This is a genomic window from Rossellomorea sp. GAMAL-10_SWC (assembly GCF_049568075.1).
GTDB lineage: Bacteria > Bacillota > Bacilli > Bacillales > Bacillaceae_G > Gottfriedia.
The window spans coordinates 2,824,926-3,055,611 of sequence record NZ_CP144911.1; the positions used below are offsets into that span (position 1 = coordinate 2,824,926).

The 230,686-nt window shown below is 32.2% G+C and carries 202 protein-coding genes and 5 pseudogenes (2 of these 207 only partly in view); 56 read left to right on the top strand and 151 right to left on the bottom strand.

The window, feature by feature from the left end; translation table 11 throughout:
• The 3 genes from V5E38_RS14150 to V5E38_RS14160 form a co-directional block, all read right to left on the bottom strand.
• A protein-coding gene (locus V5E38_RS14150) for a hypothetical protein (protein WP_499210474.1) crosses the window boundary here: on the bottom strand, nucleotides 1-113 show its 5' portion. Its footprint begins 25 nt before the window's first position; only the first 113 of its 138 coding nucleotides appear in the window; the start codon lies at nucleotides 111-113; its stop codon lies beyond the left edge, outside the window.
• Nucleotides 114-283: 170 nt separating this feature from the next.
• Nucleotides 284-685, bottom strand: coding sequence for an SGNH/GDSL hydrolase family protein (locus V5E38_RS14155; RefSeq protein ID WP_499213582.1), 402 nt, complete (start codon nucleotides 683-685; stop codon nucleotides 284-286).
• Nucleotides 619-1,032: an SGNH/GDSL hydrolase family protein gene (locus V5E38_RS14160; RefSeq protein WP_499210475.1), complete on the bottom strand. Its 414-nt coding sequence runs from the start codon at nucleotides 1,030-1,032 to the stop codon at nucleotides 619-621. Before V5E38_RS14160 ends, V5E38_RS14155 begins: the two co-directional genes overlap by 67 nt.
• Nucleotides 1,033-1,284: 252 nt before the next feature.
• Between V5E38_RS14160 and V5E38_RS14165 the strand changes: the two are divergent.
• A pseudogene (locus V5E38_RS14165) lies at nucleotides 1,285-1,404 on the top strand (Ig-like domain-containing protein); the annotation flags it as partial.
• A 49-nt stretch (nucleotides 1,405-1,453) separates the two neighbouring features.
• Here the strand turns inward: V5E38_RS14165 and V5E38_RS14170 are convergent.
• The 4 genes from V5E38_RS14170 to V5E38_RS14185 all read right to left on the bottom strand — a co-directional run bounded on the left by V5E38_RS14170 (nucleotide 1,454) and on the right by V5E38_RS14185 (nucleotide 6,671).
• Nucleotides 1,454-1,912 (bottom strand): hypothetical protein, encoded by a 459-nt coding sequence (locus V5E38_RS14170; RefSeq protein WP_499210476.1) that lies wholly within the window; start codon nucleotides 1,910-1,912, stop codon nucleotides 1,454-1,456.
• 153 nt (nucleotides 1,913-2,065) lie between these two features.
• The gene (locus V5E38_RS14175) at nucleotides 2,066-3,055 is read right to left on the bottom strand and encodes a helix-turn-helix transcriptional regulator (RefSeq protein ID WP_499210477.1); all 990 of its coding nucleotides are present in this window, start codon (nucleotides 3,053-3,055) and stop codon (nucleotides 2,066-2,068) included.
• 177 nt (nucleotides 3,056-3,232) lie between these two features.
• Nucleotides 3,233-3,685, bottom strand: coding sequence for a hypothetical protein (locus V5E38_RS14180; protein ID WP_499210478.1), 453 nt, complete (start codon nucleotides 3,683-3,685; stop codon nucleotides 3,233-3,235).
• Nucleotides 3,686-4,046: 361 nt separating this feature from the next.
• Nucleotides 4,047-6,671 (bottom strand): NB-ARC domain-containing protein, encoded by a 2,625-nt coding sequence (locus V5E38_RS14185; protein WP_499210479.1) that lies wholly within the window; start codon nucleotides 6,669-6,671, stop codon nucleotides 4,047-4,049.
• Between the two features lie 823 nt (nucleotides 6,672-7,494).
• On the opposite strand from V5E38_RS14185, the gene V5E38_RS14190 reads away from it, so the two are divergent.
• From V5E38_RS14190 to V5E38_RS14210, 5 genes are all read left to right on the top strand, one after another.
• Nucleotides 7,495-8,223: an amino acid ABC transporter ATP-binding protein gene (locus V5E38_RS14190; RefSeq protein WP_499210480.1), complete on the top strand. Its 729-nt coding sequence runs from the start codon at nucleotides 7,495-7,497 to the stop codon at nucleotides 8,221-8,223.
• A gap of 18 nt (nucleotides 8,224-8,241) precedes the next feature.
• Nucleotides 8,242-9,039 (top strand): type 2 periplasmic-binding domain-containing protein, encoded by a 798-nt coding sequence (locus V5E38_RS14195; protein ID WP_499210481.1) that lies wholly within the window; start codon nucleotides 8,242-8,244, stop codon nucleotides 9,037-9,039.
• Between the two features lie 77 nt (nucleotides 9,040-9,116).
• Entirely contained in the window at nucleotides 9,117-9,755 is a 639-nt protein-coding gene (locus V5E38_RS14200) for an amino acid ABC transporter permease (protein ID WP_499210482.1), read from the top strand.
• 12 nt (nucleotides 9,756-9,767) lie between these two features.
• On the top strand, nucleotides 9,768-10,430 hold the full coding sequence (locus tag V5E38_RS14205; RefSeq protein ID WP_499210483.1) for an amino acid ABC transporter permease: 663 nt from the start codon (nucleotides 9,768-9,770) through the stop codon (nucleotides 10,428-10,430).
• A 302-nt stretch (nucleotides 10,431-10,732) separates the two neighbouring features.
• A complete protein-coding gene (locus tag V5E38_RS14210; RefSeq protein WP_499210484.1) occupies nucleotides 10,733-11,032 on the top strand; it encodes a hypothetical protein in 300 nt (99 codons plus the stop codon).
• A gap of 70 nt (nucleotides 11,033-11,102) precedes the next feature.
• On the opposite strand, the gene V5E38_RS14215 is transcribed toward V5E38_RS14210, so the two are convergent.
• The 7 genes from V5E38_RS14215 to V5E38_RS14245 form a co-directional block, all read right to left on the bottom strand.
• A complete protein-coding gene (locus V5E38_RS14215; protein WP_499210485.1) occupies nucleotides 11,103-11,582 on the bottom strand; it encodes a hypothetical protein in 480 nt (159 codons plus the stop codon).
• Nucleotides 11,583-11,794: 212 nt separating this feature from the next.
• Nucleotides 11,795-11,959, bottom strand: coding sequence for a hypothetical protein (locus V5E38_RS14220; protein ID WP_499210486.1), 165 nt, complete (start codon nucleotides 11,957-11,959; stop codon nucleotides 11,795-11,797).
• A 16-nt stretch (nucleotides 11,960-11,975) separates the two neighbouring features.
• Nucleotides 11,976-12,560, bottom strand: coding sequence for a hypothetical protein (locus V5E38_RS14225; RefSeq protein ID WP_499210487.1), 585 nt, complete (start codon nucleotides 12,558-12,560; stop codon nucleotides 11,976-11,978).
• 2 nt (nucleotides 12,561-12,562) lie between these two features.
• Entirely contained in the window at nucleotides 12,563-13,450 is an 888-nt protein-coding gene (locus V5E38_RS14230) for a S8 family peptidase (protein WP_499210488.1), read from the bottom strand.
• Nucleotides 13,451-13,452: 2 nt separating this feature from the next.
• On the bottom strand, nucleotides 13,453-14,325 hold the full coding sequence (locus V5E38_RS14235) for a hypothetical protein (RefSeq protein WP_499210489.1): 873 nt from the start codon (nucleotides 14,323-14,325) through the stop codon (nucleotides 13,453-13,455).
• Between the two features lie 70 nt (nucleotides 14,326-14,395).
• Nucleotides 14,396-15,220, bottom strand: a complete 825-nt coding sequence (locus tag V5E38_RS14240; protein ID WP_499210490.1) for a hypothetical protein — start codon at nucleotides 15,218-15,220, stop codon at nucleotides 14,396-14,398.
• Between the two features lie 396 nt (nucleotides 15,221-15,616).
• Nucleotides 15,617-15,880 carry an excalibur calcium-binding domain-containing protein gene (locus tag V5E38_RS14245; RefSeq protein WP_499210491.1) on the bottom strand — a complete coding sequence of 88 codons (264 nt, stop codon included), beginning with the start codon at nucleotides 15,878-15,880 and terminating at the stop codon, nucleotides 15,617-15,619.
• Nucleotides 15,881-16,335: 455 nt separating this feature from the next.
• On the opposite strand from V5E38_RS14245, the gene V5E38_RS14250 reads away from it, so the two are divergent.
• A complete protein-coding gene (locus V5E38_RS14250; protein ID WP_499210492.1) occupies nucleotides 16,336-16,569 on the top strand; it encodes a hypothetical protein in 234 nt (77 codons plus the stop codon).
• A 507-nt stretch (nucleotides 16,570-17,076) separates the two neighbouring features.
• Here V5E38_RS14250 and V5E38_RS14255 read toward each other — a convergent pair.
• From V5E38_RS14255 to V5E38_RS14270, 4 genes are all read right to left on the bottom strand, one after another.
• Entirely contained in the window at nucleotides 17,077-17,715 is a 639-nt protein-coding gene (locus V5E38_RS14255; RefSeq protein WP_499210493.1) for a hypothetical protein, read from the bottom strand.
• A 50-nt stretch (nucleotides 17,716-17,765) separates the two neighbouring features.
• Nucleotides 17,766-18,362 (bottom strand): hypothetical protein, encoded by a 597-nt coding sequence (locus V5E38_RS14260; RefSeq protein ID WP_499210494.1) that lies wholly within the window; start codon nucleotides 18,360-18,362, stop codon nucleotides 17,766-17,768.
• 211 nt (nucleotides 18,363-18,573) lie between these two features.
• Entirely contained in the window at nucleotides 18,574-21,804 is a 3,231-nt protein-coding gene (locus V5E38_RS14265; protein WP_499210495.1) for an immunoglobulin-like domain-containing protein, read from the bottom strand.
• Between the two features lie 195 nt (nucleotides 21,805-21,999).
• Nucleotides 22,000-22,332, bottom strand: a complete 333-nt coding sequence (locus V5E38_RS14270) for a pyrophosphohydrolase domain-containing protein (protein ID WP_499210496.1) — start codon at nucleotides 22,330-22,332, stop codon at nucleotides 22,000-22,002.
• Nucleotides 22,333-22,511: 179 nt separating this feature from the next.
• Between V5E38_RS14270 and V5E38_RS14275 the strand changes: the two genes are divergently transcribed.
• On the top strand, nucleotides 22,512-23,564 hold the full coding sequence (locus tag V5E38_RS14275; RefSeq protein WP_499210497.1) for an HNH endonuclease family protein: 1,053 nt from the start codon (nucleotides 22,512-22,514) through the stop codon (nucleotides 23,562-23,564).
• A 125-nt stretch (nucleotides 23,565-23,689) separates the two neighbouring features.
• Here the strand turns inward: V5E38_RS14275 and V5E38_RS14280 are convergent, their stop codons facing one another.
• Nucleotides 23,690-24,871 (bottom strand): sigma-70 family RNA polymerase sigma factor, encoded by a 1,182-nt coding sequence (locus V5E38_RS14280; RefSeq protein ID WP_499210498.1) that lies wholly within the window; start codon nucleotides 24,869-24,871, stop codon nucleotides 23,690-23,692.
• An 84-nt stretch (nucleotides 24,872-24,955) separates the two neighbouring features.
• Here V5E38_RS14280 and V5E38_RS14285 point away from each other — a divergent pair, with 84 nt between their 5' ends.
• The gene (locus tag V5E38_RS14285) at nucleotides 24,956-28,210 is read left to right on the top strand and encodes a RecQ family ATP-dependent DNA helicase (RefSeq protein ID WP_499210499.1); all 3,255 of its coding nucleotides are present in this window, start codon (nucleotides 24,956-24,958) and stop codon (nucleotides 28,208-28,210) included.
• 359 nt (nucleotides 28,211-28,569) lie between these two features.
• On the opposite strand, the gene V5E38_RS14290 is transcribed toward V5E38_RS14285, so the two are convergent.
• From V5E38_RS14290 to V5E38_RS14365, 16 genes are all read right to left on the bottom strand, one after another.
• Nucleotides 28,570-30,456 (bottom strand): DUF262 domain-containing protein, encoded by a 1,887-nt coding sequence (locus V5E38_RS14290; protein WP_499210500.1) that lies wholly within the window; start codon nucleotides 30,454-30,456, stop codon nucleotides 28,570-28,572.
• 16 nt (nucleotides 30,457-30,472) lie between these two features.
• Nucleotides 30,473-31,204 carry a DUF6339 family protein gene (locus V5E38_RS14295; RefSeq protein WP_499210501.1) on the bottom strand — a complete coding sequence of 244 codons (732 nt, stop codon included), beginning with the start codon at nucleotides 31,202-31,204 and terminating at the stop codon, nucleotides 30,473-30,475.
• Nucleotides 31,205-31,223: 19 nt separating this feature from the next.
• Nucleotides 31,224-32,090 carry a hypothetical protein gene (locus V5E38_RS14300; protein ID WP_499210502.1) on the bottom strand — a complete coding sequence of 289 codons (867 nt, stop codon included), beginning with the start codon at nucleotides 32,088-32,090 and terminating at the stop codon, nucleotides 31,224-31,226.
• Complete coding sequence (locus V5E38_RS14305; RefSeq protein WP_499210503.1) at nucleotides 32,077-33,993, bottom strand: hypothetical protein; 1,917 nt, start codon at nucleotides 33,991-33,993, stop codon at nucleotides 32,077-32,079. Before V5E38_RS14305 ends, V5E38_RS14300 begins: the two co-directional genes overlap by 14 nt.
• Nucleotides 33,994-34,003: 10 nt before the next feature.
• Nucleotides 34,004-34,240 (bottom strand): hypothetical protein, encoded by a 237-nt coding sequence (locus V5E38_RS14310; protein ID WP_499210504.1) that lies wholly within the window; start codon nucleotides 34,238-34,240, stop codon nucleotides 34,004-34,006.
• 298 nt (nucleotides 34,241-34,538) lie between these two features.
• Nucleotides 34,539-35,525 (bottom strand): LlaJI family restriction endonuclease, encoded by a 987-nt coding sequence (locus tag V5E38_RS14315; protein ID WP_499210505.1) that lies wholly within the window; start codon nucleotides 35,523-35,525, stop codon nucleotides 34,539-34,541.
• A 309-nt stretch (nucleotides 35,526-35,834) separates the two neighbouring features.
• Nucleotides 35,835-37,316, bottom strand: coding sequence for an LlaJI family restriction endonuclease (locus tag V5E38_RS14320; protein WP_499210506.1), 1,482 nt, complete (start codon nucleotides 37,314-37,316; stop codon nucleotides 35,835-35,837).
• 14 nt (nucleotides 37,317-37,330) lie between these two features.
• Complete coding sequence (locus V5E38_RS14325; protein ID WP_499210507.1) at nucleotides 37,331-39,379, bottom strand: AAA family ATPase; 2,049 nt, start codon at nucleotides 39,377-39,379, stop codon at nucleotides 37,331-37,333.
• 85 nt (nucleotides 39,380-39,464) lie between these two features.
• Complete coding sequence (locus tag V5E38_RS14330; protein WP_499210508.1) at nucleotides 39,465-40,814, bottom strand: DNA cytosine methyltransferase; 1,350 nt, start codon at nucleotides 40,812-40,814, stop codon at nucleotides 39,465-39,467.
• 112 nt (nucleotides 40,815-40,926) lie between these two features.
• Nucleotides 40,927-41,943 (bottom strand): DNA cytosine methyltransferase, encoded by a 1,017-nt coding sequence (locus V5E38_RS14335; RefSeq protein WP_499210509.1) that lies wholly within the window; start codon nucleotides 41,941-41,943, stop codon nucleotides 40,927-40,929.
• On the bottom strand, nucleotides 41,930-42,160 hold the full coding sequence (locus tag V5E38_RS14340; RefSeq protein WP_499210510.1) for a helix-turn-helix domain-containing protein: 231 nt from the start codon (nucleotides 42,158-42,160) through the stop codon (nucleotides 41,930-41,932). Before V5E38_RS14340 ends, V5E38_RS14335 begins: the two co-directional genes overlap by 14 nt.
• 557 nt (nucleotides 42,161-42,717) lie before the next feature.
• Nucleotides 42,718-43,920, bottom strand: a complete 1,203-nt coding sequence (locus tag V5E38_RS14345) for a PDDEXK-like family protein (RefSeq protein ID WP_499210511.1) — start codon at nucleotides 43,918-43,920, stop codon at nucleotides 42,718-42,720.
• 738 nt (nucleotides 43,921-44,658) lie between these two features.
• Complete coding sequence (gene mngB, locus V5E38_RS14350; protein ID WP_499210512.1) at nucleotides 44,659-47,259, bottom strand: mannosylglycerate hydrolase; 2,601 nt, start codon at nucleotides 47,257-47,259, stop codon at nucleotides 44,659-44,661.
• Between the two features lie 15 nt (nucleotides 47,260-47,274).
• Nucleotides 47,275-49,212 carry a PTS sugar transporter subunit IIABC family protein gene (gene mngA / locus V5E38_RS14355; protein WP_499210513.1) on the bottom strand — a complete coding sequence of 646 codons (1,938 nt, stop codon included), beginning with the start codon at nucleotides 49,210-49,212 and terminating at the stop codon, nucleotides 47,275-47,277.
• A 133-nt stretch (nucleotides 49,213-49,345) separates the two neighbouring features.
• Nucleotides 49,346-50,089 carry a MurR/RpiR family transcriptional regulator gene (locus V5E38_RS14360; RefSeq protein ID WP_499210514.1) on the bottom strand — a complete coding sequence of 248 codons (744 nt, stop codon included), beginning with the start codon at nucleotides 50,087-50,089 and terminating at the stop codon, nucleotides 49,346-49,348.
• A gap of 32 nt (nucleotides 50,090-50,121) precedes the next feature.
• The gene (locus tag V5E38_RS14365; RefSeq protein ID WP_499210515.1) at nucleotides 50,122-50,283 is read right to left on the bottom strand and encodes a hypothetical protein; all 162 of its coding nucleotides are present in this window, start codon (nucleotides 50,281-50,283) and stop codon (nucleotides 50,122-50,124) included.
• Between the two features lie 1,005 nt (nucleotides 50,284-51,288).
• Between V5E38_RS14365 and V5E38_RS14370 the strand changes: the two genes are divergently transcribed.
• The 3 genes from V5E38_RS14370 to V5E38_RS14380 all read left to right on the top strand — a co-directional run bounded on the left by V5E38_RS14370 (nucleotide 51,289) and on the right by V5E38_RS14380 (nucleotide 55,822).
• Entirely contained in the window at nucleotides 51,289-52,311 is a 1,023-nt protein-coding gene (locus tag V5E38_RS14370) for an HNH endonuclease (RefSeq protein WP_499210516.1), read from the top strand.
• A gap of 451 nt (nucleotides 52,312-52,762) precedes the next feature.
• Complete coding sequence (locus V5E38_RS14375) at nucleotides 52,763-54,460, top strand: AAA family ATPase (RefSeq protein ID WP_499210517.1); 1,698 nt, start codon at nucleotides 52,763-52,765, stop codon at nucleotides 54,458-54,460.
• A gap of 9 nt (nucleotides 54,461-54,469) precedes the next feature.
• Entirely contained in the window at nucleotides 54,470-55,822 is a 1,353-nt protein-coding gene (locus tag V5E38_RS14380) for an LlaJI family restriction endonuclease (protein ID WP_499210518.1), read from the top strand.
• 108 nt (nucleotides 55,823-55,930) lie between these two features.
• Here the strand turns inward: V5E38_RS14380 and V5E38_RS14385 are convergent, their stop codons facing one another.
• From V5E38_RS14385 to V5E38_RS14460, 16 genes and pseudogenes are all read right to left on the bottom strand, one after another.
• Nucleotides 55,931-57,784, bottom strand: coding sequence for a DNA cytosine methyltransferase (locus V5E38_RS14385; protein WP_499210519.1), 1,854 nt, complete (start codon nucleotides 57,782-57,784; stop codon nucleotides 55,931-55,933).
• A 504-nt stretch (nucleotides 57,785-58,288) separates the two neighbouring features.
• A pseudogene (locus tag V5E38_RS14390) lies at nucleotides 58,289-58,921 on the bottom strand (AIPR family protein).
• 180 nt (nucleotides 58,922-59,101) lie between these two features.
• Nucleotides 59,102-59,698, bottom strand: a complete 597-nt coding sequence (gene mreC, locus V5E38_RS14395; protein WP_499210520.1) for a rod shape-determining protein MreC — start codon at nucleotides 59,696-59,698, stop codon at nucleotides 59,102-59,104.
• A gap of 240 nt (nucleotides 59,699-59,938) precedes the next feature.
• Nucleotides 59,939-60,334 carry a VOC family protein gene (locus tag V5E38_RS14400; protein ID WP_499210521.1) on the bottom strand — a complete coding sequence of 132 codons (396 nt, stop codon included), beginning with the start codon at nucleotides 60,332-60,334 and terminating at the stop codon, nucleotides 59,939-59,941.
• A gap of 150 nt (nucleotides 60,335-60,484) precedes the next feature.
• The gene (gene mutT / locus V5E38_RS14405; protein ID WP_499210522.1) at nucleotides 60,485-60,874 is read right to left on the bottom strand and encodes a (deoxy)nucleoside triphosphate pyrophosphohydrolase; all 390 of its coding nucleotides are present in this window, start codon (nucleotides 60,872-60,874) and stop codon (nucleotides 60,485-60,487) included.
• Between the two features lie 81 nt (nucleotides 60,875-60,955).
• Nucleotides 60,956-61,078 (bottom strand): hypothetical protein, encoded by a 123-nt coding sequence (locus V5E38_RS14410; RefSeq protein WP_499210523.1) that lies wholly within the window; start codon nucleotides 61,076-61,078, stop codon nucleotides 60,956-60,958.
• 102 nt (nucleotides 61,079-61,180) lie between these two features.
• The gene (locus V5E38_RS14415) at nucleotides 61,181-61,369 is read right to left on the bottom strand and encodes a hypothetical protein (RefSeq protein WP_499210524.1); all 189 of its coding nucleotides are present in this window, start codon (nucleotides 61,367-61,369) and stop codon (nucleotides 61,181-61,183) included.
• A 58-nt stretch (nucleotides 61,370-61,427) separates the two neighbouring features.
• On the bottom strand, nucleotides 61,428-62,351 hold the full coding sequence (locus V5E38_RS14420) for a type II toxin-antitoxin system SpoIISA family toxin (protein WP_499210525.1): 924 nt from the start codon (nucleotides 62,349-62,351) through the stop codon (nucleotides 61,428-61,430).
• Between the two features lie 109 nt (nucleotides 62,352-62,460).
• A complete protein-coding gene (locus V5E38_RS14425) occupies nucleotides 62,461-63,243 on the bottom strand; it encodes an ABC transporter permease (RefSeq protein ID WP_499210526.1) in 783 nt (260 codons plus the stop codon).
• 4 nt (nucleotides 63,244-63,247) lie between these two features.
• Nucleotides 63,248-64,051, bottom strand: a complete 804-nt coding sequence (locus V5E38_RS14430; RefSeq protein WP_499210527.1) for an ABC transporter permease — start codon at nucleotides 64,049-64,051, stop codon at nucleotides 63,248-63,250.
• The gene (locus V5E38_RS14435) at nucleotides 64,048-65,025 is read right to left on the bottom strand and encodes an ABC transporter ATP-binding protein (RefSeq protein ID WP_499210528.1); all 978 of its coding nucleotides are present in this window, start codon (nucleotides 65,023-65,025) and stop codon (nucleotides 64,048-64,050) included. Before V5E38_RS14435 ends, V5E38_RS14430 begins: the two co-directional genes overlap by 4 nt.
• A gap of 215 nt (nucleotides 65,026-65,240) precedes the next feature.
• On the bottom strand, nucleotides 65,241-66,611 hold the full coding sequence (locus V5E38_RS14440; RefSeq protein WP_499210529.1) for a PTS N-acetylmuramic acid transporter subunit IIBC: 1,371 nt from the start codon (nucleotides 66,609-66,611) through the stop codon (nucleotides 65,241-65,243).
• A gap of 468 nt (nucleotides 66,612-67,079) precedes the next feature.
• The gene (locus tag V5E38_RS14445; RefSeq protein WP_499210530.1) at nucleotides 67,080-67,817 is read right to left on the bottom strand and encodes an IclR family transcriptional regulator; all 738 of its coding nucleotides are present in this window, start codon (nucleotides 67,815-67,817) and stop codon (nucleotides 67,080-67,082) included.
• Between the two features lie 243 nt (nucleotides 67,818-68,060).
• On the bottom strand, nucleotides 68,061-68,762 hold the full coding sequence (locus V5E38_RS14450; protein ID WP_499210531.1) for an amino acid ABC transporter permease: 702 nt from the start codon (nucleotides 68,760-68,762) through the stop codon (nucleotides 68,061-68,063).
• A gap of 66 nt (nucleotides 68,763-68,828) precedes the next feature.
• Nucleotides 68,829-69,611: an ABC transporter substrate-binding protein gene (locus tag V5E38_RS14455; RefSeq protein ID WP_499210532.1), complete on the bottom strand. Its 783-nt coding sequence runs from the start codon at nucleotides 69,609-69,611 to the stop codon at nucleotides 68,829-68,831.
• A 27-nt stretch (nucleotides 69,612-69,638) separates the two neighbouring features.
• Complete coding sequence (locus V5E38_RS14460) at nucleotides 69,639-70,361, bottom strand: amino acid ABC transporter ATP-binding protein (RefSeq protein ID WP_499210533.1); 723 nt, start codon at nucleotides 70,359-70,361, stop codon at nucleotides 69,639-69,641.
• 253 nt (nucleotides 70,362-70,614) lie between these two features.
• Here V5E38_RS14460 and V5E38_RS14465 point away from each other — a divergent pair, with 253 nt between their 5' ends.
• The 3 genes from V5E38_RS14465 to V5E38_RS14475 all read left to right on the top strand — a co-directional run bounded on the left by V5E38_RS14465 (nucleotide 70,615) and on the right by V5E38_RS14475 (nucleotide 75,232).
• Nucleotides 70,615-71,997 (top strand): hypothetical protein, encoded by a 1,383-nt coding sequence (locus V5E38_RS14465; RefSeq protein WP_499210534.1) that lies wholly within the window; start codon nucleotides 70,615-70,617, stop codon nucleotides 71,995-71,997.
• Nucleotides 71,998-72,285: 288 nt separating this feature from the next.
• Nucleotides 72,286-73,401, top strand: a complete 1,116-nt coding sequence (locus V5E38_RS14470) for an FRG domain-containing protein (protein WP_499210535.1) — start codon at nucleotides 72,286-72,288, stop codon at nucleotides 73,399-73,401.
• Nucleotides 73,394-75,232 (top strand): AIPR family protein, encoded by a 1,839-nt coding sequence (locus V5E38_RS14475; protein ID WP_499210536.1) that lies wholly within the window; start codon nucleotides 73,394-73,396, stop codon nucleotides 75,230-75,232. The genes V5E38_RS14470 and V5E38_RS14475 overlap by 8 nt, the downstream gene beginning before the upstream one ends.
• Nucleotides 75,233-75,352: 120 nt before the next feature.
• Here the strand turns inward: V5E38_RS14475 and V5E38_RS14480 are convergent.
• A pseudogene (locus tag V5E38_RS14480) lies at nucleotides 75,353-75,845 on the bottom strand (glycoside hydrolase family 65 protein); the annotation flags it as partial.
• Between the two features lie 176 nt (nucleotides 75,846-76,021).
• Between V5E38_RS14480 and V5E38_RS14485 the strand changes: the two are divergent.
• Together V5E38_RS14485 and V5E38_RS14490 are read left to right on the top strand one after the other, a co-directional pair.
• Complete coding sequence (locus V5E38_RS14485) at nucleotides 76,022-76,405, top strand: carbohydrate ABC transporter permease (RefSeq protein WP_499213583.1); 384 nt, start codon at nucleotides 76,022-76,024, stop codon at nucleotides 76,403-76,405.
• Nucleotides 76,395-76,820, top strand: a complete 426-nt coding sequence (locus tag V5E38_RS14490; RefSeq protein ID WP_499210537.1) for a beta-phosphoglucomutase — start codon at nucleotides 76,395-76,397, stop codon at nucleotides 76,818-76,820. The genes V5E38_RS14485 and V5E38_RS14490 overlap by 11 nt, the downstream gene beginning before the upstream one ends.
• 651 nt (nucleotides 76,821-77,471) lie before the next feature.
• Here V5E38_RS14490 and V5E38_RS14495 read toward each other — a convergent pair.
• The 3 genes from V5E38_RS14495 to V5E38_RS14505 form a co-directional block, all read right to left on the bottom strand.
• Nucleotides 77,472-78,911, bottom strand: coding sequence for a DUF6602 domain-containing protein (locus tag V5E38_RS14495; RefSeq protein ID WP_499210538.1), 1,440 nt, complete (start codon nucleotides 78,909-78,911; stop codon nucleotides 77,472-77,474).
• An 824-nt stretch (nucleotides 78,912-79,735) separates the two neighbouring features.
• A complete protein-coding gene (locus V5E38_RS14500) occupies nucleotides 79,736-80,440 on the bottom strand; it encodes a hypothetical protein (RefSeq protein WP_499210539.1) in 705 nt (234 codons plus the stop codon).
• Between the two features lie 364 nt (nucleotides 80,441-80,804).
• The gene (locus V5E38_RS14505; RefSeq protein ID WP_499210540.1) at nucleotides 80,805-81,125 is read right to left on the bottom strand and encodes a hypothetical protein; all 321 of its coding nucleotides are present in this window, start codon (nucleotides 81,123-81,125) and stop codon (nucleotides 80,805-80,807) included.
• A gap of 66 nt (nucleotides 81,126-81,191) precedes the next feature.
• Here V5E38_RS14505 and V5E38_RS14510 point away from each other — a divergent pair, with 66 nt between their 5' ends.
• Nucleotides 81,192-81,347, top strand: a complete 156-nt coding sequence (locus tag V5E38_RS14510; RefSeq protein ID WP_499210541.1) for a hypothetical protein — start codon at nucleotides 81,192-81,194, stop codon at nucleotides 81,345-81,347.
• A gap of 91 nt (nucleotides 81,348-81,438) precedes the next feature.
• Here the strand turns inward: V5E38_RS14510 and V5E38_RS14515 are convergent, their stop codons facing one another.
• The 8 genes from V5E38_RS14515 to V5E38_RS14550 form a co-directional block, all read right to left on the bottom strand.
• Entirely contained in the window at nucleotides 81,439-81,816 is a 378-nt protein-coding gene (locus V5E38_RS14515) for a hypothetical protein (protein ID WP_499210542.1), read from the bottom strand.
• Between the two features lie 1,569 nt (nucleotides 81,817-83,385).
• Complete coding sequence (locus tag V5E38_RS14520; protein ID WP_499210543.1) at nucleotides 83,386-83,742, bottom strand: hypothetical protein; 357 nt, start codon at nucleotides 83,740-83,742, stop codon at nucleotides 83,386-83,388.
• Nucleotides 83,729-84,226 carry a hypothetical protein gene (locus tag V5E38_RS14525; protein WP_499210544.1) on the bottom strand — a complete coding sequence of 166 codons (498 nt, stop codon included), beginning with the start codon at nucleotides 84,224-84,226 and terminating at the stop codon, nucleotides 83,729-83,731. The genes V5E38_RS14520 and V5E38_RS14525 overlap by 14 nt, the downstream gene beginning before the upstream one ends.
• 157 nt (nucleotides 84,227-84,383) lie before the next feature.
• Nucleotides 84,384-84,647, bottom strand: coding sequence for a hypothetical protein (locus V5E38_RS14530; RefSeq protein ID WP_499210545.1), 264 nt, complete (start codon nucleotides 84,645-84,647; stop codon nucleotides 84,384-84,386).
• A gap of 215 nt (nucleotides 84,648-84,862) precedes the next feature.
• Nucleotides 84,863-85,699, bottom strand: coding sequence for a hypothetical protein (locus tag V5E38_RS14535; protein WP_499210546.1), 837 nt, complete (start codon nucleotides 85,697-85,699; stop codon nucleotides 84,863-84,865).
• Nucleotides 85,700-86,115: 416 nt separating this feature from the next.
• Complete coding sequence (locus V5E38_RS14540) at nucleotides 86,116-86,610, bottom strand: hypothetical protein (protein ID WP_098426713.1); 495 nt, start codon at nucleotides 86,608-86,610, stop codon at nucleotides 86,116-86,118.
• Entirely contained in the window at nucleotides 86,607-87,194 is a 588-nt protein-coding gene (locus V5E38_RS14545) for an ATP-binding cassette domain-containing protein (RefSeq protein WP_499210547.1), read from the bottom strand. The genes V5E38_RS14540 and V5E38_RS14545 overlap by 4 nt, the downstream gene beginning before the upstream one ends.
• Before the next feature lie 1,512 nt (nucleotides 87,195-88,706).
• Complete coding sequence (locus tag V5E38_RS14550; RefSeq protein ID WP_499210548.1) at nucleotides 88,707-88,988, bottom strand: uberolysin/carnocyclin family circular bacteriocin; 282 nt, start codon at nucleotides 88,986-88,988, stop codon at nucleotides 88,707-88,709.
• Between the two features lie 633 nt (nucleotides 88,989-89,621).
• Here V5E38_RS14550 and V5E38_RS14555 point away from each other — a divergent pair.
• The 3 genes from V5E38_RS14555 to V5E38_RS14565 all read left to right on the top strand — a co-directional run bounded on the left by V5E38_RS14555 (nucleotide 89,622) and on the right by V5E38_RS14565 (nucleotide 91,231).
• Nucleotides 89,622-89,924 (top strand): LCP family protein, encoded by a 303-nt coding sequence (locus tag V5E38_RS14555; RefSeq protein WP_499210549.1) that lies wholly within the window; start codon nucleotides 89,622-89,624, stop codon nucleotides 89,922-89,924.
• A gap of 324 nt (nucleotides 89,925-90,248) precedes the next feature.
• Nucleotides 90,249-90,419 carry a hypothetical protein gene (locus V5E38_RS14560; protein WP_499210550.1) on the top strand — a complete coding sequence of 57 codons (171 nt, stop codon included), beginning with the start codon at nucleotides 90,249-90,251 and terminating at the stop codon, nucleotides 90,417-90,419.
• Between the two features lie 548 nt (nucleotides 90,420-90,967).
• Nucleotides 90,968-91,231 carry a hypothetical protein gene (locus tag V5E38_RS14565; RefSeq protein WP_499210551.1) on the top strand — a complete coding sequence of 88 codons (264 nt, stop codon included), beginning with the start codon at nucleotides 90,968-90,970 and terminating at the stop codon, nucleotides 91,229-91,231.
• Between the two features lie 350 nt (nucleotides 91,232-91,581).
• Here V5E38_RS14565 and V5E38_RS14570 read toward each other — a convergent pair whose 3' ends face one another.
• Both V5E38_RS14570 and V5E38_RS14575 read right to left on the bottom strand, forming a co-directional pair.
• Complete coding sequence (locus tag V5E38_RS14570; RefSeq protein ID WP_499210552.1) at nucleotides 91,582-91,818, bottom strand: hypothetical protein; 237 nt, start codon at nucleotides 91,816-91,818, stop codon at nucleotides 91,582-91,584.
• A gap of 14 nt (nucleotides 91,819-91,832) precedes the next feature.
• A complete protein-coding gene (locus V5E38_RS14575) occupies nucleotides 91,833-92,201 on the bottom strand; it encodes a hypothetical protein (RefSeq protein WP_499210553.1) in 369 nt (122 codons plus the stop codon).
• 575 nt (nucleotides 92,202-92,776) lie between these two features.
• Between V5E38_RS14575 and V5E38_RS14580 the strand changes: the two genes are divergently transcribed.
• The 4 genes from V5E38_RS14580 to V5E38_RS14595 all read left to right on the top strand — a co-directional run bounded on the left by V5E38_RS14580 (nucleotide 92,777) and on the right by V5E38_RS14595 (nucleotide 97,230).
• Entirely contained in the window at nucleotides 92,777-93,670 is an 894-nt protein-coding gene (locus V5E38_RS14580) for a hypothetical protein (RefSeq protein WP_499210554.1), read from the top strand.
• 256 nt (nucleotides 93,671-93,926) lie between these two features.
• Nucleotides 93,927-94,646, top strand: a complete 720-nt coding sequence (locus V5E38_RS14585) for an LCP family protein (protein WP_499210555.1) — start codon at nucleotides 93,927-93,929, stop codon at nucleotides 94,644-94,646.
• Nucleotides 94,647-95,093: 447 nt separating this feature from the next.
• Nucleotides 95,094-95,333 carry a hypothetical protein gene (locus V5E38_RS14590; RefSeq protein ID WP_499210556.1) on the top strand — a complete coding sequence of 80 codons (240 nt, stop codon included), beginning with the start codon at nucleotides 95,094-95,096 and terminating at the stop codon, nucleotides 95,331-95,333.
• A gap of 190 nt (nucleotides 95,334-95,523) precedes the next feature.
• Entirely contained in the window at nucleotides 95,524-97,230 is a 1,707-nt protein-coding gene (locus tag V5E38_RS14595; protein ID WP_499210557.1) for a hypothetical protein, read from the top strand.
• A gap of 74 nt (nucleotides 97,231-97,304) precedes the next feature.
• Here V5E38_RS14595 and V5E38_RS14600 read toward each other — a convergent pair whose 3' ends face one another.
• From V5E38_RS14600 to V5E38_RS14620, 5 genes are all read right to left on the bottom strand, one after another.
• A complete protein-coding gene (locus V5E38_RS14600) occupies nucleotides 97,305-97,874 on the bottom strand; it encodes a hypothetical protein (protein ID WP_098426702.1) in 570 nt (189 codons plus the stop codon).
• Between the two features lie 199 nt (nucleotides 97,875-98,073).
• Complete coding sequence (gene pgoN / locus V5E38_RS14605) at nucleotides 98,074-98,862, bottom strand: glyoxal/methylglyoxal reductase (protein ID WP_499210558.1); 789 nt, start codon at nucleotides 98,860-98,862, stop codon at nucleotides 98,074-98,076.
• 377 nt (nucleotides 98,863-99,239) lie between these two features.
• Nucleotides 99,240-99,716: a GNAT family N-acetyltransferase gene (locus V5E38_RS14610; RefSeq protein ID WP_499210559.1), complete on the bottom strand. Its 477-nt coding sequence runs from the start codon at nucleotides 99,714-99,716 to the stop codon at nucleotides 99,240-99,242.
• Between the two features lie 57 nt (nucleotides 99,717-99,773).
• Nucleotides 99,774-100,121, bottom strand: coding sequence for a DUF6054 family protein (locus tag V5E38_RS14615; RefSeq protein ID WP_499210560.1), 348 nt, complete (start codon nucleotides 100,119-100,121; stop codon nucleotides 99,774-99,776).
• A gap of 372 nt (nucleotides 100,122-100,493) precedes the next feature.
• Complete coding sequence (locus tag V5E38_RS14620; RefSeq protein WP_335478743.1) at nucleotides 100,494-101,000, bottom strand: hypothetical protein; 507 nt, start codon at nucleotides 100,998-101,000, stop codon at nucleotides 100,494-100,496.
• Between the two features lie 410 nt (nucleotides 101,001-101,410).
• On the opposite strand from V5E38_RS14620, the gene V5E38_RS14625 reads away from it, so the two are divergent.
• The 3 genes from V5E38_RS14625 to V5E38_RS14635 all read left to right on the top strand — a co-directional run bounded on the left by V5E38_RS14625 (nucleotide 101,411) and on the right by V5E38_RS14635 (nucleotide 103,512).
• A complete protein-coding gene (locus tag V5E38_RS14625; RefSeq protein WP_499210561.1) occupies nucleotides 101,411-102,136 on the top strand; it encodes a YwaF family protein in 726 nt (241 codons plus the stop codon).
• 747 nt (nucleotides 102,137-102,883) lie between these two features.
• Entirely contained in the window at nucleotides 102,884-103,012 is a 129-nt protein-coding gene (locus tag V5E38_RS14630) for a hypothetical protein (RefSeq protein WP_499210562.1), read from the top strand.
• A 140-nt stretch (nucleotides 103,013-103,152) separates the two neighbouring features.
• The gene (locus tag V5E38_RS14635) at nucleotides 103,153-103,512 is read left to right on the top strand and encodes a hypothetical protein (RefSeq protein WP_499210563.1); all 360 of its coding nucleotides are present in this window, start codon (nucleotides 103,153-103,155) and stop codon (nucleotides 103,510-103,512) included.
• Between the two features lie 279 nt (nucleotides 103,513-103,791).
• Here the strand turns inward: V5E38_RS14635 and V5E38_RS14640 are convergent, their stop codons facing one another.
• From V5E38_RS14640 to V5E38_RS14660, 5 genes are all read right to left on the bottom strand, one after another.
• Entirely contained in the window at nucleotides 103,792-104,157 is a 366-nt protein-coding gene (locus V5E38_RS14640; RefSeq protein WP_499210564.1) for a hypothetical protein, read from the bottom strand.
• A 149-nt stretch (nucleotides 104,158-104,306) separates the two neighbouring features.
• Entirely contained in the window at nucleotides 104,307-104,885 is a 579-nt protein-coding gene (locus V5E38_RS14645; RefSeq protein ID WP_335479668.1) for a dihydrofolate reductase family protein, read from the bottom strand.
• A 130-nt stretch (nucleotides 104,886-105,015) separates the two neighbouring features.
• Complete coding sequence (locus tag V5E38_RS14650; RefSeq protein ID WP_499210565.1) at nucleotides 105,016-105,453, bottom strand: VOC family protein; 438 nt, start codon at nucleotides 105,451-105,453, stop codon at nucleotides 105,016-105,018.
• Between the two features lie 172 nt (nucleotides 105,454-105,625).
• The gene (locus tag V5E38_RS14655; protein ID WP_499210566.1) at nucleotides 105,626-105,808 is read right to left on the bottom strand and encodes a hypothetical protein; all 183 of its coding nucleotides are present in this window, start codon (nucleotides 105,806-105,808) and stop codon (nucleotides 105,626-105,628) included.
• A gap of 181 nt (nucleotides 105,809-105,989) precedes the next feature.
• Nucleotides 105,990-106,514 carry a hypothetical protein gene (locus V5E38_RS14660; protein WP_499210567.1) on the bottom strand — a complete coding sequence of 175 codons (525 nt, stop codon included), beginning with the start codon at nucleotides 106,512-106,514 and terminating at the stop codon, nucleotides 105,990-105,992.
• 619 nt (nucleotides 106,515-107,133) lie between these two features.
• Here V5E38_RS14660 and V5E38_RS14665 point away from each other — a divergent pair.
• From V5E38_RS14665 to V5E38_RS14675, 3 genes are all read left to right on the top strand, one after another.
• The gene (locus V5E38_RS14665; RefSeq protein ID WP_499210568.1) at nucleotides 107,134-108,318 is read left to right on the top strand and encodes a COG4705 family protein; all 1,185 of its coding nucleotides are present in this window, start codon (nucleotides 107,134-107,136) and stop codon (nucleotides 108,316-108,318) included.
• A gap of 178 nt (nucleotides 108,319-108,496) precedes the next feature.
• Complete coding sequence (locus V5E38_RS14670; protein ID WP_499210569.1) at nucleotides 108,497-108,982, top strand: DUF2975 domain-containing protein; 486 nt, start codon at nucleotides 108,497-108,499, stop codon at nucleotides 108,980-108,982.
• Nucleotides 108,983-108,992: 10 nt separating this feature from the next.
• Nucleotides 108,993-109,211, top strand: a complete 219-nt coding sequence (locus V5E38_RS14675; RefSeq protein WP_097978063.1) for a helix-turn-helix domain-containing protein — start codon at nucleotides 108,993-108,995, stop codon at nucleotides 109,209-109,211.
• A 102-nt stretch (nucleotides 109,212-109,313) separates the two neighbouring features.
• Here V5E38_RS14675 and V5E38_RS14680 read toward each other — a convergent pair whose 3' ends face one another.
• From V5E38_RS14680 to V5E38_RS14720, 9 genes are all read right to left on the bottom strand, one after another.
• Nucleotides 109,314-109,763, bottom strand: coding sequence for a GNAT family N-acetyltransferase (locus V5E38_RS14680; RefSeq protein WP_499210570.1), 450 nt, complete (start codon nucleotides 109,761-109,763; stop codon nucleotides 109,314-109,316).
• Between the two features lie 156 nt (nucleotides 109,764-109,919).
• The gene (locus V5E38_RS14685; RefSeq protein ID WP_499210571.1) at nucleotides 109,920-110,816 is read right to left on the bottom strand and encodes a LysR family transcriptional regulator; all 897 of its coding nucleotides are present in this window, start codon (nucleotides 110,814-110,816) and stop codon (nucleotides 109,920-109,922) included.
• Nucleotides 110,817-111,645: 829 nt separating this feature from the next.
• Entirely contained in the window at nucleotides 111,646-112,011 is a 366-nt protein-coding gene (locus V5E38_RS14690) for a hypothetical protein (protein ID WP_499210572.1), read from the bottom strand.
• 19 nt (nucleotides 112,012-112,030) lie between these two features.
• Nucleotides 112,031-112,492, bottom strand: coding sequence for a helix-turn-helix transcriptional regulator (locus tag V5E38_RS14695; RefSeq protein ID WP_499210573.1), 462 nt, complete (start codon nucleotides 112,490-112,492; stop codon nucleotides 112,031-112,033).
• Between the two features lie 287 nt (nucleotides 112,493-112,779).
• Nucleotides 112,780-113,175: a hypothetical protein gene (locus V5E38_RS14700; protein ID WP_499210574.1), complete on the bottom strand. Its 396-nt coding sequence runs from the start codon at nucleotides 113,173-113,175 to the stop codon at nucleotides 112,780-112,782.
• Between the two features lie 204 nt (nucleotides 113,176-113,379).
• Complete coding sequence (locus V5E38_RS14705; protein WP_499210575.1) at nucleotides 113,380-113,904, bottom strand: P-loop nucleotide/nucleoside kinase family protein; 525 nt, start codon at nucleotides 113,902-113,904, stop codon at nucleotides 113,380-113,382.
• Nucleotides 113,905-113,997: 93 nt separating this feature from the next.
• Nucleotides 113,998-114,459 carry a GNAT family N-acetyltransferase gene (locus V5E38_RS14710; protein WP_499210576.1) on the bottom strand — a complete coding sequence of 154 codons (462 nt, stop codon included), beginning with the start codon at nucleotides 114,457-114,459 and terminating at the stop codon, nucleotides 113,998-114,000.
• 302 nt (nucleotides 114,460-114,761) lie between these two features.
• A complete protein-coding gene (locus V5E38_RS14715) occupies nucleotides 114,762-115,163 on the bottom strand; it encodes an AAA-type ATPase lid domain-containing protein (protein WP_499213584.1) in 402 nt (133 codons plus the stop codon).
• A gap of 238 nt (nucleotides 115,164-115,401) precedes the next feature.
• Nucleotides 115,402-116,208 (bottom strand): PP2C family serine/threonine-protein phosphatase, encoded by an 807-nt coding sequence (locus tag V5E38_RS14720; RefSeq protein ID WP_499210577.1) that lies wholly within the window; start codon nucleotides 116,206-116,208, stop codon nucleotides 115,402-115,404.
• A gap of 271 nt (nucleotides 116,209-116,479) precedes the next feature.
• On the opposite strand from V5E38_RS14720, the gene V5E38_RS14725 reads away from it, so the two are divergent.
• The 4 genes from V5E38_RS14725 to V5E38_RS14740 all read left to right on the top strand — a co-directional run bounded on the left by V5E38_RS14725 (nucleotide 116,480) and on the right by V5E38_RS14740 (nucleotide 119,938).
• Nucleotides 116,480-117,592 carry a zinc dependent phospholipase C family protein gene (locus V5E38_RS14725; RefSeq protein WP_499210578.1) on the top strand — a complete coding sequence of 371 codons (1,113 nt, stop codon included), beginning with the start codon at nucleotides 116,480-116,482 and terminating at the stop codon, nucleotides 117,590-117,592.
• Between the two features lie 137 nt (nucleotides 117,593-117,729).
• The gene (locus tag V5E38_RS14730; protein WP_499210579.1) at nucleotides 117,730-118,359 is read left to right on the top strand and encodes a hypothetical protein; all 630 of its coding nucleotides are present in this window, start codon (nucleotides 117,730-117,732) and stop codon (nucleotides 118,357-118,359) included.
• A gap of 328 nt (nucleotides 118,360-118,687) precedes the next feature.
• Nucleotides 118,688-119,230, top strand: a complete 543-nt coding sequence (locus V5E38_RS14735; RefSeq protein WP_499210580.1) for a DUF1003 domain-containing protein — start codon at nucleotides 118,688-118,690, stop codon at nucleotides 119,228-119,230.
• A 525-nt stretch (nucleotides 119,231-119,755) separates the two neighbouring features.
• Complete coding sequence (locus V5E38_RS14740; RefSeq protein WP_097978078.1) at nucleotides 119,756-119,938, top strand: hypothetical protein; 183 nt, start codon at nucleotides 119,756-119,758, stop codon at nucleotides 119,936-119,938.
• A 69-nt stretch (nucleotides 119,939-120,007) separates the two neighbouring features.
• Here V5E38_RS14740 and V5E38_RS14745 read toward each other — a convergent pair.
• The 3 genes and pseudogenes from V5E38_RS14745 to V5E38_RS14755 form a co-directional block, all read right to left on the bottom strand.
• Nucleotides 120,008-120,136: pseudogene (locus tag V5E38_RS14745) on the bottom strand (excalibur calcium-binding domain-containing protein); the annotation flags it as partial.
• A 132-nt stretch (nucleotides 120,137-120,268) separates the two neighbouring features.
• On the bottom strand, nucleotides 120,269-124,030 hold the full coding sequence (locus V5E38_RS14750) for a S8/S53 family peptidase (RefSeq protein WP_499210581.1): 3,762 nt from the start codon (nucleotides 124,028-124,030) through the stop codon (nucleotides 120,269-120,271).
• Nucleotides 124,031-124,515: 485 nt separating this feature from the next.
• Nucleotides 124,516-124,752, bottom strand: coding sequence for a hypothetical protein (locus tag V5E38_RS14755; RefSeq protein WP_335447104.1), 237 nt, complete (start codon nucleotides 124,750-124,752; stop codon nucleotides 124,516-124,518).
• 1,030 nt (nucleotides 124,753-125,782) lie between these two features.
• On the opposite strand from V5E38_RS14755, the gene V5E38_RS14760 reads away from it, so the two are divergent.
• Complete coding sequence (locus V5E38_RS14760; protein WP_499210582.1) at nucleotides 125,783-126,064, top strand: hypothetical protein; 282 nt, start codon at nucleotides 125,783-125,785, stop codon at nucleotides 126,062-126,064.
• Nucleotides 126,065-126,258: 194 nt separating this feature from the next.
• Here the strand turns inward: V5E38_RS14760 and V5E38_RS14765 are convergent, their stop codons facing one another.
• The 4 genes from V5E38_RS14765 to V5E38_RS14780 form a co-directional block, all read right to left on the bottom strand.
• The gene (locus V5E38_RS14765) at nucleotides 126,259-127,005 is read right to left on the bottom strand and encodes an AlbA family DNA-binding domain-containing protein (RefSeq protein WP_499210583.1); all 747 of its coding nucleotides are present in this window, start codon (nucleotides 127,003-127,005) and stop codon (nucleotides 126,259-126,261) included.
• A 221-nt stretch (nucleotides 127,006-127,226) separates the two neighbouring features.
• A complete protein-coding gene (locus tag V5E38_RS14770; protein ID WP_499210584.1) occupies nucleotides 127,227-128,183 on the bottom strand; it encodes a nucleotidyltransferase family protein in 957 nt (318 codons plus the stop codon).
• 567 nt (nucleotides 128,184-128,750) lie between these two features.
• Nucleotides 128,751-129,182 carry an AbrB/MazE/SpoVT family DNA-binding domain-containing protein gene (locus tag V5E38_RS14775; RefSeq protein WP_286133625.1) on the bottom strand — a complete coding sequence of 144 codons (432 nt, stop codon included), beginning with the start codon at nucleotides 129,180-129,182 and terminating at the stop codon, nucleotides 128,751-128,753.
• A 312-nt stretch (nucleotides 129,183-129,494) separates the two neighbouring features.
• The gene (locus V5E38_RS14780; protein ID WP_335413167.1) at nucleotides 129,495-129,695 is read right to left on the bottom strand and encodes an alpha/beta-type small acid-soluble spore protein; all 201 of its coding nucleotides are present in this window, start codon (nucleotides 129,693-129,695) and stop codon (nucleotides 129,495-129,497) included.
• A gap of 269 nt (nucleotides 129,696-129,964) precedes the next feature.
• Here V5E38_RS14780 and V5E38_RS14785 point away from each other — a divergent pair, with 269 nt between their 5' ends.
• A complete protein-coding gene (locus tag V5E38_RS14785) occupies nucleotides 129,965-130,903 on the top strand; it encodes a patatin-like phospholipase family protein (RefSeq protein WP_499210585.1) in 939 nt (312 codons plus the stop codon).
• Between the two features lie 83 nt (nucleotides 130,904-130,986).
• On the opposite strand, the gene V5E38_RS14790 is transcribed toward V5E38_RS14785, so the two are convergent.
• From V5E38_RS14790 to ftsZ, 3 genes and pseudogenes are all read right to left on the bottom strand, one after another.
• Nucleotides 130,987-132,309 (bottom strand): DUF4179 domain-containing protein, encoded by a 1,323-nt coding sequence (locus V5E38_RS14790; RefSeq protein ID WP_499210586.1) that lies wholly within the window; start codon nucleotides 132,307-132,309, stop codon nucleotides 130,987-130,989.
• Entirely contained in the window at nucleotides 132,302-132,823 is a 522-nt protein-coding gene (locus V5E38_RS14795; protein ID WP_499210587.1) for a sigma-70 family RNA polymerase sigma factor, read from the bottom strand. Before V5E38_RS14795 ends, V5E38_RS14790 begins: the two co-directional genes overlap by 8 nt.
• A 1,073-nt stretch (nucleotides 132,824-133,896) precedes the next feature.
• Nucleotides 133,897-134,961: pseudogene (gene ftsZ, locus V5E38_RS14800) on the bottom strand (cell division protein FtsZ); the annotation flags it as partial.
• Between the two features lie 614 nt (nucleotides 134,962-135,575).
• On the opposite strand from ftsZ, the gene V5E38_RS14805 reads away from it, so the two are divergent.
• Nucleotides 135,576-135,806 (top strand): hypothetical protein, encoded by a 231-nt coding sequence (locus V5E38_RS14805; protein ID WP_499210588.1) that lies wholly within the window; start codon nucleotides 135,576-135,578, stop codon nucleotides 135,804-135,806.
• A 326-nt stretch (nucleotides 135,807-136,132) separates the two neighbouring features.
• Here V5E38_RS14805 and V5E38_RS14810 read toward each other — a convergent pair whose 3' ends face one another.
• From V5E38_RS14810 to V5E38_RS14865, 12 genes are all read right to left on the bottom strand, one after another.
• A complete protein-coding gene (locus tag V5E38_RS14810) occupies nucleotides 136,133-137,113 on the bottom strand; it encodes a cation diffusion facilitator family transporter (protein ID WP_499210589.1) in 981 nt (326 codons plus the stop codon).
• Between the two features lie 569 nt (nucleotides 137,114-137,682).
• Entirely contained in the window at nucleotides 137,683-138,324 is a 642-nt protein-coding gene (locus tag V5E38_RS14815) for an FMN-binding negative transcriptional regulator (protein WP_499210590.1), read from the bottom strand.
• 208 nt (nucleotides 138,325-138,532) lie between these two features.
• A complete protein-coding gene (pbp4b, locus tag V5E38_RS14820; RefSeq protein ID WP_499213585.1) occupies nucleotides 138,533-139,801 on the bottom strand; it encodes a serine hydrolase family protein in 1,269 nt (422 codons plus the stop codon).
• Nucleotides 139,802-140,985: 1,184 nt separating this feature from the next.
• Nucleotides 140,986-142,095, bottom strand: coding sequence for a HupE/UreJ family protein (locus V5E38_RS14825; RefSeq protein WP_499210591.1), 1,110 nt, complete (start codon nucleotides 142,093-142,095; stop codon nucleotides 140,986-140,988).
• Between the two features lie 362 nt (nucleotides 142,096-142,457).
• On the bottom strand, nucleotides 142,458-145,499 hold the full coding sequence (locus tag V5E38_RS14830) for a LamG-like jellyroll fold domain-containing protein (protein ID WP_499210592.1): 3,042 nt from the start codon (nucleotides 145,497-145,499) through the stop codon (nucleotides 142,458-142,460).
• Between the two features lie 1,104 nt (nucleotides 145,500-146,603).
• Nucleotides 146,604-147,986: an L-cystine transporter gene (locus V5E38_RS14835; protein WP_499210593.1), complete on the bottom strand. Its 1,383-nt coding sequence runs from the start codon at nucleotides 147,984-147,986 to the stop codon at nucleotides 146,604-146,606.
• Nucleotides 147,987-148,127: 141 nt separating this feature from the next.
• Nucleotides 148,128-148,595, bottom strand: a complete 468-nt coding sequence (locus V5E38_RS14840; RefSeq protein ID WP_499210594.1) for a DUF3291 domain-containing protein — start codon at nucleotides 148,593-148,595, stop codon at nucleotides 148,128-148,130.
• Nucleotides 148,596-148,953: 358 nt separating this feature from the next.
• Nucleotides 148,954-149,337: a YkvA family protein gene (locus V5E38_RS14845; RefSeq protein ID WP_499210595.1), complete on the bottom strand. Its 384-nt coding sequence runs from the start codon at nucleotides 149,335-149,337 to the stop codon at nucleotides 148,954-148,956.
• 64 nt (nucleotides 149,338-149,401) lie between these two features.
• Nucleotides 149,402-149,740 (bottom strand): DUF3147 family protein, encoded by a 339-nt coding sequence (locus V5E38_RS14850; protein WP_499210596.1) that lies wholly within the window; start codon nucleotides 149,738-149,740, stop codon nucleotides 149,402-149,404.
• Nucleotides 149,724-150,149 carry a MarR family winged helix-turn-helix transcriptional regulator gene (locus tag V5E38_RS14855; protein ID WP_387330821.1) on the bottom strand — a complete coding sequence of 142 codons (426 nt, stop codon included), beginning with the start codon at nucleotides 150,147-150,149 and terminating at the stop codon, nucleotides 149,724-149,726. Before V5E38_RS14855 ends, V5E38_RS14850 begins: the two co-directional genes overlap by 17 nt.
• A 401-nt stretch (nucleotides 150,150-150,550) precedes the next feature.
• Complete coding sequence (locus V5E38_RS14860; protein WP_097978097.1) at nucleotides 150,551-151,006, bottom strand: SRPBCC family protein; 456 nt, start codon at nucleotides 151,004-151,006, stop codon at nucleotides 150,551-150,553.
• The gene (locus V5E38_RS14865) at nucleotides 150,999-151,334 is read right to left on the bottom strand and encodes an ArsR/SmtB family transcription factor (RefSeq protein ID WP_499210597.1); all 336 of its coding nucleotides are present in this window, start codon (nucleotides 151,332-151,334) and stop codon (nucleotides 150,999-151,001) included. The genes V5E38_RS14860 and V5E38_RS14865 overlap by 8 nt, the downstream gene beginning before the upstream one ends.
• A gap of 277 nt (nucleotides 151,335-151,611) precedes the next feature.
• Here V5E38_RS14865 and V5E38_RS14870 point away from each other — a divergent pair, with 277 nt between their 5' ends.
• A complete protein-coding gene (locus tag V5E38_RS14870; protein ID WP_499210598.1) occupies nucleotides 151,612-153,786 on the top strand; it encodes a PAS domain-containing sensor histidine kinase in 2,175 nt (724 codons plus the stop codon).
• A 139-nt stretch (nucleotides 153,787-153,925) separates the two neighbouring features.
• Here V5E38_RS14870 and V5E38_RS14875 read toward each other — a convergent pair whose 3' ends face one another.
• The 3 genes from V5E38_RS14875 to hutU form a co-directional block, all read right to left on the bottom strand.
• Nucleotides 153,926-155,233: an MFS transporter gene (locus V5E38_RS14875; protein WP_499210599.1), complete on the bottom strand. Its 1,308-nt coding sequence runs from the start codon at nucleotides 155,231-155,233 to the stop codon at nucleotides 153,926-153,928.
• Between the two features lie 69 nt (nucleotides 155,234-155,302).
• The gene (gene hutI / locus V5E38_RS14880; RefSeq protein WP_499210600.1) at nucleotides 155,303-156,559 is read right to left on the bottom strand and encodes an imidazolonepropionase; all 1,257 of its coding nucleotides are present in this window, start codon (nucleotides 156,557-156,559) and stop codon (nucleotides 155,303-155,305) included.
• Nucleotides 156,559-158,235: a urocanate hydratase gene (gene hutU / locus V5E38_RS14885; protein ID WP_387330836.1), complete on the bottom strand. Its 1,677-nt coding sequence runs from the start codon at nucleotides 158,233-158,235 to the stop codon at nucleotides 156,559-156,561. Before hutU ends, hutI begins: the two co-directional genes overlap by 1 nt.
• 243 nt (nucleotides 158,236-158,478) lie before the next feature.
• Between hutU and V5E38_RS14890 the strand changes: the two genes are divergently transcribed.
• On the top strand, nucleotides 158,479-158,862 hold the full coding sequence (locus V5E38_RS14890) for a VOC family protein (RefSeq protein WP_097978102.1): 384 nt from the start codon (nucleotides 158,479-158,481) through the stop codon (nucleotides 158,860-158,862).
• A gap of 78 nt (nucleotides 158,863-158,940) precedes the next feature.
• On the opposite strand, the gene V5E38_RS14895 is transcribed toward V5E38_RS14890, so the two are convergent.
• From V5E38_RS14895 to V5E38_RS14925, 7 genes are all read right to left on the bottom strand, one after another.
• On the bottom strand, nucleotides 158,941-159,468 hold the full coding sequence (locus tag V5E38_RS14895; protein WP_286133626.1) for a DinB family protein: 528 nt from the start codon (nucleotides 159,466-159,468) through the stop codon (nucleotides 158,941-158,943).
• Nucleotides 159,469-159,669: 201 nt separating this feature from the next.
• Nucleotides 159,670-161,130: a flavin monoamine oxidase family protein gene (locus V5E38_RS14900; protein WP_499210601.1), complete on the bottom strand. Its 1,461-nt coding sequence runs from the start codon at nucleotides 161,128-161,130 to the stop codon at nucleotides 159,670-159,672.
• Nucleotides 161,131-161,319: 189 nt separating this feature from the next.
• On the bottom strand, nucleotides 161,320-162,786 hold the full coding sequence (locus V5E38_RS14905) for a response regulator transcription factor (protein WP_499210602.1): 1,467 nt from the start codon (nucleotides 162,784-162,786) through the stop codon (nucleotides 161,320-161,322).
• Between the two features lie 197 nt (nucleotides 162,787-162,983).
• Nucleotides 162,984-163,490, bottom strand: a complete 507-nt coding sequence (locus V5E38_RS14910) for a protease inhibitor I9 family protein (RefSeq protein WP_499210603.1) — start codon at nucleotides 163,488-163,490, stop codon at nucleotides 162,984-162,986.
• 111 nt (nucleotides 163,491-163,601) lie between these two features.
• A complete protein-coding gene (locus V5E38_RS14915; protein ID WP_069035062.1) occupies nucleotides 163,602-163,832 on the bottom strand; it encodes a hypothetical protein in 231 nt (76 codons plus the stop codon).
• Between the two features lie 285 nt (nucleotides 163,833-164,117).
• Nucleotides 164,118-168,227 carry a S8 family serine peptidase gene (locus tag V5E38_RS14920; RefSeq protein WP_499210604.1) on the bottom strand — a complete coding sequence of 1,370 codons (4,110 nt, stop codon included), beginning with the start codon at nucleotides 168,225-168,227 and terminating at the stop codon, nucleotides 164,118-164,120.
• A 260-nt stretch (nucleotides 168,228-168,487) separates the two neighbouring features.
• Nucleotides 168,488-168,670 carry a hypothetical protein gene (locus V5E38_RS14925; RefSeq protein WP_335491911.1) on the bottom strand — a complete coding sequence of 61 codons (183 nt, stop codon included), beginning with the start codon at nucleotides 168,668-168,670 and terminating at the stop codon, nucleotides 168,488-168,490.
• A 587-nt stretch (nucleotides 168,671-169,257) separates the two neighbouring features.
• Here V5E38_RS14925 and V5E38_RS14930 point away from each other — a divergent pair.
• Nucleotides 169,258-170,934 (top strand): M4 family metallopeptidase, encoded by a 1,677-nt coding sequence (locus tag V5E38_RS14930; protein WP_499210605.1) that lies wholly within the window; start codon nucleotides 169,258-169,260, stop codon nucleotides 170,932-170,934.
• 98 nt (nucleotides 170,935-171,032) lie between these two features.
• Here the strand turns inward: V5E38_RS14930 and V5E38_RS14935 are convergent, their stop codons facing one another.
• The 8 genes from V5E38_RS14935 to V5E38_RS14970 all read right to left on the bottom strand — a co-directional run bounded on the left by V5E38_RS14935 (nucleotide 171,033) and on the right by V5E38_RS14970 (nucleotide 179,969).
• A complete protein-coding gene (locus tag V5E38_RS14935) occupies nucleotides 171,033-172,028 on the bottom strand; it encodes an alpha/beta hydrolase (RefSeq protein WP_499210606.1) in 996 nt (331 codons plus the stop codon).
• An 87-nt stretch (nucleotides 172,029-172,115) separates the two neighbouring features.
• Nucleotides 172,116-172,886, bottom strand: coding sequence for an HAD family hydrolase (locus tag V5E38_RS14940; RefSeq protein ID WP_499210607.1), 771 nt, complete (start codon nucleotides 172,884-172,886; stop codon nucleotides 172,116-172,118).
• Between the two features lie 46 nt (nucleotides 172,887-172,932).
• Complete coding sequence (locus V5E38_RS14945) at nucleotides 172,933-173,880, bottom strand: LacI family DNA-binding transcriptional regulator (protein ID WP_499210608.1); 948 nt, start codon at nucleotides 173,878-173,880, stop codon at nucleotides 172,933-172,935.
• Nucleotides 173,881-173,916: 36 nt separating this feature from the next.
• A complete protein-coding gene (locus V5E38_RS14950; protein WP_499210609.1) occupies nucleotides 173,917-174,222 on the bottom strand; it encodes a hypothetical protein in 306 nt (101 codons plus the stop codon).
• A 206-nt stretch (nucleotides 174,223-174,428) separates the two neighbouring features.
• Nucleotides 174,429-176,147 carry an alpha-keto acid decarboxylase family protein gene (locus V5E38_RS14955; RefSeq protein ID WP_499210610.1) on the bottom strand — a complete coding sequence of 573 codons (1,719 nt, stop codon included), beginning with the start codon at nucleotides 176,145-176,147 and terminating at the stop codon, nucleotides 174,429-174,431.
• 181 nt (nucleotides 176,148-176,328) lie between these two features.
• Nucleotides 176,329-177,090, bottom strand: a complete 762-nt coding sequence (locus tag V5E38_RS14960) for an SDR family oxidoreductase (RefSeq protein WP_499210611.1) — start codon at nucleotides 177,088-177,090, stop codon at nucleotides 176,329-176,331.
• A 162-nt stretch (nucleotides 177,091-177,252) separates the two neighbouring features.
• On the bottom strand, nucleotides 177,253-178,911 hold the full coding sequence (locus tag V5E38_RS14965) for an FAD-binding dehydrogenase (RefSeq protein ID WP_499210612.1): 1,659 nt from the start codon (nucleotides 178,909-178,911) through the stop codon (nucleotides 177,253-177,255).
• 179 nt (nucleotides 178,912-179,090) lie between these two features.
• Nucleotides 179,091-179,969, bottom strand: coding sequence for a YitT family protein (locus V5E38_RS14970; protein ID WP_097978113.1), 879 nt, complete (start codon nucleotides 179,967-179,969; stop codon nucleotides 179,091-179,093).
• Between the two features lie 173 nt (nucleotides 179,970-180,142).
• Here V5E38_RS14970 and V5E38_RS14975 point away from each other — a divergent pair, with 173 nt between their 5' ends.
• A complete protein-coding gene (locus V5E38_RS14975) occupies nucleotides 180,143-180,586 on the top strand; it encodes a MarR family winged helix-turn-helix transcriptional regulator (protein WP_499210613.1) in 444 nt (147 codons plus the stop codon).
• 2 nt (nucleotides 180,587-180,588) lie between these two features.
• Nucleotides 180,589-181,773: an MFS transporter gene (locus V5E38_RS14980; RefSeq protein WP_499210614.1), complete on the top strand. Its 1,185-nt coding sequence runs from the start codon at nucleotides 180,589-180,591 to the stop codon at nucleotides 181,771-181,773.
• Between the two features lie 41 nt (nucleotides 181,774-181,814).
• On the opposite strand, the gene V5E38_RS14985 is transcribed toward V5E38_RS14980, so the two are convergent.
• Genes V5E38_RS14985 through V5E38_RS14995 form a run of 3 tightly spaced genes read right to left on the bottom strand, consistent with a single transcriptional unit; the run spans nucleotide 181,815 to nucleotide 185,505 of the window.
• Nucleotides 181,815-182,936 (bottom strand): Ger(x)C family spore germination protein, encoded by a 1,122-nt coding sequence (locus V5E38_RS14985; protein ID WP_499210615.1) that lies wholly within the window; start codon nucleotides 182,934-182,936, stop codon nucleotides 181,815-181,817.
• Nucleotides 182,933-184,030 carry a GerAB/ArcD/ProY family transporter gene (locus tag V5E38_RS14990; protein WP_499210616.1) on the bottom strand — a complete coding sequence of 366 codons (1,098 nt, stop codon included), beginning with the start codon at nucleotides 184,028-184,030 and terminating at the stop codon, nucleotides 182,933-182,935. Before V5E38_RS14990 ends, V5E38_RS14985 begins: the two co-directional genes overlap by 4 nt.
• Nucleotides 184,031-184,053: 23 nt before the next feature.
• A complete protein-coding gene (locus tag V5E38_RS14995) occupies nucleotides 184,054-185,505 on the bottom strand; it encodes a spore germination protein (RefSeq protein WP_499210617.1) in 1,452 nt (483 codons plus the stop codon).
• Between the two features lie 161 nt (nucleotides 185,506-185,666).
• On the opposite strand from V5E38_RS14995, the gene V5E38_RS15000 reads away from it, so the two are divergent.
• Together V5E38_RS15000 and V5E38_RS15005 are read left to right on the top strand one after the other, a co-directional pair.
• The gene (locus V5E38_RS15000) at nucleotides 185,667-186,410 is read left to right on the top strand and encodes a hypothetical protein (protein WP_499210618.1); all 744 of its coding nucleotides are present in this window, start codon (nucleotides 185,667-185,669) and stop codon (nucleotides 186,408-186,410) included.
• Nucleotides 186,411-186,429: 19 nt separating this feature from the next.
• Nucleotides 186,430-186,777: a DUF952 domain-containing protein gene (locus V5E38_RS15005; RefSeq protein WP_098565854.1), complete on the top strand. Its 348-nt coding sequence runs from the start codon at nucleotides 186,430-186,432 to the stop codon at nucleotides 186,775-186,777.
• A gap of 43 nt (nucleotides 186,778-186,820) precedes the next feature.
• On the opposite strand, the gene V5E38_RS15010 is transcribed toward V5E38_RS15005, so the two are convergent.
• A complete protein-coding gene (locus tag V5E38_RS15010; protein ID WP_499210619.1) occupies nucleotides 186,821-187,555 on the bottom strand; it encodes an AAA family ATPase in 735 nt (244 codons plus the stop codon).
• 612 nt (nucleotides 187,556-188,167) lie between these two features.
• Nucleotides 188,168-188,506 (bottom strand): hypothetical protein, encoded by a 339-nt coding sequence (locus V5E38_RS15015; RefSeq protein WP_097978122.1) that lies wholly within the window; start codon nucleotides 188,504-188,506, stop codon nucleotides 188,168-188,170.
• 221 nt (nucleotides 188,507-188,727) lie between these two features.
• Here V5E38_RS15015 and V5E38_RS15020 point away from each other — a divergent pair, with 221 nt between their 5' ends.
• Entirely contained in the window at nucleotides 188,728-189,780 is a 1,053-nt protein-coding gene (locus V5E38_RS15020; protein WP_499213586.1) for an excinuclease ABC subunit UvrC, read from the top strand.
• 95 nt (nucleotides 189,781-189,875) lie between these two features.
• Here V5E38_RS15020 and V5E38_RS15025 read toward each other — a convergent pair whose 3' ends face one another.
• The 3 genes from V5E38_RS15025 to V5E38_RS15035 form a co-directional block, all read right to left on the bottom strand.
• Entirely contained in the window at nucleotides 189,876-191,270 is a 1,395-nt protein-coding gene (locus V5E38_RS15025; RefSeq protein WP_499210620.1) for an amino acid permease, read from the bottom strand.
• Nucleotides 191,271-191,424: 154 nt separating this feature from the next.
• Complete coding sequence (gabT, locus tag V5E38_RS15030) at nucleotides 191,425-192,741, bottom strand: PLP-dependent aminotransferase family protein (RefSeq protein WP_499210621.1); 1,317 nt, start codon at nucleotides 192,739-192,741, stop codon at nucleotides 191,425-191,427.
• A gap of 233 nt (nucleotides 192,742-192,974) precedes the next feature.
• On the bottom strand, nucleotides 192,975-194,396 hold the full coding sequence (locus tag V5E38_RS15035; RefSeq protein WP_499210622.1) for an aldehyde dehydrogenase family protein: 1,422 nt from the start codon (nucleotides 194,394-194,396) through the stop codon (nucleotides 192,975-192,977).
• Between the two features lie 464 nt (nucleotides 194,397-194,860).
• On the opposite strand from V5E38_RS15035, the gene V5E38_RS15040 reads away from it, so the two are divergent.
• Nucleotides 194,861-195,871, top strand: coding sequence for a LacI family DNA-binding transcriptional regulator (locus tag V5E38_RS15040; RefSeq protein ID WP_335479168.1), 1,011 nt, complete (start codon nucleotides 194,861-194,863; stop codon nucleotides 195,869-195,871).
• A gap of 202 nt (nucleotides 195,872-196,073) precedes the next feature.
• On the opposite strand, the gene V5E38_RS15045 is transcribed toward V5E38_RS15040, so the two are convergent.
• From V5E38_RS15045 to V5E38_RS15085, 9 genes are all read right to left on the bottom strand, one after another.
• Nucleotides 196,074-197,369, bottom strand: a complete 1,296-nt coding sequence (locus tag V5E38_RS15045; RefSeq protein WP_499210623.1) for a permease family protein — start codon at nucleotides 197,367-197,369, stop codon at nucleotides 196,074-196,076.
• Between the two features lie 19 nt (nucleotides 197,370-197,388).
• A complete protein-coding gene (locus tag V5E38_RS15050; protein WP_499210624.1) occupies nucleotides 197,389-198,294 on the bottom strand; it encodes a DMT family transporter in 906 nt (301 codons plus the stop codon).
• A gap of 346 nt (nucleotides 198,295-198,640) precedes the next feature.
• Nucleotides 198,641-199,885 carry an amidohydrolase family protein gene (locus V5E38_RS15055; RefSeq protein WP_499210625.1) on the bottom strand — a complete coding sequence of 415 codons (1,245 nt, stop codon included), beginning with the start codon at nucleotides 199,883-199,885 and terminating at the stop codon, nucleotides 198,641-198,643.
• Nucleotides 199,886-199,917: 32 nt separating this feature from the next.
• Nucleotides 199,918-201,159 (bottom strand): amidohydrolase family protein, encoded by a 1,242-nt coding sequence (locus V5E38_RS15060; protein ID WP_499210626.1) that lies wholly within the window; start codon nucleotides 201,157-201,159, stop codon nucleotides 199,918-199,920.
• 24 nt (nucleotides 201,160-201,183) lie between these two features.
• Entirely contained in the window at nucleotides 201,184-202,455 is a 1,272-nt protein-coding gene (locus V5E38_RS15065) for an amidohydrolase family protein (protein ID WP_499210627.1), read from the bottom strand.
• Nucleotides 202,456-202,863: 408 nt separating this feature from the next.
• Nucleotides 202,864-204,435 carry a glutathione ABC transporter substrate-binding protein gene (locus V5E38_RS15070; protein WP_499210628.1) on the bottom strand — a complete coding sequence of 524 codons (1,572 nt, stop codon included), beginning with the start codon at nucleotides 204,433-204,435 and terminating at the stop codon, nucleotides 202,864-202,866.
• Between the two features lie 110 nt (nucleotides 204,436-204,545).
• Nucleotides 204,546-206,042 (bottom strand): amidohydrolase family protein, encoded by a 1,497-nt coding sequence (locus V5E38_RS15075; RefSeq protein ID WP_499210629.1) that lies wholly within the window; start codon nucleotides 206,040-206,042, stop codon nucleotides 204,546-204,548.
• A gap of 29 nt (nucleotides 206,043-206,071) precedes the next feature.
• Nucleotides 206,072-207,550, bottom strand: coding sequence for an amidohydrolase family protein (locus tag V5E38_RS15080; RefSeq protein ID WP_499210630.1), 1,479 nt, complete (start codon nucleotides 207,548-207,550; stop codon nucleotides 206,072-206,074).
• Between the two features lie 240 nt (nucleotides 207,551-207,790).
• Nucleotides 207,791-209,347, bottom strand: a complete 1,557-nt coding sequence (locus V5E38_RS15085) for a glutathione ABC transporter substrate-binding protein (RefSeq protein ID WP_499210631.1) — start codon at nucleotides 209,345-209,347, stop codon at nucleotides 207,791-207,793.
• A 210-nt stretch (nucleotides 209,348-209,557) separates the two neighbouring features.
• On the opposite strand from V5E38_RS15085, the gene nikC reads away from it, so the two are divergent.
• From nikC to V5E38_RS15125, 8 genes are all read left to right on the top strand, one after another.
• Nucleotides 209,558-210,460, top strand: coding sequence for an ABC transporter permease (gene nikC / locus V5E38_RS15090; RefSeq protein ID WP_499210632.1), 903 nt, complete (start codon nucleotides 209,558-209,560; stop codon nucleotides 210,458-210,460).
• Between the two features lie 12 nt (nucleotides 210,461-210,472).
• Nucleotides 210,473-211,393, top strand: coding sequence for an ABC transporter permease (locus tag V5E38_RS15095; protein ID WP_248268396.1), 921 nt, complete (start codon nucleotides 210,473-210,475; stop codon nucleotides 211,391-211,393).
• Between the two features lie 12 nt (nucleotides 211,394-211,405).
• Entirely contained in the window at nucleotides 211,406-212,434 is a 1,029-nt protein-coding gene (locus V5E38_RS15100) for an ABC transporter ATP-binding protein (RefSeq protein ID WP_499210633.1), read from the top strand.
• Entirely contained in the window at nucleotides 212,434-213,420 is a 987-nt protein-coding gene (locus tag V5E38_RS15105; protein ID WP_499210634.1) for an ABC transporter ATP-binding protein, read from the top strand. The genes V5E38_RS15100 and V5E38_RS15105 overlap by 1 nt, the downstream gene beginning before the upstream one ends.
• Before the next feature lie 307 nt (nucleotides 213,421-213,727).
• Nucleotides 213,728-214,489: a sensor histidine kinase gene (locus V5E38_RS15110; RefSeq protein ID WP_499210635.1), complete on the top strand. Its 762-nt coding sequence runs from the start codon at nucleotides 213,728-213,730 to the stop codon at nucleotides 214,487-214,489.
• On the top strand, nucleotides 214,486-215,184 hold the full coding sequence (locus V5E38_RS15115) for a response regulator transcription factor (protein ID WP_499210636.1): 699 nt from the start codon (nucleotides 214,486-214,488) through the stop codon (nucleotides 215,182-215,184). The genes V5E38_RS15110 and V5E38_RS15115 overlap by 4 nt, the downstream gene beginning before the upstream one ends.
• A 3-nt stretch (nucleotides 215,185-215,187) precedes the next feature.
• Entirely contained in the window at nucleotides 215,188-216,513 is a 1,326-nt protein-coding gene (locus V5E38_RS15120) for a sodium:solute symporter family transporter (RefSeq protein ID WP_499210637.1), read from the top strand.
• A 240-nt stretch (nucleotides 216,514-216,753) separates the two neighbouring features.
• Nucleotides 216,754-217,419 carry a Rossmann-fold NAD(P)-binding domain-containing protein gene (locus V5E38_RS15125; RefSeq protein ID WP_499210638.1) on the top strand — a complete coding sequence of 222 codons (666 nt, stop codon included), beginning with the start codon at nucleotides 216,754-216,756 and terminating at the stop codon, nucleotides 217,417-217,419.
• A gap of 103 nt (nucleotides 217,420-217,522) precedes the next feature.
• Here the strand turns inward: V5E38_RS15125 and V5E38_RS15130 are convergent, their stop codons facing one another.
• Nucleotides 217,523-217,717 carry a hypothetical protein gene (locus V5E38_RS15130; protein WP_499210639.1) on the bottom strand — a complete coding sequence of 65 codons (195 nt, stop codon included), beginning with the start codon at nucleotides 217,715-217,717 and terminating at the stop codon, nucleotides 217,523-217,525.
• A 253-nt stretch (nucleotides 217,718-217,970) separates the two neighbouring features.
• Between V5E38_RS15130 and V5E38_RS15135 the strand changes: the two genes are divergently transcribed.
• Entirely contained in the window at nucleotides 217,971-219,449 is a 1,479-nt protein-coding gene (locus tag V5E38_RS15135) for a S8/S53 family peptidase (RefSeq protein WP_499210640.1), read from the top strand.
• A 99-nt stretch (nucleotides 219,450-219,548) separates the two neighbouring features.
• On the opposite strand, the gene mtaB is transcribed toward V5E38_RS15135, so the two are convergent.
• The 9 genes from mtaB to lepA all read right to left on the bottom strand — a co-directional run.
• Nucleotides 219,549-220,883 (bottom strand): tRNA (N(6)-L-threonylcarbamoyladenosine(37)-C(2))-methylthiotransferase MtaB, encoded by a 1,335-nt coding sequence (mtaB, locus tag V5E38_RS15140; protein ID WP_097978145.1) that lies wholly within the window; start codon nucleotides 220,881-220,883, stop codon nucleotides 219,549-219,551.
• Nucleotides 220,884-220,887: 4 nt separating this feature from the next.
• Nucleotides 220,888-221,640, bottom strand: a complete 753-nt coding sequence (locus V5E38_RS15145) for an RsmE family RNA methyltransferase (RefSeq protein WP_499210641.1) — start codon at nucleotides 221,638-221,640, stop codon at nucleotides 220,888-220,890.
• 1 nt (nucleotide 221,641) lies between these two features.
• On the bottom strand, nucleotides 221,642-222,592 hold the full coding sequence (prmA, locus tag V5E38_RS15150) for a 50S ribosomal protein L11 methyltransferase (RefSeq protein WP_499210642.1): 951 nt from the start codon (nucleotides 222,590-222,592) through the stop codon (nucleotides 221,642-221,644).
• A gap of 147 nt (nucleotides 222,593-222,739) precedes the next feature.
• Complete coding sequence (gene dnaJ / locus V5E38_RS15155) at nucleotides 222,740-223,870, bottom strand: molecular chaperone DnaJ (RefSeq protein ID WP_499210643.1); 1,131 nt, start codon at nucleotides 223,868-223,870, stop codon at nucleotides 222,740-222,742.
• 384 nt (nucleotides 223,871-224,254) lie between these two features.
• The gene (gene dnaK, locus V5E38_RS15160; RefSeq protein WP_499210644.1) at nucleotides 224,255-226,078 is read right to left on the bottom strand and encodes an Hsp70 family protein; all 1,824 of its coding nucleotides are present in this window, start codon (nucleotides 226,076-226,078) and stop codon (nucleotides 224,255-224,257) included.
• A gap of 94 nt (nucleotides 226,079-226,172) precedes the next feature.
• Complete coding sequence (grpE, locus tag V5E38_RS15165) at nucleotides 226,173-226,733, bottom strand: nucleotide exchange factor GrpE (RefSeq protein WP_499210645.1); 561 nt, start codon at nucleotides 226,731-226,733, stop codon at nucleotides 226,173-226,175.
• A 57-nt stretch (nucleotides 226,734-226,790) separates the two neighbouring features.
• The gene (hrcA, locus tag V5E38_RS15170) at nucleotides 226,791-227,819 is read right to left on the bottom strand and encodes an HrcA family transcriptional regulator (protein WP_499210646.1); all 1,029 of its coding nucleotides are present in this window, start codon (nucleotides 227,817-227,819) and stop codon (nucleotides 226,791-226,793) included.
• A 189-nt stretch (nucleotides 227,820-228,008) separates the two neighbouring features.
• Complete coding sequence (gene hemW / locus V5E38_RS15175; protein ID WP_499210647.1) at nucleotides 228,009-229,145, bottom strand: coproporphyrinogen-III oxidase family protein; 1,137 nt, start codon at nucleotides 229,143-229,145, stop codon at nucleotides 228,009-228,011.
• Between the two features lie 261 nt (nucleotides 229,146-229,406).
• On the bottom strand, nucleotides 229,407-230,686 hold the 3' portion of the coding sequence (gene lepA, locus V5E38_RS15180; protein WP_097978151.1) for a translation elongation factor 4. The gene runs 541 nt beyond the window's last position; the window shows 1,280 of its 1,821 coding nt (coding positions 542-1,821); the start codon falls outside the window, past its right edge; its stop codon occupies nucleotides 229,407-229,409.

Below are 230,686 nucleotides of genomic sequence, written 5' to 3' on the forward strand. Positions count from 1 at the left end.
AATTTTAAAGATATTAGCATGCCAGCAAAAAAGTTGATTTCATTTGATAAATCTGGTTTCTCTACTTTTATTTTCATTTCATCTGAAAGTTTTTTTGTTAGTTGAATGTACATGAACTCATTTCCTAATTTTTGGATTATCTTTCTATAGATATTTTTAATTATTTGAATAACTTAATTGAACTAATAAAAGAAGAATTACAAAAAAGTGACTATTTAATAGTCACTTCAAACTGTCGACAAACCCAATCATAGATTGGGTTTCTATTCTTTACTAATTAAAATCAACTGTTTTTCTTTTCAGTTTTTAATTGATTTATAATTTGCTCTGCAATTGCATTATATCCAGTTGAATTTGGGTGCACACCATCAGCAGACAAATAATCCAAATGCTTTTCATTAATTACTTTAGTAGTTTCAACCACAATCATATTATCGTACTTACTGGATATTTGATATGATATCAAATTCCATTTTGGTAGCATTTTGTTTGCAACAGAATAAAACTCATTATCTACATGCAACGGGTTATATAACTCTAAAATTAATACAGTAGCATTCGGATTTAATCGATGAATACGACTGGTAATATCAGATAAATTTTGCTTATAATTGTCCGTTAACTCATTGAATGATTTAAATGCTTTATAGTAATCTGTTTCTGTTTTATTAGTGATTTTGAGAATATCATTCCCACCAACATTAACTTAATTCCACTAATTCCATCATTATGAAATTCCACTTGTTTCTGCACGTCTTCGCCAAGTTTATGAGAAAAAATAGAGACAAGATTTTCATTTTCATCTACAACACCCACTCCTCGAATTACCGAATCACCGATTGCTACATGAGTAATTACCTTCTTATCTAAAGATGATATATATTTAATATAATTAGGTTGTTTTACACTTGTATTAGCTCTAACAGTTTGTTTTTTTATCATGTGAATTTGATATTGTGGATAGTAAAACCAAATTATAAAAAAAGCACTAACTAAAACTATTAATAATAGAAAAAACTTAAGGACCTTCATAATCAACTCTCCTTAGATTTTACATTATAACAGAAAAGTAGTAAGTAAAAAATGGTTCCTCCCATCGCAAAGCTAGATCTATTTTGAAATATCCCACTTCCAAACTAATGTGTTTAGTTAAAATAGTATTATCAAGTAATCCATTAAGAGGGATTGCATATGATAATAGTTTGATTATTTACTAAAATAATCCCAAATACTTAAAAATCTTTATTGAATCTTTAATGAAAGTTTTATCTAAAAGCTGATTCAAAAGGAAGCTTTACAGTTAAGATAGCAGCGCAGAAAAAAGACACTACACTTACTGTAACTACAAAGGATGCTGCTGGAAATACTAGTCAAGCGAGTACTTTACAAGTTGTGAGGCATTAAGGTAAATTATAGAGCCAAGGATTAATTCCTTGGTTTTTGTTTTTTAGTCTTAAGGTATTATTTTTAATAAGAATTCATCAATACTTTTCCTATAAGTTTCGTAGAATTCATAAAAATAATTAAGTTGGCCGTCTTTAAAAATATAGATTACTCTTCTATCTTTCTTTTGATATTCTCTAATTTTAATATTGTTTAACATTTTGGTTCTACCCTTTTCCCCGCCTTCGTAATCTATGCTATTTGATGAATGAATACTTATATTTGTCTTATTTGAAAGATGCACATCAATATATGGAGAAAGGAATCCATCATCAATAACATATACATTTTTCACTTCAAATTCGGAAGGAATAAGAATTGTTTGGTTACTATTTAATTTTTTACTTATTTCATTTTTCTCTATTTTAATCATTGTATCCGAGGGTGGTAGCAAAAACATTATGTATAGATACATTATTAAACCGATTACTACAATTGATATACAAGAAAAGAAAATTACCTTTTGCATGATTCTCATACCTCACATCATATTTAAAATAGCTTCACTTGTGAAAATAGTAACATACTTAAAAGCATTTTATTTAAAGCTATTTTGAATTTAATATGAAGGTTTTATAATGAAAAAAGAGCATCCCCGAAAGATACTCTTTTTAGTAAAAAATTATTGTTGTAAGTTCATACTATACAACTTACTCATCTCAAAAATTTGCTCCTGAACTTTATCAATCACTGATTGTGGACTTATAACTTGAGCATCTTTACCCCATGTTAAAATCCAAGTAATCAACCCATCACTAATCGCAGCTTTTGTAGTTAAAATGAAATGTTCCTCATCTACTTTCTGAATATCAGCCTTTAATCCAAATCGGTCTAGTACGACATTTAATAATCCTTTTTTAAACTTGATTTTTACATAATCAGGTTCTCCGGCAAACATATTAAAAACTGTACTCAAATATTCATCAACGTTAAAGCGTTCATCATGAAATTTTTCTTCTGTTCTCTTAACTTTTCTCATTCGGTCTACGCGGAAATGTCTAAGTTGATCATCAGGTAAACTTCTTGTAATTAAGTAATAGTAGTCATTTGACCAAATTACAGCGAGTGGCTTTACTGAGTACTCTTTTCCATCATGGCTTAATTCAAATTTTTTGTTAAAATTGTATCGGCCATATTGAAATGTCAGTAATTTTTTCTCAGCAATGGCTTGATGAATTTGATCGATTGAGAAGTGAATTCGATTGCTTTCACTTTTAATAGCTGTGTCTGGGATAATACCATTGTGCAGTTTTTTTGCTTCGTTTTCACTTGTAAGGTTTTTTAGTTTATCAATAATCTTTTTGGTTTCTTGTTTGTTTAAAAATCTGGAAGCTGTAACAGCATCTACTAATAAACGGAGTTCATGCAATTCAAATAGTCTTTCTTGGTGACTATATGTAGTTGCCTTACCATCTGAAGCGTTTTCAATTACATCAAAACCAACATCTACTAATACTGAGATATCTTTTAAAAATGTATTTTTACTATACGAAAAGTCCTCTTCTCCTGCTGCTAATCTCTTTTTTATTTCATCAAACGTAAACTCACGATCAATATCTGTTTTACTTTCTAGTAGTTTCATTAGTTTATAGAAACGTTCTCTGTTTTCCATGGATTCCTCCGTTTATTAGTAAAATTCATAGGATGTATTTAATATGTAACTTAATCTAATTTTAATTTTAACATAATTAATTGGTAAAATTTATGGTTAAAAAATACTAGTCTATTATTACTAGAAAAGTACCCTATAGAGTAGCTTATATTAGCTGTCTACTCTATAGGGTACTTTTTAATCAGCGTAGTCCTTATAAATTGTAACAAACTCCCTTTGGGCTATTATTAAGTCTCTTGGAGATTTTAAATCTGTTAGTGTAATTTCGCGTTTATGGTTAATTGGTAAGTCTTCTTCTGAATTCAATGAAGCGAAATATTCTATTACGCCACTCTCATTAACAGCCTCTTTAATGTATTCATATAAAATCTTCAAACATTTATCACCTTCTGGAGAAATCCGTTTTTCTCCTTTCATTGGAACTTGTTGAGACATCAAACATACTTGATGCTTAAATTGGGAGTGTTTAGAGAAACTAAAAATCTTTTTTTCCTCTAGATCATAATTCCTTTCAATATATAGATGTGTAAAATCTAGTTCATTTGCATAAACATTAGGAGAAATAGGATTTTTACCAAAGGAACCTTCTTTCAGTCGCATTGGTGAAGAAATATAATGATATTGTGTCATGAATAGAGCCTCCTTTTCTAATTAACTGGTCCGCCATAGAAAGCGTGCGATTTCAGAGTACGCATTGGCAACGTTATTGATAATAATAACTTTTTTTAGGTTTCCCCTTTATTTTGTCGACCTGATATATTTTCTGCCCTCCTATATCATTGAGTACATATGATTAAAGTATATTTAGTTAATAAGTTATTTTATTAGTTTCATAACTCAAAAAATAATTAGAAAGACTTCCTAAGCGTTCTAATAAAGCTGAAAAGGAAATAACCAATGTTATAAAACGTAAAAAGGGCAATATATACAGAGTATATATTGCCCTTTAAGTATTCATTAATTTAATATCACTATTATAATCTTAAAATATTTAAATGTCAAATCTTTTTATCAAATCAACTTCTATTGCGACTTTGCCTTTTGGATTTTCCAAAACCGTAAATTTAACAGTATCTCCTACTGCCGGAGAATCATATTTAATGGATGAAACATTAAAATAATGAGAACCATATCCATTATCTATAAATCCAAATCCACCTTGTTTTTTTATTATCATTCCCTCATTTGGAACATTTATAGCTCTTGCATATTGTTTATATTTTATAGATATCTTTTTAATCATATCTAGTAATTCAGCTTTAACATTATGAGGATTTTTAGATAGATTATTATAAATAACACTAAAATCCCCTATATATTGACTAGTATCTATTAATAAATCATAATGTTTCCTAACACTTTCTTCTAAGCATTCTATTGCCTCTTGGTAATGGTGAATAAATGATAAATCCGATAAAATCTTTGAAAATACTCTAGCAGTCTTATGATCAATATTATCGAGTAACTCAATTTGCTCTATACCTTTTTTATAAAGTGAAACCTTTAATGTGGAATCCCTATAATCAATTGGCTCACCCATTCTACGGTACACCTCTGCAAACCACGATATATACTGATTCTTATGTTTATCAGAAGAAATATCTTTAAAGTCAATATCCTTAAAAGTGTTTTCCGCCTCAGGATACTCTCCTAAGTATGTTAAAATTCTGGCTTTTTGCATCCTTATTACTAAATTTCCAGGATTCAACTTATCAGCCTCGATAATTAAATTTTTAGCTTCTTCATAATCAGGCATCTTCACAGTATAAAAATAACTAAATAAATATAGTACAGAAGCTTTTTCTTTGTTATTTTTACACATTTCAACTGCTATTCTATAATTTTCAATTGCATTGTACCAATTCTCATTTTCAGCAGATATAAACGCTTTTATTTTATATACTTCAAAATAGTCAGGTGCAATACTTAAAGCCTTATCCAAGGATTTAAAAGACTCGTCCCAGTTATCATTTGCACTATATTCCAATGCCTTCATTAGATGAAAAGATGCTATTCTTGAATTCGGGTTATCCAGGTTACGATAAAGGGATTTTGGATTAAATGGATCCACTTCATTTTTCACCTTTATTTCTTGCATTAAAGCATTTAATTTTTTCCTTTTTTCTGCTATCTCTTTAATAAACTCATTAGTTGGTGGATTACTTTTCGAAAGGAAGTCTTTAGCCATTTGGTTCATTGAATACTCTCCTTTTGTAATCGCCAATAAGCTAGTAGAAATAAGATTATTTAATCCTAACATTAATGGTGCTTCTTCCATCGAAATAAAGAAATCAATTTCTCCGTAACTTAAATTTTTCCCTTCAACTAAAAAAAGTTTCAAGATTTTTTTCTCTTCTTCTGATAATTTCTCAACTACATTGGACATACAAAATTCGATTAAACTTTCTTTATTTGCTAAAATAGATTTCTCATCAATTCCCTTTGCTATACTAGATAGAAACCATTTAATTGATAGGGGACTTTGATATAGATAATCTTTTATCAATGTCTTTAACTCGTTTTCTGGACGTTTATGAACATCTAAATTATAATAATTTGACAGTAATCTAAAATATGTAAGAGAATCTTGAGCATCTAATCCATTTAAAGTGTATCTATTTTCTAATTCTCTAATTCCATGTCTTGATGTAATTAATACTTTTGAGTTTTCAGGAATTGACTTTAAAAATTCCACGATATCTGTAGTATTTAATGTTTCAAGATTATCTAAAACTAATAAAGTCTTAAAGTTCTCCATGAAATTTAAAATATTACTAACTGCACTTTCATTTTCCTTAACAACCAATGATTCTAGTGTATCATAGACATCCGATAAATCTTTAATAGCATTTTTTATGTTGCTAAACTCACCTTGGGATAGAGTTCTCGTTTTTAATGATATCCATAGGATTGCTTCGAATGGATTATCATGAGCATCAATTAATTCAAACAATACTTTTACAGCCGTGGCAGTTTTACCTAACCCGCCGTTACCCACAATTGAAATAATTTGATTCTTTCCGTCCTTAAGCAGATTTAGAATATCCTTTAACTCATTTTTCCTACCAATAAAACCCGTATCATCAAATTCCGGAATCGGTAAATTGTGGTATACATGAGTATCTCTTTCATATTTATTAATTGAGGATCGTAAATAAATTTCGTGGGGCCTAGTTAAAATAATATCATGTGTTTTGTTTAACTGACTCCATTCTATAAATGGAAGTTCAACCCCTATTCTTTGAGCTACTTCGGTTAAAACTGAACGGTCTCCTATTTCTAAAGGTCTAGTGTGCATAACTCTGTTCCTAATAGGAATAATTTTATCGAAGTAAGATTTTAATAAATCTCTTCTTTCGACTCCAAGTTTAAATTCAAAAGCATTTGAATATAATATTGAAATTAAATCTCCCATATCTAATTCTACTAGTAGATTATAATTATTTGAATCATATGGTCCAACTAGCAATTTATTCCTACCAACAGCTTTAGATACTAAATCTTGATGTAATTCTAAATGATTCGACCCTTCAACTATAAATTTTCTTAAGTCGAATTCTAAAGAAGTACAAACAGCGAACATTAGAATCCTAGTATTTAAATTCAATTCTTTCATCTGCCTCACACCACCCAAAAAAGTCATGATAATTTTTTAAAATTTAAACTTTAAACTTCAAATTAAATGTAAAAATTACAATTAATTTTTTCCCTGCCCAACCCCATCTTAAATTGCCCTCCCCTTGATAACATCATTATAATTTTATTTCTCCCAAAAAGTTGTATTTGGATAATAATACTAATTCTATTACATTTATAAGTAAATACATAGAATTACTTTTTAACCAAATGTGTATAGTTCCCTTCTTAACTCTAGAGAAGTACGACCCAACTTCTTTTTTCGAGTTATTGTTCTCTAATAATGATGTTAATACCGGTTACATCAGACACTCTTAAATTAAGAATGTCTGAAATTCGTATACCTGTATAAATCCCATGAGGAATTTCATATAATTACGATCACTTTCAGATTCTATTTGGAGGTTGAAAAATATAAGTTTGTGTAATGCTAGGAAAGTCTATTTCGCCGGTAAAAACAAAAATATCTATACTTTTCAAACTCTGATTCTACTTTTATTTTCGCTACCTTTTCATTAACTTTGGGTAGATCAGAGTCTAGCTGCAAGAATTATATTGTCTCACTTTTTTGACTAATCATTTACCTCTATTTTAACGACACTTCCAATAGTCTTCATCGAATAATACCCCGTTTTTTTTATTTTTAAATAAAATACTTTTGCATCTAGTGCGAAAGTCCTCGTCCAAAAAGACTAAAAACGAAATAAACGTGATATCGAAATGTAAACAAGCATACACATAAAATATTGATTCCCAAAATTCCCCATTTTACATATTCAATAAAACTGTACAGGAGGTTAGGAATGATTGAATTTAAACAAGTAAATAAGTTTTATGGCGATTTTCAAGTCTTGAAAGATATTAATCTCACAATCAATAAAGGTGAAGTTGTTGTGGTGATTGGGCCATCTGGTTCTGGTAAGAGTACTTTGTTACGTTGTATCAATCATCTGGAAGCAATTAATGATGGGACACTTACAGTTAGTAGGATTTCTGTTGGGGATAAAAAAACAGATCTTAATAAGTTAAGACGCAATATTGGAATGGTTTTTCAGCATTTTTATTTGTATCCGCACAAAACTGTGCTTGAGAATATCACTCTCGCTCCAATGAAAGCACTGGGTCAATCTAGAGAAGAGGCTGATGAAACAGCCAAACATTTTCTTGAAAAGGTAGGCATTTTAGAGAAGGCGAAATCTTATCCTTCCCAACTTTCTGGTGGTCAGCAACAACGTGTGGCAATTGCTCGGGGACTTGCGATGAAACCGGATATTATGCTTTTTGATGAACCTACTTCAGCACTTGATCCTGAAATGATTGGTGAAGTGCTAGATGTTATGAAGACTCTTGCTAGGGAAGGCATGACGATGGTTGTCGTGACTCATGAGATGGGATTTGCTAGAGAAGTTGCCGACCGAATCGTCTTTATGGACGAGGGTCGCATATTAGAAGAAGCAACTCCGGCTGAGTTTTATGAGAACCCGCGTGAAGAACGGGCTCGCTTATTTCTCAGTCGTATATTAAATCATTAATTAATAGGAGGTAATGGAATGTTTCTAAAAAAATTCATGAAAATGGCATTAGTTTCAACTACGGCCGCCTTAGTTCTTGCAGGTTGTGGTGGTAAGGATGATTCGAAAAGCAAAGATGCTCTTGCACGTATTAAGGATGATAAGAAAATCGTATTTGGCGTAAAATATGACACACGCTTATTTGGATTGAAAAATCCATCAACAGGTAAAGTAGAAGGATTTGATATTGACCTTTCTAAAGCACTGACAAAAGAAATGTTTGGCAATGATGTTAAACCTGAGTACATAGAGGTTACGTCAAAAACTAGGGTTGGTCTCTTAAATAATGGGAAAGTTGATGCGGTAGTCGCTACAATGACCATTAATGAAGAACGTAAAAAAGAAGTAGATTTTACTGATGTTTACTTTAATGCCGGACAATCTTTACTTGTGAAAAAAGGCAGTAAGGTTCATGGACTTGCTGACTTGAAAAAAGGGACAAAAGTGCTTGCTGTTAAAGGGTCCACCTCTGCTGTAAATATTCGTCAGAAAGCTCCTGATACAACAGTACTTGAATTCGAAAACTATGCTGAAGCTTTTACAGCCTTAAAAGCAGGTAAAGGTGATGCCTTAACTACTGATGATTCAATCCTTTATGGTATGAAAGAAGAGGATCCTTCATTTGATTTAGTAGGTGGAACTTTTACCCAAGAGCCTTATGGAATCGCCGTTAAAAAAGGCAATAAAGATCTTGTCGACGCATTAAATAAAGCATTAAAAAGCCTGAAAGATTCAGGTAAATACGATGAAATTAAGAATAAATGGATTAAAAAATAATTGTTGATATTATCGTTGGGATCCGCAGAGTCCGTAATTTACGGACCTGCTTTTCCTGATAATTAGGAGGAAATCCTTTGATTGATTTCTCGATACTAACAGATCATATGGAGTATTTTTTAGAAGGATTAAGAGTCACCATTTTAACTAGTTTAATTGCTCTATTATGTAGCTTTATTTTAGGAACAATCATTGCTGTTATGCGAATTGCTCCAATTAAACCGCTTAACTGGTTAGGTTCGGTATATGTTGAATTTATCCGTAACATCCCTGTACTTGTTGTAGTATTTTTCACTTACTTAGCTGGAAGCTTTAGTGGAATGGTTGCAGGAACGATTGGATTAACCATCTATACAGCAGCCTTCATTGCCGAGGCAATTCGTGCCGGTATTCTTTCTGTTCCAAAAGGACAAATGGAAGCCGCTCGCTCGACAGGTTTGAGTTACGGACAGGCAATGAGATTAATTATACTTCCCCAGTCGATAAAAATCGTCATCCCTCCTCTTGGCAATCAATTTCTAAATCTAGTAAAAAATTCATCTTTATTAGCAGTCGTAGCTGGTGGAGATCTAATGTATCAAGGCGATCTAATATCTGCAATGACATACGTAACGTTTGATACTTATATATTCGTAGCCTTATTTTACTTAGTCTTAACGATTCCTTTAAGTGTTGGTGTCGGATATTTAGAAAAACGCTTGGCTAGAAGTAATTGAGGAGGTGGATGAATGGATTTTTTGCAACCGTTCGCTGATGTATATACACTAGATCATATCAAGTTTTTACTAGAAGGATTTTGGGTCACCCTTAAGGTCGCTGCCATTTCAATTGTACTAAGTTTCATTATTGGAGGACTTATTGGTACGCTTAGATATACGAAGATTCCTGTTGTTACTCAATTACTTGCCGCGATTGTTGAGACGATTCGAAACTTGCCTTTACTACTGATTATTTTCTTTACGTATTTCGCCCTACCAGAAATAGGGATTGAAATGAAAATAACGACAGCTGCCATCGCCGCATTAACGGTTTTTGAATCAGCTATGATTTCGGAAATTATTCGAAGTGGACTAAACTCAATCGAAAAAGGACAAATTGAAGCAGCTCGTGCGTCCGGCCTCAATTACACTCAAACATTACGTTATATTGTCTTGCCTCAAGCATTGAGACGGATGGTTCCGCCGATTGTTAGTCAGTTTATTTCTTTACTGAAAGATACATCGCTAGCTGTCGTTATTGCATTGCCGGATTTATTGCATAATGGACAGATTATTTATGCGCAGAAGGAATCTTATGTGATCCCTGTTATGGTGATGGTTTCGTTGATGTATTTTATTGTTAATTATGTTTTGTCATTGGTTGCGCGTAGATTGGAAATTAAGCAGTCATGAGAAATCTGGTTCATTTATTGGGCCGGATTTTTTGAAGTAATTTTCCACATCATGCCATGCATTTAATCACAATTTAATTTTATTTATTCATCTTGTGTACACCGATCTCTTTTGAGTGATTTGCTATATCACCTACTTAATCTAGTAACCTATAAATGCGATAAACCAATAGCTATTAAAACAATATCTTTACATAGTAACTAATTACTATAATGAAATTTCATAGTTTATTCACAATATAAAATAACTATAAATGAATTTTCAGTTAAAATTAACTTATCTTTTATAGGGGAGAATATATTATGAAAAAGAAAAAAAAGATAATGATTCCTTTATTAATAGCTACTGTATTAATAATCACTTCGTACACTTATGTAAAAGTAAAACTGCATTTAACAAAAAATGCAGTTGAGGAATATCTTATTAAGGAAAAAAGTATAAAAAAACAGGAGATAGAAGAACTTCATCCAGTTTTTGATTGGATTAAATCATCAGGTGATCGAAAATGGTCAGTTCGTGTGAAAATAAAAGGCGATAATGATTATTATGGTTATTATAAAGATAGTAAAAAAAATAAAATAATATTAGATCCACTTAGATAATAAAAAGCATCGTATGTTTAAACGAATTATCCTCTTTAAAAGTCTCTTTACCACATCATTCAGTTCTTATTTATTCATCTTGTGATAGATGATTTAATGACTCTATTCTTAATTTTGTTAAACTAATTGGATTTTCACTATTAGCATTTATCAACCATTGATAAACAGGTATCATCTTCCTATCATGTTCCCAACTATTCTCATATAGCTCTAAAACCTCATTTGCAACAAAAAAATCTACTTTAAAATTTACACTTGGTTTTAATTCAATAAACCTTTCTGCAAGTTCTATTAATGCATCTTGTTTTTCTTCAGTAATATTATCAAAAGTATAAATTCTCGCAAAAATAAGATTTCGATCATCATCCCAGTCTTTTAAAAATACAGGATGTAAATCTTTAAAATCATTAGGTGTACCTGCTCTACGAACGTCTTCTAGTACCATATAGCCAATTTTTTCATAATATCCCTTTTTTATTTCGTTTATTATAAAAATCATATGATTTTTAAAGTTCAATTCTAATTGTAATAGAAATTGATATTTTACCAATACAACACTCCTTCTTACATAAGTAGTAACAGAGCAACAAGTTAAAAATATATATCTAGATTTACATTACTGACTACTGCTAATTTATAATATAATTATATATAAAATTTTACTAACTTGTGAAAAAGTTAACATAACAAGTTTTACTAAACTGAGTAAAAGTTTTTACTCTCCATTTGAAATTTCTTAATACCACATATATAATTTCAAAATTACATTCTACCAATTAATACGATTAAAAACGCACCTAACCCTAAAGATATAAGTAGTATTATACTTGAAATCATTATCATGTAAGTTTGTTTTCTAATTAAACCAATAACTAATGAAAATAATGAAAAAAGAAACATAAAAATAATAATAATTGAAATGCCCATAATTTTTCTCCTTGACTTAATATTTAGTTAGAATCATTTGAAATACTTTCTCTTTATAGATAATGAAAGTCAATTTTACATTTCTCTCTTTATCAAGATACTTTATCGTTTCACCTATTTCTTCAAACGAGTGAATGTAGTTATTACCGTACTTATCTATAATAGTAGATATATCATCTCCTATTCCAATACCTCTAAAAGTTTTTAGTCTAGAATCTTCAGAAACAATACTATTAATTTTATTGTTTATAGTTCCTATATATAATTTCTTAAATTGATAGTTTCTATCATTTTCAACAGTAAGTATTACTGCCATATCTGTGTGTTTAACTGTACTACCATATTTACTTTTTAGATCTATCAATAGTTCAGGTGTAACTTGTTTATCAATCATAATTTCATTCATTCCTTCACTTTTTAGTGAAGTACTTTTTAGTAAAGTATTTTTTACTAAAATAGAAGTACGTTCAACAAGGAAAAAACCTATTAATAGCAATACAATAATTCCAAATAGTGCAATAATATATTTCCAGGGGAGAATTTTAAAAAATATGTTCCCTAGAATAAGTAATAAAATTAAAACTAAGACTTTTAATATCATTTTTATTCCCCCAAACTTTTACGAAATGTAGGTATTCCATGACCCTTAAATGTATTAAAACCATTTTCATTATTTGTCATTTCAATTAATTTAGCGTATACCATAGAAGGGGTAATATATTGGAATTCCTCTAACAATCTACTTACTATTCCAGTCATAGCTGCAGCCGCATACGAAGTACCCTGTTTAAAATTTTTTCCTGATTCATAAAAGACACCAGGTAACACAAAATCTAAGTCATCGCCATAATTTGAATACACCCATTTTTTTCCATTAGAGTCCACTGCTCCAACCCCTATTACAAACTGAGAGGAAGCTGGATATTCAAGAAAACTTTTGCCTTGATTTCCAGATGCTGCAATCATTAAAATTCCTTTTTTATTTGCTAGTTGTATTAGCGAATTTATTTCTTTATTACTTCTCTCGAAACCCAAACTCATATTAATTATGTCCACATTTTTTTCTATTGCCCATTTAATTCCCATTAAGAGTTCATCAATATCAACCATTCCACTAGCAGAAGCAACTGACGCACAATAAAGTGAAATATTTGGTGAAATTGAAAGAATTGTTGATATGACTTCATCTGCATGAAATGTCTTTTCAACCTGAATATTTTTATTATTATAATGAGAAGAACATTTTTTTTTACTTTGGATAGTATCTAATACAGCAACTTTCACTCCTAATCCATCAAATTTGTTATTGTTAGTTGATAAATAATTATTAATCCAATTCTTATCTGATATGTAATTATAAGAATCTTGATTAACATTATTTTTGGTATAAGTTTTTTCTTTTAAATTATTTAAACTGAAATTAATATAATATCTCGTAAATAAAATAATCGTAAATAAAGTTAAAACAGTATAGATTATCCATTTCATCATTCTTATAATTTCACCTTATATTTTCCTTTCAATAGATTTATTAGCTCAATTTTCTCTTTATATATATTTTTAGTTATATAGTAATCAATGATTTCATCTTTATCATTCTCTAAAGATTTGGATTGACTATTAATAATATTTTCTAAGATAATTATCGCATGACTTCCTTCATCATCATTTATTTGATTTTTATGTGAATCTTTTGTATGTGCACTTGAATTAAAATTATAATTATGCGTATGAATGTAATCCATTGGTCTTAACTGCGAGAGTTCTTCAGTTAGCGGATTATCCTGTTTAATTGCCTGGTTTTGAAAATGAATATTATACTTTGCTTCTATTTCTTTAACCGATATTCCTAACGCTAAATCATTTTCAATTTTTTTTAATTTATTTTGACTTTTATCTGTATGCACTTTCACTTGATATTCTGTTAATATAGAATTATTTTTTTCTTTATTCCAAAACTCATATAGCTCCTCTTCTGTAACTGTGTCCTTCTTAATAATTAATAATGTAAAATAAAAAAACTTAATTTTCTCTCTCAATTTGCTATCAATTGACTTGTCTTTTAACTCAATATTATTAACTAAAGAATAGTATTTTTTTGCTTTTTTAAATTCTTCTTTATTTAATCCTTTATACCCCCGTCTTTCAATTTCTTCTTGTATTAACATTTCATTAACTTTCCGTTTAATCGTTATATCCTTATATAATTCATTTAATGACATTTGTAATTCCTTTTCAGATAATTCACGTTTATTTACTTGAGCAACTACTTTTTTATTATGTGAATAATCTTTAATCCAATAAAAAAATAAAAATAAAAATATAATTGAAAACATTAATAATACACTTAATTTTAGATATTTCATAAAGTCTTTTGCTCCCTTAATAACTTATATAAAAAGAGAACTTAAGGCTAACCCCTAGTTCTCTTACAACCTAGTTTGATGGGCTAAAAAAACCTGTATGTCTGTGGTATTTTCTAGAGTGACCTACCTTACTAAGAACTGAGCATCTTCCTTTGTTATTAGAAGTATTGAGTGAACAATAACGTTTACTTATTATTTTTGCATAATCACTTAAACAATGATCATAAAAAATTAATGCCACGGCACAATCACTTTGAACAAAGTTTTTTGCTGCTAGGATAGGGTGCTCAAATTTATCATAATATTTCCCATCACCTAAATAACCATTGAATCTATTACAATGAACTATAGATCCACGAGGATAGGTTTTACCTCCTAATACTCTTCCTGTATTATCTGATGAATTATCTGCTGTATTACTATGTTCATGTTCTTCTTTACCCATTTCAGCAATTATTTCATCTAGGTATATGTCTTGGACTACCTCAGTAATGGAGGCTCTGTCTACTTCAACTAGATAAGTATCCATTTCATTTCCAACTGAATTTATTCGTATTTCAATTTCCTCATCTTGTTTATCAGTTACCGGTATCACTACACTACCTTTACTAGATGTTTGATAAACATCATCACCATATTCAACAGTCACATTTTCTTGTTTTGCCTCTTTAATAAAATAGTCTCCTTCAACGATCCAACCTGCACTCTCATAAATCTCTTTCAACTCCTCAATCTCTTCTGGAGTACCCCCTTCTTTTGGAATCTCTAAATAAAGATTTTGTTTTACATTTAGGACTACATTTTCATCTAAAATTTTATCAGTTGAGGCAAAACTAACAGTAGGCGAAAAGCTGAACATAAAAATAGCCATAAAAATAATTTTAATTTTCCTCATCATTTGCTCCTTTTTAAACATATTTTTTAAAACTGTAAGTTGTTAAATGTCGTAGATTGTCCAATTTGAACTAAAAATAATGTGGCTCTTAGAATTGTTTATTTTTCATGATCATCACTCCTTATTAATAAGTAAGTAAATAGTAGTATAATTTTTAGTAAAATTTACTAGCTTGTGAAAATATTAACATACTAGATTCTATTAAACTCATTATCAATGTGACAAATAAATGAAGATTTTGGAAATAAAAAAATGCAGTCCTCAAAATTTTGAAGACTGCATTTTTACTTTAAAATAGTATTGATCACTGTAGCCAAACTCGATTAAAATCAGGTTTGCCTACAGTCTGAGATAGTTAGTTCCTTCTTGAGAACCAACATTTTTTACTTCTTAAACCTATCTTTCACAAGCTATTAAATCTTTATCTCGATCCATTTTTTTATTAGCGTCATATAGAGCTTTTGATGCATACGGTTTATATTTAGTCTTACCGCCTTTATTTTTAACGGATGAACTACGGGCAACTCCACCCTTGTATGTTTTGTTCAATTCAGTACAGTTCTTAAATGTTTTCACAGCTGCACTAGCATCATCAGTTGAAATAACTGAATAACTTTGAATAAGTCCAATTGTAAGAATACCAATAACAAGTTTTTTCATCTGTAATAACTCCAATCTTTTTTTTTGTAACAAATGCTACCTAATTTAAAACATTTTTTAGTAAATAATTACGATTAATAGATTTCAATACTATCTCTTAATCTATTTATAAGTTTAGCATAGAAAATCTTGTTATTTTAGTTAAAATGTACTGGATTTATTTAGGGAGTATTTACTAACTTTAATAAACCTACTCGAAAATTGAGTAGGTCTTTCGCACATTCGCATTTAAAAAAAATGGTAAAACTTTCATATTTTCGTAATATTTTAGTAAAAAATATAGATTAAATTCTGTTAATATTATTTTAAAGAGATTCTAATTGAGAAATTTTTTTATAGATTAATTGAAAGTTAGCCTGAAGTGGTCATTAGCTCTATATAAAATCTCACTTGGAAGGTTAATGCGGATTCTCCTAGCTATACCTCATGTGAAAAGCTTGTTATCGAGGTGGAAAATGAAAAAGTTGTTAATATTTATATCTCTAAGTAGTATCTTGATTTTGTTAGGATGTAATAGTGAAAAAAATCTGAAAAGCACATCCTTAGATTTAATTTCAATAAATAATATATATGATAATATCAACGATGTAGATCTAAGTGGGTATGTTAAAAGTAATCGATTTTCAGAAGAGAATGCAAAATACCGCTTTGAAAATTTAGTAATTGATATAAATAAAAAAAGCAAGTAAATTATTTATTTGGCTTTTATAGTGAAAACAAGGTAATGATAAATGGTAGATCTAATTTAAAATATATCAGTGATATCACTGACTTACTTAAGAATAATTACAATGAAGCTTGGGAAGATAGAGGACAAGAACTTAAGTATCATAGTTACTATGATAAAAATCAGAAAATAATCTTCAAAGTAGTATATAGTATTGTATCAAAAGAAATAGTTTGGGTTGAAATTAAGTCAGCTTATTAAGTTAAGTGATGAAAAAAGGGAATAACCATTGATGGTTATTCTCTTTTAATTGCTCATTTTAACTTAGAACTGGGACTCCGCCTTTTTTGGGATCTGGAGTTTGTTTTAGCTCTAATATCTGTATATTTGACCTTAACATTTCTCCTTTCGGGTTGTTGATGGTCTGTCGGTATAAAAGAAAAAATGTGTATAGACTTGGCTGTACACATTTCTTAATTAGTATATTATTTCGTTCTTTTCATAGAACGTTTTCGAATTAATATGGTCATTATTGCAAATTAAAAAATACTTGACCTCCAATGAACTCTTCATATCGTAATTGCGCTTTTTCGCCAGTTTTTACTAAATTAGCAATGTAACCTTCTTTTTCATTCCCTACATACATTTCATAGCTAAAATCAGGTTCTGTTGTGCCATAAACATCACCGCTATAAATATCTCCGCTTTCACTTACTACTTTAAAGTTCATAATTCCATCAATATTAAATGCTAAATCTTCAGTAGCTGATTTTATAAATTTAACTTTTACTTTTGTTAAAATCCATTCATATCCTTTTGGTGCAGGATCATTAAATTCGTTCATACTTTTTAATTTAGCGAATGCAGCATTTCCACGAATTACTTCTTCTACTGTTAAGTCAAACTTTATTGGAAATGAATCTCCATTGTCATTATATAACTCGTCATCTACTGTAGCAGTTTTCTTAAAAGGAACTGGATTCGTTCTTGAACCTAATTTAGATTGTTTTGGTTTTACTTCTTTTTTAGTTGTTTTCACTTCTTCTTTTTTGGATGAGTCTTCTTTAACTGTAACGTCTTTTGTCCCCTGACTACATGCTGATAATAATGACATTGTTAATACAGTTGTTCCTAATAAACTTACTAGCTTTGGATATTTTCTGTTCATATTTTTAACCTCGCTTTTAAATTTTTTTGTTAGCGTAAATAATTTTCGAGTTATTTATCCTTAAGTGCATCTGGGTAAACGATTTTATCAAACTCTTTTTGAGTAGCTTGATCCTTTATTAAGATGGTGACTTTATAATCATTTGGATCTACTCCGTTATAAAGTTGATACATCATTCCTGACATTCCAAATGTTAATGCTGCGAGACCATCCATGCTATTTTCATATGCTGATTTGTCTACAATTAAAGTGAACTCTGAAAAATCATTGTTGTAAGTGACATCCTTCAGTGAAGCAAAATCTTTACTTTCGTTTGTTTCATTGACTGTTTTAATGATTTGCTCTTTCATACCCTTCATTATTTTTTTATGTTGAGATTTTGACATTTTGTAGGTTAGAGAGCCATCGCTATTCTTTGTTACTTTAATTCCTTCTTTTTCAGCATCGGCAATTACTTTATTGATGTCATCACCCTCGAACATTGAAGCTGGTAGAGTAAGTTTTACGTTGAATAGGCCTTTGTCGACGGCTACTTTTTCTTCTTTTGGTTTTGGATCTTTTGTTGTTTGTTTTGCTTGGTTGTTTGCTGAACAGCCTGCTTGTAGAGTAATTAGAAGTGCTAATAATAGGAAAGTGAATTTTTTCATTGGAATTCCTCCTTCAGTTTTTTAAAATTAGGGTTTGATTAAATCTGGATTAATCTTAACTGATGGGATGGTCAGAAAATTGAGTGGGTGAATGAAAGTATTGGTTCTATTTGAGGAATTGATTTTTTTAGTAAAAAACATAAAAAACCTGCTCAAAAAATTGAACAGGTTTCAGTTTATCTTAAATATTGATGCATTTTTTATTTTCAAGCTAACTAACGGTAACTTTCCGAGTAACATTTGTTTTATTACCAGATTTATCAGTTACTGAATAAGTTAATGTGTATGTCCCTTTTTTCTTTGTATTTACAGTACCAGTTATTTTGATAGAACTAGTCAAATTCCCATCTACATTATCTTTAGCCGTAACACCTGTTCTTGGATTGAAAGTTGTATTGACCCGAATTGATTTGCTTGTCGCACCACTAATTACAGGTTTAATATTATCGATAACAGAAATTTTCCTTGTTAATATTGTTGTGTTTCCTGACGTATCTGAAACAGAGTATGTTAATGTATATGTTCCTTTTGCTCTTGTATTTACATCACCAGATACTTTAATAGAACTTGTTAAATTTCCGTCTACATTATCTGTCGCAGTCACTCCAGTTTTAGCATTAAAACTTGTACCAATATTAATTGATTTACTTGTTGCACCTATAATACTAGGTTTCACATTATCTACAACTGTTATTATTCTAGTTACAATTGTTTCATTGCCCGAATCATCGGCTACGACGTAAGCCAATGCGTAATTACCTTTTACCTTTGTATTCAGATCACCTACTATTTTAATTTTGTTTGTTAAATCTCCATCTACATTATCCATTGCAGAAACTCCAGTTTTAGTATCAAAACTAGTACCAATATTTATGGTTTTATTCGCTGTGCCTAAAATGATAGGTTTCACATTATCTACAACCGTTATATTTCTTGTCACATTTATTTGATTTCCGGAATGGTCCGATACTGAGTATGTTAAGGTGTAGATACCCTTTATTTTCGTATTAACAATACCGTTCACCTTAATTTCATTGGTTAAATCATTATCAACATTATCGTAAGCAAATATTCCATCTTTCGCATCAAAAGTACTATCAATATTGATTGATTTATTTGTAATTCCTAGAAATATTGGTTTCACACGATCAATCGTAGGTTTAATATTATCCTCTACCGTAATATTTCTTGTGAAAGTAGACTCATTCCCCGAATGATCTGAAACTGAATAAATTAAAGTATATACACCTTCTTTTTTCGAATCTACAGTACCAGTCACTTTAATTGAATCAGTTAAATCGTTATCCACATCATCGTATGCAAAAACACTATCTTTAGCATCGAAAGAGGACCCTAAGTCAATAGTTTTATTTGTTATACCTAAAATAATAGGTTTCACATTATCTATAACAGTTAATTTTCTTGTTTGTGTTGTTTGATTACCAGATTTATCAGTTACGGTATATGTTAAGTTAGAAATACTAGGTTTAGAATTATCGATTGTTCCAACTACTCGTATCAAATTAGTTAGATCTCCATCTAGATTGTCAATTGAAGTAACACCTTTTAATGTATCGAAAATGTCACCTACATTAATAGTTATATCAGTTATACCGTTTAAGATTGGTTTAGTAACATCTTTTACGACTACCTCTCTAGCTTCACTAACATTATTCGCTTCATCTGTTGAGGTAATCTTTAATTTAGTCCCAGCTTTTTGTAGATTAATTGCTACTGAATATTCACCATTTTCTTTTGTCAAACTTGTGCCTAAAACATATTCGCCTGAAATTACCTTAACAATAGATCCTGGTTCCGCTGTTCCTATTACATCCGTTGTATTATCTGTTATTTCATTCACAGAAGGGAAAATAGGTGCAGTAATATCCTTGACAGTCAATTCAAATCCTCCGCTAACATTCCCAGCCTTATCAGTTGAAGTTACTGTTATCTTTGTTCCTGCTTTAAGGGGTGTAATAGGGATTTCAAAAGAACCATTAGTCTTTGCAATAGTGGAACCTATAACCGATATCCCTGACTTCGCGGTAACAGTCGAATCCGATTCTGCTATCCCTGTTATGTTTATAGATTGATCTGTCACACCATTTACATTAGGCATATCAGGTGCGATGTCATCCTTTGTACCATATGAATAGAGATAACCATCTGTTGCGAAAGCATAAATTGTCTCTTTACTCATTGCTAATGGTGCCTCAAATCCTACATTTGGAACTGAAATAGACCAAAGCAATTCCCCTTTATTATTAAATGCTTCAATTTTATCTGCCCAGCTGTTTGCTAAATAGTACGGGTATTCTGTATTGACATAAATGGTTCCATCAGCCCCGAGAATAGGAGATGTTTTCATTTTAACTGTTATACTCCACTTTTTAGTACCTTCAGATGAAAAGGCTGCTAAATTTTTATTATCTCCAACATAAATAGTCCCATCACTTGAGATTACTGGGGCAAATGGGCTTTTTACTTCACTACCAATTGAAGCCATCCATTTATAGGTTCCATTTGGGTTGAAGGCAAAAATGTTTCCATAATGAGTAACCACATAAATAGTCCCGTCCTCCCCAATTGTAGGCGAAGAGAGTAATACATAATTTAAACTATAATTCCATTTTAAATCCCCATTAGGATTTAAAGCATACAAATTGCCTCCACAACCAAAGTAAATGGTTCCATCTTTGCCAATTACAGGGGATGATGAATCACTTGGAAACAAATGTGTAGAAAAAACCCATTTATAGGTTCCATCTGGATTTATTGCATAAAACTTTCCAGTTTTATCTAATATATATATTGTTCCATCACTACTTATTGACGGTGTAGTTGCAATTTCTCCATCTGTCAAAAAAAAGAATTTTTTTGTTCCATCTGGATTTATTGCATAAACACCATTCTTTTGTTCACTATTTGTTGCAGAGCTACCAAGGTAAATTGTCCCATCTGAACCAATTACAGGAGCTGAGTTATTATCTGATCCTACAGAAATAGACCACTCGTCATTCCCATTTTTGCTTATCGCTTTCAAAAAACCTCCGCTTTGCCCCACCCCTTGACTTCTCACATAAATTGTACCATTCGAACCAATTACAGGAGAAGATATTCCTTTACCACTATATGATGAATTCCCAACATTTGCACTCCATTTAAGTATTGGTTTATCCGATAATATTAAGCTCGATTGTCTTGTCCAATTTGTTGAAGTAGGTTGAATTGCGTTCAAGTCATATTTCCCTGTTTGATAACCTTTCCCTTGAATGAATGGTTCAGGATCAATTGTTGTACCTACTTCTTGTAAGATTGCTTGATTAATAGATTGCGTACTTTGAGCAAATGAACATGGTGTTAAAAAAGTATTTGCAAGTAGAAACGGTAATATTAAGACACTTCTTTTAATTGATTTCTTAATTTGAAACCTGTATTTCAATGGATAGCCCCCTCTTTATTTTTTAATTATATTTTAACATCCAAGTATTTCATTTGTATTTAGTGTTTATAGTGGAAATATAAGGTACAAAATAATTCTTGCAGGATTTATATAGTTTAGTTAGATAAATTAAAAAAATATAAAGGGCAATCATTCCATAAATGATTGCCCTTTATATTTTTCTAGTTAGATTAATCAGTTATTCTCAACAACATGTTTCAATAAAATTCTTTCTTTAAACCCACCACGATCTTCCTTCTTTTGAAGTCGAACTTTTTCAATTTCCTCAATAGTAATACCTTTCGTTTCAGCTAAAGCATAAAGTACTTCCAAAATATCAGCGATTTCCCCAACAGTTTCTTCAGTTGATGCACTATAAAACTCTTCAAGTTCTTCATTTAACTTCTCATTTAATTTTTCTATGTATTCTTTTTCACCTAGGACTTCCGTCTCATATGTACTTCCTGATTTGGTAATAACTGCTGGAATTTTATCTCTTACTAATTTGTTATAATATTTTATAGTCATAAAGTACTCTCCTTTTCCAACTAATTAGTATTATTTATTTAATTGTAGATTATACTACTTCATCTCGTAAAGGAGTTTATTTTTTGAATTTTAATTAAAAAGTTAATAGAAATAATTTTTGCAATATTAAAATTTACTAACAATAAGAATCTTACAATTTCTTGAGAGGAAGTTTGAATTTGGTTCAATTTTTAAAAGATGATATTACTGAAGAAAGTCAATTTAGAGCAGTTTTTTTATTTGGGAGAAATGTTGCAACATATAAATTCGCTTTAGCTAAATCATTATTACAACTTAGCAAAAAAGAAAAAGCTTTTATATCGTTAGAGGATCTTTCACCAATTTATGTGAAGCATATGTTAGAACATGTTCGAAGTGGAAAAAGGCAAATAACAAGCTCAAGCTCAAAATTTATACAAGCATGTCAGCTTTATGAATCAGATCAAATTACATGGGAACAGTTGCTAATTGTAACAGAAAAATTAGGCTTCAACAATGTCCTAGATGCATTCCATAACATTCCAACCGGAAATCTTGAAACATCTTTCTTCGAGAAAGTTGTGCAAGGTAATAAACTGGGTATAGTCCTTACAGATGATCTCTTTAAATTGGGTGAAAGTATGGAACACGATAATATGTATGAAGAGATTGAAGGAAGATGGAATTTGGTTGAGACTTCATGGAATGAAAGAAATACTTTTTTAGAAGTAAAATTTGATCTTGATAATGAAGAATTTTTCAATATTCGCCCTGTTACCGCACAAGGATATATGAATTCTCACAATAGAATTTCACTAACTCCTGTGAGAAAGTCTCTAAATGGATATCAAAAAGGAAAATGCTTTTACTGTTTTAAATCCATCTCTATTGATAGTAATAAAACAAATACTTGTGATATAGACCATTTTATTCCGTTAAGTATTCAATATAATTCAAATTCAGATCTTGATCTAAATGGTGTATGGAACTTAGTCTTAGCTTGTCAAGATTGTAATAGGGGCGAAGTGAATGGCAAATTTGCACGACTTCCTAATAAAGACTTTTTATTAAGATTGCATAAAAGAAATGAATACTTGATCGATAGTAGTCATCCTTTAAAGGAAACTTTGATAATGAGAACAGGTTCTACTTCATCTTCTAGGTGGAAATTTTTAGATACTATGTTTAGTTATGCTTTTGAAATTAAAGTGCCGGATTGGGCACCTAGAGAAATTTATGGTGCAACTTTTTGAAATTTTATAACTTAATTTCATCTTTATCCAATAATAATTGTTTTAAGAAAAAAGAAGAAAGATTAAATAAAAAAAGGTGGATTTAATGATCCACCTTTTTGATTATATTTAGTTAAAGAATCGTATTAAATTAGCACCATAAAATCCATCTCTCTGTTACGTAATATTTTTCTTAATTTTAATAAAGCTTTAGCTTCAATTTGTCTAATCCTTTCTCTTGTTACTTTATAAATTTCTCCTATTTCCTCTAGTGTTTTTTTTTCGCCATACCAACCAAATCTATGCTTTAATACTTCCCGTTCCTTTACTTTAAGTTGTTCCATGCATTCATCGAGTACAATTCTTAAATTCTTTTTTATAACCATTTCTTCCGGATTTAAATACATTTCATTTTCAAATTTAGTATCATTCATAGAATCATATTCAATAAAATTTATTAGTGTAGAGTCTTCATCGTCTTCAGAAACTATACTATCCAAGGACACAAGGTGAAGATACATATAATCGACTTTTTTAATTTCATTGTATTTCTCTAATGTCATATTTAACTGATTTGATACCCAATTAGAATCAATTTTATTAAAATTAAACATTGATTCACTTTCTACTTTTAATACCTTTTTTACAGATTCATACATATGAACTGGTACACGAATCGTATATCCTTTATCAACTATTGCTCGTGTAATAGCTTGACGAATCCACCAAGTTGCATAAGTAGAAAATTGATAGCCAAGCGAAATATCAAATTTATCAATCGCCTTCATCAATCCCATAGAACCTTCATTTACCAAGTCGTCAAAGTCTAAACTTTTCCCAGAATTCTTTAAATATCTTCCTGCAATTTTTTCAACTAATCCTCTATTATTGGAGATTAATTCATTTAGTATATCTACATTTTTTTCTTTTTGATATTGTTTAATGATCCAATCATTGTCTGTAAAATTACTTAATTCTATAGCCTTTTTATTTATTCGATCCTTATTTTTATTAATAAATACATTTGGATCAAAATCCTCATCTTCATCATCATCTTTATCTTCATCTAAAAAACTATCAATCGTAGTTTGTAGTGCTGTAAAATGAGGAGAACTTTCTTTAATCCGTTTATTTTCATTTTCAAGCTTTAAGTTAAGTTGTATATTATAACCTTTCTCTTTAAAATAGTCCTCAATTAATTTTATTGGAACTTCATAGTTGAAACGATTTATGAGCTCAGCTTTTACACTATCCAAGCAAATAGTTTCATCCTTTTTAAAATTTGAAAGATATTCTATTAACTCATCCTTAGTAAAGCGCTTACTCATAACTTCACTTCCCATTGATCATAATGTAATTATATTTTAATATTAAATTAACAGTTTGGAAACAAAAAGGAGGTATTTGTTAGAATGTTCCAAAACATTTCAGAAAGATTAACATCTATAACTGAGATCCTAGTTGAAACAAATAAGACCCTAATTGTATTAAAAGGTTTTTCTACAGACTCACTAAAAAATATTGAACTACCAAAGCTTTTTGATGAAGATTTAGATCTAAATCTTATATATTTGGATAAAAACAAACAAAATTTAATGATAGCAGCAGTTCAAAAACTGAGTAATCCAAATAGAATTTTTTGGTGCACTTATGAAGAGTTTCTTACGGTTTCAAGAGCAGCAATTGAGAACTTCTATAATATCAAGATATTTTATAATAACCTTTACTTTAATCATTTTCCCTTATGTTATAAAATAGAAAACCTTCCAGAGATATATGACAGATATTTTGAAAATTTAGAAGATAATTATACTATTCCAGAGGAAGTTGAAATCATTTCAAAATACTATGGAGATATAATTAAATTAAAGAATGGTAGTTATTATATTTCTTTTTCTGGAAAAGAAGATGATGAAATTAGATTTTATGAAAATAAAAGCCTATTATCTGACTTTGCAGTTACTACTAGTAATGAATCTTTTGTTGAATTATCTGAAGATGAAGAAGAATTTTTATTAATAATTGAAAATTTAAAGAACGAAATAAAAATTAATAAAGAACTACTAATTTCTTGGAAAGGTGACTTACGACAATATTCACATAACTATTTAGAAAGACTCTTTGTACTTGAAACATTGATACCTACATTAAAGATTAGAAGGGTAAATCAAATTATTGAAAGTTCATATATTAAAAATGAAGTTGAATATAAGGAAATTCTTAAGAAATATTGGAGTTATCCAAGTTTTAGAGCATTAAAAATGTATAAAAATGTTGATGATTTTGATAATCCTAAAGAAATTAACTTGATTCCACAATCACAAATTATTAATGACCTTGTAGAGCAAGCCGAATTTGCTACATCAGGAAAAGAATTTAGAGATATATTTGTTACTTCCTCAACTGGTGCCGGTAAATCAATTATGTTCCAAGTTCCAGCTGTTTTTCTAGCAGAAAAAAAGAATCTGCTTACAATAGTTATTTCTCCATTAATAGGTCTTATGAAAGACCAAGTGTATAGCCTTCAAGATAAAAATATAAACTTTTCTGCGACTATTAATTCAGAAGTTTCACCCGTTGAAAAAATAAATATAGTAAACAGAATTCAAAATGGAGAGATTTCCATTCTTTATATTTCTCCAGAAACTTTATTAAGTAGATCAGATATAAAAATGCTTATTGGGGAAAGAAAAGTTGGATTGTTTGTAATAGATGAAGCTCATATAGTTACTACATGGGGTAAAGCGTTTCGTTCTGATTACTGGTATTTAGGTAATTATTTACAAAAACTTAGAAAAGAAATGAAATTTCCAATCGCTACTTTTACTGCAACAGCTATATATGGTGGAATCGAAGATATGTATACGGAAACACGCGATAGTTTATATTTAGTAAATCCAATAAACTATTTTGGATATGTTAAGAGAGACGATTTAAGTGTATCTCTAAAGAAAATAAAATCAGACCATATAAGTAGAGATAGAGAATATCTATCAACTAAATACGAGCTTTTACATGAGAGATTAAAAAGAGCATACAAAAAACAAAAGAAAGTACTTGTTTATTTTCCTTTTGTGAAGTTTATAAGAGAATTTTATAATTACTTAGAAATAAATGCCGACGATTCACTTCTAAATTCTACTTCGCAGTACTACGGAACAATGAAAAAAGATGAGAAAAATGATAGCTTTCATAGATATAAAAATGGAGAATCTCTTATTATGTTAGCTACAAAAGCTTTTGGAATGGGAATTGATATACCAAATATTAATAATGTTATTCACTTTGCACCAACAGGAAATGTATGTGATTATATCCAAGAAATAGGGCGTGCTGCAAGAGATGAAAAAATTCTAGGTAAAGCGTATTTCGATTTTATGACTAAAGATTTTAATCACGTTAAACGTTTACATGGAATAAGTACAATTAAAAAAACACAACTAATCCAAGTAATGGACAAGATCTTGTCCATTTACTCTAAAGAAAAAAATAAGAAGTTTGCACGTAATCTATTAGTAAATTCTGAAGACTTCCGTTATATATTTGATAGAGGTACCAAAACGGACTTTGAAAATGATGAGCTAGATAATAAGTTAAAAACCGCTTTATTAATAATTGAGAAAGATTTTATTAATAAGCTAGGGTACTCCCCAATCGTTGCTAGACCTAGAAGTGTATTCTCAACTGAATATGTTATGGTAAAAAGTGAAATAGAAAATGAATTTGTACAAACCTATTATCGCTATCTAAAAAAAGTGAAATCTATTAAAAATAATTATTACTATGGAGGAATTTATAAATTTGATTTAAAAATGCTTTGGGAGGAAAAATTTAAAGAAATTTCATTCCCCCAATTTAAGTACCACTTTCATATGAAAGAAGATACCTTAAATTTAAAGTACATTGAGTTCATCGAGTCAGTATTTCTATTAGATATTGATATTCAAAATAATAATGAATACACAGTTTTAAATAAAATAACCAGTTTTACAGATAAAATTCAAAAAATTATGAGCAAATTCGTCCGTTCGGAGAAATTTATTACCACTGCTCAATTCGTAAGTGAAATTGAGAAAGCATTTAATAAATCAAAATATCAAGCTGAATCACTAGCTAACCAAATTATCCAAAGTATTATAAGTTACCAAGAGACTTTGAAAAAAACTAGAACACAACGAGTCAATATCATAACTATTCGTGAGCAAGGTCAAGAAATAAAGTTTAAATTATTCCCAAGTGCAAACGACTTTGTACTATTTATTAAGGTACATGCTGAGAAATTATTTAAGTTATCTGATAACAATCAAGCTACGGGGAAATACGAGATATATTTAACGAAATCCAATAAACTTGAAGTAGAAAAAACATTTATAGTACTAGGCTTGTTAGAATTATTAGATATACTTTTATACGAAGTAAAAGGAGGAGACAATCCAGAAATTTTTATTCGTGTCAACTCTAAATTACAAATAGAAAAAGCAATAAAAAGTGCGGAAAAATACAGTAATTTAATACTAAATAATGTTTATAAGCGTCATCAAATCTCAGTTGCTATGCTTACCTACCTATTTGAGAAAGAAGTTGAAACTAGCGAATTTTGGGATTATATTGAAGATTATTTTTTAGGAAAAATACCCAACGAAGTTAACGAAAAAATAGAATTTTAACTTACAAAGAAGCATTAACCTTTATTTCATTCACATTTTTTAAATTTTCTATTAAATTTACTAATAAAGTATATCTACTATGGATTGTAAATTCAGACATAAAAACACCCCGTAAATGTAAGTCGATTCTAACATTTATGGGGCTGTTTAGTTTTTATACCGATCCATTAGTGTATTGGCAATTTGATTAGTATTCAAAATTGTTGCTTAACTCTTAAAGAATCCGTTTCTCTAGTTATATCTTCTTAAACTGCTATATACAAAAGAAACACTGAAACCATGTTAATATATAATTAAAGTAATGAAATGAAAGCTGAAAGTAAATTCCCCCAAATATCTCTCCATCATTTTACTAGAAATTAAAATAAGTTATTATTTTTGAACAGATTTTCTACCATTTTTTCAAAATGACTTCTTAGTACATTTTCAAACCATTTAGAAGTAATTTTATCTTTTGATTTTTCAGTAGGAATCAAATACTTATTTGAGTCATCAAATAACCATTTATCAATTTCTATCTTTAGATCAATATTTTCCTTTGGACTCTTGTTATTCTTTTTAATAAACTCATATAATTCAGGAAATGTTTTTTTAGTCTTTTCTAAATTATTCTCTTTTGATAATAAAGTTAGATTTGCAACACAACTTATTGGCAGCCCTCCAATTTTTTCAGCACCATCTCTCAACCGTTGAATAGGAAAAATATGATCTATATGATAATCATCATGTGCTGCTCCAAAGGAAATAATCTTATAATATAAATATTTAATAAAAAGTTTAGTTTGTTGATCTATATTTACTCTTTTCTTCTCTTTTCTTGCAAGTTGTTCATTGAACCAAAAGTATAGGATACCTTTCCATTGATCTTTTGTTGGTACTTTTAAATAATGAAGGTCATCTAACTCTCCTTTTCTTACAAAATCTAATACTAATTCACTTACTTGTCTATCACCTGTGCTTCTCCAAGAATCACGCAATATATCGTATAAATACTGAGAAGGAATACTTTTTGATAATTTCTTTTCATAATCTTTCCAATTTGATCTCACTGATAAATCTAAATTAAATTTCAAATGAAATACTGTACTAATTAATGATACGATAAAAAATTCACTATGAAATAGTTTTTCTTTGTTTTTATCTTTTTTATATGGTCTAAATGTTAAAATTGGTTTCAATGCTTCATAAACAAACTTTATTGATTCAAATAAAGAAGTCTCAAACATCTCAATTTCCTTTGTAATTATTTTATCTTCTAATCTACTCATATCTTTAATATCCAGTAAATTACATGCAGTCACCAAATTAAAAACTGAAGAATCGACTTCATCTGCTTTGTCTTCATTATATTCACCAAATAAAATTGGATATTGTTGCTGTAAATACTTACCTAATCCAAACAAGTATTCAAATAGAGTAACATTCACTATGTCTTGTTTTAAAAAATCTTCATCATAATTATCAATAATAAATCCTTCATCTTCCCAAGCTTTATATCTTAATGATATCATTTCTAATATTTCTCTGTTTTCAACTTTAATTGATTTTTCCCATGTTGCCGCAAAAATTTGATACTTATTTAATTTCGTGCCTTTACTATTTACCCTTTCAAAAATTTCAGGCAAATTAGACTCTTCTCCATTATAAATGACAACAGGAATAACAACATTTGAAATGTCTGAGGTCGCTTTTATCTCATCTAGCATTATATTTAATGAGCTTTTTAAATTCTTTCTATTCTCCTGGGAAGACACCTTAGCCTCAAAAATTATTTCTATATTTTCAATTAAAGAATAACTATCATAATCGTCTGCAGCATTAAAACCTTTTCTTTTTTTTAGCCATTCAACAATCTCTTTAATTAATAATTCCTTTTCGATAGAGGGGTAGGTAAATTGAAATAACTCAATATATTCTTCTTTTATATCACTTTGGTCAAAATACTTTAAAGGATTTTCGAAGCAATCTAACATGGTCGACGTTCTTTGCAATCCATCAACTAAAAGCATTACATCATTTTCTTCTTTTTTATAAAAAAGTAATGAACCAAATGGGTATCCTTTTTTTAAAGTATCTATAAATGTAGTCTTTTGATGATCATTCCAAACAAGATTTCTCTGTAATTTTGGAACTCGAATTTTAATCGAACTACTATGCTTATTTTCAATATGTTTAATTCCGTCCACAATTTGTAAAACGGTATAATTTTCTAATTTTGTATATGACTTATTAATAGAATAATTCATTTTTACCCCTTGTTTGTTAACTTATTATTAGCTTACTACCTAACTTTTCTTTAATAATTTTTTCTATATCTTCTTCATCTAAAGCATCTAGAATAGTAACTCCTCCTAAACTATTTAAATATTTCATTAAATCTCGATTGAATTCCATATTGGCATAATCTTTTTTATCCATTTTTGAAAATACAGAAAGTATATTTTTAATTAAATTTGTATTTCTAGAAAAATTTCTTTCCATTAATTGCATATGAACATCTTGTGTACTAAATAATATTCTTGTTAATTCATAAGGATCTTCTCTTAAATTATCTTTAGTAACTTCAGCAGCCCACCATAGTCTTGCAATTCCATTTCTTGCAAACTTTACATTGTCTGTACCACTAAAATAACATCGTTTTTTCAGTGTTTCTATTGTTGTTTTTTCTTGATTTATTCCCCATCTATTTTTCATATATTCGTAGAATGTAATATGGGTTAAATATACCCAAAGCCTCTCATCATTAGCTTGAGATATATTTAGATCTAACGATTGATGTATTAAAATAGAATTTTCAACATCAAAATTTTCACGTGAACTAATTGGTTGTTTTAGTTCAAAGTTAGAACAAGTAATTTTTGATTTTAAACACCAATCTGAACTTTCAAAATACTCATCTAACCATGGACTATCTTTATAATAATATTCTTTATTGTCTTTTAAACCTGTTTTCAATTTATCTAGATAAGCTTCTTTGATGTAATATACTTGCATATTTTCTTCTCGCTTCCTTTTAATCTTGTGAAAAACTATCAAATAAATCTTTTAGTGATCCAGACAGTGGATCTCCAATTAATTTTTGTGCTACCACAATTGAAGAATCAGCAAAATCATTATTACTCTTTAAATAAATATTAAAACTCTTTAACTTTCTTTCAATTATTCTAAACCATTTAAATTCTTCATATTGTTCATAAGAAAAATCTGGTCGCTTAAATTGCTCTAATATAGAAACTAAAGTGGGTAGTATCAACATTGTTGCTAAAGTTTTTGCAAACTCATTATTTTTAGCCAACTGCGCATAATATTCAAAATTTTGCTTTGATAATTTTATAACAATTTTATTGTCCTGTTCGAGATCAACATCAAAAGGGTCAGCCGTTAACTGGTCATTCCTCCAAATAGTGAAGATAGATGGCAAATTCTTTAATTCATCAACATCCTTATCAGCTGTAAAACTCTTTCCTTCCGCAACAGCTAGAACATCACCTTTAAAAATTTCGAATGTTCTTCCACTATAATCTAAATTAAATTTTTTATTAACATAATGACTAATATTATTAATTGCTAAAACAAAAGCACTAATTTCTACTTTACCGTCTAATTTATGAGCATCTATGAAAATACTGTTCTCATCAATATTAAAACGATGCATTTCTCTTGTCCGAGTAGTCGGACATTCAATATGAACTGCAAAAACTGCCAATCCTAAATTTATATAAGATTTCAAATCACTATTTACTAAATTAAATTTAAAGTTAATAATATATTTATCTCTTAAAGCATCTACTTTTAATTTAAATTCGAACTTACTATTTAATATATCATCAGAAAAAGGTGATAAAACTGGATGTGGGTAAAATCTTTCACTTATCTTCATACATAGTCACTCCTAAGGCACATCTAATTGGATCCTCTAACTCAATCTCAATATGCTCTCTTTCTCCACCATCAAAACTGAATGGACCAATACGATTACTACTAACAATGTTAATTTGATTGATATCATTTTTTTTGTTAGCTAATTTTATTTTAGCTTGCTCTTCACCCTGCTCACCAATAATTTTTATTAATAAATGACCTCTTCCGTTTCTTGAGGGAGTAAATGAAATTTGGTATTTTCCAATTTTAGGATTAATGCAAAAAGATCTGACAGCATTTAAAGTTAAAGGTGGTTCTAATGAATCGTCATCTTTATTATTTTTTGTACCTTCATTCTGATCCCTTGTATTTTTTAGGTCATCATTTTCAGGCGAATCATCTTCAGTATTAAAATTATTACGATGCTTAGATGCACTTGAATTCTCTGCTGTTTGACCTTCATTACCAGGAATTTTATCCTCATTGATTTCTTCTGTGGGCATTATAGAAACTGTTATTTCTTGCTTTGCACTTAAATCTATTTTTATTGTTTCTTCGTATACTTCAACTTCCTTAGGTATATCTGGTTTATCTTCAAATCTTTTGTTATCGTTATACTCCATTGAATATGATAGATCATCATCAGGTAAGTATTGACTTATTCCATCAATTTCTAATTTTTCAACAGATCCAATTGAGTTAATAGATTTAACTTGTTCACTTATCCAATTATTTAGTGACTTTATTACTTTTTTTGCATAAGCTGGATTTTCTTCATATCTTTCAGGTTCCCACTTATCATGACTAGGCGGTTCGATTAATCTTAAAAATTCATTAATTTTAACTCCCTTAGCTACCGTAACTCCTATAAATCTAGTTAAACCTTGAAAACGACCTTTATCATATATCTTCATACCTGTACCACGAACCATTGCAATTCTTTTTGGGAATTCCTTTCCTTCTAACAAATATAGTTTTAACTCATCAAAACCTTGAATTTGTCCCTCAAAGATTTTTCCGTAAACTAAGGCTTTGTAATAAAAATATGATAAACAATCATTATCCTCTTTTGTATATTTCTCTAAAAGCGAAGGTAAATTAGATTTATCGATCTTAATTTCTCCAACTTTTACAACTAATTGATTTTCAAAGATCGCAATTAAAAAATTTTCGAGCACCGATTTTATTATTTCAGATTCCCAGTTTTCTTCGCCATTGAAACCCATAACAAAAAGATCCGTACCAATTTTCTCTCTTTTATAAATATTCGGTAAATTTACTTCACTATCAAAAATCGGTCTATTTTTTTCTGTCTTCCCAAAATATCCCGTTCCTTGAGTAAGTTCACCATTTTTTTTATGAGTTGCCAAGATTGTTTTACCTTGAAAAGCATAATTCCCATCAATATCCTTTGTACCATAAAACACAGTTCTTAAAGCAGAACATGCAAATGGTGCATTTTTACCAATCCCAAAACTTCCTCCAGCATTTGACTCTTTATTTGATACTCCAATTGCTTTTATTAAACTATTCCAACTACTTCTACCTATAACTTTAGAACCTTTTAAGCCATCTGTATTATAATCACTTATTTTTAGAATCGAGATTGTATTTGCATCCATAATATCTAATGCTTTTTTAAAGAACACTCTAGTTTTATCAATATCACTCCAATGTTCTATACAACTCTTTAATATATCCTTATAAGTATCTAGTCCAGGGAAATCAGTTATTGGTATATCGTGCTTACTATAATGAATTTCTACTGGTTTATCTAATTTTTTTTGTTTTGCATCGCAAGAATTTTGATTAATTTCTCTTGCCAATGCTTCTAATCTTCTACCCTTAAAGGTTTCAATACCTGCATCATTCAGGCCTACCTCGGGTCCATCATTATTAAGTGGAAAATTCCAATCGATCACTTTATTCACCTTATTTATTCATATTTTTAAACGAAAAAATATACTCATCAGTATTATTTTCTTCTTTAAATCTGTTCTTTAGTGCCTTAATCTCGTAATCTATCGTATCAAGAAGCTGTTTAACGTGTTGATCTGTATAATCATAATTATTTTTATTGGCTAGATTTCCTACTAATCTTATTTTTTTTACAACCTCTGTAATTCTCTTTTCTGCTAACCTTTCAAATTTTTCTAATTTTTCACTCATAAAAATCTCCTTCAAATCATAAATACAAATCTAACAAATTAATTTTAATACTAAATAAAAAAAATGTATACTATATTTTTTTTATTTAAACAAAATTACAAAAATAAAGTATATTAACAAGATATAAATAACTAATCATCATTGTAATTAAAGGAATATAGCGTAATTGTTTACTTTTATATTAGAATCAATAAAAAAATCATATTAAAAAATTCAACTTGTATAGAATATAAAAAAGGCGTTCTTAATAAAAAGAACACCTAGTAGCATTTCAACACTTTTTTGATAAAGTACTTTCTTACTCTTGTAATTTTATATTACTTTCTAAAGTGATTAATATATTTTTAAAATGTTTTTTATTGTAATTAGCATAACTTTTCATTGCTTCAATTAGATCGACTGTATAACCGTTTATATATCCTAAGTCATCGTTATTTTCTATTGCTGCATAACCTAGATATTTAATTATGGTTTCCTTATGACTTGAAGGGAATATCAATATATTTTTGATATCTAATGGTACTTTTAAGGTATTTGCATAGAAGAATTGTTTAACTAAATCACTCCACCCCGGCAATTTTTCAACTCTGTAATATTTTGCATCTACAATAAATAATTTATTTTCTGATATAAAAATAGTATCAGGAATTTGTTTGGTATATTTTATCTTATGTTTAACATTCCAATATGGTCTAGGAATGTTAATCTCGTCATCTTTAATCCCATCAAAAATATAATCAGTTATCTTCTCCCATACAGTATGAAAATGTGGCGTTAAAAAAGTGAAAATATGATTATTTTTATCATTCTCAATACTACCATTTAAAAACTCAATCAAATTTTTATATAAATTTACTTCTCGGTCAATAAAGGTCATCTGTAATTCAATTTGTAGGTAATGAATTGCTGTATCTTTATCAATTATTAAATCCGATTCTTCATGTTCAAGTGGATAACTTATTAGCCATCCAAAACGTTTTAAAGATTGATAGACAGCATATTTATGAATTCTATAAATTATATTATTGATATCTACATTTCTGTTTTTAGAAAAAAAGTCCAAATATAAAGGGTTTCCATTAGAAAGTACTGGATTAAGTTTATTTATGGTACGATTCCAATTAATACGCCCACTAGTATTAATTGAGTTTATTTCTTTTTGAAGATTTATTAAGCCATTATTAATAAAATCTTCCATTATCCAAAAAGCTGAAGATATACTATTATTTCCCCCTATTCCGCCAAGTAATTCTTTTTCATAGTCAATGGAATATGAAACGTCCATCTTCCTCTCTATCTAGTAGCTGAAATAAATCACCAAAAACAGCGGGTGCATTAGCCCTGTTAAGTTCCTCTATTATTAGAGTATGTAATTCATTCGGATTACTGAGAGCGTCGACCAATGATAAAGTAAAAGGTCCAGGAACAAATCGATAATCATCTGGATGAAAAGTCACTCTTCTTTTGTTCTTTTGATATTCTTTATTTAAAATATGACTCTTACCTGTTCCAGGTGACCGAATATAATATGGGCTAAATAGGAATTATATTTTTGTTAGATTATTAAGTAATTTTAAAACACTATACCCAACACCTATATTCCGAGAAATTTTTGGAACACAGTGTAACAATCCCTCCCAATAACCATAATATTTTTGAGACTTAACTGATTCAACATTCTCATCTCCGCAATTCCTAATAATTTCCCCCTGCCTAGGCCTTGACCGATATCATCATCTTCAACAAGATCATCTTTTGGAATGATAAAGCCATTCGTAAATCCATAACCATTTTCTTCAGCAAGCTCCTTATATGCCAATTGATAGAGATATTGTTTTGTTACATCTCCTACACCCGGCTGGCCCTTTATTGTCATTGTTCCATTTGCATCTTCTTCAAATCGAAGCAAGTAGTACTTTGCATCAAATATTCTAAAAGTTTTAGTTGTTAAATCGACATCCAAAACGTCCAATAACAGAGTCTTACTAGCTTTGATTCTTTTATTATCAGTCGCATGAACCCAAACGGGTTTTTCTACAAAATTACCAAGTTTTAGTTTATTCCAATTTATTTCTTTTTTGGATTTTGGTACATCTGAATCATCATAATTTGAAAAACGATGCAAGCCCAATGAACTCATATCCATCTCTAAACTATTTCGATATACCGTAGCACAAACTGCTTCCCAAACTAAATTGAAAGAAGCTGTTCCGTATAGCTGAACCTCATCGTTCGACTCATATACTTCCTCTTCAAGATACTTTTTCATATTACTAAGCATTACCTGTTTACTAGTAACAAACTGCTTTGAAAACTCACGATCAATCAAATACAACAAATGCTCAGTATTTCCAAAATCAAAGGAGTCTTCATCAGAAATTTGAAAGTCAAAATCAAGGCCTATATGAGGAAGGATTCCTCCGATTTTACGATCTATTTCTGAAATTATTGCTGCATGAATACGTCTAACAATATCCAACTCATTCAGAACTGAGGTTTGTGTATACAGCTCTAAATACACTGGTGTTCCATCTGAAACGTATGCAGTTGCTTCGTTAATAGTCTTTTCCCAAAGGATTTGACCATCACCATTTTCTTTTATCATAACTGCATCGTTCGAGTAGAGACCATTTTCTAGATAATCTTGAAGCAATGTTATCATCATAGAAAGTTTACTCTTTCCATATTCATTACTTACAGCTAGGTTAGAAGCTTGATTTGATTGATACTTATCAATGACCTTCAATATTTGACTGAACTTCTCAACCTTCTTAAGTTCATTTCTATAGTCATGAGCCCAATATTTTGGATAAATAATAAAGCAAAAATCCCTTATGAGTACAATACCGACATAAGTAAATTTATAATGCTCTATTTTATCTTCCAAAATGCCGTCCATTTCAATCTCATCTAGTATGTCTTGACGAGGAATAAAATGCTTCAAACAGTGGCTAAGTTCTAATCGCTTTAGAATATCCCTAAGTCCTTCTTCAGAATATTCTCCGTATTGCCTAGCGATGGATTGGAAGTTACGAAAATTGAAATGCTTTTGCTCTTTCATTTCAATAATATTCATATCTTATCACCTATCTATAGTTCATCTTTTGCTTTTTCAGCTACTTCTTCGTCACTAATATTAAATAGTGCAAGTCCATCCTTTTCAAATTTCTTCACTACTTCTGAGTATCGCATTTTTTCAACTCCATAAAATACCTTATCTCTATGAATTTTTGCTACATCATCAAAGAGATACATTAACACCTTAGTCTTGAATGATTCAGTAACAGCTTCATTTCCGCTACGAAGTATATTTTCTGAAATAAAGTATGGGCCAAGCAATTTATCTTCCGGAATATTTTTATAGTCAGATAGAATATCATTAATCAATCTACGAAATACATTCCAAGAGATATCTTCTCCATTAGGTAGATTAATTTTACTGTACTCAGCAAATTTTTGTTTTCCTTCTTCTGAATCCCACGCTTCATCAACACTAAAGTATTTTTGTTCCCAACGACGTTTGAAAGCTGTATCCATCGGCATAACACCTTGGTCTGCGCTGTTCATCGTCGTCCAAATATAGAAATTATCTGGAAAGACCAATCCTTCTTTTAGTGTTTTTTTCATATTCTCAATATATGGTTTGTTATCATCATCAGCATAAATGCTGTAAAAGTATTCTTGAAGATCTTCACTAATTGCAATTGGATATTCACTAAAATAATTACTCTTCCTATCCAGCAGTTGGAACATATCTCCAAACACAGCTGCAACATTTGCACGATTTATTTCTTCAACAATAAGTAAGTACGCAGTTTTAGGGTTTAACAGTGCTTGGACTAACTGTTTAATTAAAGAGCCTGGAATAAATTTATATGAGATTTTCTCATCCCATACAGTTCGTCCATCATTTTCAACAATTTTCCCTTCCATATCTCGAACGGGAACTTTAGTTGGAAAAGGTTTGAACACCCCTACAAACTGACCATAGGACATATTTGGGTGAAAGGTTACGCGTTCAATGTTTTTACCGAATAGTTTACTGTCTTTTGCCAATTGATAACTTTTCCCCGTACCTGGCGCACCAAAATATATATACTGACGAAATTCCTGTTTCAACTCCTCAGCAAATAAATTGTCATCATCTTTCTGATCATTATTCTTTTCATCCGTCAAAGTATTTGCCCATGTTCTATACGGACCCAAAATTGCACTCAATTCGCTACCACCGCCATCTGCTCTATGAAACGATCCATTAGGTGGAAGAGATTTTACCATAGAATCAATACGATCCTCTGGAAATTCTTTATTAACTTTCTTAGGATTTCCCCAAAAATCAAAAGGTTCAGTCAATTCAAACAATCCACTTTCATTTACTGCATTTGCGAATCTATCCAAAACCCTAAAATATTTTTTACGTGTTTCAATGCTAGCTTTGATTTCTGATTGCTCAAGATACCATGATTTAAAAAGCTCTTTATAATCTTTATTTTCGCTTGGAATAACATCAACGTAATCTACTATGGCTCCTCCACGCTGTTGTGGATTAAATGCTACCACATCCGTTAAACCAAATCTTTGGTTTTCATTATTCTTTATAATATACCCTTCGTACTTGACTTCATTTTTTCTTTTTAAAATTATTAAAACGTCACGCTCTTCAAACAGCTTTCTAAAGCAAAAAAAAGTAGTATCAGAAGTTGAAGTGTTTCCAATTTCTATCTGTGGTGAAGCACCGGGTCTACTTAGTTTTACAGATGGTTTAGAAAGCACTTTACCATAACTGTCAAAAGAAAAATCACTATTTTGTCCCAATCTCATGATATTTTTCTGATACAATATAACTGGGACTTGTAAGACGAAAAAGGATTTCATTGATGTATCTGAGAAACCAGGATTCAACTCATTATCTGTATAATGTAGTATATCAACATAAGGGAAGAAATCTTGACTATCTTTACCTGAGAGGGCAATGTGAGTCTGTTTCCCCCTACCAACACGCTTTTCTGGCAATAAATTACTACTTGCTAGAGGTTTTACTAGTAATGCATCATAATTTTCGTCCAAAACAATTTCGGACGTCTCTTGTAGAGCTTGTTTAATCTTTCCAAACTCAGTATTAAAGAGATTTTCGACCATAAAATTACTCACTCCTTCTAAATCACTATTTTAACATAAATAAAGCAAAAAGACTGGTAACCATTTTGTTACCAGTCAACTCTATTTACAGGAATTTAATTATTTCATTTCCAATTATTTTTGCCATTAAAGGCGGAACACTATTTCCAATTTGCTGATAAGTCTTAGTGTAAGGCCCCAAGAAAAAATAATCGTCTGGATAGCTCTGCACTCGTGCCGCTTCTCTTGGGGTTAATCCTCTAGCTTGTGTAGGATGGATATACATATTGCAGTCAAACTTCATGTGAGCTGTAATTGTTTTACATGGAACATCTGGAATGAGTTTGAAATACTTATCCTTAAACATATGGCTACGACTAGTATAAGGCATAATATCCGCAATTCTTGGGCTATCCGATTTATCCCCAGGTATCATCCGTCCAAAAATTTCAATATCACGGTCGTTATTGTAACGAGCTTTATGATTATAAGTAATCAAAGTTTCACGACCTTGATTAATCTCTGATACATAAGAATTCTCAAATGAAGAGATTCGTTTAAAAATCTTATAACCCGAAACTTCATCACCATGCTCAGTCGAATTTTTAATTCGCGAAGCTTCTACAGGGGCAAGTGAATCAATTGCAACCTTTAAACCAAGCTCTGTGTGCACATTCGCATGAATCGAATTAATGATGTCAATAGCTCCAATATTATTTGTTTCAGCAATATCCTGGCGCACACCAATGTAAATTAATCGTTCACGATTTTGAGGAACTCCAAGTTTGCGAGCGTTAAATACGTCAAAGCTTATATCATAGCCAACTGGAACGTTATTATTAAAATCTTCGACAACTTGGTCAGCTACTGCCTTCATACCTTTAACATTCTCCATTATAAAGAACTTAGGTTGAAGTTGCTTCACAGTTTCAACGTAATACCTATACAGTACGTTTCTTGGATCATCGATAATTCTTTGCCGGTTAGCTGTTGAAAATCCCTGGCATGGTGGACCACCTGCAATTACATCTACTTTCTCAGTAATATATGAGCGGACGTTATGAGCTATGTTTTCAATACCACCAATTGTAATTTTACTTGCATCAATTTCAGGATGATTAAACGAATACGTACGTAATGCAGCTTTTTCTATATCATTTGCAAACACTATACGGAATCCACTCTGAGTTAACCCTAGACTTAAGCCGCCAGATCCGCAGAAGAGGTCTACTAAAGTAGGTTTTCCGCTTCTATCTTCTTCTTTTTGCTTCAAACCTCGAAAAGTTTGGCTATATTTAATCAAATCATCATATTTCATCAAAACTTGACTATTCACACGATTAATAGACAAGATTAAAGTATCGAACATATTACCTGGTAATAAGTTTTCTAACCACTCTAACTCATTTTCAGAAGCTAGTAAACCAATATCAATCAGTGTAAATATCGTATTCAAATCAATGTCATTGGTTGAATTGTCTTCGTAAGAGAGAACCTGTACAGTCTGAATAAAGTTATCAATCATTTCAAACAATTCTCTCTTAGATAAAACATTTTTGTCAAAAACATTATTTGACAATGTATCTATCTTTACTTCTGTTTGAACTTTCATATTTCTCTCCTAAAAAATCAATAATTTGCTTTGCAATAGAATCAGACACATTTACTGATACAGCATTCCCAAACTGACGATATAATTGAGTATCTGATACAACATACTTCCAGTCTTCTGGAAAACCTTGTAGTTTACGGCATTCGTTTGGAGTAAGTCGGCGAACATTTGAAATTGGTCTATCAATCGTATCCTCAAAAGTTGCACGATTCTCAAAATCTTCATAATAATTATCTTGATTTGCTCTATGCATTTTGTGCATTGTCGCAGTTAAAGGTTTTGCAATTTTTAAATTAATTTCTGACTTAGAATGATAATTTCCGGTACCATTTGACATAATTGTTGGAAGAATCTTAAAAGATAAGAAGTACTTCTTGTCCACTTCTTTATCTAATAAATTAAAAACAGTTTTATTTAATTTTTGTGCTTCGGGAAAATCAAACAAATCCGCCTTTTCCTTGAAAACATCTTTCCGAAATCCTACCATAAAAACACGGCGTCGAATTTGCGGGAGTCCATAGTCCGAAGTGTTTAATACTTTAGAATGCACCTTATATCCAAGTTTATTTTCAAGAATATCAAGCATCTTTTCAATAGTCTTCCCACCATCATGTGTTAGCAAGTTCTTAACATTTTCTAAGACAATAATTTTAGGATTATGTTTTGAAAGAATCTGTTCAATCGTAAAGAACAATGTTCCTCTTTCATCATCAAAACCTTTTTGCTTCCCCATCATACTAAATGGTTGGCAAGGAAAACCTGCCAATAAAACATCGTGAGCTGGAATTTCGTCTAAGTGTTCATTGATATCACCGAATACTATATTTTTGCTCACATTTGCTTTGTATGACTCTACAGCATCCTTATCAAAATCATTCGCCCAAATAATATCAAAACCATGATTGATAAATCCTAAGTCCATACCACCAATTCCAGAAAATAGGCTGACTGTTTTTAGATTACCATTTTTCATTACTATATACTATCCTTTCCTTTTTGTATTGAACGATATCTTCAACATTACAATCCAAGGCATCACATAACCTACCAAGTATTTCCATACTAACTGGTTCATTTTTACTTAAACGGGCAAGAGTTGCACTTGTAATACCTGTATAATCACGAAGAGTAGTCTTATTCATCTTTCGTTCAAAAGCAATACGCCATAAAGGATCATAGTTAAAACCCATTTTGCACCTCATAATTTACCAAAGTGAATTTTTATTCTACTTTGGTAGAATATCAAGAGTATGTTCGTATGTAAAGCGAACAGAGTGAAATAAAAAAATATTATTATTTACAAAGCTATAGCTCTACACCCAAATTAATGAAGAGACAAATACATAAACACCAAAACGCTGAATACTATATTTATTTTAATTTTCTGTTATATAAAGTAATTCCTATATCCCTAGCTATAGTAGCACTATTGTAATTTGTTGATTTTTGAATAAAAATAGACTGTCTAATTAGACAGTCTATCTAAATTCATATTGAACTAACTCTTAACTATCATGTATAACATTAACATTGTAGCCGTCTAAATTATAAAAGGTTCTTGTTTCTTTACATATCCCCATTTGATTAAATCCTTGCCGATTATAGTCATTAAATTTATATCCACCTAGATCAAATACATTATTAGTAAATTTATGTAATTCACGTTTATCAAAACCGTACTTATCATGCCAAGTTCATTAAAGCCGAGTGAATTATTCCGATCATTAGTACCTTCATCATAATAAACTTAATCAACATAAGAATACTCATCTATGATTAAATCAGTAATTTTTATATAATCCTCAAAGAAAAATTTGTCAATTTTTTTGCAAAGAGTATCTTTAATCTGTTCAATATCCAATTTTTCATGAAAATTCTTTGGTAGTAGTTCAGTTTTATATATTTGAGTATATGAATCAGTCAAATTTTTGAGTCTTCCTTTAAATATATCTTCATGATTTTTAGCAATAATAAATAGATCATTCCTAATTTGTGATGGCCCCGGACCGATGATTAGCTTTAATATTAATTTATTATCTCTATTTTGGATCTCCCAAAGTAATATGCGTTTTGTTTTTGTCCAACTACCTTGCAAGGGGATAATTTCATCTAGTGGCTTTGGAATAAAGCGCACGTAAGTTTTTGAACATAGATCCATAAGATTATTACTATCTGAAGAAATTAATCCTTCTGCATATTCAGATATTTCCAGGAAGACATCAGGCTTATATTCAAATATTAAATCCAATGCCTTTTGATGTTTATAATAAATTTCTCTACATAGCTTTTCTAGATCATGCTCTCTCATTACATATCTCCTTACAGTTTCAATATACTGATTTAAAAACTCAATAACTCTCGTATCAAGAGCAGTTTTTTTCAAATCTATAGCTTTTAACAATACATCTAATATTTGAAAATATGTTAAAATTACCCAATTTTCAGAATCTGAAGGGATATCTCCCTCAGGAGTTAAAAAAATAAAAAGCTTCTTATAGTCCTGAAACTCTTCTTCTACTTTGGTTAGATATTTATTTAATTGATGTTGGGACTCCTTACTGCCTATCTTATTTTCAAAAACGATCACAATTTGGTTGTCCTCCGACACTGCTAATATATCAATGTTGTTCCACTCTCTATAAACTTGAAAGTCAGAATACTCAATCGTTGCAAACTCTAACATTGAAAAATCAAATTTTTCTAGCTGCCTTTTATTTTCTATATAAGTATGTTGGAGAAACTTCTTTAGAAATAAGTCGCCTAATCCATGATTTTCATGTGGCTTCATCAGCCAAGCTAAAACATTACTATGCCTAATTTCTGTACGATATATTTGCAACGTTTCAAATAGGTTAAAAACATTAAGCTTAGAGTCAAGTTGATCTAAAATCTCTATATCCAACAAAAAAGATTCTAATTCTGTCAAGTTTTCTTCAATGAAATCTTCCATTTGTCTACCTCCACTAAAAACAAGAGCTACTAATTTCTTTCTTAATATTTGATATGTTCTATTAAATTATTTCTCGAATTACATATCCCAATACAAAAAACTGACGCGATGCTAATTAATCGCGCCATTAAAGTTCGTTAATATCAACTTTGCTGAAGTGAAATTCAATTAAAGCATGCTTGCGTTCAAAATCAATTAATCCTCAATAATTCTTTTCTTTTCCGATAAAAATATAACGAACTATAACTTTCCTTGTTCAACTTTTGCATTGCTTTAGTTGCATAAGGTGCCTAAATTTTTTCAATTGAAAAACCAATTCATTAAATTTCTTTCAAAACCAAAATCATTGAAATTATTAATTAATTACCTTCTTTCACTTCAACAATCATACCCGATGAGTATTACTGCAATTGCCCTCCATCGCCTTTATCCTAGAAATTATACAAACTTAGAAATCCATTTTTGGAATGACATTTGCAAATAATCTCCTTAGGAGAATTGTCTTTCCACAAATTAATACTTAGGAAAATTTGTTCACTATGAGCTGTTATTTCAATACCCACATAAATTTTTAGCCATGTTCCTTGCCTATAGAATTAACCCTTCATAATAAATTTAATCTTTATTAATTGTTGATCTTTTATTGGTTGTACTTCCCACTTAATAACGCTGCTGATTTCCGTTATTATTAAAAACGAAAAATAGCCTTTTTTGATTTAAATATATATATTTATTGTTTTAAAACAAAATCGATTTAATTTGATTTGTACTAATATTTATTCCTACTTGCAGATCATTTACAGAAACATCTTCTTTTACTTTTTCATCTAAATTAACAGTGTATACCTGCTCAATCTCATCATTAAATTGCAAAAAGGCAAATTCTTCATTTTCCAATGGATTATAAAGACGAATTACAAATTTATCGAATTTTTCAGCCTTTTTCAATGTACTTAAAATAACATTTTGGGAACGCTCTTTAAAAAAGCTAAACTCTAACGGAGTCTTCACACCAGACCCATTCAACTTCATAGCATCAAAAGGAATCTTATTATAAACAACAATTGGAGTTAAATACTCCTTAGCAATCCGAGCAACATTCTCTTCCTTATTATATGTCGCAATCGCAAACTCCAACGACAACTTCCCAATCATCTGAGAATCCGGAGTAGGCAACTTAATCCCAGACGGTCGCCCAGGTCTACGAACCATCTCCTCTTTCCCAAGAAAACCAACACTCCTAAACAGAGTTATAGCAATCGTATCAAATTTTTCACCAACGATTTCATACTCTCTCGTACTATTCGTTAATACACTAATTCCATAATCATCATTTGATAAACCAACGTAACTCAACATAGGATAAATCGAATCTGGACGTTCATCCCAATTTTCTTCCTCCCATACATGAATTGCCGGATCTACAACTTCTCGTTTAATTGAACCAAATTGGTTATCCGATACTGAGAAAGCTGAAGCAATACCCGTTGGAATTAATACTCTTAATCGATGATCCTTCGCTTGATTGTCCACTTCTAATTTAATATCAAGTCTCGGTTTATGATTTGGAACACTGACTGTAAAATGAACCTCTATAGCACCATCAATAACGTGTTCTCTTCGTTTTTCTAAATTTGATGGAACACCCAATGTATATTTAATATCAATCGTTGCACCATATCGATTTTGCTGAATTTTAGTTTCAGCTTGAACCGAATCACTATAAATTAGATCTTCATTTAAAAGTGGAGAGTAGTCGTATTCATCTCCATCATCTCCACCATTTTCCAAACGAAGAACATTATCAAAACTTTGTTTAAGTTGCTTATCAAAAATATTCAATGTTCCATTTGAATTTACAGTAATCCCATAATAGTCTGTTTCAATCTTACTTGTAGAATAAGTGAAATTTTTAATGACTTCATCACTTTCTTCAACAAAATACGTCTTATACCCCATTGAAGGAATCTTTTCTTTTAATTGAATTGTATATTCAATAAACGGGTCGTAGTTTCCATAATGAACTATTTGACGATCAATTAAGCCTGGGTCAGTAACCTTGCTTGCGATAATTTCGAAATCTATTTCATTAGAATCATGATCAACGAGTTTAAATGATTTTAACTTTGTCATAACGCTTGTAGTCACAACTTCATTTCTCTCGTAAGGAAGTAAGTTAAAAAGTGTGATTCGATCATGTTTATTAGATGTATCCATTGAATCAACTATTTTACGCTTATAAAAATTAATCAGTTGATCAACTTTTTCTTCAGCTAAATAAAAACGATTTAAAATTTCTCTATGAACTTTATCAGAACAGCAACAGCCAATGCTATCATGTGCATGGTTTTTCATAATCTCTTTCCAAATTAATTCAATCAAACCATGATGATACTCAAAGCCTAAACGATAGGCGATTGATGCAAGTGGTTCTAGAATATTGGTGATTTTATTCTCAATTCTAGTATTCGCTGCTTTAATATCCATTCTAGTCGAGTAAATACTTCGATGGACACGCATGTACTTACCATCTAGAAATTCACCTTTTAATGTATCAAGGTCTTTTTGTGCTTCTAGATTTTCAAAAACATGTTCATATTTACTTAAGAAAAATTCACGTTCTGGATATAGCTTTTGTAGCTTATCGATGATTGTAAAAATATTCTTTTGAATCGGCATCTGATCATGACCATTCGGTAAAATGATATGATCAGTTGTTGCTCCACGGTCAAGAACAGTAAAATACTTATTAATTCTACTTTGTAGCACTTCTTCATCCTCTGGTAAATACTTGCCAATCGCATAGCCAAGTGGAAACAATTGAACTAGCACCTTTGAACCATCATCTGTCTCCCAATAAAATTCAGTCTTATTTGTTCCATGACGTTCAGAGGTCCCTCTCCAGAAGATTGAATACTTAATATCAAACCCTTTTAAGATCATCGGCATTTGAGCTGATTGTCCAAACGAATCTGGAAGATAACCAATTTTCATCGGTACTCCAAACTCTTCGCAGTCCTTCATTCCGTACAATAAATTACGAACGATTGACTCACCACCAACGATCATTTCATCCGTTTGCGTATACCATGGTCCAATAATTAATCTCCCTTCTTGAACTAGCTTTTTTACTCGCTCTTTATTTTCTGGTTTTACCGCGAAATAATCTTCTAGAATTGCGGTTTGTCCATCTAATACATAGTAAGGATAATCAGGATTTATTTCTAACATCTCCATAATTTCTTCCATATTATTAACTAATAGAATTCTAGATTCTTCTGTTGTAAAATACCATTCTCTGTCCCAATGCATATGTGGAACGATATGAACTTTTTTCATTTTGCTTCTCACCTCTTATGCTACATATTGTTGTGATGATTTTACTTGTATATCTTTAACGATTTTTTGTTTTCTTGTCATGATAAGTAAAATTGTTGAAATGACTGCTCCAATTAAGGCCGCTCCAAACCAAATACTTGCAGCTACTATGGCTGGTTTTCCTTGAAGTAAAGCTAATGAGAAAATCCCTGCACCTGGAACATTTAAACCAATATTAAAGTAAGCAACAATCGCTCCAGTTACTGCAGAACCAGCAATTAATGAAGGAATCACTCGGAGTGGATCGTTAATCATAAATGGAATCGCCCCTTCTGTTATTCCAGCTAATCCAAGTAACCAAGTTTGTTTACCAATTTCTTTTTCTTGTTCGGAAAATAGATGTTTACCAATTACCGTTGCTCCAGTGACTGAGAATGCGGAAACCATTTTGACAGATGCAAATGCTGCGTAAGGTACGATATTTCCGCTCGCCATTGCACCAATACAGAATGTGTAAGCAGCTTTGTTTACCGGTCCACCTAGGTCAAATGAAACCATTGCTCCCAAAATTGCTCCAAGTATTATCGCGTTTGTCCCACTCATGCCATTAAGCCAATCAATTAATCCTTCGTTTAAGAAAGCTAATGGCTTACCAATTACAAACAGCATAATTGAGCCAACTACTAGTGTTCCTACTACAGGATAAAACCAGAAACTAACAAAGCCTGCAAAAGTCCCTTTAGGTTTCACTTTTACTTTTAAATACTTTAAGAAATAACCTGCTAGTAATCCTCCAAGCATACCTCCTAAAAATCCACTGCCTATTAAATTAGCCGCGACCCCTGCTGCAAAACCTGGTCCTAGTGCTGGTTTATCAGCAATCGAGTACGCCATATACGCTGATAAAATCGGAATCATGATTTGTCCTAATAAAGAACCACCTAATTGGCGTAAAAGCCATAACCATGATCCTTCTGCCGCATATACATCTTGAAGTCCAAATGCTTGAGCAATAAAGACTGCCGCCGCTAATGTCATACCACCCGCTACAATGACTGGAATTATATGAGAGATTCCTGTTAAAAGAGAATCCTTAATTTCTGTTTTAAGAGATTTGTTTTCTACTTCATGATGTTGCTCTTCACTTTCGTCCATTTCTGATTTAGGCGCATTTCCCACTTTTTGTAGAGCTTGTTCTAAAATTCCTTTTGCATTTCGAATTGGTGCAGCTACAGATGTTTTAACTTTTGGAAGATGTTTGAATCGCTCTTCATCTTTTACCGCAACATCCACCGCAAATACAATCGCATCAGCCTTTCTAATTGAATCAAACGTATGTCGATCTTCAATTCCATTGGCCCCTTGTTTTTCAACAAATACTTTAATTCCTAATTCATTACCCGCTTTCACAAGTGCTTCCGCTGCCATATATGTATGTGCAATGCCAGCTGGACAAGCTGTAATAGCTAATACTGTTTTATCACTATTTGGAGAGACTTTCAGATTAGTAGGTTGTAAAGGTGCATCAAGAAGATCTAATAGTTCTTTATTTGTTCTTGCATGAAGTAAATTATTTTTATACTCTTCATCTGATAATCTTGTAACTAATTCAGCTAATAAAGTTAGATGTGTTGTACCTTCCTCTTCTTTTGGAATGGCTAACAAAATCACTAATTCAACTTGATTATTCGGATCGATACTCTCCCAATTATTCATTGGTTTCTCAAGTGTAACAATTGCGAACGAAGATTCTTTAACAGATGAAGATTTACCGTGTGGAATTGCTAGACCGCTTTCAAATCCAGTAGGCGATAGTTCCTCTCTTTCCATCACTGCATTGTAAAACTCTTCTTCAGAATGGATTTTCCCTTCTGTTGCCAACTTTTTAACTAAGTATTTTATGATTTCTTCTTTTGATGAAAATGACTTTTTTGTACTAATTAAAGTTTCTGAAGTTAACTTTTTTAATTGCATTCTTGTAACCCCTTTCATTAATTAATGGACTACTTTGGTTTCATCATAGCAAAAAAAAAATAAGAAGCTGGAAACTTCTTATTTTTACACAGTTTTTTCACATATTTTTATATATTATGTGTATTTATACACATCAAACTAAGACTTTCCAGTAAAATTCCGATAAAGCTCTTAGAACTAAAAGCAACGGAGTTTTATCCGTCATATTGTATTCATTAATTTTTTTACTTGGCGAATAACAATACAAGTTTACGTGGGCAATCTGTTGTAGAGTGTTTTTACTAAAATGTGTAAGCGAAATTAATTTAATGCCTTTTTGCTTCCCCAACTCAGCTACATCCAAAACTTGAGTGGTTTCTCCTGATAAGGAAATTAAAAAAAGTATATTGTTCTCCTCAGAATCAAATTTAGAAAGTTCATATAAGACATCATGACGATGGAAATAATACTCAGACTGTTTACCGACTACTTTCAAATTCTTTATCATCATCTCACAAAATGGCGCAGTATCCCCTACACCAAAGAAAAGTACCCTACGTGCTTCTTGCATTAATTTCGTTGTGAGAGCTAACTTATTTTGATCAATTAATCCAATCGTTTTATGAATGTTAAATGATATACTATCCTCTTCTGTAAAAATATCCTGCTTAATTATTTCCTCTTTTAAACTATTCTTCATCTGAGAATATCCATCAAAACCTAATTTTTTGGATAATCTCGTAATTGTATTCGGAACCGTAAATAACCTTGCAGCTAAATACTGTATTGAAAAGCCTACAACATCCTCTTTGTTATTAAGGATGAACTCAACTATTTGATCATCCGTATCGTTTAGCTTATATTCATATTTTTGAATCCTTTCCTCGAAATGTAACATTAAGCGAACACCCACTTATTTATGTACTGGAGTTAATTTATTGAAATTAATTTTTCAACCGTAGAAAGGTCAGCAGGAGCCCATGGAAATTTCCAACTATTTGGTATGCTCATTTTTGGTGACCTTAAAGCACATAGTATTTTGTTTTGATCGTTTCGGATTACAGCTCTAACTACTTTAACTTGTTTTTTCAATGTTTTTCATTTCCTTTTTATTCAAATATGTATCTTAATTTAAATTATATATGTATTGTTTAAAACATGCATACAACATCTTGTCTAATTTAATAACGATGTTTTACTTTGTTTATTTTTTGCACCTACATACTAGTTGTCCAGCAAACATTAAATTAAAAACAGATTAAATGTTATAGAATATGAACTGAATTTAACTGATTCCTCACCACTTACTACAATTCTAGTCATCTCGATCGTCGTTTCTTTGAGTAAAGCTTTAACATATAGTGGGGTGCATTAGGTACTGATTACATTCCGAATACAAAAGAGTTAATTAACGCCACACTAGCTCATTGGACGATTAGTATCGTTAAGATGGTTGTCTCTTGGTTTTTCTAGCCTTCTCCTGCAGTATTATTAATTGGCACAGTTTTACTTCCGGTGCATTAAGAGTTGGATTACCTTCATTAGGTGTAGCTATGGCAAACGACTTTTTGAGTCAGCTTCTCATTTTTTTATTATTCATGATCAAGTTTTGTTTTATCTATTAAATCATACAGATATTTTATGGTTTTTTCTTTTTTTTCATATTCATAATTTTCCCCAAAAGTACCAAACAAATAGTAATAAAACATCTAGTTTATTATCACACTAAGAACCATCCAATTATAAAGATCATCAAAAAAAATTTCAGTAGAAATAGATGTATTTTTATACTTTTCTTGCAGTTTTTCCCAACTTTCTAAAATTTCCTCTTTAATTAATTCAAGACTACGTCTCTCTGCTACCAAATTAGCATGCTTTTATTCTTTGGAGGCACTATCCTTCCATACTTCTCTTAGATATGCTTCGCGTTTATTTACAGTGATAAAAACAGGTACAAAGCACTGTTTTTTTCTATAAAATCCCTTAAAATAAAGTTTTTTTAATTTTAAACAACAAAATAAACTTGATTTAACTGGCGTTTTATTTTTTTATTAAAATAGAATAGATTTTTCATTATAGATTTTTGGAGGGGTTTAAATGGAAGTAAAAGGTAAAAAATACATTCAAGTCTCTATTGCTACAGCAAATATTGTTGATTCGTTCGTTGTCCCTGCTAATAAAGCAGGAAGTGGTTCAGGTGAGGCTAGACTTTATGTATCATCTCAAAAAAGCGATGAATATGGTTCCTTTTTCACTTTTGATCCTAGAATTAACATTGATGGATATGTTGGGGCTCAAGGCCAATGCTTTTTCACCAAAGAAAACTTAACAAAGTATATGGAAGATATCAAAGTCTTCTATGACTTCCCTATTATTAGATATCGAAAAGATGTTTCACTCTTCTACGATAACCGACTAGATCAAATTCAAATGTTGGATAACATTAACAATTTCCAAGTCTACAATCAAAGTGGGGATTTAGATGCTGATCGATTTTACATCGGTTCAAAAAGTCATTTTTGGGATTTAATGAGGGAAATTTCTTTACCACATCCTCTTACAATTCTCTGCATTCATAAATTAGTAAATTGTGATGATGAGAGCGATGTACAATATTATTTCGAGCTTTTTGTTGTCCCAAAATCTGCATCTCGGCATTTAACAAGTCGAACACATTCCATTAGAACTATTAGAGAAGAAATCCAAAATGATACAACAATTTCAGAAACTGAACGTAAATCTATTTTTACTTCTCGTTTAGGTCAGGGTAAATTCAGAAGGAATACTCTAGATATTATGCCTGCTTGCCCATTTACAAATATTACTGAAAAGTCTTTATTGCGAGCAAGTCATATTATACCCTGGGCACACTGCCATACTAATCATCATCGTTTAGATGGTTTTAACGGTATGTCATTAACACCTACTTTCGATTTATTATTCGATAGAGGACTTATATCATTTGAAGATGATGGTAGATTAAAAGTATCTTCATATTTATCACAAAGCATTGTCTATGGGCTGAATCTTCAGGAGGGATATATTTACGAAATAGCCAATTCTTCTGGCAGAAAAAATATGTATCTTGATTACCATAGAAGACACATTTTCATTGCATAAAAAAACTAACATTAGTAGTACAGTCAAAGTTATAGTTTGTGCTACTAATGTAGTACGTTTTTAAGAAAATAAATGCATGCTACTTCTAGCTTTTAACTATTTCATTAGTCATTATTATGTCTTATTCCATTTTCCTTATATTGGAAATTATTACTAGTAGCTAGTCATACAAAACATTGGAGTACATTGAAAAATACATATTGATTAGATGGGTTTAATGGCTTGGTCCTTACTCCCACTTTTGATTCTTTGTTCAATAAAGGTTTTATCTTTTTTACAGATGAAGGGTATTAATTAATTCCTTCTAATCTTTTAAAGGAGCAAATCAACTAACTTGGTATTTCTGAACATGTCCAATAAAATCTTGCATACAGCAATGGCAAACGTTCCCCTATCATTGCTATGATCGAGTACAAGTTTTTAATAAATAACTTATAGGAGAGTGAATATATTGGCTTTTACACCTGTTGTTCGCTGGCGCAATTTTACTTTAGAAAATTTGAAATCTATCCTGGAAATCTATCCTGATTTGTCTAAAACAATCAAAAGGGAAAAGGTAAATGGAATATTAGAAGAACAATTTTCTGGTTACACCAGGACATCATATCAATTTGCTTGTCAATTAGGATTAGAAGATAGAAGTGTTGATTATTTAAAAGTGCAAAATTACCTATTTACTTTCACTGATGAAAATTTGGAAAAATATTTGGAATTTTGGCTTAAAATATATTACTCACCAAACCCATATGTCCAAGGAGAGGAAGACCCTATTATTCTTTTTTTAGAAATAGGAAAGAAAATATTGGAAACAGAAGCGCTGAAGTTGGACTTTGATGATTTTTTCAATGAACTGTGTGGTGGCAAGAGTTCAGATATTTTGCTAAATGCTTTAGCTTCTCACGGAAAACCTATAAAGAAAATGAAAATAGGTGGTAAAAACTTTCTTTACGTAGATGCTCATGATCGAGCTGAACTTGAATTCAATTTACACAAAGTTGAAAACCTTTTTCCAATTCCTGAAAACGAAAAAGACAAGAGCTCATTTTTCGAACGATTTTCCTACAGAAACTTTGCCTTATTTTTTGGGCTAGATGCAACTTTACCGAATGAAGAAGAAAGTCAACATCCTATTCTACCGAAAGGCAAAATTCCTAGAGATCATAACCGGCTGCTGATTGGATCCCCTGGAACAGGGAAAAGTTTTTCATTAAAAAGAGAATGTGAAGGGACAGCAGAACATGCTGGATTTTTCCACCCCGAAAATACTGAGAGAGTCACTTTCTACTCGAACTATTCCTATTCACAATTTGTTGGTACTTATAAACCCAAACCTAGTAATGAGGTTGACTCATTCGTTAGTTCGCACTATATTACCTACGAATATGTCCCTGGCCCGTTTCTTAGGTTGCTAGTAAAAGCACTATCCGAATACCTTAAAAACGGGGAAAACTGTAATAACTACGTTCTAATTGTAGAAGAAATTAATCGGGCTATGAATCCAGCTGCTGTATTTGGAGATATGTTCCAGTTGCTTGACAGAGATTCATCTGGAAAAGGTGAGTATGAAATTTCATGTTCTGAAGAAATGCGTCGATACCTTGACAAAGAAGGTTTAACTGAACTTAAGAAGCTATACTTGCCTCCAAATTACTATATTTGGGCCACAATGAATAGCGCGGACCAAGGTGTTCATCCTCTAGATTCTGCCTTTCAAAGACGATGGAACCCTGAATATATAGATATCAATGAAAACGAAAAATTAATTGAAAAATTTGATGTATATATTAATGGCTATGGAAAATGCAAATGGAATGAATTTAGACGCAGCTTAAACAAACGGTTAATTGAATTGGATGTTAAGGAAGATAAACTTATCGGTCCATTCTTTATAAAACTGGAAGATTTAGATGATACCATCGAAAAAGAAGAGGAAAGCCGATTTCAAAAGGTCTTTAAAAATAAACTGATTCGTTATCTTTCTGAAGATGTATTTAAACATAACAAATTTGGGATATTCGGGGAACGGAAACGTTACTCGCAACTCATTTCCGATTACAAATCAAATCAGGAAAAAATTTTTAATGGGATTAACGAAGAGATATTCACCTTAGACTCAAAATCACCACAAGCTGACATAGAGAAGCCTTAGGTGATTTCCATGAAACCCATTTTTTTGAATGAAAACAAACATTATACCTTTGCAGAATTAATCCATTTTTTCGAATCAGAAGATACCGAACCCTTTATACAAGAATGTCTGAACCGTGGCATCGCTCAAAAGAAACATAACACAATCTCGTTTCAGTATGTCGGTATCATCATTTTTCATCAGCAATTAATTCTATTCCTGCCTAAGTATTTGCATGAACCTTTGGATCATTACAATAAAATTGCCAAAATAAAGCAAATCATTCGTGTACTGAAGATTTATAGTAAAGGGGCAGTAACTGAAGAAGAATTGGAGTTTTTCGGAGATTTCCAACAAGGAGAGCTTTATAATTACTTTTTGGCTATTGATTATTTTATCAATGACTATATTGAATATGGATTGTACAATACTGATAAGATAGAGTGGGTTTTAGATGGCCAAGGCGAAGTTGATTGGCAACAAACGATTGATTATCAATTCGCCTATCTTTCAAAAGAACAAAGCCCAATCTATTTGGATTTAGTAACTGAAGAAATTTTAACAGACCAAAAACACATTATCATTGAAATCCATAAAGCAATATTAAATGAATGCTCTGAATATCTTACAGTTACTGGAATTGGGGAACTTTTGGACTACCCATCCGTAATTTTTCCAACTGATGTACAATTATCGAAAAATAGGGACTACCTATTAAAAAAAATCAACGATGCTTTATACCAAGATTACAATGATCGTAATCTCACCTTGCTCAACAGTATGTATAAGTATATTAGTCAAAATGATGCTTTTTTAATGGAAAACAGGGTTGTTTTCTTTGGAACAAGAAGGTTTCATACGGTTTGGGAAAAATGTTGCGCTAGTGTTATGGGGCATGATGGAGAGATTGTAAAAAATATACTCAAACCAGTATGGACAAATTTTATTATTAAAGATAATGATAAGGATACTTTGGTACCCGATATTTTGAAAAAGCTATGCATTTATAATATGAAACTTCTCCTAATTATTGATGCTAAATACTATGATCTTTCTTTTACAAATTTTAGGGTAGTTCATAATCCTGGAATACAAGATGTAATAAAACAGTACATGTATGAAAAAGCATTACATTCTTATATCGAATCAGAAAAAATAGATTACTGGTTCAATTTGTTTTTATTCCCAACCTCCAGTCATACAAAGTTTAATACTGGTGAAGTTTCAATTAGTTTTTTATCTGAGCTAAAAAATATCAACCTTATTAAGTTACCTGCGGAAGAGATATTTGAAAAATATATTACTTTTCGTAAATGGAATAATGAAGATTGGGAAATTTTCATTAATGTAATCAAGACTCCATCAATCGTTAACACGATATGAAGCAGGTTAAGATTTTTCTATGTAACGATTGCAATTTACTAAACCAAGATGGAGCTATTGATTGTAAATATAAAAAAGGAAAAACCTAGGGCCCCCCCTAGGTTTTAATTATAAAAAGAATAGCTGTTCTTGTCGTTTTACATTAGTTTCTTTAACTCTATCACTTTCATTCTCTACACATTCTTTAAATTCGTAGCCATCACCTTCAATAATTTGTGGTAGGCTAGCCGCTATTTTTTCAAAAATAGACATTAATACATCAACAACTATTGAATTACCTGCTTGTTGATATAATTGAGTATCCGATACCACAATCCTAAAGCTATCACAGAAGCCCATAAGACGCAAACACTCTCTCGGAGTTAGCTTTCGAATTCGTCCTTCTGTTGTCACATAATTATCAACACCAGCCCTGTGCATTTTATGCATAGTTGTAAGTAACGGACGAGCAATTTCTAAATCAATTTTAGGCTTAGAATAGAAGTTTTTAGTTCCACTTGCCATTACATATTTCTTAACCTTCTCAGATAAGAAATACTTCTCTAAGTCTTCCATCATCTTTTCTCTATCTTTATTTTCGTCCACAAATACAAAATCACCATGCCAATTAAATTGTTGATTAGCTTTTTGACATAATTGAATATCACCATCAATTTGGGTATAACGCTTCATGATATTCTTTTCTTTGGTTACAAAATCTACACCCTTTTTATTCAAGTAATACTTGCCGGAAACATTATCTAATAGGAAGTCCTTCATTATTTTTTCTAAAGGCTTAGATTTAGGAAATTCAAATTTCTCTTTTAAAACTAAGTCTTTCCTAAAGCCCACTACAAATAATCTTTCTCTATTCTGAGGAATACCATAATTTTTAGCGTTTAACACCTCATATTCCCACTCATAGTTTAGATCATCAAATACCTGCTGCATTGTAGCCCAAGTATTTCCTCCTTCATGCCCAAGTAATCCTTTTACATTCTCATAAATAAAAACTTTAGGCTGTATCTCACTAATTAAACGTGCATATTCATAAAAAAGTGTACCTCTAGTATCTTGTAGCCCTCTTCTCTTACCAACTAGTGAGAATGATTGGCAGGGACTGCCGCCTACGAATAAATCAATATTATCCCTGTATTGTGTTCCGTCTAAAAAAGAAGCATTCCAATGAAAATGGTTATCCTCTATTTTATAATTTTCTTTAAAACTTGACATAACAAAATTGGATTTCAGTTTATGATTATAAAGATTATCTACATACTCTTTCTTTTTTTCGTAATTTGGGATACTAGATAAATCTCTTAGAATCTCCATTGTAGAAATTCTTTCATGTAGCATGTTTACCATATCAACAATTTCACTCAACATGCTGTTTAGTTCTCGAATATTATTATCTCTAATAAAAGTTTCAAAAATCAGTTCATACTCTACGTAGCTCATTTTTATTCTAGTTATTAAATCTTCATTATTGTTGTATTTTTTATAATAATCCTTAAAATCTTTAACTAAATAGAAATAATGTTGCACCGGTACCTCTTCTAAGGATTCTGAAAGAAGGTCTCTAAACAATGTAGGAACCATCTTAATTTGAGTTTTGTCCATCTCTCTAACCATATTGAAAAAAGCATAAATACTATGATGTAAAAACTCATTTCTTTTTATTTCTAACCCAACGACTTTTGAAAAGTCCTTTAATGAGGTATTTAGTTCTTGTATATGTTGTAAATGTTCATTTAATGTTAACGTATAGTCATCGTTAAAATTTTCATGTAATACTTCATCTACTCTTCTTTGTAAGGATTCAATTACTATATCAATAGAATAAACATTACGTTCAACTTTTTTAGAAAAAATATCGACTCCGCCATTATCACAAGCAAAGGCACATTCAAAATCTATTCCTAATCTTTTTAAAGAATGTTCAATTGCGCCAATACCACTAAATACTGTTCCTAATTTAAGCATTATTTTCACCTCTCATTTAAATATTGATCCGATAATACAACTTGTCCTATTATAACAAATAATAAAAAGGTTGTCTGGTACAAATTTTACCAAGAACAAACGTTCTTTTTTTTCAGAATATCATATACTTTCATTAACATACAAGAATTAAACATCTGCTTATAGGCAGATGTTTAAATTTAATCTTGCTATAAAATCTTTTTCTAATAATCAATAATATAGACTACTCTTACATTCACATATTTATTTTCTAGGAAAAACTTTCTAATAAATAGGCACAAATATTATTAAATAACATATAAAAGAAATTATATGAAGGTTAGTGCATCAGATAGGAATTTCAACAATAAAGAGCTATCGTCTATTCAGAACAAAGCAAAATAAAAAGTGTTCATTTTAATAAATGAATACTAAACAAATACCATGTCATTAAGTGAATTATTTAAATTTGAATTTAGGATAGTAAGATTTATACTAATAAGCTATCAAGCCTAGGTAAATTACTTATTTTTTATTATTAAAGCTATCCCAACATTCCTTCTTTTTAGACCATTCTGTAACATTTTGTCCATTCCGAGAGTTAATTATATGCTCATATGCCTTACGAGAAACATTTACAATGGTTTCCTCCAAAGTTGAAGTTAACCCTTGATCTTTCCATACTTTATCTAAATCAATATTATGTTGATATATATTATAAATCCAAGATAAAGTATAGGTTACAATATTCGATATGTATCCACCATATTTTTGGGCTTGTACAAGCTTCTCTGATCTATTAAATATTATAGCCTTAGCTACTTTTTACTGAAAATACTTTAAATCAGGCTCAATTTTTTCATCCATTATTTTAGATGTAAATTCCGCAAAATTATTTTGTGCTCCTCTGCTTACAATATGCGGTACACAATTCCATGTATTCTCGTACTTTGCCAAATCTGTCTTAATAAACTTTTGTTTTTTTGGATTTAAAGAGTCAAATTTTCTTTTAAAAGATAAGGTATGATCGTTTCCTCTTTCATAAAACCACCTTGTTTGTTCTTGTTTTCCCTTTTCAGGTGGTGCCCAAACATTTCCTGATAAATTCTCCATCTTTATATGAAATGGATCATTAGCTAATAAGTCTGCTGCTTGTATTTTATTTGTGTATTAGAGTACTGGGAAATTCTAAGAACTAATTCATCTTTAATCCTTTCTTCAAAATGTAACATTAAGCAAACACCTACTTATTTATGTACTTTTATTAATTTACTGATATTTAACTTCAAAAAGAGAACAACTCTAACATTGTTCTCTTTTTCTATTGTTCATTCCTTTTTATTTTTTACTTAACAATAAAATAACGTACTCTAAGTCGTTTAAATCATATAAAGGTTCAATATATGCTGTTTGATTTAGACCTAAATTATCAATTTTAACTTCTATTACTTTACCTATTTCAATGCCTGGTAAATAGATTCCACCTAGACCAGAGGTAATAATGATTTCACAAGCTTTTAATTTATCATTAACATTAAAAAGAGTCATTTTTAAATAGCCAGTTTTCTCATCTGCGCCTTTAATTAGACCTTGTAAATGATGATTATTTTTTGGTTGTACTGAAATATATAAGTTATATTTCACTGCACTTAACAATTCCACTTTTGAACTATTCTCTGAGACTTCAATTACTTTACCTAACAAGCCTTGAGATGTCATTACATTAGTATTTATTTTCACACCATTTTTAGAACCCTTATTTATTTCAACAAAGCTGTTCCAAGTATCAAAATCTCTTTTTGTGACGATCGCTACATCAGTTCTGTACTTTTGACTTACTTTATTTAGTCTTTCTTTTAGCATTTTTAATTCTTTATTTTCGATATTAAATTCAGCAATATTTGCTTTTAAAGATGTTTCATTTTGTTTGAACAATTATAATAGAAACTGTTATTATTTCATTCCCAGTTGTTACCAATAATTAAGAATTTGAAAAATAAAAAGTCAACTGCCGACAGTTGACTTTTGTTTCTGAAGTTACTCTAAAAAAATATAACAACTTTAAATTGTTCTCTTTTTCTATAAATATATATACAAAAGTTTGTTTTCTCTTAACAATGTCATACAACAAATAAGAGGTTCCCTTATCTATCAATGACAAATCAAACTCATAAATTACTTTGCATTAGCATCAGGCTGATGAATTCCAAAAATATTACCTTCAGTGTCAATAAAATATCCTTGCCAAGCCATTCCAGGCAGTGCATATTTTGGCATTGCTACTTTCCCACCATTTTCAACAATTTTTGCTTCCGTAACGTCGTAGTTTTCTACGCCCATAGTACATGCATATCCATTTAATGGTTGGTTTGCTTCAGGAGGAGCACTTTGGCGCTGCATTAAAGCACCATTAATTCCCATTTCGTCCTCATTACCTGTTACTGCACCAAAGTATGGCATTCCTGCATATTCAGTCCAATCTTGAAACGTCCAACCAAATACTTCTCCATAAAACTTCTTTGCACGTTCCATATTATCAACATGAATTTCGAAATGAACTAATCTTCCCATAGTTTCCTCCTATGTTTTACAAGAATTTTCCTTAACTCATCTAGTATGTACACTATGTTGCTTATTTATTATTATATTGGATATGGAAAGAAATTCAATTTCCAAAGAAATATTTCTTTTATCAATTGTTCGACAACTAGTATTTGATATTCATATCATCAATTTTTCAACCGTAGGAAGGTCAGCTGGAGCCCATTCGAGTTCGTTTAACTCAGAGATTTCTTTCCATTCGATCTTCGCATGTTCACTAGCTACTGGCGTACCACTTATAATCTTTGCTTCGTAAGTTATCAAATTTACGATTATATTTTGATACTCATGAATGACATCCTCAACTATTTCGGTTACAAATATTTCACAGCCTAATTCTTCTTGTATTTCACGAACCAACGCCTCTTCAGGTTTCTCATTTTTCTCAATTTTTCCACCAGGAAATTCCCAGCTATTTGGCATGCTCATTTCTGGTGAACGTAAGGCACATAGTATTTGGTTCTGATCGTTTCTTATGACAGCTCCAACTACTTTAATTTGTTTTTTCATTGTAATTTAATCCTTTTTATTTAATTATATATTTATTATTTGGTAGGTACATTTAGACATGCTATCTAAATAATGATAATACTATTTCTTTTCTAAAATTCGAATTGCTTTTTCAATTTTAGCTAACGTCTTACCCATTCCAAAATCGACTACTTTGGTGTGTGGTTGAGTGGTTTTTCTTTTATTTTTTCGTTTTAATCCCATAATGCTCCTCCTGTACAATCTTTTAATACCAATCCTATACAGGAAAAGAAGCATTTATGCATAAGAAAAGCAGAGAATATTATCATTCCCTGCTTAATGAAATTACCTTGTATATGTAAGTTTTTCTGCTTTAGCGTTAGCTTTAAGAACATTTCTAAATCCTTCTACAACTGCTACTTGTGTATTTGGTTTTAAGGAGTTCTCTGTAGGAGAGTTAGACTTAGATTTTCTTCGCTTAATACCTGCAGATCTACGAAGTTCACTTACTGCTTGTCCACTTATACTTGACATGATAACCCCTCCTGTTTAATTAGATGTGTTCACTCATATCTTATCATAATAATTAAAATTATTCATCATCCTCTTCTATATCAACCATATACCAATCAAAAATATATAACAAGTTTGAAATATAAGAAGCATCAATCCCATCGACCGCTACATCTCCTGCCTCTACTGTTACAATCATGCTATAATAATTTCCGAAGTAAGGTATAGAAATTAGTTTTTCCTCTTTTAAAATAATGGTTTCACCACATGAAAAAGACTTTATCATATTCTTTTTATCTTCTTCATTTGTTGAAAAGTTTATTGCATGTCTAATACTCATATTAGTAATCTGGGACCGAATTTTATTTTGCTTATCTTCCTCGCTAATTGGTGAGTCAAATATAAATATAGTGATGGCAATACCGAATGTATCGCTATATAGCTTCAGATATTCCAATAATTGATTAACATACTCTTCTCTTGATTGTGGAAGAGGTTTATTTTCAAAGTAAACAACGGTTTCTTGTATGACTTTAGAGAAGTTTTCTGCTTTTTTAGCACTTTTTAAAATCATTTGTTTACTCTCTGTCAAAGCCTCACGAACTTCATCTTCATACTTAAACTCTGCACTCCAAATTTTTAAAATGTTTGGACATAGAAATACAGTTAAATCTATAAAAACTACCAAAGCTGAAATTTCTGTAAGTAACTTCCAATTCTTAAAATCTAGATCACTAGTTATAACTCCAATTGCCATGACTATTAAATACAACGTATAATATGTCCTTCGTATACGACCTAAGTTGTTATGAAAGCTTTTACTATCCATCCAGTAAAAAGCTAAAACAATCAGCAATAAAATAGAAAATCCTCCAAATAAAACTTTCAAGTGAGATACATGAAATAAAAACATTAGTGAAAATATTAAACTAAACATCAATGCAAGTAATATCACATATATTACCAAGAAGTTAACCCTATATTTACCTATCTGTACTTTCAACTTAACTCCCCCTTATATCTACTATTTTATCAAAGAAAAGGTAGAGTTTGCTTCACAAATAAGTAGAATATTGGAACACTAATTGAACGGTTTCATCATGTAAAGAGTTTTACGAACCCGTAGATCGATAATGCCTCACTCCAATTTGCCAAACTAGTAAACAAGGTATAATAAAAATAATTCCTGCAACAGGAGATAACATATATAGATACGCCTTCCCCTCCGTTTTATCAAGAATGTACATCAAAGGTAAGTAATTCACACATCCAAATGGAATAACAAATGTAAAAAATTTAGTAATCCATTTCTGATAAATATTCAATGGATACTGCGCCATCTCTCTCCCACCATCTGTAAAAATATTGACTACTTCTAGACCCTGAATCGTCCAAAAACACATCGTCGCAGCAAGGATAAAGATTCCGGTAAAAATAAAGACCCCGCTAATGATCATCAAAATAATGGTTACTACTTTCATACTGCTCCATTCGATGGAGAGATTATTTAATGCCCAAATCAAAACAATTAAACTCTGAAGCAATCTACCAATTCTAGTAAACTCGAATTTGGATCCCATAACTTGAACGATCGTACTTCTAGGACGAACAAGTACTCGATCAAAACTACCGCTAGCTACTAAACTAGAGAAAGAGTCAAATCCACGAGCAAAACATTCACTTAAAGCAAAAGCCATATGGATAATCGCAAAACAAAGCGCAACCTCGTAGAAAGTCCATCCTTTAATTTGTCCAAACCGTTCAAACAAAAAATAAAGCCCCGAAAACATCGAAAACGGGATTAGAAACTGTCCAATTGTTAAAAGCAAAAAAGAAGTACGGTATTCCATTTGTGTTTTAAAGAGAATAAGAAGATATTTAAAATATAGTCCCATAGTATCAACCTCCTTGGACCACGACTCTTCGTAAGGCTTTATTAAATGCAATTCTTCCTAGCCAAACAAGTAAACTTAACCAAATAATTTGTATGACGATACCAATTACTGCTTCAGTTTGAGGAATATTCCCAGAGTAAACCCTAAACGGGAAATCAGCTGTCCATCGAAACGGAAGGAAATAAGCAACGGTCTGAAGCCAAGTTGGCATTAGTGGAATTGGAATTGTTAATCCAGAAAAAAATTCACCAATTACCCCAAACAGTAGCAAAGACCCTATAGGTGACATTGTCACAAATACTGAAATATAAATGAACATTGAAATCGAAACTAGTAGAAGTAATCCAAAAATCAGGGCAAGTAAAAATAACACAAAGGTTAAGACACTTGGTGGTAACGTCATTTTATAAGGTTGAGGTAAAAGGAATGCAACTAGTAGGATTGGGAAACACCTTAGAATTGCACTCGACAAGCGTTGGGCTAAAAGTTTTGAATACCAAAATCCGTAGATTTCGCATGGTCTACAAAGCTCATATGCGATATTCCCAGTTGTAATGAGATCGAAAAGCTCATTATCACGAAACCACAGCATGATGAAAGCTAAAAAGGATTGTTGTAACCATAAGTATGTAATGATTTCTTTTAAGGAGAGTGGTTGAGAATGTACTGTTTGACTATAAAAAGCTTCAAAGATCATGATGTACATAAATCCCCAGAAAAACTGTGTTGCTACCCCCGCCAATGCCGCTGAACGATATTGCATTCCGTTCAATAAACGTAGTTTTAGTACAGAGACATATGGCTTCATATTTGAAACTCCTTGTAAAGGCCAACGATAATTTCTTCAATTGGTTGTGCTTCAATCGTCACATCGAGTAGGTCAACCTTACTGGATAAACTGGAAATCACATCTGATATTTTAACTTGTTCTGTGTCTAAACTTATAATTGCCCGTTCAGGTAACCATGAAATCATTGTAGTCCCAGGAATTTCAAATGGATTGTGGTCCTCTCGATAATCTACCGTAATCGTTTTATGAGTCCCAAAATGTTTTCGTAATTCATTTAAGTTACCATCGAATAATAAACTTCCTTTACCGATTAAAATAACCCGATCAGCTAAAGCTTCAATATCATTCATATCATGTGTCGTAAGAATGACGGTAACGCCCTTTTCTTTATTTATCCTTTTAATGAACTCGCGTACGGCAATTTTTGAAACAGCATCTAGCCCAATTGTGGGTTCATCCAAAAATAAAATTTTAGGACTATGTAGCAATGATGCTGCGATTTCACAACGCATTCTTTGTCCTAAGCTTAATTGTCGTACAGGTGAATGAATAAGACTTTGTAAATCGAGTGTTTCAATCAGTAGATCAAGAGTATCTTGATATTCGTTTTGAGGAATTTTATAAATATCGCGGAGAAGCTCAAACGAGTCTATGACGGGTACATCCCACCACAATTGGGAGCGTTGCCCAAAAACAACACCTATATGTTTAACATAGGAAGCTCTTTCCTTCCATGGAGTGTATCCCATTATGTTACACGTCCCTCGATCTGGAACCAATATTCCGCTCATGATTTTTATCGTCGTAGATTTCCCTGCACCATTCGGACCAATATACCCTACGATTTCCCCCGGTTCAATAGAGAAAGATATATCATTTAGCGCTTCAACAATCGTATGCTCACGATAAAAAAGCCCCTTCACTGCCTGCCTAAGTCCTGAAGAACGTTTCGCAACCTTGAAGGATTTACTTAAACCATCTACTGTAATCATTTTTCTCGCCTCCTAACATTTTTTGACTGGAAGAAAAATACTATCATCATACGATCGGCACGTCAACATTTTTTCAGTTTATTCGGTAATTTTAGAAAAATAAATTTTTAAAAATAGATGGCAACAAAAAAAGAATGAAATTAATTCATTTCATCCTTTTTAATAAATCACTTATACAACAGGAGTTAGTTCTCCTGCTGACATGATAACTTAGTTTACTTGAATTCAGCTGCCATTTCATCTTTAAATCCGAATAAGTAAGTAAAAACAAATCCAGCTGCATAAGAAATAAGAACTCCAGTTAAGTACAATAAAATCTGATTCGTATGAACTAAGAATGATAATGGAAGTCCTGAAACACCTACTGCAATTGTAGCGATATGGAAATGAGCCTGAAATGCTCCTCCGACTCCGGCACCTAAACATGCCGTTAAGAATGGACGTCCTAGCGGTAGTGTTACACCAAAGATTAATGGTTCACCAATTCCAAGCATTCCTGATGGAAGTCCCCCACCAATCGCACGTTTTAAGCTTTTTTTCTTCGTTTTAAAGTAGATTGCAAACGCTGCACCTACTTGACCCGCTCCACCCATCGCAAGGATTGGTAGTAATGGGTCATCTCCAATGGAGTTAATTAATTCAAGATGAACTGGCGTCAAACCTTGATGGAGCCCAGTAACGACTAGTGGAAGGAATGTTGCCCCAAGTACAAATCCAGCTACAACTCCTCCAAAATCAAGAACATTCAATAGTCCTTTTGTGATCGCATCCGATACAAAACCGCCAACAGGCATAAACACTAGGTATGTAAGAATACCTGTAATTAATAATGCTATCGTAGGTGTGAGAATAATATCTAGGGATTGTGGTACAAATTTTCTTACTTGCCTTTCAACTAAGGCGATGAAGATTGCAGCAAAAAGAACACCAATTAACCCTCCTCGTCCAGGAAGTAGATTGTGCCCAAACAAAGAGATATCCGCAACTCCAGGGTTGATGACAAGAATACCTGCCAATGCCCCAAGCGCAGGGGATCCCCCAAATTCCTTTGCTGCGTTTATTCCGACCAAGATTCCAAGATAAGCAAACAGACCCGATCCGATAACAGTTAAAATAATAGCTAATTTTGAGTCTGCTGCAAGCCATTCTGCTTGAACAATTGCTTTTGTAATACCGGTTATTAATCCTGAAGCTACAAGGGCAGGAATCAAAGGAATGAAAATACTAGCGATCCTACGTAAAAACAGTTTAAAGGGCTTTGCATTCTTTCTATCAATCTCTGATTTGTTTTTTGAAGCTACTTCATTCAAATCAAAATCCTCTGCAGCTGAAAGCAGTTTATCAAACTCTGCTGCAACTTTATTTACAACGCCAGGTCCGAGTATGATTTGAATCGTTTCTTCTTCTACAACTCCTAAAACCCCTTCTGTCTTTTTGATTGCCTCAATGTCTACCTTTGAAGGATCTTTCGACGCTACACGGAGTCTCGTCATACAATGAGTGGACGACGAAACATTCTCAGCTCCTCCCAAATGCTCTAATAATAGTTCTGCAATTAATAAATATTTGCTAATCCCCTTTGCCATCTTTACATCTCCTTTTAATTAACAAGTTAATTGGTTTAAAGATATAATCTAACTCCTGAAAATAGGTTTGAATTAATTATGAAAAAAGTCCAGATTGGTTTATCCCCTCTCTTTCTTATTAATTTAAATGAATATTCATCAACTGCCTTAATTTCAGAAAGTGTCTGAAATACAATTTGACCAATTTTTACATCTTAAAAAGTAACATTTATAAGTTGTTTACTATAAACAAAATTTCCGATATTACATTAAAGTTTTTGAAATTTTATTTTAAATTTTACGCTAATGATATCGCTTTTATGACAAGGTATTAATAGGAAAAAATATTAAACGGGAGAATTGATAATTTGGATGAGGATGAATCGTATTCAGATGCTTTTGGCAATTTCAGATAGAGTTAAACCAGGTATGATTTTTTAAAAAAATAGACGCATCCCATGTTACTGGAATGCGTCTATAAGGTATCACCTAAATCTTCCCTATCTTCTTTGAAATTTCTTCCGCTGCTTTTATAACTTCTTCAATCAAGAACGGAATACGTTCCTTAGTAAATCGAAATCCTGGTACATTCACGCTTAAAGCAGCAAGTACTTTGTTGTTATATCCAGTAATTGGTGCCGCAATAGCCGCCGTATCCTCAGTTTTTTCACTTTGACTTATTGCATAACCATTTTGTCTGATTTCAACCAGTTGTTGTTTTAAAGTTGATATTGAATTAGGTGAAAGATTTAGCTGATCAAGTACTTGCTGAATCTCATTCTCTCTCATATAAGCAAGAATAGTTTTGTTGGGAGCACCAATATGTAGTGGAATTCGGATGCCCAAATTTTCAGCAATTCTAATTTTTAAAGGGCTGTCAATTTTATCAATCACAATTCCGTCTATACCACTCTCAATATTTAGATAGATACTTTCCTCTACCTGGTTCGCCAACCGCTCCATTACTGGTCTTGCAACTAATCTAAAATCCATTTTATCCAATTGACGGAGGCCAAGTTCCATCCATTTATACCCAAGCTTATAATGCTTGGTTTCAGGTATTTGTACAACAAGTCCGTGTTGGATTAAAGAATTTAGTAATCGGTGAAGCGTACCAAGAGATAGAGATGTTTTTTCCGCTAATTCGGTGATTTGCCAATTACTTTTGGATTCATCCGAATTTAGGATATCAATAATAAGCATTGCTCGGTCAATTGATTGGACCATGATCATAACTCCTATGACTCTTCACTTCTTATCTTGGGGAGTCTGTTCAAAAATCTGGGAATATTCCTCGTTAGATTGATTCCCGCTCATTACGTAATGGTAGTATACGTACTTTTCTTTAAAGATGCGTTGACTTGAGGATCTCAGCTCTTCTTGTTTTCATTTCGAACTTGCAAATGAATAATTGTGAGAGTAATTTTTTACATCTATCATACAAGTTTATCGTCTGATTTTCCAAGCAATTTATAGCTTGATTGATTCTAATGATGCATTAGAGTTATTTTTTCTTATTTTTCGTTTTTTACCACGACTCACATCTAAAGAATCTTCAAGCTTTTTAACTCCATACGTAATTAATAACACAAGCGCAAGATAGTATAAACCGACAACAATATATGTATTCATCTGTTCGAAGTTAGAGGCAGCCTCACTTAGTCCTGCTCCCCATAAATCTTGCATCCCTACATATGCTACAAGTGAAGAATCCTTTAATCCGATGATAAACTGATTACCAAGAGTAGGAATCGCAATTTTAAATGCTTGAGGTAGCACGATTCTTCTCATTGCTAAAGGTTGGGACATCCCAAGAGAACGCGCAGCTTCCAATTGTCCTTTGTCAATTGATTGAATTGAACCACGAAAGATTTCAGCAATATATGCTCCACTATGCACACCTAACGCTATTGCACCAGCCCAAAACTGCGAAAATGTAATAATACTAGAAAGTCCAAAGTATAAAATGGCGATTTGAACAATAAGCGGTGTTCCACGAATGACCGTGATATAGAGATTAGCAATATAATTAAGCGCTTTAATACGGGAGAGTCTGAAAAATGCAAAAATAAGTCCTATTCCACTTCCCAAAATAGTAGATACGATTGTCAATTTTAATGTTAATAAAGTTGCTACTAAAAATACATGAAACGTATTTAAAAATATATGCATGATGAACCTCACCCCTCATCTTGTCCTAAAAATCTTAGGCTCTTATTTTACGCTAGTATTCTATTATTATTTTTCTTCAAGAATATTACGACCAAACCACTTTTTACTAATCTTTTCATAAGTTCCATCTTTAATAATTTCATCTAAAGCCTTATTAATTTTCTTCTCAAGTTCTTTATCATCTTTCCTTACAGCAATTGCTTGATTATCGTGAGTTAGTGGTGTGCCTACATCTTTAATTTTAGCCTTTCCTTCTTTAATGACTCTAAAGCCAACCATTTGATCCGTAATTACTGCATCTAGTCTACCAGTTGGAAGATCCATAATAGCCGTAAGATCACTATCATAATCAACTACATTTTCTTTTCCAGTATATTTAATCGCTAAATCTTTATATGGGCTTGCTTTTACAACGCCAATTTTCTTCCCTTTTAAATCCTTAGCAGATTTGATTTCCTTATTATTATCAGCGACGAAAATCTGAGAACCTGAAATATAATATGGATTACTGAAATCTACCACTTTTAATCGTTCATCAGTGATCGTCATACTCCCCAAAATCGCATCATACTTATTGGATATTAATCCTTGTACAATTGTTTCCCATGGGTTTGTTACTGGTACAGCTTTCATTCCCATCTTATCTGAAAGTGCTTTACCGATTTCAACATCAAATCCAGTAAGCTTGCCATCTTCCTTAAAGTTAAATGGTTTATATAAGCCACTCATCGCATAATGAAATTCTTTTGAACTCGCTTGATTACTAGTTTTATCTGCCCCACATGCACTTAGAAACATTGCCCCTGCTATCATTGAAGATAATAAAATACCATGCCAATTCTTTTTCATTAGACTTACCTCCATCATTTTTTTAAATTATAAAATACTATTAAGAAATTGTTTTGTTCTTTCATTTTGTGGATTTTCAAAAAACTGTTGAGGTGTACCCTCCTCTAAAATTAGACCTTCCTCCATGAATAAAACTCGATCCGCTACACCACGAGCAAAACCCATTTCGTGAGTGACTACCACCATTGTCATTCCTTCACTTGCTAACTGTTTCATTACTTGAAGAACCTCTCCAACCAGTTCAGGATCTAATGCTGAAGTAGGCTCATCAAACAGCATTACTCTCGGATTCATCGCAAGTGCACGTGCAATCGCAACCCTTTGTTTTTGTCCTCCTGATAACATTTCTGGATATTCATCAGCCTTATCTGTCAGTCCAACCTTGTCCAACAAAGCAATAGCAATCTCTTTTGCTTCACTCTTTTTCATTCCCCTAACATGAATAGGAGCTTCAATTATATTTTCTAAAACAGTTTTATGCGGAAAGAGATTGAAGTGTTGAAAAACCATACCGACCTCCGACCGAATTTTATTCAAATCTGTTTTGCCGGGCTGAACCAATTCACCTTCAAAATAAATTTCTCCCTTATCATTAATCTCTAAGAAGTTTAAACATCTCAAAAGGGTACTCTTTCCTGATCCACTTGCTCCTAATAAAACAACCACTTCTTTTTCTTTAATCGTTAAATCAATTCCTTTTAAAACTTGTAAAGGCCCAAATGATTTACTTACACTTTTGATCTTAATCATATTGTTTCATCCCTCCCACCGAGTAATTAACAACACTTTTTCCACAATGCGGAAACCATTTCTATTTTATTAACATTATACACAATTCTGACTATTCCGTCATTAAGTAATTTTCTTTCTATTAATTAGAATTAATAATGTAGCTAATTTAGTACTACTTTCAGAAGACCGCTGTCAAATCTTTCCAATCACCCTAAACTAGGCGAACGCATATATTGTTATCCAATATATGTAACGAAAGGGGGCTATTCTCATGCATGTCGATTTAACTGCCATTCATTGGCTTTATGTAGCATTTATAGGCTTAATTATTTTATTTTTAATTCTTAGACGTGACACTAGCCTAGTCTGCCTCGCAGGAATTTTCCTTCTTGGTCTAGTAGCAACTGAGTCACTTTCAAGTTCCGTCAGTATCTTGTTTTCAAGTTTCATATACGCCATAACTGAATTACTTTCTACTATTTTAGTAATCTCGATTATTGTTTCTATGAGTAAAGCTTTAACTGATAGTGGAGTGCATCAGGCACTCATCAGTCCATTTACAAAGGTGATGAGAAACGCCACACTTGCCTATTGGACGATTGGTATTGTGATGATGGTTGTATCTTGGTTTTTCTGGCCATCACCTGCAGTAGCTTTAATTGGAGCGGTTTTACTTCCTGTTGCTTTAAGAGTTGGGTTACCAGCGCTAGGTGTTGCGATGGCAATGAACTTATTTGGTCATGGGATTGCTCTTTCAAGTGATTACGTAATTCAAGGTGCCCCTAAACTAACAGCTGACGCGGCTGGCATTCCAGTTTCAGATGTAATACACGCCAGTATTCCACTTGTGATCGTAATGGGTGTTGTGACAACTGTGGTTGCTTTTTACTTCTTAAAACGTGATATGAAAAGAGGACTTTTAACAGTAGAAATACCTGAAGAAGATACGAAAGCTGAGGAGTATTTACTTTCTTCTACACAACAAAAATGGATGGCCGCTCTTGTTTTCATTTTATTTGCAGTGGATATTTGGGCGATGGTTCATTTCAAATTACAAGGTGGGGATGCAACAGCATTAATCGGGGGTACTTCATTAATTATCCTTTCGATCCTATCTATGTTTGGGCATAAAAACAAAGGATTTGAAGAAGTAACAAACTATTTAATTCATGGATTTAAATTCGGGTTTAAAGTATTTGGTCCGGTTATTCCGATTGCTGCTTTCTTCTATCTTGGGGATAGTGGATTTACGGCGATAATAGGAGATTACTTGCCAAAAGGATCGAATGGAATTGTGAATGATTTAGGGTTTGCTTTGGCGCATGCAGTACCAGTAAATCCAGGGGTTGCAGGAGTGACATTAACTACAGTTGGGGCAATTACAGGTTTAGATGGATCTGGATTCTCTGGAATTTCGCTTGCTGGTTCTGTTGCTTCATTATTTGCTACGGCGATTGGTCATGGGATTGCGACTTTAACTGCTATGGGGCAAATTGCAGCGATTTGGGTTGGTGGTGGGACATTGATTCCTTGGGCATTGATTCCTGCTGCGGCTATTTGTAATGTTAGTCCGTTTGAGTTGGCTAGACGGAATTTAGTGCCTGTTTTGATTGGGTTGGCTGTTACTACTGTTGTTGCTATATTTTTGATTTAAAAAAAGTAATTAACATATAAAGAATTCCCATAAAAATATAACCCACTAAATTGTGGGTTATATTTTTATTCTCAACTAAAGTAAATTGATTACCTCATTTAAGCCTTTAATTTTCCAATCTAAAAAGTTTCTAACAATTTCTTTAAAAACTATTTTCAAATTATTTTTTCGCTATTTTCAAAACATTCAAATTTTATTTTAATTTGAAAAAATTTTCTTTCTATAAAAAAATAAAAATGTTAAGATTGGGATTGGTAATATTTTGTAATTAAATAAGAGGGGTAAGTTATGATCAATAGTGTTTCAGAATATATTAACCAAATAAATACACTACTTAAAAATAAAAAAGAAAATCAGACAATTGTTTTCAGGGGTGAAAATGATAACTATCCAACCCCTTGTCAACCAAATATATTTCGAGAAAATATTCTATCTAAAAATAAATATTTTGAAAAAAATTTATTCGATGAAATGTCAGCAAATAAAATTACGGATGGAGGTAGCTATCTAGAAAAAGCAATTGATGCACAGCACGGAGGTTTTCCTAGTAGATTATTAGATGTTACTTATAACTGCTTAGTTGCATTATACTTTGCTGTTACTCCAGGACTAAATAAACCTATCGAAAGCTCCGATAGTAAATCAGGTGTAGTTTATATCTTTTTTATAGATAAAGTATTTTGCCCTTCGGGTAATAACATTAACTCAATTTATAATTCTATTATTAATAGAGATAAACAATGGTTTAACGAGAGTACAATTTTTCAAAAAAACCATAAGTTAATCGACCATTTTAAATCTAACAAGAGAATCATAGCACAACAAGGGGCATTTATTTTATTCCAAGGTGATGATATATCCCCTATGCCTGAATCTGATTATAAAAAATTAATTATTCCAGGAGAATATAAAAAGGATATAAGGGCTCAGTTAGAGTATTTATTTGGAATTCATACGGGTTCAATATATCCTGAACCGGCTAACTTAGTAAACATAATAAAAAACAAAAGTTATAAAATTCATAGTATAGATTTTCATTTAGAAAGTGAATTTGACTTAGTAATATTAAATTTTAATAGAGAAATCGAGTTTTTCAAATCTAGTATAATTAATAAAATACATAAAAATAATTCAATTGATGAGGTTGTAAAAATAATAACTAAGATGGAGGAAATTATTTATTCTTACAAATTAGGTTTTGAAGAATATAGCACTTTAACGAATAAAAACATTAAATTTGAGACTAATAATTTGGATCCGAAAATAAACAGTATAACTGAAATCATAAATATATATAATGATACGATTGATAACCTTGAAAATACCTTACTACCTTTTTTATTAAATCTTAATATTGAATTATCGACTAACGAACTAAAAATGGAGAGTTATTTAAATGAGTAGAGATTATGATAAAAAACTAATACAGTCCATCGAAGAAACATTAAAAAGTAATTCTATTGATACAGAATCTATAGAAGAAAATATTTTATCTAAATCAGTAACAGAACTAAATAGTCATGCAATAAACTTAATTAGTTCTCATTCACTAAAAATAGAAGATTTAGACGATTATTTTATATTTTTTGTATTAAATGAACAAAAAGATTTTTTTAAAGAATTAGCTAACTTACTCAAAAAAGAAGATTTAACCGTTTATAAGAGTTTTAACTTTTATTTTATATGCAATACATTAGAAGAAAAATTTGTTTTTCAAAGTGAACTTGAGAAAAAGTATTTAAAAGACATAAAAAATTTATTTAATAATATTAAACTTAATAAAAGAAATATGGAAATTAGTACGATCTTTGTAAGTACGACAATGCCAAATAAATTTGAAATTAAAATTGATAGTAGAATTAGATCATTAGAAACAACACGAGATATAGTTAACAATGGAAAAGAAAATATTAAACTTAAACTTGATTCATATGTTTTTGTTGCAAACTTAACTGACATAGTAAACATATATAATGATTTAGGAAATGATTTGTTCTTTAGCAATGTTAGGTATGGGATTGAAGATGAACTAAATGTCGATGCAGAAATAAAAGACACCTTAAACAATAATCCAAGTGATTTTTGGTATTTAAATAATGGAATCACTTTGGTATTAAAAGACGATGAGTTTAATTTAAAGAAAAGTAATGTAATTGAAATTAACCCAGGAAAAGATAAAATAATCTCAGTAATAAATGGTGCACAGACAATTTCAGCATCCGCATATTTTTATTATTCAGCTGAATATACTAAAGAAGCTAAAGCTAAGGCTGAAAATGAAGCTAAAGTTATGTTACGTGTTATGAACATTAAAACCAACAATATTTTACAATCTAATAATATTGAAGAAATAAATAAAGTTTATACGAGAGAAATTGATAAAATTAGTATAGCTTTAAATAGACAAAAACCAATAAAACCAGAAGACGTAGCATATACAATGCCTTTTATTTATACAATTAATAACTTACAAATTAAAAATAAAAGTATTAATTATTATTTTAAATTAATAAGACGCGGTGAGAAAGCCAATAACGGGCATAATTTAGTCCAATTTGCCCGAGCTGTAAAAGCTTACTTAGTTCAAGAACCTGGGGATGCACGTACAAAAGGATCTAAGTCTCTACTGGAAGTTAAAAATGATGAGTATCTATTTAAAGATACAGGTATTTTTCGTTCTCAAGAGAATTTAGATGAAGTTTGTTACAATGATATTTTCAAAAAATACTATAAACCTGTTAATTTCGCCTTAGAACTTGAAAAATATTATTTAAGCTATATTAAAGACTATAAAAAATCTAATAAAGATAAAAAAAATAATAAAGAACATGCAATTACAAATTACGGCAAATGGCATTTCATCGCTTATATTATCTTTGTTTTAAATGATTGCAGTTATCCTGATTTTAGTCCATTTGATGCAGAAATAAGATTATTGAATACTACTAAAGTATTTGATATTATTAAAACCTTTATAGATCTTTTTAGTAGAACAACAGAAAAGGCGTCTCTAGAATCAAATGACTTTAAAACAAATAATATTTATGAGAACTTTAGAGATTATACAAGAAATGGAGCACATAACTCGCTAAAAAAAGAAATAATTGAATTTCAAATTAAAATACTTGAATCATTTTCTCCTAACCAGCCTAATTTCCTTTCAAAAAAGAAAGAAGAATTAGAGAGTATTACAAAAACATCATTAATCCATAAACAAGAAGCATTTCCATTATAAGAATAATGTAGGAAATCACACACTATATGCAGAATAACCATATAGTGCGTGATTTTTTATTATTATTCTCATTATTTTATTTTTTTCACCTAACGACTAATTTTATTATCTTGCCTCTAGAGGAACCCTAGGTGAAATCCTTAACTCCCCATCCAACATACGAACTCCCTCCAAATCCATTCACTAAACATTGCCAAATTCCACCTAAAGATGTAGCATGAATCCCATGTTCGCTCGTCTTCATATTAGGTCCAAGATCAATTTCCGCTGCACGCCTGAAAAGGTTCTCTATCATATCGCAAGCCAACACACAATGAGTAGATAAAGGTAATGAAGAGATATGCAATGTTTTTGGTTCATAATAGCTCCAGTTGACTCTCTTAATATCCTGATTAAATAAATCCTCCAACAGATAAAATAAAATCATGATATCAGCTTGTTTTGAAACTTGAATTTTATTTACTTGTTCAAGATTGAAATCTTTAAACATAGGCCCAATATTTTCTTGGTTTTTGTATTTTGATAAATCAATAGTTTGAAAAGAAAGGTATGTATCATCCTGGGGAATTACAAGATCCTTCTTACTTGGACTTGGTAAATAATATACATCTAGAGCCGTTCCTCAGATTAAATCAGTTTGTAATTGTGTAGCTTAGTCGTTATAAATCTTATATCTACCTATTAATCTTAGCTTTAATGTTGGTGCCGGGACAATCTTATTAATACCAAACTATCATTAAATCACTTAGATTACTTGATAACTATTAATCCTTAATCATTCCTGGAGCGATTAACTTTGCTTACATATTTATAATGAGACAATTCTTTGTGAACTTCCCTAAAGAGATTGAAGAGGCTGCCTATATTGAAGGGCTTAGTAAATTTAGTACATTTTGGAGAGTCGTATTCTCGGTTGCAAGAGCATCAGTTGCGACTCAAGCAGTGTTTGTATTATTAGCATTTTGGAATGAATTTATGAAGCCATTGCTTTATATTAATTCACCTCATAAATATACTTTGACGCTTGGGCTTCAATCTTTTCAAAGTCAAAACGTCACACAGTGGAATTACATAATGGCTGCTTCGGTTGTTTCGATTATTCCAATTATTATTATTTACATCTTATTAAATCGATACTTTATGCAGGGCTTTAGAGTCGGCAGTGATAAATAAATGGAGGTATTTTTATGGCAAAATTAGAGGCATAGAGGCAGTTATATTAGATTTGGATAGTGTTATTACTGATACGGCGGAGTTTCATTATATTGCTTGGAAGAAACTTGCGTATGATTTAGAGATATCAATTGACCCGGAGTTTAATGAAACTTTGAAAGGTGTTATTCGGACGGAGTCTTTGGAAAGGATTCTTGAACTTGGAAATCGTCAAGATGATTTTAGTATTGAGGAAAAAGATGAGTTGGCAACTAGGAAGAATCTTCATTATGTAGAGTTGTTGCAGCAGATTACACAAAAGGATCTGCTTCCTGGTGTAGAGGATTTTTTAAAGCAGATAAGATTATCTGGTTTGAAGATTGGTATGGCTTCGGCTTCGAGGAATACATTGTTGTTGAATCCTAAGGTATTTTGAGGGCAGCAGAGGCTTTGAGAGTTTCTCCTGATAGGTGTGTTGGGATTGAGGATTCTGTTCCTGGGGTTGAGGCGATAAATTGTGGGGGGATGTTTTCGGTTGGGATTGGAAGTAGGGATATTCTTAGTTGAGCTATTCTGATACTTAATTCAACATAAGAAATTGATTTAAATCGAGTAATTGATTACTATTTTTAATGATATAGTATCTGCTTTGCAAATAAATTCTTTAGTATAAATATAAAGATACTTGACATTTCTCGTTTTTATGGTTGAAATATCCTTACTAACAAGAAAAGGAGATTATCCTATGTGTCCAAAATGTAATTCAAAATCTTATGCTCTCATTAATTGTGCTGTCTTTAGACATTATCGATTAGAGTACAGACAATGTAAACATTGTTTTTATCGATATAAAGTAAAAGCTCATCTATAAAGATATTTTTAGAAATAAGACAAATAGAGCTAAGTATTATTAGCCCTATTTTCAATCTATTTTATTAGATTATTTAATTTGAAACGCTTTTCTCTCAAGGAATAATAGTTTTATTCTCACTAATAGATTAGCATTAATTTATTTTCAAAAAAATCTTATATTTTCCTACTTACCAAAATTAATAAATTAGTAATCCATTTATTGTAATTATTTATTCTACATATGAAATACTAAATCTTTTACATTAATTTTAGTCATGTACATGGCTGTTTCAGTATGTAAAACAGTTGTATCAATACTGTTTAACCATATGTAATGTCCAAAAATTCTTATATGCTCTTGAGTTTTATATTTAGGCATTAACCCTTGAAATAATTTATTTGTAAAGTTGTATAATTCAGAAGATAATATCACTCTTTCTTCATCATTTTCGAGTTTAGGATCCTTGACATTTCTCTCTATTATATTATCAATTATGTTAACAACCAAGTCTATATCACTTTTCTTTATATCCTCTGAAAATACTTCGTTAATCTTTTCAGCGACGTTCTTGCCTATAGATTTTCGTACATCAACTATGTCTCTTAATTTAGATTTACTCCTCTTTTTTTCATTGCCAATTACAGTATCTATTATTTCAGTGAGATGTATAAAAGGATCAAAACACGGAAAAAACATATTAACTAATGGTTCATTCCAAATCTTTGGATATGCTCTAAAACTCGGTGCCATTCTTTCTATATCAAGCGGATCAAAATATAAAAAAATTCCATCTCTTAAACTAAGTATCATATTGTGACGATGTTCGGCTTTTATATCCAATTCATCGTACCACTTATTTATTATTTTAGGTAAATCAACCATTTTTCCATCCATCTTTAAATCAATTTTGTCACAAACTAAAAATGATGTAATATGATCACAATGGTTATGTTCAATATTATACTCAGAAATTGAATTGACCTGACAGATGCGTTCTATCTTTTTAACAATTAAATGTAATTGATTTAAAGCCTCTTCACTAAAACCTTTCTTATCAATAAACTCATTTATTGCTTTAAGAGTCTCATTAAGATTTGGTACATTTACAAAGCTTCCATACTTAGGAAGTGGTAATTTCCAAAACTCATTTTCTATCGTAGTGTCAAACTCGTTATTTATAATATCAGCCATCCTAAATATATATTTTTGTAATATTTCAGGTGCATTTATGTGAGACCCTCTACGTAATACAGATGGCGCACTAACATTCTCCCTTAATTCTTTGTTTTTTGCTAATTTTTTTAATGCTTCCTTTAGTCCAGTAGTATCGAGATTCGATTTTACCTCACCAATAGCCACAACAGTTTCTATTGGATAAAAGGGAACATCATCTTGTAGAGGAGTGTTTACCTTGTCAAATACAATGACATCACATTGTGTGCTAACCTCTGATTTATCATTAATAATAAATCCCGTACCAATTTCTAGGTTTGTAGGAATAAGCTTTTTTAAAAAACTACGTACTATTTGTTCACGATAAACCCCAAACTCACCGCTATGAAAAAATTTATCCTTTTCTGAAGGTTTAAATAATTCAATAGATCTATAACAAAAATCTTCGATAAAAAAATTAATATGTCTATCTAAAACCTCGTCAAATATTTTACTTGTCACTATATCGAACCTCACATTTATATTACTTAACCAAATCAAACTCACTAAATTATACCATATTATTCCAATGATTCTTTAGTTATTTTATTGTAATAGGTTACTGAACAATGAATGTAACTGGAAATTCATTTGACTATTCTATTTATTAATTACCATTTTTATAAATTATTTTCACATTTTTTTATTCTCTTTTTCAATTGACATATAAATTAATACTCTTTTGAATAGCAAAGCCTATTCTGATAGACTTTTTATCGGTTAAGAATATTTTCCTATTTAATAAAAAAACTCCCTCTACAAGATTAGTAAAGGAAGTTTGATTTAACTACTGTAATTTTGATATGAATTTAGTAAAATTTTATTTAATATAGTGATGCACCTTCACACAAAACCTACTCTTCAGAACATGATCCTCATCAAAAAAATCTTAATCTGTTATACTCATTAAAGAAGTAACTTCTCTACCCATCCCTATTAGCTATTACCTTCAACTCACCCCACGCCAATTAAACATAAATTCTAAACTTCCCCATTCAACCTGAATTCTTGGTAAAATTCTTAACTGCCCATTGGTTTCTAAATTTAAAATATTACTGCTAGAACATATACAAAGAATTGTTTCATCTAGTGACTAGATGAAACAATTTTCACATCTTTAGAGAAGTAAGTACTATCTAATTAAGGTTACATAATTGAATGTTCTTCTTCTTGTCAAAGAACATAGAGTAAAGATGAAAATACATCCTCTTCTTAGGTATTGAATACCTTATTTATAAACCCTACAGGTACATTCTATGTAAGTAATTCTTATTTTGGGTTTTTTATTAAACCACACTTGATAAGTTTTTATTCTCCATCGAGAGAGTTGACTTACTGATTTGAACTTTAAAATCGATTGCTAATTTATCTAGTAAACTATTATAATGATTTTTTATCATTTCATTAGAAATAATTATCTCTATATCGTATTGATTAATATTATTATGATTAATTCTTTTATTTCTAAAACTTATTAAGTCCACTTTACCTATTCTAAATTTTTCAAAAGTTTCTATTATATCCATTAGGGCTATATAATCAACTTCATTAATTAGTAATACGTTCTGCCCTATTTTCTTTTTTGTATCATTTAATTGTTGAGCAAAATTTTTCAAATTCGAAGTATCAGCAAGTGTCCATAACTCGTCAGCTGAATGTTTTAAGTCATACAAGCTAGCCCAAAGCTCATTGTAAAGCTTAAATTGATATTCTGAATACCTTGCCACATCTAATAAAGCTGTTTTATGAATCTCAATATTTTTTTGATAATTCAATTTAACTTCTTCCAACTTTTTAGAAAAATCATGTTTCAAACCCTCAATTTGAACTTGATTATCTTTCTTTATATCTTCTAACAAAACCCTATTTTTTTGTTGGTGAATCTCTGATAGGATTTTAGTGAGTGTTGTGGGAAATACTTTAAGTGAAACAAGCGTACTCAATGATCCCCCAATTAATGATAACAATGATGTTAAAATAGCTGTAACCATATACCTATCCCCTTTTTTACTTTCTACTTATTTAAATGAGAGGTCAAACTCCCAATCAATCCCAATGCAAGTTTCATTGTATTTCAATTGTTTGCCACAGAAAGACAAACTAAGTAATATGTACTTGCACTGGATAGTCATATATTAGTATATAAAGTTCTAATACTTCTAATACTGGAAAAAAGAGACCAATTCCCATACATTGAAATACTTCTTAAATGTATAGTTTTAGTCTCATAAAAGTTAGATTAATTGCGCATAAATACTCAAGTAATTTAATTAATAAACCAACCTAGAGATATTTACATAACATCGATTATACTTTCTGAACAATAATTTGCTGTAATTACTACTACTGTGGTAGTTATGAGCCAAAAAAGTTATCTTGTTTCATTTCATTTAACACATCAAATGCTATATACACCATTCTCTTAGCAATACCTAACTCTACATCCATCCCATGAACTGCTTTATTACAAATACTTATTATATACTTTAGATTAGAACTTCCTTTTTCATTAATTACCCCTTTATCACCAAGTTGATTTAATACCTTACCTACAGATACTGATAAATTAATATCTAAGTTTTTCTCAATAGCAAACTTTCTTAACTCATTTTCTATAACTGAGCGTAGAGTAGCAAATGCGTTCCAAACTTGTCCTGTATCAAAAAGTAATAACAAGTTTTCCCATTCTGTTGTTAAAGGCTTAAATTCTTTATTAATAAAAAGGTTCTTGAGGAAGCACAAATGAAAGAGTTTAATAAGGTAATAAATTCAAATGATTTAAAAGAAATAGGAGACTTTTTATATAAAGTTATAGGGAAATTTAGTGTTTACGATTATATTGATAATCCAAATGTTTCTCAAACTGTTGATTCTTACATGCTTTCGTTTATCTCTTAATATGCTAATAATTGTTAAAGAGACAGAAATAATACCAGTCATTGCAGAAAAAAAATAAAGTAAGATTTCATAATTTGAAATTTTCATACCCTCATTCTCCTTGGTCTTCCCAATATCTTATTATAAATTTTTTTATTTCCTTAACCTCAGAGAATATCTTTAAAGCTGATACATACTGCCTATTAATTGATTTCAACTTCCACTTTAGATACCCACCATAGCAAGCTGTACTTAATACAAATACTAACACTATAACAGCTAGCCACCAAGAAGGTCCATTACCTGTACCAGACTTGAAAAGAGCAGCAAAAAATCCTACAATAATTGACACCGATGCACCTAAACACCATTGAGAAAAACTTTTGACTCTCTCAAAGTGCCATTCATACATTTTTTGTATTCTGTCCTCTGAGTCAGGGGTATCAGCAACCACTAATTCCACAATCTCTTGAATACTTAAATCCTTCAACTAAAAATTCCTCCGTTTACAAAAAATATAGCATTAAAATGAACTTGTTAACTTTTTTGAATACAATAAAATTTTACCATATAATCTCAGAAAATACATTATTATCAAAATTTTTGATATTTTTAGTGAATTTATTTTTCATAGAAGTTTTTTTACTTTTTTTAAATAGTTGAACTCCTAATATATAAATTCATAAAGCATAATATCAATTTACTATTAGTAATGAAAGGGCTTAGATGAATTGAAAATTAAAGCTAACTCGATTTATCAAGTACAACAAATACCTTATAAATTTTACAGATCATTCGTTAAAATGTTGTATATAACATATATTAAAAAGGATAAATATAATTTTATAACTTTATCTTTCAACCTGCCCGAGATAGTATGAAGCAACATAGAAGACTTCAACATATTAAAGAAGTTTCTTAAAGTGACTATGGAATATCTTTAAGCTAATCACTACAACTTCCTTTATAATTCAAAAAAGGGCGCAAAATGCGCCCTTTTTTTATATGCAAATCTCAAATATATTATTATCTAATTGTTTCTAACTTTTAATAACTCAAATTCTTTCAAAAAAGCCTTTTAGCTCCCTAACCAATTCCTGGAACACGGGATGCTCATGAAACATAAAATCATTATGCTTACCATCAATAATATACAATTCTTTAGGTTCTGAAGCCGACTCAAAAAACTGAACTGACTTATCGACCGGATGTAAAAGATTATCCTTTCCATGGTATTATCCCAGGCTAATACAGTTCGATTATTAGGTACATTATATGCTATCCCACTCAATGAATCTGAAAAAAAATCAGTACCTCCAATTATTTGAGTATTTGTCGGATATTTTGAAATAATATCTTTTCTTTGTTTTGCATACATATAAGCCATTTTTTTCTTTCCGCTTGAAGTATAAATCACCGCTGTTTTTCTAGAAATTGATCTTGAAGAACTGCCGTTGTAATTATAATTTTTAGCAAACTTTTTCCCTTTTATTGTTAAATTAACATTGTTCTCATCTATATCTACACAAATTGAACGAGAACTAGTAGGTATATTATTATAATTACTACTCTCAAAAAAACCTCCGTTTATTCCAAAATAAGATGTGTATGTAAGTGGTCTTCAGATTGTCTCTGTGCAAATATTACTAATTTTAGTTTTGATTTTTAAGTATATAATTATACGACTACCCGTCCACAAAAAGAGCCTAATCACAACTGGACTTTAACCAACGATTTCTACCTGTCAAAGTAGATACCTATAACAACTTGAAATATTGTAACCAACTAACGAATAATGGAAATGATATAAAATAAACAATATATAAATTTATAATTAAAATAATAATACATATAATTTTATTACTTGTTAAAAATGCTGAAATAAAGCCGATTAAAGGTAGGAATATCAATGCAATTTGTAGAGTAATATTTTCGAAATTATGCATTCCCCAAGGACTAACCTGAAGCATTGAATTTTTATGATACATAAAATAGTAAACTAACCAAAAAATCCAAATGGCCAAATTATAGATATATATGAAAAATGTTTTTTTCATAGTCACCATGTTATACTAGCGTGGGTATCCGGATGAATTGAAAACTTTTTAGCCGATGATACAGAAAAACTAATCCCTGATAAAGCTATTGAAGGTGTTAAAGTATAACTACTGTTTTGATGTGCATAATTCCCGTATGTATCTAATCTTCTAGTGTTACTAAGAGAACCTACAGAATAATACATATAACTTGATAACGTCTTTAAATATTCCGAATCAATACCTTTAGGCTTGTTATCAGGAAGGTTTATTTTTAGTGCATAGCCCCCTGCTCCCTTTTTCCATTTATTACTACCAGTGGTATATTTAGCACTTTTACTTTTTGATGGGTTTCCTATTGTAGGTTCACGAATATGCATTAGTCTCACGAGGCTCGATAATTTTAATATAATTTGTTTTTGTGCTAATAACTTCACCTTGTAAGTCTTTATTAATCTCATACTCTTCATTAGACATTGATTCGATTTCTGAATCAGTAAATCCTAAATTTAGTAATCGATTCGTTTGAGCAAAATCTAGATTATTTGAAAATATATCAGCATTTTCATCTTCTTGGTTAAGATCGTAAAACGTAATTAATGTATTTGCTGCAAAAGAAATCGGACTTGCCCCATCTTTATAAACTGCCGTTATAGGCATCTGACTATACTTAGTATTTACCACTCTACCTAGTAGAATAGACTGTGCTGTTAAACTAGATTGAGTACTTACTTGATTAATAGTTTTTTCGTTACTTGGTTTCGCAATCTCTTCAGCATGGGATTTCATAGGAATAATAGAACCTAATATCGTTGAAGTTATTGTTATAACAATTACGTTTTTAAATTCCAACAAATAACTCATAGAAAATTGTCACCTTCTAACTTTTATTCGAATGCAGGGATCTATTAATAGATTTTATCTTTAATTAATTTCATTATGTGATTGTTATCACTTAATCCTGTAACAAAATTCCAATTAACGTAAAAGTAAATAACCTCATCATTTATTAATGACATCTTTATCGGTTCGCTGATTTTAAGAAGAAAAGTCTAGATTGAGTCATGAATGATTTTGAACAAACTGTTCTATCATTTTCCGATTTCAAATCAATAATATTGTGCCATTTAATAATTTTCCAATCTTTAAACTCAATTCCATCATCATGAATAACTAATTCTCCATGATGAGAAAGTAGGTTTTTTACATGAACTCTAGTCTTTAATGATAATTTCTTTTTTTCAATTTCAATATTAGTTGCACCATGAAAGATTAATTTTTTCATCCTATCTACTCCTAATACTTTTTTGATAAACCAATATATCAGCCGTTTAAGAAGGTATTTTCTAGAGCAACATCTCCTACATCTTAAGTAAAATAAAGTGTTACTAATATCCTTTATTGTTAATCTTAAAAACTCTCCCTTAAGTCCATTCACTATAATCAAATACAGGGCAAATATGTAACGATATTTAATCTATTTACCCTGAACTAAATTAGTTAATTATTATACTCAATAGTCTTTTCTATTTGTTCTTCTGTAATTCCCAAGCTATACCATGTTGGTGGTGGAAGGAAAACTCTTTGTTTGTTTCCATCTGAATAATGTATTGATGGTCTAATCACGGTGACGGCATAAGGTGATTTTTGAAAATCAAATTTAATGGGAACTTCTTCTTCTTTTTGCTTATTTACATCGATAACGAATGGTTTAATATTTAATACTTGCTCACCACCCAATTCCGCATCAAATTTGTTTATTACAATTTTATTGCTACTGTTATTTTGTAAACTATAGATGTAATTATTTTCTTCACCTCTAATAATGGGATAACTGTTACCTACTTCCAGCGGCTTATCCGAGGTATCTTTAATTACATTTATCCCCAATGCTCCAACATCATATGTTTTCAAACCACTCTTAGTTAGTATGGTTATTTCCCTTATTTCTGTTTTTCCTTCAGACTTACCGACAATATTAAGAGCCAAATTTTTCATATGATACTTTCCAATCTTAGCAGTTCCATTAACTTCAAAGTTTTCAATACCAATAGAATTTTGATTTTCATTACTTAACTTGATTGAATCAATTTTAGTAAAAAAGACTTTCTTATCACTTGAATAAATATAGGTAAAATTTAGTGGTGTTTCTTCTCCTACTCCAAGACTATATGACCCATTAATAGGAAGAAATGTATTTGATATTGGTATAACTACATTAGTTGGGTATGATTTACTTTTCTTATTAAAAAACGTTATTTGACCTGTCAATAAAACTAGTAGAAAGATTGAGACAATAATTAATAAAATAATAAATAATATTTTTTGGATATTCATGTTTTTACTTAGATAGATCTCCTATTTTTTTAGTAAACGTTTACAAAATTATCTTAACATTATAAACGGTAAAATTTACTAAAACACATTGTCATTATTGTGAACATTTTCACATATTGTTCAACATCCGCATTTATTTTTTTTGGAACATATGACTATGGAACAAGACTTTAATTCTTTGAATAATGCTTCCAACAGAATACTCAATCTCATTTTTGTAATTTCACTACACATTTTATCTCTTCTATAAAATAAAAAAGTACTGATTAATCAGTACTTTCAGCTTTGATTCATCTAGAACTACTATTAAGTTATTTACTCAAATTATTCTCTTAATCAAAAGAATTTTTCATTATTTACATCTTTGATCAAATTTATCCACTTTTGACCTAATATCAACCATATTAATGAATCAATTAAAAGGATTTGATTATAAATACGAAAAGTTTCTGGGAAATCAAAAGAAAAATATTTGCTGAGATTATCCCAACATTGAAATATATTAAGTCTTTAATTTTTAATCCCAATAGAACAGAAAATAATAATGAAAAAATAATAGGTGTAATATATTTATAATTTTGTAAGGTAAAGAATAATTGATTATTAAATAGTAATAAAAGATATGTTATTAAAAATAATATTTCATTAACTAAGAAAATAGTATTTAATACTTTTTCTTGATTTTTTTTATAATCTAAATTATATGATGTAAATCTGTCTAAAATAAAGTTAAACAAAATATTAATAAAAAGAATTAATATTAGCATGACAAATAATATAGCAAATATAGCTATTATTATATTTGATTGTGACCATTGAATTTTATAAAAGTTCTTAATTTCTATAAATAATAGAAAAATGATCCCAAATAATAGAGAAAAGTTCATAAAAAACATTGGTTTTGAATTCATAATACTAATCTCTCAATGTCATATATACTATTTAATAATTGTTCTTTGTGATTTATTATAAACACAAAAGATTCGCTATTGAAAATTCTGTCCTTAACCAGTTCGCATGTAGCCATATCTAAATGCTCAAAAGGTTCATCCAAAAACAAATATTCCCAAGGATAGTCAGTAAATAAAGCTGATATAATTATTTTTTGCTTAGTTCCTTTAGATAAGTCCTTGCAAGAAGTGTGTCGGTTACTCTCTAATCCTAGCAGTTTTATTAATTCATCAAGAATGATAAATTGCTTTGGAATTTTCAACATCTTATTAAGGTAAAAAAGTAGAAAATCTTCTAAAAGCATATAAGGTTCGTAAAACGGGGTTGATGGAACGAAAAGGGTTTTACTTTTATTGTAATTTAAGAAGCAATTCCCTTCATTGACCTTGTTTATTCCCAATATAATATTTAATAGTGTAGTTTTTCCTGATCCGTTTTTACCTTGTAACCAGTATTTTTTATTATCTAATAGGGTTAAACTAAAATCTTTAAAGATATAGATTTCCTCCTGATAGAAAAAATCAATATTTTTTAATTCAATCAAAAAAAACACCTCTCAGTAGCTTCAATTGCTGCAGATATAATTAAAAGAAAAATAGAAAAAAAGATTAATTTAATATAATTAGTAAAATTCAACTCTTTTTCTATAAAAATATCTCTGAATAAAACCCATGACATATACACCCATATTGTCATAGCATATAATTCAAATAAAAAATGAGGAAGAAATAAAAATAGTGTATTTTCAAAATTATATTGTAGAATGTAGATTTTTAATGATCCCACTGTAATATATAAGTCTATTAATAATTTTCCAACTCCTAGTATTGGTATTATATAAAAGATAACAGCCATTAAATTATTGGAAAATATTTTAAAAACATTTTCTGGCTTGCATGCAATATTCTTATATACTGAATCAGAATTTATATTAGAAGGTACATCGACTAAAATTAAAAATAGAATAAATAAGCAAATTATACATAAAAAATATATATTTAATATTTTAATAAAAATCACCCAATGTAAATTACGTTAAATGCAATAAAACAAAAAAACAATTCCATGAAAAAAAAGTAAAAGAAATAATTTTTTTGTCCTTTAAATGATTCATACATTACTATTTTATATGTAAATAGTAATAAAAGATAAAAAGCAAAGGCATTTACTGCAGTAAAAGTTAAAATGTCTATATGATAAAATCCTTTATTTACTAAAAAAAGAATAATTAAACTATTCATTCCTATAAAAGTATGGAAAGTATTCTTGTATAAAATTGTTTTCTTATAAGTCTTTATAATAGGAACTCTTAAATATTTGAATTGCATAAACAGTTGTCTGTAGTTAGCGTTTTCATATATTAATTCTGAGTAAATAAATAAATTGGCACATAAATAAAACAATGGAATATTTATCACTGCGTATAAAGGTATACGACCAAAGCCTAACCAATTAAAAGAAATGAATATCAGAAACATCCCAAATGCAAATAATAATAAAATGAGTTTTAAAACTTTAACTTTTATAAAATTCTTTTGATTATTATTCTTTATATATACAAGGTAAAGTATGTTTAATGTGATAAATATTAATATGGATGCAAGTGAGCTAAAAAAACTAGTTAAAGAAATGTAAGAGAAAACGTAGCTTAAAAAAACAAAGATTAGGACAATTATCATCCAAATAAATACCATAATTTTCTCTTTTAAATAAAAAAACAAAAATAAATATCTATCTCCGTAAAACTTATAGAAATCATACTGTAAGGTTGAAATAATATTCTTGTTCCCGCTAATCATTGTCACCAATGTAAACAAAAATAGTATATTAATATCCAATGATATAAAAAAGACATTAAATCTATTAAATAGATACAATAGCTCAACTGGATAACAAATAATAAGAAAAATACATAGGAATAGTAAAACTATCCCTATGATTTTAACTAATAATTTATTTATTTCAGATTTTATTAACAAGCTATTAAAAATAGTTTTAACCTCTTCACTTTTTAACTTTAAAATAGCTTTTAACATATATCTCTATTTAGCTACTTTTACCAAGTAGTTGCATAACCTTTTCCATATTTTGAAATAATTTTTTTAGCGGTAATAACAAGTGCAGTTGAAATAACTCCATATCCCACAATAATCGCAACTAGACTAATGATCGTTGTAATAGTACTAAATGTATCAATAATGGTTATAACTTTTCCAGCTACTGTAGTCGAGATACCCAAGTTAGCTGCAAGATGTGGCAAAGAAATCGTTAAAGTTGAAAGCAATACAACCATTCCTAATACATAAAAAATTGTTTTTTTATTCCTCACTAAAGACATGATAATGCCCCCTTTTTTAATTGTTAGAGTCTAATACCCCTGCTAGTGAAATTAATCCATATGTAAAAGACTATGATATCAACTTCACCATTAACATGAGCAAGATCGAAATACAATTACCGTTACATCTGTTAATGAACCTTGCTTGTCAAAGAGAATGCGGTGGGGTTAGTGCTTTGCTGGTGTATACTATATATACCCCTTACTATAGTTTACTTACAAAATCAGTTGAAATTTTTCTTAAATGTAAGAATGACGTCATACCCTAAACTAAAATGGTTAATTATTATACTCAATTGTCTTGTCTATTTATTCTTCTGTAATTCCCATTCATGTTTTATTTCATATCTTACCTCCTATTTTTTTAGTAAACGTTTACGGAATTAGCTTAACACCTTAAAAGGTAAATTTTACTAAAAACAGTGTCATTTTTGTGAACGATTTCACATTATTATCTACGGCTGCGTTTACTCCTATTGAAACCACATGAAAATTTAACAACTATGATTCTATTAACATGCATTATTCCTATATTTTTATTTAATCTTTACAAAGGTACTTTTAAAAGTAAAAATTTGTAAGATTTTACTAAACATTCACAAAAATTCCATTAAATTCATTTCCAAGATTACTATGACTAGGATTAACTTAATTATTAAAGGAATTGCTAGTTTCCCTAAAACGTTAGGTGTGATCCAAACTTACATACAAACCAACATGTCTACAATGGAACTATTAAAAATAGGATCCGATTTCATAGTTAAAGGTAAGGATAAAGATGTAGAAACATTACGAATTCCTGGAGACGGTGCTTTCACACCAAAAAGATATGAAAAAGCCGGTGAAGTAATGGAACTAGATGCTGAAAAAAACAAAGAAGTATTTCAGGTATTTTTAAAAAAGATATTTGTTAAATTTGACTATATGTTACATTAATAGCTTCTCGTTTAAGTAATGAATTCGGAAAAGTAAAAACATCAATTTCCACTAATAAATTGTGTGTAATCAAAACCCCTTGTCATCTTTGTGAATATTTTTACAATAAAAAGTTACTTCATGACTAAATGAAATAGAAAAATAACCATTCCTCCATTATCTGGTATCTCCGTCATTCAAGAAACTCCTTTTTAGAAGAATTATAGTAACGTCTATATAATGGCATTCAATTTTCCCGTTAACTTCACATAGTGTTCGATTATTCCCATAATATACCTTTTGAAATATGATAAGCTTAAAGAAAATACTTTAAGGAGCTGGATTATGTTTAAATCAGCAGTAATAATTAGTTTTCTTCTAGTAGTTTTACTAAGTACCTATTTTCTAATGCAAAGAGAGTGGCAAAGTGCTATAACAATTTGGGCTTTTTATGGTGGTATTTTATCTATTACAGTTTACTTTTCTTTTTATCAAAAAAAGAAAAAAGTAAACTAATATCTATTCACCAATAAACATACCAATACTTGTTGGTACTGTAGATTCATCCATTATAAAATTGATGTTGTAGATGTAATACATATAAGGATGGATTATTTCAAAAATATTTAAGTCATGGTATCTTACTCAAAGGGAGTTCATTTACAAAATTTTAGAGAAAAAGTGATTCCGCTGTCTCTGGAATCACTTTTTCCGTTGTCATATAAGTTAATTTATTACGGGAAGAAATGAACATACATATAATAAACTCTATGAAAATTTAACTACTAAGATTCTATTAACATGTATTATTCTGATATTATTATTGAAAAACTATTTAATCTTCACAAAGGTACTTCTAAAAGTAAAAATGTGTAACGTTTTACTAAATCATTCACAAAAATTCCACTAAATTCATTCCTAAGATTACTATAATTAAAAACATTATATATTACTTAAAGAGGTAATCGATTTAATAGATAACGTTTTCTAATCAATTCAAAATATAGTAATGAAAAATTTTATTTTTTTGATAGATTAAAATAAAAAAGGAGTAATTGAAGATTATGGATGAGGATGTTTTTCTAAAGGATGAGGAAGCTTTTCCTTTATATAGAATACTATCTATTTCATCGGGTATGCAGTCTTTATTTATTATGTTGAATGCACGTTTTATGATAGAAAGTATCGTGAATGTAGTTGTAATATGTTTATTTTTTTTAAGTTACTTAATTATTTTTATAATAATGCCAAAAACTAAACGAAATTATCAATATATTATTTTAAGTTTTGTATTATTTGTATGTATTTCAATATTTGCTATTAAATAAAATAGCGGAGGTCAGCATTGAATAATTTGATGCTAACCTCCGCTATTTTAAATTGTTTCAGTCCAGTAAGATTTTATTAATTTTGTACGCGCTGAATCGCAGTATATATATATTGTGTCTAAGAACTCTTGTTTTATACAGAGTAATAGTACTGAACAACATCTTTTCCGTATCGTTTAGGACCTTGTGTGCATATGAAAATTTTTAATTACCTTCTGGAGGAGATGCAATGATCTTAGACTCAAAACTGAAGCTTTTGAATTCATATTTTTTAACTTAAAACGTGATTCAACACGAAAATCCCCAGTGAAACCGGGGGCATTTGTAATCAAACAAAGTGGTAATGCTTCCTATTCAGGCCGTTTAATCTGGATCTTTGTCTTTATATATTCAGTATGAGGTTTATCTCTCTTATCAACCCAGCTTACTTTTATAGAAATTTCATTTAATTTCGTAATTGCGTCTTCGAATGTCTCTTCAGGGAATAAGTTTAAACTTCTACCTGCAGAAATACCTCTTGGAGATTTAATAGATGGAGAAATTGTGAACTCCTTAGAAACTGCTTTATCTGAAAGAGATTCTTTCATTAAAATGTTCGTAATCAACAAATCGGGAGTATAAATACTTCATAAGCATTAATTGGTAATTGACCTGAGACGATGACATTTTTCATGTATGTTTTTGCTTTTGAAACTCTAACATCGATCTCTATTCTTCCCTCAGCAGACTGATAAGTTTCAGCTCCAATTTGAAAGTTTTTACTATTTGATAAGAACTCAGATGGATTTTTCTTCAAAATATCTGCCGATTCAACTTTCATGGTATCGTCACCATTTTTCTTTGTTGGAGAAGTTTGTTCTGTAGTGGTTTGTGTAGAAACAGGTTTCGATTCTAGATCTTCTATTTTTTCACAAGCTGTGAAAATTGATATAGTTAAAACTATAGCAATTAATATAATTAGTTTTTTCATTTTATGAGAACGGAATAGGCTCCCCCCTATTCCTCTCCTCCTTTTTTAGTTTTTGTCCTTTATACCAGTTTGTCCAAGCTCGATCATAAAAAGAACAATGAACCTAGTTTTTTAGTAAACGTTTACGAAATTAGCTTAACATTTTAAAAGGTAAATTTTTCTAAAACTCATTGTCTTTTTGTGAACAATTTCACATTTAATTTACAGCTGCGTTTACTCCTATTGAAACCACATGAAAATTAAACAACTATGATTCTATTAACATTCATTATTCCTATGTTTTTATTTAATCTTCACATAGGTGCATTTAAAAGTAAAAATTTGTATAGTTTTACTAAAACTTTCACAAAAATTCCACTGAAATTATTCTACAGATAACTACAATTAGAGACATTAATAAATTATTTTCATAAGAGGTGAATGTTTTGGTAGATAATCTAGTAAATTAGTTTTCTAATAAATTTTTAAAAATATATAGGAGGGAATTTTACTATTCGGTTTTTAAACTGTACAAATTACTTAATTAAAAAATAAAAATACAAATCTTGTAATTTTAAAAATAATCGGAGGTCAGTATGATTATCAAACGAAGAAATACACACAGTTTTTTATTACTATTAAGCACACTTTTTTGTGTTGGAGGACTTTCAAATGGCTTTGCTAATGCTGAGGAAATTCAAAATACATCCACCGAAGAACTACATATTTTATCTGAAGAACTAGTGAGTCCAGTTCAATTTAATACTTTAGAAAGCATAAAATTACAAAATTTAGGTTTTCTACCTGATGAAATTAATAGTATGACAGTTGGAGAATATAATGATTTCAAAGATTTATACGGATCAAATTTAACTACAGATGAAAATTATTATAAGATAACTCAAGAGATTCCTTACTCTGAGCCCTTAGTTGAAGAAATCTCAAAAAATCAAGCAATTAATGAGATTAATACAACAAAGTTAGCTCGAGGTACTTCCTCAAAAACAACCGGTTATTTAAAAATGACGACTTCTTCTTCAAAATTAAATAATGGAAATACTCTATTAAAAAACTCGTTTACGTGGCTTAAGTCCCCAAATATGAAATTAACTGATGTAGTTGCAATTACCCATTCTGCAAGTTCTGTAAAAATTCCAAATACCGATAAGTTTAGTTATAAATACACAGATGGTAAAGGGATACATTCAGTTGGAGCAACAAGTACCACAAAAAATAACAAAGGACTCGCAAAAAAATTCAAGTTAAAAGATTTGGGGATTAATGTGGCACCATATAATCACAACGGTTATCTTTCAGTTGAAGTAACTAAGGGTAATAAATATGATATAACTGCTAATGCTTATGGTCACTACACACATACTACTTTAGGTGTAACATCATCTATAGACATTAAAACAGGAAGTATAGGAGTTGGGATATATGGTACCAAAACTGATATGGAAGATACTATGATAAAATTCAATTATTAGTAAATAGAGGTTACTTAAATGAAAAATATTTTTGTTTTTGCAATCGCTTCACCTATTGTATTTTATATTTTATCATTACTACTCATTTTACTTAATTTTGATGAATTAAACTCGTTCTATATTACTCTATCTATATATTTAGGGGTAATAATTGGACTTTTATTCAAAATTTATAAAAACATAAAATAGTATACCATATCATTTATAAATAGTTTGGCGTGGTTACCCTAAATTGAGGAACGGGGTAAGTGCCTCAATGAGGGTAACATATGCCAATTCAATTAAAAATACTTCTAGTTTGGTAAAGGAGACTATGTATAGACAGCTTAATAAGAAGAAAAAAAAGAAAAGTCTTTTATTTAAATTAAGTTTAATCCTAGTAATTCTAATATCAGGTACACTTGCTTATGGATTCTATCAATATAAAAAAGGAATTCAGTTAGGACAAACGAGCAATAATAAAAAAACTATAAAATTCAATTCTACTAAAATACCTAATAAAACCAACATCCTATTGCTAGGAGAAGATGCTCGTAAAAAAGGTGGAAGCTCACGAACTGATTCAATTATGATCTTACAATACAATAATAAACACGAAACAAAGTTAGTTTCGATTATGAGAGATAATTATGTTCCAATTCCGGGATATGGAAAACACAAGATTAACGCAGCCTATTCTTTCGGAGGGGTTGAGCTTCTACGGCAAACAATTCAACAAAATTTTGAAATTGAAATTGAATATTATGCAATAATTGATTTCAAAGGTTTTGAAGAAATGATTAATGGGATTGCTCCAAACGGAATAACAATTAATGTAGAGAAACCGATGGAAAGTCATATCGGAGTCAGTCTTAAACCAGGGGTTCAACAATTAAATGGAAAAGAACTTTTAGGGTATGCAAGATTTAGACATGATGCAAAAGGTGATTTTGATCGAGTTGTTAGACAACAAAAAGTGCTGGAAGCTATTAAGTAGAGACATTGAGAATACCTATAAAAAACACTTTTACTTTTACACCAAAAAGAAATGAAAAAGCCGGTGAAGTATTGGAGTTAGATGCTGAAAAGAACAAAGAGGCTTTGGAGCTGTTTTTAAATTAATAAAAGGACGCAAAATGCGTCCTTTCTTTATAAGCTATTATTGTACTGTCTCCAACTTAGTATAGCTCAAATTCTTACCAAAAAATCCCTTCAACTCCCCAACCAGATTAGTAAACTTTTGCTTCTTTCCATCAGAAGTTAATGGTTGATCGTAGTAGCCTCTTGCTTGGTTGGATAAAGAAGGGTTAACTCGAAAAGTAAAAAAAGATTGTCCAATAAATAGACAATCTTAAACACGCTATTTAAGACTTCAGTATACTAAACTATTAATAATCGGTTCTCCAGATATTCATAGACATCAATAATAAGAAAGGTGAATTGCATGTTGATTGAGGAATATAGAAGAATAAATAATTGTGATAAAAATAAAGTTCAAATTTATGCAAACAGCTCAACTGGTGTTGTAACATTAATCATTGGTGATCGAACTATTGTTGCAAAAAATAATTCACTAGAAAGTATTATTGGCGAAGTTCGAAAACACCGTCACAATCGATTAGCTCAAAGTAGAATTCAAACAGCAAGATTTATGGAAAAATTAAACAGTATTGGTTGCAAATAGGAACAATTTTAAAACTTCAATAAGCAAAAAAGCCTGAATCCATGATTATCAAATAATCAATGCTCCAGGCTTTTATTTTATAACTTAGTATATTTTTCTACTATTTAACAGTGGCTATCTACAAGTATTTCCAATAAAATTAAAATATTGTTAGAAATGTAAACTTACAATTAGATATTGGAGGAGTATTGTGTCAAATTATAAATCACAACTGAAACGCATCGTCGAAGGATTAAAACATACAGATCCAGCGATTCGACATGATGCAATTTTTGAATTAATCGAACTATCAGAAGTAGATGACCTACAATTTAATTTATTGACTTTGGAATGGTTAGCAAAAGAAGCCGCTTATCCATATCCAACATCATTTAAGGTATGGGATGAACCTAGTTACCATCTAATCAAATTCATCTCTGATTTTGAAATACCTGAATTAACAGAGGCCTTAATAAAATATTACCCTGAATATAGTAAGGCTGCTAAAGAAGAAGTATTTCGATACATAACCTCTTTTGACGGAGAAGAGCATGAACAAGCAATCTTGGAATTAATTGAACAAGATATTCAAAACAAACAAGTTGTCTTACCATTAGATGTGCTATACGACAATCCTGGCATCATTATTAAACTATTAGAAAAACATACTGAATTATTTGAAGTGGAAGAATATAAAACTACTTTTTATCGATTGTTGTCATACTGTTTAGATAAAAATTATCTAGACCGTTTCAAAACAAAATACATCGCGCCATTGTTATTAGTGGATTATCAAAAGCAAGTAGACGAATTTCTGCTTTATCAAAATGATTATGATATTAAGTTTGTGTATGGTTCATGGAAAGAAACCTATTTACAAATCCGTTCAATTATGGCGATCTATTTATCTTTAATGGAGTATTACTTTAATGATGAGATGACACCTTTTATAAAAGAAGCAATGTCATTTACTGACCCGTTTATTCGAACTAACGCAATTATTGCGGCTCTTCAACGTGACATTGACGTACCTGAAGAACTACTGATGGACTGTGCTACAAATATAGAATCCACAGAATACTTTTATTGGGAAATACTCAGAATTCGTAAAGAACACTTATTCCCTATTAAAGAGAAAAAACAAGAATACTTCGCTAAAAGTCACTTGTTTCTTCATATCGTACAAGAACATGATTTTGTCCCTGAAACAATCGAATTAGTTAAACAGCTTGATATTGAAAACTCATATAACCAACCAATCCGATATTATTTAGCTTCCGTTTCACATGATGATCAATCCATTCCAGCTTGGGTAGGTGCTTATTCTCTCGAGGAAGAAGACGACTCGATTCATATGTGGGAAGGAACTTATTTAGAAGATGGACAGTTCAATGAGAAATCAATCGAAGAACATGTACAAGTATTTATGGACAAAAGAGAAAATGAAAAAGAAGAAGATGCTTCAATTTTATATTACGAAAGTAAGCCTAAATTAAGTAAATGGTTCTACACTTGGTACCTCTTACTAGCTGTGCGGGGATACCGAGCATTTACCACAATGGACCCAGTATACATCACTTTAACAACTTTATTTGCAGTTTTAATCGTTTCATATCAAATCTATAAAACTAAACTATTAAAAAACAAAATCGAAATCGTCGGCAATATTGTCCGATATACCGAAAAGGATGCTCACTCTCAAATTTTACTAGAAGACATAAAAAAAATAACAATTCAAAAGTCTAACATGAAAACAAGAATGCTTGATCGACGTTCCAAAGTTGTAGCCATTTACAACAAACAAAACAAAGTAGCATTAGAATTCCCATTAGAATGTGTATCTTACGATGAATTTGCAATTGTTGTAGATGAACTGACGGATCATTTAAAAGAACAACCACATATTCAGCAACAATGATTTAATAGAAACAGTAAAAAGCTTGTACCTATGATTACAAAGTAATAAATGGTACAAGCTTTTTATTTTAATATTTAATTTACTAGTGCTTCAGTTCTTTCAATTCTCCATTTTCCGTCCTTATATAGATAATAAAAATCTATGCTTCGATTAATATCTTTATTAATAGGTTCAATATCGATTTCTAATCCCCTACCTTCTACTAGGCCACTAACTTCAACATCTGCCCATCCATCCATTTTACTTGTTTGATGAATCCATACTACTTTTCCTTTTGTTTTCATTCTTTCTTCGAATAAAACTAGCGAGCGCTTCGTTAATTCAGTTTTTGTTTCATTTGTAAAATAGATTATATTTTCGATTGGCTCGTAAATATAAAGCGAAACTATTAAAAAGATCCCTAACAACCCGATTGTTCTAAGAACTGCTTGAAAAGAATACCTAACTGTTTTTTTCAAGTATTTTCCCATCAATAAAAAATAAAGAAAATATGGTAAACAGAAAACTAAAATTGGGAGTCCAACATAAAATATTGAAATAAATAACCATCCAGCAACAAATGATAGAGTTTCAGGTATCCCATAGCAAATAGCTATTCCTACAGTTAATAAAAATGGAGCATAGTACAATAATTTAATTTTCATAGTTAACCTCTAAAAATGATAAATATTGTATTGTTATAAAAACGATTGTACCATTTTGAATAAAACTTTAATTCCTTCAATAGTAGGGTATTTTATGCAGTACTATTCTTCCATATAGATAAAAAGAGCCAATTCTTTGGCTCTTACAGTGTTTAGACAAATTACAAAAAACTTGATTTTCAGACCTTAATTCACTAACTTAAAACCCAACTCTCATCGTATCAGGATGTGAACCTGCTCGACTATCTTGGTTTAATTCATCAATGTTTTCCATGTCTTCTTGTGTTAATTCAAAGTCAAAAATATTTGCGTTTTCGATGATACGGTTTTCTTTGATTGATTTTGGAATTGTTACGACATCATGTTGTAAGTCCCATCTTAAAATGACTTGTGCTACTGATTTATTATATTTATGAGCAATCTTTGTTAACACTGGTTCCTCTAGAAGCTGACCTCGTTTTAAAGGTGACCATGCTTCCATTTGGATCCCTTCATTTTTACAGAAAGCTAATAGCCCTTTTTGAGTTAAGTGTGGATGAAACTCTACTTGGTTAACCATTGGTTTAATGTCGCAGTCACTCAATAAGTCTTGTAAATGGTGAATTTGAAAGTTACTTACACCAATTGCACGGACACAACCGTCTTTGTATAATTTTTCAAGCGCCTTATAAGTATCTTTATATTTGTCAACACCAGGCCAGTGAATGAGATAAAGATCTAAATAATCTAGCCCTAATAAATTCAGACTCGTTTCGAAAGCTTGTAAAGTAGTTTCATAGCCTTGGTCTGAATTCCAAACTTTACTCGTTACAAATAATTCTTCTCGAGCAATTCCAGATTCTTTAATGGCCTGACCAACGCCTTCTTCATTTTTATAAATTGCAGCAGTATCGATGCTGATATAACCATTTCGGATTGCGGCTTTTACGGCTTCAACAACTTCTTCTCCTTCTGAAACTTTGAAAACGCCTAAGCCTAATCGTGGCATTTTTACTCCATTATGTAATGTTACTGTTTCTTTTAGATTTGTTAGAATCTTAATGACCTCCAATTTTTTATTTTATACTAACTGCAAAGTTTTTTTCGCAGCGCGTACCTTTTCCATATATTGAATTGCATGATCTGTAACTTGATCATAATCCCCTTTTTTACCAGCTGCAATTAAAGTGCCTCAATCCCCTACTGCTACGCTACCGTTTCTGATCCATTTTTCTATTATATCTAAATCTACTCCTATTTTAGGTAAATAAAAAAGGATTGAGTTCTGTGTGTTCAGAATCCAATCCTTGCTACGATTTATGTAAAAAATTCAGGGCGTGATTAATTAACTAAAAATAGAGATACCGGTATTGACATCTCCTTTGCTTAACCTAACCGAAACTCCATTTTTCTATTTTTTGTCGCCATTCCAATTGACTCATAAAAATGAATCGCATTTTGATTACTCTCCGAAACTCCCAATTCAATACTATCAACGTTCAATTCTTTCGCAAAATTAATAACAGATTGCATGAGTTTTCTTCCAATCCCCTTTTTCCTACTCGCGTCATCAACACATAAACTATTTACAAGTAAGATTTTCCTTGCATTAACAAAAGAGTTTTCGGGTATTTCTTCTTCCTTCAAAACTGCCATCCCAACTATTTCATTACCTAGAGTTGCCACTAGGATATGTTTCTTATCATCTTTTAGTTGGCTTTTGAATTCCTCTTCACCTACTGGAGTTGGGTTCTCTTTGTATAGGTCTGGTCGTTCAGAAACGTGTATATCGTGAACTTGTCTAAATAATGGTATTAATGACTGGTAGTCTTTTTGATTGGCATTTCGGATTGAAATCTCCATACATTTTCACCTCTTTGGTTGTTTTAACTTTGCAGTAATTTTCTCTAACACACAAAATTATTTATCCTCAATTACTTCCAATATATTAGCTGCCAACTTTAGTCTGATTGGTTTGATAAAACTTTTCCCTGCTCCCCAACCAATATCAAATATCCCTTCCCCATTACCTGAGGAAATGCACTTAACATACGTCTCACCACTAAAGTTATCAATAGTAACTGTCAATGTTGCTGTACTGTCGTTTCTAAAAAAGTATTTTTGAAATACTAGGATTGCAATTTCTTTCTCCTCAGCAACTTTATAATCTTGAAAAATCAAATTAGACTTTAATTCTGTGTCTTCTAAAAGAATTTGAGATACTTGAACTGGCTTTATATTTACAGTGAATTCTAAGTAATGTTTCATTTGATCCCTTTTCCTCCTTTAAATAGGGTAAACAAAAATACATCTAAATTAATTCACTTTAATTCTATCAATTATTTCTTTTTATTTTCCAAAGCAAATTATCCTATTTAATTGAATTAAATTCCATTTACTTAATAAAAAAGTTGACTAAACAGTCGATCAATACAACTGTTAGCCAACCATTCAAAGGGGTACTCCTCATTACACTTCAATTAACAATAAGAGCTTCACTAATGCTCATATTTTCCTCCCTCAATTCTCTATCGTGCTCTTCATGGTAAGAAACGATCTTCATCTTATCGTCGAAGAAACTTCCTTTCATGTTTTCTATCTCTCTTGAAGCTGTAAGGTATACCTTAATATCGTAATCGTTTAAAAGACTGTAATAATACCGCCTGGTGGGACTGGGATTGATGGTCCGGTTACTTCAATTTCTGCATCAACAAACAACGCATGGGGGAAAGTCGCACCTGCATTGTTAAAAGCCAAATCCGATATAGAGTCAAATATTCTCCCAGCTATTACTTCCACACTAAGTTGGTTTTTCTTTTCTTTGCGACCAATATCGCCCCAAAATGAAAAACGCCATATTCCGAAAGCTGGAGGAGCAGATGGACCGGTGACAACGATGAGCAGTGTATGGTGTGGGAGAACTTTTACTGTCCAGTTACCAAATGGTGGGGACGAAATTTCAGGATTTTGAACGCCAGGAGGTACTCCAGGAGGGGAAAATTCTACTAGGAAATTAGCTTTAAGTGTTTTTGAACTCGGATTTTTGAAATAGATATTGATCATATCATTGCTATCTGGCGCTTGGTTATCAACGGGCACGTGAAATACACCAGTTGTAATTGCCTTCACTATTTTATCACATCCCATCCTTCATTCTCACCACACTCTTCGGATGAACTTACTTCTAAGAAATTTTCTTCAAAGTTGTTAGTCAATTAATTTCTTCCTTTCTATTAATAATATCAATTAGGGACATCTATAAATAATATGTAAAAAGAGAAAAAACTGCTTGTACACAAATCTATTAAACTATCTTTTTTATAAGAAACCCTTTATTTGTCTTGCCAAGTGCAACATACGGGGAGCAAAATAGAGGCAATTCGTTCATTATGACTCATTTACCAATTAAGTGAATATTGAATATGCTCTAATGTAAAGTGCACCAATATCGCACTGCTTTGGCAATTGAAACGTTAACTCCTGTATAGAACTGGCAGAATTTGCCCTAAACTAACAATACAAAATCATAAATTTAAATCAGATAATGGGGTATTATGATGGAAAGATTTTTTCAATTTCATTCAAAATTGGGTCCGTTTCGCCTTTTTTCATTAGATCACTTATTAACAATCGGAATTATTTTGATTCTCGGAGTTCTTTTATTTGTCTTTAGAAAGCAGATTCAGGACTCGGGGAAAAAGCGGCTTTTTCGTTTCTCTTTAGCATTTCTCTTATTGGCTTCAGAGATTTTTTATCATATATGGCTTGTGTATGAGAATGCTTGGTCGCTTAAAACTGGATTGCCACTTGAACTTAGTGATATAACTGTCATTCTGGCAATTGTAATGCTTCTGACAAATAGCTATAGAGTGTTTCAATTCATGTATTTTGCTGGTTTGGCCAGCTCTATTCAAGCAATCATAACACCTGATCTTGGCCACTATTCGTTTCCACATTCTCGATATTTCGAGTTTTTTGTTTCTCATGGTGGAGTGGTGCTTGCCTGTTTGATTATGGTGGTGGCCAGCAAATATCGACCGACCATACCATCCATGTGGGTGACCGTTCTCATTGTTAACCTTTATGCAGCTTGCGTATTTTTCATTAATAAGTCGTTGAAAACTAACTTCATGTATCTCATGAAAAAACCCGAAAATGCTTCTCTATTAGATTATCTAGGACCTTGGCCATGGTATCTTCTATCAGCAGAATTGGTGATGATTGTGAGCTTTTACATACTGTATAGCCCGTTTTGGTTAAAAAGAAAAATAGAAAGAAAATAAACGAGGTTATTTTCATTTATCCTTTGAAGTTTTAAAGGGAAGAGGAGATTTTTTAATTTACATAAAAAAAATCATTATATTTCATCTTAGAGTATGAGATAACTACAGAAATGGCTATGTAATTATGAGTTTAATACTTCCATTTTTATTGAACAATCCTACCTACCATACTCTATTATATCTACTTAGTTCGGATAATTTAGCTTCAATATCATCAATTTTTACATTGTATATTAATGATGCTTCTACTATTCATAAGGGAAATATCACTTGTTTCAATTACTAAATCACACCGTTTTATTAATTCTTCTTTACTCCAAATTCCACAACCTAGACCAAAACCTCATTTACCAGAAAGTATTTGAATTAAATTCAAAGTTTTCAATTTAAATTATATTCAGATTTTTATTTTAATCCCGTTTTAGATAAGTTAACTATTATACCGGATCCTTTTAAATATCCTTACAAAATCATCCAAACGCCATATCCCAATTACCATTATACTGTGCTAGCCATTTTCATCTATTCCGATTTTACTTTTCAACTAGTGCATGAATTAGTTCTAAAACTATCAAACTTTTACTAGAAAGATAGATTCGTAAAAAATAGTAATAAATGTAAAAAAATGCCAATAATATAAATAGGTTTTAGCCATGTACAAGCTTATCCTATTAAGCATATTTATAAAATATGATAGTCCGATAGGGATATCATTTAATTCATATTTCGATAAAAGGGGGAAAAAGAATGTCATTCAATCTTGCAACTTTTCTTGTTGTAGTAGTGCTTTTGGTTGCATTGCTTTTAGCATCATTACTTGGTGTTAATCAAGGACCTATTTTAGATGCTATCTGTGCAACACTTGGATGCTGCTAATCAATTGCACGAAAAGTAAGGACAAGCCCTTCTATATGAAGGCAAAACACCTAGAAGATTTTTATAAATTTTAATAATCTTCTAGGTTATTTTTAGGAAAATTAAATTTTTTTCAAATTATATAAAGGTGGGCTTTTTAAATGAATAATAATAATGATTTAAATAAAGAAAGTATTATGAAACTAGCAAATAATCTTAAGGGAAATGAAACTACTATAGATATGAGTTCAATTATGAGGATGGCACAAAATCTTTTTAAAGATGATTCGCTAATGAAATCTGTACAGGATCTAGGAAAGACCAATCAGTCTAATTCAATTTCATTACCAAGATCCACTCAAAAAAAAGAAAATTTAGAGTTGCCAATGACTAGTGAGATATTGGAAAAAATATCCAATGAGCTTATCCAAATAAAATCTGAACTGGTTGAAATTAATAAAAATAATAAGAATTTAGTTATAAATTTTCAAAGAAATGATAAAAATAATAAGAAAAAATAGATTTTCTAAAAGTTTATTCTATTAATTAAAAACACTCTCAAAAAAATAAGGCACGAATTTTTTTAAATAACTCTCTGAAAAGTTATTTTTCTTACCCCAAGTATAGTATATTAAATTTTGCCTTTCTCAAAATTTAATATGAAACCCCTAGTGTTCAATTGTTTTGGAAACTAGGGGCTTATTCATTTTATCCAGGAATAATTTTAAAATTGGTATTTCGTTACTATACCTCTTTAATGAAATAAAAATAGAGCCACAAATGTGACTCAAGATCTAAAATTATTCTATTATTTGTATTTTCTTACCTTTCATAGTTCTAAAAAAGAAAAGTAAATGAAAATATAGATAGACAAAGACAGCTAAACCTGGTGAAAAAATCACCGGAATTGAAAACAAAATTAATTGTATCAAATAGTCGTATATTTGCTTTTTTGGAGGTGTTTTTTTTATAGCATAATCGATTATTAGTGTTACAGGTATCCCAATAACCAAATATGCAATAAAGTACATTAATGAAATAAACAAATACCCCATACCATTTGCATATGCAAGGTTATTTTCATTTCGAAATTCTGGAAAAATTATTATATGAGCAATATTAATTAGAAAGATCGAAACAATAATAGCTAGTAATATTTTTTTCATAATTACACCCTTCCTTAACACTTATTATAATGGATTCCTAAATGAGAGGGTGTATTTTTGTACATTGATTTAAAGAAAAATAATTAAATATATTTAGTGAAAATATCTAAAATAGTTCAAAAAAAAATCGACTTCTCAGCCGATTTTAGTTACGATTTTAAAATATTATACGTAAGGCCAATCGCACCAGAATTAAATGTTTTGTTTTCGACAAGAGTTAGGTTGCGTTTATATTCAGAGGCTTTAAATAAAGGTAGACCATTTCCTATAATAACTGGTGAAATCGTAATTTTAATTACATCAATTAAATCAAGTTCCATAAGAGCATGTGCAAACCTTGGGCTACCTAAAATAATAATATCTTTACCTGGCTGTTTTTTTATGTTTTTAATTTCTTCCTCAATATTTTCTTTTACTAATTTTGTATTATTCCATTCAGCTTTTTCAAGTGTCGTAGAAAATACAATTTTTGATGTCTCCTCAATCCATTTAGCATGTTCAATTTCATATTCTGTTGCTTCAGGGTTAGAAGGTACTGATGTCCAATAATTTTCCATCATTTGATATGTTCCTCTTCCCCATAACACGGTGTCTACTGTACTTAAAATTTCTCTAGCATGCTTTTCTAATTCTTCATTATAAGATACCCATCCAATATCCATTTCACCCTTTGGTCCTTCTACAAAGCCATCTAAAGACGAATGTAAAAATAAAATCACATTTCTCATAAAATCCTCCTATGTACTGAGTTATAGTAGTTTTCTTATTATATAAAAAAAGAATTACCAACTGTTTTATTTTTTAGAAGATATTTTTCTTCTTAAATCCTTTTCTTATATTCTACCCGATCGTTTTTATTTATTTGATTTCCTCAGCCAACTCTAAAATAATTCCTTCTGGGCCACGAACGTAGCATAACTTATAGCTTTCTTCATATTGCTGTATTTCGCTAAAAATTTCAGTGCCTTTCTTTTTCAGTTTTGCAATAATAGCTTCAATATCTTCAACAGCAAAGCAAATATGTCGGATACCTAGTGTATTCGCAAAAGGTTGTTGAATATCTCTTTCATCTGACGGCGTATAAAATTTGACTAGCTCAATCCATGCCTGACCATCTGGCATCCCCAATCCTACACATGCGGTTTTAACATCATTAAGCCCAACTATTCTGTCTAACAGTTCTCCATCCAGTTCCCATTCAGCTTTCACTTCAAGTCCAAGATCAAGAAAAAACGCTTTAGCCTCTGAAAGATCATTTACGTTTATACTCACATGATCTATTCTATTGATCGTCATATCTCATACCTCCTGCAATACATGTATTAGTTTAGGGTTTGTTTGAAATTACAATTCGCTTAAAATAGAAAATATCCTTCTTCAACAAACCTGTCGTTTTACTCAAAAAAAAAACGACTTTTCAGCCAATCGTGTTGTTTAGCTAAAGCAGTGCGTTAGTTGCATAAACTAGTTAGTTATGTAAGTTATTATCCCTATTCCTTTTCCCGAGAGAATAAACAGAAGCAAAAAGAAATATCATAGCTAATCCAACTCCTATAATCATTGAATAATCAAAATAATCTTTAAGTGCCATACCTCCAGAAATAGATGCAACAAACAATAACAAAAAGATAACTGTATAATTCTTTTTCATAATTTCCCATCACCTCTTTGGTATATTTTACCATAAATCTGTAATTTTATATTGCACTATCCTGCCAGTTCGTTCTATAAGAAAATCAATGAACTACTTTAACAAAGCCAATTAAAAATAGAGCCACGAATGTGACTCATAATCTTCAATTAAAGAATAATAATTTGAATCTTTGATGTAATTATTTTAATTTATTGCGTAAAATTTTTTTCATTAACTCATTTGAAATGATTAAAGCTTCACTTTTATTATTTGCTGGACCTGTAAGCATCCATCCGTCTTTACCTGACCAACCTTTCCCATTATGATCTTCTCTAAGTTCCCCGATCGTCACTTTGTTAAAATCTTTGTTAGCAAAGAGAATACCATAGCTATCGATTTTTGGATGTCCATTTTTAAAGTAACCATATTCAATTGTCCCCATGCCATTTTGATCAAATGCTATTTCTAATTTACGATCTTTATTTGGATTAGGATAATTAGCACCTTTTACATCGATTAGCCCTACAAACTTTCTTTTTCCTAATAAAGAATGATGAAGTTTGCCCTTTATTTTTATCGTCACAGGATTTACTTGATCATGACCGGAATCCAATTGAAATTCAACACCCTTTATTGACTCATTTACAGTCTTTGGAATGTAATAATAAACACCAATAGCAACTAAAAAAGCGAGAAGTATGCAAGAAACAATGACCTTTTTCAAGAAAATCACCTACATTCGTTAATCTTCAAGTGATTCGTACATTTTAAAAAATTAGCCTAAACACCAATTAGCGATTAAAACAACTATTGTTAATTAATTTTTAGTAACAGGTTTCTCTTCCCGTTTTCTTTACTCTCATCAATATTAAATGAATCAATAAATGTAATAAAATTTTTATAGAAATTAGGAAATAATTGATATAGCAAACCTATACTGAATAACCCCCATCCTAAAACCCTGAAAAAATGAGGACCCGTAAAAGTATTAAAATATGTCATCAAGACAAATAAAAGTCCAACTAAAATATACAAAGCACACACAAGATTTCTCAAATTCATTCCACCTTTTTACGGTTTCTCATAGTACTTAAAATAGATTTCAATTCATTTAATACATTCGATATGCATTAATTTATTCCTTTTTATTCCAATACAAGTTTGAACAACAAATAATGGTCTACCGAAATAGAACAAATTGCAACTAAACCACAATCAATCATCTAAAGAAGTTATCATTTTAAAAAAATAAATTGTACAATTCTCCTGTTTTTCATTTTCCTTTCATTATTATGTGTGATTATAAAAATGTACTTTAATATCACATAGAAAGGAATTCATTTATGGAGACAAAACAAAATAAAATAAATACTCTGCTTAACAAGGTACCGGAAGTTACAATCTTTTTCTGGATTATTAAAGTTCTATGTACAACTGTTGGTGAAACATTTGCTGATTTTTTAAATTTTAACCTAGGTTTGGGATTAGGACTTACTACTGTGCTTATGGGTGTAGCATTTTTTATCTCTTTATTTTTCCAATTCAAAGCAAAGAAATATGTTCCAAGTATTTATTGGATCACTGTTGTTCTAATAAGTGTATTCGGAACATTGGTAACTGATAATTTGACTGACGCTATTGGTGTACCGCTTGAAACAAGTACGATTGTATTCTCAGTGCTGCTTGCATTAACGTTTCTTTTTTGGTTCCTTAGTGAAAAAACACTTTCGATCCATTCAATTTTCACAATAAAAAGAGAAACATTTTATTGGTTAGCGATTCTTTTTACATTTGCACTAGGTACAGCTGTTGGGGATTTATATTCTGAGCAACTTGGACTAGGGTATTTTAAAACTGGTGTAACGGTTATTGTGATCATACTTTGTGTATTCTTAGCTTGGAAGTTTTTAAAACTTGATGGAATGTTAGGGTTCTGGATTGCGTACATTCTTACACGTCCACTTGGGGCATCACTAGGAGATTATTTATCACAACCAAAAGTGAATGGTGGTTTAGGTTTAGGAACAACAAGTACAAGTATCATTTTTCTAGTCGCAATTTTAGCGATCATTGTTTTCCTTGCTGTTACAAAAATTGATATTTCATTATCTATTGAAAAAACAGATGAAAATAGCAGTAAAAATAATATAATGACACAAACTATATTAGCACTGTGTATTTTCTTAGCAGTTGGTATTGGTGGTTATTTTAAATTATCATCAAATGCAGCTTCTACTGAAACAACATTATCTGGTCAATTAACAGATTTTGCAAAAATAGAAAATAAAATGTTGTCGGATGTGAATTCAAAGAACTTTAATTTAGCTAAAAAAGATGCTGACAGTTTAGAACACAATTGGGATACTTCAGAGGCTAAACTTAGAAAAATAGATAGTACTTCTTGGACTAAGATTGATGGTACGATTGACGTTGTATTAGCAGCAGCTCGTACTTCAACTCCAGATGTAAATAAATGTAAATCGGCAATTAATCATTCACTTGATGTAATAAACGCTGCAAATAAGTAAAATACATTTAACATAAAGAAAAAGCATTTCTTAGTATGAGAAGTGCTTTTTCTTTTTGTCAAAATGAAAAGGATATTCAATAACAATAATAATATAACAAAAATCAACATAAATTTATTGTAAAACGATAAATTATATGTTAAATTCATATTGTCATTAAATAAGTGAGGTATTTAATATGAATGTTAAAAGAGGTTCAACTACTTTCTTAAAAGCAATTATTTTTCTCGTTGGAATTGCAGTGCTTGCTTTATGTATATTTTTGGTACCAAATATCGGGAATTTTGCATCAAAATTGTATCCAAATATTGCCTCGATGAAATATCTCGTTTTCATGGTGATGTATGGTGCGGCTGTGCCTTTTTATTTTGCTCTCTATCAGGCTTTCAATCTTTTACGCTACATTGACGACAACACTGCGTTCTCGGAATTATCTGTAAAAGCATTAAAGAACATAAAGTACTGTGCGATTGCAATCAGTGGTATATATGTATTAGCTACTCCGCTCGTTCGTTTTATAGCGAGGAAAGTTGACCCTCCTATTGGATTTTTAGGACTGATCATCATATTTGCTTCGTTAGTTATCGCCGTTTTTGCTGCTATCCTCCAACAGCTTCTACAAGAAGCGATTAACATAAAATCAGAAAATGATTTAACGGTCTGAGGTGGATGGTATGGCAATAATTATTAATATTGATGTGATGTTAGCAAAACGAAAAATGAGCGTAACGGAGCTTTCAGAAAGAGTTGGAATCACGATGGCGAATCTTTCCATTCTGAAAAATGGTAAAGCAAAAGCTGTTCGTTTTTCAACACTAGAAGCGATCTGTAAGACATTGGATTGTCAGCCAGGTGATATTTTGGAGTATAAAATGGATGAAGACACTCAATAAAAACAGACAACATTTAGAATTTAAGGGATAGCTTAATTGCTATCCCTTCTTACTTTTATTGATGTAATTTAGTCAGTGGATCTTTAGGAATATTCATAGATGCTAAATCTCTAACACTACTGCCATTTCTTTACCAAATCGATCGCCATGATCAATAAATCCTAAACTTGAATATAAATTATGTGCGCCTAAGTTTTCAGGGTGATATCCTACAACAATTCTTTTGGCATTTGGTAGTTTACTCATTTCATTGATCATTAATTGAGTTGCAATTTTACCAAGTCCTTTTTGTTGAAAATTCTTATCTACCATTATTCTATATATCCAATAACCATCTAGTTCTTCTTCAGTAGTATTAAACATTAAAAATCCAACCGCTTTACCTTCAAAATGAATAGCATATGGCTTTAGTGAAGATTCAAATTTCGATTGAGCAATCGAGATTGCATTCGGTTCAATGTGACTCTTTTGATCTTCAGATACCTCTAATAGACAGCATTCATACCAATTTTCTGCATTTAATTCCACAAGTTCTACGTTTCTGTTCTGCATAGTTTCTCCTTGGTTCCAATTATTTGAGCTGATTTGCCCTAATCATAATTTTAACAAATTTTTCCAATGTATAATTAGGACGTTTATCCTAATTCAGCTAAACTATTAGAACATAGTTGACTAAAAAGGATTCTTAAACAAAAAAATAACCTCTCATCATTGAGTGGCTATTTCTTTCACGATTTCGATAAATTTTTTACCTATATTAGAAAGCTTTTTGTTTTTTGGATAGATTACCCATAAATCCTTCACAACGTATTCATTATTTTCTTTATAAGGAATCGATCTTAAGATTCCACTTTTAATATACGGATGAAATTTAGCGCCTGACTCATGAGAATACACAAACACATTATGTTCTCTAACAGCCTCTGTAAGAATATTCATACTGTTTGTTGTTACTCTTATTTTATTTTTATTTTCCTTAATTAACTTAGAATAATAATAATCAGAATAGATTGAATAGCACGCTGTATCCATTTCTAATACATCAGCTTTTGTTACGTAGTCCAAATGATAGAGAGGGGAGTTTTTTCCTACAATAACGTGAACATGATCAGTCCGAATTAATTCATAGTTAATATTTTTTTCACTCTTTAGTATCTCTAAATCTTGAGGGAAAAAGCAAAAATCATATTCAGTGTGTTTAATTGTTTCCATAATTAGTGGTGGATCTTTTTCCTCGATTTCAATCGTTACTTTCGGATGTTCATCTTTAATTCTGTTCATTGCTCGTAGAAGTACTGCTGCAAAAGTAGGAGCAGCTACTATTTTCAAATGAATCTTTTTATTATTTTTATAATCATACAGCTCTTCATTTAACTTACTAATAATTTGTAAGACTTCACTAGCTCTATTTATTAAAATCTTTCCTTCTTCTGTTGGAAATGTCCCTTTTCTTGAACGGTTAAAAATACTTATTCCCATTTCATGCTCTAATTGGGAGATCGATTGACTTAGACCTGAACTTGTAATATGCAATTTTTCTGCAGCCTTAATAATTGATTTCTCGCTTGCAACTTTTACGATATATTCCATTTGCTCGAAATTCATAAATTCTCCTCGAATAAGAGTATACACACTTATATTTTCTTTCAATTGAAGTTGTATTCATTCTAGCACGAAAAAGTAGTACAATTCAAAAAACGAATCACCTGTGTGCACCAAAGTAGGGGGAATTTAGACTAATAAACTGTTTGAACAATCTTGCCATTTACTTCATCTACTATTATAGAAAAAATTCCTTTTTTTACTTTGATTCTGTTAAATTAAAATGTTGATTTTTGAAAATTAAAAAGAGGTTGTCTAATAAGAGCCTTAATGAACTCTTCTTCAACTTACTTATGCGTTAGTTGGGTAATGACAAACCCGCTATTTTAATTTCAAAGGTTTTTTAGCTTGAGAATAAATTTTTCACTCCACTTTCGGCACTGATTTATTGATAGCTATAACGTGGTCTATAAATCTGATGATTAATTGACCTAGAAAATATAATATAAAATAGAAAATTGGTGAAATATTTCTTTCGATTATCTTATATGGACCAATTTCTGGTATGAAAATTTCCATTAAAATAATAGATAATAAAAGTACTAGTGTATTTACTATGAAAACGTGACTCATTTTTAATCGAGCTAATAATAACCCCATAATAAGAGTTGCAAATAATAAAAAATAAGATGTATATGGTACTCGGTTCAAGTCAAACCATGTGGTAAAAAAAGGAATCGGTAATAAATAGATTAAATAAAAAGCTTTTTTCAATAAAACAACCTCTTTCGAACTTTTTAATAAGAGCCTTAATTACTTTTGTAATAGTAACAAATTTTAATAAAACTTATTGAACTATAGTGCCAATTAGTTGAACAAGAAAATAAACAATCTACTTTAACAGAGCCTTTCTTTTAAAAATTGACCTTGAGAAAAGTCTAATAATTAACTGTCCTCCTAGAAAAAGAATTGCCGTAAATATAATAGCACCATTTCTACCTACTGGTTTAAACCAACCACCATCGTTAGCAATAAAATATGTAGCTAATAATATAGAAATTAAACAAGACAATATATTTATTAAAATAACGTAAGAAATTTCAATCTTACCTGACAAAAAACCAGGTAATATCACATAGATTAGAGTTAGACTATTCAAATATGGTGCTTCTTCTTGCTTAATGTGTTGTCCATATTCATAAAAATGAAACAAGAATGGTGCAGGGAATAGCGAAATAATTAACCATAAAATCTTCATATTTCCTCCTATGAAACCTCTATCTTCTAAGACTGTTTGTTAATTCAGATAGACGATTCATTACATCTTCCCGATCGAAAGAGCTATACCAACGATAGTCTGAATCATCTAAAATACGATAATGTTGACTTATTACATTTTGTTGTACACGATAGACGCCTCTTTGCTCAACTTCATGCCAAAACAATCTTCCGCCTAGTGTTTTATCTTTTGGAGTATTCATTTCATCATGTGCGAGTGTTTCAATAACCTCAAACGGTTCATCTCCAAAAATGTTTTTCAAAATCATACTATCCTTGAACAAAGCACATACAGCTACTGTATTTGTCCACCCTAATGAAGTTCGTTCTTTTTCAATTTGAACAAGTGTTTTTTTTGAAATTCCAAGAACAGTTGCCATTTTCTCTTGAGAATATCCTTTTTCTAATCGAATCATTCTTACATTTTGTGATATGAGTTCGATTATTTTATCTTTATTCATTTTTAAATCACTTCCTAATGAATAGATTTATACAAATTATTTATATTACCCAGTAGTATCCATCGACTACTTTTAGTGTAATATTACACCTTTTGTATTCACTTGTAAATTATTTCCTTATAGTAAAATAATTAAGGGTATAAGAAAAGAACCTTCATTTGAAAGTTCTTTAGATTTTGACTTCTATATTAAAACCTAGATGTTTCTCCAATAAAAAAATCCGCATTTACGACACAGGTTTTGTTGAACTAGAGAATTACTTTAGTTGAAAAAGGTTACCAATTACCTTAATCTCCTATTGCTTCGACTAAATTATTCCCTTGGAGTGCTTCTTCACATAACTCCTTTAACTTCATTGAAAAGTATCTTATTTTTTGGTCATCTATTTTATCAGAATTGTATTTCTCCGATAAACCATTACAAATGTTTATTAACTCCATTATCTCTTGTATGGAAAAATCTTTATCACCATATTGATCTAAACCTATAAGTAGATCAAACTTCTCTCTTGGGCCATTTGCTTTATATCTTTGCCAATATTTCTCTCTCGTACAAAGAAAACCCTGTAATTCTTCTCTAAACTTTATATGCTTTCCAGAATACCTTGATTTGATATAGAAATCTAAACCTATACCAGAATCAAAATATTCACTTAAACTTTTTTTATGGAAATTTTTATCCATAATTTAACCACCGTTTCTTTTATATATCAGTTCTATATCGTGGTGAAGAGATCAGATGTTTTAGTTGCATAAGAAATATTGAAAGAACTTGTAAAAGGAGAAAAATTGATAAATAGGAGACTAATTCCGAATCCCCCACATATTTAAAAATCAACTGGATAGTCGATCATGTTTTACTAAAGCATGAGTTCGTTACATAAGAAATTATATTATTATAAATTTTTGATTGTTTCTTATTTCGTTTAACACATTTGTAAAATCATGTGTAGAATCTCTACTTGTATCTAAAAAATGTCTTTCATCTATCATTGATTCTCTAAATTCATTAACTAATATAAGACAGCGTTCACCCATTCTATTTTCGGGTATTCTCATATTATCTCTATTAATCAAAGTTTGATTATCAGCCCATAAAATTACATATTTTAGTTCGACATTTAAGTCCTTAAGATTTTCATCTAACCATTTTGCTTCGTTCGGAAAAGTTACAAAATCTATTACAACATCATTACCATAACTAAGAAAATTTCTTGTTAAACTTAAAATATTATTCCAGATTAATAAGTTCTCTTTCTCGCTTTCCCACGGCTTTTCTCTTCCATTAATGTGCATATGACTTACATAGTCCCCAGAGATGTATGCACTATTACTGAATGTATTAACAAGTTCTTTTGAAGTAGTAGATTTACCGACACCTGCTGGTCCAGAGATTATATATACTTTATTCACTTATAATCCTCCACATTTAGATAATATAAATTTCTACGATTATTGCTATAATACCTTGTTCAACTAAACTGCCATTATGTTGAATAAAAATCTTTATAAAAACAATTCCATTTCACTATCTTTATTAGTAAAACCCATTTTTTTATATAGTGGCCGTCCATCCTCAGAAGCGTGCAACCAAACTCGCTTAACTCCATTTTTTTTACATTCATCAATACATTTTTCAAGCAATCTTCTAGCTAATCCATTACCACGAAATTCATTCACTGTGTACATATTTAGTATATAAGCTTCAATCCCTTGCAAATTCTCTAAATATGGTGGTCTTTTAAATAAGACCATCCCACTAATACTTACTGGTACCCCATTATTTTCTGCCATATAGGATATAAATTCATTTTTTGAAAGTGCAGTATTTAAATATTCTCTAGTTGAAGTTTCGATCAGTTTCTCTTCTTCAAGAGACTTCAATTCTTCCAATTCATTTAAAAGCTTCAAACGTAAACTTATTACTTGCTCAATATGTTCATGGGTTACTTTAATAAAATTGAACAATTAAACACATCCTTTTTTCTGATTTTCTATATGTATATAACTGTTTATTTCTTAAAATAGAACATAAAAAAGAATCAACTAAACTGTCGACCTTTTAATCTAAATTATAGCCCACGGTCTTTATCAAACCTTTCATCCGAAATCCATCCAGCAGAAAGACCACCTAAGCATTAATTTGAATGATATCTAGTACTATAAGTGCAAAAAAACTGATTCAAAAGGTCAAATTTTTAAACTCTTCAAATCAGCCCCAACTAAACTTTCTCTGAAAAATACTTATTCATCTTATATAGTAGACTTTGTCAAGATATCCCAAGCTTTCTCGCTGCTTTTGCTGGCTGCCCAAGTGAATCATCAAGAGCTTTTACTATGTACTTTCTCTCGATTTGATCTAAAATTTCTGTTAAAGGGAGGTCGTCATTCACTGATTCAATTAAACTTTCATTCTTCATTTCACGTATTTCTCTTGGAAAGTCCTCAATTACAAGTGTTTCGCCGTTACATAAAACGACTGCCCTTTCAATTGCATTTTCTAGTTCACGTACATTTCCTTGCCAATGATAGTTCATTAAATAATTTAATAACACTCGGTTAGCTTGATAATTTTTTTGATGCTTGTTTCGATACTTATCTAGAAATTTTTCTACTAAGAGTGGAATGTCTAACTTTCGCTCCCTTAACGGTGGAATATATAGGTCAACGATATTTAATCGATAATATAAATCTTATCGGAACTTGCCTTCTTCTACTAATTTCTTTAGATCCCGATTCTCGTCCACTAAATGAGTATTATCAATTATTATTCAATTACATATAACCGTTTTAATTATATTTGGTGCAAACTTCTATCACCTGTATACTAACATTAGTTTAATAAGTATTGCTTTTATATTTGTTACAATATATAAACATAAAAAAAGATACCCTATATGGCATCTAAAATTAAAACCGAACAAGGATTCCAGTCTTATCATCAGAATGAATCTTACTTTTCAACTCTTCCATTTCTAATCGTTTTGAATATTCTTCAAAACCAATCTCTTTAATTACTTTAAAAGAATGGATCAAATCAAACGTCGGATGAAATAATCCATCACTGATTAGTAAAATTGACTTTAAATTTTTTGTATCAATCGATCCCAATTGAATGTAGTTTGCGACAACTTCAGTTCCATTTGCAACTGAGTAACCATCAACTGTATTAGCCATGCTTCGATTATAAATAAGTTGATTTTTAATAGACTGGTAGTATGATTCATCTGGTAAAATCAGCCCCTGTTTCCGTTCTTTTTCCCGTCTCAATTTTGCCCTTCTACTAATATCCTTTACTGTATCTTTCGTTAAGATATTTATTTGGCCATTATGATTTTCTGCTAAAATCATACAATCCCCAAGTTGGGCAAATGATATCCTTTGCTTATCAAATTTAATAATTGCAACGCATGTTGACCACAGTTCCTCTGGACGGTTTATGTCTATGTCATTTGACTTCATTTCATCCATCAGTCTTCTATTTACTTGAATAATTCCTTCTGATAAAGTCATTTCAGCTCTAAAATGATTTTCAAAATACTTTCTAAATAAATTCGAAGCAATATATGCACCATTCATGCCATCAGCATTCTTAAATGAAGTAATTGGTGTTGCTCCATCAAAAACTCCATATACATTTATTTCGTTGTTTACTACCATTGCATCCTCGGACACTTTTTTTGAAAGAGATACTCTAGCACTAGTATTAATCTCCATATTTTTATCACTCCCGAAAAGATTCACGAATGAATTTGCAGGTCTTTAAATTAATATGGAACACAAAAAGGATTATGTACTTTTTCTATTTTAATTCTTAAAAATTTGGCTCTGGTAAAAAACTGTGAAGAAGTAAGTACTTCCATAATTGGTAAAAAGTTTCCAAAATTTAACAAATTTTCACATAACAGAAACATCTCGTTAACAAAAACTAATTATACTTAAACATTGTTGCTTGTAAGACAACAAAATACAAAAAAGAAGGTGTATCATGAAAAATCGTATTCAATCAAAAAAGCTATTAACATTAGTTGCTGGAAGTGCACTTGCAATCACTTCATTATTCAGCAATGATCAGAAAGCATTCGCATGGTCTGACGAGGATGTTCACAATCAAGATCATAGTACACATCATTTTATCGTAAATGGCAGTGTCAAACTTATAGCCGATAATACGAATCCTGCAATCAACAAGCCTACGACATTGCTTAATCAGTTTCGCGATCGTTGGGAACAGGGCTTATACGATGCGGATCATATTAATCCTTTTTATGATACGGGCACATTTATGTCTCACTTTTATGACCCAGACACCCAAACAAATTATACGGGGGCTTCTTATCCAACAGCTCGTCAATCAGGAGCGAAGTATTTTAATCTAGCATCGGATTACTATAAAAAAGGCGATTTTAACAATGCATTCTACTACTTGGGAGTTTCTTTGCACTATTTTACAGATGTAACACAGCCTCTACATGCTTCAAATATTTCCAATCTAGATCATAACGCACCGGGCTATCATTCGAAGTTTGAAAATTATGCGGAAAGTATTCAAAGTCAAATGACGTTGCCAGATTCAGGTTTATATAATTGGATTTCTTCGACTAATCCTGAAGCATGGATTCATCAAGCTGCGGTGCAAGCAAAATCCGTTTTACCTCAAGTTTGGAATGATACGATCATTAATTACTTCTGGCAAGCAGCATACAGTAATTATTATTCTGCCATGTGGAAGAACGAGGTAAAAAATCCGACTCTTGTTCAGTTGAATCAAGCAGAACGAGAGACTGCTGGATTCATAGATATGTTTTTTCGCGTAAACGGTGTAGAAATGCCTGTGACGGTATATAAGGAAAATGCTTTTGGCGGTGCATCAGAAATATTAGGAGCAGGTAATTATGATTACGATCAGCTTGTAAAAGGTATTGGCAATGATACCATTTCTTCCATCCATATTTCACCTGGTTATCAAGTCACTTTATTTACCGATGCCAATTATAAAGGAGCATCGACAGTTCTTACAGATGATGTTAATGATTTAGGCAACTTTAATCATCAAGTATCAAGCTTAAAAATTGTGAAGATCTCAGCAATTTCTAAGTAATCCGAGACAAATTCATTTACTCTAATCATTTTATCTGCTTCAAAATAAAATTGAATTGTTTACCAAACAAACATAAAAGACCTAAAAATAGATAATGATGATATAATTTACATCTAGAAGTTAATCACGGAGGCTTTATGAAAAAAATTTTATTTATTATCTCTTTATTTATCGGTGCTTTTTGTTTAGGTCTATATGATGCACCATCATATGTATTTGGAATCTTTTATGTTGCAGTTCTTTTCTTATTTTTTTGGACAATGTTTTATCCATTTTATTTTTCAAAAAACCTATTGCGTATCGAACGGTTTCTAAGTAAGCAATCAAAAAAATCAATCCTTTATTTTCTTTATTCAATTACAAACCATATGCATGATGAAATCGAACAGTCGTATCAATACGTTATGAAGAAACGAATTAACCCCTCAAAAAAAGCCGTTTATCAGGTTGTATACGGCTTTTCAAATAAAGATTTGTCATTTATTAAGGAACGAATTGATTTCATTATAGTACCTGAGTGGAATTCATATTACAAAACACTTCTATTTATTGAAGAAAATGAATTAGAAAAAGCAAAAGCAACAAAGGATTCAATGCGTTCAAAGAAATTTAAAAACGTACTTGAGTTCGAACTATTACTTAAGGAAAACAAACGTGATGAAGCGAAAACAATATTATCTCGTTTGATTTCAAATTCAAGAGGCTATCATTATTACATATTATCTAAGCGATATGAAGAAACATTTAATACAAAAGAGAAAATATAATCTTGCTAAACGGGACGGTATTTCCGTCCCTTCTATTCATCAAAATTCCTTGTCGCAGACGCGGCTTTTTTTATGGAATAAGAAATTATTTAAAAATAGTATAGTCCTATCGGATAAGTCATCATATAATAGTAAAGGTATTATTTATACAAAAAAAGTGAGGTGGAACATTTTTATGGGTAGTCCCAGTATAGGTGAGTCGGATAATTTATCGACGACATCAGAGGAAGTCAAACAATTGAATATCCAAGGAGGATTACATCATAAAAATGTAGTCCAACTTTTATAAGCTTTTGAAGGCTTCCTCTATAAAAGAGGAGGTTGGAATATGGTACACAACATTTGGAAGCAAATTAATTTAAAAAAACAAGTTGAGAAACCAAAAAAAATTCAAGGGTTTGATATTGATTTAAACCAAGAAAATTTATCACGAATTGACCGATTAGTGGATCGTTATGAGTCAGAAATTCTGCAACATTTAAATAGTGATTACACCCAACGAACAAAATTGTCTGAGAGAATCGCGGATAAAATCGCGCAATTTGGTGGTAGCTGGAAATTTATTATTTGGTTTAGTTGTACACTTGCTGTCTGGATGATTTGGAATAGCTTATCATTCACAAAAGCTTTTCATTTTGACTCTGCGCCTTTTATCTTGTTGAACTTATGTCTATCTTTTATTGCAGCATTTCAAGCACCCGTCATTATGATGAGTCAAAACCGTCAAGCAGCACGCGATAAGCATGAATCCGTTATCGATTTCGCAATAAATTACAAAGCCGAACAAGAGATTGGCGACATGCAAAGTCGTCTAACCAATATAGAAAGTCAATTAGCAGAGATTAGAGATTTACTTAAGCAGAGAAATTAATGATATAAAAGAATATTTATAGTGTGAATCCCTTTATAGGAGGCAGAAGAAATAGTTGTCTCTTATAAGGGGATTTTTTAATGGGAAAATTGGTTTCATTAATATATAAATGAAATTTACAATGGATAATTGGCCGTTCTGCTTCAATTCTAAAATCTACTTAGAAAATAAGTCGAATAATACCCTAACTGGTATGAGTATTATTTTAGCTTATTTGCAGTTTTAGTAATTTTAATTGTAGTTTTACTAATTTTAATTTCTGATTTGCTATTTTTATTTGCAGCTCACCTTTTATTTGCACCTTCACATTGTTTATTTGCACTGATGCACTTCTTATTAGGAGTTTTATCAATAAAGTTCTAATTTAGATGCTCGCCTATTCTTGCCTACCAATGAGTTGATTGATTAATCTATTTTTTTGTAAATTTTGTGTAATCTTGCTTCTTTCACAATGAAATTTGATTTATTTTTCCATATTAGTGATATACTTAAATTATTAAATCCCTATTATAGGAGGAATGAAAAATGAACGAACAAGATTTAAAAGCATATCGTGCAAATGTCATTTCATCACTAGAGGAAGAAATCGCTCACTACCAAAACTTAATCAAACTAACAAGACATAGCAGACTGAAAGAAAGCCATACATATAATCTTAAATTCATGCAAGAATTATTGGACGCTGAAAAAGCTGATCAAAATAGTTAATCATTAAGAGGTGCCTTCTAAGTGGAAGGTGCCTTTTTTGATGTTGAGAATTGATAATTTTCATTTAATTTATCGCTCACAAGCGTAATGATCATGATATCTATCCATTTTTGCTTGATATACTGGATGACTCTTTGGAACACCTGATGGGTACTTTTTACGTAACTTTGTGCAGTTTGCAAAGAATTCAGTTCCATTACTTGCAGCATACTTAACTGTAGTACTTCCACGATTACTAATAAATAAAAGCTTTCTTTTTATCTAAAGGGCACTAATATTAACCCATTAAAAGGCACCTCCCAAAAGGAAGGTACCCCTCTCAATCTTTATTTACTTCAATCCAAAAGCCTTAATAATGTCTTGATTAATACTATTACCTGCATCATCCCAAGCACTTGCTCTTAATGATACAGAAGATGCATTCTTACGGTTTTCAATTCTTGCTTTCCATCCATCTTTTTCACGGTTTAAATCAACTAGTTCCCAAGTCTTACCTTCATCATATGAAACTTCTAATGTTGCACCTTTCATTTTACCGTTTCCTGGTGCACCATCTACTTGGATCGCTTTCATTTCTAAATCGATCCAACGGCCTGATTTTGCATCACCATTCATGTCAGTTTCTACATTGTAATCAAGCGAGATTAATGGAAGGTCTGTTTTATATTCTTCTTGTTCCTTAGACCAGAATGTCCACTCTGTATGTGTTTTTACTGAATTATCGAAGCGTTCTGGATCACGCCAAGCATCACTAACTACTTTATACTGCGTATTTGCAGTAGGATATTCGTTAAATGAGTAGATTGCTTGTCCTTTCGCTTCTTTTACTAGTTTTGATCCTTGGTATAGCTTTAATGTTTGTGAACCTGGATAATTAGACTCTGAACCTGTACTTCCTACTCCAGAATCAGCCCATGCAGGAATGTTGATGACTAAGTTGTTTCCTGTACGATAAGGCTTCCAGAAGCCATCACCTAAACGAGGACGAGCAACTGGTGAGAACCACTCTTCATCTAATGTTTGTCCTGGTTTATATGTTGCTTTTGGTTGTCGTACTTCCCAAGCAGCATCTAGCACACTAGCTTGATGATACCAAGAAGTGCCTTTTTGAGCAGAAACCCATTCAGTTCGAACTGATGGTAGATTTAATTTCATAGGGTAACCTACTCCATTTGGTCGGTAAGATGGAATATCCCAACGGAACTCGCCACCTGCTGTAGAACTATCTGATTTATATTCAGCATTAATTTTTACAAAATCGTTCGCTTTAGGTGAATAAGTTACGTCATTTGGAATTGCATTGTCATGGTTGTCTACAAGATCATAAACGTATTTCGTATTAGGTGTACCTTTTACATCCAGTGTTACCTTTTTGGACTTCGCAGCCTCAATCAGTTGTTTACCTTCTGTTTGACTGATTGCTACAACCGAAATTGGAGAATCTGAAAGTGACCAATCTTCATTTTCCACTCCAACATATTCACTAATTTCTTCTGGTCCATCGTTTACAGTAATAACTAGTTTTGCACCTGCTGCATATGCTGCTGCAGAGCGCTCCATACCAGTTACTTCATCACTTCGATCAACGATAACAGCCTTACCTTTAACATTTAACCCCTTATAATCTGCTTGAGCCCCTTTACCTACATAAACAGCGTCTAAGTTGTATTTTCCATCTAGTAATGTACTTCCAGCTTGTGGAATATCATCTAACTCATTGCCTTTGAAATTGATTGTCATGTATGGTTCAATCAATCTCCAGCGGGTGTTAAATGTAAATTTACCATTTTTAACTTTCTTAGTTGGCTCAGCATACATCTTATCTACTGTAACTGGCATCACATAGATGTCACTAACATTACTGCCATCAATTTCACGGTAATATTCCATTTTTCTAAAACTTGCTTCTGTTTTATTTGGTACGTTTGCTGTAATTTCATTCGCTTTACGTGCATCCAATGTAACAGTTTGAGGTCCGTCTAAATTAATTTCAGGATCCCCTACAAGTGCAACGCCAGCGTGGTCAGTGTCAGTATCTACATCCATCATTGACATTGCAGAATAAGTTCCTGGTTTTAAACGTAATTCTGTTGTACCGTTAACTGCAATAAAATCCGGAACACCATCTGGGCCAAGTAGATTAATATACGCCAAAGCTGGGTTACCGTCGCGTCCAATTGCATTTAACGTTAATGGATATCTTTCCTCTTCTTTAATCATAGCCAATGCAGTATGCACAACTGTTTTACCATCAACATTTGCTGAAATCTGACCTTGATAACGTTGTCCATTAGCACCTACGTTTGGATCAAGTATAACAGTAACTTTTGCACTACCTTTTGCCGGTACAGTTACCTTGTTCGTTGAAAGTTTAAATAAACCAGCAGGTGCATCAGCATCGCTATTATCAGTAATTTTTGCTGATAGATCTAACGTCACAGCCTTCTCACTGTCGTTAGTGTACGTAATTGTTTTCTCTTTCAATCCATCATTTTCATGAGGCCAAGCATAGAAACCAAAATCAAGTGAACCTGTTGCACGCAAATCACCAAGAGTCGCTGCTGCAACATCAAGACGTCCTGTTCCACCTTCTAACGGCTTAATATCATCTAATTTTTTAGTTGTACTCATTAATGCATCTTTTAGCTGTGCGCCTGTCCAATCAGGATGGCGTTGGGAAAGAATCGCAGCTGCTCCTGCCACGTGTGGCGTAGCCATCGATGTACCACTCATCGAAAGATAAGATCCGCTTCCTTGAGTTGAATATTGGGATCGTGCAGCAGTAATATTTACACCTGGTGCTGTCAGATCAGGCTTTAATCCTTCACTACCAAATCGTGGACCTTTTGATGAGAAGTAAGCAAGATTATCTGATTTATCAACTGCACCAACTGTAAGTGCCGAATCTGCTGCTCCAGGAGAACCGATTCCTTCACGACCTGTATTACCAGCCGCAATAACGAACAGAGAGCCTGTCTCAGCACTTAAATTATTAACTGCTTGTGCCATCGGATCTGTGCCATCACTTGACTCATCACTTCCTAAACTCATGCTTACAATTTTGGCATTATGTGCAGCCCACTCCATACCATCAATAATCCATGAATCAAGTCCAAAGCCTTCATTGCTTAACACTTTTCCTACAATTAGGCTTGCTCCTGGTGCTACACCTTTATATTTCCCACCTGATGCTGCCCCCGTTCCAAGTACAGTAGAGGCAACATGAGTACCATGTGCATGGAAATCACGTACATCTTGATCTGGAACAAAGCTTTTTGTTTCTTTTATTTGACCAGCTACATCTGGATGCTGTGCATCGATCCCTGTGTCAAGAACCGCTACTTTCACACCACTTCCGTTGTAACCAGCATTCCAAGCAGTAGGTGCCCCAATTTGTGGCACACTTTGCTCAAGCGTTGCTTTAACACGTCCATCTAACCAAATTTTATCAATCCCAGGTGTAACTAATGACTTTGTAGATTTGGTAGAATCCGCAGATTTTATATTTTTCTTAACATCTTGCCAAAACTCTTTCGAATCCTTCTTCTCTGCAGAAAGCGCAGCTCCATTAATACTTTCTAGTTCATGTGTTTTCGTTGAAGCTTTTAATGCCGGCTTCAAGCTTGAGCGAGTTTTTGACTCTGAATATTGTACGATAACAGGTAATGTCTTTTGAGACGCATCATCATATCCATCCGCTATTAGTGCAGTAATATTGAATAGATTTCGATCTAATGCACCAGAAGCTAAGTAAGGCATCGCTTGTTTCGGAATAACATATGTATCCTTATTAACCGTCATGATATGTGAACCACCATCAGCTTTATCCGCTGGTTCAACACTGATTACACTTTGTCCATCTGCAAACTCTGTTACAGTAACTACATCACCTGTAATAAGAGTAATCACATGCTTCCCTGTACTTGCTTTTGCGTTAATTCCTTGAAGATTCGTTTCTACAGCACTACTATTTGTTAAGTTTGAAACATTATTGCTTGTCCCAGCAGCTAACGCTTGAAAAGTTGGAACAGCAATAAGAGCAGTCGTCATCATCGCAGTAACATACTTATTTAACCTAGGCTTTCCTGTCATCTTACACTCCCCTATTCTGATAAAATAAAAAAAAGCGACTTCTCATATGAATCTATTAAAATCGATTTTAATCGTTCATATCCAAACCACTTCTTAAAAAGCACTCTACAATATCAAAATATAAAGAATATTCAATTATTGGTCAATTGGGTTATTCAACCCTTGGTTTATCAGCGTTTTCTTAAAATACACTAATTTTTCTAATCATTTTCGAATGATATTAACCCACTTATTTTCACAAAATAAATGACTAGTTATTTACTTTTCAAATTTTTATCTAGTTAAATAAACCTATTAAAAATTTTTATAAATATCAAAAGTAAAAATATATACCTATTACTTTTTTGCTAAAAAACAATGTTATTTGCTATATATAAAAGCACTTAACAATTTGTAATGTTAAGTGCCCTTCCTCTTTTTTTCTATGTGTCTAACCTATTATGAGTATGTGAAAAACCCAGGTTATTCATAGAGTTTCTTACAGATTACTTGCTTTTAAAACTAAATCCTGTCGTAATCAAGCAAGAAAGAAATGCAACGATTGAAACCATTATCCCAAACATCAATCCTATTGAACGCATAAACAGATCTTCACCTGGATAAGAAGGTTCAAGATTTAATAACCAATATAGAAACAAAATTGATAATAAAATATAAAAACTACTTCCTAAAATACTCATTTTAATTCTGTTTGCGTTCGTACCTTGCCATGCCTTATTCACGATTATCCACAAAAAGAAACTTCCAAAGATGGCCAAAATCATTACCAACAAATGGAGAAATGGAATTAGTAGATACGTTAATAGATAAATTACCAGACAAGTAGTAAAAAACAACGTTGCATTCATAATAAACAAGAAAAATCCTGACATCAAATGATTTTGAAACCAACTAGTATTTTTCAATTTAAAAACAAGTTTATTATTTTCACTAAGCTTAGATGATACTGCTCCCCTCTTAAATAGAATGATGAAAACTAGAATAAAAACGCACAATAAAAATAAAGTCAATGACACTTTACCTCCAAATTTAAGTCTTATTATCACTAATCATAAAATGAAATATATTCCAGTAGAGTAACAAACTATGAATTTTATATGAAAAAAGCTATAAACAAGCGGTTAAGCAGTTGTTTATAGCTTTTTTATACGATAAATAATTCTTTCACAAAATAATAACATTCATAAATCTTACTCTCTAATAATTCAACTATAATAAAAGATAATCCTAGTTGAGATGTTAACGACACTAGAAAGGGAAATAATTAAATGAAAAACAAAGCAAGGCATATATTTCTGAGTTCCCTAGTGATGTCTATTACCTCATCCATATTAATTCAATTCGAACCAAATCAACCTGTAACAATAGTTCTCTACTTTTGAAAAAGTAATTTCTATCCCCCTATTCTTTACTTTAAGATCATTTCCATTCGCTTTTATTGTTTCACTGTTGTCATACATATTCAGTTCAATTATTAAAAATCTTATTAAAAAGAAAAGCATCCTACTAGATATTTAATTATCCAGTTTCATTTCATCAATTATTCTATTACTTTTACCCAAATTAATAATTAATCCATTTTTAGATACAAATTATCGACTTTTTTTAATCCCTACTTTTCACTTGTGCCTTTTATGGGTGCAGTTACAATGCCTTATTAGAAAATTTGAAGTTTATAAAAAAGAAATAAAAATGTTCCACTTCCGTTTCTCATTTACTGAATCTTTTACAATTTGATAAGGAGAGATATTTATGAGGATGAAAATACTGGTTTTATTCGCTACAATACTTTTTATAGTTTCACTTTCTGCTTGTAATAATAAAAATAAGTTTGAGAACCAGGTAAATCAGGTAATAGAACTTGAAAAAGATTATATACAAAATAAAATGCAGGTAAAAAATAATGAAAAAATTAAACGCTCTAATATTGTTATTGCAGTCTATAAAAATGGTGACTATATCAATCTATCTTATGATCAAAATAATTCTTCTAGAAAAATAGATTGCTTTTATTTAAAAACGAAAGATTCATAATATATTCGATACTTGAATACAGATAAAGAAATTGAAAAAGTAGAGAAGTACTTAAGACATGCTGATTATATAGAAAATACTTATTACAATTAATTTTAAATATTAAATAAAAAATGGAATGTAAGATAAACCGATACTCCCAGTTTTATCTTCATTCCTATAATTTCTTCATTTTATTCTATCCTCACTACCATTCACTCAATATTACTAACCTCCAAAACAATCTCAATCTTCCGCTTCTTTTTCTCAATCATTCTGGCAATAAATTCACTAAAATCATCTTTTTGGCTTTTTGGGTTTCTATTTGTATCACCACTAATTGCAACTATACGATAAAGAATCTTTAATTGTTCCATATGCTCATTTAGACTCATATTAGATAAGTCCTCATATTGTTCAATGAGCCTTTTTCTAAAAATAATTTCTAAGTCATCGTTTGTGGCGGTTTCGTTTGAAGTATTTTTCCGAATATAAATTTTATCTGTAAATAATTTATCGGAGCCTCTTTTAGCAATAAACGGGATAAATCGATTTTGCTCGGGGATATAAATGATGAAGAAGGTTTTACCACTAAAATATCCGTACATTTCATTCTCATCGTAATCAATTTGTTGAAGATGATAAATTAGCATAGAAGGTAAATAACCATTTAATTTTCTTTGAAAATCGGTTGGATCCTTTAGCTCTTCTTTAAGAATTCCGACTGGGTGATTATCATCATTTACGCCAAAAATAATAGATCCTCCGCCAGAATTCGCCATTGCAATTATTAATTTTGCAATTTGGTCCTCTCTAACAAATGTTTCTTTAAAATCCAATGCATTATTTTCTCCAAAAGATTGTTCAATCAGATTTTTAAGAGAAGCAATATCAAAATTCTTATCTGCATAATTAAATGTATTTAGAAATTCCTGCTTATAAATCGGCCTTTTAACCATCATTCCACCTAGTTTCATATTTTTTAAAATCTAAACTAGATCTGTTATTACATTTAATGTTAAGAGAAAAGAAATGGCACCTAAATATTGTAGAAATTTTTCTGATAAAAAATATAAAGAAAACTCGTTCCCACCACGTCGACTCTTCTTCCCCGCTGCCAATTTATACTTTCTTAATGTGCAAAAAGCCAAAGCATATTGCCTTGGCCGCTAATAACAATTATCTAAAAGTCGCTAGGAAATATTCTTCGTTTAAGGTGATATTCAACCGAGCGATTATTAAACAGATTGCTATAATTCACCTTAATCTTTTTAACTTCCAATTGTTTAATTTTCTCTTCTAATGACTTCTTATCCACATTAGTTAATTTTCCATCCTCTGACAAACTAGAAATTTCATTTAATAATTCCTGAATCTTTTCATCACGAAATTCTTTTTCTTCGTTTTGTTGATAAATAGTCATCTTTGTATGAAGGATTGAATTTACCAATTCGTCCGCACCACCTGAAAGCCTATTTAAGATTAAAAGCTGTTCATTTAATATCTCATTATCTAAATCATAAGGATACCTTAGTTGATGATCTATTTCACTCCAGCCTTCTTCAAATATCGTTCTTACTTGAATCTCAGCTAAATAATTTACTTTTGTCATTTGCGACTTAATCACATAATGCCATGATCGATATCCGGCATCATGAACTAAAAACTGGAACTTTTCCTCTTCAATATGCTGTTCGCTTGTCATATCTCCTAAGCGATGGTAAATAGTCGCTTTTTCATGTAAATTCCAATTTTGTCTAATTGTCTTGTCTATATCTGCAGCCTGGTATTTATATAAATGTAATGCTCTTATACCAATTAGATCTGTAATTTCAGATTTATAATTCGAAACATTGATTTCATATGATGAGTCTGCTTTTTTACCTTTTATCGTCTTTCGAATAATCTTTTCAATTAAATGGTCAGGATATTTAATTCTTGATTTCACAGTATGAATTTCAGGATTTTTACGGAGTATTTCTGAAATAAAAGTAGCTACTGTTTCAAGATTCGGTATTTCTGATATGTATTCATTATAAATTTCAATATATTTTGACCAGTCTAAACAGTACTTTTCAAAATCCTGTTCATCGATTTTATATTTTTCAAAGAAATACTTTTGATTCTCTATTAGGCCCATACGATATCTCCTTCTAACAATTCCATAACCATATCCTACCATATTTCTGGAAGAAACATACTTTTACAGAACAGAAATTGAGTACAAAAAAACATTCGTAATTTTTGCATCAAAGGCATATTTGTTTTTGCCAGGATTAATGGCTGTTCTATTTTTTTACCAATCTTATTATTAGAAAATCGAACAAATGACCTACTTTGAATATACGTTCGTAAAAAATCTATCTTTTTTCTAAAAAAACTACTTACATTAGAATAGATGTTCGTGTATAATAAAAACATCCAAACAAAACAGAACATACAATCTTAAAATTTAAGACAATTGAAGCCTAAGAGAATTTAAAAGTAGAACAAAAAAGGAGATGTGAAAAATGGAAATTATCATTCTATGTAGTGTCTTATTATCTTGGTGTATTTTAGAGGGTTTTAACAAATTTGTAGTAAATCGTTGAAAGCACTGAAAGAGATTCTTTATATTATTTTAGATGGATTACTCTCTTATTCCTTAAAACTAAATTCAAACAAAAAAGTGCTCTTCTACTAAAGAAAAAGAGCACTTTTAGATTTATTATTTAGCTATGTATTCCTGCAATTCCTTAATAAGAATTTCTGCTCCGTATTTACTTACTACAATCTTTCCACTATCAAACGAGAAATTTTTTTCATCAATAACTCCTGTTACCATACAAGCATTACTCGAAACAAATTGTTTAAGGATAATCTTTTGTTCCTCAATAAATACTTCAAATGGTTCATATTTATTAAGATTTAACATTTTTCTTAATTCCTTTGGTAAAACAATTCTTCCTAAGTCATCAAGTCTTCTGACAATTCCACTTAGACCGGAATTTTCATCATATTTTGTAAGAATAATCATACCTTCTTCAAAATGAATTTCAAATGGAGCATTGTTCTCTAAATTCATTGTATTTCTTAGTTCTTTCGGTAGAACAATTCTTCCAAGATCGTCTAGTTTTCTAATAATTCCAGTTGATTTCATACTTGCAACTCCCCATTTATTTCTATCTCTTTAAATACTCAATATAATTCTCTCTATTTGTTACATTGAGTTTAGTTTAATAATACCAAATTATTTTAATTTTCTCTCTACTTAAATCGACTCATTTTTACTAATAATAATACAAATTAAAATAATTTGCTTGATATTTTATAATTAACTACCTTTTATTTAATCTTTTGTTTTTTGTTTTGGTAAATTTAGGTAAAATTTCTTTAAAAGATTCAAAAAGAGATGAGTTAATCATTCGGTAACGAATTACCTTTAATTAACTCATCTCTCATAATAAATCTTTTATCTTGAATAGCCACCGAGACTTTGTTCAGCCATTTGAACTAAACGTTTTGTAATCTCTCCACCTACTGAACCATTTGCACGAGACGTTGAATCTGGACCTAAATGTACTCCAAATTCTGTTGCAATTTCATACTTCATCTGATCGATTGCAGATTCAGCATTTTGTGAAACATATTGATTTGAAGATCTGTTTGCCATGATATGTAGCCCCTTTTAATAAAATTTTCTGATATAAACTATCAGATTGCTGTTAGTATTTCATATTGAATATAAAATATTCATCATATAAATATTTCTGTAACTTTTATATGTTTCATCCAAAATTTTATTGCAAAGATTGTCAGATTATTTCCCAAAAAATATATTAATTGATAAATATGATTGAATCAGTAGTTAATCACACTTAAACAGAACTCCCATATATTATATTGATATAATTCCATTTTCTGAAAGGTAGGTGTAACAAAATGAAAGTAGATGGTATCTTTGAAGGAGGAGGAGTTCGAGGAATCGGGCATGTTGGTGCTATTTGTGCTTTAGAAGAAGAAGGTTATGAATGGGCACGTTTGGCAGGCACTTCTGCTGGTGCTATTGTTGCTACTCTTCTAGCATGTGGCTATACAGGGAAAGAATTAAAGGAAATTATGGATCATCTAGATTATAAGAAATTTATTACAAAAACTTGGTTGCACTTTATTCCTTTAATCGGATTAGGATTAAATATTTTATTTAAAAATGGGTTATATAAAAATGACTTTGAAGAAGAATGGTTAGAATCTTTATTATCCAAAAAAGGAATTCGTTATTTCGATGATTTAGAAGAAGGGAAATTAAAAATCATTATTTCAGATATTAGTAATGGTAAAATGGTCGTTTTACCTGATGATTTACCTGACTACGGCTTATCAGCAAAAGATATAACAATTTCTCAAGCAGTTAGAATGAGTGGTACAATCCCCTTTTTCTTTCAACCAATTAAACTAAAAACTCCTAATTATAATTATCCAATATTAATTGTTGATGGTGGAATTCTAAGTAATTTTCCAATTTGGATATTCGATGACCATCAAGAATGGCCGACTTTTGGTTTTCGCTTAATAGATGAAGAAATTATTGCGAAACCGCTGGATGGTCATAACCTAATCTCATTTTACAAATCAATATTTATTACGATGAGACAAGCACACGACATTCGTCATCTAACAACAGAAGTAAATGAACGAACTATAAAAATCCCAACTGGTGATATATCAAGTACAGATTTCAATTTAAATAAAAAAGAAAAAGAAGCACTTTTCACAAATGGATACCAAGCCGCAAAAAAATTTCTTAGAACTTGGGATTTTGAAAAGTTTAAACACAACTATCCACCTGAACCTTACTGTCATAAGGTGAATAGTCTGTAGTAACTTAAAAAACGCAATCTTTTCTTGAAATTCTTAGAAAAGATTACGTTTTTATTTTTCCTATTTAGTTCCGCTAGGTTAATTCATTTAACCCTTACTTTCGCATCTCCTTCGATATACGAAGGAAAAGATACAAGATCAATTTTTATCGGATTCATATACTTTTGTCGAGATGAAATCTTAAAACCTATTATTTGCTTATTACTAACATTGCCTTCCATATAGGATTCATTCATTTCAATTTCTTTTCCGTTTGCATCAGTGATTGATCCAATCATGTCGTAATTAAATTCCTTTTTTGTATTCAAAGTAAAAAATATAGTATCTCCCTCTTTTTTTAGGTCAGATAAATAATTACCTCTTGGCTGTTTCAGAATTTTTTGTTTCTTAGTATCAATTACAAGGTACTCATCTTCCTTATCAATTGCCTGAAGTTTATTTATGACAAAATATAATTCTTTTGGATCTTTAAAATAATTACTCTGTAAAAAGATAATTCTTTCATTATCGCTAATAATTTTTGCAGCAGTTCCATTAGTTATTTTTGACCATACCTCACCATTTTGATCAATAAGTTTTATACCGGAGAAATCTAGTATTTTCTTTGAATTACTTGGATCCATTTCAACTTGTACTGCTACACGGAGCGGATAGATGGTAACTTTTTTAATTTTAATCTTTTGATTTTCAATCATTACCGTTTTATTTAGTTCATATATTTGATTCGTTTTTTCATGTTTTTTTATTGAAAGTGGAATCGAAAATTGTGCTGATTGCCTTACATTCTTAATTTTTAAAACTAAATTAAAATCTTGCTGTTCATATGGTTTATCAAAATCGTATTCTACTGTGCTTGTATATTGACCTCTAACTTTATCGACAGTACCTCCAAAAGATAAAGAGTGTTCGGGTAATTTTTCCCCATTACTCGGTTTAAGATATGCCTCATCGATTTCGAAATTTTTCTGTTTTGAGTTACTATCAATCGTATAAAATAAAACGATGTCTTGTTCATCAGCAATAACAGAATCGATTGTAACTTTAATACCATTCTTTTCTTGTGATGTACCAATCTTTTGGGCATATTTATTTTCTACCGCTGAAAGTAACCCCTTATCATGACGCACACGTACCATTTCAACAATTTTCTCCATCCCTGGTACTTTTGTTAAATAATCAGCAAAGGTTGGTGATACACGTATACTTGCTAGAATTCCAAAAAGAAAAACGGCAGCTGCAACTATTGACCAAATTCTAAATTTACGTTTCGGTTTTTTGATCATCTTAACTTCTTTTGCATTTTGAAAACCAATTTGAATAGCCTCATCAATATCATCAAGAGGTATATCGACGTTTTCGTATTTTTCTTTCAAATTTTTTAATTCTCTTTTTTCTTTTTCAAACATTGCCATTTTCTCCTTTCTCTTCAAGAATTCCTCTTAATGATCTCAATGCTTTGTTCAACCAAGTCTTTACTGTACCTTCTGGACGATTCCACATAATTGCAATATCTTTGATTTTGACATCGTGAAAATATTTTAAATGTAATAGCTGTCGCTGTGTATCATCAAGCTGTGACATTGCTTCTTCTATTTCAATATAGTTATAATCTTCGATCGTACCTAGCTGTGAAATATATTCATCGTCGAAGGTTACTCTATTATTCTTCTTTATAGAATCCTGACAGTAATTAATCATAATCCGAATAAGCCATGTTTTTACATAACTTGGTTCTCTCAATGTTTGTATGTTTTGATAAGCTCTAAACGTTACTTCTTGAATTGCTTCAATTGCCTCATCTTTATTCTTTAAGTAGGCTAATGCAGTTTTATATAATGATATTTTATGCTCATGCATAATTGACAAAAATGCTTGCTCATCTCCTTTGATAGCCCTTTTCACTAGACTATGATCCTGCAATCTCAATCCCTCCATCTCGATGTTCTATACATTAGACTCCTGAGAGCTAAAAAAGTTTTAGTAATTTTTAATTTTTTTGAATCGATTTCATAATGCATTTTTTATCTACAGAATTTGATTGCTGACTTTTAAAGAATTCAAAAATAATATACAAATAATAGTTTTGTATATTTTTCATAAATTCCAAAAGGAGTAATGTGCTATTAAAAAATGTGAAAAATTAACAATACCGACAATAAATACTGGTTAATTTTACCTTTATAAATGGTAACATAATTTCGTAAACGTTCATTAAAAAATTAGAGACAGTTTTGATAAAGATTAATTCAATTTAACTTCTAAGGTATATTTTTTATCGGTGCAAAAACCAATTTGAAACAGGTGGTTATATTATGAAAATAGCAAGAAATATATTAATTATATTTTCCTACATAATGTTTACGGTATTAATTATAGTTGGACCGGAGTTTCGTAAGTATAAATCATATGTTCTTTTGTTACAGATACTATTTTTTTGTACAGGTCCATTATTATTAATCATTATAGATTGGAAGAAAAAAAGAAATAAAGATAAGCCTGAAATCAACGGTAAATCGGAGTGAAATGGAAATTTACGTTAGTAGATTCATGGAGTTGAATTAGAATTTAAATGGTCTCAGCTTACATAAAAGACATACAACTTTTAAAAGAATCAAAATAAAAAGACATGAGCATCAACACTCATGTCCTTCACTACATCGATAAATCTATCTATTTCTGTTTTTTCGATTACGTAAGAAAGCCGGAATATATGAAGTAGAATCTTCCTTCTCATTAAATCGGCCATATTCTTGTTGCTCATTATGGCGGCCGTAGTCTTGTTGTTCTGTGTATCGATTTTGATCTTGTCGTTCTGAGTAACGGTTATATTCCTGCTGTTCATTATATCGACCGTAATCATTTTGTTCATTATTATAACGCCCATAATCTTGTTGCTCATTATAGCGATTATAATCTTTTGGTTCATTGTAACGTCCATAATTTTGCTGTTCTGTGTATCGACCAGTGTCTTGTTGATCATTATAGCGACCAAAATCTTGCTGTTGGTCTATTCGATATCTTTGATCTTGTTGGAAGCGTTGCTCTCTATTGTATAAGCTAGGTGCTTCTTCTATTGGTCTAGAAGGAGTTCTTACCATTTTCTCTTCTTTATCCGCAAATCCTGTAGCAATAACTGTTACAATAATTTCATCTTTTAAGTTTTCGTCGATTACCGAACCGAAAATCATATTTAATTCTTCATGAGACGCAGAAGCAACGATATCAGCAGCTTCTTGTACTTCAAATAGACTTAAGTTACGTCCACCTGTAATATTCATAATTACACCATGAGCTCCATTAATAGAAGTTTCTAGTAACGGAGAATTTAATGCCTTCTGAGCAGCGATTGTAGCGCGATCTTTACCTTTTGCAATACCGATCCCCATAAGGGCTGTCCCTTTATGAGACATGACCGTTTTAACATCAGCAAAGTCTAGATTGATTAATCCTGGTACTGCAATTAAGTCGGAAATCCCTTGAACACCTTGTCGTAGTACATTATCCGCTTCACGGAATGCTTCGAGCATCGGTGTTTTTTTGTCAACTAGCTCTAATAATCGATCGTTTGGAATGATTATTAATGTATCAACAGCTTCCCTAAGTTCTTTAATTCCACCTTCAGCGTTTGTTGCACGTTTTTTCCCTTCAAATTTGAAAGGACGAGTTACTACTCCAATTGTTAAAGCACCAAGCTTTCGAGCAATTTTTGCAACTTCGGGAGCTGCACCTGTACCTGTTCCGCCACCCATTCCAGCTGTAACGAAAACCATGTCTGCTCCTTGTAGTACTTCCTCAATTTGCGACTTACTTTCCTCAACAGCTCTTTTACCAATTTCAGGATTTGCTCCTGCTCCTAAACCACGTGTCAACGTTGCACCAATTTGCATAGTAATTTCAGCTTTTGATTGTTTTAGTGCTTGGGCATCCGTATTAAAAGCAATGAACTCAACGCCTTCTACTCCGTCTTCAATCATTCGGTTAACGGCGTTATTTCCGCCACCACCAACACCAATAACTTTTATTCTTGCAAACTGTTCTATATTTTCAAATTCAAACATGATCATTCCTCCTCGTCATACCGATTACATAATTTCACGTTTTTCTAAGAACCATTCATTTCATTCTAAGATTTATTTTTTTATGTACGTTTTAGTAGATTAGAATTATCCAATTCACTTGTAGACATAGAATTGTCCTAATTCCCCTAACACTACTATACAAGAAAACTACTTATTATCTTTTCGATAATTTTTCCTTAATATACCTTTAACTAAAACATGTATTTTAACATCTTAATGTAATATCTCTATCAACTTCGTAACAAACTTTCATTAAAAAGTTTGTACAATTAATATAATTCTTTCCTTTTTGATTGAATCCTTTAAGAATCTTTATCAGATCCAAAGAAATCAAAACCTAATATATGATAATTGTGATACTGTTCACAAATTATCCAATAAATTATAATCCCTACAAATTTCCTATTGGTAAAATATTCATATATTAGGATTTCTTAAAATAGTATGAATCGGAGAAATCATGAAAATATTATTTAAAAGTTTATTTGTTATAATCTGTCTCTTAATTAGCTTATTCATCTTCAATTCTCAAAAATTATTCATTAATAAAAAAGATATATCTACTAGAGTAATAAAAGAAGATATTAAAAGAATTGAGTGATACAGATGCAGATAAATCTACTTTGTCTTCTAATCTGACACAATATCAATCAAATTCAAAAAAAGATATTGCTAAAGCAACTATTTGCCTTTTTGGAAACTTTGATCGTCTTGAAGACTTAATGAAAGCCTCTAAGCTAGTCGTTAAAGCGACTGTTATTGCAACTGAACCATATGTTCTAATTGATGAAGGGAGTCATCGTATATACAAAATTAACATTTAAAATAAGTAAAGTTATTTCAAGTGAAAAGCGGTTGAATGGAAAAACTATATGGGGCATAGTAAGGCAAATTTATTGAAGACAATAACTCTAGGAAATATTTTCGCGGTACCCCTTAAAAATATAACTAAAGAAATAGATGAAACAGAATTGAGAATAAATAATGCTGTTACAGAATTAAATAAGCAACTTGAAACCTAATTTTATAATGTTTCAAATTATAAAGAGGTATCTGAAACAACCAAGTCCTTTCACTAATACAGAAGGTAAATAAAACTCTCCATACTAAAAAGAAACGACAAAACTAATATTTGTCGTTTCAAACTTTACTATTTTTTGATTATTTCTGTTTTATTTTCTTCAGTCCAATTTTGAATTCCGTCATCTTCGTCCAATTCGATAATAACGTCTGTTACGCCTTTTTCTTTCATAATTTTTTCTTCTAATCGGTCTTTTATGTCATCAGCTTGAGCTACTGTTAAATTAGGGTCTAGTTCAATTTCTAATTCAACATGTAAATCTTCCCCCTCTTTAACAACCGTAAGAGCTTGAATATCTTTGACCTCTGGATCTTCCATTACGATTTCACCAATTTTGTCTTCCATTTCTTCATCTGATTCACCAATAACACCTGCAGCATTATCAAGAAATACTTTCCCAACAACAAGGAACATCAAAATACCGATGATAACAGAAGCAATACCTTCCGCTTGATGGAATGGTGTATAGTAAGCAATGATTACAGCAATCATCGCTAATAATCCACCTAGAGTTGCTACTGTATCTTCTAAGAAAACTAATTTCGTAGCTGGTTTTGCTTTTCCTAAATTAGAAATTGCCTCAGTAACCACTCCAAAACCACTTGTTATTATTCCTAATTCATGACTAATTTCTTTCATTGCTTTGTAAAGTACAAAGGCTTCAAGCACAACCGAAGCACCTAAAATAGTTAGGGTAATAGCCAGACCTGAAGAGTGGGTTGGATGTACAATATGCTGAATTCCTTCGACAATCGTTTCAAATGCCATAATTCCTACAATTAATACTGCTCCAAGTAAAACTAAATTAACAAGTCGACCAAATCCATTTGGAAACCGATCTGTTGGTGCCTTTTTACTTAAAGCTGAACCGCTAAATACAAAAAGTTGGTTTGCAGTATCGGCAGCACTATGCATCATCTCAGCAAAGAGTGCAACACTTCCAGTCATACTAAACCCTATTCCTTTTATTATCGCTATTACAGCGTTAACAATCGCTGCTAATAATGCAGATTTATTACCCTTTTTTAAAAGCTGTAAAAATTCTTTCATTCTATACTCCTCTTTACTAGTATTTTTATATTATGTATTTTTATATTTTTTATTAGCTAACCAGGAAAAGTTCATAAAATTCGAAGTAACAACAGTTCATTTTTTACTTATTTGGAAAGATATGTAATTTAATTTTAACATAGGTTCTGATTATTCTTTTGTCTCTTCTACAAAAATATTTTTAATCAGCTAAAATATTTTTGTAACTTGAACAAAAACTTTTTACCCTTAACAAAACGAAGATGCCACTAAAGACGAAAAAATAAATAGAAATCAAATAGATATATCGCGATCATCAACATGGTTACTCCTATTAAGAAGTATAGTATCTTCTTTAATAAAAGCTTTTTTTTATTGAAAATTGAGACCCATAAACAAAATAATGCTAATAATAAGATTGGTACCGCTAGTAACAAAATCAGCAACTATCTTCACATCCTTTTACTAAGATTCCTATGTTATACTTAATTCTTTATGAAGCAAAAAAAGCTATCTAAAAAGACAGCTTTTCATAATTTATATGCGGATAATGAAATGTACTAGTTCAATTTCATTTTTTTTTACAAACTTTACTTCTTACTTTCCTTAAAAGATAAATGCTCTAATCTCTTTCCCATCAGTTCAGCCATTTGTTTTGAATGAGGATCTTCTTCTTTTTGTAAATTATCAATGATATGATTATAATCCTTTTCGTTTCGATTCTGGCTTAATTTATATGAGGCCTGAATTTCTTCCACTTTAATCTTAAATCCAACTATACCTTTTAGTTCACTTTCTAAAAGTTGTGGAGAAAGTTTATCCCAAAGTACTGGGTTTTTACGATTTTTTTCATATTTCTCTAGCATGATTGTTAATTCATCTACTAACTCATCTCTTTCTAAAATGCTTGCTTTTCCGTAAACATGCACAGCTTGATAATTCCAAGTTGGAACTTCTTCAACTTCATACCAAGAAGATGAAATATATGCGTGAGGTCCTTGAAACATAACAAGCACTTCTTCACTATTCTCAAATGTTTTCCATTGTGGATTTCCATATGCAATATGCCCAGTAATATAATAATCTTCACCTTTTTTAGTTATAGCTAAAGGTAAATGTGTAGCAATTGGTCTACTCTGTTTTGTTGTGATAATCGTGCCAAAAGAGTTTTTTTGAACGAAATCCCAAATTTCTTCAGGATTTGTGACTTTATAATATTTTGGAATATACATTCTTAATATTACCTCCTTAAACATTTTTGTTGCAAATGCAATAAAAATACCATACTTTAAATCTAACTTATTATTGTTGCATTTGCAATAATAATTTAAGTGGGATGTGCGAGGAATCTTACTATTAACCAATGGTATTTCACTTAATAATAAAAAGAGAAAAATCATTCAATCTAGAAGATTTTTCTCTTTCCTAATTCAAGATCAATTACTTAATCAATGCATCATACACAGCAGTCGCCACGGCTTTATATTGTCCCGTAGCAAAGTCATCACCTTTAAATTTGTTCGGATTTATTAATGGATCAATTACAGGTGAATGTTTTTTATTGGTCAATAAGACAATCCCTAAATTATTATCTGGATCTATAATGGTTAGAGTGCCTACCCACCCTGTATGTCCAATCGCATTTGGGCTTGCATACAATCCAAACGTAGAGGACATACTTGGAGAGCCATTTCTTCTCCAGCCTAAGCCATATGTTGGATTTAAATCGGAAGGTGCTGAAAACTGATCAATCGTTTTTTGATCAAATAGTTTTACTTTGCCATATCCACCTCCGTTTAACATTACCTGCAAAAGAACGGCTAAATCGCTTGTTGTCGAGAAAAGCCCCGCATGACCTGATACGCCACCCATAGAGTAGTACGCCTTTTCATCGTGCACTTCTCCCTGTATTGTGTATGTACGAATATTTGGGAAAGTGATGATACCATTACGTGAATTCCCCATTAACTCGGTTGCTGCGAAATCTTTTGCTTTGAATCCTTTTTGCAAAGGGTTGAACATTGTGTGTTTTAGACCTAACGGCTTATAAATCGTATTTTCTACATAGTCGTCTAGTCGCTTTCCAGTTACTTTCTCAATAATAAAGCCAAGGATCATATAGTCCACGTCACTATAAATGTTTTTCGTGCCAGGTACGTATTCTAACGGTGTTTCAGCGATTTTTTCAAATGTTTCATTACGGTCTTGTGTATACAAGGAACCTGCTACAGTAGGATTGTGGTATTGCGGATCAGCTGGAAAACCAGCAGTATGGTGTAAAATATCGATTAAGCGTAGGGTATCCTTCCCTTTAATCATATCAGTTGATTTGTCTTTAAAATTTGGAAAGTATGATTGTACAGTTGAATTCAAGTCTATTTTTCCTATACTAACAAGATGTTGCAAAGCGAAGTTAACTGCATACATTTTAGTATTTGATGCCAAATCAAACATTGTATTCGTCTTCATTTTCTGAGGATGTTTCAGTGGTGTTAGCCCATCGTATTTTTTCGAGTACCCATAAGCAGTGTTTTTTACAATTTTCCCATCTTTGATAATCATTAGAACTGCACCTGGAAAACCATTGTTTACATCTTGCTGGATTAATTCATCTACTTGTTTTAATTTCTCAGATGAAAATCCTACTTCTTCAGGACGTTTTACTTTGCTCAACACGGGAAAGTTATCACTAGATTTGATTTGTTTCATTCCATTCACCTCTGCCTGGATTGAGGTTTTCTCTGCATTTGTTTGAGCATAGCTGACAGAACCTGTTGTAGTAACCAACGCAAGAGATAGTGTTGATGTTACAATACTTCGAGTAATAAGAGTCAATTTTATCCCCTCCCTTTATGATTCATTCAAGAATTGTCTAGTTGGAAAATCCTTTTTATAGTTGTAAATAAAATTCAAAATTCACTATTTTTATTTTGAAAGAAAATTTCAACTACTATTAGTATAAGTTTGAGGTTCGAAGTTTGTAAAGTCTGACTATTCTAATAAATCTACTAAAGCATTCTAGAGTACTATATAACTACTAGCCTCTCCACATTTAAATTTGCCCTTGAGGTACAACAACTCTAAAATTCTAGCACTACTTAGCAATTACTCTACAAGATCTCAATCATTATGAATCTGAAAAATCATTAAAATATTCGAAAACATAAATCGCTAATTTTTTCTATGTAATAGGTACTAAAGAATATTAATATTTCATATATTTACTTACTTTTCTGAAGTTACTTATGAATACCATCTTCTTTGGCAAAATATTTTCTTTTCAAAAGTATTTACTAGTTCGCTAAAAGTATTTTATCGACATGTACCACCGGAAATTTCTCAGGTAAATCTGAACGTTTTATACTCGCAAATCCATTTTTTTCATAAAATCTATGTGCAGCTAAAAATTGTGGTATTGTCCCGAGATAGATTGCTATAATTTAATTTTTTCATTGTCAATTAGCAAGAAAATAGACTACCGAAGTAGCCTACTTGATCTTTAACTTATTCATGCATAAGAAAGGTCATTACTTATTAGTCATATAAACTATGTAATGTCCTTTTTTTATCTATCATTTTTTAAAATTAGGTTGATAAATTTTTTCTTACCCTGTTTTTTCATATTAAGCATTTCTAGTTTCTCGAATATGATCCAAAATAGCTTGTTCAACTTTCTCATTGAAATCTTTTATTCTTGAATTCAAGTAGAATGCATCTAGCTATCTCCACAATAAGGAGCATTCTAATATACCTAGAAAAATACAAAATAATATAGTAATAGTAGCAATATATAATAAAAAATTTATTGCAATTAAATGTAACATGATGAAATTAAACATCGCACAAAATCATTTTCCCAATGTAAGAAATCAGAAATAGGAATCATCATGGACTTATTGTAGTCTTTGAAATAACCAATAAAATGCCACCGCAAAAATAAGGCAAGACGTTGAGACCATCATTTTACGATACCATGGGAAACGTTTTATCAATAGCAAGAAAGGAAGTAATAGGCATAGGATCATGAGTTGTCCTGCTTCCACACCTATATTAAACGTCAGGAGTGAGCCAAGTTGATTACTCTTTGGAAGTCCAGTTTCAGCCAAGGCCCCGGCAAAGCCCATGCCATGAATCAGACCAAATAAGGCCGTCAATAGCCACCGCCATTTCGCCTTTTTAACAAATATGTTTTCCACTGCTACATAACAGATTGTCAGGGCAATCAAGGATTCGACCCAGTACGGGATGATGTGAATACGACCTGTCGCTACCAAGAACAGTGTAACGCTGTGGGCGATAGTAAAGGCAGTAACAATTTTCAACGCATCCTTGAATCTAGTTGCGATTAATACTAAGGATAACAAAAACAGTAAATGATCATAACCTGTCAAAATGTGTTCGATGCCAAGCTTAAAGTATTTCCACAAAACAGCACCATTCTTAGCCTTTGGAAGGTCCTTTGGAAGATCCTTGGGAGGGTCCTTGAGAAGGTCCTTTGGAAGTTTGATCAGAATATCTTTATTAGTGCTATCAATCATATCCTGCTGAAAATAATCACCTGCATGGACCATGAGTACACTCGTATGAGTAGGCACATCGTCAAATACCAGATTGTAATGAAGATTAAATTGTTTGATTTCTTCATCGGCGATGAACCTTAGTTGAAATTCCACACCTCTTATGACACCCTTTTGCGCCATGTTCATCGAAACCAATTCCAAATTTAAGGGCTGCTTCGAATCAGCATCTATGCGAAGACCTTTCTGTAAATAGGCTTCGATTTTTTGCGAAGCCAGTTCATCGTTTACCAGATTATCCAAGTCAGTACCGAAATGTGGAAACAAGTCTTTTTGTTCAATAAAAAGATCATAGAGAATCTCGTTTCCTTCAATGTTTAAATCCGAGTAGCTCATATCTATGGAATGCGCAAGTGAAGTTGTGGTAGTCCCAAAAAATAATAAGAACATGATGATGAACATGGACAGTAATGAACGCATCTTCATAGCGGAACCTCTTTTCATGAAATGTTAGTATTACAATCTGCAATATAGTTTATCCTGTTACGAACGTTCATTCTACAACCTGAACATGTTGCTCGACTTATTTCAAGCTGTCTAAGAGTGTTTACATTAAATATGAAATACGAGCCAGTATCCCGTTACAGATCGAGGAAATGTAGCTTTAGTACACCTTTGGTACCATTAATCGTCCAAATCGATGAAGGGGAGCAAATTGTTCTCCCCCAGTTTCATTACCGATTCATCCTAAATTTCGTTAATGTGATGACACTTGCGTGTATACTTTTTCTTTGCTGTTCCGTTGGCCAATCCCTGGATGGCTGCGGGTACTTTTATGCTATTTAAAGTCACTGTTGAACGACTTGGAATGTCTTGCGTTCCACTACCGTATAACCGTCATTGAGCAAAAAGAGTACATCATAAGTGCCAGGGGCCAGTCCATTGTTTAAACTAACTCTTCCAGATCCAGACATTAAATAACTCCATCGTAAAGATGCACCCGCACCTGGAGGAACAGCTCCAGTTCTGTAGATGCCGACCCAATCTTTCCCGTTTAACGCTGCCCCAGTATAGGATAGGGTAATAGATTCCCCTTGGATGTACTGGGATTTGTCTAGTGTTATTTGGCCTGTAGCTACTCCAACTGCTTGAACAGTTACGTTAATGCTTGTTGTCAATGGAACGCTGTTCGGGTTTTCAACTCCAGAAGGCAGAGTTACGGTCCCTGGCACCGAGAAGGTCTGCACCGTCTTGATAGCCGGATCGTAGCTAACGCCGCTTAAATTCCAAGTCACACTTGCGTCCACATTTCCTTTATCGGTCGCAAGAATTACTTCTGTGGGCAATCCAAGAGCTTCCGCTGTCTTGGCCGTTCCGTTGTTCGCAGATACCGATGCCGGCGCAGTGATGCTGTTTAAATTAACTTTTTGAGCCTCAATTTCAATGTCTTGCGACGAACGATTATACATGGAATCGTCAGCGAATACCCTGAGTATATATGGAGTAGTCGGCGACAAATTTGTAAACTTATAATGCCTGTATTCATCGAACGGCTTGTCTAGTGGAAGCGAAAGGCTGTTAAACGATTTGTCCACTTTCCCCGTAAGCTTGTTGATAAGCTGAATATTATATTCCAAAACGCGCACATTGTCATTTGCTTGCTTTATTGTAAAAGCAAGTTCGTTGTTTTTGTAGGAATCGACCGTAATACCCTCTTCAAACTCCGGAGCTATGAGTTCTCTTATATCGCTCCTGCTATAGGTAAAGGCCTCTTTACCTTCACCAACGATTTTTACTGAAGGTGTGCCTACATATTCATCTGTACTTAAGTTATACTGTTTAATGATAATTTTTGAACCGTAAACCTCTAAGAAATTCACAATGCGAGGTGTGGTTTTATAGTTGATATACGAGCCTTCTAAATATCCACCGTAAGGACCATCATCAATATAACTTGAATATGAACTCGCACCGCTGTCGAGAAATGTAGCCGAACCTTGATAGTGAGAACGTTCGTCGGTCGGGTCGTATTGGGTATGACCTGACATATATACCACCTGCGACAAGTCATTGTCGGCAATATATTTACCTACATTATTACTTGCTGCGCTGCTCCATCTCCCTGACCACACTGTTCCACTTATAGGGTAGTGAGAAGATACAAATATGGGTTTGGTTGGATCGTAATCCGCTTCTGTTTTAATTTGGTTGAGTAAATCTTTGGTTTTTCCCACTGTATTGTCGTTGTTATAATTTCCGTCAAAACCTACAATATTATATCCTTTTACCTTTACCCTATAAGCACTATTAAAGAAATCGTTATCGTATGAATTCGTTAAGGCGTTCCACGCGCCCGCCGAACCGACAGGTATAAATTTTTCGGCGCCGCCCATATCATGGTTGCCTCGTACCATATAAAGCTTCGTATTGTCAAACAGACCCTCATCTTTAAGTTTATTGTAAATGTCTGTCAGATTTTTCATCCACACATATTCATTGGCGTTGTTACCACCGGTAACGTCGCCAGGAATAAAGAGTACGTCGGCTTGTGGGAATAGTCTCAGTTCTGTTCTGTAATCTTTTTCAATGCGCGCGATTGTTGCGGGATTAGCACTTACTTCCGGATCGCTGTCCACAATCATATTTAAACCGGCGGGAGTTAATGTTTTATTGCTTTTTTGATAGATGAATATGGCGTTGTTTAGTTCACGTTCGTAATAATTGATGGTTTCCTGTGTATATAATTTTACTTTTTGCATTGTTGCAACCTTAGTTGCCGTATTAAAAACTTTCTTCAAATAATCAAAATCGGTTTGGCTGAAGCCGTTACCGAGACCGTCTGCTAATATTATATTTGCTTCTGATATTTTGTCGTTAAGTGCTTTTAAATCTACTTTATTTACAGCGTAACTATTATAATTAGCTTGAACCATATCACTGCTAAATGCACCTTTCCAAACATTCAGATCAGCTATATCGAATGAATTACCTCCATTTTTGCCCGATCCGTCGCTACCTATATTTAATGGGTTCGATGTATCTAAAGTTCCGACCCCCAGCGATGTTTCAGTCATTTTGTAACCATCAATATACAACGATCCGAGCATTTTATCTCTGTCTACAACAAATGTCACATAACGCCAATGGGAAGCATTAAACGTGTCACGCCCAAATTTTACTGATGAGGTCGGGAATCCTAAATTCATATTGACCGAATTGGCTGATGTATAAATCGCCCAGCCTTCGTTAGTGCTCTTAGTAAAATCCTTGTTTGATAATATTACCTGATTATTGTTAGTGTCACCCTTATACCAGAAGGATGTGGTAAAACTTTCATGACCAAAATTCAAGCTATGCGTCGTACCAACATAATTACCGTCTCCACTTTCTAAGTGCAGAGCTTTGGTCCCGGGTAATACACCTTCTACATAACTATAATTTCCTTTCCCTTCCAATTTCTCTTGATTTGCATCGTCCGATAAATTATTGTCGAATTTCATTGATGCAATAAGGGGATTAGCATTTACTACTGCATTTGTGGGCAATGAAATTTTTCTGTCACCATTTGATGGTAAAGCAACAACAACGCGCAATTTTTTACCAATATCATTTAACGTTACGGTGTAGCTTTTGGATGTACCACCCGATTTTACATTAATATATTGATCGCTTATACGTGATTTCTGTACTTGCCATTGAAATGTTAGGTTTTTTCCCATTGAACCATGACCCATGATTACATTGGCGGTGATCGTTTGACCGTAAACAGGCTGCATATTGTCGATTTTAACGAGATTGGTACCCGATTCGTTTGCAAGTGCATCTTTGGTGGTTGATAACATAACGAATATCATCGTTAATACGAGAGAAATGGATAAAATTCTTTTCATTACAGAAAACCTCCAGGAATTCTAATTTTCTACGATTACTGCGAATTGTTCTAAAGTAGAGACCAACTTTTCTAAGAAATTATTACTTATAGCTTGAATATGAATATCACTTATAACAGGGAAAACTAAATCGTGTTTATTTCCATCCGAATGAACAGAGATCTATGGATACATATTAACGTTTGCCCGGTAAATCGAATTTTGTTGTCCCTCCCTTGTTGGACAGTTTTTGAGCTAAATTCACAAGCATTGATCTTTACAACTCTTGCTACAAGGTTTCCACCCAATTTAACAGATCAACTCACTGAACATTTTCCCAATATTAAGTGAATTCAATATAGTAAAGCAGATTACAACAATTAATAAACTTTGAAAAAAAGTTAAATATCAATAGAATATTGTTCCTCCTTTTCCTAAATGAGCTTAACTTCCTTACGACTTCTTCTCCTAGTGAAGTCAGTCACGCTTTAGAATTTCAATTTATTTTTTCAGTGAGATGGTGAAAAATATCACATGGACAATTATATAAGTACTATGTAAATTGAACATTAATTCTAAATTATCAATTATTAATACAACCATTTGTGTTAAGTAATCCGTAATGATAAAAACTATTAACCTTAAATACTTTCCTCATAAAGTAAATCAAATAAGAAATACCAAAGTCCATAAAACGATATACCCTTCCTCCTCCTAACCTTAAGCCAAAATTGATTTTCAACGTCTAAATAAATACGAAAAAGTTCAAGAAAAATTACGTTCTTGAACTTAAGTAGATGAATTTGAACTCATGTCTGCTAGCTATAATTTTTGGTGTCCTATCTATCATAGATCCTACTAGATTAAAAAAATTGTTATATAATTAGTAAAAATTAGCCATTAATACATCTTTATTATTGACCTTATGTAAAGTAAACTTAATTTTTATGTCCACCTATAAACACTATTAAGAAATTCTTAATAATATATAATGTTTTTTTAATGTGCAAATCAAGTGAATACATTTTTATTGTCTACCAATTAATCGAATGATAATTCTAAATAAAAAAGAGCTCCAAGTAAAAGCCATTTTCCTTGGAACTCTTTTTTTATTTAGTTTTTCATTTATGCTTCCACAACATCCGTTTGCTGATAAACCTCTTTTTCAAATTCTCCTGTAGCCTTACTTGTTAGGATACCCGATGTCATTGCCCCACTAACGTTTAGAGCTGTACGGCCCATGTCAATTAGAGGTTCAACTGAGATTAGTAATCCAACGATTGCGATTGGAAGATTCATAACTGATAGTACGATAAGAGCTGCAAAAGTTGCTCCTCCACCGACACCAGCTACACCAAATGAACTGATTGCTACGATTAAGATTAGTGAGATAATAAATGATGCACTTGTTGGATCAACACCAGCTGATGGAGCCACCATTACAGCTAACATTGCTGGGTAGATACCAGCACATCCATTTTGACCGATTGAAAGTCCAAACGAACCAGCAAAGTTTGCAATTCCTTCTGAAACTCCAAAGTCTTTTGTTTGTGTTTTGATTGTCATTGGTAATGTTCCAGCACTTGTACGTGACGTAAATGCAAATGATAAAGTTGGTAAGGCTTTTTTCACATATCTTACTGGGCTTAGTTTTGCAAATGATAATAATAATAAATGCACAATAAACATTACGATTAAAGCCACATAAGACGCTATTACAAACTTACCTAATTTTACGATTGCATCATAATCACTTGTTGCTGCTACTTTTGTAATGATTGCTAAGATTCCATAAGGTGTTAAACGAAGAATTAACGATACAACTCTCATCGTTACTGAATAAAGTGTATCAATTATTTTAGCAAAAAACTCTGCAGTTTCAGGCTCTTTACGTTTTACTCCTAAGTATGCAATCCCCACAATTGCTGCAAAAATTACAACTGCAATTGTAGATGTTGCACGTGCACCAGTTAAATCTAAAAATGGATTACTTGGAATTAATTCAAGGATTTGTTTAGGAATTGTCATCGCTTCTACAGTTGGCACACGGCCTTGTAATTCTGTAATTCTAGCAGTCTCAGCAGCACCTTCTGATATTTTGATTCCATCAAGTCCAAATCCTAAAGCAGATCCTATTCCAATAGCTGCTGAAATTGCTGTTGTACCAAGAAGAATCCCAATAACAAGGACACTAATTTTACCGATATTCTTAGTTAACTTTAATTTTGTAAACGCTCCAACAATCGAAACGAATACTAGAGGCATGACAATCATTTGTAATAGTTTGACATAACCGCTACCAACAATGCTAAACCAGTCGATTGTTCCGACTGTAACGTCATGTTCAGTTCCATAGATTAAATGAATAATATAACCAAAAATAAGACCTAAACCTAAACCAGTGAATACACGTTTTGAAAAAGATACATGCTTTTTTTGCATAAAATACAAGCCATACATAAGTACTAATAAGATAACAACATTTACGCAGATAAGAAATGTATTCATTTTTCTCCCCCTTTTCTTTTAATAATTTAATTTACGAAAATACTAATACAAGTATTCCTATAAATCAAGTAGGATTTATTAATATTTTGTAAAATTCCTACTTTTTTATCATTTAGACACAATTTAGCTAGAAATCTATTTCTACTTAATTAATAGCGTTTCACCATGTTCATCAAATGCATGCTTAAAATCAAAAGCAGTAGGAGTTGGTCCATTTTGAATGTAATAGTCATATCTTTTAAAGGCCTCTTCCCACGATATATCGCTTTGTTTCTCGGTCCACCAAACAACATATGAAAGATGTTTCTCTTTATAAGATTCCATCCATTTACTTCGATCTTTCAACGCTTGTTTATGGTGTCCAGAGTACGTAAAGCGATATAAGGATTCTAGATTCTTCCATACCGTTAGTGTAAGGATAGGATAGCCGTCTCCCTTACTAGCTTCTTCAGGGAGAGCGATTCCATCAGATGAAAACGCATCAATCATGTGACCTGATTTTGTAGCCTGACGAAAGACATCATTTCCTACAGAAAAAAATTGACGAGAGGCAGAGTGGTCATATGGGTGTTTTAGCCTACCAACTGTATAGATTGCAACAAAAGCCATAAATAGTCCTCCATAGACAGGTTTTATTAAATTTATATTCAAGTAAGCTTTTATTTCATAACTAATTCTTTTTTTCAATATTTTTATATTTTGTAGAGAATTGGAGTAAGTAGAAATCCTTGTAAACTTTTTTGAATATCGAATTCAGTGTTCTGTAGACAGCAAAAAAGACAATCACCTAGGATTACTCCCTTTTGATTGTCTCTAAAAATAAATTATAGTTTAATCCTAATTGAGTTTTAACAAGATTAATGGCTATTCCCTAATACTTTTTAACTGGTTTTGTATCATCTGTTACGGTTGGGTTAAAACGACTACATCACAATGGGACAGCCCTTTTTTCATTCGTCTAAAAATACTAACTTATTAATTGATAAACCTTGAAAAATACCCAAATAAAAATCACTAACCAAATCAGCAAAATTAATGATCCGACTATCCAATTTTTAGGTTTACCTTGTTTCATCATTTCTTCTGCTTTCATTTCACAGTCAACTATTACATTGTCTGGTATCAACTTTAAAGAAATATATATACCTATAGGAATGAGAATAACATCATCTAAATAGCCTAAAATTGGAATGAAATCAGGGATTAAATCAATTGGACTAAAAGCATATGCTACTACACAAACTATGAATACTTTTGCATACAACGGAACACGTTCATCCTTGCATGCAAAATAAAGTGTGAAGACTTGTCGCTTTAATTTTTTCGCCCATATTTTTAATTTTTTAAGCATTTTTTCTCCTATATTTGCGTTTTAACTCATTATATCAAAGCTTTTAATGAAAGAGTCACGAAAATTAAAACAAATGTTTTACCACTAAGTCTTGAGCAAAAATATAAACAAGCCATCCTATAATGCCAAGTCCGATTGAAGCAACTAAGTGCATTGAGTGCTGAAGCGCTACTCCGATAATCAATAACATAACGACCGTTCCTGGAATCCCAAGTACAACTCCATATGCAAATTTACTTAATGTTTGTACTTGTTCGCCCTGAACATTTAGCCAAATTAAACTTAAAAGACTTACGATAGGCAATGCCGCAATCAATCCACCTTGTGTAGGGAATCGGCGTGCTATTTCAGTAATAACTCCGATAATAATTGCGGAAGTAAATATTTTAATAATCGCGTACATTTTGAGCTCTCTCTTTCATTAAATTAAATGCTTTTAATATCGTTTCTCTTTCTTGTTCTGTCATCTGTTCAAAAAGAAGCTGTTGAAGCTTTTCTTCATTTAAACTTGAATTTTGTAACAAAACTTCTTTCCCTAAATCAGTAAGCATTAGAATTACTTTTCGTTGATCAATCTCACCACGAGTTTTATAAACATATTCTTTTTCTAGTAACCGTTTAACATGTTCTGACGCTGTATTGTGAGAGACTTTAATTCCTTCAGCAATATCCTTTATCCCAACTTCATCTTCTTTATCGATAATTTGTAAAATCCGAACACTTTGGTGCGTAATATTTTCTTTATGCTTGTACCGTAAAAGATAGTAAACATCAGTCCATAATTGATTCAGTTGTTTTATTTCTTTATCCATGTTGATTCTCCTTATATCGTATAATACGATTAATTCTTATTTGTAGATTATATCTTATAATACGATATATGTAAAATATAGGATTAAGGAAATTCTGGGAAAATACAATATACAATGGACTGCAAATAAAATCTGAGAATCGCAATTAAAACAAGAAATTACCCATACCAGTTAAGGTATTATGACCTAGAAATTGTACGATAGAAGTTACTTTCAAATAGAAAACTAGCAAACATGGTTCAATTCTTTTCATTTTAGAAAAAAATTGATAAATACCTTAAAAAAGAGCAATCAGATCAACTCACTGTTTTTAGATTCGTCCACTTCCCTAGTATTTCTACAAAAAAAAGGGCGTCCCTCCGTCAGTTAACCTGACTTACGGGACTGCCCCTATTAAATTCTTAAATAGAAATAGGTGGTAATGTATTCCCTGTTTCAAGTAAGCTTTTTAAGTTACTTAAAATTGCAGGCCAGCCATTGTTTAATCCTTCAAACGTATCATCACGATCTACTAAATCAGTAGGTTCAAGATTTTCATGTTTCAGCGTTAATCTAACTGTTGACTCTAAATCTTTCAACATAAATGTAACGATTGATGGTTCTTTACGGTTCGTCGGATCGTTTGTATGATTCCATGTGAATGAAAGTAAACGATATGGCTCACATTTTAGAATCGTTCCATAATCTGTAACTTCACCATTTCGTAAATAAGAAACCGTTGAGCCTACTTTCCAATCAGATTCAATTGCAGTTCCGAAAAAGTATTTTTCAGTAAATTGAGAGCTTGTTAAAGCTTCCCATAGTTTTTCGGGTGTAGTTGCGATGTATGTAACATAAACAAATTGTGGTTTATTCATTGTTATGATCCTCCTCAAGTTTTTTTAATTCACTTAATGTATCTAAGCGATTATGTTCATACTTGTTGATCCATCGCTTTGAAATTTCACTAATTGGTACAGGATTAAGATAGTGAAATTTATTTCGACCAAGCCACTCTACTACAACAAGATTTGCTTCTTCTAGTATCACTAGATGTTTAGTTACTGCTTGTCTGCTCATTTCAAGATGTTGACATAATTCAATTAATGTTTGGCCGTTATTCATAAATAGCTCATCAAGCAGTTTTCTTCGACTTGAATCGGCAAGTGCTTTAAAAACCTTATCTATCTCATTCGACCTCCTCAATATTTATATATTAAGCAACTAATTAGTTGCATGTCAAGTTCATTAGATCTTTTTTGAAGTTTAAATTACTAATAGAACAAAATTCATTTTAAAAAAACAAGATTCTATTAAAATAAAATGTTTTAAAACAAATGATTCCTTTTTCCAAAAAGTGTTATTAGCAGGATTTTCTTACATTCGACAAGAATATTTATTGGAGAAAGAAGAGGAATAAATAATTACTAATGAGTAGACGATCACTGACAATAATAAATATAAATGGACAGCGAGGGAGCAGATGAGTAACACAGTAGGAAACGCTTATGAGATTTTAGAGAGAGTCACTGATGGATTCTTTGCATTAGATGTTAATTGGAATTTTACTTATGTAAACTCAGCAGCTGCCCGTCTACTTTTTCGTAAACGGGATAACTTGGTTGGTAAAAATATATGGAGGGAATTTCCTGAAGCAATAGGGTTAGCATTTTATAAGCATTATCATAAAGCGCTGCATGAACAAAAACAAGAAAATTTCGAAGCATATTTCCCCCCACTCAAGATGTGGTTTGAAGTGAAGGCATACCCTTCATTGAGCGGTTTAAGTGTATATTTCCAAGATATATCAGATAGGAAGCGATCACAAACACAAAAGGATGAACATTACAAATCCCTTTATGAACAAAATCCAGATGCAGTATATTCTTTTGATTTAAATGGAAATTACCTTAGTGTAAATCCAGCTATGGTAAGAATGTTCGGATATAGTGAATCAGAGTTATTGCAGATGTCATTTGTACCTCTAGTAAGTAAAATAGACTTGGATCGAGCAACGGAACATTATAAAAGAGCTACGAAAGGCATTACCCAGAAATATCAAGTAAAAACATTGCATAAAAATGGCACTGTTGTCTATTTAAATGTTACAAATATGCCGATTATTGTCAACGGTAAGATAGTTGGAGTATATGGAATTGCAAAAAATATCACAGATCGGCAATTGGAGCAGGATGAACTACGCAAAACGAAAGAAAGACTAGAATCTTTTGTACACAACAATGCAGATGCAATTTGGGTTATTGATTTGGAAAATCGAGTTTTAGAGATTAATTGTTCATTTGAAACAATGTTTGGTTATTCAGCGGAAAGAATTATAGGGAAAAACTTACCGATTGTTCCCGATTTTCTAAATGACTTTATTCAAGAAGTACATAGTAAGGTAAGGAATGGTGTATCTGTTGTTGGTCTAGAAACAATTCGAAAATGTATGGATGGTAGTCTGATTCACGTTAGTGCAACTCTCTCTCCTATTGTTGATTTGAAAGGAAATGTGATAGGGATCACAGGAATTTGTCGTGATATCACCTCAAGAAAAAAAGCAGAGGAAATCCTCAAAATAAAATCGAAACAACTTGAATCATTTATTGAAAACAATGTAGATAGCATATTAATTTTTAATCAGAATGGTCAAGTAGTTCATTCTAATAAAGCATATGAGACAATGTTTGGTTGGACAAGAGAAGAGATACAGGGTGTCCATTTGTATGAATTGGGCTTTATTCCGGACGAAATTATGGTAGAAGTCAAACAATTTGAAGGTAAGGTTAAGCGAGGTATGTTTATTTTCGGAGAAGAAACAATCCGTGTTCGAAAAGATGGGGTTAAGGTAAATGTTATTTTATCAGCAGCGCCTATTCACGATGCACAAGGTAACTTGGATGGTTGGTCAGTAACTTTAAGGGATATTACGGAGTGGAAGATGTCTCAAATAATGTTACAAAACACCGAAAAACTATCTGTTGCTGGTCAATTAGCGGCAGGAATTGCCCATGAAATCCGAAACCCGATCACCTCTATAAAAGGATTCATTTATTTGATGAAGAATGGATTTGGAGATAAAGAAGAGTATTTTAATATTATGTCGTCAGAATGTGAACGAATCGAAGGAATTCTTAGTGAACTACTTATTCTAGCAAAACCACAAATTAATAAATTGGAACATATAGATATTCAATTGTTATTAACTCAAATTATCGTTCTATTAAAAACGGATGCAATTATAAATAATGTTGACATTATCACTGAGTTTCTAACGGAAGATATTCATATTAATTGTGATGAAAATCAAATGAAACAGGTGTTTATCAACTTTATTAAAAATGCAATTGAAGCTATGAAAAAAGGTGGAAAATTAACTATTCGAACCCAAAAAAGAGATGAAGAAAAATTGATGGTCCAAATTATTGATGAAGGCGGCGGGATGTCCGAGGAAACGATTAGAAAGTTGGGGCAACCATTCTATACTACGAAAGAAAAAGGAACGGGCTTAGGTTTTATGATTAGTAAAAAAATCATTGATAATCATTTTGGCGAAATCAATATTGAGAGTGAAGTAAACAAAGGTACAATTATTGAAGTTATCCTACCGTTCGCAAATAAAACGGCCAATTATTCAACTGAGATTGCCATCAATTGATAAAAATTAACTAATAATTAACAATAAATGAAATGGATGTATGGATAAGTAAATAAAAAAGTTGTATTCCTTAAGTTTTAAAAGTGAATTCAGAAGAAAAAAAGAGAAATTGCCGAAACAATTTCTCTTTTTCATTCTATTAACCTGCAAGATCATTCGAAGGTCTAGCAGGTTGTTCTCGTTTCCCTGGTTTAACAAAGATCATGGCAACCATTCCTAATGTTACTGCGATTGATGCTGCGATAAACATTGCACTGTATCCATGTTTTGCGACTAGGCTACCAGTTAAGGTTGGTGCAATAATTGTAGCTAGGTTTGCGATGAAATGTGTTACGCCACCAAATGTTCCAGCTTTTTTTGGTTCTGTATCTAATACTACTGTCCAATAAATTGAGTTTGGTAAATAGTTAAATGCATTACCAATACACATTAAGATTAAGACTGCTGTAGCACTTTGAACTGTCGGAATCAGCATGAAACAAATTGCTGTAAAGAATAATGAAATAACTGTGAACCAAGATCTAGCAATTCGTAAATTCCCTGTTTTTCTAAGAAGTGAATCTGATATTTTCCCGCCTAGTAAACCTGTAAAAATAGCTCCAATCCATGGGATCATTCCAACAAATCCTAGTGATGCTAATGAAAAACCGAATTCATCTTGTAAATATTTTGGCGTCCAAGTAAGTAATAATATATTTACATATAAAAAGGCAAAATAACCAATTGCATTCATTACTAGATTAGGATTTTTGAAAAAATAGTACCACGGTGTAGATTCTTGTTCACTTTTTCCACTAACCGGATTATTTAAACGGATGATCTCAAGTTCTTGTTTTGTGACGTTTGGATTTTCTTCTGGTAGGTTTGTAAATACTTTAGACCAAATAAATGCCCAAATTAAACCAACTACACCAAGAATAATAAATGTCACTTTCCAACTTGCAACTGATAATAGAGCAACTACGATTGGTGCAGTAATCAGTGCTCCTACTGGTGTACCTACTAAACCAAGCGCAACTGCAAAGCCTCTTTCTTTCGGAGAAACCCAGTTTGCCATTGTTTTATTCATCGTTGAGAGGGTAGGCCCTTCTGCAAGTCCGAATAATACTCGGAAAACTGCAAATCCAGCTAAAGCTGACCCACCAAATAAAGTCGCACCTAAATTCCCAGCAAATACAGTGCCTAATTCAAAAATTGACCAGGCAGTTGCGGCAAGTAACCACATAAATTTAGGTCCTTTTTTGTCGGCGAAAGCTCCGCCAAATAAAGCTCCAAATATATAACCATATCCAAAGTAACCTAGGATTTCACCCCAACTTATAGGACTTAATCCAAACTCTTTAATTATCTCTGCCTGTGCATATGCAATTGCACCTCGGTCGATATAATTAACGATCGTGATCAAAATGATCATAAAAATGATAAAGAATCTATAATTATTTTTCATTAAAAGATAGTTCCTCCTATTAATTTTTTTATCAGAAGAACCCCCCATATATTGATCACTTTCTACTACTTACACAATCTTATTACCTTTTTTCCAAACAGATTTCACATGGTTAACACCAAATAAATATTGTAATTCTTGATAGTTTTTAACATTCCATAATACAATGTCAGCTTGTTTCCCAACTTCAAGTGAGCCGATTTGATCTTGGCGATTAATAGCACACGCAGCGTTGTATGTTGCTGCTGTTAAGCTTTCAGCTGGAGTAAGTCTCATTGAAATACAAGCTAAGTTCATTACAAGTGGCATGGAAGTTGTTGGTGAAGAACCTGGATTGCAGTCAGTTGAAATAGCTACAGCTACCCCTTCATCAACCATTTTTCTTCCTTTAGCAGCATCTTCACGTAAATAAAGTGCTGTTGCAGGTAATAGACAAGCAATTGTTCCTGATTTGGCCATTGCAGCAATACCTTCATCAGAAGCTTTTAATAAATGCTCGGCTGAAATAGCACCAACTTTTGCAGCTAATTCCGCTCCGCCATACGGTTCAATTTCATCAGCATGAATTTTTGGAATTAGATCAAATTTCTTACCTGCTTCTAAAATTCGCTCTGATTGTTCTGGTGTAAATACACCTTTTTCGCAGAATACATCATTAAATTCAGCTAGTTTTTCTTCTGCGATGATTGGTAGCATGTCGTTAATTAAGTGATCAACAAATTCGTCTTCTCGTCCTTTAAACTCTTTCGGCACTGCATGTGCACCCATAAAAGTAGGAACTAATTCAACTGCATGCATATATTTTAATTTTTTCATCACTCTTAACTGCTTTAACTCGGTTTCTAAATCCATACCATAACCGCTCTTACTCTCTACAGTAGTAACGCCATGTGTAATGAATGAATCTAGACGACGCATCGTTTGTGCCATCAATTCTTCTTCAGTCGCTTCACGAGTCATGCGGGCAGTCGCATGAATTCCGCCACCCGCATTCATAATATCCATATATGTTGCACCTTCAAGACGCATTTCAAATTCACGCTCACGGCTACCACCATACACAACATGTGTATGTGGATCCACTAGACCAGGAGTAACAAGTTGGTTTGATGCATCAACTACTTCTGCTTCATGAATTTTTTCTGCATAACGATCTTGAATTTCTTTTGTTGTACCAACAGCTTGTATTACTCCATCTTCAATCCATAAGCTACCGTCTTCAATTAAACCAAGCTCTGACATTGCTTCCTTTGAGCGAGGTCCTTTCATTTCAGAAGCAAGCGTTGCTAATTGAGCTGCATTTTTAATCCAAATTGGTTTTGTCATTACTTATCAGTCCCTTTATCAAGCATTGGAATATTTACTCCTCTTTCACGAGCAGTTTGTTTTGCTAGCTCATAACCTGCATCAGCGTGACGAACTACACCCATTCCAGGGTCTGTTGTTAATACGCGCTCAATACGTGCTTCTGCTTCTTTCGTACCATCTGCAACAATTACAACACCAGCGTGTAAAGAGTAACCCATTCCTACTCCACCACCGTGGTGAACTGATACCCAAGTAGCTCCACCAACTGCATTAATCATTGCATTTAAGATTGGCCAGTCTGCTACTGCATCTGATCCATCCATCATGCTTTCAGTTTCACGATTTGGAGATGCTACAGAACCTGAATCTAAGTGATCACGTCCAATTACGATTGGAGCTTTTAATTCGCCACTTGCAACCATGTCATTTAAGATTTTACCGAAACGAGCGCGCTCTCCATAACCTAACCAGCAAATACGTGAAGGTAAGCCTTGGAATTGAACTTTTTCCTGAGCCATACGAATCCAATTACATAAATGTTCATTATCAGCAAATTCACGTAAAATAGCTTGGTCAGTTTTGTAAATATCTTCAGGATCACCTGATAATGCTACCCAACGGAAAGGTCCTTTACCTTCACAGAATTGTGGACGGATATAAGCTGGAACGAATCCTGGGAAATCAAATGCATTTTCTACTCCTTCATCCTTCGCAACTTGACGGATGTTATTACCGTAATCAAATGTCACAGATCCTTTTTCCATCATTTCAAGCATTGCTTTTACATGAGTTGCCATTGAAGCTTTTGAACGAGCAACATAATGTTCTGGGTTTGAAGCTCTTAATTCTGCAGCTTCTTCTAATGACATTCCTGATGGTGTATAACCGTTTAATGGATCATGTGCTGACGTTTGGTCAGTTAATACTTCTGGAATAAAGTTTCTAGCAATCATTTCTGGTAAAATATCAGCAGCATTTCCTACAAGACCGATTGATAATGCTTTTCCTTCTTTTTTCGCTTCTTCAGCAAGACGAATTGCCTCATCTAATGAATCTGTTTTTACATCTGTATATCTAGTTTCAATACGACGATCGATTCTAGTTTCATCTACATCGATTCCGATACAAACTCCGCCATTCATTGTAACAGCAAGTGGTTGAGCTCCACCCATTCCGCCAAGACCAGCAGTAACAGTAATTGTACCTGCAAGTGTGCCATTAAAATGTTGTTTTGCTAATTCAGCAAATGTTTCGTAAGTTCCTTGAACAATACCTTGAGAACCAATATAAATCCAGCTACCTGCTGTCATTTGACCGTACATCATTAAACCTTTTTTATCTAATTCGTGGAAAGTATCCCAATTAGCAAAAGCAGGTACTAGATTTGAGTTCGCAATTAAAACACGTGGCGCATCAGCATGAGATTTAAAAATCGCTACTGGTTTACCAGATTGAACTAATAATGTTTCATCATTTTCTAAATTCTTTAATGAATCAACAATCGCATCGAAGCACTCCCAGTTACGAGCTGCTTTACCAATTCCACCATATACAACAAGATCCTCTGGACGCTCTGCTACATCTGGATCTAAATTATTCATTAACATACGAAGAACTGCTTCTTGTTGCCAACCTTTTGTATTTAATTCCGTACCTCTATATCTAACTACTTTATCGACTGTAACCGTATTCATAATTTAATACCCCCTTGATGTGATATTTTCAGTCTAACACGAATTTTCCGATATTTTATTATAAAATAATGATTATTTTATAATTTAATTCAAATTACTTAACTTTAATTTGTTTTTTTATAAATTATATCATTTTCTATTAATTAATTAGTCTATTTTAAAAGAAAACTATGGAATATAAAAAAGGTTTAAAATAAATGATGTAGAATTCATTAATTGATTAAATCGAAAGGTGGTATCGTCATGAAATCAACTGTTTCCCCAATTGCTAGTAAAGTTAACAATGTTTTTATCCATGTTAAGGATTTAAAAAAATCAGTTAATTGGTATTGTAAACTCCTTGGTATTACGCTCGATAGTAGCCAGATTGAATCTCCAGTATTCAACATACCAGTAACAGGTACTACTGGACTTACATTAGATGATCATACTTTTGATCCTAATTTTAAGTTCGAACCTTCAAAACATGTGTTATTTAATTTCTACTCCGACGACATAGACGCGGCTTATAACTTTATGAAAGAAAATAATATTGCAATCGTAAAAGAAATTGAACGTATCGGAGAATTTGCTTATTTTAACTTTGAAGATTTAGATGGGAATGTATTAATGATTTGTACTAGTTAATATGAGAGAATAATTGAGGAAGATCTAAAATTCAAGCCTGTATCATCGATTAATATCATTCGACGATACAGGCTATTTTTAAGCATTTTTAAATAATTTACGGATCATTCTGATTTGGCCACGGTGATTGATTTCGTCCTCAAATACATGAAACCATTTAAAATAATTTGTAGCTTTTTCTCTACCAAACTCTGTCTGCTCATATAACCACTCATCTGAAAGTGTTTTAAACTTTGCATAAGTTTCTTCTCGAACCGAGTTTAAAAGATTAATATAATAGTCTGCATCATTTCCTTTAATCGTCTTTCTAGCATGATCATCTAAATCTAAACCAGGTAACCATTTCTCTTCTTCTTCCGAATTTAAGTCTCGATTTTCAAATGTATTAAGCTGATACCAATACTCAACTCCTGCCATATGAGTTAATAACATTCCAATGGTATTACCTTTTGGGGTGTGTAAATAATCTAACTCCTCCACTGTAATATCTTTAATAGCTTCCAAAGTTGTATATCTTACATAATTCATCATAGAAGTTAATGTATTAAAATCTCCTTTAACACCATCTTGCTCTCCAACTAAAAGTAATTTGTTCCATTCGTACATAGTTGCAACCCCTTTCATTTTTCTACACAAAATTTAATTTTATAATAAGTAATCAATAGAAAAAAGTTAATTATGAAGATGTTTTTTAATTCCTCTAATAATTTAAAAAACGGATTTAAAAAAACAGCTCAGCATAAACTGAACTGTTTCTTTATATTTCTAAAAGAGAAATAGTTTAACTTTATATTTTCCATAAAGTCATTAAGCATTATTAACTTCCAAAGCAACCCTAATTCCAGATTCAATAGCACCTTCTATCCAACCAGGGATTGATGAAGTATGTTCCCCAGCAAAGTGTACTCTTCCTTCTGGTGTAGGAATATATGGTCCTAAATCAATTTCCTGTTCAGGCTTACCCATTGACAGAGCTCCCGCTGCAAAAGGATCTTGCGTCCAACTGTGCGAAGTGCCTGTAATAAACTCTGTATATACTTGATTTCCATAAATTGTTGCCAAGTCTCTTAATGCATATCTTATCCGATCTTCTTCTGACAAACTATCCCAATATAAGGCAGCATCCTCCCATGTATAACTGGCCAGTATTACACCTGGACCTTCAGAACCTAACTGGTTACTTGGAAAATAAGAAAATCGGATTGGTAAATCTGTGGTTGTTTTACCGCCGAACTGACCATACTTTTCCCAAAATCTTGATTTAAATTGTAGACCTATTTTAGTGGATGCCAAGTAATGAAGCGTTCTTATCGCTTTCCACTTATTGTAGGAAAAAGTATTCGGTGGAACAACTTGAACAAAGTTTAAAACAGAAAATGGAATCGTAATGATTGCAAAATCACTGGATAGTTGAAACTTTTCAAAACTATTTACATTTTCTGTTTGTAATGTAACTTGATTACTTTCTTGTATAATTCCTATCAATCTCTGTCCAAAGAAAAGATTTTCCTTTAATTCAGGTAAGAAAGAATATGGTAATTGATCATTTCCACCAGTAATTTCGTAAAGCTTTATATCTTTAGAAAATAGGACTGTAAATTCTCTTAAAATTGAAGTAAAACCTAGCTCTGGAAATCCTCTCGAACCTTGGATAACTTTAATAAGCTCGATTGCATCTGGTGACAACGATTGACCTACAGGATTATATCTTAAAAATGCATCCATTGAATACTTATCATAATATTTAACAACAGTTTCCCAATTTTTATCTGGATTTTGACTTATAAATTCTAATAAAGGTATAATGGCTTTTTCTATTAATTGATCAGCATTTAATCCTTTTTCTGAGGGATTTACTGGAAAGCCCAATAAATCAGGATTCGTTTCATTTTCTTTTTGAGTTAATTTAATATCGTTTACGTAAATTAAATCATTCGGTGTAGTATTAATAAATTCATTTAAAGGTAAATTAAATTTTTTAATATACTCAAAAACTAGCGAATGAGTCGATGGAATTCGCATAGCCCCCATTTCAAGATATTGGCCCGCAATAAACGGCTTTCTTTTTGTGTAAACCCTTCCTCCTAGTCGCCCTGTTGCTTCTAAAATTGTTACAATATGACCCGCTTTTTTTAATAAGGATGCAGCAACTAATCCTGACATTCCTGCGCCAACGATCGTTATTCGCTTTGGACTATTTGTTTTTTCTAGTCCATTTCGAATAATCGATATCATTTGATTCGTTGGAAGTTTTATTCTTGAGTTCATAAAAATCAACTCTTTCTAAAGTCTAAAGTTATCATTCTTAAAATTTATTCATAATATCTTTTATTTAGAATTATCCTTTTGTCACGTTTCTTCTAGGCCATTTGTTTTATTTCTCTACTAATTCATCAATGATTCTTAGTTAAATAGATTCATAAAAAAAACAGTTCAGCCTAAACTGAACCGTTTCTTTTATAATCCTGATCGATAAACTAAAGGAGTACACCCCTCAAGTTGTTTGAACTTTGCATTAAAATATGATTGGTGAGAATAGCCAATTAATCTTGAAATTTCATCTAGTGGTAAGTCAGTTTCATCTAATAATCGTTTTGCTTCTCTAATGCGCACTTCATGGAGCGTCTCTCTAAACGATTGATTTGATTCGGCCGTAAAGCGACGACTTAGTGTACTTTTATTAATCCTTAGTGCATCAGCGCAATCTGTTAAGCTCCATCCGGCATCCCAATAATTCGATTCAATTAACTCCCTTGTTTTTTCAACTAATGTACGATGGCCTTCTTGGGAAGAATCATGCCCTTGTAGCAATAGACTTGTTGTAAAATCAAGCAATTCTTGAACAATTTGATAGATGATTGGTCCATGTACAATTTTTTGGAAAATGTCATAATAAGTACCTTCCCATGATGCATTTTGAAGATTATTTGATTTCATATATCTTCTTATTTGTGCAAGTACACTTGTTAATCGGATTCGAACAATTTCTGGATCTGGGTAAGGCTGCTGAAAAGTTAAAAATTCTAGTTCCATCCAGTCTCGAATCGCTTTTGCATCTCTTTTTTCTAGCATTTCAATCCAATGGCGTTGCTCTAGAGGTGTAAGGAATGGATCCTTCTCTTGAAATGGCATTGGTTCGTTTTCAGCCAAAATAATATCATAACCTTCAAAGAAGATTCTCCGTGTTAACTGAAGTGTTTGCTCGAAAATATCTTTTAATGTCTCTTCCTGAGTTCCAACTTTCATTACGATTGCAAGAGGCTCATCCATCATTTCTTTCCACCGAGCAAGAAATGCATTATATTCATCCTGCAATAACACTTCATCAACTTCATGTACACTTAAAATAAAGTCAGAACCTACGAATAGACGATTTTTCCCGGTAAAGGGATTTCGTTCTAATGCTTTATAGACAAGTGGAAGTGTACTTGAATTCGGTGTCAAAAATGCAACCATCGTAATCGGACCATCATACATTCTTTCATTCAAAAAAAGGTCAGGATAATCTATATTAAAAGGGCTTATTTCTTCATTAATGTTTCTAGTAAAGAATCGTTCTTTATTACGAATTTGATAGCGTAATTGTTGAATATGCTTAATTAAATCAGTAGGAGAAAATGGGCGAAACAATACATCCTCCGCTCGATATTGTAATGCAAGATAGGCAGTTTGAAAAATTCGCTCGGATGAAATACCTAACCAACGAATTGAAAATTTTCGGATTAAATCACCAAATCTTTCACTCTCATTTTTCCAATGATCCATATCAAATATGACAAGGTCAGGCCGCTGCTTTTGAATAGCCTTTTCAAATTCTCCCATCGTTTTCCAAGAAACAAGGTTAATACCAGTAAAGTGCGATTCCACGACCCACCTAATCCCTGAAGCCTCTAACTCATCTTTTGCAACTAAATGAATTTCCATCGTGTTTTTCACCTTCACTTCTATCTTTTTTATATCATAATAGCAAATTTATTTTGTTTTTGTAGAATAAAAACGCTTAATTAATCGTTTTTAATGAAATAGTATTTGAAATAATTCGATTTTTTAAATTTAAAGTTTTCCTTCTAAAAAAGTGCCTCAAAAGTATGTAAACTTTTGAGGCACTCACAAATGAATGATTATTTCTGATTAAACGGTGTAACAGGAGGCATAATATGTACTTTTTTATTTGGATAGATTCTTGCAATCACTGTTGATTGTGATAATCGTTTAATATCCTTACCAGGTAGGTCCATTGATACACCATTCAGTGCAGTCTTATAAACATGCCTAATCGTATACGGTACATGTTGATCCTCTAGCAGAGTTTTTAATTCTTCTTGAAATTTTGCATGACTTTCTTCTACTTGCTTAGTTGCCTCTTCCAAAGTTAGTTGTTTTCCCGCTGCCTCTGCTTCCTTTACAGCTACCACAGCAGGCTTTGTTTTAAATTCAATAATAATTGATGTCATTTGATTAGTTGAAAAATCAATTGATGGATCTACAAAAAAAGAAGGGTTCATTGTAACATTCGCCACCTTTGTCTCATCTGAAATTTTAGTTGTATTAAGTGTATTCCCATTACATCCGCTCATGATAAAAAGCATTAAACTAAATAAAATACTTACTCTATAAAAATTCTTCATATTTACTACATCCCCTTCAAAAACTGTTTAATAAAAAAAGACAATCTATCTGGATTTTATCCTTTAGAGTGCCCTTTCAAACATTATTTAGTTTAGAAGTAATAAACATTGTTACATCCTATAGTTATCATTCAAAAATTCAATATGATAATTAATCGTCCTCAAATATTGTTTTGTTGTATCTTTGGATAGACTTTTAATCCTCTTTAACATATGAACACTTAATACTTTTTCATTGTTATAAATTCTATATTTTTTTAAAGTTGAAAGTCTATGATTATATTGACTCGCTTTGACTTCATTGAGTTTTTTTACATTTATTAGATAATCTGTAAAGTTCATAATTGCCCCTCCTACTTGTATAGAACAACGATTTTTCGTAAAAAGAACTAGTCCTATTATTAAAACCTACTTAGGACTAGTTCTTTGTATCATTCTATTTAGCATGTCTACTAATTATACCTCTAAAGTTTTATTTGTTTGAACCTTCAAGATTCATTAGTACTATGGGAAAATATTAGGAAAAAAGAGAGCAAAATTCACTCCCCCGATTTGTTATCAAACTTCTTACAATCCCCAAGCAGACTACTATAACCTCTAACAGAAGGGTTTGTCTGATTTAATTATTTAATTGATCCCTAAATCTAGCTTTATATCATCAATCGTTTTACCCTTATATTTTTTAACCGGTTTTGGTGCATCCCCAACCGTTGGATTTTGCATTAAGTAATTTTTCTCAAAGAAAGCAAAATCTTTTGCATCAACGATATTATCAAAATTAATATCTGCACTTCGTTTATTCGTACCCCAATATGTTTGGATGAATAATGCATCCTTTATGTCAATTACATTGTCTTTATTTACATCTCCTGCTATTGGTGCTTTAAAGTTTATTTCGGGATTCCAATGTGCAGTTGGTATTCCTTCGTCATTTAAAAAACCCACGTGAAAAGGTACATACATTGTAAAATGACCAGGTAGATCAAGTGAAGCTTCCAATTCTTCAATAGTAACTGGTAGTTTTTCTACAGTTGGTGAGCCATATGAAGAGATTACCCCTGGATAAAGATTTCCACTTTGGTCTTTTACAGAAAGCACTGCACCGATTTTAGATGGATCTACCCTCCAACCATCTCTCCCTTCTCTTTTCAATGATTCTGGAACCCCAATACCTCCAGTAATTTTGGAATAGGTTGGTTGGCTCCAAATTGGAGTAATCGCTGAAAACATCGAGATAGTTTGGTTTGCATCTTTTTCATAAGAAGCTGTTGGTGATTTAAAAGTCGAAAGCATATTATATGAGTCATTTTTTACTTTTAATGTGACTTCTGCAAAAGGTACATCACCAGTCACTTTACCTTCTGTCATTTCTACATTTACTTTTAGAGTACCCGATGGAACTGCAGTTGTTGTAAGTTTGGCAGTTCCGAATTTTTCAATAGCTGGATTCAGTTTTACATCTACTAATTCTAGTTGGCTAGTCGTAAAATTGAAGCTCGTTATTAGTTTTTTCGCATCTGTTAGATTACTAGCTTTTAAAGTCACTTTAACAGTTTCACCTTGATTGACAATTTTTTTATTTACACTTCCATATACAATTGGTGTGCCTTCTTGAATAAAAGTATAGTATTTGTAACGGTCACCGATCGCTGCTGAGTTATATCCTGCAAGTTCTACATTAAAGCTTTTCGCATTTATTGGAATATTGTATGTGAAGCTTCCGGTCGCATCGACATAAAATCCGTTTGTAAATATTGAACTATTATTCTTCTCCATTACGAAGTTACCAGATTGATCGATAGAAATCCCTTGTTTTCTATAGTCATCTTGCGTATTATCAAACACTCTACCTGAAATTGGATATGATGTCGTTCCTGGTTTGTACTCAATAACACCTTCTTCTACATCTGTTGTAAATTTAGGACCTGTAATATCGATCATTGTATGATCGATCATCGTAAATGTTTTACCTTCTCGATTTGTACCAATAATTTTTACTTTATAATGACCTGGACCATATGGTACCTTAACCTCCGTAGTTGAAATTGGTTGCTTTGGATTTCCAGTGAACGGTAAATAGTATCCTGTAAAAGCACCATCAATATAATAATCTGTATTTTCATTGTACTGAGACGTATTTAGTATTCCTAAATAACCAATTTCTTTTTCAGTTTCACTGTCCAATAAAACAAAATCAATTGTATTCATACTCGATCTAGCATTAAAAACTACACCTGTCGTGTAATTTAGTAAAGGATAATAGTTATTGTAGTCTGAAGTCTGCATTTTATTGTAAGTTGCCATTGAATTAAAGCCTTCTTCTACATAATGTACTCCAAATGGGATCTGATATTTTTCAGTTGGATCGGCATTATTTGTAAAAACAATATATCCTTCGTAAATTCCTTTTTGCGCAGATTTCGGAATGTTTAAATTCATTTTTATTGTTTTTGAACTAATGCCATTTAACATAACGGATGTAGGACCTGAAATTGTTACATTATTTTTTGCAGCATCTTTTGACCCTCTAAGTCCAGTTTGAAATTTGGCTTCAATGCTAAAGTTTTTTGCTTTTTCACTTCTATTTTTCAAAGTAATATTTCGTGTTGAAGAATGATCTAAATCATTAAAACTAATTGAAACAAAGCTCATTGCACCTGTTGACTCGCTAATAGATTTTTCTTTTCCATCGATAATCATTGGCGTTTTATCAACAACACTAATTTCAACAGTTGAATGAATCGCTTCATAAGCATCTATTCTTCCACTACCGATCTCATAAACACTATAATCTTTCGTTAATGAATCAGCCGTATTCATTAAAATTGATTTTACGTCTGCTGGTTGTAGATCTTTATTAGATTGGAGTAATAATGCTGAAACCCCTGCAACAAAAGGTGTTGCCATCGATGTACCAGATAAGCGTTCGTAAGCTATTTTATAATCTTCCGGTTTTGTTCCATCTACTGTTTTATTATTAACATAAAATGGGACGGTTGAAAGTACAGCAACACCAGGTCCGGTAATCTCTGGTTTAATATCATAATTTACCCTTGAAGGTCCTCTTGAACTAAATACCGCTAATTCATCATCTGCCGTTTTTACTTTTGTAAAATCACCAAATGTAAAATCAGTATCACCGGCTTTCATTGCTGTTAAAATTGCCAATCCGTCTTCATATGAAACTGAAAAACTAGGAATTGAATTGACCGATTCACCTAAATACGCTTGGATTAGTCCTTCTGCTTTATTCACTTCATTGTTATAAATAATTACGCCAGCTGCGCCCTTACTTTTCGCTAGTTTAATTTTATCTACGAATGCAGTGTCTCCACGAGAGATAAAAACTATTTTTCCATTTACGTCTTTACCGTTATAATCTGTTGCTTTACCTAGCCCAACGTCTACTAATTTAAATGTTTTTCCTTTTAAAGATGTTAAATCATCTGTATAATTTCTTGCAATTTCTCTTACAGCATAATTTTTACCAGCTTGTAATCCAGTAAACTGAAACATATTAATCGCAGTTGTGGAAGCTCCAACAGTTATTGCTAAAGCAGATGAACCTGGAGAGCCAAGAGTATACATTTGATCTCCACTATTACCTGCAGCTACTACAGTCGTTACACCACTTAAAACTGCATTGTTAACAGCAACTGATGTAGCATAAAGAGGATCATTAATTGATGCTCCTAACGACATGTTTATAATATCCATTCCATCTGCAACAGCTTTATCTAATGCTGCTATAATATTAGCAGTTGTCCCACTACCATATGGTCCTAAAACTCGGTAGGAATAAAGATCTGCTTCGGGTGCTGCTCCAAGAGTTTTATATTCACTATTTGCTACTCCACGACCACCGATGATTCCAGCAACATGTGTACCGTGTTCTGTGTAATATGTATTTGAGCCTGAAAGCTCTGGTTGCCCAGATTGTTTCCAATCTGCAAACGTTGTTTCCATCGGGTCATTGTCATTGTTAACAAAATCATATCCACCTTTATAAGCGTCCTTTAAATCAGGATGGTTATAATCAATTCCTGTATCAAGTATTCCGATTTTAATTCCTTTTCCTGTAAAACCCTCTTCGTGTAAACGATCCAATCCATCATAAGGTGTGTAATTAGCTACATTATCCTCATCAGGCTTTAACTGTTCATTATTTTCTGCTTGTTTAGGTGGATCAATTGAAAATTTTTCATTCTTCCAAACAGCTTTAACCGCTTTTGATTTTAAAAGGTTTTTAATTTGATTTACTGGTAAGCTCATCGCTACCCCATTGAACGCATGCTTATATGAACGATTAATTCTAAAATTTACTTTTGATTTTTTTCCATCAATTAATACCTTATTTACATCTGCCTGGAAATCTTCATGATCTAGATCTACTAATTTAGATGCTTCCGTTTTAGAAAGCTGCTTTCCTTCTGAACTTGCTTCAATTTGAGCAATCTTTGCCGGTTTATTAGTAAACTCAACGATTACATTTGTTTGTTCATTGGAATTTAAATCCAAATCCGATATTTGTAGACCTTTCGACTCATTTGTTGATAGCTCATTTAAAGCTGCCCTTTGCGTTGGTGTTAATTTCGCAAGAATATCTTCAGCTTTTGAATAACTATCAGCTTTTGAAACATGACCTACATTTCCTAAAGAGGCCAAAATTAAGCTTGATGATAGCGCTACGATAGTCATACCTTTTAGAAAATTTTTTTTGTATAAATTACTCCCCATCTTCTTCCTCCTATTTTCCGACTACGTTATCAATTATTCTGAAAATTCAATTGGAGGTCAAACGGGTTATTTTAGTGTAGTAACATCAACACTTCTAAAAAAATAGACAACTTTCGACTATTTTCGATAAGGAAATAAGCCAGAATTTGTGTAAGTTTGGAGATTAAGTCGTGAAATAAAAAAATCCTATTGAAATTTAAATTTCAATAGGACTTAAAGATTAATTAAACAAAAACCAAATTAGGTCTATTTATAATACTTTAATTTAATTGATTCATCGTCACAGAAAAGATATAGCTTTGATACTTATCGCAGCCTTCATACCTAAATCTCTTTCCATCTTTTTTAAACTCTCTACCATCTTCTTGAAAACCTAAATCGTGTAAAACGTCTTTAATTGAACCATTTTCATAATCTTTTCCAACCTGGAATTCGATACTCAAGTAACTCACCCTTTTACTAGTTTTTATTATTTATTTTGGTAATTTTAGGGTGATTTTATACTTTGCAATGATTGTTTAACAATCAGCAAGGCTAATAAATAAGACTCAAAGGTCCATGTGAAAGCAAAGATTATCATTATTTATAAATGAATTTCGATGTACCAAAGAAGATTATATAAAAAATAAGGTCAATGAAAATTAAAAGCAGGAAATAGTTAATTATCCAAATTTTCTGCCTTTTTTTGTTTTTCTTACTTTCCTTTTTAACAAACCTAGAAAATAATAATTTACTAATATAATAATTTAAATGCTTTTTTTCACTTTAAGCTCCATTTCCTTGAGTTAATTTTAACCAAAATCATACATATTCTTAATAAAATTCGATTTTTTATTTACCATTTTTTAACTAAAATCATTACTTTTTAACTATTTTAAAGATTCTGAATAAATTTTTCGTCGATATTTCCGCTTATTTTTTCCTAATAAAATGCAAGAATTGACGATTTTTGTCGTTTGATAAACCAGTTTTTCAGATGATACGATGAATTCCTCAATACCACATTGTTAACCAAGGGGAGGAATTTTTAATGAACAAAAAAGTTTTAGCGGTTGGATTATCTGTAGGTTTGGCGGCAAGTAGTTTAGGAGTAACTAATACATATGCTGCACCAAAAAATGTATTATCTAAATACAAGTACAACAAATCAGTAGGATCTCCTGAATTCGTTTCTGGACAGCTGACAAAACCATCAGCTAAGAGTGCTGAAAGTGTTGTAAAAGGGTATGTAAATGCTAACAAAGATAAGTTCAAACTTGGTTCAAAATCCGCAGAAGAGTCGTTCATTGTTGAGTCTAGCAAAAAAGATACTTATGGTACCGCACTTAGACTACAACAAGTTTATAACGGTGTTCCTGTATGGGGATCTACTCAAACGGCTGTAGTTGGAGATAATGGTACTCTACATGTTTTCTCTGGTACAGTAATTCCAAACTTAGATACTAAAAAAGGGTTAAAATCTACTAAAAAAGTTAATGCTAATAAATCTATCAAAATTGCAGAAGCAGACCTTGGATATACCCCTGTCTATGAAAAAGACCCAACAGCTCAACTAGTAGTTTATACAAATGGTGATAATGCTACGTATGCTTATGTTGTAAACTTAAACTTCCTTTCTCCTAAACCTGGAAACTTTAATTATTTCATTGAAGCTTCAACAGGAAAAATTTTAAATAAATATAATAGTATTGATACAATGGACAGCATCCATGCTGCTAGTAAATCAGCTGGAGCATCAGTTGCTAAACCAACAGTTTCTGGTACAAATGTAACTGCAACAGGAAAAGGTGTACTTGGTGATACAAAAACATTAAATATGACTTTATCTGGTTCAACTTATTATTTACAAGACAATACAAGAGGAAACGGTATTTTCACATATAATGGATCTAATCGTACTACTCTTCCTGGTACTCTTTTGTCAAGCACTGACACACTACTAAATAGCACAAGTGAAGCTGCAGCAGTTGATGCACATTATTATGCTGGAAAAACATATGACTATTATAAAACTGTTTTTGGACGTAATTCATTTGATGGTAATGGTGCTGCTTTAAAATCAACTGTCCATTATAGCCGTAGTTATAACAATGCATTTTGGAACGGTACTCAAATGGTTTATGGTGATGGTGATGGAACGACTTTTACTTACTTATCAGGTGGACTTGACGTAGTAGCGCATGAGTTAACTCACGCAGTTACAGAAAGAAGTTCAAACTTAATCTATCAAAATGAATCTGGTGCATTAAACGAAGCGATTTCGGATATTTTTGGAACTGTTATTGAGTTCTATAATAATAACAATCCAGATTACGAGATTGGTGAAGATATCTACACACCAGGTATTACTGGTGACTCACTTCGTTCAATGAGTGATCCAACTAAATATGGTGATCCAGATCACTACTCAAAACGTTACACTGGAACTTCTGATAATGGAGGGGTTCATACTAATAGTAGTATTATCAATAAAGCTGCTTACTTAATTGCAGTAGGTGGAACTCATTACGGTGTATCTGTAACAGGAATCGGTAATGATAAACTTGCTAAAATTTTCTATCGTGCAAATACTGTTTACCTAACTTCTTCAGCAACATTTAGTCAAGCTCGTGCAGCACTTGTACAATCTGCTGCTGACTTATATGGTGCAGGCTCTGCTGAAGTAACAACTGTTAATAATGCATTTGATGCAGTTGGTGTAAAATAATTAAAAATTTATAAAGTAAAAGAAGTCTCATAAGTGAAAGTACTTATGAGACTCTTTTTTAATAAATGGGCAGCAATCGTATGAATCCCATCGCTTTTTTATTGAGAAACTTTCGTACCATTTAAAAAATTAAGTAATTCATTAAATGTATTTTGAGCAGCTTTCGTATTCATTTGGAATTGGTATTCATGACCTAGTTTTCCTTCTGATTTACTATAAAAGACTTGTTTAACACCTGTTCTTTTTTCTAGTAAAGTTGCAAATTTTTTACCTTGTGATTCAAAGGAACCTGTATTTCCGTCAGTTATAAATGTTGAAACAAATTTTTCTGGTACATTTCTTAAAAGAGATGCTTCCTTCGTCATCTTTTCATCTTCCCAATTGTATTTTCCAAAATAGGCCCATCCAACTCGCTTAAACATAAATATAATCAATCTTGAAGAAGCGTTTGTCTGCACTTCTTTCAGATCATAAGGACCACAAAGAAGAATCGCACCACGAATTGTATTTGGATCAACGCTCTGACCTATTTTAGCTGTATCGGAATAGTGTTTATTCATTTGAATGCTAACAAATTGTGCTGTAAGCTGAGCTCCAGCTGAATCTCCAGCTATATAAATATTGTTTAAATCCAGTCCATATTTACCTGCATTTTTTTTAACAAACTTGTAAGCTTGATCGATTTGTTGTAAAGGTATTGGATAAGCAACACTCGGCGCTAAAGGATAATTTATATTCACTACATTATACCCATGACTAGCTATATATGTAGCATATTTTCGAACATCATATTTATCTCCGGCTACAAAAGCACCACCATGAATCCAAAAAATGGTTGGAACGTATTTTTGGTCACCTTTATATTTAATCAAATCGAACGTACTGCTTTTATATTTTGATGAGTACTTAATATCAGTATCCATTGTAGTTTTTTGTTTTGCTATACCATAATCTGCTGCCTCTACTTCAATACCACCCGCAAAAGACTTCTTCAAAATCCACGTTACAGGCCTTGGGGATAGAAATATCGATCCAACACCAACTATGATTATTAAAAGTAAACATATTCCAATTATTTTAAATGTGCGCTTCATATATGTCCTCCAGATAAAGAGCTAGCTGAAGCTTATTATTCGATTTTCCAAAAAATATCATACATAAAGACAGAATTCGTTCACATATTAGATTAATAACATTTTCTTAAGAGCATTGTAAATTCCATGTTCATTACAACTATCTGTGATTAAATTGGCTTTCTCTTTAACCGCAGTTTCAGCATTTCCCATTGCAACGCCAACTCCTGAATGTTCCATTAGTTCGATGTCGTTCATTCCATCACCGAAGAAGACAATATCTTCTTGCTTAAATCCATTTTCTTTAGCGATTTTCAAAATTGTTTTAGCTTTGGAACCTTCTCTAGGAATAACATCTGAGCCATATTGGTGCCAACTAACATAGCGGAATTCGTTGATATCATATTTGTGAAGATCTTCAGTCTTGCAAAACAGCATAGCTTGAATAATAGAATTTTCTTTCCAATACATCTCATCAAAGTCAGGTATAATCAATCCTAGACTTTCATAGGACTGAGTTAATGACTCTCCAGGTTCTTCAAAATGTCTTTTTACCCCGTTCAATGTTTGGAACACAATCTGATCATTGTTTTCCATCGCAATTTCAATTAATTTCATAATAGATTCTTTTGAAAATATTTCCTCATGAGCTATTTCATGACGGACAAACCCTACTGACCCATTGCATAAAACATACGTATCAATTTCGAGTTCGTCGACGATGGATATTGCAGAAGTGTAGTCTCTTCCTGTCGCGATTACGATTTCATGTCCATTTTCTTTTAGAGAAACCAAAGCTTGTTTCGTACTGTCTAAAAACTTCATTTCAGTCGTTAGTAATGTTCCATCAATATCAAAAACAATAAATTTTTTACTCATTTTCTTTCCCCACATTTTTCTCTATTTTTTTATCTTTCATTATGCTTTAAATAGAATCTCTATCTATAATTCGATATGGTATTTTTACTTTTTCTCTAGACTTCGCTATTACAAGGCTACAAGCTTGTTCACCGATTTTTGTTAATTGATGATCCACTGTAGAAATTCCCATACCGATTCCAATTGGTTGATTTTCTTGGCCAATGATTGCTAAATCAGTAGGGATTTTCAATTGTTGCGACTTTGCGTATAAATACATTCCACCGGCCACTTCATCCCCATTTGCATAGATAGCGGTTGGCTTTTTTTGTAATTGAAGAAATTTCTTTGCTGCTTCATATCCGTCTTCTAAGCATTGACAATCTGTGAGATGGTATTCAGGTTGAAGTTCACCAAATATTTCAGTATAAGCATCAATCATTTGCTTCGTGCTGTTGCTTTCTAGCCTAGCAGTTGTGAATGCTACCACATCATGCCCTTTGTTTTTTAATAAATGAAAAGCATCCAAATACGAAGAATAGCGGTCCATATAGGAACAGCCAATTTCCTCGTGTTGCGTATATTCACAAGCTACGATTGCACCATATTCGCTAAACGGAATGATTGTTTCCCAATCATTTGCTCGAGAAGTGATAATGATGCCATCATATAGCTTGCTTTTTAATTTTTGCAAATACTCCATTTCTTTTTCTTTACGATAATTTGAAGGAAGCACCGTTATCAAAAAATCTTTCTCTAATGCCTTGTTCAGTATACCGTTTAATATTTGATCAAATGCTGGATTGTTGTTATATGGGAGAATAACCCCTATTGTCCGTGTTTCTCCTCGAATTAAATCAATTGCATTTTTATTTGGTGTATAGTTCATTTCTTCAATAACTTTAAGAACTGCCTCACGTTTATCGCTAGCAACATACTTATAATTGTTTAGGACTCTAGAAACAGTAGAGACCGATACACCTGCTAATCTTGCAATATCGTTAATATTTGCCATCGCACACCTCCAACATATATGAATTATCAAGGATTTTTATGCATTACATTCAGTTTCGGAAAAAGTGTTTAGAAAGGAAAGGAGGTTTCCACTGTTTGCCCATCTTACCGTAATCCTATGTTCTCCTACAATGAGTGTAGAATGTTCAAACTCTTTCCTTTCTCCTTCAAACCAGAATGATTTTTCCATCTTTATTAGTTTATTGGTTACAATATATAATCTTTTATTGGTTGAAAACAAATCTCCAAAGTAAATATTTAGTGTTCCATCAAAGATTTCCAATAAGCCTGTAACGTTAGACACTATATTTTCTTCGTGTTTAAAGTTAACTTTTCTGTTCATTTTTTTCTCCCTCCGTTCAAATACGGCTTACTTTCAATCTAATTTATGAAATGGATTTCAAGTCAAGAGAAAAAATCAAACTAAATTTCAGGCCAGCTATAAGGAAGCACTCAAAGTTTTCATCACTCGGTTTGTTGAACAAATAGCGAAATGAACATCAAAAAAAGTTGGAATCATTTTTTTATAGATTCCAACTTTTTTTGTTACTATTTTTGACTGCGTTGCATTGCCTGTTTCTCCAAATACTTGTACATCTTTTTCATATTTTCTGGTGCGTCCAATGGGTCTTTTACAATCATTTCAATAAGACAGAGTCTTTCGGAACATTCAATTTCAGCTTCGTTTATTGCCTGTTCAAGCTCTCCATAAGTACGAACAATAGCCGTAAACGCATTGCCTCCAAAAGCTTCAGCTAGCTTAGTGTAAGACCATCTAGGGATTTTGTTGTAAGTTTGATTTTTGGTTTTTACATTTAAATATTTTTCGATGGTATAACCGTCATTATTTAAGACGAAAATTATCGGTTTACAGCCGTAATAAAGCATGGAGCTGATTTCTTGTGCAGTTAGCTGTAGTGAACCATCACCCGTAAACAGTAACACCCGACGTTCTGGGGCTGCGATACAGGCACCAAATGTCGAGGGGGTTGCATATCCAATGGAGCCCCAGCCCCCTTGCCCAATATATACAATATTACTAGGCAGTCTCACCTCCGCCATGCCATTGAAGAGTGTACCAATCTCAACAATCATAATGTCGTCCTGTTTCAGCATACGTTGGAAAAGTGGATAATAGCCGGCTGCCTTAAGTGGTTCTTCAGTACTTACATTGTATTGATCGTATGGAAATGACACTTTTTTATGCAATCCTTGACCTGTATAACCCACATTTTGTACTACTTGAAGCAAGTCATTAGCAAGAACGTTCGGATATACCGCCTCAGCAATCTTCACTAGGTCCGATTGAATATGAATAGTCACCATTGAATTCAGTTTTGCTGTAAAATTCCCTGTGTTGGTGTCCGCAGGTACCAAGCCAATCGCAATGATACAGTCTGCATTTTCTACCGTACTTTGAACTTCAGAACATCCAAACGAGCCTAAGTACATCCCAATATAATTTGGATGGGTTTCATCAAATGCCCCTTTACCGAACATCATGGACGCAACAGGTATCTTCATGGCGTCTGCTAAATTTAGTACAGCAGCCTGAAGGCCAAAACGCATTGTTTTTACATCCACTAGAATAACAGGCCGCTTTGCATTTTCTAGTAGTTGACGGACATGTTCTGTCGCAGCCTGAAGAGATTTTAAGTTTGACGTTTTTAGTTGTTGTGTTGGCTCTATCCGTTCCATAATCGGCTGATCGACTAAATCATCAGCCACAACGAGGTAAACAGGTTGTTTCTTTTCTTTTGCAATACGAATAGCAGCAGGAATTTCAATCATGGCGTTTTCAGGCGTAAGTACCGCACTATAGGCCGTTATCTGTTTATACATATTGCGAAATACATTAAAATCCCCATCCATTAGAGTGTGGTGCATTAGCTTGTGCTCTTTTTGATCTTTTTCTTTTGGCGAACCAACAATGTGGATTATTGGAACATGTTCGCTATAGGCTCCGGCTATTGGATTACATGCATTCAACTCCCCAACACCAAACGTTGTAATAAGAGCAGAAATCCCCTTGATTCTTGCATAGCCATCTGAAGCGTAACCCGCGTTTAGTTCGTTCCTTCCTTCAATAAACTGGATTCCGTTATATCGCTCCAACGTATCAAGTAGTGAAAAATTATAGTCCCCAGCGACGCCGAAAATTTCTGTAATCCCCTCTTGCTTCAAGCAATCAAACAAAAACTGCCCAACTGTTTTTTGTGTCATACCAGCATGTGTGTCGGGACTGACTGTATTCTTCATTTTATCCATTACACACCCACTCCTTTTCCAATATCAATAGCTTGTTCAGTTTTTTAGTACCCTTTTTATTCGTACCCTATCATAGAACAGGCTATACGGTTGTTTAGAAAAAGGAATAGTGTAAAACCAATACAAAGCAACAAAAGGACAAATTCGATTTAACGAACTTGCCCTTTTTTAAAATAGTTGGTTATTGAATTGTATTTTTCAACATATTATACATATTTGTAACATGTTCATCGACTTGGTCTCGCGACATACGAAGTCGTTCAACTGAAGTTCCATATCCGATTTCTTGTTTCCCTTCTTTTAATCCCATGAAAATCCCATCTGCGAATTCATCTAAAGGTTCACCGTGAGTATGCAATCCTGCTCCACCTAAATCAGTATTAACTGCCGGAGGTGCAACTTCAATTACTTCCACAGTTGAATCGGAAAGTTGGAGACGTAAACTTATTGTAAAAGAATGAATTGCAGCTTTTGTTGCTGAATAGATTGGCGCAATGACCAACGGAGTAAAAGCTAATCCCGATGAAACATTAATGATCGTCGCCGCTTCTTTTGTAGCAAAATATGGAGCAAATAGCATAGACAAATGGATTGGTGCTTCAATATTAGTTATGATTTCATTATTAAAATATTTCCAATCGTTCTTCGCATCTGATTTTAAGATATTAAATCGTTGTTGAATTCCTGCATTGTTTACTAGTACATTTACTTCTGGATAGTTCTTTGTTACCCACTCAAACAATGATACACGATCTGATTCAGAGCTCAAGTCACTTACATGTGTAATAAGATCTGGAAATTTTTCTTTAGCATTTTCAAGTACATGTTCACGTCGTCCAGTCACTATGACTTTATTTCCAGATTTAATAAAGCGTTCTGCGAAAGCTAATCCGATTCCTGTACTTCCACCTGTAATAAGGATTGTATTTCCTGTAAGTTTCATTTTTATTCCTCATTTTCTAATTATTTTTCACTTGATCTATTTATAATTTTTAAAAATCCGATTGATTTGTATAACGATTAATTTTGAAATCAATCCGCTCTAACGAATTTGTCATTAACGAAATTTTTTCTAATACTGCCTGCTTATGAAATGAGTTCGATTTTATTCTAAATCTCTACTAATCGCTCTTCCTGCTTGTCTACCTGAAAATAAACAACCGCCTAAAAAGGTTCCTTCCATCGCACGATAACCATGTACACCACCGCCGCCGAATCCAGCAACTTCACCTGCTGCATATAGTCCAGGAATTGCATCACCTGAAGAATTTAATACATTCCCATCTAAATTTGTTTGAAGTCCACCAAGTGTTTTACGACTTACAATATTTAAACGAACAGCTATTAACGGACCGTTTTTTTGGTCTAAAATTTTATGAGGAGATGCAACACGAATTAATTTATCACCAATATAATTTCGCGCTCCTCTTAAGGCAGTTATTTGTAAGTCTTTCGTAAATTTATTATCCATTTCACGATCACGTGCAATTAGTTGCCGGTTGATTTCATCATAGTTTAGTAAGTTTTCCCCGGTTATCTTATTCATGCCTTCAACAAGCTCTTCTAACGTGTCTGCAACAACAAAGTCCTCTCCTTTCTCCATAAAAGCTTTTACCGGTACTGGTATCCCTGAAGTTGCTCTTTTCATCACTTGTTTTATGCTTTTTCCGGTTAAATCAGGATTTTGTTCTGAACCTGAAAGGGCAAACTCTTTCTGAATAATTTTTTTCGTTAAAATAAACCAGGAGTAATCATAACCAGTTTCTTGAATGGCTTGTAATGTACCTAAAGTATCAAAACCAGGAAAATTTGGTGCAGGAAATCGTTTTCCTCGGGCATCCAACCAAATTGAAGATGGTCCAGGAAGAATACGGATACCATGATTGCTCCATACCGGATTCCAATTTTTTATGCCTTCAGTGTAGTGCCACATTCGATCTCGATTAACAATTCGACCACCAGCATTTTCAGTAATGGCAAGCATTCGACCATCAACATGTGCTGGTACACCAGATATCATCCTTTTCGGCGGGGTACCTAATCGACTTGGCCAATTTTGGCGTATTAAATCAAAGTTCGCTCCAATACCGCCACTTGATACTAAAACGGCCTTTGCCCCATATTGAAAGTCACCAATTACTTCACGAGAGCTATCTTCTCCTCGCTCTGATTTACTTGGTTCTAATAAAGAACCACTTACTCCTACTACGGTTCCATCTTGTGTTAGTAGTTGATCTACACGATGTCGGGATCTGAATTCTACTAAACCTTTTTTCATATGCTCGCGAACTCTTCGTTCAAAAGGAGCAACAATTCCAGGACCTGTCCCCCATACTATGTGAAATCGGGGCACTGAATTTCCATGACCTTCTGCAAGATATCCTCCACGTTCAGCCCAACCGACGATTGGAAAAAATCTCACCCCCATGTCATAAAGCCATTGCCTCTTCTCACCTGATGCAAACTCGACATATGCCTCTGCCCATTTCTTTCCCCAATAATCCTCATCATCTTCTCGATCAAATCCTGCAGTTCCAAGCCAATCCTGCCAAGCTAATTCCCTTGAATCCTTAATTCCTAACCTACGTTGCTCAGGAGAATCTACTAAAAATAACCCACCAAATGACCACCAAGCTTGGCCACCTATTGACGCTTTTGGTTCCTGGTCTAATAACAATACACTTTTTCCAGCATCAGCCATCTCAGCAGTTGCAACTAAACCAGCCAAACCTGCACCAACAACAATCACATCGAACTTCTCCATCCAACTTCTCCCTCCTTTTAAGCCTTCTAATCTATCAAATTATAAATTTATCTACAAAAACAGTTTTCTAAATTTTCAGTTATCAATTAAATAATACAGCAAATAGCATGATAATAAAAGGAAAGAAGGTCCATCAATCCTGAACCTTCCTCCTAATTCAATGCTTTTGTTAACCAATCCTAATGTACATTTTTCTTTTTAAATCTTCCACCGCGTACTTCTGCAATATCTGAAATTGCTAAAAAGGCAGTAGGGTCAATGTCATCGACAATTGTTTTTAATTCCGCTTCTTCTAATCGAGTGATAACACAATAGATAACCTTTGTAGTTTCACCTGAGTATGCTCCTGTACCATTTATATATGTAACACCACGGCCCATTCTAAAAAGAATCGCTTCTCCAATATCATCACTTTTGTCACTAATGATCCATGCTGATTTTGATTGTTCTAATCCTTCAACTACGATATCAATTGTTTTAAATGCAACTAAATAGGCAATAATTGAGTACATTGCTCGATCCCAAGAAAAAATGAATCCAGCAGCTCCTAAAATAAATAAGTTGAAAACCATAATGATTTCACCAACGGAAAAAGGAATCTTACTATTAATAATGATCGCTAGAATCTCAATTCCGTCTAGTGCTCCACCAAATCGAATGGCTAATCCTACTCCGACACCAACGACCATTCCTCCAAAAATTGTTGCAAGTAGAATATCTTCCGTAAAAGCAGAGATATGGTGAAACCTGCTTGTTAAATAGGAAAGAACAGTTATACCAAGAATGGTTGATATTGCAAATGTTTTCCCAATTTGCTTATAACCCAAATAAAAAAAAGGTAGGTTTAATACAAATAGAAAGATCCCAAGTGGAAGACCTGTAAGATGGGAAAACATAATTGAAATACCTGTTATTCCACCATCGATAACATCATTTGGAACTAAAAAAATTTCAAGACCAGTCGCTACAAGTAAAGCACCAACTAGCATTGCAATTGCTCTTTGCACAATCTTCATTTTGTGAGATTTACCGTTTGTTGCATGTATTGCTCCTGCCATCTCAAATACCGCCCTAACTGTTTTGTAAAATTTTTCTACATTTAATATTTGCTCTTATGCTCAATTTATACTAATTAAGTTCATTCACTGGACATTCACAATTTGTTCAAATATAATTAGCTAGACAACTATTTTAATTAGCTAGCTAACTAATTTTTCAAGGAGACTTTTTTATGCGCAAAAAGCAGCCTTTCTTTTTTTTATTAAATCAAACTACACGTCAGTTTTCGAAATCATTTAATGAGCATCTCGTTCCTACTGGATTGTATTTGGCACAATGGTCCGTTATTCACTATATCCATTTACATGGACCATGTACTCAACGAACAATTTGTTCGAATTTGAATATTGAGCCACCTACACTGACACGAACACTTCGCAGAATGGAAACGTTAGACTTAATTGTTCGCAAAGAAGGAACAGATAAAAGAGAAAAAATGATTCATCTAACTGATAAATCTATTAATCATTTTGATAGTTGGAAAGAGCAAATCATTTCATTTGAGAATGATGTTATTAAAGATATACCCGATGAAGAGCTTGATATTGCACTTCAAGTTTTTCAAAAAATGATGAACAATATGAAAGCGTCGGAGGTTACTAAACAGGGGGAATAAGTTTGAAAAACGAGCGTTTATGGACAAAGGATTTTCTAAGTGTAAGCTTAAGTGGATTTTTTGTGTTTTTAGTATTTTATACGTTGATGGCGACATTGCCGATTTTTGTGATTGATAATTTAGGCCAAGAAGATAGTAAAGTTGGTCTTGTAGTAACATGCTTTCTTATCGCCTCAGTTGCAATTCGTCCATTTGCAGGTATCTGGCTTGATACAATTGGTCGCAGAAAAATACTTATCATTTCATTAGTTTTCTTTACTTTAACAACATTTTTATATCCTTTTATAAATAATTTTGCATTATTACTATTATTGCGTTTTGCACAAGGGATTGCTTTTGGTCTAGGAACAACCGCAACAGGTACAATTGTAGCTGAAATAGTTCCTGTAACCCGTAGGGGCGAAGGTATGAGTTATTATAGCTCATCCATGATCCTTGCAATGGTATTTGGTCCTTATCTTGGTATTAATTTAATGAATCATTTCACCTTCCATATTTTGTTTTTTGTTTGTGGATTCTTCGCAATTATTTCACTTATTTTCGGTCTATTCATTGCGATTCCTAAACAAACATTGAAAGTAAAAACTCGAATTAAACCATCACAATTAATTGAGCGTTCAGCATTACCAATCTCAATTACTTCAGCAATTATCTCTTTTGGTTACAGTGGTATCATTTCATTTATCACATTATACGCAAAGAATTTAGGTTTTGTAGATATTGCTAGTTTCTTTTTTATTGTTTATGCAGTTTTCATTTTAGGATCAAGACCTTTCACTGGTAAACTATTTGATCGTAAAGGAGCAAACATAATTGTTTATCCTGGGATCATCTTATTTACGATTGGTCTAGTTGTCTTGAGTTTTTCAACTGTACCAACAATCTTTTTATTTTCCGCTGCATTAATCGGTCTAGGCTATGGTTCAATCGTACCTAGTTTCCAAACATTAGCGATTAACACTGCTGCCCCTGCAAAAAAGGGAATGGCAACAGCAACATTTTTTATGTTTTTTGACACCGGTATGGGAATTGGCTCTTACGTACTTGGAATTGTATCTGCGAAAGCATCATTCCATATTATGTACGTAATAACGGCGATTGCTGTATTGTCAACGTCTGTTATTTATTATTTATTGCATGATCGTAAGCAAAGAAAAGCTATAGCTATTGATAATACAGCTGCATAAACGTGTGAAACCCACCAAATTTTTTTGGTGGGTTTCTACATTTACATCGTTATTCCTTTATCGATAACAATAACTTTTACTTTTACTTTTATATTTGATTTTTGATATGTATCTAGCCAATGTTTCTCATTTTTTTCCCAATCAGAATATTGAAATGAATGAGCAAGGATGCCAAATCCAACTGGATCAACTTTATCTTTTTGAAGAGATTGAACTAAATTATTTAATTCTTTTTGTAATTTTTTTTGTATTGCATTTTTTAATACTTTTTCTGTTGCATTCGTTAATCCTATTGGGGATTCTGTAATCATAATCGGCATTGTTAAATTTACATTAAAGCTATAGTGGCCATTTGAATATTTTTTATCGATTTTCCGCTTTACATCTTTAATATAAAAACTAGTTTCTTCATCAGTAAATATATCATCTTTATCTTTTTTAAATTTTTTAAGATCTAATGCAACAACTAATTGCCCTTCCAGATGATCTTTTAAAACTTTTAATAGTTGTGTTTCTTGTATTGTTAAGGTTCGATTATACAAGTTATTTTTTGTTAATAATGTCGTTCCCTTGACCACTAAATGATCACCTTGTACGGTTAGTTCAGGTGCAAAAGGAGTTATTCCCTTTTCATAATACATCTGATGCATTTTTCGTATAGATGTTCGAAAGGCAACATTTCGAAAATCAGCAGTTTTTACTAATTGAGGAATATAAATCGGTAATTCCGGTTTATCCTTTGGCTTTAAATTATAAACATCTGAAAGTGGACCATCTACAAAAATAAGATCTGCATTTAATCTAAATTTTGGATCTCGAAAAAACATATCTAATATCGAAAACCAATTTTTATGTTCAAGTACTTTTGACCCTATTAAGATTGCTTGAATTTTACCTCCACCAGTAACTCCACTAGCACGGGTATCAAAATAATTTCTAGATTCTTTAATCGATAAAGTTTGAACATTAAAATGTTCAGTTTTCGCTTTTGTTTCTCCACTAAAGACTGGGCTTGCCATAAATACTTCTACTTTATTTTCATCGTTTACATCGATTCCTAAAATCATCGATAATGTGACATCTTCTATATTAACTTTTCCTCTGCAACCTGAAACGCCGATTACTAAAAAAATACTAAGCAAACATACTTGAAAATATTTCAATTGATTTTCACCTTACTTAACCTATTTTTTATGAAACCGCCGACCAATAACAATATAGGGATACCGATCGTGATGTATAATCCAGAAATCATTAAAACATGTAAATGATTAGTTGTATTTGTAAATGTCGGAACCTGAATAAATGTAAGGATGATAATGATGATAAAAAGAATAATAATGACAATAGGTAATAGTCTAAATTTAAATAACTCTGATAACCCATTCATTCCAGCCCAAATAAACGTAACCCATGATTTCGAGATTATCATTAAAAATAATGAGAATAAAATGAAATCTAACCTTTCAACATATTGGAATTCTATTACACTCAATATATCGATTACGGGCTCAAATGTCATTTTGATTTCATAAGGACTATAAATAACAAAGCAAATAATTGTTACAAAAACGTACGTAAAAGTTGTTAAAGCATTTCCAATAATCACGCCTTTTATCGCCTTTTCCTTCGACTTTAAATATGGATAATAAACTAGAATTAATTCAATGCCTAGAAATGAAGTCGTCGTTAATGGAATTGTCTTAAAAATCGGCATCCAGCCATTTTTAATAATTGGGAAAATAAAATTTAGATCAGCATCTTTAAGTGTGAATAGCAGCATGAATAAGGTAAAAAAAGCAATTGGAAAAATAGCTTCTATATATTTTGCAATTAAATGAACTCCTCCACTTATTAGCTGATAAGTTGGAAAAAGAAATAACACTAATAAAATATAAGTTTTTGTTTCTTGAAGTATATAGGATTGAATATATAGAATCGCTCTAACTAAAGCGAGATATCCTCCATATAGGAAATAAATTGCTTGTAACAAAACTACGATTGATCCAATCATTTTTCCTAGATAAAAAGTAAAAAAACCTATGTAGTTTAAATTAGGAGCCTTCTCTCTTAATTTAACAAATAAAATGCTAATACAAGTAGAAATAATCCCCCCAAAAAGAATTGCAATCCAACTACTTGTACCTCCTTTTAAAGCTAGTTCTCTGGGAAGTGACAACATTCCAATCCCTACTTGAATACCAAAAATCATTAAAATAAATTGAAATTGTGTAATTTTTGACTTCGTAATTATCATGAAAGAATCCCTTCTAACATTCATTATTCATTACGTTTATTTTGTTTTTTCCAAAGATACTTTAAAGGTACTCTTATGATTGTATCTTTAAATGCATCACGATTAATTGGAGAAAATGGCAACGTATAAGGTTTGTTATAGCTTGATAAGCTCAAACCATGAATCATGAGAATCATTGTACTCACAATCAAACCGATTAAACCAAATAAAGAAGCCATAATCATGATTGGAAATCGAATGACTCGTAAACTAGATGCCATTTCATAGTTTGGAATAATAAATGATGAAATAGCAGTTAAAGCTACAACGATTACCATAATATTACTAACAATCCCTGCTTGTACCGCTGCTTGCCCAATTACAATCCCGCCTACAATGCCAACTGTTGTACTAATAGGTGATGGTAGCCTAATTGCTGCTTCTCTTAACATTTCTAAAGTTATCTCCATAACTATGGCTTCAAATAAAGGATCAAATGGAACCTTTGCCCTAGATTCCCCAATTGATAGAAGTAATTTTAAAGGAACAATCTCATAATTAAATGAAATAATTGCAATATAGATTCCCGGCAAAAAAATTGTTAAAAAAAATGCAACTACTCTAAGGATACGATTAAATGAAGCCACCATCGATCTTGTTGAATAATCATCAATCGTTTTAAAAAATATTGCAAAATTAATCGGTAAAATAATAACTTCAGAGGATCGGTCTACGATTAAAACTACTTTTCCTTCAAGTAATGTCGTAGCTGCAACATCCGGTCTTTCAGTTGTAAAATATTGAGGAAAAGGCGAAAATGGGTTCCTTTCAATTAATTGCGCAAGATGGTTTGCATTTATAACAGAATCAAGTTTTATCTGAGAAATACTTTGTTCTACACCAGATAGTAAATCTTCATCAACCAATCCATCGATATACGCAATTGATACCATACTTTTATTCTCATTCCCAATTTCAACTTGCTTTATTTGAAAATCACGACTTTTAATAAATCTGCGAAGTAAAGCAATATTAGCTAGATCAGTTTCAACAAAGGATATTTTTGACCCTCTTAAAGAATTATCAATACTTGGAGGCGTATAATCTCTTTGTGGCAATTTTCCAGTACAATAAACAAATGCGATTGGATCGCCTTCAACTAATAGAATACTTTTACCATCCAATATCGCTGTTTCAATTTCTAAGATTTGATTAGCACGAACAGTATTATTCGTTATGAATAATTCTATATCTTCTGTATTCGAACTTATTGTGTTAATAAATTGAGATATTAATTGTTCATCGACTATACTAGACAAATAGCAAAGCACTGCCTTTTTATCTCGAATTATCAAGTCTTTTTTTACTAAATCAGAGGTAGGAAAGATTCTTTGAATAATGTTAAGGTTTTCTATTAAATTTCCTTCAGTATGAAGAACGGAAGAACGTAAATTAAATTTTCTTAAACGCTTCTTTTGTTCATTAGAATAATCCACTTAATCTTCCAGCCTTTCATAAATTTCCAGCTTACTATCAGCTAATCAGTTTTATCAAAAATCACTTATTTTATACTTGAAAGGCTAGTTGGTAGATAGTTGGATTTCATTGAGAACTTTCGATACAATGAACTATAAATAGTTGTGATGGAGGACCAAATATGGCTATCTTAGCTAACGCAAAATTTAATGAATATAAAACGTTAATATCTTCTTTATCTCCTTCACTTGAAACTAGTGCATTAAAAAGTGATAAATTTCTAGTAGATAAAGATGAAAAGAAAAATTTAGAAATATATTATGCTCCCTTTGAGTACATTAATGAGCGAGCTAAAGTCATCATAGTTGGGATTACCCCCGGCTTACATCAAATGAAACAATCTTATTCGACTGTGATCAGACTTAAGGATAAGGAAATGGAAGACGAAGAAATTTTACATGAAGTTAAAAAGAATTCTAGCTTTGAAGGACCGATGCGAAAAAATTTAATTGCTATGTTAGATGAATTAGAATTACATCATTATCTTGGATTAAATTCAACTAGCGAACTTTTTAGTACAGCAAGTCATTTAGTCCAAACTACATCTGTGATTAAATACTCTGTGTTCTATAAAGGAAAAAACTATAATGGTTCAACTCCGAATATTTTAAGAACTGATTTACTTAAAAAGTATATTGTTAATACTTTTGCAGAAGAAATCATAAGACTAGAACGTCCCCTCATAATCCCATTAGGAGTTAATGTTTCAAAAGTTTTAACCTATTTAACAAGAAATGATTATTTAAATTCGGACTCCATTTTATACGGATTTCCCCATACATCTGGCGGGAATGGACATCGACATAAACAATTTGCGGAAAATAAAGAAGAGATGAAAAGAAAAATTAAATACTACTTTGAGTGATGATTAAAGGAGAGCCAAAATGATTTTACATATTATTGGAAACAAAGACTGGCAAAATGCAAAGAATTCAGGTGCATATTCACCTGATAGTTTAAACAATGAGGGTTTTATCCATTGTTCAACCCTCCAGCAAACTGTTGAAATCGCAAACTTATTCTTTAAAGGTGCAACTGATTTAAATTTACTTTGTATTAATGAAGAAAAAACAAAATCAAAAATCGTCTATGAAGATACTGAAAACTTCGGGCAATTATTTCCTCATATTTATGGACCATTAAATTTAGATGCTGTCTTTAAAGTTGTTGATCTTCACGCTGATGAAAATGGACAATTTATATTACCTAAAGAATTAATAGAGCAAGAATAACAAAAAACTCAGTTTCACATAGGTGAACTGAGTTTTTTTAGCTTCACTCATCATCACGTAACAAATCACTTAAAAACTTTTCCCTGTTTTGTAAAAAATATTTAGTAATTTGATAGTGATCTGTATTTTCATAATCAATTCTAGAAATTTCTCCATGATCAAAGCTTAAAATATCTGCATTTGGATAACCAAGTAGAATTGGAGAATGTGTAGCAATAATGAACTGTGAATTTTCGTTTTCGACTAAATCATGAATTATTTTTAAAAATGATAATTGCCTAGCTGGAGACAACGCTGCCTCAGGCTCATCTAACAAATAGATTGCCGTTTCATTAAATCGATTTAAAAACAAAGATAAAAATGATTCTCCATGTGATTGATGATGGAGAGACTGTCCCCCGTAACTGTCATATTTTTCATTTTCTGGAGCCTTTAATTCATCTAAGTAAGTAGCAAAATTATAAAATGATTCCGCTCGTAAGAAAAATCCATTCGAAATTTTCGGTAACCAAGAAAGTCTTATGTAATTTCCAAGCTGTGACTCCGATGCAAAAACTTCATAATTATTATTACGTCCCCCACCTGCTGTATTAAAATCACATTTATCAGCAATAGCTTCCAATAATGTAGACTTTCCAGAACCATTTTCACCTACAAAAAAGGTTACATTACTTCTTAAGTTCAATTCATCAAAAGATTTAATGGAAGGAATTGAAAACGGATATTGGCTAAAGGAATGAATATCATCGCGCAAAAGTGTAATTTTTTTTAAAAACATTTTCATCACCTATGAAGATTATATAGTAATTATGACCTTATCTAAAAATTTATTTGTGAGGAAGTACAACAAATTATTGTCTTGAACAGTAACTGAGATATTTCGGGTGCGTTTTTTTATTGTAGTTGGTATAATCCATCGAAAATTAACGGATTTTACGAATTTTTTATTCGATTTAGTAAGAATAAGAGAATCTTTACATTGAAAGTGTCTTCAATCGTCCAACTTCCAGGTCATAATACCCTAACCAGTATAGGTAATAATTAAATTTATTTGCGATTCTCTGAAATTTAATTGCAGTTTTGCTATTTTTAATTGCGTTTTTCTAAATTTAATTGCAGTTTTGCTATTTTTAATTGCGATTCTCAGATTTTATTTGCAGTACGCTGTTTATTTGTACAAAACGCCTTTTTATTTGCGGGTACTCTAAGAATTATTTGCAGTTCAAGCTTTTTGTCATCACTCTTTTTTTATTTGAGATCACCTAATATAATTTACAATTTGTCATAACTCTTTTTTTATAGCTTTCCAAACCTTTTATACCATTAAAATAAAAAAAAGAGGGTTCTCCTAACTAGTTAGACTGTTAGGATTCCCTCGTTTTTTATGAAATCAAAATACGGCACTAAGAGCATCCTTATAAATCACAATCGCTCTTACTACGTGAAAAATAGCTACTAGAATAATCGTTACTTCATAAGCAGATACATTAACTATATCGAATTTTTTGCGGAGTACAAATTTCCGAAAAAGTGCTGGGAATCCTTCATTCAGTTTTAAACAAATAATATAGAATACTAGAATGACAAAGTATAGGAAGAATCCCATGTCAGCATACTTCCAGTCGACTAGATGAGCAAATAAACTGCATAACCAAATTATTAATCCATTAACAATACAAGCTAGAATCCAATTGGAGAAAGAGGATGTCGTATAGATCGTTTTCATCAAAGATCACTTCTCCTTTAAATCATCTGTAGTCAATTTTTACGCGTGTAGTCGTTCTTTTATGCGTGTATTAAAGACTTTAAATTATGTTTTTTATATAAAGTTTTGTTGAAGTTATTCCGCATAATTGTTCTGACTTTTAATTCATTACTCATGTTAAAATGAGATTATACTTACAAGAAAAGGGATGAACTACTATTAATCTACAAGAAAAAGTAAAAAATCTGCCTTTATCCCCTGGCGTTTATTTAATGAAAGATTCAAAAGGTCAAATCCTTTATGTCGGAAAAGCAAAAAGCTTAAAAAAACGAGTTCAATCTTACTTTCAAAATTCAAAGGGACATTCACCAAAAGTGAAAAAACTGGTAACCCATTTAAAGGATTTTGACTATTTATTGACTGATACTGAATTCGATGCTTTCATGCTTGAGTGTCATTTAATTAAAGAAATTAAACCAATGTATAATCGCATGATGAAAAGTCCGCAATCTTTTATTTACTTAGTCATCAACTTAAATAAAAAAGTTCCTTCATTTGAAATTAGCTACGAGCCTATTGAAAGTGAAAATGTATTAATATTTGGTCCTTTTACAAGTAGAAGTACAGTTGAAAGAGCAGTTACCGGCATTAAGGAATGCTTTAAAATTAATTGTGGCCATCTGGCGGTTAAGAATAGCGCTTGTTTAAATTATTCATTAGGGACATGTAATGGAGTTTGTCTAGGTGGACCAGCGCTTGAAAAGTACAATATGATAATTGATAAAGTTATTCGATTTCTTAATCGTACTGACATGAGTCTGCTTGAAGAAATGGAAAAGCTTATGTTATCAGCATCTGAACAATTTGATTTTGAGGCTGCGGCAAAATACAGAGATTGGATTGAAATGGTTAAGTCTTTAACTAATAAAGAAAAACTAATCGAATTTACTGAACAAAATCATAATATTATTACAATTGAACAATTAGAAAACAACAAATTTAAGTACTTTCTGATCTATCGGACACAAATATTGCATTGTGAATTGGTAGAAATTGAATACGATTCATTTGATCAAGTGATTGAAGAAATATTTTCAAATTCAATTAATTACTTCAAAAATAATAATGATCAATCTTCTAAAGATGTAAGCCGCGATGAAATCGACGAAGCTCAAATTATTTACAGCTATTTAAATAGTAAGAATTGCAAACATCTAATTGTTCCAAAAAGATGGCTTAGTCCTACAAGTACTAAATTAACAAAAGAACTTCGAAAAATAGTTAATTTCTTTGTATAAAAGCTCTATTAAAATAAAATGTTAATATTTTGTATGTAAAAAATGGCTGTCAATATTGACAGCCATTTTACGTTCTTATTAAACTAGCACATGCATTAATTACTTATAATCAATTCTTCATGTTTTGATTCAACTTTCTCTTTCTTTCCAACTTTAAAAATGAAGAATGAAGAAATTACTAAAACTGTAATTAAAGATGTTAAATAGAATTGTGAGCGAAGACCACTCATAAAGAACATCGAGAAATAAATTACAACCATTGCGATGATGGAAATGTAAGTTATATATGGGAAACCCCACATTTTTAATCGTAACACTTTACCTTTTTTCTCAGCTTCTCTTCTCTTTATTAAATGCGAGACTGCAATAACAATATACACTAGAAGAGCAATTGAACCTGATGCATTCAGTAGAAATGAAAAAAGTTTATCTGGTGAAATAAAGTTAAAAATTGCAGCTAGGAAGGCGAAAGCTGAACTTGCCCAGACCGCCCAATATGGTGATCCACCTTTGTTTACTTTTGTAAAAATTCTCGGAGCATTTCCTTGCTTCGCTAATGAATATAGCATGCGAGAATTCGTGTAAAGTGCTGAATTCAAACAAGAAAGTACTGAAAAAAGTACAACAATCTTCATGATTGTTGCAGCCCCAGGAATCCCTAAATTTGTAAGCAACGTTACATATGGGCTACTTAACGATTTCGCGTCATTCCAAGGCATTAATAAAACTAAAATAGCAACTGACCCAATGTAGAACAATGCTACACGCCAAACAACAGAATTAATAGCAGTAACAACAGACTTTTGAGGATCTTTTGATTCACCAGCAGCAATCGCAGCAATTTCAGATCCAAAAAATGCAAACATAACCGTCATAAACCCACCTAATATTGCACTCACACCTTTAGGGAAAAATCCGCCATGCTGTGTCAAATTTGATAATCCCGGAGATTGAATTGTAGGAATAAATTTAAATAAAATCGCTAGACCTAATAACATAAATGCTGAAATCGCCACTACCTTTGTAATGGCAAACCAATATTCAAACTCTCCAAATGTTTTCACTGATAAAATATTGGTGAGTGTAAGAGCAAATGTAAGAATTAAAGCCCATCCCCATAATGGAATACTCGGGAACCATGAATTCATAATATTTGCACCTGCAATCGCCTCGATTGCGATTGTAATCAACCAGAAAAACCAATACAACCATCCAATCGTGTAACCTGCCCAAGGGCCAATCGACTCTTTTGCATAAGTTGAAAACGATCCACTATCTGGGTTCTCTGCAGCCATTTCTCCTAACATTCTCATAAGAAGTGCAACTAATACTCCCGCTATTACATAAGCAACAATTGCTGATGGACCTGCACTATGAATAACATTCCCGCTACCTACGAATAAACCAGCCCCAATGATTCCCCCAATTGAAATCATCTGAATATGGCGGTTCTTTAAATTTTGTTGTAAACCTTTGTTTTGATTCTCCATATTCACCCTATCCTTTTTTTGTTAATATAAAACTATTTATAAAAACCTTTTTTTAAAAGACTCGAGCATGTCCTATTAAACTCCACATTCGGAAGTTACTCTTAAAAAGTTTGAACATATGAAAACAATTGAACGTTTTAGTTTCAACAAAATTTTAACAATAAACGAATACGTTTTCTAAAACGTTTTCTAAAATGGCAAGACCTTCGCTAAGCTCCTCTTCTGTTATCACTAATGGGCTTAAAAAACGAATGATATTTCCATCTAAACCTGCAGTAAGTAATAGAAGCCCAGCTTCGTTTGCTGCTTTTGCAATTTTTGTAGTAAGTTCTTTATTCGGTGTTTTTGATTTTTGATCTGTTACAATCTCTACTGCACACATTGCTCCAAGACCGCGGAATTCTCCAATGAAGTTGTACTTTTCTTGCCATTTTCTCACTTGGCTCTCAAGCACTTCTCCAATCCATTTTGCTTTTTCACATAATTGTTCTTCTTCAATAACTTCTAATACTGCTAATGCTGCTTCACAAGCAAGTGGATTTCCACAGTATGTTCCACCTAATTCACCAGGATCTGCCATATCCATTATTTCTGCCTTACCGATAACAGCACTTAGTGGCATACCACCTGCGATAGATTTAGAAGCAGTCATAAGATCAGCTGCAATATCAAAATGCTCCATCGCAAACAATTTTCCTGTTCTTGCGAAACCTGTTTGAATTTCATCAGCAACCATCAAAATACCATGTTTTGAACAAAATTCACGCACATGTTTTACAAATGATTTTGGTGGTATAACAAATCCACCTTCTCCTTGAATCGGCTCCATAACAATACACGCCACAGTCTCTGGTGCAACTGTTGCCACAAAAAATTGATCAAACTGTGCAATCACATCTGCTTCGTATTGTTCATCAGTCATGCCATCTGGCTTACGATACATATATGGATATGGTGCTTGATATACTTCTGGTGCAAATGGACCAAAACCAAGTTTATATGGTTTTACTTTACTCGTCATTGTCATCGTCATTAATGTACGGCCGTGGAATCCGCGAGTAAATGTGACAACTGCTTGGCGTTTTGTATATTTTCTTGCGATTTTCACAGCGTTCTCAACTGCTTCAGCACCACTGTTTAGTAAAATTGCTTTTTTTGCAAAATTTCCTGGTGATACTTCACACAATTTTTCACAAATTTCTATGTATGACGGGTACATAATGACGTTGAAACCAGGATGAATGACCTTTTCTGCTTGTTCTTGTATAGCTGCAACTACTTTTGGATGTGAATGCCCCACGTTAATTGTTCCGATCGCCGCACCGAAGTCAATAAACTTCTTTCCTTCCAAATCGTATAGTGTCGCTCCTTTGCCTTTTACAGCGATTGCTCGATTTCCATTACTAACTCCTTTTACTACATATTTATCGCGTTTTTCTTGCCATTCTTTTGAGGTTAGTTGCTTACCCATCTTTTGATTCCTCCATTTTTATAATAATTTCTCTTTGATAGTTGCTTTTTCAAATACTGTATCTTTTTTAAATAGGGGTTAAGCATGACATTATTTATAATTACCTATACCCTCATTTCAAACTTTAGTATGAGAACCGATAAATAAGCCCAAAAACGTATACCGTCTAAAAAAACAATAAAGCTAAGCGATATACTAAAAAAATTAAGATCATTTTAGTCGTTGCATGTGATTTATCCTTTATGCCATATAACCAGTTTCATTTCAGTCATCTCTTCAATTGCATATTTCAATCCTTCACGTCCTGTTCCACTTTCTTTTACGCCGCCATATGGCATTTGATCAACACGGAACGTTGGGACATCATTAATAACCACTCCACCAACATGCAATTCGTCCGCTGCTTTCAGTGCATTGGAAACATTATTTGTGTATATTCCAGCTTGCAGCCCATATCGGGAATCATTCACAGCATCGATTGCTTCGTTTACTGATGATACTTTACAAATTGAAACAATCGGAGCAAAAACTTCATTACACGATACCTTCATGTTACTCGTTACATCTAAAATAACTGTCGGTTCGAGGATATTACCTTGTGCTTTGCCACCAGATGCAATAGTCGCACCCTGTGCTTTTGCTTCTTCGATCCAGCTTAAAGCACGATCTAAATCTTTCGGTGAAATAAGAGATGAAACATATGTTTCAGGATTTAGAGGGTCACCTAGTTTAAGTTTGCTAGCCGCTTCTGCAAACTGCGAAACAAACTCATCATAGATTTTTTCGTGTACATATATACGCTGTAAAGAGATGCATACTTGTCCTTGGTTAGAAAATGCACCCATTAAGCAACGATCAATAGTCTTCTTTACATCAATGCCCTCATCAATGATTAATGCTGCATTTGAACCTAGTTCAAGAGTTGTTTTCTTAAGCCCTGCCTTCGCCCGAAGTGCAATTCCAACTGAAGAGCTTCCTGTAAAAGTCACCATACTAACTTGATCACTTTCTACAATAGCGTCACCTACCACTCCACCTGGTCCCGTGACAATATTTAACGCACCGTCAGGGAGACCTGCCTTTTTGAATAAGTCAGCTACATAAAATGCAGAAAGTGGCGTTTGTGAAGCTGGCTTTAATACTACGGTATTCCCTGAAGCTATAGCAGGTCCCACTTTATGTGCAACTAAATTCATGGGAAAATTAAATGGAGTAATAGCTCCAATAACACCAATTGGATTTCGGACGGTGTAGCCTATTTTTCCGACACCACTAACTGCCGCATCAAAGGGGATTGTTTCTCCATGAATTCGTTTAGCTTCTTCTGATGCAAATTTATAAGTTTCAATCGTTCTTATTACTTCTGCTTTAGCGAAGATAAGCGGTTTAGCCGATTCAAGAGCAATTACTTTCGCCGCTTCTTCTAAATTTTCTTCAAGAAGTTGCGAAACTTTCTCTAAAATGGCTGCTCGTTGATGAGCAGCCATTTTAGCCATTACTTCTTTAGCATCATAAGCTGCTTGTATTGCTTTTTGAGTTTGCTCTTTATTCGCTATTGAAATGTCTGCAATCTTTTCACTTGAATAGGGAGAAAGTAATTCTGAATAATGTTCTGTTTCCATATGTAGTCCGTTAACCCAAAGATTCTGTTTCATGTTTCCCTCCTAATTTATGAATACGTATTAATAATAAACTTCCAAATAAATAAGTGTCAAACAATTTTTACTATTTAGCATTTTGTAAATATTTACCTTCCGACTAAAAAACCTAAAAAAATTTCCTAATTATCAAAGTATCATTGCAAATTATGGTGATTTCTGTAAGAATACATCCGATCGAATCCTTTTTCATCAATATATTTGGCGATTTAATCTAAATGATAATTCTGTATTCATTCTCTTTTTATGAATACGTAGTCAAAAAAACACGTTAATTCTCATAAAAATTCTAATCAAATTCTTTTTTATTTGCTATAATGAGGAAAAGTCTCTTAAATCTTCCACAGTTTATTTTGTTTTTGGGAGTAAGAGGAATTCGTACATCAGCCGTATTAATTGCTTTTTTAAAATTAATTCACTATTATTTCAATTTTATATTCTATGAGCTTGGAGTGATTTATTTGGTTTCATCCCACGATGTTGCGAGGTTAGCTGGAGTCTCTCAATCTACTGTTTCTCGCGTATTAAATGGTTCTAAAAATATCAAACAATCTACAGTAGCGAAAGTAGAGAGAGCAATTAAAGAATTAAATTACCACCCTAATATGATTGCTAGAAATCTCGTAAAAAAAAAAACCAACATGATTGCGTTAATCACAGGGCATAGTCACGATCCATTTTATGAAGAATCTACTCGCGGAATTGTAACTATTGCAGCAAGAAACGGATATAACGTGCTCGTTTATTTCCATAAAATAGATAACGATAAAATGCTTTACAACCAAGTTTTAAGTGCCCCTGTTGATGGAATCATAATGTCCTCTATTTTATTGAATGATTCTATTTTTCCCATCTTAGAAAGTTTGGAAGGCAAACCGTATGTGACGTTCAATCGAAAGCATTCGCGTGGAACAAACTATTTTGAGATTGATAACATAAAAGCCGGTGAACTAATTACAGATCATATGATCGAAATAGGGCATAAGAATATAGCCTATATAGGTGGACCGCTACAAGCCTCTACTTTTTATGGTCGCTTAGAAGGATATAAAATGGAGACTAGTAGACATAAAGTAGCGGTTCGCGAAGAGTGGATAAAAACAACCGATACAAGTGTAGAATCCATCGTACAAGCCTGTAAAGAGTTATTTTCAGGTATAGAATATCCAACAGCCATTGTCGCTGCCACAGATGCAATCGCTTTAACATGTATGGATTTCCTACTTAGTAAAGGATTTAAAATACCGGAAGATATCAGCATTGGTGCAATTGACAATATCGAGTTTTCTGCCCATGCATCGATTCAATTAACAACAGTGGGAACTCATTTAAGTCAATCTCTCGGAAATCTCGCTATGGAACATCTAATTAATTTAATTGAAAATAAAGAAAAACAAATTAATCCTGTATCAACTACAATTAAACCTCATTTAATTGTTAGACGTTCAACTGGAAAACCTAGAATAAAATAGATTTTAGAAGTGAAACTATTTTAACAAAAAATAGAGACGTGAATAACTCACGTCTCCGATTTTCCATCCAATTAAAGACAGTCTATCATTTGTTCAATTATCAAATGCGTTAGTTGCAAAGGGTGTTTAATCTAATTGGAACGAGCGATTAGAAGTAATACCGCACTTAAATAGGCTCGGTCATATTTTCCTCGAGCCATTTTTATCCTTTTACCTTCTCAAACTGATTCCAGTTAATTGATTTCTCTAATAAAATTGAAAGAATTACGCCCATAATCAGTCCATTTGTTAAAAATGGTTGAACAATCATTGGTAGATTTCCAAATGTACCAGGAGCAATATTCATTAAGCTTACCCCTACTAATACTGGGGCTGCCAGTCTAAAAATTGTATCTGATGTAAATACTTTTCCATTAGTACTACTAAATGCTGTTCCAAACAATTGAAGATATGCAACAAATAATACCGCATTTCCAACTGTTACAGGCATAGTTGCTAAAAATGAAATTAATGGTGGTAGTACGCCAATTATTGCTAGCAGAGCTCCCCCATAGATAAATGGTTTTCTTTCATATATTTGTGTACTTTGCAAAAATCCAAGTGAAGATGTAAATGGTGTATATGGGACAATTCCAAATAATGCAGCAATAATTGTGAAGCTACCTGTGAAAAATAGTGAAAAACGGTATTGATTTGTACTCGCTTCTTCCTTTAATAAATCAGACGCAGCTTTAATTGATGCAAATGTATTACTTAAATTCATAATTCCAGCAAAAAATGAAATCGCAATTATACCTATTTCTAAATTTGGTGCTCCTAAAGGGAATAAAGAAAAATGCGCACTTGTTGCCCCTACTTCTTTTGCATCTGATCCAAATAAAATTGAGTAGAATAACCACCCTACGATAATGCCAATTAATATTGAAAAATTGCTGATAATACGAGAACCTTTTAATTTTAAAATACTAACAAATAATACGATACATAAAGAAAGTATACTAACCGATATACTGATTTCACCTTTACTCGTAATTCCAAGCATTCCTTTAAAGAATACAAATATGAGCTGAAATGAAAGTAAAAATAAATAAACTGTCATAACCATTGGGGTAAATATTTTTTGAAGAAATGAAATCAAATTGAATGCTGATAAAAGTAATGTAACAATACCTGCAGCAATAAATCCTGTTGCCATTCCTCCTCCAATTTCTGAATAACTTAACCCAAAAGCAGAGGCTGATAATCCTAAGTTCAGCATAACTCCCCATAATAAACCAGAATGCCCCTCCATGACCGGATATTTATGACCAATCCATCCTTGTAAAACGGATGCAATACCAGTAAAGATCAATGAACTTCTGATCGTACTTTCAATAACATCTGAAGGCAAATGAAATGCAGCTCCTATTGATATGGGGACTACAATCGTATTCGCAAAAATAAAAAATAGCCATTGAACCGATGAAAAAAGAGTAGTAGAAACTCTCACGTTTTTCATAGTTTCCTCCTCCTCTTGCTTAAAAATTCTTCGTGTCTTTTATATAGACTGGGTCATTAATCGTCTTTCTCCATTTTAATGAAGTTGAAAGAAAAACACCAATAATAATGAGTGCTCCACCAAAAAGTTGAGATGAAGTAATATTATTTTTTAAAACAATCAATCCAACTAGCATTGCAACAAAAGGTTCTAAGTTTAGAAACATAGCCGCTTTTGATGCTCCGACAATTTTAATTTGATGATTCCAAATTAAAGTACAAATCCCATGCATAACAATTGCTGTTACAATTAAAAGGATCCAAGGCATCACTTCCTTACTCAACGCCGCAGTGGTTTCTGAAAAAAGCGCAATCGGTAATAAACCTCCAAAACCGATAAAATTCGAGTAAAGCGTAATCGTCGTGGATTCATAGTTTTCCGTTAGCTTTTTTATCATAATGATTGAAATTGAAAACGTGAGCATCGTTAGAAAAATCCAAATCAAGCCAATTGTAATTTGAACCATTTGTCCGTTTGTAATGACAAAAAAGACACCTATAAAAGCTATAATTGAACCTAATACAAAACCTTTTGTTAGTCTTTCCTTTAAAAATATTGAAGCTAAAAAAGATGTAGTAAGAGGAGCAAGCGCTAGTATTAATGCAGAAGTTGTTGGATGGTTTGATTTTAAAGCGGAATAAAATGACCATTGATTAATACAAGTACCAATTAATCCTAATAAAATAATCATAAACCAATCTTTTTTCTTAATCTTTTTCCACTTTTTCTTCATTAATGCATAGAAAGCCATAAATAGTAATATAAAGCACAATCTTAACGCTGACAATAATATTGGTGAAAACTCTTTAACTAGTATTGAGCCAAAAATAAAATTACTTCCCCAACAGATTACACAAAAAAGTAATAACAGGTAAGAACGAACCATTTTACAGCCTGCTTTCTCGAATTATTTTAAAGAAAACTCGTCGACTGACGACCCTTTATACGACGTCGAACAATCTTCCTAGTTCCCAATTTAACCATTCTTAATGTAAAAAAATGAAAAAGGAAATCTAGATCATTCTAGAGTTCCTTTTTCTTCTAATATTTTAGGCTTTTTACAAAGCCTTGTTCATATTTTTCCGGACAGGATAGGTAGTATAAAGTCTATGTTTGGATGTTTATTTTCCTTGGGGAGGCTTTTTTTGGCATCCTTTTTTCATCTTAGCTAAGTGGGTTTAACTAAAAGGCCACTTAACTTTTTCCTATCCTATTCTTTCTAATTGCTCTATTTATTTACGAATCAATCTTTCTTCACTTAAGGAACCACTAACGATCTTCCCATTATAAATTACTGCTTTTCGATTTGCGCGTCTAGCAACAGCCTCTGCCGAACAGCTTGCTTCAACTAAAACTAGATTTGCAGAATCACCTATTTTTGGCCATACTTGATTTCCTTTAATATCTAATGGAGTTTTTCCACCTGTAATATATTTTAATGTTTGCGCTAGTGATACTTCATCAATCCATCTAAAGCGTTCAGCTAGTCTTCCCGCTCTTTCAAGAATATCCCCTGTTCCGAGTGGAGACCAAACATCAAAAATATTATCATTACCCACAGCTACCTCGACTCCACGTTCATTTAGTAAATCTACAGGAGGCATTTGTCTATTAATCGGTACACTTGTGACAATCGATATTCCAGCGTCTCTAAAGCTGTTTGCCAGGTCAAATGCTTCTTCCCTTGGGATATCTCCTATCCCAAATGCATGACTGATTGCTACTCTTCCTTCCCAGCCTGCTTGTTTAGTAAATTCTACTATGCGCTTCATCGTAAATGAGCCTAGATGACCAGGATCGTGTAAATGTATATCAATATCTGCATCAGCTTCAACTGCTAAATTATAAAGTTGATATAGCGATTCTTCAATATTTTGGTCTACAATAGCAGGATCAACTGAGCCAACAATTCCTGCTCCATTTCTTAATGCTTCTCTCACATAATTAAACGCATTTGATCTTAATAATCCATGCTGAGCAAATGCAACAACTTCAGAGCTAAGTCGGTTCGAATAGTTAGTTAATGCTTGTTCGACTTGCTCTAAATTTCTTATTCCAACCTCTGGGTAAATATCAACATGCGTTCTCACATGTGTAGATCCTGAAGCTAAAAGGATTTCAAGTAAAGCTTCTGCACGTTCCTTCGTACTTGAAGCAATCGTCGGTAAGGCCATTTTTTCATATTCAAATCGTTCGATCACACTAGAAGTTGGAGTACACGCTCTCCATACATCACCCATTAACGTTTTATCAAGATGTACATGCTTTTCAATAAATGAAGGTAAAACTAGTAAACCGTCTGCATCTTGAACAGTAAATTCACTAGTAATATCCGTTTCTTCTTTTGTTATTCGAGTGATCTTTCCATTTTCAATAAAAAGATGAAATAATTCAGTAGCAGTACCGACCACTTTGCCGTCTTCTTTTTCAAACCCAATTTCTAATCGAGCATTTTTTAACCAATAGCTAGATTTCATGAATTTCACCCCTTCTTTAATCAATTATTACTTTATTTCAAAACTGATTCGTAATTCAGTCCACCGTAAACAATATTTCCATTAGCAATTACAGCAGCACGTTTTGCACGTCTTGCTACTGCCTCTGCAGAACATGATGCATCTACTAAAACCATACTTGCGTCATCTCCAACCTTTGGCCATAACAGATTACCCTCTTCATCAAGAGTCTTTATACCACCAGTTATAAATTGCAATGTTTGAGATAGCCCGTATTCATCTTTCCAATTGTATCTCTCAGCTAATCTTCCAGCTTTTTCTAACATATCCCCTGTTCCATGTGGAGACCAGGAATCATAGAATCCATCACAACCTAAAGCAACCTGAACACCTTTTGAATGGAGTAAATCAACAGGAGGCATTACTCTGTTAATCGGAACAGTCGACATAATCGATACGCCTAAGCTTGCTAGTTTGCTAGCCATTTCAACTGATTCATTTTGCGGTACGTCACCTAGCGCAAATGCATGACTGACTGCTACCCGATTATTCCAACCAGCTTGTTCAATAAATGAAACTAGTTTTTGTATTGTATAAAAACCAAGATGGCCTGGGTCATGAATATGAATATCTATATCAGCATCAAACTGTACTGCTAGATCAACCATTTCAAATAATGAAAGTTCAATATTTTGATCAATACCACCAGGATCTAATCCTCCGACAATCGTTGCTCCCTCTCTCATCGCTGTTTTCATAAATGATTTACTATTTGTGCGTAGTAATCCATGCTGAGGAAAAGCAACAATTTCGTGGGTCATTTTATCTTTATACGTATAAAGTGCTTTTTGAATTTCTTCTAAATTTTTCAAGCCAATATACGGATCAATATTAACATGTGATCGAACATGGGTTGCTCCACCTTTTAATAATAGATGAAGCATTTGTTCAGCACGATGTTGACCTGTTTCAGCTAGTTCAACAAGTTCGGCTGCTTCTAAATTTAATCTCTCTACTAAATTTGCAGCAGGAATACAAGCCTTCCATGGAAGTCCAAGATAAGTCTTATCTAAATGATTATGCATTTCTTTAAAAGCAGGTAAAGCCAGTAAATTTTTTGCGTCCTGAACTGGTAGATCTGTTTGTAATGGGACATTAGCCAATTGTAATTGTTCAATTTTCCCATCATTTATTAGTAAATTGTAAAGAGTGGTCTCAGTACGATCAATTTTTCCATCTTCAAATACAAATCCGCTATCAAGTTTTACATTCTTAAGCCAATATGATTGATTCATCTCATTCACTCTCTTTAATAAAACTTAAACTGTTGTTGATTCAAGATTGGAAATTGAACCACTTACAACATTACCTTTAAAAATAACTGCAGCTCGCTTTGCTCGTCTCGCAACTGCTTCAGCTGAGCAAGTTGCTTCTACAAGTACGATATTTGCTTCATCTCCTACATTTGGCCATGCTCTTTCACCTTCATTATTTAAAGGAGTTACTCCGCCTGTAATAAATCCAAGACTATTAGCGAGTGTTTTTTCTTCTATATATCTAAATCTTTCAGCAAGTCGTCCAACTTTTTCAAGATTATCTCCAATTCCAAACGGCGTCCAATGATCAGTAATGCTGTCATTACCTAGTTCAACTTTTACACCTTTTTCACTTAATAAAGGAATTGGAATTGTTCTAAAAATTGGAACCGTTGAAGTAATTGATATTCCTAAATCAGCAAATCTCACAGCAATCGCAGAAGCATCTGGAACAGAAAGATCCGCTAATCCACTTGCATGACTTACTGTAACTCTTCCTTGCCATCCTGCTTTTTCAGTTAATGTTGCTAATCTTTGCATTGTAAATAATCCAAGATGATCTGGGTCATGTAAATGAACATCGATATCAGAATTAGATTCAACCGCTATCTCCATAATCGTCTCAAGAGAACGTTCGATGTTTTCATCAATTGAAGCTGGATCAACTCCACCTACTAGATTTGCACCATATTTCATCGCTTCTCTTACTAGTTCAACAGAGTGACTTCTTAATAATCCGTGTTGTGGAAAAGCTACAATTTCATGAGTTAATTTATCTTTATATCCTTCTAAAGCTTGCAGCGTTGCTTCTAAGTTTTTTAATCCAATAACTGGATCAATATTACAATGTGTACGAATGTGAGTCGTACCATAACTTAATAATAGATCTAGCATCTTTTCTGCTCTTTCTTTCGCAGTTGGTAATAATTTTGGTAATAAAATTTGCTCTTCTTCAATACGTGTTTTTACACCATTTGTTGCTGGCATACACGCTTTCCATGGTCCACCATAATAAGTTTTATCAATATGAATATGCATTTCTTTAAATGAAGGAACCATTAGAAGGCCTTGCACATCATATTGAGACAATTGATCCGTAATTAAATCACTAGCTAATTGAATCGAAGCAATTTTTCCATTTTCAATTTTAACATTGTACTTTCCAGTTGCAGTTCCGTTAATCACTTCATTGTCATTATAAGTAAAACCATTTTCCAGACTCACATTTGTTAACCAATACGATTTTGACAATATACTCACCCTTCCATCCCACATTAAATTTTGATTCTTTTTTAATTATAAGTCTGTTTGAAATATTTTGATTTTAGTATGTTTACATATTTTTAAGGTATTTTTACTAATTACTATTTCATTACTAGTGTTGTTGCTACATAAGTAGGTGTAGTTAATTTCCACTAGAGGATGTACGCATTTCTTGGATCATGAACTGAACCTCCTCGAGCCTGTTAGGTCTTTTACTTACCCATGAATCCTCTATGAGGAAGCTATTTTCATTTTTTTGCTATTTTACTTCCTCATGAACCCTTTATGAGGAAGCTATTTTCTTCTTTTTGCAGTTTTGCTTCCTCATGAACCTGTTCCGAGTAAGTTTTAGTTATACTTCTACAAGAAAGAAAGTTCACCCCTATATCAGGATGAACCTTCAGTTACAGAAAAATCAGATTATTTAATTGTTACATCGTTAATCTCTAAATAGCCTGAAGGGCTGATTGAGAAGCCTTTTACATTTTTTGAGATTGCAGCGACATTTTCGATTACTCTTACAGGAATATAAGGTGAATCATCCATTTCAATTTCTTGTGCTTTAGCGTAGATTTCTTTACGTTTCGCTTCGTCTTTTTCTTTTCTTCCAGCATTAATTAAGTCATCAACTTTTGGATTGCTATAGAAGAATGTGTTTCCGGCAGCGCCGCGTGAGTCTGAGTGGAATAGATTATACTGATTGTAATCAGCATCTCCTGTTGCGTTTCTCCAGCTTATGATAAACATTTCTGATTGACCTTTATTTGCTTTTTCAACGAACGATCCGTATTCCATCACTTGTACTTTTAAATTAATGCCAATTCCTTTTAATTGTGATTGAATAACTTCCGCTAAATTTACTCGTTCTTTACTATCCATCGTTAGGATCGTTGCATCAAATCCATTTGGATATCCAGCTTCTGTTAATAGTTTCTTCGCTTCTTTTAAATTGTAATTGTATGCTTTTAATTGCTCATCGTATCCGAATACTTTTGAGCCCATTGCTGAATTCGCTTTTTTACCAACATTGTTATATACACCTTTTATAATCGAATCCATTTCAATAGCATGAGCGATAGCTTTACGTACACGTACGTCATTAAACGGTTTTTTTGTTACATTGAATCCGATATACTCTGTTCCGTAACCTTCACTTCGGTATACTTCCATAGCCGAGGACGATTCAACTTGATTCATAACTGCTATTGGGAGTGGTTCTGCAATTTGAGCTTCCCCTGTTTCAATCATTGAAATTCTTGTTGAGTCTTCTGGAACAACCTTGAAATCAACCTTGTCAATCTTTGGTTTTTTCCCCCAGTAATCTTCATTTTTAACTAGTATAATATCCTGCCCTGGAGACCATGATTTAAATTTAAATGGACCTGTTCCGTTTGGTTCTTGAATAATTTTCTTACCATATTTATCGATTGTTTTAGGACTTATAATTCCACCTTCATGGTTTGCTAAAATTGAAAGAAGTGGTGAGAATGGCTCGCTTAAAATAAATTGGACTGTATATTCGTCGACTACTTTAACTTCTTTTACCATTTTGAATACTACAGCTCTTGGTGAAGCAACTTTAGGATCTAATAAACGATCAAATGTTTTCTTTACAGCCTCTGCATTAAATGGTGTACCATCGTGAAACTTTACATCATGTCGTAGTTTAAATTCCCAAGTTTTATCATTGATTTGATTCCATGACTCTGCTAGCATTGGTTGAATTTCGTTATTACTATCTCGCTGGACTAGACCTTCGTAAATTTTATGATGGGTAACGCTTGCTGCATTAATTGTAGACATAAATTGTTGATCTAAATTTTCGGCATCTGATAACCGAGCAATTACTAGCGTGCTTCCTCCTTTTGAATCATTTGCTTGTCCATTTGCTTTCGTACCTACGTCTTGATTAGATGAACATCCTGTAATTGTGGCAGCAGAAAATAATACTAGAAAAAATTTACCTATTACCGATTTTAGTTTCAATGGCATTGCCTCCCTGTTTAAAGTTTGTCTTACAAATATTTATCTAATTATATAAAATATTCTGATAATTATTTTTGAATATCTTTACCTGTTTTTTCAGTTTCTTTACTTATTTTTTAATTATTTGACTTTATTTCTAGTTCTTTAATTGATTCAAGCCTTTTAAAAGATGGTGAAAATAGCTCATTTTCAGGAAGTTGTTCGTAATCTCTTTCCATATATCCTCTTCTCATCTTATTAAAATACACTTGGCCCTTTTGTTTTAAAACCTCCATATCAAGATTAGGAATTACTTGATCTTGCATCACAATTCTTCCATTTATAATTGATAGTTTCACATCTCTACCTGAGCCACTTACAAACATTGTTCTAATTGGGTCATCAATAACGCCCATATGGAAACCATCTAAATTAATTGCAATGATATCCGCTTTTGCTCCGACAGCAATTCGACCTATATCTTCGCGATTAAGAAATGCAGCAGCTCCTAGAGTGATCGAATTGAAGAAATCAGCGTATGTAGATCCTTCAACTTCTTTTTCTACAAGTCTTGAAAGCATGCTACCAGTACGTACATTTTGAAAAATATCTGGAGGGAAAGTATCAGTACCTAATGCAATATTAATTCCCTCCTTTCTATATTTTGCATACGATTCAAGCCCTTCTCCGTGTCTTCCTATAATAAGTGGACAATGGATAACAGTAGTATTTGTTTCTTTCAGAAGTGAAATATCATTATCAATATTGTAATTCGCTCCACTATAGCCCGATACAAAATGAGCGTGTGGTATTCCAGTATTTGGACCTAAGAATCCAAGATTATATAAATATTTAATTGGTGTAACTCCGTGTTCTTTTAAAATTGTATTAAATTCAAAACTTCCTTGAGCAGCATGGAGCTTGATTGGAACGTTTAATTTGTCACTATAATATTTTGTTTTTATCAACATTTCTTCAGTCTGTGATTCGATTCTTTCTGGAGCTAACATCCCCCTGACCAATCCATCAAATGCACCATCGAAGGTTTCAACAAACTTTACTGCTCTTTCTAATCCTTCCTCGCCTGCGTTTTCATCCCAATGAATTTTGATGTTTCCATCTGGTTCGACTACTCTAATTCCAGCCTGATAGCTTGGTCCAAGGTAAATTCTTAACCCTAATTTTCCTGCATGATTTGCGGCAGCTTCTAACTCTTCAAAAGTTTCAGCCCAATTTTTGTAAAAAACGGATGTGATCGGCATAGCAGTAGTAATTCCATTTAAAATAAGCTGCGAATATGCATATAGAGATTTAAATGCTTCTTCCTCCTCACTCATTAGCTCATGATGCCCATTTTTAACAAACTCCTCAGACCAAAGGAGATTTTTTTGTCTATTTGATTTCGCTTCTAAATGCAAAATATCATGGTCAATGTCTCCTAATGCATTTAAATCAATAAAACCAGGACTAAGGATCGCATTTCCAACGTCAATTACTTGATCTACTTCTTCCGTATAGTTTTTTCCAACAAATAAAATTGTATCTTTTTCATATACAATCTCTGCATTTTCCAAAATGACATGTTCACTTCCGTCAAAACCAATTACATATCTTCCCTTTAGCTTCGTTTTCATTTTTTCTCCCTTCGAATTTGAAATTTTTTTTATTTTTCAACATATCTCATCTCGTCAACATAGGCACGAGCATGTCCCCAGAAATACTTTGTAGGTTGCATATATTTTTCTAATCCAGCGCGTTTTATCGTTGCAAAAGCTTCTTCATTTGCTTCATTTAAAACTGTGCTTTCATGAATGGTATTTACATTTCTGCCTTCCATAATAAGTTTTCCATCAACAATCACATGGTCTACATCATTTGCTACAGCTTGAAATACTAATCGATGAACATGCATATACTCTGGAGTCAAATGTGGTTGATGAAGATTAACTGTGATGACATCTGCTTTTTTCCCAATTTCAAGTGAACCGATTTCATCATCCCAACCTATACATTTTGCTGCATCAATTGTTACCATTTCTAAAAGCTTACCTGGTGGTAGATAGTAGTAGTCTCTAAGAGCTGCTTGATGTACAAACTGTGTCTTCCTCATCGCTTGGAATAAATCAAAGCTCGTAGATGGTGAGGTACCATCTGTAGAAATCGCAACGGTTGCGCCCATTTCAATTAATTCTGTAATTGGTGTACGTGCATTAACTTGTCCAAAACCTGGAGAAGCACTTATGTTTGTACCAGTTTCAGCTAATATTTTAGCTTCATCAAATGAAATACCTCGACAATGCTGAAGATGGACATCAGGACCTAATAGCGCATTTTCTTGATCTTGAATGGCTAAATGAATCATTCCACCAAATGCATCTGAATGAATTCTTGTATTATATTTCCTAGCAATCTCTCTTATTTTTTTAGCTTGATAAAGATCATGTTTTGTTAACCCATATAGTCGATCTGGAGAAGTCGGATAGGAAGGATCAACAGACGTTACAATAACAAATGGCGTAATAAAGGCTCTTGTTCGATCATCATTTGAGTGATTTAATGCCTCAATAACTGCTTCTGCTCCTTTTAGCACTTCTTCATAAGTAACTTCTTTCTCAATTCTTTTCCCATCAACCCATCTACTAAATGAATGTGGCCAAGGTGGGTTACACGGACCAGTACAAACTACTTCACGCACACCTACTTCGTTGTAAGCTTTTGCATGGTTTATTGCAAATATTGGATCATCTGATCTAGGCACTGAGCCTAAAACACTAACTCCTGTTGTTATACCTGCTTTCAGTCGTTCAAGTGCTGACAGCTTTCCTTCGTAATACCAAAAATCATCCGTCACATAATGCTTATACGTATTCGTCATTATCGGCATCCAAAAATCGATATTCTCCATCGCGATTGTTTTAAACATTGAATGTCCACCATGACCATGAACATCTATTAATCCAGGTAAAATACACTGATGACTACAATCAATAACTTTTTTCGCCTCATACTTAGTTTTCAAGTTTTCGGTGAAATCAATATCTACTATTCTCCCATTGTGAATAGCAACGGAGCCATTTTCGATAATTCTTCTTTCTGTGTCCATTGTGATAACAGTTCCATTTACTAATAACAAATCAATCATTTTTTCTCCTCCTATTCTTTAGTCTGATTTTCATCAATTTGTGATATTCTCAAAAAAACAGCATAATACGATTATGCTGTCAGTTTGTAGACAAAGTATTTTGATATTCAGACTGATTGAAAACGCTTGTCTTTCGAGGCGCGAAGTCTGGTGAGGAGCGGAGTTACCTTAGACGGTAATGAGTACCGCAGACAGACGAAGCAACGAAGAAAGCGAGCGTTTGTCAACAGTCTGAATTACTTATTTCACTGTTACATCATCAAGCATTAAATAACTTGCTGGGTTTAACCAAAGTCCTTTAACTGATGAGGCAGTAACTGCTAAGTGCTCATAGTTACGAATAGGTACATATGGTACATCTTTGTTTTCAATTTCTTGTGCTTGGGCATAAAGTTCTTTACGTTTTTCACTATCCGCTTCTTGACGAGCTGATTCAATTAATTTATCAACTTCTGGGTTACTATAGAAAGAACTATTTCCTGCTGCACCTTGGGATTTACTATCAAATAAGTTAAATTGGTTATAGTCGCCATCACCAGTAGCATTTCCCCATCCACCAATCGAAACTTGATGTTCACCTTTTGCAATTGCATCAATATAAGCTCCGTATTCAAGAACTTGGATTTTCACATTAATGCCAATACCTTTTAATTGAGATTGAATAACTTCAGCCATATTTATTCTTTCTTTACGGTCACTAGTTGTAAGCGTAAATGATAGGCCGTCCTTAATTCCTGCTTCTTTTAATAGCTTTTTAGATTCATTAATATCGTAGTCATATCCTTTAAGATTTGGGTCATATCCAAATACTTTTGGACTCATTGTTGAATTTGCTTTTGTTCCAACATCGTTATATACACCTTTAATAATTGAATCTACTTCAATTGCATGTGCAATCGCTTGACGGACACGAACATCATTAAAAGGTTTTTTCTTTGTATTGAAGCTTAAATACTCTACAGCTAGTCCATCTGTACGGTATAAATCCATTGTGTCAGAACCTTCAATACGTTCGATTTCTGTTACAGGCACTTGATCAGTTACATGCGCTTCACCAGTTTCAATCATTGCTAGTCTTGTAGCATCTTCAGGAACAACTTTAAAGACTACACCATCAATTTTAGGTTTATTACCCCAGTAATCTTTATTTTTCTCAATTTTTATTTCTTCTCCTGATTTCCAAGATTTAAATACATAAGGACCAGTTCCAACTGGATTTCGCCCAATTTTATCACTGTTTTCTTTAATCGATTTTGGACTAATAATACTTCCTTCATTACTCATTAAAATTGATAAAAGTGGAGCATATGGGTATTTCAAAATAAATTGAACAGTTGAATCGTCTACCACTTTAACTTCTTTAATCATTTCAAATTTACCAGCCTGAGGTGATGCAGTTTTTGGGTCAAGTACTCGATCAAAATTTGTTTTAACTGCATCTGAATTAAATGGTGATCCATCCTGGAATTTAACGCCTTGTCGTAATTTGAACTCCCAAGTCACATTATCTACTTGCTTCCATTCTGTTGCTAAAAGAGGTTTTGGCTCCATATTTTTATCTGGTTCTACTAATGTTTCATATACCTTTTCATAAACAACGTTTGCTGATGGTATATCAGTAATAAAATGTGGATCCAATGTAGTCGCATCAGATAGTCTAGCTACGACCAAAGTTCCTCCTGCTTTTGCTTTTGTTCCTGTTGCACTACTGCTTGTTTGGTCAGATGTACAACCTGCAAGCGCAGTAGAAATTGTTAATAATGATGCAAATAATACTCCAGCTGTCTTTCTCTTCATTGTTTTCTTCCTCCTCTTAATACTTTCCCTATGATCTCTTGTTCACCATTTTTCTTGAGTACGTAGGCTTATTCAAATTATAAAAAAAAATAAAATTTTATATTTTCAGAATCTTTACTCGTTTTTTAATTATCTTTACTGCTTTTCCGCATTATATTTACTTCAATTCTAATTTTGAATAAATTTAAACAAAGAAAAGGGGGCAAAAAAATGAAAACAGAGATTGTATTGAATAAAAATGAAATCAAATTAGAAAAAAAAGAATCTCAAAAACTAAAAAGATGGAAAGTATTTTATAAGAAGTTTAAAAAAAATAAATTAGCATTAGTTGGAGCCTATATCGTACTTTTTTATATTTTAGTAGCTTTTTTAGCACCACTCATTTCACCGAAGGATCCTTTTGCGATTGATTTAATGAATAAACTGCAAACTCCATCGCTAGAACATTGGATGGGAACGGATGATAAAGGAAGAGATATTTTAAGTAGAATCATTTATGGAAGTCGACTTTCAATTTCTGTTGGTTTCGTATCTGTCTTATTTGGAGCAATTTTCGGAATCACGCTCGGGTTGATAGCAGGTTATTACGGAAAATGGGTTGACACGATCATTATGAGGGTTGTTGATGTTTTACTAGCATTTCCAGGTATTTTACTAGCACTTGCGATTATTAGTGCACTTGGTCCTAGTCTAATTAATGTTATGGTTGCTGTCGGTATCTTTTCAGTCCCAACGTTTGCACGAATCGTTAGAGGATCTACCTTATCTGTCAGAAAACTTGAGTATATAGACGCAATTCGTGCATTAGGTGCAACTGATTCAACAATTATTTTCAAACACATTTTTCCGAATATTCTTTCACCAATCATTGTCCAAGCTACGTTAAAACTGGCTACAGCTATTCTTTCTGCAGCAGGCTTATCATATCTAGGATTAGGTGCTCAGCCTCCTTCACCAGAATGGGGAGCGATGTTAAGCAGTGGACGTGATTACTTATTTACAGCACCTCACATTGCCTTATTTCCGGGTATTGCGATTTCAACACTTGTATTAGGATTTAATATTTTCGGTGATGGACTAAGAGATGCTCTTGATCCAAGAATGAAAAAATAAGGAGGAAAGTAAATGTTTCTATTTATTGTCAGAAGAATTATACAAACTATTCCAGTTCTACTTGGTGTAAGTTTAGTCGTTTTTTTAATTATGCAAATGGTTCCTGGAGATCCAGCAACTCTACTTGCTGGTGAAGGTGCTACGAAACAAACAATCGAAATGATTCGTCATCAACTTGGACTAGATCGCCCTGTTGTTATTCAGTATTTCGATTATGTATACCATGTACTACAAGGTGATTTTGGCGAATCGCTTCGAAATAATCGTCCAGTATTAGATGAGATTATGATTCGTTTGCCAATTACAATTGAACTTGCACTAGCTAGTATTTTCATTACAGTCGTACTTGGTATGCTTGCAGGAATTATATCAGCAACTAAACAGTACTCAGCAGCTGATATTTCAATTATGATTGTCGCTTTACTAGGAATCTCTTTACCAAGTTTCTGGTTTGGTTTAATGTTGATCTACTTCTTTTCAGTTAATCTTCATATATTTCCAGTTGCTGGTTGGGGAACGTTTAAACATATGGTACTACCAGCATTAACATTAGGTGCAGGTGGTGCTGCAATTGTAGCTAGAATGACTAGATCAAGTATGTTAGAAGTTGTTCGTCAAGACTATATGCGCACAGCAAGAGCAAAAGGTTTAAAGGAACATATCATTATTTACAAACATGGTTTAAAAAATGCATTAATTCCAGTTATTACTGTTGTTGGTCTACAATTTGGTGCTTTACTCGGTGGTACCGTTTTAACAGAGTCAGTTTTTGCAATTAATGGACTTGGTAGATTAATTGTTGATGCAATTAGAACAAGAGATTTACCTATGGTTCAAGGTGGCGTATTAATCGCTTCGGTTATCTTTGTATTTATGAATCTAGCTGTTGATATTCTCTACCGTTACTTTAATAAACGAGTTGACTTGAATTAAGGAGGTACTACTATGAAAAAACAATTTGATGAAACAATTCTTGAGGTTAAAAATCTACAAACCTACTTTTATACAGATGATGGAATAAGTAAAGCAGTTAATGGAATTAGCTTTACATTAAAAAAAGGTGAAACACTTGGAATAGTAGGAGAATCTGGAAGTGGTAAAAGTATTACATCATTATCCCTTTTACGGTTAATCCCCTCTCCTCCAGGAAAAATAACTGGTGGTAGTATTCTTTTTAAAGGTGAAGACTTACTAGCAAAAACTGAAAAACAAATGCGTTCTATTCGTGGTAATGAAATTTCAATGATCTTTCAAGAGCCAATGACATCTTTAAACCCAGTTTATTCAGCCGGCGAACAAATTGCAGAAGCGATTCGTCTTCACCAAAAATTAAGTAAAAAGGAAGCTTGGGATAAAGCAGTTGAAATGCTACGACTTGTAGGGATCCCTTCTCCTGAAAAACGTGCAAAGCAAGAACCACATGAACTTAGTGGTGGAATGAGACAAAGGGTTATGATCGCAATGGCACTTGCTTGTCATCCAGAAGTGCTAATCGCAGATGAACCAACTACCGCTCTTGATGTGACAATTCAAGCTCAAATTCTGGAATTAATTAAATCACTTCAAAAGGATTTAGGTACAGCTGTAATCTTAATCACGCATGATTTAGGAGTCGTTTATGAGACTTGCGATCGAGTAGCTGTCATGTACGCTGGAAGAATTGTTGAATATACATCAGCAAAAGAACTTTATAATAACCCTAAGCACCCATACACAATCGGGTTATTAAACTCTCTTCCACGTCTTGATATGGATCAAGATGAATTAACAACAATTCCTGGTACTGTACCTAGTCCATTCAATATGCCTAAGGGCTGTAGTTTTGCACCACGCTGTGCACATGCAAAGCCAATGTGTCATGAATCAGTACCAGATTTACAAACACTCGACAAACATACTGAAGTCAGTTGTTGGATGTACACATCACAATGGGAAACAGATCATACCATCAAAGAGAAAGTAGGGATTGAATAATGGCATTACAACTAGTGGATAAAAAAATACTACTTAATGTAGATCATTTAAAACAATACTTTCCAATTAAAGGTGGTATTTTAGGAAGAACGGTTAATCACGTAAAAGCTGTAGATGATATTAGCTTCCACATTTACGAGGGAGAAACTTTAAGTATAGTTGGAGAATCTGGTTGTGGTAAGTCTACTACTGGTAGAGCCATTCTAAGATTGGACGAGCCTACAAGTGGAAGCATTCATTTTAAGGAAAAAGATTTATTAAGCTTAGGAAAAAAAGAAATGCGTAAAATAAGAAAGGATCTACAAGTAATCTTCCAAGATCCGTTTGCCTCACTTAACCCTAGACAAACAATTGGACAAATTTTAGGTGAAGCATTAGCCATTCAAAATGTCGTTCCAAAAGAAGAACGTAAAGCTAGAATTGAGGAATTATTAGGACATGTCGGGTTAAGACCAGAAGCTATGGAGCGATATCCTCATGAATTTAGTGGTGGTCAACGTCAGCGTGTCGGAATTGCACGTGCACTTGCAGTTGATCCAAAATTAATCATTTGTGATGAAGCAGTTTCAGCGCTAGATGTTTCAATCCAAGCTCAAGTATTAAACTTATTAAAATCGTTACAGAAAAAATTCTCACTTACCTTTCTTTTTATCTCACATGATTTAGGTGTAGTAAGACATATTTCAGACCGAGTAATGGTAATGTATTTAGGAAAAATTGTTGAGATTGCCGATAAAAAATCGATATTCGAAAATCCGCAGCATCCTTATACACGTGCCCTATTATCTGCTATTCCAGTACCGAATCCGGTACATCAAAGAGAAAGAATCATATTAAAAGGAGATATACCTTCTCCAATCAATCCTCCAAGCGGCTGTCGTTTTCACACAAGATGCCCTTTCGCGATTGATATTTGTAAAACACAATCACCTGAATTAAAAATATCCGAGCAAAATCATCAAGTTGCTTGTCACATAATTAATTAAATAGTATTCTTATAGGCATGAAGTGAAGGAAATGAAGAGAATTGATCCTGCCATGTAGATATCCTCTTTCTTTCTTCAATATAATAAATGCTTATAAAATTGGATAAATCGAACGTTGATTGGATCAAGATTTTCTAAAGCTCCAATGGAAAATGCACGAAGGTTAGAGACTCCTCTAAGTAGCTCCAATAGGATGTTCAGCTTTCGTTCCATTCCATTGGAGCAACTTTACTTGAAATCAGCCATTTATAATCAAAGTTTTCAAAAAAATTAAAAATATTATCAAAAAAACTATTTGAGGTTCTTCATGCTTAGTTACGAGGGATTTACTTTACTAATTATGCTATTTATTTTAGCTCCTATTATGGGAGCTATTGCTTTATTATTTTTATTTATCTTTGAAAAAAGAATTGATTTACTTGAAAATAAAAATAGAGAAATTCGGTTAGAACATGCATTACAAGAAGCTCAATACAATAAATTAAACCAGCAAATTCAACCGCACTTTTTATTTAATACACTTAATGTCATATTAAGCTTAGCTCGTTTAAATCGAACTTCGGAATTAATCCGAGCACTAGAAACATTCTCTCAATTTTTAAAATTTAAATATAAATCATCTGAGCCATTAATTCCGTTAAATCAAGAAATACAATATACTCAATATTATTTAGACATCCAAAATCTACGGTTTGGAGAGCGTCTTAAAACTCAGTTAGATTGTCCAAAAGATTTATATAATGCGCTAGTTCCCCCTTTTATTTTGCAAACCTTAGTAGAAAATTCTTTTAAACACGGTTTAGAAAAAAAGGTTGGAGAGGCTTTTCTGCATATTCAATTTTATCAAAATTCCGAGCTAGTCTGTTTAGAAGTTATTGATAATGGTTTAATGGGAATGACTAATTCTTTTTCTAATGAAGAAGGCCATGGTTTAGACAATATAAAAAAGAGATTACAACTATATTTTGGTAATAGTGGACATGTACTGATTACTTCAAATGAATCAGGAACAAACGTTAAGGTCGTTTGGCCACTTATATATGAGAGTAAAGGAGGGAAAATAAATTGAATGTATTATTAGTAGATGATGAACCATTAGAGCTTGAACAGATGGAATATTTGATTAAAAAAATGTTTCCATTATGGAAGTTTTTTAAAGCTGCTGATGCATGCCAAGCAATCACAATTAATCAAAATCATAAAATTAATATTGCGTTTCTAGATATCAATCTACCTGGACGTTCAGGATTAGAGTTTGGTGAAGAGCTTAGAGCACTAAATAAAGACGTAGATATTATTATGGTTACAGCATATCAAAGTTTTGATTATGCCCAACAGTCAATCCGAATCGGCGTTCTAGACTATTTAACTAAGCCAATTATAGAAAGTGAATTATATAAAGTTTTATCTAAATATAGTGACACCGACACATCAAACCAATATTCTAGTTTAATACATCAAACTCTTATATATATACATGATCATTTCGCTGAAAAACTTTCTCTTTCTGACGTTGCTCGAGAAGTGCATACAAATCATACTTATTTAAGTAGAAAATTTCACGAAGAAGTCGGAGTATCGTTTTCAGAATATTTAATAGACTATAGAATACAAGCAGCCAAGCGATATTTAACAAATAATCCAAATTGGAACATATCCGATGTAGCAGAAAACTCAGGCTTTAATAGTCAGCATTACTTCAGTACTTTATTCCGCAAAATTGAGGGCATTACTCCAAAAGAGTATCGTGAGAAAGGAAAATAAACAGTGAATTCACGTTCATTTAGAGAATACGTACAAGGTCCTATTCAAATTGGAATGGGAATGGGAATGGGAATTATTTCTCTCTTGGCACGTTGGGTAACAGGTACTACGATCTTATCTTCGCCAGAATCAATGATTAAATATGGCGTATTTGGTGGAATCGGATATGCATTTTTAGGTGCGATTGCATTATTTGTATTTAGTTTTATCGGGAAAAAGGTGCGACAAGAGTACCCTGATGGTTTAACAATTGGAGATTATTTGAAGAAGAAACTACACCCACTTGGTTATTGGATTATGATTTTTATTTTAATATTAACTAGTTTACACATATTATATATACAGTCGATGACTGCATCTACGTTATTTCATTTTCTTTTTAATTTACCGTTGTACATAGAAATAATCATTTTTATAAGCTTTTGTGTACTTTTTGCAGGTTTTGGTGGATTAAAGATGATACATGGATTAGCTGGATTCCAAGTCATTACCATGTTTGCAGCGGCAATTTTAATTCCGTTGTATTTTTTCGTAAAAGAAGGCGTTCAACCCGTATATGATGGGATTAAATTATACCATCCATACATGCTAGTCATTGATCATTACGATTTATGGGGTTTTTTATTTTCTGGCTTATTAGTTGGATTTGGTCAGTTTTTCTTTGACATTACTTCATGGCACCGATTATTTATGATTGAATCAAAAAAACTTCCTTTAACATTCTCAATTTCCGGGTTAATATGGTGTATTTTCCCACTTTCATTTTCTTGTCTTTTTATTATCGTTATATTCACAGGTGGATTTACAGATATTCAATCAATTTTAGTTGGTTTAGCAAATAAAATTACAACACCATTCTTTTTCATACTTTTTGTTTTATGTGCTTTTAATGCAATTACATCAACATTTGGTGCGGTTTTACATTCGCTTGCTAGCTTAATCATTATCAATATAATCGAGCCATTTCACACGATAAAAAATGATCAAAAAAAAATAAAGCTTGCTTATCTTCTATCCATGATAATTGGGGTGATCATCTTTTTTGCTACAATTATTCAATCAAAAAAAATTATTGAACTATTATTTTACTCAGGAAATGTATATTCTGCATTGCTATTTCCAATTTTAGTTATTGTCTTTAGTAAGGGTAAAGTCGGTAATTACATTCCAATTAGTATTGTAATCAGCATCATACTTTCATATATTGTTCAGCCGTATGTAGGTGAATTTCAAAGCATTTGGTTGAGTTTATTATTTTCTATTGTGATAATTATTTTTGGTTTTTCAATCCAATTTTTTAGTAAGAAAGAGTCTGTAAATATGTCATAAAGAAGAGCTAATCAGTTGACTTGATTAGCTCTTTTCTATTTTGAAGTATTCAGCTGAAAAGTAAGTAATCGTTCTATATTTCCCCTATCAAGAAACGACCTATTTTATTAGTTTTTATTTTCTATTCACTTACATATTTTGAACGATTATTTTTCAGTTTTAAATTGCTTAAAAATGATTTATCATTTATTATTTGCCCATGAGACTAAAGCGGTGAAATTAAATTACGGAGGTTACATTATGAAGGTTTTACTTTTTGGAGCAACTGGAATGGTTGGTCAAAGTGTATTAAGAGAATGCTTACAAGATCCTTCTGTTAGCTCGATTTCCTCAATTGGTCGTAGTATTACAGGAATTCAACATGAAAAATTTTATGAAATTAAACATTCTAATCTGCTTGAATTATCATCAATTGAAAATCAGTTAGCTGGATTTGATGCATGTTTTTTCTGTTTAGGTGTTTCATCATTTAGAATGACAGAGGAAGATTATCGTAGGATTACATATGACCTTACACTATCCATCGCACATACTTTATCAAGATTGAATCCTCAAATGACTTTCATTTATGTCACTGGATCAGGTACCGATCGTACTGAGAAAGGTCGTATAATGTGGGCTAGAGTGAAGGGAAAAACAGAAAATGACTTGTTAAAGTTACCTTTTAAAGCTGCATACATGTTTCGACCAGGTGCAATTATTCCACATAAAGATATAAAATCAAAAACTAAACTATATCAATACGGCTATAACCTAACGAAACCTATTTATCCGTTGCTAAAAAAAGTCTTTCCAAACTCAATAACAACTTCAGAACAAATTGGTCGATCAATGATCAATATAGCAAAAACTGGTTATCATAAACCATTAATTGAGGTTGAAGATATTAATAAGGCAGCGTCATGAAATTAAGAGCAGAATCAAGTGTAGAAAAAAACTTCTAAGTGCAAAGTATTGATTTTGATTAAGTTTTTCTTTTTTCCTACACTTCCTGCTCTTTCTTCTATTTTCAAGTATTTAAATATGGGGCCCCACGTCTTGTATTGGCTGCGGATGATGCATCATCACTTGTATCTAAATATGGGCTACCGCCTTCATCGTAATTTACTTTATTAGAACGGTTCGCGCTAGTGTCTAAATATGAGTTGGTAGCAACGTGGATATGATTATCATCAGAATTTCTTTCTCGACTGTGTTTTGTCATTTAAATCACCTCCGTATTTTATATTTTGTATGGATTATGAGCATAAAATAACAGGTAGTTTGAGGAAAAAAATAAACCTTATGTTAAAAGATGATGGAATGGTGAGATGTTTGATAAAAATAATTAAATATGACTAAAATTGTCAAAATATTTAGTATTTTAACTTCAAATTTTGACAAACTTAGCGAAGAAGTTTTATTAAAATTGGATTAAATACGTAATTTGCGTAAATATTACATATTGGAGAGATTTTATGAAGAAAAAAATTGCTGCCTTATCGATTTGTTCTGTTTTATCATTTTCATTACTTATTGGTACACAATCCAAACAGGTAAAAGCTGCCCCTGAGGAGCTTCATTATGTTTTAGCATATAAAGGGAATTTACCAAGTAATTTCTCAGATACAATTTCAAAAGCTGGTGGTTCTATCGAACGAATTATTTCAGATATTGGAATTGTTGAGGTTTCATCATCAAATGGTGAATTTCTAAATAATATTAAAAACGATTCAAATATTCAATCAGCTGGTAAAGAACTGCAAGCATACTTGGAATCTGACCCAGATGATAAAGTTAACTTTACTCCTGGAACTCCTAATGGTCAAAAGGTAACTCTTGATGTAAATGCTAGTTCTTATTGGCATAAACAATGGGACATGCAGAATTTAACTCATAATGGAGATTCCTATAATTTAAATAAAGGAAACCATAAAACGGTCGTAGCAGTTATCGATACTGGAATCGATTTTAGTCATCCAGATTTAAAGGCAAATGTAGATCTTGCTGGCTCAAAAACATTTGTCCCAGGAACAACTGATGCATGGGATAAAAATGGTCATGGAACTCACGTAGCTGGCTCAATTGCAGCAAATGGAAAAGTTAAGGGCGTTGGCCCAGAATTAACAGTTCGCGCTTATCGAGTTTTCGGTGCAACTGGCGGAGCTGAACAGTCATGGATAACAGATGCAATTGTTTCAGCTGCAAACGATGGAGTAGAAGTAATTAATATGTCAATCGGTGGATGGCGCTGGATGGCTCATAACTTAGATGAAAAAGGTGAGTCAGCTTCAATGGTGGCATATCACAGAGCGATTCAATATGCAATTAAAAAAGGCGTAACGGTCGTTGTATCTGCGGGGAATGACTCAAGAGATTTTAACGATATACACGATATGCAAGATTATTGGAAAACAACTTACGGTTTAGATATTAAAGGACCTTCACGTGTTGTTCCTGCGCAAATCCCAGGTGTCATTACAGTTTCTTCGTCTAATCAATGGTCAAAAGATAGTATTGCTTTCTATTCAAATTATGGAAGTGTAATTGATGTAGCTGCACCTGGTGGAGATAATGGACCTGTATACGACGAATTATATCGTCAAAATCCAACAGGTAACTTTTTAAATAAACGTGATTATACATATCGTACTTTGTCTACTTATCCTACATACCCAGTAGGCGTAAATGCAGCTAACCCAAATGGGACAAATGCAACTACACAATTTAGTGACGGAAAATGGCATGGCTATTCATATCTTCATGGAACTTCAATGGCAGCACCGAAAGTTGCTGGTATTGCAGGTGTAATAAAAGCAGCTCATCCTGAGTATTCTCCCTCTCAAGTTGCAGCAGCGATTAGACAAAGTGCATTAGATTATGGTAAAAAAGGAGCAGATCCACTTTATGGATCTGGTGAAGCAAATATTTATAGCTTCTTATCAAATGACAAATAAAAATAGATAACTTAAGTGAAATGTTAAATCTTATGAAGTAAAAAAGGATAGATAATCCAGATGAATTCTAGATTATCTATCCTTTTATTTATTTTATCCTTAGTTAACAGCTACATCTTCTAATACCCGGACAAATTCACCTTTATTAACTGGATAACCAGCTTCAGCGATTTTAACTTTTACAATTTTACCGATCATGTCTTCTGTTCCTTCGAACACGACTTTTAGATAATTGTCTGTGTAACCAATTAATAGTCCTTCTGCGCCATCTTCAGTATACTTTTCTTCCGGAATAACTTCTAGAACATCTCCATCAAACATTGATGCATATTCTTTTGCAAGCTGATTTGATAATTCAATTAAACGGTGTACACGTTCATTTTTAATTTCTTCATCAACTTGATCTTCCATACGTGCAGCTGGAGTACCTGTGCGTTTAGAGTATGGGAATACGTGTAATTCAGAGAACTTATTGTCGCGAATGAAATTGTACGTTTCCATGAACTCTTCTTCAGATTCACCTGGGAAACCTACGATTACATCAGATGTAATTGAACAGTTTGGTAAGACTTCACGTAATTTTTCAATTCTTTCAGCAAATTCAGCCATTGTATATTTACGACGCATACGTTTTAGGACAGTATCTGATCCCGATTGTAATGGTACGTGTAAGTGACGAACTACAATATTTGAATGACGAAGTACTTCAATTACTTCATCTGTAATTTGACTAGCTTCAATTGAAGAAATACGAACACGTTTTAATCCTTCAACTGTTTCTAAATCTTTTAATAACATTGCTAAGTTGTAATCTTTCATGTCTTGACCGTATCCACCAGTGTGAATTCCAGTTAAAACAATTTCCTTATAGCCTGATTCAACTAATTGCGTAGCTTGTTTTACAACTTCTTTTGGATCACGAGAACGCATTAAACCACGTGCCCATGGAATAATACAGAAAGTACAGAAGTTGTTACAACCTTCTTGAATTTTTAATGAAGCACGTGTACGGTCAGTAAAAGCCGGTACATCTAACTCTTCATAAACTCGTGCTTTCATAATATTTCCTACGCCATTAATTGGTTGGCGTTCTACACGATATTGCTCGATATAATCTAGCATTTTAGTACGGTCCTGTGTACCAACAACGATATCTACCCCAGGAATTGCCATGATTTCGGCTGGAGATGTTTGTGCATAACATCCAGTTACACAAATTACTGCATCTGGATTTTTGCGCACGGCACGACGGATTACTTGTCTACTTTTTTTGTCACCTGTATTTGTAACTGTACAAGTATTAATTACATAAACATCAGCTTTTGTCTCGTATTCAGTACGTTCATAGCCTGCTGCTTTAAACAGTTGCCAAATTGCTTCTGTTTCGTAATGGTTAACTTTACAGCCTAATGTATGAAAAGCTACATGTGGCATTTCTTCACCCCATTAATTCAAAATGAAAGGAGGCAGCAGCTAAAACATAAAATGGTGCTGTTTCTGTTCGTAGAATTCTTGGTCCAAGTCCACATAGCTTAGCACCTTTATCTTCTAGCTGATTAACTTCTTTCTCTGACAAACCACCTTCTGGTCCGAAAACTACTAATAATCGTGAACCTTCCTTTAATGACTGGAATGTCTGAACAAGTCCTGCTGATTCTCCTGTTTTTGCACTTTCTTCATATGCTACAATACACGCATCATAATACTGTATTGAGTTAAGTAATTGTTGAAAAGATGCTGGCTGTTCCACGGTTGGTACAATAAATCGATAGGATTGTTCAGCCGCTTCTTTTGCAATTTTTTGCCATCTATCAACCTTTTTACCAGCTTTTTTATCATCTAATTTAACAATTGATCTAGCTGCCGCAAAAGGTAAAAAACCAGAAGCACCAAGCTCCGTACCTTTTTGTATGATTAACTCTAGTTTATCACCTTTTGGTAGTCCACTAGCAATCGTAATTGATATAGGCAGTTCATTTGTATTCTCAACATATTCTACAACAGCTGCAGTTATTTGTTCACTAGAAATATTTGTAAGTGTACAACGAACAGTTGAAGAACCTGGAACTGTACAAATGATTTCTTGATCTAGCTTCATTCGCATAACATTTGCGATATGATGAGCATCATCACCAACTATTGTAACAAGATCATTTTGAAGCTGCGTTTCTTCTATAAAATATCTTTGCATATTACATTCCTTGTTCTGGCTTGTTTGCAATAATTGCAACCCAGTCCTCTAAATGTAATACTTCCTTCACTTCAAAACCAACTCGTTTAAGCTCATTTTCGATGTCTTCTTGTTTAGCACCAATAATTCCTGAAGAAATAAATGTTCCACCTGGTTCTAAAACATTAAACACATCGTCTACGAAACGAAGAATAATTTCAGCAAGTAAGTTTGCAACAACTACTTGGAACGGACCTTCAATACCTTGTAGTAAGTTACCTTGTCCAACTTTTATAACATCGTCAACTTTGTTTAATACAACGTTTTCTCTTGCACTTCGAACAGCTACATCGTCTAAGTCATAAGCTTCTATATTTGTAGAGCCAAGTTTAGCAGCTGCAATACTTAATACTCCTGAACCAGTACCTACATCGATTACACGGTCAGTTGATTTAACAACTTTCTCAAGTGCACGAATACACATAACAGTTGTAGGGTGAGTACCAGTACCAAACGCCATTCCTGGATCTAATTCGATAATTAATTCATCTGACGATTTGACTTCATACTCTTCCCAAGAAGGTACAATTGTAAATCGATCTGAGATTGAAATTGGATGATAATATTTTTTCCATGCAGTCGCCCAATCTTCTTCGCTAACTTCATGCACAGCAAATGTATTTTTTCCTAAATCAATATCATATGAAATTAAATTATTAATTGCTTCCTTTATACCGTCGATCGTATCGTTTAAAAAACTATTCACAGGAAGGTATGCTTTAACGATTACACCTTCCTCTGGATAATCTTTTGGGTTAAGTTGGTAGATTTCACCGTAAACCTGTGCTCGCTCCTTCGTCAAATCAAACACATCCTCTATGACAACACCACTTGCACCAGCTTCGTGTAAAATGTTAGAAATCGGTTCAACCGCATCCTGTGTAGTGTGAATACTTAATTCTGACCATTTCATTACCTACCAACTCCATTCATACTCTCTTCTTTACTTGGCAATACCCTCTAATCATAGTCAGAATTAGAGGGTGCCATTTAAATTACTTCTTCTATTAGTGTTTCCACTTTTTACCTTAACTAACGTACTGAATTATTAACTTCCTTATTATTCGCCAAAATTCTTAACTGCACGCTTTAACTTTGTAAAGAAAGAATCGTGTTTGTCGTCTTTTTGACCTTTGCCAATATTGTAAAACTCCTCAAGCAATTCTTTTTGACGGCTTGTTAGTTTTGTTGGTGTGATAACTTTTACGACTACGTGCTGATCGCCTTGACCATATCCACGCACATCTTTGATTCCTTTACCTTTTAAACGCATTCTAGTACCAGTTTGCGTTCCAGCAGGAATTTTCGTTTTTACTTTACCATGTAATGTAGGAACTTCAACTTCATCACCTAAAGCAGCTTGTGCAAAAGTTAATGGAAGCTCACAGTAAACATCATTTCCGTCACGTTCAAAGAATTCATGCTCACGAACATGGAATGCAATATATAAATCTCCAGCAGGACCACCATTTTTACCTGGTTCGCCTTGACCTGAAAGTCGAATTTGCTGTCCATCATCGATACCAGCTGGTACTTTAACCATGATTTTCTTACGAGTTTTCACTCGGCCAGCACCATGACAAGTTGTACATTTATCTTTAATCATTTGACCAGTACCTTGACAGTGTGAACATGTCGTACGGTTCACAATACGTCCAAATGGCGTATTTTGTTCAACACTCATTTGTCCCGAACCTTGACAATGTTTACACGTTTCTTTTGATGTACCAGGTTTCGCACCTGATCCACTACATGTATGACATGTTTCTTCAGTTGGAATTTCAATTTCTTTTTCCATTCCAAATGCTGCTTCTTCAAACTGGATCGTCATTGTATATTGTAAATCAGCCCCAGCTCTTGGTGCGTTCGGGTCACGACGACGTCCACCGCCACCACCAAAAAACTGACTGAAAATATCTTCAAATCCACCGAATCCACCGCCGCCAAATCCGCCACCGCCGAAACCTTGGTTTGGATCTGTATGACCAAACTGATCATAATGAGCACGTTTTTGATCGTCTGATAAATTTTCGTATGCTTCTTGCACCTCTTTAAACTTTTCAGGTGCATCAGGATCCTTATTTACGTCTGGATGATATGTTTTTGCTAATTTACGAAACGATTTTTTTATTTCATCTTGTGATGCACTTTTACTAACACCAAGTACATCATAGTAATCACGTTTACTCATAGTGTTACAATCCGCTCCTTTCACATAAAGAATATTTTAACATATCCTGTGCTTTTCTAAAAGAAAATAAAGAAAACTCGTCGACTGGCGAGCCTTTTAGGCGAAGTCAGAGGCGTAGTTGCACTTATACTTTATTCCTAAAATTGGGAACTACGTCGAATTCTCATCATCGATGCCAATTTATGATTTCTTAAAGTGAGAAAAAGTCAAAGCCAAGGCTACCCTGACTTTGACTTCCCTTTTTTAGATATATATATTGTCTAGTTCCAGGCGTTAGCCCCTCGAGGTCATAAGCCCAATTATGGTTAAAGTTAAAATCCCAACTTTTTCCATACTCGTTCTTATGCTTGTCGGGGCTGACCAAACGCCTTCCACTTTTCGTTATTATTTTTCGTCTTTAACTTCAGTAAACTCAGCGTCTACTACATCGTCTTGTTTCGCTCCGCCTTCAGCTCCACCTGCAGCTTGCTGTGCAGCAGCAGCTTGCTCATAAAGCTTCATAGATAAAGCTTGAACGATTTCAGAAAGAGCATCTTTCTTAGTACGAATATCATCTAAGTTACCAGCTTCTAAAGCTGCTTTTAATGAGTCTTTAGCTTCGTTCGCTTTTGTAACCTCTGCTTCTTCAACTTTTCCTTCAAGATCTTTTAAAGTTTTCTCTACTTGGAATACTAATTGATCAGCTTCGTTTTTAAGATCTACTTCTTCTTTACGTTTTGCATCTGCATCAGCATTTAATTCTGCTTCTTTTACCATGCGTTCTACTTCTTCATCACTTAAACCTGAAGAAGATTGAATTACGATGTTTTGTTCTTTTTGAGTACCTAGGTCTTTTGCACGTACTGTTACGATACCATTTTTGTCGATATCAAACGATACTTCAATTTGAGGAATTCCACGTGGTGCTGGTGGGATATCCGATAATTGGAAGCGACCTAATGTTTTATTGTCATTAGCCATTGGACGCTCACCTTGTAGTACGTGAATGTCTACAGCAGGTTGATTGTCAGCAGCTGTTGAGAAAACTTGAGATTTACTTGTTGGGATTGTTGTATTACGTTCGATTAACTTTGTAAATACTCCACCCATTGTTTCGATACCTAATGATAATGGTGTTACGTCTAGTAATACTACGTCTTTTACATCACCAGTTAATACTCCACCTTGAATTGCAGCACCTAATGCTACTACTTCATCAGGGTTTACACCTTTATGTGGTTCTTTTCCTGTTTCTTTTTTGATTGCTTCTTGAACAGCAGGAATACGAGTTGAACCACCTACTAAAATTACTTTATCAATTTGACTAGCAGTTAAGCCAGAATCCTTCATTGCTTGACGAGTTGGGCCTAAAGTTCTTTCTACTAAGTTGTGAGAAAGCTCTTCGAATTTTGCACGAGTTAAGTTTAACTCTAAGTGTAATGGACCAGCTGCACCCATGCTAATGAATGGTAATGAAATTTGAGTTGAAGTAATACCTGATAAATCTTTTTTCGCTTTTTCAGCAGCATCTTTTAAACGTTGTAATGCCATTTTATCTTGGCTTAAATCAACACCGTTTTCTTTTTTGAACTCAGCTACTAAGTAATCAATGATCACTTGGTCGAAGTCATCTCCACCTAAACGGTTGTCACCAGCTGTAGCTTTAACTTCAAAAATTCCATCTCCTAATTCAAGGATTGAAACGTCGAATGTACCGCCACCTAAGTCATAAACTAAGATTGTTTGGTCTTCATCCATTTTATCTAAACCGTATGCTAATGCAGCCGCAGTTGGCTCATTGATGATACGTTCTACTTCTAAACCTGCGATTTTACCAGCATCTTTAGTTGCTTGACGCTCAGCATCATTGAAATATGCAGGCACTGTAATAACTGCTTTCGTTACTGCTTCACCTAAATAAGCTTCAGCAGATGCTTTTAAGTTTTGAAGTATAATTGCAGAAATCTCTTGTGGAGAAAAATCTTTACCTTCAATGTTTTCTTTATGTGTAGTACCCATATGACGTTTAATTGACATGATTGTGTTAGGGTTTGTAATTGCTTGACGTTTTGCTACTTCCCCAACTTGACGCTCACCATTTTTGAACGCAACAACTGACGGAGTTGTACGTCCACCCTCTGGGTTCGGAATTACTTTTGGCTCTCCACCTTCTAATACTGCGACACAAGAGTTAGTTGTCCCTAAGTCAATACCAATAATTTTACTCATTGCATGTTCCTCCTAAAATTTACATAAGTTATATTTTAGTTTTTTAAAAAAATTTTTATATTTATGTTAGCGATTGAAATAGACGCTTAACGAATTACTCGTTTACTTTCACCATTGATGGACGAATTACTCTGTCCTTTAGCTTATAGCCTTTTTGGAATTCTTGTAAAATTTCATTAGATGGTTTAGAATCATCACTTTCTTGCATTACAGCTTGATGGACATTCGGATCGAATTGTTCACCTAGTGCTGGGATTTCTTCTACCCCTTCTTTTTTCACAGCTTCAACAAGTAAACGGTAAACCATTTCCATACCTTGTTTTAAAGAAGCAGTTTGCTCGTCTGTTGCTTCAACTTGTAGTGCACGTTCGAAATTATCTAGTACTGGTAATAAATCAGTTACTAAACTTTGAGCACGATAAGTCATTAATGATTGTTGGTCTAAAAGTGCACGACGTTTATAATTTTCGAAATCAGCATGTAGACGTAAGTACTTATTTTCCTTCTCATCCACTTCAGCACGAAGTTTTTGAAGCTCTTCTTCAGAAGAATTCACATTGTCAGTTTTCTCTTCTGTAAAGATTGAAGGTTCTTCAACAGTAGTTTCTTCATTCACTACTTCTTCATTTAAAAGTTCTTCCTGACGTTCTGTCATGTCACCTTCACCTCCTATTTTTTTATATGTAATCCATTGTTTCTTTTCACAATGGATTTATTCAACATCCTTAGATGAAAATAATAAATTCAATTGCCCTGTTATTAAATGCATTAATGAGATTACTCGGGAGTATTCCATTCGAGTTGGTCCTAATACTGCGATTGTACCAATTTGATCTTCACCTAATGAATAGGTTGCGCTAATGATACTTACATTTTCTAATCCAGACTTTTCATTTTCCTTACCAATTTTGACACTTAAACCTATCTGTTCAAAAGGAATAATACTTTTTAGTTCATCTTGCTTTTCAATCATGTTTAACAATACTTTCATTGTCTCAACATTATGAAATTCTGGTTGAGCTAAAATATTCGTTTTTCCACTTAAAATCAGCTTTTGTTCAATCGGTACGTCAATAGTGCCACCAATCATCTTAATAACACTTTCATAATTTGAAATATGCGTACGTAAAATCATTGCAATTTCTTTATAAAGCTTGTCATTTATTTGATGAATTGGAACATTTACTAGTCGTTCATTTAAAATATTTACCATTTTCTCAATATCACTCATAGACACACCAGGTGGTATCGTTACTGTTCGATTTTTAACAATACCTGTGTCTGTCACAATAATTGATACTGCTGTATTAGGTCCTATTGGAATAAGCTGAATATTTTTTAGCTTATTTTCAGTAACCTTTGGTCCTAGAGCAATTGTTGTGTAATTTGTTAAATCAGATAGTATATCAGCTGAATTTTTCACAAGCTTTTCTATTTCAAAAATACGCTCGGCAAAAATACCTTTTATCGAACGAACATCATCGTCATTAACAATTTGTGGTGATAACAGATGGTCTACATAAAAACGATACCCTTTTTCAGAAGGGATTCGACCTGCAGAGCTATGAGGCTTTTCAATATAACCAAGTTCCTCTAAATCAGCCATCTCATTTCGTATCGTTGCTGAACTAAATGAAATACCTTCCTTTTTAGATAAACTCCTTGAACCAACAGGTTGTGCCATGCGAATAAAGTCATCGATAATAATTTGGAGTATCAATAACTGTCTTTCAGTCAACATGTTTATCACCTCTATTAGCACTCTTATCTAGTGAGTGCTAAATATATTATTAACTTAACAAATCCTTTATACGATGTCAAGAAGTTAAAGGAAGGAATAAAGAAGTTCAGGATTAATGGATTAGGAACTATTTAATACATCTGATTTAACTATTGTCCCTTATCTAATCCGCTTCTCCTTTTGTTCACACTAAAGTAAAAATGCTTGAAATACTTCGTTTCCTAGTAACTTCCCTTTATGAGTTAATCGAAGAAATACTCCATTCATCTCGACTAATCCATCTTTCATTAGTTTTTCAATTACGTTCGGAAATACTTCATTAAAGTTTGACCCAAATTTTTCTTGGAACTTTCTTTCCGAAACTCCCTGCATTTTACGTAACCCTAAAAACATTTCTTCTTCCATTTTTTCTTGCTTCGTTACCGTATGCTCATGAACAATTGGGACACCAGTATCATCGATTAACTGAAAATATTTCTTTAACGGCCCAGCATTTGAATATCGAATTCCATTAATATAGCCATGTGCTCCTGCACCAAATCCAAAATACTCTTCATTATTCCAATAAACAAGATTATGCTTACTTTCTAAGCCATTTTTTTCAAAATTGCTAATTTCATATTGATGAAAACCTTTTTCTTCTAAATACTTCATTAAAAAGTCATACATAGCTGCTTCATCTTCTTCAGGAGCCGGCTTAAGCTTGCCCCTATTCATTTCTATGTAAAAAACCGTTTTTGGTTCAATAATTAATGAATATGCCGAGATATGCTGAATTGGTAACTTCATCGCTTTATCCAACGAATCAATGAATTGTTCCATTGTTTGACCAGGTAATGCATACATTAAATCAAGATTAATATTATCAATTCCAACTTCTTTTGCAGTTTGAATTGCTTCTTCTATTTCATTAGGTGAATGTGTTCTTCCAATCTTTTTAAGTAAACCTTCATCAAATGTTTGCGCTCCAAAACTAATTCGATTCACTCCACCATCTTTTAAAATTTGAAGCTTCTCTTTTGAAATTTCATTCGGGTTACTTTCAAAGGTCATTTCAATTTCTTTATTCCCTTTAATGATCTGTTTATTAATCATATCTACTAACGTTTGAGTTTGAGGCAAAGTTAATGCAGTAGGAGTTCCTCCACCTACAAAAACTGTTTTCAAATCTGAAATCGGATTTCTTTTTAGACTTTCAACAATTTCTTTCTCAAGATATTCTAAATATTGATCAACCGGCTGACGGTCCATCATAAATTTATTAAAATCGCAGTAGTAACAAATCTGCTGACAAAATGGTATATGAATATAAACGGAAGATGCCATACCTTCTCCTCTTTTCTATGTGAAAAGCCCCTGATTCAATACCATCTAAGGTGAGATTCAGGGACTTTTGTTGATTTTAACTTTATGATTGTATATTTTCTTATCATATTTGTCTAATTAATCGCTTTACTTTTACTAATCATTATTTACATCTTACTTTTTATTAATAACAATTTGGGTAAAAAAATAATGATTCTTAAATTAAAAATGCCACCGTAAATAAATTACGGTGGCATTTTTAGGATGAATTCCTATTAATTATTAGTCATCCATACGTAAAACAGCCATGAATGCCTCTTGTGGAACCTCTACAGATCCAACAGCTTTCATTCGCTTTTTACCTTCTTTTTGCTTATCTAATAGCTTACGTTTACGTGAAATATCCCCACCGTAACATTTTGCTAATACGTTTTTACCCATTGACTTAATTGTTGAACGAGCAACGATTTTTTGTCCGATTGCCGCTTGAACTGGTACTTCGAACTGTTGTCTTGGAATAAGTTCTTTTAATTTTTCAACGATAATTTTTCCACGGTCATAAGCAGCGTCTCTATGAACGATAAATGATAGAGCATCTACTTGTTCACCGTTTAATAAAATATCCATTTTCACAAGTTTAGAAACTTTGTAGCCAATTAGCTCATAGTCAAATGATGCATAACCTTTTGTACTTGATTTTAATTGGTCAAAGAAATCATAAACAATTTCAGATAATGGAATTTCGTAAGTTAATGTTACACGGTTAGCATCTAAATATTGCATATCGATAAAGTTCCCGCGTTTCTTTTGGCAAAGCTCCATGATTGCTCCAACAAAGTCATTTGGAACCATAATTTTTGCTTTTACGTAAGGCTCTTCCACTCGATCAATTGATTGAGGATCTGGCATATGAGCAGGGTTATCAACAATAATCATTTCGTCTTTTGTTGTGTAAACATTATAAATAACACTTGGTGCTGTTGTAATTAAATCAATTTTGAATTCACGTTCAATACGCTCTTGAATGATTTCCATGTGTAATAATCCTAAAAATCCACAACGGAAACCAAATCCTAAAGCTTGTGAAGTTTCTGCTTCAAATTGTAAAGCTGCATCATTTAATTGAAGCTTTTCAAGTGCATCACGTAAATCATTATATTTAGAAGTATCAATTGGATATAATCCACAGAATACCATAGGATTTAATTTACGATAACCTGGTAGTGGCTCAGTTGCTGGATTCTCAGCAAGGGTAATTGTATCCCCAACGCGAGTATCTCCAACATTCTTAATAGAAGCTGTTAAGAAACCTACGTCACCTACAGTTAATTCGTCTCGTTGTGTAGTGCGAGGAGTGAATACTCCAGCTTCAACTACTTCAAATTCTTTACCTGTAGCCATCATTCTAATTTTTTGGCCTACTTTTACAGTACCTTCTACGATACGAATATAAGCTACAACACCACGATATGGATCGAATAATGAATCAAAAATAAGTGCTTTTAAAGGCCCATCTGGATCACCTGTTGGAGCAGGCACTTTCTCTACGATTTGTTCTAAAA

Excerpts from the sequence above, each read along its gene's own strand:
- V5E38_RS15145 (WP_499210641.1), bottom strand. The coding sequence starts at position 221,640 with ATGCAAAGATATTTTATAGAAGAAACGCAGCTTCAAAATGATCTTGTT.
- hrcA (WP_499210646.1), bottom strand. The coding sequence starts at position 227,819 with ATGTTGACTGAAAGACAGTTATTGATACTCCAAATTATTATCGATGAC.
- V5E38_RS14335 (WP_499210509.1), bottom strand. The coding sequence starts at position 41,943 with ATGAAAAATGGTAATCTAAAAACAGTCAGCCTATTTTCTGGAATTGGT.
- V5E38_RS14210 (WP_499210484.1), top strand. The coding sequence starts at position 10,733 with ATGAAAAAGAAAAAAAAGATAATGATTCCTTTATTAATAGCTACTGTA.
- V5E38_RS15005 (WP_098565854.1), top strand. The coding sequence starts at position 186,430 with ATGATTTTACATATTATTGGAAACAAAGACTGGCAAAATGCAAAGAAT.
- V5E38_RS14770 (WP_499210584.1), bottom strand. The coding sequence starts at position 128,183 with ATGGGCCTAATAGAGAATCAAAAGTATTTCTTTGAAAAATATAAAATC.
- V5E38_RS14565 (WP_499210551.1), top strand. The coding sequence starts at position 90,968 with ATGGATGAGGATGTTTTTCTAAAGGATGAGGAAGCTTTTCCTTTATAT.
- hemW (WP_499210647.1), bottom strand. The coding sequence starts at position 229,145 with ATGGCATCTTCCGTTTATATTCATATACCATTTTGTCAGCAGATTTGT.
- V5E38_RS14530 (WP_499210545.1), bottom strand. The coding sequence starts at position 84,647 with ATGAAAAAATTAATCTTTCATGGTGCAACTAATATTGAAATTGAAAAA.
- hutI (WP_499210600.1), bottom strand. The coding sequence starts at position 156,559 with ATGACAAAACCAATTTGGATTAAAAATGCAGCTCAATTAGCAACGCTT.
- V5E38_RS15010 (WP_499210619.1), bottom strand. The coding sequence starts at position 187,555 with ATGTTTTTAAAAAAAATTACACTTTTGCGCGATGATATTCATTCCTTT.
- V5E38_RS14930 (WP_499210605.1), top strand. The coding sequence starts at position 169,258 with ATGAACAAAAAAGTTTTAGCGGTTGGATTATCTGTAGGTTTGGCGGCA.
- V5E38_RS14845 (WP_499210595.1), bottom strand. The coding sequence starts at position 149,337 with ATGCTTAAAAAATTAAAAATATGGGCGAAAAAATTAAAGCGACAAGTC.
- V5E38_RS14325 (WP_499210507.1), bottom strand. The coding sequence starts at position 39,379 with ATGGTCGAAAATCTCTTTAATACTGAGTTTGGAAAGATTAAACAAGCT.
- V5E38_RS14315 (WP_499210505.1), bottom strand. The coding sequence starts at position 35,525 with ATGGACGTTTCATATTCCATTGACTATGAAAAAGAATTACTTGGCGGA.
- V5E38_RS14860 (WP_097978097.1), bottom strand. The coding sequence starts at position 151,006 with ATGAATAAACCACAATTTGTTTATGTTACATACATCGCAACTACACCC.
- V5E38_RS14645 (WP_335479668.1), bottom strand. The coding sequence starts at position 104,885 with ATGAGAAATGTGATTTTATTTTTACATTCGTCTTTAGATGGCTTTGTA.
- V5E38_RS14920 (WP_499210604.1), bottom strand. The coding sequence starts at position 168,227 with ATGGGGAGTAATTTATACAAAAAAAATTTTCTAAAAGGTATGACTATC.
- V5E38_RS14810 (WP_499210589.1), bottom strand. The coding sequence starts at position 137,113 with ATGAAAGAATTTTTACAGCTTTTAAAAAAGGGTAATAAATCTGCATTA.
- V5E38_RS14415 (WP_499210524.1), bottom strand. The coding sequence starts at position 61,369 with ATGTCAAGTATAAGTGGACAAGCAGTAAGTGAACTTCGTAGATCTGCA.
- V5E38_RS14300 (WP_499210502.1), bottom strand. The coding sequence starts at position 32,090 with ATGAAGATAAGTGAAAGATTTTACCCACATCCAGTTTTATCACCTTTT.
- V5E38_RS14730 (WP_499210579.1), top strand. The coding sequence starts at position 117,730 with ATGAAAAAAATTTTATTTATTATCTCTTTATTTATCGGTGCTTTTTGT.
- V5E38_RS14695 (WP_499210573.1), bottom strand. The coding sequence starts at position 112,492 with ATGAATAAAGATAAAATAATCGAACTCATATCACAAAATGTAAGAATG.
- V5E38_RS15100 (WP_499210633.1), top strand. The coding sequence starts at position 211,406 with ATGAAAAAACAATTTGATGAAACAATTCTTGAGGTTAAAAATCTACAA.
- V5E38_RS15055 (WP_499210625.1), bottom strand. The coding sequence starts at position 199,885 with ATGAAATCTAGCTATTGGTTAAAAAATGCTCGATTAGAAATTGGGTTT.
- V5E38_RS14910 (WP_499210603.1), bottom strand. The coding sequence starts at position 163,490 with ATGAAGAATTTTTATAGAGTAAGTATTTTATTTAGTTTAATGCTTTTT.
- V5E38_RS14580 (WP_499210554.1), top strand. The coding sequence starts at position 92,777 with ATGATTATCAAACGAAGAAATACACACAGTTTTTTATTACTATTAAGC.
- V5E38_RS14520 (WP_499210543.1), bottom strand. The coding sequence starts at position 83,742 with ATGCATATTCGTGAACCTACAATAGGAAACCCATCAAAAAGTAAAAGT.
- V5E38_RS15045 (WP_499210623.1), bottom strand. The coding sequence starts at position 197,369 with ATGAAAAACGTGAGAGTTTCTACTACTCTTTTTTCATCGGTTCAATGG.
- V5E38_RS14230 (WP_499210488.1), bottom strand. The coding sequence starts at position 13,450 with ATGATGAAATGGATAATCTATACTGTTTTAACTTTATTTACGATTATT.
- V5E38_RS14320 (WP_499210506.1), bottom strand. The coding sequence starts at position 37,316 with ATGAATATTATTGAAATGAAAGAGCAAAAGCATTTCAATTTTCGTAAC.
- V5E38_RS14460 (WP_499210533.1), bottom strand. The coding sequence starts at position 70,361 with ATGATTAAGATCAAAAGTGTAAGTAAATCATTTGGGCCTTTACAAGTT.
- V5E38_RS14835 (WP_499210593.1), bottom strand. The coding sequence starts at position 147,986 with ATGAATACATTTCTTATCTGCGTAAATGTTGTTATCTTATTAGTACTT.
- V5E38_RS14360 (WP_499210514.1), bottom strand. The coding sequence starts at position 50,089 with ATGTTACATTTCGAGGAAAGGATTCAAAAATATGAATATAAGCTAAAC.
- V5E38_RS14235 (WP_499210489.1), bottom strand. The coding sequence starts at position 14,325 with ATGAAATATCTAAAATTAAGTGTATTATTAATGTTTTCAATTATATTT.
- V5E38_RS14575 (WP_499210553.1), bottom strand. The coding sequence starts at position 92,201 with ATGAAAAAACTAATTATATTAATTGCTATAGTTTTAACTATATCAATT.
- V5E38_RS14285 (WP_499210499.1), top strand. The coding sequence starts at position 24,956 with ATGTTCCAAAACATTTCAGAAAGATTAACATCTATAACTGAGATCCTA.
- V5E38_RS14310 (WP_499210504.1), bottom strand. The coding sequence starts at position 34,240 with ATGAGTGAAAAATTAGAAAAATTTGAAAGGTTAGCAGAAAAGAGAATT.
- V5E38_RS14160 (WP_499210475.1), bottom strand. The coding sequence starts at position 1,032 with ATGAAGGTCCTTAAGTTTTTTCTATTATTAATAGTTTTAGTTAGTGCT.
- mngB (WP_499210512.1), bottom strand. The coding sequence starts at position 47,259 with ATGAAAAAAGTTCATATCGTTCCACATATGCATTGGGACAGAGAATGG.
- V5E38_RS14560 (WP_499210550.1), top strand. The coding sequence starts at position 90,249 with ATGTTTAAATCAGCAGTAATAATTAGTTTTCTTCTAGTAGTTTTACTA.
- V5E38_RS14850 (WP_499210596.1), bottom strand. The coding sequence starts at position 149,740 with ATGTACGCGATTATTAAAATATTTACTTCCGCAATTATTATCGGAGTT.
- V5E38_RS14500 (WP_499210539.1), bottom strand. The coding sequence starts at position 80,440 with ATGGTTACAGCTATTTTAACATCATTGTTATCATTAATTGGGGGATCA.
- prmA (WP_499210642.1), bottom strand. The coding sequence starts at position 222,592 with ATGAAATGGTCAGAATTAAGTATTCACACTACACAGGATGCGGTTGAA.
- V5E38_RS14685 (WP_499210571.1), bottom strand. The coding sequence starts at position 110,816 with ATGAATTTCGAGCAAATGGAATATATCGTAAAAGTTGCAAGCGAGAAA.
- pgoN (WP_499210558.1), bottom strand. The coding sequence starts at position 98,862 with ATGCCACGATTAGGCTTAGGCGTTTTCAAAGTTTCAGAAGGAGAAGAA.
- V5E38_RS15065 (WP_499210627.1), bottom strand. The coding sequence starts at position 202,455 with ATGTGGGATGGAAGGGTGAGTATATTGTCAAAATCGTATTGGTTAACA.
- V5E38_RS14465 (WP_499210534.1), top strand. The coding sequence starts at position 70,615 with ATGCATGTCGATTTAACTGCCATTCATTGGCTTTATGTAGCATTTATA.
- V5E38_RS14400 (WP_499210521.1), bottom strand. The coding sequence starts at position 60,334 with ATGGGAAGATTAGTTCATTTCGAAATTCATGTTGATAATATGGAACGT.
- mutT (WP_499210522.1), bottom strand. The coding sequence starts at position 60,874 with ATGAAAAAACAAATTAAAGTAGTTGGAGCTGTCATAAGAAACGATCAG.
- V5E38_RS14735 (WP_499210580.1), top strand. The coding sequence starts at position 118,688 with ATGGTACACAACATTTGGAAGCAAATTAATTTAAAAAAACAAGTTGAG.
- V5E38_RS15075 (WP_499210629.1), bottom strand. The coding sequence starts at position 206,042 with ATGAAAACGAAGCTAAAGGGAAGATATGTAATTGGTTTTGACGGAAGT.
- V5E38_RS14875 (WP_499210599.1), bottom strand. The coding sequence starts at position 155,233 with ATGAAAAATAATTATAGATTCTTTATCATTTTTATGATCATTTTGATC.
- V5E38_RS14905 (WP_499210602.1), bottom strand. The coding sequence starts at position 162,786 with ATGGAAATTCATTTAGTTGCAAAAGATGAGTTAGAGGCTTCAGGGATT.
- V5E38_RS15035 (WP_499210622.1), bottom strand. The coding sequence starts at position 194,396 with ATGAAACAGAATCTTTGGGTTAACGGACTACATATGGAAACAGAACAT.
- V5E38_RS14535 (WP_499210546.1), bottom strand. The coding sequence starts at position 85,699 with ATGAATATCCAAAAAATATTATTTATTATTTTATTAATTATTGTCTCA.
- V5E38_RS14370 (WP_499210516.1), top strand. The coding sequence starts at position 51,289 with ATGGAAGTAAAAGGTAAAAAATACATTCAAGTCTCTATTGCTACAGCA.
- V5E38_RS14960 (WP_499210611.1), bottom strand. The coding sequence starts at position 177,090 with ATGAAACTTACAGGAAATACAATCCTTATTACAGGTGGAAGTACAGGA.
- grpE (WP_499210645.1), bottom strand. The coding sequence starts at position 226,733 with ATGACAGAACGTCAGGAAGAACTTTTAAATGAAGAAGTAGTGAATGAA.
- V5E38_RS14680 (WP_499210570.1), bottom strand. The coding sequence starts at position 109,763 with ATGCAGAACAGAAACGTAGAACTTGTGGAATTAAATGCAGAAAATTGG.
- V5E38_RS14440 (WP_499210529.1), bottom strand. The coding sequence starts at position 66,611 with ATGGCAAAGGGGATTAGCAAATATTTATTAATTGCAGAACTATTATTA.
- V5E38_RS14290 (WP_499210500.1), bottom strand. The coding sequence starts at position 30,456 with ATGAATTATTCTATTAATAAGTCATATACAAAATTAGAAAATTATACC.
- V5E38_RS14270 (WP_499210496.1), bottom strand. The coding sequence starts at position 22,332 with ATGACTATAAAATATTATAACAAATTAGTAAGAGATAAAATTCCAGCA.
- V5E38_RS14725 (WP_499210578.1), top strand. The coding sequence starts at position 116,480 with ATGAAAAATCGTATTCAATCAAAAAAGCTATTAACATTAGTTGCTGGA.
- V5E38_RS14225 (WP_499210487.1), bottom strand. The coding sequence starts at position 12,560 with ATGATATTAAAAGTCTTAGTTTTAATTTTATTACTTATTCTAGGGAAC.
- V5E38_RS14455 (WP_499210532.1), bottom strand. The coding sequence starts at position 69,611 with ATGAAAAAGAATTGGCATGGTATTTTATTATCTTCAATGATAGCAGGG.
- V5E38_RS15105 (WP_499210634.1), top strand. The coding sequence starts at position 212,434 with ATGGCATTACAACTAGTGGATAAAAAAATACTACTTAATGTAGATCAT.
- V5E38_RS14550 (WP_499210548.1), bottom strand. The coding sequence starts at position 88,988 with ATGTCTTTAGTGAGGAATAAAAAAACAATTTTTTATGTATTAGGAATG.
- V5E38_RS14785 (WP_499210585.1), top strand. The coding sequence starts at position 129,965 with ATGAAAGTAGATGGTATCTTTGAAGGAGGAGGAGTTCGAGGAATCGGG.
- V5E38_RS15050 (WP_499210624.1), bottom strand. The coding sequence starts at position 198,294 with ATGGTTCGTTCTTACCTGTTATTACTTTTTTGTGTAATCTGTTGGGGA.
- V5E38_RS14385 (WP_499210519.1), bottom strand. The coding sequence starts at position 57,784 with ATGCTTAAATTAGGAACAGTATTTAGTGGTATTGGCGCAATTGAACAT.
- V5E38_RS14775 (WP_286133625.1), bottom strand. The coding sequence starts at position 129,182 with ATGAAATCAACTGGAATTATTAGAAAACTAGACGATCTTGGAAGAATT.
- V5E38_RS14665 (WP_499210568.1), top strand. The coding sequence starts at position 107,134 with ATGGAGACAAAACAAAATAAAATAAATACTCTGCTTAACAAGGTACCG.
- V5E38_RS14790 (WP_499210586.1), bottom strand. The coding sequence starts at position 132,309 with ATGTTTGAAAAAGAAAAAAGAGAATTAAAAAATTTGAAAGAAAAATAC.
- V5E38_RS14445 (WP_499210530.1), bottom strand. The coding sequence starts at position 67,817 with ATGGTCCAATCAATTGACCGAGCAATGCTTATTATTGATATCCTAAAT.
- V5E38_RS14190 (WP_499210480.1), top strand. The coding sequence starts at position 7,495 with ATGATTGAATTTAAACAAGTAAATAAGTTTTATGGCGATTTTCAAGTC.
- dnaJ (WP_499210643.1), bottom strand. The coding sequence starts at position 223,870 with ATGAGTAAACGTGATTACTATGATGTACTTGGTGTTAGTAAAAGTGCA.
- mngA (WP_499210513.1), bottom strand. The coding sequence starts at position 49,212 with ATGCAATTAAAAAAGTTAACTTCAGAAACTTTAATTAGTACAAAAAAG.
- V5E38_RS15025 (WP_499210620.1), bottom strand. The coding sequence starts at position 191,270 with ATGGAGAATCAAAACAAAGGTTTACAACAAAATTTAAAGAACCGCCAT.
- V5E38_RS14655 (WP_499210566.1), bottom strand. The coding sequence starts at position 105,808 with ATGAAAAAGAATTATACAGTTATCTTTTTGTTATTGTTTGTTGCATCT.
- V5E38_RS14380 (WP_499210518.1), top strand. The coding sequence starts at position 54,470 with ATGAAACCCATTTTTTTGAATGAAAACAAACATTATACCTTTGCAGAA.
- V5E38_RS14600 (WP_098426702.1), bottom strand. The coding sequence starts at position 97,874 with ATGAAAATTAAATTATTGTACTATGCTCCATTTTTATTAACTGTAGGA.
- V5E38_RS14410 (WP_499210523.1), bottom strand. The coding sequence starts at position 61,078 with ATGGGATTAAAACGAAAAAATAAAAGAAAAACCACTCAACCACACACC.
- V5E38_RS14890 (WP_097978102.1), top strand. The coding sequence starts at position 158,479 with ATGAAATCAACTGTTTCCCCAATTGCTAGTAAAGTTAACAATGTTTTT.
- V5E38_RS14345 (WP_499210511.1), bottom strand. The coding sequence starts at position 43,920 with ATGGAAGATTTCATTGAAGAAAACTTGACAGAATTAGAATCTTTTTTG.
- V5E38_RS14825 (WP_499210591.1), bottom strand. The coding sequence starts at position 142,095 with ATGAAGATGCGTTCATTACTGTCCATGTTCATCATCATGTTCTTATTA.
- V5E38_RS14750 (WP_499210581.1), bottom strand. The coding sequence starts at position 124,030 with ATGACAGGAAAGCCTAGGTTAAATAAGTATGTTACTGCGATGATGACG.
- V5E38_RS14670 (WP_499210569.1), top strand. The coding sequence starts at position 108,497 with ATGAATGTTAAAAGAGGTTCAACTACTTTCTTAAAAGCAATTATTTTT.
- mtaB (WP_097978145.1), bottom strand. The coding sequence starts at position 220,883 with ATGCCACATGTAGCTTTTCATACATTAGGCTGTAAAGTTAACCATTAC.
- V5E38_RS14630 (WP_499210562.1), top strand. The coding sequence starts at position 102,884 with ATGTCATTCAATCTTGCAACTTTTCTTGTTGTAGTAGTGCTTTTGGTT.
- V5E38_RS15070 (WP_499210628.1), bottom strand. The coding sequence starts at position 204,435 with ATGCCATTGAAACTAAAATCGGTAATAGGTAAATTTTTTCTAGTATTA.
- V5E38_RS14855 (WP_387330821.1), bottom strand. The coding sequence starts at position 150,149 with ATGGATAAAGAAATAAAACAACTGAATCAATTATGGACTGATGTTTAC.
- V5E38_RS15085 (WP_499210631.1), bottom strand. The coding sequence starts at position 209,347 with ATGAAGAGAAAGACAGCTGGAGTATTATTTGCATCATTATTAACAATT.
- V5E38_RS14780 (WP_335413167.1), bottom strand. The coding sequence starts at position 129,695 with ATGGCAAACAGATCTTCAAATCAATATGTTTCACAAAATGCTGAATCT.
- V5E38_RS14950 (WP_499210609.1), bottom strand. The coding sequence starts at position 174,222 with ATGAACAGAAAAGTTAACTTTAAACACGAAGAAAATATAGTGTCTAAC.
- V5E38_RS14970 (WP_097978113.1), bottom strand. The coding sequence starts at position 179,969 with ATGGCAGGAGCAATACATGCAACAAACGGTAAATCTCACAAAATGAAG.
- V5E38_RS14650 (WP_499210565.1), bottom strand. The coding sequence starts at position 105,453 with ATGACGATCAATAGAATAGATCATGTGAGTATAAACGTAAATGATCTT.
- V5E38_RS14295 (WP_499210501.1), bottom strand. The coding sequence starts at position 31,204 with ATGCAAGTATATTACATCAAAGAAGCTTATCTAGATAAATTGAAAACA.
- V5E38_RS14690 (WP_499210572.1), bottom strand. The coding sequence starts at position 112,011 with ATGAAGATTTTATGGTTAATTATTTCGCTATTCCCTGCACCATTCTTG.
- V5E38_RS14240 (WP_499210490.1), bottom strand. The coding sequence starts at position 15,220 with ATGAGGAAAATTAAAATTATTTTTATGGCTATTTTTATGTTCAGCTTT.
- V5E38_RS14740 (WP_097978078.1), top strand. The coding sequence starts at position 119,756 with ATGAACGAACAAGATTTAAAAGCATATCGTGCAAATGTCATTTCATCA.
- V5E38_RS14615 (WP_499210560.1), bottom strand. The coding sequence starts at position 100,121 with ATGAAACATTACTTAGAATTCACTGTAAATATAAAGCCAGTTCAAGTA.
- V5E38_RS14840 (WP_499210594.1), bottom strand. The coding sequence starts at position 148,595 with ATGGCTTTTGTTGCAATCTATACAGTTGGTAGGCTAAAACACCCATAT.
- V5E38_RS14195 (WP_499210481.1), top strand. The coding sequence starts at position 8,242 with ATGTTTCTAAAAAAATTCATGAAAATGGCATTAGTTTCAACTACGGCC.
- V5E38_RS14555 (WP_499210549.1), top strand. The coding sequence starts at position 89,622 with ATGACTAGGATTAACTTAATTATTAAAGGAATTGCTAGTTTCCCTAAA.
- V5E38_RS14435 (WP_499210528.1), bottom strand. The coding sequence starts at position 65,025 with ATGATTACAGTAGATGGTTTAAGTAAATCCTTCAAGGTTGCGAAACGT.
- V5E38_RS14955 (WP_499210610.1), bottom strand. The coding sequence starts at position 176,147 with ATGGATAAAATGAAGAATACAGTCAGTCCCGACACACATGCTGGTATG.
- V5E38_RS14870 (WP_499210598.1), top strand. The coding sequence starts at position 151,612 with ATGAGTAACACAGTAGGAAACGCTTATGAGATTTTAGAGAGAGTCACT.
- V5E38_RS14570 (WP_499210552.1), bottom strand. The coding sequence starts at position 91,818 with ATGAAAGAATCTCTTTCAGATAAAGCAGTTTCTAAGGAGTTCACAATT.
- V5E38_RS15110 (WP_499210635.1), top strand. The coding sequence starts at position 213,728 with ATGCTTAGTTACGAGGGATTTACTTTACTAATTATGCTATTTATTTTA.
- V5E38_RS15080 (WP_499210630.1), bottom strand. The coding sequence starts at position 207,550 with ATGATTGATTTGTTATTAGTAAATGGAACTGTTATCACAATGGACACA.
- V5E38_RS14245 (WP_499210491.1), bottom strand. The coding sequence starts at position 15,880 with ATGAAAAAACTTGTTATTGGTATTCTTACAATTGGACTTATTCAAAGT.
- V5E38_RS15095 (WP_248268396.1), top strand. The coding sequence starts at position 210,473 with ATGTTTCTATTTATTGTCAGAAGAATTATACAAACTATTCCAGTTCTA.
- V5E38_RS15135 (WP_499210640.1), top strand. The coding sequence starts at position 217,971 with ATGAAGAAAAAAATTGCTGCCTTATCGATTTGTTCTGTTTTATCATTT.
- V5E38_RS14475 (WP_499210536.1), top strand. The coding sequence starts at position 73,394 with ATGAGTAGAGATTATGATAAAAAACTAATACAGTCCATCGAAGAAACA.
- V5E38_RS14610 (WP_499210559.1), bottom strand. The coding sequence starts at position 99,716 with ATGGAGATTTCAATCCGAAATGCCAATCAAAAAGACTACCAGTCATTA.
- V5E38_RS14620 (WP_335478743.1), bottom strand. The coding sequence starts at position 101,000 with ATGGGATGTGATAAAATAGTGAAGGCAATTACAACTGGTGTATTTCAC.
- V5E38_RS14450 (WP_499210531.1), bottom strand. The coding sequence starts at position 68,762 with ATGCATATATTTTTAAATACGTTTCATGTATTTTTAGTAGCAACTTTA.
- V5E38_RS14900 (WP_499210601.1), bottom strand. The coding sequence starts at position 161,130 with ATGAACTCAAGAATAAAACTTCCAACGAATCAAATGATATCGATTATT.
- V5E38_RS14915 (WP_069035062.1), bottom strand. The coding sequence starts at position 163,832 with ATGAACTTTACAGATTATCTAATAAATGTAAAAAAACTCAATGAAGTC.
- V5E38_RS14940 (WP_499210607.1), bottom strand. The coding sequence starts at position 172,886 with ATGAGTAAAAAATTTATTGTTTTTGATATTGATGGAACATTACTAACG.
- V5E38_RS14760 (WP_499210582.1), top strand. The coding sequence starts at position 125,783 with ATGAGGATGAAAATACTGGTTTTATTCGCTACAATACTTTTTATAGTT.
- V5E38_RS14510 (WP_499210541.1), top strand. The coding sequence starts at position 81,192 with ATGAAAGAGTTTAATAAGGTAATAAATTCAAATGATTTAAAAGAAATA.
- dnaK (WP_499210644.1), bottom strand. The coding sequence starts at position 226,078 with ATGAGTAAAATTATTGGTATTGACTTAGGGACAACTAACTCTTGTGTC.
- V5E38_RS14340 (WP_499210510.1), bottom strand. The coding sequence starts at position 42,160 with ATGGGTTTTAACTATGATCCTTTATGGCGTATTGCTTTTGAACGAAAG.
- V5E38_RS15000 (WP_499210618.1), top strand. The coding sequence starts at position 185,667 with ATGGCTATCTTAGCTAACGCAAAATTTAATGAATATAAAACGTTAATA.
- V5E38_RS14205 (WP_499210483.1), top strand. The coding sequence starts at position 9,768 with ATGGATTTTTTGCAACCGTTCGCTGATGTATATACACTAGATCATATC.
- V5E38_RS14425 (WP_499210526.1), bottom strand. The coding sequence starts at position 63,243 with ATGGGACTATATTTTAAATATCTTCTTATTCTCTTTAAAACACAAATG.
- hutU (WP_387330836.1), bottom strand. The coding sequence starts at position 158,235 with ATGAATACGGTTACAGTCGATAAAGTAGTTAGATATAGAGGTACGGAA.
- gabT (WP_499210621.1), bottom strand. The coding sequence starts at position 192,741 with ATGGGTAAGCAACTAACCTCAAAAGAATGGCAAGAAAAACGCGATAAA.
- V5E38_RS14625 (WP_499210561.1), top strand. The coding sequence starts at position 101,411 with ATGGAAAGATTTTTTCAATTTCATTCAAAATTGGGTCCGTTTCGCCTT.
- V5E38_RS14170 (WP_499210476.1), bottom strand. The coding sequence starts at position 1,912 with ATGCAAAAGGTAATTTTCTTTTCTTGTATATCAATTGTAGTAATCGGT.
- pbp4b (WP_499213585.1), bottom strand. The coding sequence starts at position 139,801 with ATGAAACAAATCAAATCTAGTGATAACTTTCCCGTGTTGAGCAAAGTA.
- V5E38_RS14175 (WP_499210477.1), bottom strand. The coding sequence starts at position 3,055 with ATGGAAAACAGAGAACGTTTCTATAAACTAATGAAACTACTAGAAAGT.
- V5E38_RS14640 (WP_499210564.1), bottom strand. The coding sequence starts at position 104,157 with ATGAAAAAAATATTACTAGCTATTATTGTTTCGATCTTTCTAATTAAT.
- V5E38_RS14260 (WP_499210494.1), bottom strand. The coding sequence starts at position 18,362 with ATGAAAAAATTCACTTTCCTATTATTAGCACTTCTAATTACTCTACAA.
- V5E38_RS14895 (WP_286133626.1), bottom strand. The coding sequence starts at position 159,468 with ATGTACGAATGGAACAAATTACTTTTAGTTGGAGAGCAAGATGGTGTT.
- V5E38_RS14255 (WP_499210493.1), bottom strand. The coding sequence starts at position 17,715 with ATGAACAGAAAATATCCAAAGCTAGTAAGTTTATTAGGAACAACTGTA.
- V5E38_RS14540 (WP_098426713.1), bottom strand. The coding sequence starts at position 86,610 with ATGAATTCAAAACCAATGTTTTTTATGAACTTTTCTCTATTATTTGGG.
- V5E38_RS15060 (WP_499210626.1), bottom strand. The coding sequence starts at position 201,159 with ATGAATCAATCATATTGGCTTAAGAATGTAAAACTTGATAGCGGATTT.
- V5E38_RS14635 (WP_499210563.1), top strand. The coding sequence starts at position 103,153 with ATGAATAATAATAATGATTTAAATAAAGAAAGTATTATGAAACTAGCA.
- V5E38_RS14585 (WP_499210555.1), top strand. The coding sequence starts at position 93,927 with ATGAGGGTAACATATGCCAATTCAATTAAAAATACTTCTAGTTTGGTA.
- V5E38_RS14945 (WP_499210608.1), bottom strand. The coding sequence starts at position 173,880 with ATGGCAAATATTAACGATATTGCAAGATTAGCAGGTGTATCGGTCTCT.
- V5E38_RS14830 (WP_499210592.1), bottom strand. The coding sequence starts at position 145,499 with ATGAAAAGAATTTTATCCATTTCTCTCGTATTAACGATGATATTCGTT.
- V5E38_RS14675 (WP_097978063.1), top strand. The coding sequence starts at position 108,993 with ATGGCAATAATTATTAATATTGATGTGATGTTAGCAAAACGAAAAATG.
- V5E38_RS14590 (WP_499210556.1), top strand. The coding sequence starts at position 95,094 with ATGTTGATTGAGGAATATAGAAGAATAAATAATTGTGATAAAAATAAA.
- V5E38_RS14525 (WP_499210544.1), bottom strand. The coding sequence starts at position 84,226 with ATGAGTTATTTGTTGGAATTTAAAAACGTAATTGTTATAACAATAACT.
- V5E38_RS14975 (WP_499210613.1), top strand. The coding sequence starts at position 180,143 with ATGCGCAAAAAGCAGCCTTTCTTTTTTTTATTAAATCAAACTACACGT.
- V5E38_RS14815 (WP_499210590.1), bottom strand. The coding sequence starts at position 138,324 with ATGTATATTCCAAAATATTATAAAGTCACAAATCCTGAAGAAATTTGG.
- V5E38_RS14765 (WP_499210583.1), bottom strand. The coding sequence starts at position 127,005 with ATGATGGTTAAAAGGCCGATTTATAAGCAGGAATTTCTAAATACATTT.
- V5E38_RS14180 (WP_499210478.1), bottom strand. The coding sequence starts at position 3,685 with ATGACACAATATCATTATATTTCTTCACCAATGCGACTGAAAGAAGGT.
- V5E38_RS14470 (WP_499210535.1), top strand. The coding sequence starts at position 72,286 with ATGATCAATAGTGTTTCAGAATATATTAACCAAATAAATACACTACTT.
- V5E38_RS15130 (WP_499210639.1), bottom strand. The coding sequence starts at position 217,717 with ATGACAAAACACAGTCGAGAAAGAAATTCTGATGATAATCATATCCAC.
- V5E38_RS15125 (WP_499210638.1), top strand. The coding sequence starts at position 216,754 with ATGAAGGTTTTACTTTTTGGAGCAACTGGAATGGTTGGTCAAAGTGTA.
- V5E38_RS14185 (WP_499210479.1), bottom strand. The coding sequence starts at position 6,671 with ATGAAAGAATTGAATTTAAATACTAGGATTCTAATGTTCGCTGTTTGT.
- V5E38_RS14220 (WP_499210486.1), bottom strand. The coding sequence starts at position 11,959 with ATGGGCATTTCAATTATTATTATTTTTATGTTTCTTTTTTCATTATTT.
- V5E38_RS14935 (WP_499210606.1), bottom strand. The coding sequence starts at position 172,028 with ATGAAGCGCACATTTAAAATAATTGGAATATGTTTACTTTTAATAATC.
- V5E38_RS14430 (WP_499210527.1), bottom strand. The coding sequence starts at position 64,051 with ATGAAGCCATATGTCTCTGTACTAAAACTACGTTTATTGAACGGAATG.
- V5E38_RS14280 (WP_499210498.1), bottom strand. The coding sequence starts at position 24,871 with ATGAGTAAGCGCTTTACTAAGGATGAGTTAATAGAATATCTTTCAAAT.
- nikC (WP_499210632.1), top strand. The coding sequence starts at position 209,558 with ATGAAAACAGAGATTGTATTGAATAAAAATGAAATCAAATTAGAAAAA.
- V5E38_RS14965 (WP_499210612.1), bottom strand. The coding sequence starts at position 178,911 with ATGGAGAAGTTCGATGTGATTGTTGTTGGTGCAGGTTTGGCTGGTTTA.
- V5E38_RS14250 (WP_499210492.1), top strand. The coding sequence starts at position 16,336 with ATGAAAAAGTTGTTAATATTTATATCTCTAAGTAGTATCTTGATTTTG.
- V5E38_RS14990 (WP_499210616.1), bottom strand. The coding sequence starts at position 184,030 with ATGATAATTACGAAGTCAAAAATTACACAATTTCAATTTATTTTAATG.
- V5E38_RS14720 (WP_499210577.1), bottom strand. The coding sequence starts at position 116,208 with ATGGAGATTAATACTAGTGCTAGAGTATCTCTTTCAAAAAAAGTGTCC.
- V5E38_RS14700 (WP_499210574.1), bottom strand. The coding sequence starts at position 113,175 with ATGGATAAAAATTTCCATAAAAAAAGTTTAAGTGAATATTTTGATTCT.